The sequence below is a fragment of the Kribbella sp. NPDC050241 genome (assembly GCF_044459685.1).
Taxonomy (GTDB): domain Bacteria; phylum Actinomycetota; class Actinomycetes; order Propionibacteriales; family Kribbellaceae; genus Kribbella.
Genome location: NZ_JBITJE010000004.1, coordinates 110,122 through 337,646, shown reverse-complemented (window position 1 = coordinate 337,646; position 227,525 = coordinate 110,122). Strand labels below are relative to the sequence as shown.

Annotated in this window: 213 protein-coding genes and 1 pseudogene (2 of these 214 only partly in view); 68 read left to right on the top strand and 146 right to left on the bottom strand. The window is 68.6% G+C overall.

Features of this window, described 5'->3' with window-relative positions; translation table 11 throughout:
* On the top strand, positions 1–173 hold the 3' portion of the coding sequence (locus ACIBG5_RS21855) for an ATP-binding protein (RefSeq protein WP_396393309.1). 1,942 nt of this gene lie to the left of the window's left edge; the window shows 173 of its 2,115 coding nt (coding positions 1,943–2,115); its start codon lies beyond the left edge, outside the window; it ends in the stop codon at positions 171–173.
* Between the two features lie 75 nt (positions 174–248).
* Here ACIBG5_RS21855 and ACIBG5_RS21850 read toward each other — a convergent pair whose 3' ends face one another.
* Genes ACIBG5_RS21850 through ACIBG5_RS21840 form a run of 3 tightly spaced genes read right to left on the bottom strand, consistent with a single transcriptional unit; the run spans position 249 to position 3,466 of the window.
* Positions 249–1,139 carry a carbohydrate ABC transporter permease gene (locus ACIBG5_RS21850; RefSeq protein ID WP_396393308.1) on the bottom strand — a complete coding sequence of 297 codons (891 nt, stop codon included), beginning with the start codon at positions 1,137–1,139 and terminating at the stop codon, positions 249–251.
* A gap of 1 nt (position 1,140) precedes the next feature.
* Positions 1,141–2,079: a carbohydrate ABC transporter permease gene (locus ACIBG5_RS21845; RefSeq protein ID WP_396393307.1), complete on the bottom strand. Its 939-nt coding sequence runs from the start codon at positions 2,077–2,079 to the stop codon at positions 1,141–1,143.
* 40 nt (positions 2,080–2,119) lie between these two features.
* Positions 2,120–3,466: an extracellular solute-binding protein gene (locus ACIBG5_RS21840; protein ID WP_396393306.1), complete on the bottom strand. Its 1,347-nt coding sequence runs from the start codon at positions 3,464–3,466 to the stop codon at positions 2,120–2,122.
* A gap of 266 nt (positions 3,467–3,732) precedes the next feature.
* Here ACIBG5_RS21840 and ACIBG5_RS21835 point away from each other — a divergent pair, with 266 nt between their 5' ends.
* Both ACIBG5_RS21835 and ACIBG5_RS21830 read left to right on the top strand, forming a co-directional pair.
* On the top strand, positions 3,733–6,111 hold the full coding sequence (locus tag ACIBG5_RS21835) for a glycoside hydrolase family 3 N-terminal domain-containing protein (protein ID WP_396393305.1): 2,379 nt from the start codon (positions 3,733–3,735) through the stop codon (positions 6,109–6,111).
* 4 nt (positions 6,112–6,115) lie between these two features.
* Entirely contained in the window at positions 6,116–7,156 is a 1,041-nt protein-coding gene (locus ACIBG5_RS21830) for a LacI family DNA-binding transcriptional regulator (RefSeq protein ID WP_396393304.1), read from the top strand.
* A gap of 3 nt (positions 7,157–7,159) precedes the next feature.
* Here ACIBG5_RS21830 and ACIBG5_RS21825 read toward each other — a convergent pair whose 3' ends face one another.
* Positions 7,160–8,035, bottom strand: a complete 876-nt coding sequence (locus tag ACIBG5_RS21825) for a helix-turn-helix transcriptional regulator (protein ID WP_396393303.1) — start codon at positions 8,033–8,035, stop codon at positions 7,160–7,162.
* A gap of 101 nt (positions 8,036–8,136) precedes the next feature.
* On the opposite strand from ACIBG5_RS21825, the gene ACIBG5_RS21820 reads away from it, so the two are divergent.
* From ACIBG5_RS21820 to ACIBG5_RS21810, 3 genes are all read left to right on the top strand, one after another.
* Complete coding sequence (locus ACIBG5_RS21820; protein ID WP_396393302.1) at positions 8,137–9,171, top strand: zinc-binding dehydrogenase; 1,035 nt, start codon at positions 8,137–8,139, stop codon at positions 9,169–9,171.
* Between the two features lie 129 nt (positions 9,172–9,300).
* Positions 9,301–11,700: a penicillin-binding protein gene (locus ACIBG5_RS21815; RefSeq protein WP_396393301.1), complete on the top strand. Its 2,400-nt coding sequence runs from the start codon at positions 9,301–9,303 to the stop codon at positions 11,698–11,700.
* Between the two features lie 67 nt (positions 11,701–11,767).
* Positions 11,768–13,024: an aminotransferase class I/II-fold pyridoxal phosphate-dependent enzyme gene (locus ACIBG5_RS21810; protein WP_396393300.1), complete on the top strand. Its 1,257-nt coding sequence runs from the start codon at positions 11,768–11,770 to the stop codon at positions 13,022–13,024.
* A gap of 2 nt (positions 13,025–13,026) precedes the next feature.
* Here the strand turns inward: ACIBG5_RS21810 and ACIBG5_RS21805 are convergent, their stop codons facing one another.
* A complete protein-coding gene (locus ACIBG5_RS21805; protein ID WP_396393299.1) occupies positions 13,027–13,539 on the bottom strand; it encodes a PaaI family thioesterase in 513 nt (170 codons plus the stop codon).
* Positions 13,540–13,688: 149 nt separating this feature from the next.
* Between ACIBG5_RS21805 and ACIBG5_RS21800 the strand changes: the two genes are divergently transcribed.
* On the top strand, positions 13,689–14,321 hold the full coding sequence (locus ACIBG5_RS21800; RefSeq protein ID WP_396393298.1) for an excalibur calcium-binding domain-containing protein: 633 nt from the start codon (positions 13,689–13,691) through the stop codon (positions 14,319–14,321).
* Positions 14,322–14,331: 10 nt separating this feature from the next.
* On the opposite strand, the gene ACIBG5_RS21795 is transcribed toward ACIBG5_RS21800, so the two are convergent.
* Both ACIBG5_RS21795 and ACIBG5_RS21790 read right to left on the bottom strand, forming a co-directional pair.
* Positions 14,332–14,472: a hypothetical protein gene (locus ACIBG5_RS21795; protein WP_396393297.1), complete on the bottom strand. Its 141-nt coding sequence runs from the start codon at positions 14,470–14,472 to the stop codon at positions 14,332–14,334.
* Between the two features lie 22 nt (positions 14,473–14,494).
* A complete protein-coding gene (locus ACIBG5_RS21790) occupies positions 14,495–15,853 on the bottom strand; it encodes an NAD-dependent succinate-semialdehyde dehydrogenase (protein ID WP_396393296.1) in 1,359 nt (452 codons plus the stop codon).
* 145 nt (positions 15,854–15,998) lie between these two features.
* Here ACIBG5_RS21790 and ACIBG5_RS21785 point away from each other — a divergent pair, with 145 nt between their 5' ends.
* Positions 15,999–18,113 carry a M6 family metalloprotease domain-containing protein gene (locus ACIBG5_RS21785; RefSeq protein ID WP_396393295.1) on the top strand — a complete coding sequence of 705 codons (2,115 nt, stop codon included), beginning with the start codon at positions 15,999–16,001 and terminating at the stop codon, positions 18,111–18,113.
* Here the strand turns inward: ACIBG5_RS21785 and ACIBG5_RS21780 are convergent.
* From ACIBG5_RS21780 to ACIBG5_RS21760, 5 genes are read right to left on the bottom strand one after another with little or no spacing between them, the layout of a single operon-like run.
* On the bottom strand, positions 18,103–18,726 hold the full coding sequence (locus ACIBG5_RS21780) for a histone deacetylase (protein WP_396393294.1): 624 nt from the start codon (positions 18,724–18,726) through the stop codon (positions 18,103–18,105). The genes ACIBG5_RS21785 and ACIBG5_RS21780 overlap by 11 nt on opposite strands.
* An 8-nt stretch (positions 18,727–18,734) precedes the next feature.
* Positions 18,735–20,327: a peptide ligase PGM1-related protein gene (locus ACIBG5_RS21775; protein WP_396393293.1), complete on the bottom strand. Its 1,593-nt coding sequence runs from the start codon at positions 20,325–20,327 to the stop codon at positions 18,735–18,737.
* Complete coding sequence (locus ACIBG5_RS21770; protein WP_393382252.1) at positions 20,324–21,442, bottom strand: adenylate/guanylate cyclase domain-containing protein; 1,119 nt, start codon at positions 21,440–21,442, stop codon at positions 20,324–20,326. Before ACIBG5_RS21770 ends, ACIBG5_RS21775 begins: the two co-directional genes overlap by 4 nt.
* Positions 21,439–21,822 carry a response regulator gene (locus ACIBG5_RS21765; protein WP_360443575.1) on the bottom strand — a complete coding sequence of 128 codons (384 nt, stop codon included), beginning with the start codon at positions 21,820–21,822 and terminating at the stop codon, positions 21,439–21,441. Before ACIBG5_RS21765 ends, ACIBG5_RS21770 begins: the two co-directional genes overlap by 4 nt.
* Positions 21,819–24,059 carry a GAF domain-containing protein gene (locus tag ACIBG5_RS21760; protein ID WP_396393292.1) on the bottom strand — a complete coding sequence of 747 codons (2,241 nt, stop codon included), beginning with the start codon at positions 24,057–24,059 and terminating at the stop codon, positions 21,819–21,821. Before ACIBG5_RS21760 ends, ACIBG5_RS21765 begins: the two co-directional genes overlap by 4 nt.
* Positions 24,060–24,299: 240 nt before the next feature.
* Here ACIBG5_RS21760 and ACIBG5_RS21755 point away from each other — a divergent pair, with 240 nt between their 5' ends.
* Positions 24,300–26,333 (top strand): phosphocholine-specific phospholipase C, encoded by a 2,034-nt coding sequence (locus ACIBG5_RS21755; RefSeq protein WP_396393291.1) that lies wholly within the window; start codon positions 24,300–24,302, stop codon positions 26,331–26,333.
* 102 nt (positions 26,334–26,435) lie between these two features.
* Here the strand turns inward: ACIBG5_RS21755 and ACIBG5_RS21750 are convergent, their stop codons facing one another.
* The 5 genes from ACIBG5_RS21750 to ACIBG5_RS21730 are packed head-to-tail and all read right to left on the bottom strand — an operon-like array spanning position 26,436 to position 31,935.
* Positions 26,436–27,323 (bottom strand): ABC transporter ATP-binding protein, encoded by an 888-nt coding sequence (locus tag ACIBG5_RS21750; protein ID WP_396393290.1) that lies wholly within the window; start codon positions 27,321–27,323, stop codon positions 26,436–26,438.
* A complete protein-coding gene (locus ACIBG5_RS21745) occupies positions 27,320–28,132 on the bottom strand; it encodes an ABC transporter ATP-binding protein (RefSeq protein ID WP_396393289.1) in 813 nt (270 codons plus the stop codon). The genes ACIBG5_RS21750 and ACIBG5_RS21745 overlap by 4 nt, the downstream gene beginning before the upstream one ends.
* Entirely contained in the window at positions 28,125–29,000 is an 876-nt protein-coding gene (locus ACIBG5_RS21740) for an ABC transporter permease (protein WP_396393288.1), read from the bottom strand. The genes ACIBG5_RS21745 and ACIBG5_RS21740 overlap by 8 nt, the downstream gene beginning before the upstream one ends.
* Positions 29,001–29,005: 5 nt before the next feature.
* A complete protein-coding gene (locus tag ACIBG5_RS21735; RefSeq protein ID WP_396393287.1) occupies positions 29,006–30,100 on the bottom strand; it encodes an ABC transporter permease in 1,095 nt (364 codons plus the stop codon).
* Positions 30,097–31,935, bottom strand: coding sequence for an ABC transporter substrate-binding protein (locus ACIBG5_RS21730; RefSeq protein ID WP_360443608.1), 1,839 nt, complete (start codon positions 31,933–31,935; stop codon positions 30,097–30,099). The genes ACIBG5_RS21735 and ACIBG5_RS21730 overlap by 4 nt, the downstream gene beginning before the upstream one ends.
* A 310-nt stretch (positions 31,936–32,245) precedes the next feature.
* On the opposite strand from ACIBG5_RS21730, the gene ACIBG5_RS21725 reads away from it, so the two are divergent.
* Positions 32,246–33,061 carry a class I SAM-dependent methyltransferase gene (locus tag ACIBG5_RS21725; protein ID WP_396393286.1) on the top strand — a complete coding sequence of 272 codons (816 nt, stop codon included), beginning with the start codon at positions 32,246–32,248 and terminating at the stop codon, positions 33,059–33,061.
* Between the two features lie 78 nt (positions 33,062–33,139).
* Positions 33,140–34,936, top strand: a complete 1,797-nt coding sequence (locus ACIBG5_RS21720; protein ID WP_396393285.1) for a BTAD domain-containing putative transcriptional regulator — start codon at positions 33,140–33,142, stop codon at positions 34,934–34,936.
* On the opposite strand, the gene ACIBG5_RS21715 is transcribed toward ACIBG5_RS21720, so the two are convergent.
* On the bottom strand, positions 34,927–37,893 hold the full coding sequence (locus ACIBG5_RS21715; protein ID WP_396393284.1) for a sacsin N-terminal ATP-binding-like domain-containing protein: 2,967 nt from the start codon (positions 37,891–37,893) through the stop codon (positions 34,927–34,929). The genes ACIBG5_RS21720 and ACIBG5_RS21715 overlap by 10 nt on opposite strands.
* An 81-nt stretch (positions 37,894–37,974) precedes the next feature.
* Here ACIBG5_RS21715 and ACIBG5_RS21710 point away from each other — a divergent pair, with 81 nt between their 5' ends.
* Together ACIBG5_RS21710 and ACIBG5_RS21705 are read left to right on the top strand one after the other, a co-directional pair.
* Positions 37,975–38,772, top strand: a complete 798-nt coding sequence (locus tag ACIBG5_RS21710) for an SGNH/GDSL hydrolase family protein (RefSeq protein WP_396393283.1) — start codon at positions 37,975–37,977, stop codon at positions 38,770–38,772.
* A 4-nt stretch (positions 38,773–38,776) separates the two neighbouring features.
* Complete coding sequence (locus tag ACIBG5_RS21705) at positions 38,777–39,373, top strand: GNAT family N-acetyltransferase (RefSeq protein WP_396393282.1); 597 nt, start codon at positions 38,777–38,779, stop codon at positions 39,371–39,373.
* A 47-nt stretch (positions 39,374–39,420) separates the two neighbouring features.
* Here the strand turns inward: ACIBG5_RS21705 and ACIBG5_RS21700 are convergent, their stop codons facing one another.
* Positions 39,421–40,221, bottom strand: coding sequence for a GNAT family N-acetyltransferase (locus tag ACIBG5_RS21700; protein WP_396393281.1), 801 nt, complete (start codon positions 40,219–40,221; stop codon positions 39,421–39,423).
* 331 nt (positions 40,222–40,552) lie between these two features.
* A complete protein-coding gene (locus tag ACIBG5_RS21695; RefSeq protein ID WP_396393280.1) occupies positions 40,553–41,044 on the bottom strand; it encodes a MarR family winged helix-turn-helix transcriptional regulator in 492 nt (163 codons plus the stop codon).
* Positions 41,045–41,105: 61 nt separating this feature from the next.
* On the opposite strand from ACIBG5_RS21695, the gene ACIBG5_RS21690 reads away from it, so the two are divergent.
* Complete coding sequence (locus ACIBG5_RS21690) at positions 41,106–42,134, top strand: hypothetical protein (RefSeq protein ID WP_396393279.1); 1,029 nt, start codon at positions 41,106–41,108, stop codon at positions 42,132–42,134.
* Positions 42,135–42,401: 267 nt separating this feature from the next.
* On the opposite strand, the gene ACIBG5_RS21685 is transcribed toward ACIBG5_RS21690, so the two are convergent.
* From ACIBG5_RS21685 to ACIBG5_RS21635, 11 genes are all read right to left on the bottom strand, one after another.
* Entirely contained in the window at positions 42,402–44,567 is a 2,166-nt protein-coding gene (locus ACIBG5_RS21685) for a DUF222 domain-containing protein (RefSeq protein WP_396393278.1), read from the bottom strand.
* A 143-nt stretch (positions 44,568–44,710) separates the two neighbouring features.
* Positions 44,711–45,433: a YqjF family protein gene (locus ACIBG5_RS21680; RefSeq protein ID WP_396393277.1), complete on the bottom strand. Its 723-nt coding sequence runs from the start codon at positions 45,431–45,433 to the stop codon at positions 44,711–44,713.
* A 3-nt stretch (positions 45,434–45,436) separates the two neighbouring features.
* Positions 45,437–45,757, bottom strand: coding sequence for a hypothetical protein (locus ACIBG5_RS21675; RefSeq protein WP_396393276.1), 321 nt, complete (start codon positions 45,755–45,757; stop codon positions 45,437–45,439).
* Between the two features lie 67 nt (positions 45,758–45,824).
* Positions 45,825–46,826, bottom strand: a complete 1,002-nt coding sequence (locus ACIBG5_RS21670) for a sugar phosphate isomerase/epimerase family protein (RefSeq protein ID WP_396393275.1) — start codon at positions 46,824–46,826, stop codon at positions 45,825–45,827.
* 225 nt (positions 46,827–47,051) lie between these two features.
* Complete coding sequence (locus tag ACIBG5_RS21665) at positions 47,052–52,427, bottom strand: ThuA domain-containing protein (protein WP_396393274.1); 5,376 nt, start codon at positions 52,425–52,427, stop codon at positions 47,052–47,054.
* 87 nt (positions 52,428–52,514) lie between these two features.
* A complete protein-coding gene (gene xylA / locus ACIBG5_RS21660) occupies positions 52,515–53,675 on the bottom strand; it encodes a xylose isomerase (protein ID WP_396393273.1) in 1,161 nt (386 codons plus the stop codon).
* Complete coding sequence (locus ACIBG5_RS21655; RefSeq protein WP_396393272.1) at positions 53,672–54,835, bottom strand: Gfo/Idh/MocA family protein; 1,164 nt, start codon at positions 54,833–54,835, stop codon at positions 53,672–53,674. The genes xylA and ACIBG5_RS21655 overlap by 4 nt, the downstream gene beginning before the upstream one ends.
* A 21-nt stretch (positions 54,836–54,856) precedes the next feature.
* On the bottom strand, positions 54,857–55,897 hold the full coding sequence (locus ACIBG5_RS21650; protein ID WP_396393271.1) for a substrate-binding domain-containing protein: 1,041 nt from the start codon (positions 55,895–55,897) through the stop codon (positions 54,857–54,859).
* Positions 55,898–55,920: 23 nt separating this feature from the next.
* Positions 55,921–56,961, bottom strand: a complete 1,041-nt coding sequence (locus tag ACIBG5_RS21645; RefSeq protein ID WP_396393270.1) for an ABC transporter permease — start codon at positions 56,959–56,961, stop codon at positions 55,921–55,923.
* Positions 56,958–58,460 (bottom strand): sugar ABC transporter ATP-binding protein, encoded by a 1,503-nt coding sequence (locus ACIBG5_RS21640; RefSeq protein WP_396393269.1) that lies wholly within the window; start codon positions 58,458–58,460, stop codon positions 56,958–56,960. The genes ACIBG5_RS21645 and ACIBG5_RS21640 overlap by 4 nt, the downstream gene beginning before the upstream one ends.
* Complete coding sequence (locus ACIBG5_RS21635; protein WP_396393268.1) at positions 58,457–59,728, bottom strand: ROK family protein; 1,272 nt, start codon at positions 59,726–59,728, stop codon at positions 58,457–58,459. The genes ACIBG5_RS21640 and ACIBG5_RS21635 overlap by 4 nt, the downstream gene beginning before the upstream one ends.
* A gap of 211 nt (positions 59,729–59,939) precedes the next feature.
* Between ACIBG5_RS21635 and ACIBG5_RS21630 the strand changes: the two genes are divergently transcribed.
* Entirely contained in the window at positions 59,940–60,209 is a 270-nt protein-coding gene (locus ACIBG5_RS21630) for a hypothetical protein (RefSeq protein WP_396393267.1), read from the top strand.
* Here the strand turns inward: ACIBG5_RS21630 and ACIBG5_RS21625 are convergent.
* The 5 genes from ACIBG5_RS21625 to ACIBG5_RS21605 all read right to left on the bottom strand — a co-directional run bounded on the left by ACIBG5_RS21625 (position 60,206) and on the right by ACIBG5_RS21605 (position 65,483).
* On the bottom strand, positions 60,206–61,045 hold the full coding sequence (locus ACIBG5_RS21625) for a hypothetical protein (RefSeq protein WP_396393266.1): 840 nt from the start codon (positions 61,043–61,045) through the stop codon (positions 60,206–60,208). The genes ACIBG5_RS21630 and ACIBG5_RS21625 overlap by 4 nt on opposite strands.
* Before the next feature lie 290 nt (positions 61,046–61,335).
* Positions 61,336–62,160, bottom strand: a complete 825-nt coding sequence (locus ACIBG5_RS21620) for a dienelactone hydrolase family protein (RefSeq protein WP_396393265.1) — start codon at positions 62,158–62,160, stop codon at positions 61,336–61,338.
* A gap of 161 nt (positions 62,161–62,321) precedes the next feature.
* Positions 62,322–63,686 carry an amidohydrolase gene (locus ACIBG5_RS21615; protein ID WP_396393264.1) on the bottom strand — a complete coding sequence of 455 codons (1,365 nt, stop codon included), beginning with the start codon at positions 63,684–63,686 and terminating at the stop codon, positions 62,322–62,324.
* Between the two features lie 308 nt (positions 63,687–63,994).
* The gene (locus ACIBG5_RS21610; protein ID WP_396393263.1) at positions 63,995–64,576 is read right to left on the bottom strand and encodes a dihydrofolate reductase family protein; all 582 of its coding nucleotides are present in this window, start codon (positions 64,574–64,576) and stop codon (positions 63,995–63,997) included.
* A gap of 67 nt (positions 64,577–64,643) precedes the next feature.
* The gene (locus ACIBG5_RS21605; RefSeq protein WP_396393262.1) at positions 64,644–65,483 is read right to left on the bottom strand and encodes a helix-turn-helix domain-containing protein; all 840 of its coding nucleotides are present in this window, start codon (positions 65,481–65,483) and stop codon (positions 64,644–64,646) included.
* 609 nt (positions 65,484–66,092) lie between these two features.
* On the opposite strand from ACIBG5_RS21605, the gene ACIBG5_RS21600 reads away from it, so the two are divergent.
* Positions 66,093–66,989: a phosphotransferase gene (locus ACIBG5_RS21600; protein WP_396393261.1), complete on the top strand. Its 897-nt coding sequence runs from the start codon at positions 66,093–66,095 to the stop codon at positions 66,987–66,989.
* Positions 66,990–67,599: 610 nt separating this feature from the next.
* On the opposite strand, the gene ACIBG5_RS21595 is transcribed toward ACIBG5_RS21600, so the two are convergent.
* Positions 67,600–68,079, bottom strand: coding sequence for a winged helix-turn-helix transcriptional regulator (locus ACIBG5_RS21595; protein ID WP_396393260.1), 480 nt, complete (start codon positions 68,077–68,079; stop codon positions 67,600–67,602).
* A gap of 169 nt (positions 68,080–68,248) precedes the next feature.
* On the opposite strand from ACIBG5_RS21595, the gene ACIBG5_RS21590 reads away from it, so the two are divergent.
* The 4 genes from ACIBG5_RS21590 (at position 68,249) to ACIBG5_RS21575 (ending at position 71,522) form a co-directional block, all read left to right on the top strand.
* Entirely contained in the window at positions 68,249–69,253 is a 1,005-nt protein-coding gene (locus ACIBG5_RS21590) for a helix-turn-helix domain-containing protein (protein ID WP_396393259.1), read from the top strand.
* A gap of 378 nt (positions 69,254–69,631) precedes the next feature.
* Positions 69,632–70,474, top strand: coding sequence for an alpha/beta fold hydrolase (locus ACIBG5_RS21585; RefSeq protein WP_396393258.1), 843 nt, complete (start codon positions 69,632–69,634; stop codon positions 70,472–70,474).
* Between the two features lie 18 nt (positions 70,475–70,492).
* On the top strand, positions 70,493–70,732 hold the full coding sequence (locus tag ACIBG5_RS21580) for a hypothetical protein (RefSeq protein WP_396393257.1): 240 nt from the start codon (positions 70,493–70,495) through the stop codon (positions 70,730–70,732).
* Between the two features lie 145 nt (positions 70,733–70,877).
* Positions 70,878–71,522, top strand: a complete 645-nt coding sequence (locus ACIBG5_RS21575; RefSeq protein WP_396393256.1) for an alpha-ketoglutarate-dependent dioxygenase AlkB — start codon at positions 70,878–70,880, stop codon at positions 71,520–71,522.
* A gap of 92 nt (positions 71,523–71,614) precedes the next feature.
* Here ACIBG5_RS21575 and ACIBG5_RS21570 read toward each other — a convergent pair whose 3' ends face one another.
* Positions 71,615–72,088 carry a hypothetical protein gene (locus ACIBG5_RS21570; RefSeq protein WP_396393255.1) on the bottom strand — a complete coding sequence of 158 codons (474 nt, stop codon included), beginning with the start codon at positions 72,086–72,088 and terminating at the stop codon, positions 71,615–71,617.
* A gap of 156 nt (positions 72,089–72,244) precedes the next feature.
* Here ACIBG5_RS21570 and ACIBG5_RS21565 point away from each other — a divergent pair, with 156 nt between their 5' ends.
* The 3 genes from ACIBG5_RS21565 to ACIBG5_RS21555 all read left to right on the top strand — a co-directional run bounded on the left by ACIBG5_RS21565 (position 72,245) and on the right by ACIBG5_RS21555 (position 75,390).
* A complete protein-coding gene (locus ACIBG5_RS21565; RefSeq protein ID WP_396393254.1) occupies positions 72,245–73,522 on the top strand; it encodes an MFS transporter in 1,278 nt (425 codons plus the stop codon).
* Positions 73,522–74,160 carry a pyridoxamine 5'-phosphate oxidase family protein gene (locus tag ACIBG5_RS21560; RefSeq protein ID WP_396393253.1) on the top strand — a complete coding sequence of 213 codons (639 nt, stop codon included), beginning with the start codon at positions 73,522–73,524 and terminating at the stop codon, positions 74,158–74,160. Before ACIBG5_RS21565 ends, ACIBG5_RS21560 begins: the two co-directional genes overlap by 1 nt.
* Positions 74,161–74,244: 84 nt before the next feature.
* Positions 74,245–75,390, top strand: a complete 1,146-nt coding sequence (locus tag ACIBG5_RS21555) for a sensor histidine kinase (protein ID WP_396393252.1) — start codon at positions 74,245–74,247, stop codon at positions 75,388–75,390.
* Positions 75,391–75,394: 4 nt separating this feature from the next.
* On the opposite strand, the gene ACIBG5_RS21550 is transcribed toward ACIBG5_RS21555, so the two are convergent.
* On the bottom strand, positions 75,395–76,609 hold the full coding sequence (locus tag ACIBG5_RS21550) for an alpha-hydroxy-acid oxidizing protein (protein WP_396393251.1): 1,215 nt from the start codon (positions 76,607–76,609) through the stop codon (positions 75,395–75,397).
* A 125-nt stretch (positions 76,610–76,734) separates the two neighbouring features.
* Between ACIBG5_RS21550 and ACIBG5_RS21545 the strand changes: the two genes are divergently transcribed.
* The 6 genes from ACIBG5_RS21545 to ACIBG5_RS21520 all read left to right on the top strand — a co-directional run bounded on the left by ACIBG5_RS21545 (position 76,735) and on the right by ACIBG5_RS21520 (position 82,073).
* Positions 76,735–77,439 (top strand): FadR/GntR family transcriptional regulator, encoded by a 705-nt coding sequence (locus tag ACIBG5_RS21545; protein WP_396393250.1) that lies wholly within the window; start codon positions 76,735–76,737, stop codon positions 77,437–77,439.
* A gap of 295 nt (positions 77,440–77,734) precedes the next feature.
* On the top strand, positions 77,735–78,865 hold the full coding sequence (locus tag ACIBG5_RS21540; RefSeq protein WP_396393249.1) for a sensor histidine kinase: 1,131 nt from the start codon (positions 77,735–77,737) through the stop codon (positions 78,863–78,865).
* The gene (locus ACIBG5_RS21535) at positions 78,862–79,527 is read left to right on the top strand and encodes a response regulator (RefSeq protein ID WP_396393248.1); all 666 of its coding nucleotides are present in this window, start codon (positions 78,862–78,864) and stop codon (positions 79,525–79,527) included. The genes ACIBG5_RS21540 and ACIBG5_RS21535 overlap by 4 nt, the downstream gene beginning before the upstream one ends.
* Positions 79,528–79,566: 39 nt before the next feature.
* Positions 79,567–80,232 carry a response regulator gene (locus tag ACIBG5_RS21530; protein WP_396393247.1) on the top strand — a complete coding sequence of 222 codons (666 nt, stop codon included), beginning with the start codon at positions 79,567–79,569 and terminating at the stop codon, positions 80,230–80,232.
* Between the two features lie 85 nt (positions 80,233–80,317).
* Positions 80,318–81,238, top strand: a complete 921-nt coding sequence (locus ACIBG5_RS21525; RefSeq protein WP_360443715.1) for an ABC transporter ATP-binding protein — start codon at positions 80,318–80,320, stop codon at positions 81,236–81,238.
* Positions 81,228–82,073 (top strand): ABC transporter permease subunit, encoded by an 846-nt coding sequence (locus ACIBG5_RS21520; protein ID WP_396393246.1) that lies wholly within the window; start codon positions 81,228–81,230, stop codon positions 82,071–82,073. The genes ACIBG5_RS21525 and ACIBG5_RS21520 overlap by 11 nt, the downstream gene beginning before the upstream one ends.
* Here the strand turns inward: ACIBG5_RS21520 and ACIBG5_RS21515 are convergent.
* From ACIBG5_RS21515 to ACIBG5_RS21500, 4 genes are read right to left on the bottom strand one after another with little or no spacing between them, the layout of a single operon-like run.
* Positions 82,066–83,340 carry a glycoside hydrolase family 125 protein gene (locus ACIBG5_RS21515; protein ID WP_396393245.1) on the bottom strand — a complete coding sequence of 425 codons (1,275 nt, stop codon included), beginning with the start codon at positions 83,338–83,340 and terminating at the stop codon, positions 82,066–82,068. The genes ACIBG5_RS21520 and ACIBG5_RS21515 overlap by 8 nt on opposite strands.
* 7 nt (positions 83,341–83,347) lie before the next feature.
* Positions 83,348–84,592 (bottom strand): ROK family protein, encoded by a 1,245-nt coding sequence (locus ACIBG5_RS21510; RefSeq protein WP_396393244.1) that lies wholly within the window; start codon positions 84,590–84,592, stop codon positions 83,348–83,350.
* A gap of 10 nt (positions 84,593–84,602) precedes the next feature.
* The gene (locus tag ACIBG5_RS21505) at positions 84,603–86,168 is read right to left on the bottom strand and encodes a hypothetical protein (RefSeq protein WP_396393243.1); all 1,566 of its coding nucleotides are present in this window, start codon (positions 86,166–86,168) and stop codon (positions 84,603–84,605) included.
* Positions 86,169–86,216: 48 nt separating this feature from the next.
* On the bottom strand, positions 86,217–87,407 hold the full coding sequence (locus ACIBG5_RS21500; RefSeq protein WP_396393242.1) for a cysteine desulfurase-like protein: 1,191 nt from the start codon (positions 87,405–87,407) through the stop codon (positions 86,217–86,219).
* Positions 87,408–87,527: 120 nt separating this feature from the next.
* Between ACIBG5_RS21500 and ACIBG5_RS21495 the strand changes: the two genes are divergently transcribed.
* Complete coding sequence (locus ACIBG5_RS21495; protein ID WP_396393241.1) at positions 87,528–88,487, top strand: DMT family transporter; 960 nt, start codon at positions 87,528–87,530, stop codon at positions 88,485–88,487.
* On the opposite strand, the gene ACIBG5_RS21490 is transcribed toward ACIBG5_RS21495, so the two are convergent.
* The 4 genes from ACIBG5_RS21490 to def are packed head-to-tail and all read right to left on the bottom strand — an operon-like array spanning position 88,484 to position 92,381.
* Positions 88,484–89,473, bottom strand: coding sequence for a DMT family transporter (locus tag ACIBG5_RS21490; RefSeq protein WP_396393240.1), 990 nt, complete (start codon positions 89,471–89,473; stop codon positions 88,484–88,486). The two genes, ACIBG5_RS21495 and ACIBG5_RS21490, sit on opposite strands and share 4 nt — an antisense overlap.
* A gap of 58 nt (positions 89,474–89,531) precedes the next feature.
* Entirely contained in the window at positions 89,532–90,908 is a 1,377-nt protein-coding gene (locus ACIBG5_RS21485; RefSeq protein ID WP_396393239.1) for an RsmB/NOP family class I SAM-dependent RNA methyltransferase, read from the bottom strand.
* The gene (gene fmt / locus ACIBG5_RS21480) at positions 90,901–91,836 is read right to left on the bottom strand and encodes a methionyl-tRNA formyltransferase (protein ID WP_396393238.1); all 936 of its coding nucleotides are present in this window, start codon (positions 91,834–91,836) and stop codon (positions 90,901–90,903) included. Before fmt ends, ACIBG5_RS21485 begins: the two co-directional genes overlap by 8 nt.
* Positions 91,833–92,381: a peptide deformylase gene (def, locus tag ACIBG5_RS21475; protein WP_360443745.1), complete on the bottom strand. Its 549-nt coding sequence runs from the start codon at positions 92,379–92,381 to the stop codon at positions 91,833–91,835. The genes fmt and def overlap by 4 nt, the downstream gene beginning before the upstream one ends.
* Before the next feature lie 435 nt (positions 92,382–92,816).
* On the opposite strand from def, the gene ACIBG5_RS21470 reads away from it, so the two are divergent.
* Both ACIBG5_RS21470 and ACIBG5_RS21465 read left to right on the top strand, forming a co-directional pair.
* A complete protein-coding gene (locus tag ACIBG5_RS21470; RefSeq protein ID WP_396393237.1) occupies positions 92,817–93,872 on the top strand; it encodes a hypothetical protein in 1,056 nt (351 codons plus the stop codon).
* A 4-nt stretch (positions 93,873–93,876) separates the two neighbouring features.
* Entirely contained in the window at positions 93,877–95,007 is a 1,131-nt protein-coding gene (locus ACIBG5_RS21465) for a hypothetical protein (RefSeq protein WP_396393236.1), read from the top strand.
* Between the two features lie 21 nt (positions 95,008–95,028).
* On the opposite strand, the gene ACIBG5_RS21460 is transcribed toward ACIBG5_RS21465, so the two are convergent.
* Genes ACIBG5_RS21460 through ACIBG5_RS21450 form a run of 3 tightly spaced genes read right to left on the bottom strand, consistent with a single transcriptional unit; the run spans position 95,029 to position 97,166 of the window.
* The gene (locus ACIBG5_RS21460; protein ID WP_396393235.1) at positions 95,029–95,571 is read right to left on the bottom strand and encodes a DUF1707 domain-containing protein; all 543 of its coding nucleotides are present in this window, start codon (positions 95,569–95,571) and stop codon (positions 95,029–95,031) included.
* 4 nt (positions 95,572–95,575) lie between these two features.
* Positions 95,576–96,196: an HAD family hydrolase gene (locus ACIBG5_RS21455; RefSeq protein WP_396393234.1), complete on the bottom strand. Its 621-nt coding sequence runs from the start codon at positions 96,194–96,196 to the stop codon at positions 95,576–95,578.
* Positions 96,189–97,166 carry an Lrp/AsnC family transcriptional regulator gene (locus tag ACIBG5_RS21450; RefSeq protein WP_396393233.1) on the bottom strand — a complete coding sequence of 326 codons (978 nt, stop codon included), beginning with the start codon at positions 97,164–97,166 and terminating at the stop codon, positions 96,189–96,191. The genes ACIBG5_RS21455 and ACIBG5_RS21450 overlap by 8 nt, the downstream gene beginning before the upstream one ends.
* A 97-nt stretch (positions 97,167–97,263) precedes the next feature.
* Between ACIBG5_RS21450 and ACIBG5_RS21445 the strand changes: the two genes are divergently transcribed.
* Positions 97,264–98,589: an MFS transporter gene (locus tag ACIBG5_RS21445; RefSeq protein ID WP_396393232.1), complete on the top strand. Its 1,326-nt coding sequence runs from the start codon at positions 97,264–97,266 to the stop codon at positions 98,587–98,589.
* Here ACIBG5_RS21445 and ACIBG5_RS21440 read toward each other — a convergent pair.
* On the bottom strand, positions 98,522–99,733 hold the full coding sequence (locus ACIBG5_RS21440; RefSeq protein ID WP_396393231.1) for an MDR family MFS transporter: 1,212 nt from the start codon (positions 99,731–99,733) through the stop codon (positions 98,522–98,524). The two genes, ACIBG5_RS21445 and ACIBG5_RS21440, sit on opposite strands and share 68 nt — an antisense overlap.
* A 75-nt stretch (positions 99,734–99,808) precedes the next feature.
* Here ACIBG5_RS21440 and ACIBG5_RS21435 point away from each other — a divergent pair, with 75 nt between their 5' ends.
* Positions 99,809–100,798 carry a helix-turn-helix domain-containing protein gene (locus tag ACIBG5_RS21435; RefSeq protein ID WP_396393230.1) on the top strand — a complete coding sequence of 330 codons (990 nt, stop codon included), beginning with the start codon at positions 99,809–99,811 and terminating at the stop codon, positions 100,796–100,798.
* Here the strand turns inward: ACIBG5_RS21435 and ACIBG5_RS21430 are convergent.
* From ACIBG5_RS21430 to ACIBG5_RS21385, 10 genes are all read right to left on the bottom strand, one after another.
* On the bottom strand, positions 100,795–102,828 hold the full coding sequence (locus ACIBG5_RS21430; protein WP_396393229.1) for a primosomal protein N': 2,034 nt from the start codon (positions 102,826–102,828) through the stop codon (positions 100,795–100,797). The genes ACIBG5_RS21435 and ACIBG5_RS21430 overlap by 4 nt on opposite strands.
* A 62-nt stretch (positions 102,829–102,890) precedes the next feature.
* On the bottom strand, positions 102,891–104,084 hold the full coding sequence (gene metK / locus ACIBG5_RS21425; protein ID WP_396393228.1) for a methionine adenosyltransferase: 1,194 nt from the start codon (positions 104,082–104,084) through the stop codon (positions 102,891–102,893).
* 187 nt (positions 104,085–104,271) lie between these two features.
* On the bottom strand, positions 104,272–105,381 hold the full coding sequence (locus tag ACIBG5_RS21420; protein WP_396393227.1) for a winged helix DNA-binding domain-containing protein: 1,110 nt from the start codon (positions 105,379–105,381) through the stop codon (positions 104,272–104,274).
* 39 nt (positions 105,382–105,420) lie between these two features.
* Complete coding sequence (gene coaBC, locus ACIBG5_RS21415) at positions 105,421–106,674, bottom strand: bifunctional phosphopantothenoylcysteine decarboxylase/phosphopantothenate--cysteine ligase CoaBC (protein WP_396393226.1); 1,254 nt, start codon at positions 106,672–106,674, stop codon at positions 105,421–105,423.
* A 10-nt stretch (positions 106,675–106,684) separates the two neighbouring features.
* The gene (rpoZ, locus tag ACIBG5_RS21410) at positions 106,685–106,987 is read right to left on the bottom strand and encodes a DNA-directed RNA polymerase subunit omega (protein ID WP_130388473.1); all 303 of its coding nucleotides are present in this window, start codon (positions 106,985–106,987) and stop codon (positions 106,685–106,687) included.
* 2 nt (positions 106,988–106,989) lie between these two features.
* Entirely contained in the window at positions 106,990–107,631 is a 642-nt protein-coding gene (gene gmk, locus ACIBG5_RS21405) for a guanylate kinase (RefSeq protein ID WP_396393225.1), read from the bottom strand.
* A gap of 44 nt (positions 107,632–107,675) precedes the next feature.
* On the bottom strand, positions 107,676–107,990 hold the full coding sequence (gene mihF / locus ACIBG5_RS21400) for an integration host factor, actinobacterial type (protein WP_132320042.1): 315 nt from the start codon (positions 107,988–107,990) through the stop codon (positions 107,676–107,678).
* A gap of 138 nt (positions 107,991–108,128) precedes the next feature.
* Positions 108,129–108,503, bottom strand: a complete 375-nt coding sequence (locus ACIBG5_RS21395; protein WP_131353643.1) for a hypothetical protein — start codon at positions 108,501–108,503, stop codon at positions 108,129–108,131.
* Between the two features lie 112 nt (positions 108,504–108,615).
* Positions 108,616–108,975, bottom strand: coding sequence for a hypothetical protein (locus ACIBG5_RS21390; protein ID WP_396393630.1), 360 nt, complete (start codon positions 108,973–108,975; stop codon positions 108,616–108,618).
* Positions 108,976–109,025: 50 nt separating this feature from the next.
* Positions 109,026–109,889 carry an EamA family transporter gene (locus tag ACIBG5_RS21385; protein WP_396393224.1) on the bottom strand — a complete coding sequence of 288 codons (864 nt, stop codon included), beginning with the start codon at positions 109,887–109,889 and terminating at the stop codon, positions 109,026–109,028.
* 68 nt (positions 109,890–109,957) lie between these two features.
* On the opposite strand from ACIBG5_RS21385, the gene ACIBG5_RS21380 reads away from it, so the two are divergent.
* Positions 109,958–110,827 (top strand): LysR family transcriptional regulator, encoded by an 870-nt coding sequence (locus ACIBG5_RS21380; protein WP_396393223.1) that lies wholly within the window; start codon positions 109,958–109,960, stop codon positions 110,825–110,827.
* Here ACIBG5_RS21380 and ACIBG5_RS21375 read toward each other — a convergent pair.
* The 9 genes from ACIBG5_RS21375 to pyrR all read right to left on the bottom strand — a co-directional run bounded on the left by ACIBG5_RS21375 (position 110,800) and on the right by pyrR (position 121,491).
* Positions 110,800–111,708 (bottom strand): DUF4037 domain-containing protein, encoded by a 909-nt coding sequence (locus tag ACIBG5_RS21375; protein ID WP_396393222.1) that lies wholly within the window; start codon positions 111,706–111,708, stop codon positions 110,800–110,802. The genes ACIBG5_RS21380 and ACIBG5_RS21375 overlap by 28 nt on opposite strands.
* Before the next feature lie 167 nt (positions 111,709–111,875).
* On the bottom strand, positions 111,876–112,712 hold the full coding sequence (gene pyrF / locus ACIBG5_RS21370) for an orotidine-5'-phosphate decarboxylase (RefSeq protein ID WP_396393221.1): 837 nt from the start codon (positions 112,710–112,712) through the stop codon (positions 111,876–111,878).
* On the bottom strand, positions 112,709–113,737 hold the full coding sequence (locus ACIBG5_RS21365) for a quinone-dependent dihydroorotate dehydrogenase (RefSeq protein ID WP_396393220.1): 1,029 nt from the start codon (positions 113,735–113,737) through the stop codon (positions 112,709–112,711). Before ACIBG5_RS21365 ends, pyrF begins: the two co-directional genes overlap by 4 nt.
* A complete protein-coding gene (carB, locus tag ACIBG5_RS21360) occupies positions 113,730–117,035 on the bottom strand; it encodes a carbamoyl-phosphate synthase large subunit (protein WP_396393219.1) in 3,306 nt (1,101 codons plus the stop codon). The genes ACIBG5_RS21365 and carB overlap by 8 nt, the downstream gene beginning before the upstream one ends.
* Positions 117,035–118,156 (bottom strand): glutamine-hydrolyzing carbamoyl-phosphate synthase small subunit, encoded by a 1,122-nt coding sequence (gene carA / locus ACIBG5_RS21355; protein WP_396393218.1) that lies wholly within the window; start codon positions 118,154–118,156, stop codon positions 117,035–117,037. Before carA ends, carB begins: the two co-directional genes overlap by 1 nt.
* Positions 118,153–118,659, bottom strand: coding sequence for a hypothetical protein (locus ACIBG5_RS21350; RefSeq protein ID WP_360443814.1), 507 nt, complete (start codon positions 118,657–118,659; stop codon positions 118,153–118,155). Before ACIBG5_RS21350 ends, carA begins: the two co-directional genes overlap by 4 nt.
* Complete coding sequence (locus ACIBG5_RS21345) at positions 118,656–119,948, bottom strand: dihydroorotase (RefSeq protein ID WP_396393217.1); 1,293 nt, start codon at positions 119,946–119,948, stop codon at positions 118,656–118,658. The genes ACIBG5_RS21350 and ACIBG5_RS21345 overlap by 4 nt, the downstream gene beginning before the upstream one ends.
* A complete protein-coding gene (locus ACIBG5_RS21340) occupies positions 119,945–120,886 on the bottom strand; it encodes an aspartate carbamoyltransferase catalytic subunit (protein WP_396393629.1) in 942 nt (313 codons plus the stop codon). The genes ACIBG5_RS21345 and ACIBG5_RS21340 overlap by 4 nt, the downstream gene beginning before the upstream one ends.
* Positions 120,886–121,491: a bifunctional pyr operon transcriptional regulator/uracil phosphoribosyltransferase PyrR gene (gene pyrR, locus ACIBG5_RS21335; protein ID WP_396393216.1), complete on the bottom strand. Its 606-nt coding sequence runs from the start codon at positions 121,489–121,491 to the stop codon at positions 120,886–120,888. Before pyrR ends, ACIBG5_RS21340 begins: the two co-directional genes overlap by 1 nt.
* A gap of 204 nt (positions 121,492–121,695) precedes the next feature.
* Between pyrR and ACIBG5_RS21330 the strand changes: the two genes are divergently transcribed.
* A complete protein-coding gene (locus tag ACIBG5_RS21330; RefSeq protein ID WP_131353620.1) occupies positions 121,696–122,208 on the top strand; it encodes a transcriptional regulator in 513 nt (170 codons plus the stop codon).
* 275 nt (positions 122,209–122,483) lie between these two features.
* Here the strand turns inward: ACIBG5_RS21330 and nusB are convergent, their stop codons facing one another.
* Positions 122,484–122,894 (bottom strand): transcription antitermination factor NusB, encoded by a 411-nt coding sequence (gene nusB / locus ACIBG5_RS21325; RefSeq protein ID WP_131514879.1) that lies wholly within the window; start codon positions 122,892–122,894, stop codon positions 122,484–122,486.
* A gap of 25 nt (positions 122,895–122,919) precedes the next feature.
* A complete protein-coding gene (gene efp / locus ACIBG5_RS21320; RefSeq protein ID WP_360443825.1) occupies positions 122,920–123,483 on the bottom strand; it encodes an elongation factor P in 564 nt (187 codons plus the stop codon).
* A 139-nt stretch (positions 123,484–123,622) separates the two neighbouring features.
* On the opposite strand from efp, the gene ACIBG5_RS21315 reads away from it, so the two are divergent.
* Positions 123,623–124,321: a hypothetical protein gene (locus ACIBG5_RS21315; RefSeq protein WP_396393215.1), complete on the top strand. Its 699-nt coding sequence runs from the start codon at positions 123,623–123,625 to the stop codon at positions 124,319–124,321.
* Here ACIBG5_RS21315 and fxlM read toward each other — a convergent pair.
* The 4 genes from fxlM to ACIBG5_RS21295 all read right to left on the bottom strand — a co-directional run bounded on the left by fxlM (position 124,305) and on the right by ACIBG5_RS21295 (position 127,517).
* Positions 124,305–125,519, bottom strand: a complete 1,215-nt coding sequence (gene fxlM / locus ACIBG5_RS21310; RefSeq protein ID WP_396393214.1) for a methyltransferase, FxLD system — start codon at positions 125,517–125,519, stop codon at positions 124,305–124,307. The two genes, ACIBG5_RS21315 and fxlM, sit on opposite strands and share 17 nt — an antisense overlap.
* Positions 125,520–125,553: 34 nt before the next feature.
* Positions 125,554–126,219, bottom strand: a complete 666-nt coding sequence (locus tag ACIBG5_RS21305) for a LuxR C-terminal-related transcriptional regulator (protein WP_396393213.1) — start codon at positions 126,217–126,219, stop codon at positions 125,554–125,556.
* Positions 126,220–126,474: 255 nt separating this feature from the next.
* The gene (gene aroQ / locus ACIBG5_RS21300) at positions 126,475–126,915 is read right to left on the bottom strand and encodes a type II 3-dehydroquinate dehydratase (RefSeq protein ID WP_165553916.1); all 441 of its coding nucleotides are present in this window, start codon (positions 126,913–126,915) and stop codon (positions 126,475–126,477) included.
* A gap of 5 nt (positions 126,916–126,920) precedes the next feature.
* Positions 126,921–127,517, bottom strand: coding sequence for a TetR/AcrR family transcriptional regulator (locus tag ACIBG5_RS21295; RefSeq protein WP_396393212.1), 597 nt, complete (start codon positions 127,515–127,517; stop codon positions 126,921–126,923).
* A 56-nt stretch (positions 127,518–127,573) separates the two neighbouring features.
* Between ACIBG5_RS21295 and ACIBG5_RS21290 the strand changes: the two genes are divergently transcribed.
* Together ACIBG5_RS21290 and ACIBG5_RS21285 are read left to right on the top strand one after the other, a co-directional pair.
* Positions 127,574–129,568 carry a HelD family protein gene (locus ACIBG5_RS21290; RefSeq protein ID WP_396393211.1) on the top strand — a complete coding sequence of 665 codons (1,995 nt, stop codon included), beginning with the start codon at positions 127,574–127,576 and terminating at the stop codon, positions 129,566–129,568.
* An 84-nt stretch (positions 129,569–129,652) separates the two neighbouring features.
* Entirely contained in the window at positions 129,653–130,075 is a 423-nt protein-coding gene (locus ACIBG5_RS21285; protein ID WP_396393628.1) for an RNA polymerase sigma factor, read from the top strand.
* Positions 130,076–130,185: 110 nt separating this feature from the next.
* Here ACIBG5_RS21285 and ACIBG5_RS21280 read toward each other — a convergent pair whose 3' ends face one another.
* The 7 genes from ACIBG5_RS21280 to ACIBG5_RS21250 all read right to left on the bottom strand — a co-directional run bounded on the left by ACIBG5_RS21280 (position 130,186) and on the right by ACIBG5_RS21250 (position 135,174).
* A complete protein-coding gene (locus tag ACIBG5_RS21280; RefSeq protein WP_396393210.1) occupies positions 130,186–131,271 on the bottom strand; it encodes a Gfo/Idh/MocA family protein in 1,086 nt (361 codons plus the stop codon).
* Between the two features lie 143 nt (positions 131,272–131,414).
* Complete coding sequence (gene aroB / locus ACIBG5_RS21275; protein WP_396393209.1) at positions 131,415–132,503, bottom strand: 3-dehydroquinate synthase; 1,089 nt, start codon at positions 132,501–132,503, stop codon at positions 131,415–131,417.
* Positions 132,500–133,000 carry a shikimate kinase gene (locus ACIBG5_RS21270; RefSeq protein WP_396393208.1) on the bottom strand — a complete coding sequence of 167 codons (501 nt, stop codon included), beginning with the start codon at positions 132,998–133,000 and terminating at the stop codon, positions 132,500–132,502. The genes aroB and ACIBG5_RS21270 overlap by 4 nt, the downstream gene beginning before the upstream one ends.
* Complete coding sequence (gene aroC, locus ACIBG5_RS21265; RefSeq protein WP_396393207.1) at positions 132,997–134,202, bottom strand: chorismate synthase; 1,206 nt, start codon at positions 134,200–134,202, stop codon at positions 132,997–132,999. The genes ACIBG5_RS21270 and aroC overlap by 4 nt, the downstream gene beginning before the upstream one ends.
* Positions 134,203–134,253: 51 nt before the next feature.
* Positions 134,254–134,664 (bottom strand): type II toxin-antitoxin system VapC family toxin, encoded by a 411-nt coding sequence (locus ACIBG5_RS21260; RefSeq protein WP_396393206.1) that lies wholly within the window; start codon positions 134,662–134,664, stop codon positions 134,254–134,256.
* Positions 134,661–134,921, bottom strand: coding sequence for a type II toxin-antitoxin system Phd/YefM family antitoxin (locus ACIBG5_RS21255; protein ID WP_360443861.1), 261 nt, complete (start codon positions 134,919–134,921; stop codon positions 134,661–134,663). Before ACIBG5_RS21255 ends, ACIBG5_RS21260 begins: the two co-directional genes overlap by 4 nt.
* A 52-nt stretch (positions 134,922–134,973) precedes the next feature.
* Positions 134,974–135,174, bottom strand: a complete 201-nt coding sequence (locus ACIBG5_RS21250; RefSeq protein WP_396393205.1) for a hypothetical protein — start codon at positions 135,172–135,174, stop codon at positions 134,974–134,976.
* A gap of 121 nt (positions 135,175–135,295) precedes the next feature.
* Between ACIBG5_RS21250 and ACIBG5_RS21245 the strand changes: the two genes are divergently transcribed.
* The gene (locus ACIBG5_RS21245) at positions 135,296–136,417 is read left to right on the top strand and encodes an ADP-ribosylglycohydrolase family protein (protein ID WP_396393204.1); all 1,122 of its coding nucleotides are present in this window, start codon (positions 135,296–135,298) and stop codon (positions 136,415–136,417) included.
* A gap of 48 nt (positions 136,418–136,465) precedes the next feature.
* Here the strand turns inward: ACIBG5_RS21245 and ACIBG5_RS21240 are convergent.
* The 10 genes and pseudogenes from ACIBG5_RS21240 to ACIBG5_RS21195 form a co-directional block, all read right to left on the bottom strand.
* Positions 136,466–136,522, bottom strand: a pseudogene (locus tag ACIBG5_RS21240) (BBE domain-containing protein); the annotation flags it as partial.
* Between the two features lie 49 nt (positions 136,523–136,571).
* Positions 136,572–137,279 (bottom strand): prepilin peptidase, encoded by a 708-nt coding sequence (locus ACIBG5_RS21235; RefSeq protein WP_396393203.1) that lies wholly within the window; start codon positions 137,277–137,279, stop codon positions 136,572–136,574.
* An 11-nt stretch (positions 137,280–137,290) separates the two neighbouring features.
* The gene (locus ACIBG5_RS21230) at positions 137,291–138,352 is read right to left on the bottom strand and encodes a DUF2330 domain-containing protein (RefSeq protein WP_396393202.1); all 1,062 of its coding nucleotides are present in this window, start codon (positions 138,350–138,352) and stop codon (positions 137,291–137,293) included.
* Positions 138,353–138,365: 13 nt separating this feature from the next.
* On the bottom strand, positions 138,366–139,169 hold the full coding sequence (locus tag ACIBG5_RS21225; RefSeq protein WP_396393201.1) for a BBE domain-containing protein: 804 nt from the start codon (positions 139,167–139,169) through the stop codon (positions 138,366–138,368).
* 77 nt (positions 139,170–139,246) lie between these two features.
* Complete coding sequence (locus ACIBG5_RS21220; RefSeq protein WP_396393200.1) at positions 139,247–140,071, bottom strand: shikimate dehydrogenase; 825 nt, start codon at positions 140,069–140,071, stop codon at positions 139,247–139,249.
* A complete protein-coding gene (gene mltG / locus ACIBG5_RS21215) occupies positions 140,071–141,264 on the bottom strand; it encodes an endolytic transglycosylase MltG (protein WP_396393199.1) in 1,194 nt (397 codons plus the stop codon). Before mltG ends, ACIBG5_RS21220 begins: the two co-directional genes overlap by 1 nt.
* On the bottom strand, positions 141,261–141,719 hold the full coding sequence (gene ruvX / locus ACIBG5_RS21210) for a Holliday junction resolvase RuvX (RefSeq protein WP_396393198.1): 459 nt from the start codon (positions 141,717–141,719) through the stop codon (positions 141,261–141,263). The genes mltG and ruvX overlap by 4 nt, the downstream gene beginning before the upstream one ends.
* Positions 141,720–141,756: 37 nt before the next feature.
* The gene (gene alaS, locus ACIBG5_RS21205; protein ID WP_396393197.1) at positions 141,757–144,426 is read right to left on the bottom strand and encodes an alanine--tRNA ligase; all 2,670 of its coding nucleotides are present in this window, start codon (positions 144,424–144,426) and stop codon (positions 141,757–141,759) included.
* Positions 144,427–144,431: 5 nt separating this feature from the next.
* Positions 144,432–144,686, bottom strand: coding sequence for a DUF6167 family protein (locus ACIBG5_RS21200; RefSeq protein WP_396393196.1), 255 nt, complete (start codon positions 144,684–144,686; stop codon positions 144,432–144,434).
* Positions 144,683–145,105, bottom strand: a complete 423-nt coding sequence (locus ACIBG5_RS21195) for a DUF948 domain-containing protein (RefSeq protein WP_396393195.1) — start codon at positions 145,103–145,105, stop codon at positions 144,683–144,685. Before ACIBG5_RS21195 ends, ACIBG5_RS21200 begins: the two co-directional genes overlap by 4 nt.
* A 208-nt stretch (positions 145,106–145,313) precedes the next feature.
* On the opposite strand from ACIBG5_RS21195, the gene ACIBG5_RS21190 reads away from it, so the two are divergent.
* Complete coding sequence (locus ACIBG5_RS21190; protein ID WP_396393194.1) at positions 145,314–145,901, top strand: hypothetical protein; 588 nt, start codon at positions 145,314–145,316, stop codon at positions 145,899–145,901.
* Between the two features lie 107 nt (positions 145,902–146,008).
* On the opposite strand, the gene ACIBG5_RS21185 is transcribed toward ACIBG5_RS21190, so the two are convergent.
* From ACIBG5_RS21185 to ACIBG5_RS21165, 5 genes are all read right to left on the bottom strand, one after another.
* Positions 146,009–146,317: a nuclear transport factor 2 family protein gene (locus ACIBG5_RS21185; RefSeq protein ID WP_396393193.1), complete on the bottom strand. Its 309-nt coding sequence runs from the start codon at positions 146,315–146,317 to the stop codon at positions 146,009–146,011.
* Complete coding sequence (locus ACIBG5_RS21180) at positions 146,314–147,681, bottom strand: replication-associated recombination protein A (protein WP_396393192.1); 1,368 nt, start codon at positions 147,679–147,681, stop codon at positions 146,314–146,316. The genes ACIBG5_RS21185 and ACIBG5_RS21180 overlap by 4 nt, the downstream gene beginning before the upstream one ends.
* A gap of 44 nt (positions 147,682–147,725) precedes the next feature.
* Complete coding sequence (locus ACIBG5_RS21175) at positions 147,726–148,370, bottom strand: VC0807 family protein (protein WP_396393191.1); 645 nt, start codon at positions 148,368–148,370, stop codon at positions 147,726–147,728.
* Positions 148,371–148,469: 99 nt separating this feature from the next.
* Positions 148,470–150,953, bottom strand: coding sequence for an accessory Sec system translocase SecA2 (secA2, locus tag ACIBG5_RS21170; RefSeq protein ID WP_396393190.1), 2,484 nt, complete (start codon positions 150,951–150,953; stop codon positions 148,470–148,472).
* A gap of 69 nt (positions 150,954–151,022) precedes the next feature.
* Positions 151,023–151,826, bottom strand: coding sequence for a GNAT family N-acetyltransferase (locus tag ACIBG5_RS21165; protein WP_396393189.1), 804 nt, complete (start codon positions 151,824–151,826; stop codon positions 151,023–151,025).
* 105 nt (positions 151,827–151,931) lie between these two features.
* Here ACIBG5_RS21165 and ACIBG5_RS21160 point away from each other — a divergent pair, with 105 nt between their 5' ends.
* Entirely contained in the window at positions 151,932–152,534 is a 603-nt protein-coding gene (locus ACIBG5_RS21160; protein WP_396393188.1) for a hypothetical protein, read from the top strand.
* Between the two features lie 59 nt (positions 152,535–152,593).
* On the opposite strand, the gene ACIBG5_RS21155 is transcribed toward ACIBG5_RS21160, so the two are convergent.
* From ACIBG5_RS21155 to ACIBG5_RS21130, 6 genes are all read right to left on the bottom strand, one after another.
* Positions 152,594–154,615, bottom strand: a complete 2,022-nt coding sequence (locus ACIBG5_RS21155; protein WP_396393187.1) for a GxGYxYP domain-containing protein — start codon at positions 154,613–154,615, stop codon at positions 152,594–152,596.
* A 193-nt stretch (positions 154,616–154,808) separates the two neighbouring features.
* Positions 154,809–155,156 (bottom strand): hypothetical protein, encoded by a 348-nt coding sequence (locus ACIBG5_RS21150; protein ID WP_396393186.1) that lies wholly within the window; start codon positions 155,154–155,156, stop codon positions 154,809–154,811.
* A gap of 3 nt (positions 155,157–155,159) precedes the next feature.
* Positions 155,160–156,566 (bottom strand): DUF2252 domain-containing protein, encoded by a 1,407-nt coding sequence (locus ACIBG5_RS21145; protein WP_396393185.1) that lies wholly within the window; start codon positions 156,564–156,566, stop codon positions 155,160–155,162.
* A gap of 62 nt (positions 156,567–156,628) precedes the next feature.
* The gene (locus ACIBG5_RS21140) at positions 156,629–156,982 is read right to left on the bottom strand and encodes a GntR family transcriptional regulator (RefSeq protein ID WP_360443925.1); all 354 of its coding nucleotides are present in this window, start codon (positions 156,980–156,982) and stop codon (positions 156,629–156,631) included.
* 52 nt (positions 156,983–157,034) lie between these two features.
* The gene (locus tag ACIBG5_RS21135; protein WP_396393184.1) at positions 157,035–157,463 is read right to left on the bottom strand and encodes a VOC family protein; all 429 of its coding nucleotides are present in this window, start codon (positions 157,461–157,463) and stop codon (positions 157,035–157,037) included.
* Positions 157,460–157,882, bottom strand: coding sequence for a helix-turn-helix transcriptional regulator (locus tag ACIBG5_RS21130; protein WP_396393627.1), 423 nt, complete (start codon positions 157,880–157,882; stop codon positions 157,460–157,462). Before ACIBG5_RS21130 ends, ACIBG5_RS21135 begins: the two co-directional genes overlap by 4 nt.
* 104 nt (positions 157,883–157,986) lie before the next feature.
* On the opposite strand from ACIBG5_RS21130, the gene ACIBG5_RS21125 reads away from it, so the two are divergent.
* On the top strand, positions 157,987–158,658 hold the full coding sequence (locus ACIBG5_RS21125) for a class I SAM-dependent methyltransferase (protein WP_396393183.1): 672 nt from the start codon (positions 157,987–157,989) through the stop codon (positions 158,656–158,658).
* On the opposite strand, the gene ACIBG5_RS21120 is transcribed toward ACIBG5_RS21125, so the two are convergent.
* The 12 genes from ACIBG5_RS21120 to ACIBG5_RS21065 form a co-directional block, all read right to left on the bottom strand.
* The gene (locus ACIBG5_RS21120; protein WP_396393182.1) at positions 158,655–158,792 is read right to left on the bottom strand and encodes a hypothetical protein; all 138 of its coding nucleotides are present in this window, start codon (positions 158,790–158,792) and stop codon (positions 158,655–158,657) included. The genes ACIBG5_RS21125 and ACIBG5_RS21120 overlap by 4 nt on opposite strands.
* A gap of 10 nt (positions 158,793–158,802) precedes the next feature.
* The gene (locus ACIBG5_RS21115) at positions 158,803–159,735 is read right to left on the bottom strand and encodes a proline iminopeptidase-family hydrolase (RefSeq protein WP_393382053.1); all 933 of its coding nucleotides are present in this window, start codon (positions 159,733–159,735) and stop codon (positions 158,803–158,805) included.
* Between the two features lie 10 nt (positions 159,736–159,745).
* The gene (locus ACIBG5_RS21110) at positions 159,746–160,750 is read right to left on the bottom strand and encodes an alpha/beta fold hydrolase (RefSeq protein WP_396393181.1); all 1,005 of its coding nucleotides are present in this window, start codon (positions 160,748–160,750) and stop codon (positions 159,746–159,748) included.
* On the bottom strand, positions 160,750–161,688 hold the full coding sequence (locus ACIBG5_RS21105; RefSeq protein WP_396393180.1) for an acetamidase/formamidase family protein: 939 nt from the start codon (positions 161,686–161,688) through the stop codon (positions 160,750–160,752). The genes ACIBG5_RS21110 and ACIBG5_RS21105 overlap by 1 nt, the downstream gene beginning before the upstream one ends.
* Before the next feature lie 3 nt (positions 161,689–161,691).
* Positions 161,692–163,752 (bottom strand): dipeptide ABC transporter ATP-binding protein, encoded by a 2,061-nt coding sequence (locus ACIBG5_RS21100; RefSeq protein WP_396393179.1) that lies wholly within the window; start codon positions 163,750–163,752, stop codon positions 161,692–161,694.
* Positions 163,749–164,705, bottom strand: coding sequence for an ABC transporter permease (locus tag ACIBG5_RS21095; protein WP_396393178.1), 957 nt, complete (start codon positions 164,703–164,705; stop codon positions 163,749–163,751). The genes ACIBG5_RS21100 and ACIBG5_RS21095 overlap by 4 nt, the downstream gene beginning before the upstream one ends.
* A complete protein-coding gene (locus tag ACIBG5_RS21090; protein WP_396393177.1) occupies positions 164,702–165,634 on the bottom strand; it encodes an ABC transporter permease in 933 nt (310 codons plus the stop codon). The genes ACIBG5_RS21095 and ACIBG5_RS21090 overlap by 4 nt, the downstream gene beginning before the upstream one ends.
* Positions 165,634–167,352, bottom strand: coding sequence for an ABC transporter substrate-binding protein (locus tag ACIBG5_RS21085; RefSeq protein WP_396393176.1), 1,719 nt, complete (start codon positions 167,350–167,352; stop codon positions 165,634–165,636). Before ACIBG5_RS21085 ends, ACIBG5_RS21090 begins: the two co-directional genes overlap by 1 nt.
* Before the next feature lie 282 nt (positions 167,353–167,634).
* Complete coding sequence (locus tag ACIBG5_RS21080; protein ID WP_396393175.1) at positions 167,635–168,306, bottom strand: GntR family transcriptional regulator; 672 nt, start codon at positions 168,304–168,306, stop codon at positions 167,635–167,637.
* A 32-nt stretch (positions 168,307–168,338) separates the two neighbouring features.
* On the bottom strand, positions 168,339–170,141 hold the full coding sequence (aspS, locus tag ACIBG5_RS21075) for an aspartate--tRNA ligase (protein ID WP_396393174.1): 1,803 nt from the start codon (positions 170,139–170,141) through the stop codon (positions 168,339–168,341).
* A complete protein-coding gene (gene hisS, locus ACIBG5_RS21070) occupies positions 170,138–171,484 on the bottom strand; it encodes a histidine--tRNA ligase (RefSeq protein WP_396393173.1) in 1,347 nt (448 codons plus the stop codon). The genes aspS and hisS overlap by 4 nt, the downstream gene beginning before the upstream one ends.
* Before the next feature lie 13 nt (positions 171,485–171,497).
* Positions 171,498–172,187, bottom strand: a complete 690-nt coding sequence (locus ACIBG5_RS21065; protein WP_360443973.1) for an MBL fold metallo-hydrolase — start codon at positions 172,185–172,187, stop codon at positions 171,498–171,500.
* 235 nt (positions 172,188–172,422) lie between these two features.
* On the opposite strand from ACIBG5_RS21065, the gene ACIBG5_RS21060 reads away from it, so the two are divergent.
* The 3 genes from ACIBG5_RS21060 to ACIBG5_RS21050 are packed head-to-tail and all read left to right on the top strand — an operon-like array spanning position 172,423 to position 174,564.
* Positions 172,423–173,649 carry a DUF349 domain-containing protein gene (locus ACIBG5_RS21060; RefSeq protein ID WP_396393172.1) on the top strand — a complete coding sequence of 409 codons (1,227 nt, stop codon included), beginning with the start codon at positions 172,423–172,425 and terminating at the stop codon, positions 173,647–173,649.
* Positions 173,650–173,701: 52 nt separating this feature from the next.
* On the top strand, positions 173,702–173,950 hold the full coding sequence (locus ACIBG5_RS21055) for a hypothetical protein (RefSeq protein WP_396393171.1): 249 nt from the start codon (positions 173,702–173,704) through the stop codon (positions 173,948–173,950).
* Positions 173,899–174,564, top strand: coding sequence for a hypothetical protein (locus ACIBG5_RS21050; RefSeq protein ID WP_396393170.1), 666 nt, complete (start codon positions 173,899–173,901; stop codon positions 174,562–174,564). The genes ACIBG5_RS21055 and ACIBG5_RS21050 overlap by 52 nt, the downstream gene beginning before the upstream one ends.
* A gap of 69 nt (positions 174,565–174,633) precedes the next feature.
* On the opposite strand, the gene ACIBG5_RS21045 is transcribed toward ACIBG5_RS21050, so the two are convergent.
* Complete coding sequence (locus ACIBG5_RS21045) at positions 174,634–175,410, bottom strand: hypothetical protein (protein ID WP_396393169.1); 777 nt, start codon at positions 175,408–175,410, stop codon at positions 174,634–174,636.
* Position 175,411: 1 nt separating this feature from the next.
* Positions 175,412–175,993 carry a papain-like cysteine protease family protein gene (locus ACIBG5_RS21040; RefSeq protein ID WP_396393168.1) on the bottom strand — a complete coding sequence of 194 codons (582 nt, stop codon included), beginning with the start codon at positions 175,991–175,993 and terminating at the stop codon, positions 175,412–175,414.
* 183 nt (positions 175,994–176,176) lie between these two features.
* Here ACIBG5_RS21040 and ACIBG5_RS21035 point away from each other — a divergent pair, with 183 nt between their 5' ends.
* Positions 176,177–177,076: a hypothetical protein gene (locus tag ACIBG5_RS21035; RefSeq protein ID WP_396393167.1), complete on the top strand. Its 900-nt coding sequence runs from the start codon at positions 176,177–176,179 to the stop codon at positions 177,074–177,076.
* A gap of 71 nt (positions 177,077–177,147) precedes the next feature.
* Here the strand turns inward: ACIBG5_RS21035 and ACIBG5_RS21030 are convergent, their stop codons facing one another.
* The 12 genes from ACIBG5_RS21030 to ACIBG5_RS20975 all read right to left on the bottom strand — a co-directional run bounded on the left by ACIBG5_RS21030 (position 177,148) and on the right by ACIBG5_RS20975 (position 189,280).
* The gene (locus ACIBG5_RS21030; RefSeq protein ID WP_396393166.1) at positions 177,148–177,855 is read right to left on the bottom strand and encodes a hypothetical protein; all 708 of its coding nucleotides are present in this window, start codon (positions 177,853–177,855) and stop codon (positions 177,148–177,150) included.
* A gap of 203 nt (positions 177,856–178,058) precedes the next feature.
* Positions 178,059–178,535, bottom strand: coding sequence for a hypothetical protein (locus ACIBG5_RS21025; protein WP_396393165.1), 477 nt, complete (start codon positions 178,533–178,535; stop codon positions 178,059–178,061).
* Positions 178,536–178,540: 5 nt separating this feature from the next.
* On the bottom strand, positions 178,541–180,739 hold the full coding sequence (locus ACIBG5_RS21020) for a RelA/SpoT family protein (protein WP_396393626.1): 2,199 nt from the start codon (positions 180,737–180,739) through the stop codon (positions 178,541–178,543).
* Between the two features lie 309 nt (positions 180,740–181,048).
* The gene (locus ACIBG5_RS21015) at positions 181,049–181,588 is read right to left on the bottom strand and encodes an adenine phosphoribosyltransferase (RefSeq protein ID WP_396393625.1); all 540 of its coding nucleotides are present in this window, start codon (positions 181,586–181,588) and stop codon (positions 181,049–181,051) included.
* Between the two features lie 2 nt (positions 181,589–181,590).
* A complete protein-coding gene (gene secF / locus ACIBG5_RS21010; protein WP_396393164.1) occupies positions 181,591–182,775 on the bottom strand; it encodes a protein translocase subunit SecF in 1,185 nt (394 codons plus the stop codon).
* Positions 182,775–184,538 (bottom strand): protein translocase subunit SecD, encoded by a 1,764-nt coding sequence (gene secD, locus ACIBG5_RS21005; RefSeq protein ID WP_396393163.1) that lies wholly within the window; start codon positions 184,536–184,538, stop codon positions 182,775–182,777. The genes secF and secD overlap by 1 nt, the downstream gene beginning before the upstream one ends.
* Before the next feature lie 86 nt (positions 184,539–184,624).
* Positions 184,625–185,077, bottom strand: coding sequence for a preprotein translocase subunit YajC (gene yajC / locus ACIBG5_RS21000; RefSeq protein WP_396393162.1), 453 nt, complete (start codon positions 185,075–185,077; stop codon positions 184,625–184,627).
* Between the two features lie 189 nt (positions 185,078–185,266).
* Complete coding sequence (gene ruvB / locus ACIBG5_RS20995) at positions 185,267–186,313, bottom strand: Holliday junction branch migration DNA helicase RuvB (protein WP_396393161.1); 1,047 nt, start codon at positions 186,311–186,313, stop codon at positions 185,267–185,269.
* Positions 186,314–186,316: 3 nt separating this feature from the next.
* Positions 186,317–186,919, bottom strand: a complete 603-nt coding sequence (gene ruvA, locus ACIBG5_RS20990) for a Holliday junction branch migration protein RuvA (RefSeq protein ID WP_360444010.1) — start codon at positions 186,917–186,919, stop codon at positions 186,317–186,319.
* A gap of 25 nt (positions 186,920–186,944) precedes the next feature.
* A complete protein-coding gene (ruvC, locus tag ACIBG5_RS20985; protein ID WP_396393160.1) occupies positions 186,945–187,541 on the bottom strand; it encodes a crossover junction endodeoxyribonuclease RuvC in 597 nt (198 codons plus the stop codon).
* Between the two features lie 76 nt (positions 187,542–187,617).
* Positions 187,618–188,775 (bottom strand): enhanced intracellular survival protein Eis, encoded by a 1,158-nt coding sequence (gene eis, locus ACIBG5_RS20980; protein WP_396393624.1) that lies wholly within the window; start codon positions 188,773–188,775, stop codon positions 187,618–187,620.
* 43 nt (positions 188,776–188,818) lie between these two features.
* On the bottom strand, positions 188,819–189,280 hold the full coding sequence (locus ACIBG5_RS20975; RefSeq protein WP_396393159.1) for a hotdog fold domain-containing protein: 462 nt from the start codon (positions 189,278–189,280) through the stop codon (positions 188,819–188,821).
* Positions 189,281–189,364: 84 nt separating this feature from the next.
* Between ACIBG5_RS20975 and ACIBG5_RS20970 the strand changes: the two genes are divergently transcribed.
* The 8 genes from ACIBG5_RS20970 (at position 189,365) to ACIBG5_RS20935 (ending at position 200,583) form a co-directional block, all read left to right on the top strand.
* Complete coding sequence (locus tag ACIBG5_RS20970) at positions 189,365–190,417, top strand: LacI family DNA-binding transcriptional regulator (RefSeq protein ID WP_396393158.1); 1,053 nt, start codon at positions 189,365–189,367, stop codon at positions 190,415–190,417.
* A complete protein-coding gene (locus tag ACIBG5_RS20965) occupies positions 190,414–191,055 on the top strand; it encodes a DUF1961 family protein (RefSeq protein WP_396393157.1) in 642 nt (213 codons plus the stop codon). Before ACIBG5_RS20970 ends, ACIBG5_RS20965 begins: the two co-directional genes overlap by 4 nt.
* A gap of 192 nt (positions 191,056–191,247) precedes the next feature.
* Positions 191,248–191,877, top strand: coding sequence for a YesL family protein (locus tag ACIBG5_RS20960; RefSeq protein ID WP_396393156.1), 630 nt, complete (start codon positions 191,248–191,250; stop codon positions 191,875–191,877).
* The gene (locus ACIBG5_RS20955; protein WP_396393155.1) at positions 191,874–193,424 is read left to right on the top strand and encodes an extracellular solute-binding protein; all 1,551 of its coding nucleotides are present in this window, start codon (positions 191,874–191,876) and stop codon (positions 193,422–193,424) included. The genes ACIBG5_RS20960 and ACIBG5_RS20955 overlap by 4 nt, the downstream gene beginning before the upstream one ends.
* A 3-nt stretch (positions 193,425–193,427) precedes the next feature.
* Positions 193,428–194,423: an ABC transporter permease gene (locus ACIBG5_RS20950; RefSeq protein ID WP_396393154.1), complete on the top strand. Its 996-nt coding sequence runs from the start codon at positions 193,428–193,430 to the stop codon at positions 194,421–194,423.
* A gap of 9 nt (positions 194,424–194,432) precedes the next feature.
* Positions 194,433–195,320 carry a carbohydrate ABC transporter permease gene (locus ACIBG5_RS20945; protein WP_360444033.1) on the top strand — a complete coding sequence of 296 codons (888 nt, stop codon included), beginning with the start codon at positions 194,433–194,435 and terminating at the stop codon, positions 195,318–195,320.
* The gene (locus ACIBG5_RS20940) at positions 195,317–197,920 is read left to right on the top strand and encodes a Tat pathway signal sequence domain protein (RefSeq protein WP_396393153.1); all 2,604 of its coding nucleotides are present in this window, start codon (positions 195,317–195,319) and stop codon (positions 197,918–197,920) included. The genes ACIBG5_RS20945 and ACIBG5_RS20940 overlap by 4 nt, the downstream gene beginning before the upstream one ends.
* 5 nt (positions 197,921–197,925) lie before the next feature.
* Positions 197,926–200,583 (top strand): Tat pathway signal sequence domain protein, encoded by a 2,658-nt coding sequence (locus ACIBG5_RS20935; RefSeq protein WP_396393152.1) that lies wholly within the window; start codon positions 197,926–197,928, stop codon positions 200,581–200,583.
* 45 nt (positions 200,584–200,628) lie between these two features.
* On the opposite strand, the gene ACIBG5_RS20930 is transcribed toward ACIBG5_RS20935, so the two are convergent.
* The 5 genes from ACIBG5_RS20930 to ACIBG5_RS20910 form a co-directional block, all read right to left on the bottom strand.
* The gene (locus ACIBG5_RS20930) at positions 200,629–201,390 is read right to left on the bottom strand and encodes a YebC/PmpR family DNA-binding transcriptional regulator (RefSeq protein ID WP_131353487.1); all 762 of its coding nucleotides are present in this window, start codon (positions 201,388–201,390) and stop codon (positions 200,629–200,631) included.
* A 40-nt stretch (positions 201,391–201,430) separates the two neighbouring features.
* Positions 201,431–202,057: a pyridoxal 5'-phosphate synthase glutaminase subunit PdxT gene (pdxT, locus tag ACIBG5_RS20925; protein ID WP_396393151.1), complete on the bottom strand. Its 627-nt coding sequence runs from the start codon at positions 202,055–202,057 to the stop codon at positions 201,431–201,433.
* Positions 202,054–202,599: a DUF6891 domain-containing protein gene (locus ACIBG5_RS20920; protein WP_396393150.1), complete on the bottom strand. Its 546-nt coding sequence runs from the start codon at positions 202,597–202,599 to the stop codon at positions 202,054–202,056. Before ACIBG5_RS20920 ends, pdxT begins: the two co-directional genes overlap by 4 nt.
* A gap of 17 nt (positions 202,600–202,616) precedes the next feature.
* A complete protein-coding gene (gene pdxS / locus ACIBG5_RS20915) occupies positions 202,617–203,528 on the bottom strand; it encodes a pyridoxal 5'-phosphate synthase lyase subunit PdxS (protein WP_396393149.1) in 912 nt (303 codons plus the stop codon).
* A 74-nt stretch (positions 203,529–203,602) separates the two neighbouring features.
* Positions 203,603–204,958, bottom strand: a complete 1,356-nt coding sequence (locus ACIBG5_RS20910; RefSeq protein WP_396393148.1) for a PLP-dependent aminotransferase family protein — start codon at positions 204,956–204,958, stop codon at positions 203,603–203,605.
* A 168-nt stretch (positions 204,959–205,126) separates the two neighbouring features.
* Between ACIBG5_RS20910 and ACIBG5_RS20905 the strand changes: the two genes are divergently transcribed.
* Positions 205,127–206,782: a bifunctional 3'-5' exonuclease/DNA polymerase gene (locus ACIBG5_RS20905; protein WP_396393147.1), complete on the top strand. Its 1,656-nt coding sequence runs from the start codon at positions 205,127–205,129 to the stop codon at positions 206,780–206,782.
* Here the strand turns inward: ACIBG5_RS20905 and ACIBG5_RS20900 are convergent.
* Positions 206,764–207,723, bottom strand: coding sequence for an RNA polymerase subunit sigma-70 (locus ACIBG5_RS20900; protein WP_396393146.1), 960 nt, complete (start codon positions 207,721–207,723; stop codon positions 206,764–206,766). The two genes, ACIBG5_RS20905 and ACIBG5_RS20900, sit on opposite strands and share 19 nt — an antisense overlap.
* Positions 207,720–208,205 (bottom strand): hypothetical protein, encoded by a 486-nt coding sequence (locus tag ACIBG5_RS20895; protein WP_396393145.1) that lies wholly within the window; start codon positions 208,203–208,205, stop codon positions 207,720–207,722. Before ACIBG5_RS20895 ends, ACIBG5_RS20900 begins: the two co-directional genes overlap by 4 nt.
* 85 nt (positions 208,206–208,290) lie before the next feature.
* Between ACIBG5_RS20895 and ACIBG5_RS20890 the strand changes: the two genes are divergently transcribed.
* Together ACIBG5_RS20890 and ACIBG5_RS20885 are read left to right on the top strand one after the other, a co-directional pair.
* On the top strand, positions 208,291–209,073 hold the full coding sequence (locus ACIBG5_RS20890) for an S-methyl-5'-thioadenosine phosphorylase (RefSeq protein ID WP_396393144.1): 783 nt from the start codon (positions 208,291–208,293) through the stop codon (positions 209,071–209,073).
* A complete protein-coding gene (locus tag ACIBG5_RS20885) occupies positions 209,070–210,116 on the top strand; it encodes an NAD-dependent epimerase/dehydratase family protein (protein ID WP_396393143.1) in 1,047 nt (348 codons plus the stop codon). The genes ACIBG5_RS20890 and ACIBG5_RS20885 overlap by 4 nt, the downstream gene beginning before the upstream one ends.
* 5 nt (positions 210,117–210,121) lie before the next feature.
* Here the strand turns inward: ACIBG5_RS20885 and ACIBG5_RS20880 are convergent, their stop codons facing one another.
* Together ACIBG5_RS20880 and ACIBG5_RS20875 are read right to left on the bottom strand one after the other, a co-directional pair.
* On the bottom strand, positions 210,122–211,273 hold the full coding sequence (locus tag ACIBG5_RS20880) for a sensor histidine kinase (RefSeq protein WP_396393142.1): 1,152 nt from the start codon (positions 211,271–211,273) through the stop codon (positions 210,122–210,124).
* Positions 211,270–211,968: a response regulator transcription factor gene (locus ACIBG5_RS20875; protein ID WP_396393141.1), complete on the bottom strand. Its 699-nt coding sequence runs from the start codon at positions 211,966–211,968 to the stop codon at positions 211,270–211,272. The genes ACIBG5_RS20880 and ACIBG5_RS20875 overlap by 4 nt, the downstream gene beginning before the upstream one ends.
* Before the next feature lie 122 nt (positions 211,969–212,090).
* On the opposite strand from ACIBG5_RS20875, the gene ACIBG5_RS20870 reads away from it, so the two are divergent.
* The 5 genes from ACIBG5_RS20870 to ACIBG5_RS20850 all read left to right on the top strand — a co-directional run bounded on the left by ACIBG5_RS20870 (position 212,091) and on the right by ACIBG5_RS20850 (position 217,190).
* Positions 212,091–212,741 (top strand): glycosyltransferase family 2 protein, encoded by a 651-nt coding sequence (locus tag ACIBG5_RS20870; RefSeq protein WP_396393140.1) that lies wholly within the window; start codon positions 212,091–212,093, stop codon positions 212,739–212,741.
* Entirely contained in the window at positions 212,738–213,994 is a 1,257-nt protein-coding gene (locus tag ACIBG5_RS20865) for a DUF2064 domain-containing protein (RefSeq protein ID WP_396393139.1), read from the top strand. The genes ACIBG5_RS20870 and ACIBG5_RS20865 overlap by 4 nt, the downstream gene beginning before the upstream one ends.
* 251 nt (positions 213,995–214,245) lie before the next feature.
* Positions 214,246–215,379 carry a glycosyltransferase 87 family protein gene (locus tag ACIBG5_RS20860; RefSeq protein ID WP_396393138.1) on the top strand — a complete coding sequence of 378 codons (1,134 nt, stop codon included), beginning with the start codon at positions 214,246–214,248 and terminating at the stop codon, positions 215,377–215,379.
* A 5-nt stretch (positions 215,380–215,384) separates the two neighbouring features.
* Entirely contained in the window at positions 215,385–216,233 is an 849-nt protein-coding gene (locus ACIBG5_RS20855) for a RimK family alpha-L-glutamate ligase (RefSeq protein WP_396393137.1), read from the top strand.
* Positions 216,234–216,260: 27 nt separating this feature from the next.
* The gene (locus tag ACIBG5_RS20850) at positions 216,261–217,190 is read left to right on the top strand and encodes a threonine/serine dehydratase (protein ID WP_396393136.1); all 930 of its coding nucleotides are present in this window, start codon (positions 216,261–216,263) and stop codon (positions 217,188–217,190) included.
* On the opposite strand, the gene ACIBG5_RS20845 is transcribed toward ACIBG5_RS20850, so the two are convergent.
* From ACIBG5_RS20845 to ACIBG5_RS20830, 4 genes are all read right to left on the bottom strand, one after another.
* Positions 217,187–218,644 (bottom strand): glycosyltransferase family 87 protein, encoded by a 1,458-nt coding sequence (locus tag ACIBG5_RS20845; RefSeq protein ID WP_396393623.1) that lies wholly within the window; start codon positions 218,642–218,644, stop codon positions 217,187–217,189. The two genes, ACIBG5_RS20850 and ACIBG5_RS20845, sit on opposite strands and share 4 nt — an antisense overlap.
* A gap of 83 nt (positions 218,645–218,727) precedes the next feature.
* Entirely contained in the window at positions 218,728–219,525 is a 798-nt protein-coding gene (locus tag ACIBG5_RS20840) for an alpha/beta fold hydrolase (RefSeq protein WP_396393135.1), read from the bottom strand.
* A gap of 5 nt (positions 219,526–219,530) precedes the next feature.
* The gene (locus ACIBG5_RS20835; RefSeq protein ID WP_396393134.1) at positions 219,531–221,447 is read right to left on the bottom strand and encodes a glycosyltransferase family 4 protein; all 1,917 of its coding nucleotides are present in this window, start codon (positions 221,445–221,447) and stop codon (positions 219,531–219,533) included.
* Positions 221,448–221,559: 112 nt separating this feature from the next.
* Complete coding sequence (locus ACIBG5_RS20830; RefSeq protein ID WP_396393133.1) at positions 221,560–222,102, bottom strand: MarR family winged helix-turn-helix transcriptional regulator; 543 nt, start codon at positions 222,100–222,102, stop codon at positions 221,560–221,562.
* A gap of 40 nt (positions 222,103–222,142) precedes the next feature.
* On the opposite strand from ACIBG5_RS20830, the gene ACIBG5_RS20825 reads away from it, so the two are divergent.
* The 4 genes from ACIBG5_RS20825 to ACIBG5_RS20810 all read left to right on the top strand — a co-directional run bounded on the left by ACIBG5_RS20825 (position 222,143) and on the right by ACIBG5_RS20810 (position 226,121).
* Positions 222,143–223,036, top strand: a complete 894-nt coding sequence (locus ACIBG5_RS20825; protein ID WP_396393132.1) for a DMT family transporter — start codon at positions 222,143–222,145, stop codon at positions 223,034–223,036.
* Positions 223,033–225,057, top strand: coding sequence for a glycoside hydrolase family 36 protein (locus tag ACIBG5_RS20820; RefSeq protein WP_396393131.1), 2,025 nt, complete (start codon positions 223,033–223,035; stop codon positions 225,055–225,057). The genes ACIBG5_RS20825 and ACIBG5_RS20820 overlap by 4 nt, the downstream gene beginning before the upstream one ends.
* A gap of 57 nt (positions 225,058–225,114) precedes the next feature.
* Positions 225,115–225,759 (top strand): LysE family translocator, encoded by a 645-nt coding sequence (locus ACIBG5_RS20815; RefSeq protein WP_396393130.1) that lies wholly within the window; start codon positions 225,115–225,117, stop codon positions 225,757–225,759.
* 149 nt (positions 225,760–225,908) lie between these two features.
* Entirely contained in the window at positions 225,909–226,121 is a 213-nt protein-coding gene (locus tag ACIBG5_RS20810; RefSeq protein WP_360454650.1) for a DUF1918 domain-containing protein, read from the top strand.
* Here ACIBG5_RS20810 and ACIBG5_RS20805 read toward each other — a convergent pair.
* On the bottom strand, positions 226,105–226,296 hold the full coding sequence (locus ACIBG5_RS20805) for a hypothetical protein (protein ID WP_396393129.1): 192 nt from the start codon (positions 226,294–226,296) through the stop codon (positions 226,105–226,107). The two genes, ACIBG5_RS20810 and ACIBG5_RS20805, sit on opposite strands and share 17 nt — an antisense overlap.
* Before the next feature lie 39 nt (positions 226,297–226,335).
* Positions 226,336–226,584: a hypothetical protein gene (locus ACIBG5_RS20800; RefSeq protein WP_396393128.1), complete on the bottom strand. Its 249-nt coding sequence runs from the start codon at positions 226,582–226,584 to the stop codon at positions 226,336–226,338.
* Between the two features lie 89 nt (positions 226,585–226,673).
* On the opposite strand from ACIBG5_RS20800, the gene ACIBG5_RS20795 reads away from it, so the two are divergent.
* Entirely contained in the window at positions 226,674–227,441 is a 768-nt protein-coding gene (locus ACIBG5_RS20795) for an SDR family oxidoreductase (protein ID WP_396393127.1), read from the top strand.
* Between the two features lie 10 nt (positions 227,442–227,451).
* Here the strand turns inward: ACIBG5_RS20795 and ACIBG5_RS20790 are convergent, their stop codons facing one another.
* On the bottom strand, positions 227,452–227,525 hold the end of the coding sequence (locus ACIBG5_RS20790) for a DinB family protein (protein ID WP_396393126.1). 427 nt of this gene lie beyond the right edge of the window; only the last 74 of its 501 coding nucleotides appear in the window; its start codon lies beyond the right edge, outside the window; it ends in the stop codon at positions 227,452–227,454.

Sequence of the window (227,525 nt, the reverse complement as noted above, 5' to 3'; positions counted from 1 at the left end):
CGGGTGTCACCGGCGCCGGCGTCCGAGTGGCTGCCGCGCTCCTCGCCGCGAGGTCGGGTCAGGACGCCGAGGCCGAACTGCATCTGGCGCGGGCCGGCGAACTCGCACCCGGCACCGTGCGCGATCTCCAGGACGGCTTTGGAACACTGCCGGCCGAACGCCTCGGGCAGTAAGGGCCGGCGTGACAGAACGCGGCTTCCGCCCCATCCCGCCGACCATGGTCGGCGGGACGGGGCGGACTCAGGACACTAGCGGCTGAAGCCGGCGGTCAGACCGCTGAGGAGCTGGCGGCGGCCGAGGGCGTAGAGCAGCACGATCGGCAGCGTGGTCAGCATGACCGACGCGAGAACGGCGGGGACGTTCACGCTGTACTGGCCTTGGAAGGTCCACAACGCCAACGGCAGGGTCCGCTTGTCGGGGCTCTGGGTCAGGATCAGCGGGAGCAGGAAGCCGTTCCAGACGGCGAGGCCGTTGTAGATGCTGACCGTGACGAGTGCGGGCCGGGTCAGCGGCAGCGCGAGCTTGCGCATCATGTCCCACTCGGTCGCGCCGTCGACGCGCATCGACTCGAAGAGCTCCTTCGGTACGTCGCGGATGAAGTTCGTCAGCACGAGCACCGACAGCGGGATCGAGAACGCGACCGACGGCAGGATGAGTGCCAGCAGGCTGTCGTAGAGCTGCATCCGGATGATCAGCAGGTAGACCGGGATGATGGTGGCCTGCAGCGGGATCGCCAGCCCCATCAGGAACAGGCCGTTGACCCCGGCAAGGAAGCGGCCGCCGGCGCCGCGGATGATCGCGTACGCCGCCATGAACGAGATCGCGACGGCCGGGATGATGGTGCCGACCGTGACGATCACGCTGTTCAGGAAGTACCGCGGGAAGTCGGACTCGATCACCAGCTTGTAGTTGGTCATCGTCGGGGCGCTCGGCAGGGCGAACGGGTTCTGGGTGAAGTAGTCGGTCTGGTCCTTGAAGCTCGTGACGACGATCCAGTACAGCGGGATCAGCACGATCGCCAGCCAGATCCAGCCCGCCAGACCGCCGAACCAGTTCAGCTGTAGCAGCTTGTGGGCACGGACAGGCCCGCCGCGCGCGCGCCGGGACGCCGTACTCGTGCTGCTGGTGGCCACGGCCATGTCACGCACCTTCCTGCTGGCTGGCAGTCGTACTGCCACCGAGCCGGCGCAGCAGCAGAGCCAGAGCCAGGCCGAGCAGAACGAGGACGACGGCGATCACACTCGCCGGGCCCATCTGGTTCGACATGAATCCGGTCTTGTACATGTCCAGGGCGAGAACCTCGGTGGCGTCGCCCGGCCCGCCCGCGGTGAGGACGAAGATCAGGTCGAAGAAGGTCAGCGAGCCGACCACCATCAACGTCGACGACGTGATGATCGTGTACTTGAGCTGCGGAATCGTGATGCTGAAGAACTGCCGGATCCGGCCGGCGCCGTCGATCGAGGCGGCCTCGTACATCGTGGTCGGGATCGCCCGCACCCCACCTTGATAGATCAGCGAGTGGAACGGGATGAACTGCCAGGAGACGATGAAGACGACCACCCCGACGGCGAGGTTGCTCTTGCCGAGCCAGTCCTGGGTCAGGAAATCGAGGTGCAGCCCCGGGCCCAGACCGAAGTTCGGGTCGAGCAGAGCCTTGTAGGTGATGGCGATCGCGGCCGAGCTGAGCAGCAGCGGAATGAAGTAGAGGACGGCCAGGAACGCGCGGTACCGCTGCCGTCCGGCCAGGAACGTGCCGAGCAGCAGGCTCATCGGAGTCTGTACCAGCCACGACAGGATCATGATCTCGAAGGTGACGAGGATGCTGTGCCGCAACGAGCTGTCGGTGAGCACGGACTGCCAGTTGGACAGGCCGGCCGGGGTGATCGGGCCCAGGCCGTCCCAGTGGGTGAAGCTGAGGACGAGTACGCCGATCAGCGGGACGGCGCCGAAGACGACGAACATCACCAGCGCGGGCAGCACCATCCAGGCGACCGGACCGCTCCGCCCGGCGGCGGAGCGGGCGCCGGACGAGACCTTCCGCCCGGTCGGCGGCGCGACGGGCGGAGCGGTCACGGTCATGGGGCTTCCCTGCCTGGACCGAGGCGTGGCATCAGCACGGTCACTGGCCGATCACCGCGTTCATGTTGTCGGCGAACTGCTGCGGTGAAATGGACAGCTGGAAGAGCTTGGCGATGTTGTCGAGCAGCGTCTCGGCCTGGGTCGGGCTGAGTGCCTGGTCCCAGGACTGCGCGAAGTTCTTCGCGTTCGCCGCGGTGTCGTAGACGAAGTTCAGCCACGCGGCGTCGTTCTTGTCGGTGATCGAGGAGAGCTTGTCCTTGGCGCTCTTCACGACCGGGATGTTGCCGGACTTCACCCAGGCATCCACCGTGGCGTCGTCGAGAGTGTTGTTCGCGATGAACTTCTTCGCGTTGTCCTTGTCGGCCTGGCTCGCCTTGGAGGAGATCGACATGTACTGACCCGGGTTGCCGACGGTGTCGGTCGGGTCGCCCTTGCCGCCGTCGACCGGCGGGAAGTTCATGTACCCGAGGTGCCCACCGGTGACGAAGTCCTTGCCGGAGGCCTTCATGTTGCCGTAGGTCCAGGCGCCGTGCAGCATCATCGCGGCCTTGCCGGTGTAGAGCAGCGCCTGGTCGGCGTTGGAGTCGGCGGTGATGGACGAGAAGCCCTTGATGAAGCCGTTCGCCTTGATCAGCTTCTGCATCTCGTCGAGCGCCTTGAGCGCGGACGGGTCGGACCAGCCGTCCTTCTTGCCGTCGTAGATGTTCTGGAAGACCTCGCTGCCGCCGATCCGGTCGAACAGGAACTCGAGCCACATCATGTTGGTCCAGCGCGACTGACCTCCGAGCGAGAACGGCGCGATGCCCTTGTCGTTGAACTTCGGCACCAGGTCCATGATGTCGCCCCACGACTGCGGGGGCTCGGCGCCGATCTTCTCGAACGAGCGCTTGTCGTAGAACAGCACGATCGGCGTCACAGTCTCGCCCGGCACCGCGTAGAGCTTGCCGTTGACTGTCGCCGCGGTGAAGGCGGACGGGAAGATCGAGTTCTTCAGGTCGGTCTGCTGGTTGAACCAGTCGGTCAGGTCCTCGACCTGGTTGGCTTCGACGTAGGCCTTCAGGCCGCCGCCGCCCCAGCCCCAGATCAGCGTCGGTCCCTGGCCGGCGCCGATGGCGGTCTTGATCTTCGCCTTGAACGCGTCGTTCTGGAACTTGGTGGTCTTGATCTGGCTGCCCGAGTTCGCGTCGTTGAACCGCTTGACCTGCGCGTCCCGGATGGCCTCCTGCGGCTGGCCGGTGAGGTACCAGTACGTCGTGCCGGTGCCGGCAGCCGCGCCGGTGGTCGAACCAGGTGTGGTCTTCGGGCCGGAGCTACCGCAGGCCGCGAGGCCGGCCGCCAGTGCGCCCCCGCCGACGAGGCCGAGGAACGTACGCCGAGATGTCGCCATGGGATCCACTGTGATCTCCGTACTCCATGCTGCTCCGCCGGTCGCGGAAGCACCGGACAATTAAAAGATGTTTCGTAACGTAGATTTCGAACTTGTCGCTGTCAAGACTTGAACTACCGGCTCTTTGCGGTCACAGTGAGGTCACGGAATCGCCTGGTCACACAGGTGATTCCCAGACTTTGTGAGGACGGCGACGAACGCTTAAAGTTTTCGAAACTTTTTCGATACTTTGTCACAACCAAGAGCGCTGATTTAGGGAGAATTTCTTGTCCAGCTCGAGCGACCAGCCGTGGCGGGACCCGGGACTGCCGGCCGACAAGCGGGTCGAACTGCTCCTGCAGGCGATGACGCTGCGGGAGAAGATCGCACAGCTGGGCAGCCGCTGGGCGGGCAACGACATGGCCGACGCCGAGCTGCCCGCGGACGAGACCCTCAACGTCGCGCCGATGGAGGACGTCTTCGCCACCGGTGCCGCGCCGTCGCTGGCCGAGGCGAGCCGGGACGGCCTCGGCCACCTGACCCGGGTCTGGGGCAGCGTCCCTCGAACGGTCGAGCAGGGCGTGGCCGAACTGATCCGGCAGCACGAGGTCGTGCTCGAGAGTTCCCGGCTCGGGATCCCCGCGCTCGTGCACGAGGAGTGCCTGACCGGATTCACGACGTACGGCGCGACCGTCTACCCGGCGTCGATCGCGTGGGGCGCGACGTTCGATCCGGAGTTGGTCGAGCGGATGGCAGCCGCGATCGGCCGTGACATGGCCGCGGTCGGCGTTCATCAAGGGTTGTCGCCGGTGCTGGACGTGGTCCGCGACTATCGGTGGGGTCGGGTCGAGGAGACGATCGGCGAGGATCCGTACCTGGTCGCGATGCTCGGCTCGGCGTACGTCCGCGGACTGCAGAGCGCGGGCGTGCTGGCGACGCTGAAGCACTTCGCCGGGTACTCCGCGTCCCGGGCCGGCCGCAACCACGGGCCGGTGTCGATGGGACGGCGCGAGTTGCTCGACATCATCCTGCCGACCTTCGAGACCGCGATCGCGACGGCCGGCGCCGGATCGGTGATGAGCTCGTACTCCGACATCGACGGGCTGCCGGCGAGCGCGGACTCCTGGTTGTTCACCGAGGTCCTCCGCAACGAATGGGGGTTCGGCGGCACGGTGGTCTCGGACTACTGGGCCGTCCCGTTCCTCGCGTCGATGCACCGGGTCGCCGCCGACAACGCCGACGCCGGCGGGGTCGCGCTGTCAGCCGGCACCGATGTCGAACTGCCGGACACCATCGGCTTCGCCGGCCTGCTGGACAAGGTGAAATCGGGCGAACTGTCCGAGGAACTGATCGATCGCGCGGCCCGTCGGCTGCTGTTGCAGAAGGCCCGGCTCGGTCTGCTCGATCCCGACTGGACCCCGGCGGGCTCGGTCGGCGATGCGGCGATCGACCTCGACTCGGCCGAGAACCGGGCCATCGCGCGGCAGCTCGCCGAGCGCTCGGTCATCCTGCTCGACGCGGGATCGGCGTTGCCGCTGTCAACCGACCTGCGCCGGGTCGCGGTGGTCGGGCCGTGTGCCGGCGATCCGCGGACCCTGATGGGTTGCTACGCCTTCCCCAACCACGTCCTGCCGCGGTACCCGGACCGCGGCCTCGGTGTCGAGGTGGTCACGCCGGTCGATGCCCTGCACAACGAACTCCCGGACGTCGAATTCCTGTCTGCCAAGGGATGTGACGTCATGGGAGACGACCGCTCCGGGTTCGAGGCCGCCGTCGCCGCTACGCGCGACGCCGATCTCTGCATCGCGTACGTCGGTGATCTCTCCGGACTGTTCGGCCACGGCACGTCCGGCGAAGGCTGCGACGCCGAGGACCTGCGGTTGCCGGGAATCCAAGGCGAGTTGCTCGACCAATTGCTTGCCACCGGCAAGCCTGTCGTCGTCGTGGTGGTTTCCGGGCGTCCCTATGCGCTGGGTGACATCGCGGACCGGGTCGCCGGACTCGTGCAGGCGTTCATCCCCGGTCAGGAGGGTGCCGCCGCGATCGCCGGCGTACTGAGTGGCCGCATTGTGCCGAGTGGCAAGCTGCCGGTGCAGATCCCGCGGCACGTGGGCGGGCAGCCGGGGACGTACCTGCAGCCGGCCTTGGGCAGTGTCGAGAGTGCGGGCATCAGCGGCCTGGAGGCCGCGCCGCTCTTCCCCTTCGGGTACGGAGCGTCGTACACGACGTTCGAGGTCGGTGACCTGCGGCTGAGCGCGACGGAGATCGGGAACGAGGGTGAGTTCACCGCGACAGTGCGGGTCCGCAACACCGGCAACCGGGCCGGTGACGAGGTCGTCCAGCTCTATCTGCACGATGTGGTGGCGCGGATCGCGCGGCCGCTGAAACTGCTGACCGGGTTCGCTCGGGTCTCGCTCGAGCCGGGTGCGGCGGTCGACGTCACCTTCCATGTGCACGCGGATCGCACGGCGTACACCGGGCCGGATCTGCGCCGGATCGTCGAGCCCGGCGCCATCGAAGTGATGCTCGGCACGTCGTCGCAGGACCTGCCGTGTCGCGCTGTCGTCCGGATCACCGGAGATGTGAGGGTGGTGGGTCACGAGCGCATGCTGACCACGCCTGTCGACCGCACCCCGGTCACCGCCGATGCCCCGGGAGGAGGGTGATGAGATGTCACGGTTGAAGGGACGCGTCACCCTGGCCACCGTCGCCGGCACCGCCGGAGTGTCGATCGCCACGGTCTCCAAGGTGCTCAACGGGCGCAGCGACGTCTCGCCGGTGACCCGGGCGCGGGTGCAGGAGATCCTGGAGAAGCACGGGTACGTCGGCCGCCGCCCGGAGACGGTCGAGCGGGAAACGGTCGAGTTGTTCTACCAGGGCATCGTCAACGCGTACTCGGTCGAGGTGATCCAGGGCGTCGTCGACGCCGGCCAGGCAGCCGGGGTGGACGTCATCCTGAACGCACATCCGCCGCACCCGCAGACGTCCAGCTCCGGACGGGCGGCCCGGTGGATCCGCGAGGTGATCGCGTCCGGGCGGCGGGCTGCCATCGGGATCACCAGTGAGCTGGCCGACGCCGACCTGGCCGCGCTGTCGCGGGCCAGGCTGCCGCTCGTGGTCGTGGACCCGGCCAACATCCCGCAGCCCGACGTGACCAGCGTCGGCTCCACCAACTTCGCCGGCGGCATGGCGGCGACCCAGCATCTGCTCTCGCTCGGCCATCGGCGGATCGCGTACGTCGGCGGTCCGCCGACGTCAGGCTGCAACCAGGCCAGGATGAGCGGGTTCCGGAGTGCTATGGAGGCGGTCGGTGCCGCGGTGCCGTCGGACTACATCTGGCTCAGCGACTTCCTGTACGACGACGGCCTCGCCGGCGGAGCGGCGCTGCTGGACCGACCCGACCGGCCGTCCGCGATCTTCGCCGGCAGCGACGAGGTCGCGCTCGGCGTCCTGGAAGCAGCCCGCGCCCGCGGTCTGCGAGTCCCCGAGGACCTGAGCGTGGTCGGCTTCGACGACACCCAGATCGCGCGGCTCGCGTCGCCGCAACTGACGACGGTCAAGCAGCCGCTCCGCGACATGGGAGCGGTCGCCCTTCGCACCGCGCTGCAACTCGCCGCCGGCGAGAAGGTTGCCTCACACCACGTCGAGCTGGCCACCACCCTGATCATCCGAGGCTCCGCCGCCCCCAACCGAATCCGCTCGGTCTCCTGACCGCTAGTCCTTGTCTTGGGCAATGATTTCGGGTTGGTCCTGGGTGGCGGCCCAGCTGGCCAGCAGCTGGAACGCGTCCGCGGTCGGTGAGCCGGCCGGCGCGGTGTAGACGACCAGTGCCAGGCCGGGGTCGGACGGGAACTCCATCGCCTCGAAGTTGATCTCGAGGTCGCCGACCACCGGATGGTGCAGCTTCTTCACGCCGGTGCGGTGGAAGCGGACGTTGTGCGCGGCCCACCGGGTCCGGAACGTCTCACTGCGGGTGGACAGTTCGCCGATCAGTTCGGTCAGTGCCTTGTCGTGCGGATTCTTGCCGGCCTCGGATCGCAGCACCGCCGCGATGTCGTCGGCCGCGCGTTCCCAGTCGACGAAGAACTCCTGTGCGGCCGGGTCGAGGAAGATGAACCGGGCCGTGCTGGCCGGGCGGCGCGGATCGGCGAACATCGGCGCGTAGAGCGCGCGGGCCATCCGGTTCGCCGCCACCACCTCGAACCGCGCGGTGCGGATCCAGGCCGGCGCATCGGTGATCGCGTCCAGGATCTGCTGCAGGGCCGGGCGAACCCCCTGCACCGCCGGGCGGCGCCGTACCGGGGTGGCGTCGGACTCGTGGGCGAGTGCGAACAGGTGCGCGCGCTCGGCGTCGTCCAGTTGCAGCGCGCGGCAGAGAGCCTCGAGAACGCTCTCCGAGGCGCCGGCCAGGTTTCCCCGCTCCAACCGGACGTAGTAGTCGACCGAGACGCCCGCCAGCAGGGCGACCTCCTCGCGCCGCAGTCCCTTCACCCGGCGATTGCCGCCGTACATCGGCAGGCCGGCCTGCTCGGGGGTGAGCCGGGCACGGCGGGAGCTGAGGAATTCCTTGATCTCGGCTCGGTGGTCCATGTCGTCAACACTACGGACCGTCGCGATCGCGAGGGAGGCACTGGCGTTACCTGGAACGACAGTGACTCCCCCGCCCACGCTCCGTGACCTTCACTGGGACCATGCGAGCGACTTACATGTACAGCGCCGGCGACGTACGGGTGATCCACGTACCGGACCCGGTGATTCAGCAACGAACCGATGCGGTGGTGCGGGTGACCGGCTCCTGTATCTGCGGCAGTGACCTGCACCCGTTCCACAACCTGCCGGCGCTACCCGGCGGCAAGTCGATGGGACACGAGTTCGTCGGCGTGGTCGAGGACGTCGGTGCCGACGTGGCGACGCTGCGGAAGGGCGACTTCGTCATCGCACCGTTCGCCTGGTCCGACGGGACGTGCGACTTCTGCCAGGAGGATCTGCAGACGTCGTGCCGGCACGGCGGGTTCTGGAACGCGAACGGCGTCTATGGCGGTCAGGCGGAGGCGGTCCGGGTTCCGCTCGCGGACGGGACGCTGGTGAAGGTTCCGGCCGGCGAGGATTCCGGGCTGCTGCCATCGTTGCTCACCTTGTCCGACGTCTACGGCACGGGTTACCACGCGGCTCTGAAGGGGGGCGTCGACGAGCGCACCTCGGTCACGGTCATCGGCGACGGCGCGGTCGGCCTGCTCGCCGTACTGTCGGCCCGGCAACTAGGTGCCCAGCGCATCATTCTGATGGGACGGCACAAGAAGCGGACCGACCTCGGCGTCGAGTTCGGCGCGACCGAGGTCGTCGCCGAGCGGGGCGAGGAAGGCATTGCCAAGGTTCGTGAACTCACCGGCGGCGACGGCACACACGTCGTACTCGAGGCTGTCGGCCACATGCCGGCGTACGAGCAGGCTGTTGGTGTTGTTCGCCCCGGCGGCGTGATCAGCCGTGTCGGCGTACCCCAGTACCTCGACGCTCCGGTGGGCTTCCCCAGTCTGTTCGGCCCCAACATCACGTTGACCGGCGGACCGGCTCCCGCCCGCGCCTACATCGAACGTCTGTTGCCCGGCGTCCTGTCCGGAAAGGTGAACCCTGGCAAGGTTTTCGACCAGACCGTCACCTTGGACCAGGTCCCCGAGGGCTACCGCGCCATGGACAACCGCGACGCTCTCAAGGTCCTGATCCGGTGACCCACTCAGGGCAAGACCGCTACCCCGCAGTGACCGAATCGTCACAGTTGGTAAGATCTTTGGGCAGATGTGTTAATTCCGTGACGAATTAGTCCCGGTGAAGCCCCTCCGGGACTAATCTGCCGGACCATGCACAGACGCGAGCCGGCCCGCCCCAAGGTCGTCCAGTCAGTGGTTCTCTTCCTGCTGACCAGCGCTCTCGCCGGAGCGCTCGTCGCCGGCCTGGCCCTTCCGCTCGCCGGACTGGCCGGGGTGACCACAGCGAAAGCCCACGACACGGTCCAGTACCTGCCGCAGGACCTCAAGGCGGCGCCGGTTTCCCAGAAGAGCATCATCCAGGCGGCCGACGGCTCGCTCATCGCCACCCTGTACCAGGAGAACCGGGTACCGGTGACGTTGCCGCAGATCAGCCCGCTGATGCGCAAGGCGATCGTCGCGATCGAGGACGACCGGTTCTACGAGCACGGCGCACTGGACCTGAAGGGCACCCTGCGCGCCCTGCTGCGCAACCAGTCGCAGGGTGCGGTCCAGCAGGGTGGCTCCAGCATCACCCAGCAGTACGTGAAGATGAACCTGGTCGAGAAGGCGAAGACACCGGACGAGGCTGCGGAAGCCACGGCCGACACCTACGAACGCAAGGTCGCCGAGCTCCGTTATGCGATCGCCGTCGAGAAGGAGTACTCCAAGGACCAGATCCTGGAGAAGTACCTCAACCTCGCGAACTTCGGTGATGGTGCCTGGGGCATCGAGGCCGCCGCCTTGCACTACTTCTCCGTGCACGCGTCCCGGCTGACGCTGCCGCAGTCGGCCATGCTCGCCGGTCTGGTGAAGAACCCGACCGGGTACGACCCGACGAACAACATGAAGCGGGCCAAGGAGCGCCGCGACGTGGTGATCCGGCGGATGCAGGAACTGAACATCGTCACCGCCGCGCAGGCCGCGACCGCGCTGAAGACCCCGGTGATCGATCCCAAGAAGGTCCGCAACGTACCGAACGGCTGCGCGAACTCGAAGTACCCGTTCTACTGCGAGTACATCGTCTCCCAGCTGAAGAACAATCCGAGTTTCGGCAAGACCCCGCAAGCCGCGGAGAACTACATCGAGACCGCCGGTCTGGTGATCCGGACGTCGCTGGACCCGAAGATCCAGAAAGCGGCCGAGGACTCGATGAAGAAGCATTCCAAGCCCAGTGACCAGGCGGTGGCCGCGGTCACCATCGTCGAGCCCGGCACCGGCCTGGTGAAGGCGATGGCCCAGAGCAAGCCGTACGGCAACGGGAAGGGCCAGACGTCGTACAACTACAACGTCGAGAAGTCCTACGCCGGTGGGTACGGCGGGTTCCAGAACGGTTCGACGATGAAGGCGTTCACGATCGCCGCCGCGATCGAGAAGGGTGTCCCACTCACCTACCGAATCACCTCGCCGCAGCAGATCGACCTGAGCGGCAAGAAGTTCAGCACCTGCAGCGGTACGACGTCCGACCCGGACTACAAACCGAAGAACTCGACCAAGACGATCCTGGACCCGTCGATGCTCGATGCGGCGAAGGCGTCGACGAACACCTACTTCCTGCAGCTGTCCGAGCAGGTCGGTCTGTGCCCGATCGCCACCATCGCGTCCAAGCTCGGCATGCAGGACGCCCAGACGATGAAGCCGCTGCAGCAGGTCCCGTCGTTCACGCTCGGGTCCGCCGGTCTGATCACGCCGCTGATGCTGGCCAACGCGTACGCGACCTTCGCCGCCCGCGGCAAGTTCTGCACACCGCTCCTCGTCACCGCGGTCACCACCAGCAAGGGCAAGTCGATCCCGGTCAAGGGCCAAAGCTGCAAGCAGGCGCTCACCCCGCAGGTCGCGGACGGCGTCAACTACGTGCTGAACAAGGTGATGGGCGACGGCGGCACCGGCAGCAGGCTGAAGTTCGGCCGCAGCGACCTGGCCGGCAAGACCGGAACGATCAACGGCAACATCGCCGTCTGGTTCGCCGGCTACTCGTCCAGGCTCGCGGCCGCGTCGGTGGTGGCCGACGCGACGCCGAAGTACACGGACCTGGCCGGGCTGACGCTGAACGGCAAGAAGATCGGGAACGCGTCCGGCTCCGGGACCGCGGGGCCGATCTGGGAGACGGCGCTGCAGGGAGCCTTGAAGGGTCTGCCGTCGACCCACTTCGTGCAGCCGGACGACAAGACGATCCGCGGCGATGTGAAGGACCTGCCACAGCTCAAGGGCGTCCTCCCCCCGGTCGCGATCGTCCAGCTGCAGCAGCTGGGCTTCCAGGCCGAGGTCGCGCCGGCGCCGGTCGACTCGGACGCACCGGCAGGCACCGTCGCGTACACCAGCCCACGCCAGGAGGACGGCGCACCAGCCGGTGCGAAGATCACGCTGTACCTGTCGAACGGCAGTAGGGCGATGCCGCCTCCGCCGCCGACGACACCGGGACCACCCGGTACGCCGCCGACGATCCAGCTGCCGCCGGGCTGGCCGAACTGCCCGCCGACGGACCCGCACTTCCCGAACTGCCGGAAGCGCTGACCCTGTCCACAGTCGCGGTCGGGTGATCACTAGGCTTGGACCATCACCCGACCGTGAAAGGACTCCCGTGAGCGTCGACGAGCTGACCGCCCAGCGTGACCGTGCCCGCCAGGACTACGAGGCGCTGGTGGCCAAAGGGCTGAAGCTGGACCTGACGCGGGGGAAGCCGTCACCCCGGCAGCTCGATCTTGCCAACGGTCTGCTCGGGCTCGACGGTGATCCGGTCGGAGCCGACGGGACCGACCTGCGGAACTACGGCGGCCTGAACGGGCTGCCCGAGCTGCGGGCGATCTTCGCGGCGGATCTGCAGGTGCCGGTCGAGCAACTGCTGGCCGCCGGGAACTCCAGCCTCGAGCTGATGCACGACGCCGTGGTGTTCGCACTGCTCGGCCTGGTGCCGGGCGCCGAGCGGCGATGGGCTGACCAGCCGGAGATCGCGTTCCTGTGCCCGGTGCCGGGGTACGACCGGCACTTCGGCATCTGCGAGCGGTTCGGGATCCGGATGGTCCCGGTGCCGATGACGCCGGACGGCCCGGACATGGACGTGGTCGAGCGCCTGGTCGCCGAGGACGCCCGGATCAAGGGCATCTGGTGCGTGCCGAAGTACAGCAACCCCGACGGCTCGGTCTACTCCGACGAGACCGTACGGCGGCTGGCCGCGATGGAGACCGCGGCGCCGGACTTCCGGATCTTCTGGGACAACGCGTACGCCGTACACCATCTGACCGACGCGCCGGCGGAGATCGCCGACGTTCTCGGACTGTGCGCGGAGAACGGTCACCCGGACCGGGCCTTCGTGTTCGGATCCAGCTCGAAGATCACCTTCGCCGGCTGCGGCGTCGCGTTCTTCGGCTCGTCCCCCGCGAACGTCGAGTGGTGGCTGAGCCACACGGTCAAGCGGAGCATCGGGCCGGACAAGATCAACCAGTTGCGGCACGTCCATTTCCTCCGCGACGCCGACGGGCTGCACGAGCACATGCGGAACCTGGCCGGCCTGATCCGGCCGAAGTTCGACGCGGTCGACAAGATCCTGACCGCCGAGCTCGGCGGCACCGGGCTGGCGACGTGGACGAGCCCGGCCGGTGGCTACTTCGTCAACCTCGAGGTGGCAGACGGCTGCGCCCGCGAAGTCGTCGCCAAGGCGAAGGCGGCCGGCATCGCCATCACCCCGGCCGGCGCGACCCACCCGTACGGCGACGACCCGGCCGACCGCACCATCCGGATCGCCCCGACGTACCCGGAACTCCCCGAGGTGGAGGCCGCGATCGCCGGTCTCGCCACCTGCGTCCGCCTGGTCGGCACGGAGAAGCTCCTGGCCGGCTGAGGTCAGGCGGTCGGCAGCTCGAAGATCAAGCAGGTGGAGGTGGCGTGAGCCAGCAGCGCGCCGGCCTCGTCGAACAGCCGTGACTCCGCGACCGCGGTACGGCGGCCGCGGCTGATGATGCCGCCTTCGCAGCGGAGCAGACCGGACTTGATCGTCACCGGCTTGATGAAACGCGTCATCAGGTCCAGCGAGGTGTAGCCGAACCCGGCCGGCAAGGTCGAGTGGACAGTGCAGCCGGCGGCCGTGTCGAGCAGGGTCGCGATGATCCCGCCATGCACGGTGCCGAGCGGGTTGTAGTGGAATTCCTGCGCCGGCATCAGCACCGTGACCCGGCCTTCCTCTGCCTCCATCCCGGTGGCGCCGACCAGTTGCAGGATCGGCGGCGCCGGGATCTCGCCGTTGCCCATCGCGTGCAGCATCTCGAGCCCGGACGTGGTCCCGATCCGCGCAGCGGTCAGAGCCGGGTCGGTCCACGAGAAGGTCCGGCTGCGCGTCTGCTCCTGAGTCTCCGTCATGGATCGAGCTTCACACGCCCCGGCTGGGTCCGTCAACGAGACCTAGCACTCACTACCGTTCAAGCGTATGAAGACAAGGGGTTCCGACCCCGGCCCTTGCCTCTGGCGCCGCGCTCGCTAGGCTGCTGGGCGTACTGGGGGAGGTTTGCGTGAGGAAGTTCAACACACCGCCTGACTGGCCCGATCCGCCGACGGCGCGGTGGCGGCCGCCGAGACGCTGGCGGCCGAACGAGTCGTGGCCGCCGGCCCCGGCGGGATGGTCCTTCTGGGTCGACGAGCGCGGGCGCCCGGTCCGCGGCCCGTTCGGACGGTACGGCGGTCCGAACACCGTCAAGCTGGCGGCGGTCGTCGTCGTCCCGCTCGCCCTCATCGGCGCGCTGCTCTTCTACAAGCCCTTCAGCAGCGGCGACACGGTCACCTCGACGGCTCCGGAACCAACGGCGATCCGGTCCACATCGGTCGCACCCACCGAGTCGCCGACGCTGCGTCGTACCGAGAAGCCGACCCGGCAGATCGACCGCACGCCGACGTCCACACCGGCACCGGAACCGTCGCCCACGCCGCAAGGAACGCTGGTCGTCGAGCCAACGGCCCCCGGGCCGTCAGCGACGCCGACCGTCTCGTCGACCCCGTCGACATCGGTCGTGAGCGCGGTCCAGTACCGGGACTGCGCCGAGGTCCGCGCCGCCGGCAAGGCGCCGCTCCATCGCGGCGATCCCGGTTACTCGCGCGACCTGGACCGCAACGGCGACGGCATCGCGTGCGAGCGCGGCAACTCCTGACGCGTCCGGATCACGGCCGGACGACCACCGGCAGGAAGGCTGCCTGCACGTTGGCGCTGGTCGGGGTCACGTACTCCGTGGACGGCACGTAGAAGCCGGAGTCGAAGTGCGTTCTGCCGGCCGCCGCGGTGCCGTGTCTCCTTCCTGCCACCGACAACTGGATGGCCTGGCGGCTACAAGCGGATGGACTTCTTGTTCATGAACTCCTCGATGCCGGCCGGACCGAGTTCGCGGCCCATGCCGGAGCGCTTGATGCCTCCGAACGGGAGGTCGGCCTGGGAACCGCCGGCCCGGTTCAGGTAGACCATGCCGGCCTCGATCTGCTCGGCGACGCGCCGGGAGCGCTCGTTGTCGGTGCCCCAGACCGATGCGCCGAGACCGAAGGGCGTGTCGTTCGCGAGGGCGATCGCCTCAGCCTCGGTCCCGGCCTTGAACACGATCACCACCGGCCCGAAGATCTCCTCGTAGTACGCGTCCATCTCCGGCGTGACGTCGGTCAGCACAGTCGCCTCGAGGAACGCGCCCGGGGTGATCCGCCGGCCGCCGGTGCGCAGGGTCGCACCCTGCTCGACCGCCTTCGCCACCTGGCCCGCGACCTCGTCCGCGGCCGCGTCGGAGGCGAGCGGCGGCAGCTTCGTCTCCGGGTCGGCGGGGTCGCCGGGGACGTAGTACTCGGCGACGCGCTTGGTCAGGCGGTCGACGTACTCGTCGTAGATGTCGGCGAGCACGATCATCCGCTTCGGCGCGTTGCAGGACTGACCGCAGTTCCGCATCCGGGCTGTGGCGGTCGCGTTGACGGTTTCGTCCATGTCGGCGGTGTCGAGCACGATCAGCGGGTCGGACCCGCCGAGCTCGAGCACGGTCTTCTTCAGGTTCTTACCGGCTTCGGCGGCGACCGACACACCGGCCTGCTCGCTGCCGGTCAGCGAGACGCCCACGATCCGCGGGTCGGCCAGGATCGCCGGGATCTGCCGGCTGGACGCGAACGTGTTCACGTACACGTCGTCCGGTACGCCGGCCGCCCGCAGGATCTCCTCGATCGTGCGACCCGAGCGCGGGCAGATCGACGCGTGCTTGAGCAGGATGGTGTTGCCGAGCACCAGGTTCGGCGCGACGAACCGGGCCACCTGGTAGCACGGGAAGTTCCACGGCATGATCCCTAGTAGCGCGCCGATCGGCCCCTTGGTGATGACCGCTTGCCCGCCCTTGATGTCCAGCGGTTCGTCGGCCAGCAACGCCGGTCCGTTCTCGGCGTAGTACCGGAAGATGTCGACCACGATGCCGACCTCGCCGCGGCCCTCGTTGATCCGCTTGCCCATCTCCTGCGTCATGACCGCGGCCAGCTCGTCGGTCCGCTGTTCGAACATGTCCGCGGCGCGCGCCACGATCGCGGCCCGCTCCTCGACGGTCCGGCGTCGCCACCCCGGATAGCCGGAGTGCACCCGCCCGATCGACTCCCGCACCTGTTCGTCCGTCGAGTTCGCGACTTCCTCGATCAGCACACCCGTGGCCGGGTCGGTGACTGAATACATGGGTCCTCCATCCACAGTCGACGCAAGCGCCTAGGCTAACCACTTCACTCCATACTGTATACAGTGATCTCACCTGTTGTCGTCAGGGGTGTCGCCAAGGCATGCTCATGGCTGTCCCGCCCACTCGTTGATCGGATGCCCGCCCGTGTCTGAGCTACGGAAATACCGTCTTGTCGTTGTGCGGCTGGTCGCCGTACTCGCTGCTGTCTCGGTGCCGAGTCTCGCGCTCGCCGCGCCGGACGCCACCGCTCCCCCGGATCCCGCGAACGCCTGGCAGTACCCGCACTGGCCACAGAAGCAACCGTGGCAGGAGTCGGGCACGGCCGGGCCGGAACAGCGGATCGCCACCACGGCGAAGGACGGCCTGCCCGGGCCGATCGATCCGCAGAACTGGGAGAACCCCGACCACATGACCTGGAACGACTACCGCAAGCCGCCCGGGACGAACTGGGCCGATCCCGCGGTGCCGGGATCGGCGCGGACGTTCAAGGGTGCGCTGGTGCTGGTCGACTACCCGAACCAGGACTTCGTCATCACCAAGCCGAAGGGCTCCACGCCGTTCGGCAACCCGAGCGCCGAGGCGAACGGCGTACCGCGGGACCAGGTCGCGCAGTTCTACAAGAACTTCCTCAACACCCCCAGCGCGCTGAACCACGGACACACCCTGCACGAGTACTGGATGGAGGACTCCGGCGGCCGGTACGGCGTCGACCTGACGGCGTTCGGTCCGTACCGAATGCCGGGCAAGTCGCACGAGTACGCGATGGAGTTCCAGGGCGACTCCGCCTGCCCGGCCGGTGACGACTGCACGAAGAACATCCGCGCCGACGGCCGCGCCGCGTGGGTCGCCGACCAGGGGCCCGAGGTACCAGCCGGGTTCGACTTCGTGTTCTTCCTCAGCGCCGGGCAGGACGAATCGTCCACCTGGCAGGAGTTCGGGATGATGAAGTTCCCGAACAAGGAGGACGTCACCGACGACTTCGGCCCGCCCGACCCGGCACTGCCGAACTGGTCGGACACCCGGTACGTCGACTGGACCTCGTGGGCTGCCGGCGCCTCGATCTGGCCGAACGCCGGCGGCGGTTCGTCCACCCAGGCCGAGAGCTCCGGGATGGCGGTCTTCGCACACGAGTTCAGCCACATCCTGGGGATCGGCGACAACTACAACAATCCGTACGGCGTACCACCGAGACGCGCGTACACCGGGATCTGGGAGATGCTCAGCCGCGGCAGCTTCAACGGTCCCGGCGGACCACACAGCCGGTGGATGATCCCGGCCACGGGTGGCGCCTCGATGGGCGCGCAACACATGCTGCGGAACAAGCTGAAGCTGGAGATGGTCGACGAGCAGAATGTGCTCCGGCTGTCCCGCGAAGCCCTCGCCTCGTCCGGCGTCGTGATCGCCGACGTCACCGCACGGTCCGTCGAGCCGGGAGCGAAGGGTCTGTCCGGGGTCAACATCGAGCTCGGCGGCGCCGGCGATCTGGCACCGCCCTGTGACGTGAACACCGACGCGTTGTGCGACGGCCGCGGCTACCAGAACTACACGGTCGAGGTGCTCGACCGGATGGGCACCGACTCGTTCACGCCCGACTCCGGGGTCCTGCTGGCGAAGACCAAGAACCAGGACCGGGCGCCGTTCGAGTGGGTCGTCGACGCGAACCCGCAGGACATCAAGATGACCGACTACGTGCTGCCCGACGGCACCGAGGTACCGATCACCATCGGCGACTACCGTCAGCTGTCCGACGCCCTGTTCCACGCGGGTACGAACTCCGGCAGCGAGTACGAGTACACCGACACCGCCAACCGGCTGCACTTCTACATCACCAACATCCACCACGACAGCAAGGGCGTCCTGTCCTACACGGTCGCGATCCGCTCGCTCGACGGCGCCGGCCCGCAGAAGCGTGGTGTCCGGGTCCTGCCCACGGCCGCCAAGCCGGGCCAGGGCGGCGTCCAGACCTGCAACTTCTCACTCACCAACACCGGCCAGGCCGGCACCGGAGCACAGCACCCCGAGGACGTCGCGCCGTACCTCAAGGGCGATGTGTACCGCGTGTCCGCGAAGGTCGACGGCAAGAACTGGAACGTCCAGCTGCCCAACGCCCTGGCCACCGCCAACGCCGGCCAGCACGTGAACGTCCCGGTCTACGCCGAGGCCGGCACCGCTCCACTCGCCAAGATCACTCTCACCGCCACCTCCGAGAGCGACCCCACCAGGCAGTCCACCGCCACCTGCGTCGCGATCAAGCGGTAAACAGGTCGGTCAGTGCGTCGGGCGTCCACGACAACTGGACGCCCGGCGCGGCCGACAGGTAGTCCACGATCTGCGGTGTGGTCCAGCCGTGGGATTCGGTCAGGCCGGTGGCGATCCAGCGCAGGTACGGCGCTGTGGGAGCGACCGGGTCCAGGTCGGAAGCGTTTCCGTGGGTGACGGTGAACATCGGGAGGCCGTCGCGTTCGCCGAGGCGGGCGACGGTTTCGTAGCGGCCCGGACCCATGGTGTGGAGGGACTCGACGTTGGCGAGGAGGCCGGCGAGGTCGCGGGCGAAGGGACCGCCAGGCTCGCGACGCATCTCCTGCGCGGCGACGTCGCCGAGCTGGCCCGAAGTCAGCAGGTACGCACGTCCGGCAACACGGCCTGGCCCGGCCGGATCGTAGAAGGCGGACCCGCCGCCCCAGACCTTGGAGGCCCCGGCAAAGAGAAGCCGCCCGGGTACGTCGACGCCCGCGATCTGCTCGGGATCGCTGTGATCCCGGCAGCCCGGATACACCCGCATCCCGCCGGCCGGGCGGCCGCCGGCCAGGTAGCAGCGGAAGCGGTCGAGCGCGAGGTTGGAACCGTAGGCGACGTACCAGACTCGCTCCATCGAACCTCTCAGATCGGGAGGGGACGCTCCACGAAGGCCTGCTCGGCCTCCGCCAGCACGATGCGGGAAGCATCACGGTACCGGCGATCTGCCTCGGCCGGAGTGTCGCCCACAGCGGTCATCCCGAGCCGGCCCTTCTCGGTCAGGCAGCTGATCATGTGGAACACCACGCCGACCTGCCGAGCCTGGTCGAAGTGCAGCCCGTGCCGCGCGACGATGTCGAACAGATCCGCGGGCATCAGGCCCTTCAGCAGTTCCGACTCCAGGTGATCGGTCGCGACCAGATGTTTCTCCTGGCCGGTCGACGTCAGGAACAGCGCGGTCCGAGGGTCGTAGCGCCCGTCGGTGAGGTACTGCAGCGTGAGGAACGGATGTGTCGTCCCGCCCTTGCGCAGGTTCAGTTCGATTGCGTACGGCGTCCAGCCGCCGAGCTCGTCCTTGACCACGACGAAGTCGATCGCGAACCGCCCGAGCGCCCCTTCGCTCGCCAGCCGCCGCCCGATCGTCGCGGCGTGCTCGGAGATGATCCGCGCGTACTCCGGCGCTGCCGGGAAGATGCACCCCAGGTAGCTCTGGCCGCTCGCACCGCCGAGCAGTTGGTCGTGCGTCGACAACATCTCGACGGCACCGCCGGGCACGACTCGCAGTTGCACGCTCGGACTCTGCAACTCCGTACCGACGATCCGCTCCTCGACAATGCCACCGTTCTCCGCGAACTTGGCGACGTACGTCTCGAACGGCATCTTCTGCGACTCCAGCTCCATCGCCCGCAGTCGTTCCAGCACCTCGTCGCGCTCCCCCGCTGACCCAGGCGCGGGCAAACCCTTCAGCCGCACAACCGCGTTGCCCTCGCCGGACACGCCTTCGTTGAGCTTCACGATCGCGCTGTCCATCATGGGCCGTTCGGCCCGCATCGCGAGCAGTGCGTCGGCGATGTCATCGAGGGTGCGCAGGTTCTCCGCCCCGAGCGGATGCGGTACGCCGATCTCGGCGAACATCCGGCGGCACCCGGACTTCGAACCCAGTGGAGCCAGCCGTGGATCGGCGGCGTACATCGGAATGCCGAGGCTGATCGCGACGTCACGCTCGAGCTCGGTGGTGTTGTAGGGAATCAGGTGCGAACGCAACGGATTGGGGATGAGGTCGGCGAGCCGCTGGAGCAGCCGCGGCCGAGCCAGCAGCTTCTCGCTGAGCGAGATCGGCGTGGCGTCGTTCACCGCGATCAGCGACAGCCGGGCCCGCGCATGACTCGGGATCACGCCGGGCAGCAGCGCCAGGTAGTACTCGATGATCTCGGGCGCGATCGGTACCGAGGTCACGTAGATCATCCGCAGCCGCGGCTCCCGCAACAGGATCAGCAGGAACAGGAACCGTTCCTCGTAGGCCTGCATCATCGTCCCGGTCCCGGCCGACTCGGTCCGGTCCAGCGTCAGCGACGGTACGACGACCACCGACTCGTCGTCGTGGTTGAGCCGCATCGCCGCCCACACCTCGGGCATCCGCGACTGCAACTGATCGAAGTACTGGTACCGCTCGTCCTCGGTCAGTGTGGACAGGCCTCGAGCCGCCTCACCCGGAGCGGTCCACAGGTCGCCGGTCATGACGCGACCTTGGAGTTGTCGAGACCGCGAATGCTGTACGCGTGCACGGTCCGGCTGAAACCGCGGACCTCCCGCAGCCCGGCGTCCTCGCCGATGACCGCGTTGCCGGCGGCGCTGTAGACCCGTTCGGTAGCGAGGATCTGCCATGCCTCGGCGTCGGCGCACAGCCGCGCGGCCAGGTTGGTCACGCTGCCGATCGCGGCGTAGTCCAGCCGCCCGTCGAACCCGATCGTGCCGAGCGTCGCGTAGCCCTGGGCGATCCCGATGCCGAGCCCGAGGTCGTGCCCGCGACGGCTCCACGCCTCGGCCAGTCCACGGACTCTGGTACGCATCGCGACGCTCATCCGCAGGGCGCGCAGCGGTCCGTCCTCGCAGCGCACCGGGTCGTTGAAGAACACCATCAAGCCGTCGCCCGCGAACCGTTCCAGCGTTCCCTCGAACCGGAAGATCAGGTCACCGAGCGCGTGGTGGTACTCCTCCAGCACGCCCATCACCTCCTCCGGCTCGCTCGCCTCGGCGAACGTGGTGAAGCCGCGCAGGTCGCAGAAGACCACGACGATCTCGCGCCGGTGGCTGGCCAGGAACGACTCGTCGCCGGAGTCCACGATCAGCTCGGCCAACTGCGGGCTGAGGAAGCGACGCAGCCGGTTCATCCGCTGCAGTTGCGAGACCTGGCTCTCGACCCGCGACTCCAGTTCCTGGTTCCACGCCGACAACTCCGACGCCTGGCGCTTGATCGTGTCCTGATAGTCCTTGATCCTCGCCAGCGAGGCGACCCGGGCCAGCAGTTCGCTCTGGTTGACCGGCTTGGTCAGGAAGTCGTCGGCGCCGGCCTCGAGCGCCTTCACCTTCTGCTCGTCGCCGCTGGCCGTGACCATCACGACCGGCAGGTACGCCGTGTCCACCTGGTCGCGGATCCGGCGGCACACCTCGTAGCCGTCGATGCCGGGCATCAGGATGTCGAGCAGTACGAGGTCGACGTCCTCGGCCGCGATCACCTCCAGCGCCTGTTCCCCTGATGACGCGGTGAGGACGTCGTACCCGCGCGGGGTGAGGATCGCCTCCAGCAGTCGTACGTTCGGTGGTTGGTCGTCGACCACGAGCACCTTGGTCATCGTGCACCTCCGAGCTGGAGGAAGTCCCGGACTTGCTGTGGCAGGAGGCGGACGCTGATCGGCTTCTCGACGTACCCCGTGAAGCCCGACGCGAACGCGTGCTCGCGATCGTGGTCCATCGCGAACGCGGTCACCGCGACGACCGGTACGGCGCGACTGTGTTCGCTCGCACGGATCCGGCGCAAGGCCTCGGCACCGTCGATCCCGGGCAGCTGCAGATCCATCAGGATCAGGTCCGGTTGCTCGGACTCGGCCAGCCGGACACCGTCCTCACCAGAGGTCGCCTCGATCACGTCGTAGCCAGAGAACCGCAGCACGTCGCGCAACAGCTTCAGGTTCTTCGGGTTGTCCTCCACCACCAGAATCAGTCCTGGACTCATCGATCCTCCCCCTCGTCTCCCGCGACGGCTCCCACTGCCCGCAAGGCCTGGAGCAACGCGTCCCGGCTCACCGGCTTGACCAGATAGGCGGCGGCACCGAGCTGCGTGCCTCGGGTCCGTTCGTCGACAATCGACACGATGATCACCGGGATGTCGCGGGTCTCCGCCTCGGCCTTCAGCGCCTGCAGCACAGCCCAGCCGTCGATCCCCGGCAGCCGGATGTCCAGCAGGACCACGGCGGGCCGCACCCGGCGTACAGCGTCCAGTCCGGACTGGCCGTCGCCGGCCACCGTCACCCGCAGCGCGGCACCGGACAGGTACGCCGTGATCAGGTCGAGCGACGGACGGTCGTCCTCGATCACGACCACGTCGCCGACGGTCCGGGCCGTGTCCCGGCCCGGGTCGCTCTCCCTGCTCCGCAACGAGAATCCGAACGTGCTGCCGACCCCGACCTCGCTGTCCAGCCACATCCGCCCGCCGAGCAGTTCGACGATCCGGCGCGACAGCGTCAGCCCGAGGCCGGTGCCCTCCTCCTGCGACGGGCCGCGGCCGCCCTGCTGGAACGACTCGAAGATCCGCTCCCGGTCCTCCGGCGGTACGCCGCGGCCGGTGTCGGTGACGGCGATGTGGACCTCGGCCCCGGACCGCGTCGCCCGGATCACGACCGCTCCGTCGGCGCCGGTGAACTTCACCGCGTTGGTCGCCAGGTTCAGCACGACCTGCTTCAGCCGGAGCTCGTCGGCGTACACCTGGTCGATGCCCGGACCGACCTCGACGTGCAGCTCGATGCCGTGCGCGGCCGCCCGTTCGCGCAGCATCGACGCGGTGTTGTCGAGCACGCGGCGCAGCGGGAAGGTCGAGTACTCAAGCTCCATCCGGCCGGCCTCGACCTTGGACAGGTCGAGGATCTCGTTCAGCAGTTCGAGCAGGTGCTTGCCCGAGCCGTGGATGTCGCGCAGGTACTCCTCCTGGCGTTCGTTCAGGTCGCCGAACATGCGCTCCAGCAGGACTTCGGAGAACCCGAGGACGGCGTTCAGCGGCGTACGGAGCTCGTGGGACATGCTGGCGAGGAACTCCGACTTGTGCCGGCTCGCGACCTCGAGCTCCGCGCTGCGCCGCTTCAGCTCGCGGTAGAGCTGCGCGTTCAGCAGGGCGAGCGTCGACTGATCCGCGAACATCTCCAGCAACGTCAGCGTCTCCTCGGCGAACTCACCCGGCCGCATCCGGCGGACCACCAGTGAACCGACGATCTGTCCCTCGCGCAGCATCGGTACGGCGACCAGCGAGCGCCAGCCGGCGTCGTACAGAACCTCCAGATGCGGGTCGCGCTCGACCGCGCTCAGGTCGGGTACCGCCAGCGGCCGGCCGAGCTTGGCGGCGCGACCGACGAGAGTCTCGTCGAGATGGATGCGGGTATCGCGCAGCCGTTCGATCACCCTCGGAGCGGTCTGGTAGACGCTGCGGACCAGGAAGCATTGCGCGTCCTCGTCGTACTCCATGATCGAGCCGCCGTCGGTCGCGGAGATCCGGACCGCATGCTTGGCGATTGTCGACAATACGTTCGCCACGTCGAGACTGGAGTTGACCGCTTCCCCGACCTCGCGCAACGCCTCCAGCTCACCGAGCCTCCGGGTCAGCTCCGCGCCCCGCGCTTCCAGTTGCTGGACGAGCTTGACGCTGTTCACCGCCATCGCCGCCTGCCCGGCGAACGCGGTGACGAGATCCTGCTCGCCCTGGCCGAAGGGGCTGACCTCGTTACGCCAGACTGCCAGCGCGCCGACCACCTCGTCGTCGACGAGCATCGGCGCTCCCATCGTGGTCCGGAACCCGGCCAGCCGCTGGAGGTCCTGACGCCCGTACGCCGGATCCGCGAGAACGTCGGGGATCTGCTGAGTCGCGCGATCGAGGCCGACCCGGCCGATCAACGTGCCCCGGTCGACCGGCGTCGGATGCTCGATCAGGTAGCGAGTCGCCTCGGCCGACAGCCCGACCGCCTTGCTCAGCTGGAAGTTCCCGCCTTCGAGCAGGTAGAGCTGGGCGGCCTGCGATCGGCACAGCCGGCACGCACTCTCGACCACGGTGGTGAGGACCGTGTCGGGGTCTCCGGCGGAGCGGCCGACGGCGGAGAGGACCTCGTTGGCGGCGGCGAACTGGTCGGTCAGGGCCGCGAGCTGCCCTCGGAGCCGCTCCTGCTCCGCCCGTGTTCCGGCGCCCCCAGCGAGCGCCCGCCCGCCCATCGCAGCCCCCTGCCCCGAGTCCCCCAGGCCGCGCCAGTCCAGTCTCCGCCCGTTGCCCGTAAGGGGCAATCCATCGACCGCATCGGGCCACCCCTTGAACGCGCAGGACGGTTTGGAACCGACGGGAACGGAGCAGCAAAGTTCATCTTCCGTCGGTTAATCGTTCAAGCTAGGGTGCCTGCGATGCCGTGCTGGTGCTGAACCCTCCATCCGTCCCCTCCGCCCACAAGGAGAGCAGGCATGCCAGACATCAACCGCCGCAGGTTCCTGCAGCTCGCCGGTGCGTCCGCCGCGTTCGCCGCGATGGCCAACAGCATCGAGCAGGCCGCCGCGATCCCCGCGCACCGCCGGTTCGGTGACATCAAGGACGTCGAGCACATCGTCGTCCTGATGCAGGAGAACCGCTCGTTCGACCACTATTTCGGCACTCTCAAGGGCGTCCGCGGCTTCGGCGATCCGCGGCCGGTGACGCTGCCCAGCGGCAAGCCCGTGTGGCACCAGACCGACGGCGCCGGGAAGGAGATCCTCCCGTTCCGGCCCGAGGCGGACAACCTGGGCCTGCAGTTCATCCAGGACCTCGCGCACAGCTGGTCCGACGCGCACCAGGCGGTGAACAACGGCAAGTACGACCAGTGGATCCCGGCCAAGACCGCGACCACGATGGCCTACCTGACCCGCGAGGACATCCCGTTCCACTACGCGCTCGCCGACAAGTTCACCCTGTGCGACGCGTACCACTGCTCGTTCATGGGTTCGACCGACCCGAACCGGTACTACATGTGGACCGGGTATACCGGGAACGACGGCACCGGCGGCGGCCCGGTCCTCGGGAACGACGAGGCCGGCTACGGCTGGACGACGTACCCGGAACGGCTCGAGCAGGCCGGGGTCTCGTGGAAGATCTACCAGGACATCGGCGACGGGCTCGACGCGGCCGGCGGCTGGGGCTGGATCGACGACGCCTACCGCGGCAACTACGGCGACAACTCGCTGCTGTATTTCAACAACTACCGCAACGCGCAGCCCGGGAACCCCTTGTACGACAAGGCGCGCACGGGCACGAACGCGAAGGCCGGCGAGAGCCTGTTCGCCCGGTTGACGGCTGATGTGAAGGCGGACCGGTTGCCCGAGATCTCCTGGATCGCGGCGCCGGAGGCGTTCACCGAACACCCGAACTGGCCGGCGAACTACGGCGCCTGGTACATCTCCCAGGTCCTCGACGCGCTCACCTCGAACCCGGAGGTGTGGAGCAAGACCGCACTGTTCATCACGTACGACGAGAACGACGGCTTCTTCGACCACACCGTTCCGCCGTACCCGCCGCTGTCCGCGGCGCAGGGGTTGTCGACCGTCGATCCGGCGCCCGACCTGTACACCGGCACGCAGGTCTCGCACGGTGCGTACGGTCTCGGTCAGCGGGTGCCGATGCTGGTCGTGTCGCCGTGGAGCACCGGCGGCTTCACCTGCTCGGAGGTGTTCGACCACACCTCGATCATCCGGTTCATGGAGCGCCGGTTCGGCGTCCACGAGCCGAACATCTCCCCGTGGCGCCGGGCCATCTGTGGTGACCTGACGTCGGCCTTCGATTTCGGTACGACGAGTTCCCGGCCGGCCCAGTTGCCGGACACCTCGGGGTACGAGCCGCCGGACAACGAGCGGCACCCGGACTACGTGCCGACGCCGCCGTTGGTCGGTCGCGTCCCCGGTCAGGAGCGCGGCGCCCGCCGTACCCGGCCGTTGCTCTACGCACCGGTCGTCGACGGATCGGTTGCCGGTGGCAAGTACACGCTGAGCTTCCGGTCCGGTGCGCACGCCGGGGCGCAGTTCCTGATCACGTCGGCGAACCGGACCGACGGGCCGTGGACCTACACGACCGAGGCCGGCAAGAGCATCGCGGACAGCTGGAACACGATCTACTCCAACGGCGTCTACGACCTGACCGTGCACGGACCGAACGGCTTCCTGCGCACCTTCCAGGGCAAGCCTGCCACCGGTCTGGAGATCACCGCCCGCGAGAACGCCCGCACCGGCAACGTCGACCTCACGCTGACCAGCGACACCGCCCGCCGCGTCACCATCACCAGTGCGTACGGCGGCAAGCCCCAGCGCCTCGACCTCCGCCCGGGCAAGACCACCCACACCATCGACACCACCGAGCACTGGTACGACGTCACCGTCACCACCACGACGGACGCGACGTACACCCGCCGCCTCGCCGGCCACGCAGAAACCGGCATCCCAGGCCGCAGCGACCCCGCCATCAAAACCGTCTGACCTCAAGCAAGCACGCCCAGCCCGGCGAGGCTCAGGTAGACCCACCTGCCGTCTACCTGAGCCGCCGTCCCTTCGGCTATCACGTCATTGAGGCGGCACCGCCTAGAGGATGGGCACTTCCGGCTTGGTGGCGCCGGCCGGGGTGGTGTCGTCGAGCTCCTCGACGGCGTCGACGTTGATGCGGGTGGTCCAGCGGTTGTCGGGGTCGGGTTGAGGGATGGAGTCGAGCAGAAGCTGCGTGTACGGGTGGGACGGCTCGTGCATCACGGTGGAGACCGGGCCACGTTCGACGATCGAGCCCTTGGTGATCACCATGACCTCGCCGCCGAGGTAGTAGACGGTGGACAGGTCGTGGGTGATGAACAGCGTCGTCATCCCGTGCTCGCGCTGGAAGTCGAGGAGGATGTCCAGGAAGTGCTTGCGGACCTGGGCATCCAGCATCGACACCGGCTCGTCGGCGATGATGAACGACGGCCGCAGCATGTGGACCCGAGCCAGCATGATCCGTTGCCGCTGGCCACCGGACAGCTGGTGCGGATACCGGCCGAGAACGTTCTCCGGCTCCAGCCGCACCGCCCGCAACGACTCCTCGATCAGCTCCAGTCCCTTGGATCGGCTGCTGGTGAGCCCGAACTTCTTCACCGCCTTCCACAGCACGCGATCCACTCGGTAGAACGGGTTGAAGATCGCGTACGGGTCCTGGAACACCGGCTGGACGTCGCGCCGGTACTCGTCGTACTCGGAGCGGCTCAGCTTGAAGATGTCCTTGCCGCCGTAGAGCACCGAGCCTTCGGTCGGCTTCTGCAAGCCGAGCACGTTGCGGGCGATCGTGCTCTTCCCGCTGCCGCTCTGGCCGACCAGGCTGACGACCTGTGGCGGCTCGGCCGCGAGCGTGAAGCTCACGTCCTCGACAGCGGTGATGTAACCACCTTCCACGCCACGCGCATGGAATCGTTGCTGTACGCCACGAAGTTCGAGCTCGGACTTCACGAGGCCCTCCGTCCTAGCCGTGGGATCGACTCGATCAGCTGCCGGGTGTAGGGATCCCGCGGGTCCTTGAACACCTGGCGTACGTCGCCGACCTCGACCAGCCGGCCCTCGTACATCACCGCGACCCGATCGGCCAGCTGCGCGTGCACTCCCATGTCGTGGGAGATCACCATCAGCGTCACGCCGAAGTCGCGGCGCAGGTCGCCCAGCGACTGCAGGATGACCCGCTGGATCGTCACGTCCAGCGCGGTGGTCGGCTCGTCCGCGATCATCAGGTCCGGTTCCAGCGCGACCGCGATCGCCATCAGTACGCGCTGTTTCATCCCGCCGGACAGCTCGTGCGGGTACATCCCCGCGACCCGCGGCTCCAGCCCGACCTCTCCGAGCAGCCGCGGGATCATCGTGTCGACCTCGCCCCTGCGGCCGGGCGCGTGCTCGAGGATCACGTCCTTGAACTGGTCCCGGACCCGCATCACCGGGTTGAGCGAACTCATCGATCCCTGCGGGAGATAGGACAGCGCGCTCCAGCGCAGTACCCGAAGCTCCTCGCCGTTCACCTTCAGCAGGTCGATCGGTGAACGGCCGCCCGGATAGAACTTCACCGAGCCCCCGGTCACCTTGCCGGGCGGCTTGAGCAGCCGGAGCAGCGCCACCGCGAGGGTGCTCTTGCCACTGCCCGACTCCCCCGCGATCCCGAGGATCTCGCCCCGCCGTACGTCCAGATCCAGCCCGCGCACGGCCTTCACGTCACCGCGGTTGGTCGAGTACGTGACGTCGAGACCCTTCACTTCGAGCACGGAGTCACTCACCGGCCACTCCTCTCAGCCGCGGGTTGTAAACCTCTTCCAGTCCGATGTTGACCATGTTCAGCGCCGCGAACAGCAAGGTCAGCAACACGATCGGTACGACGAACATCGGCCAGGCGCCCAGCGTCAGAGCACCGGTGCCGATCGCGTTGAAGATGATCTGCCCGAGGTCGATCACCCCACCGGGCCCGAGCCCGATGATCTCCAGACCGACCAGACCGAAGATCGCACCGAGGGCGGACGACGCGAATCCGACGCCGATGAACGGCAGCAGGTTGGGCAGCAGCTCGGTGACGATGATCTCCACGTCTCTGGACTTGCTCACTCTGGCGAGGTCGACGTACGGGCGCGATCGCAAACTGAGCACCTGCGACCGGATCGTCTTGGCCGCGAACGGCCAGGAGAAGATCGAGATCATCACGCCGACCTGGAACAGGCTGACGTTCTTGGCGTACGCCGACAACGCGATGAGCAGTGGGAACGTCGGGATCACCAGCAGAATCCCGGTGAACGTCGACAGCACCCCGTCGATCCACCCGCCCTTGTACCCGGCCACGAACGCCACGATCACGCCGACGACGGTCGAGATCACGCCCGCGATCGCGCCGATCTGCAGCGACACCGAGAGCGCCTTCACCACCATCGCGAACACGTCCCGGCCGAACTGGTCGGTGCCGAGCAGGTGCTGTGACGACGGCACCAGCCACTTCTCGTACGCCGCCAGCTCGATCGGATCCTGGCCACCACCGACGGCCTTCGCGATCAACGGGCTGCACAGTGCCAGCAGCACCAGCAGCACGAGGACCACCAGTCCGATGGCCAGTCGCCGGCTGTTCCGGATCGTCCGCAGTACCGCTGTCAGGAGTCTCATCGTGATCACTTCCAGTACTTGACCCGCGGATCGAGCAGCGGGAGCAGGAGGTCGAGGATCAGGACGGCAGTCAGCACCGAGAAGATCGCGATGTTGGTCACCCCAAGGATCGTGTTGAAGTCGAGCTGCTGGATCGCGGTGACCAGCGTCGTCCCGAGACCCGGATAGTTGAACAGCTGCTCGACGAGCACGTTGCCGTTGAAGATGAAGCCGAGCGAGATACCGAACGCGGTGATCTGCGGCAGGTAGCAGTTCCGCAGCGCGTACCGGGTCAGGATCCGCGAGCCCTTCAGGCCCTTGGCCTCGGCGTACACCAGGTAGTCCTCGCCGAGGATCGGGATCATCAGCATCCGGGTCGACAGGATCCAGCTGAACGTCCCGATCACGACGATGGACAACGCCGGCAACAGCCCGTACTTGAGCACACTGCCGATGAACTCCGGCGTGATCCCCGGACTGATGTTGGAGTCGTACGCCGATCTGGCCGGCAGCATTCCGAGTGAGTACGCGAAGATGTACACCAGGATCAGCGCGACGAAGAAGTACGGCACGTGCGACAGCGCGATCGACAGGTTGGTCGCGATCCGTGATCCGAGCTTGCCGCGACGCCAGCCCGCGACCGCGCCGATCACGACGCCGAAGATCCAGGCCAGCACCGCGGAGATGCCCAGCAGACCGATTGTCCAGGGCAACGATCTGAGGATGACCGTCTGCGCCGAGGTCGGGTAGTTGATCAGCGAGGGCCCCATGTCGCCGTGCAGGACCAGCTTCTGCATGTATCTGAGGTACTGGGAGAACAGATTGCCGTCGAGACCGAACTCGTGCCGGTAGCGCGTGATGATCTCGACACTCGCCTGCTGGTTGTAGATGTAGTTCTGCTGCAGGGTCTGGATCAGCGTCTGGATCGGGTCACCCGGCATCAGCCGGAAGAAGAAGAACGCGATGGTCAGCGCTCCCCACAGCTCGACCAGGTAGAGCCCGAACCGGCGGATCGCGTACGCCGCCAGCGGATGTCGCGACAGCCAGGCCCGCACCCCCGAGACGGGCGCGGAGTCCTGGCTCTCGTCGACAGCTACCGCGGGCGGGGCCTCCGCCGTCACGCGGGTCCCTTCTGCCCGGTGGCCTGGATCTTGCCGAGCACGAAGATGAAGTGCGGCCACCAGTTCAGCGGTACCTCGTAGAGATCCTGGTCCGTCGGCCAGTCCTTCCAGAACGCCGTGTTGAAGTACGACGGGTAACCGGTCTGGATCACCGGGAGCAGCGGCAACTGCTGGTAGTAGATCTCCAGCGCCTTGTCCAGCAGCGGCTTCGCCTCCTCGCTCTCCGGGTCCATCCCGGCCAGCTTCTTGGAGACCTCGTCGAACTCGGGGTTCCGGAACCGCATCTTGTTCTTCTGGGCAGCGTTCTTGCCGACCGGCTGGGCCTTGCTGCTCTCCCAGTCGGTGTAGAGCTGCTCGGGGTCGATGGCGAAGCCGGCCCAGTTGGAGTCGATGTCGTACTCACCGCGCTGGAACTTCTCGTCGTGCACGCTGCCGGCCAGGCTGCGCAGCGTGGCCGGCACGCCGACCTTGCCCAGCTCGGTCTTCAGCAGATTCCCGATCGCGTACTCCGGGCCGTCGACCGGCGAGACCGTGATGATCTCGAGGTTGATCTCCTTGCCCTTGTAGGTCCGCTTGCCGGCCGCGTTCTTCGGCGCGATCTCGTCCAGCAGCTTGGTGGCCTTGTCCGGACTGAACTCGAACTTGTACTTGTTCGCGAGATCGTCGTTCTTCCACTTGTCGTTCGTCGGGTAGTCCGCCCACGGGTACTGCGCCGGCGGCACCTCGACCGGCCAGATGGACTTGCCGACCTTCTCCCGGTCCACGCAGTAGTTGATCGCCCAGCGCATCTTCTCCTCGGCCATCACCCCGCGGGCCGGGTCGCAGTTCAGCCAGATCGTCCGCGGGTTCGGGTCGTGGAACTGCGTGGTCACCAGGTTCGGGTAGCCGGTGTTGCGCAGCTGTTTGGCGTGCGGCTCGTCGACCGAGCCGACGTCGAACTCGGCCCGCTCGAACGCCAGCGAGGCCTGGTCGAGCTGCTTGGACGTGCTCTGGAAGACGACGTACTGCGGCTTGACGTCGAGCTTGTCCTTGTTCCAGTAGTTCGGGTCCTTCTCCCAGACGAACATCTTCTGGTTCCGGATCGCCTGCTTCAGCTTGTACGGGCCGGACCGCACCGGCGGGTTGTCCTTGTATTTCGTCGGGTCCTGCGGCTTCCAGATGTGCTCGGGCATGAGGTTGATCGGCGCACCGGCAATCGCGGCGATGAAGTTGTAGTGCAGCCGCGGCGTCGGCTTGAGCAGCTTGACCACCGCGGTGTGGTCGTCGGTCACCTCGACGTCCTTGACGAACTCCTTCAGGTCACCGCCGCCGCCGAACAGGTCGGGCCGGTCCTTCAGCAGCATCACGGTGAACTTGAAGTCGTTCGCGCCCAGCGGCTTGCCGTCGTTCCAGTGGGCCTTCGGATCGAACTTCATCGTCAGCTCGGAGTGGTCGTCGTTGTACTTGTACTCCGTCGCCAGCCACGGCGTGAGCTTGCCGGTGGCGAAACTGAGGAAGAACAGCGGCTCGGTCGCCAGCTCCACGCCGGCACCGCCCGGCGTACCGTTCGGGATCATCCCGTTGAAGCTGTCGAACACCGTGTACTCGACCTGACCGACGATGAGGGTCTGGTCGCGCGGTGTCGGGATGTTGGCCTTGCCGATCTGGATCGACTTGGTCGCGACGGGCTTGTTGTCGGCGGGCTTGTCGGAGTACGAGCCGCCGCCACCGGAGCAGGCGGCCAGGAAGGCGGTCATCGCCGCCGCGGCGCCTCCCCCGACGACACTTCGCCGACTCAGCTGATAGCGGACGACTTCTTCGACATTTTCGAACTGGGGACGCGGTGTTTCGTTCATGACGAAAGTCACCTCCGTTTTCATTGCGCGGACAGGGCGATCACCGACCGAGAGGTGTGACGGACTATAAGTAGCGTTGACAACGTTGGCAAGAGTTCATCGCCACGTTGGGACCTGGTCGTCGAATGCGCAGATCAGTGGATATACCAACCTCTGACAACGATGTTTTGCTCTGCGTGACCAGGCGCACGGTTGGTCTAGTCGTGGTCGTCACACGCCGCGTCACACGGTGACCGAGTTCGATGTCCGGTATCGGCCATCACAGCGGCCGGAAACGATTCCGAAGTGGTAGTGACTTCCAGGGGGAGACATGACGAGTACGGCCGTGGACTTCGAGGCGATCAAGGACAAGCAGCGGGCCGGCTGGCAGACCGGCGACTACCCACGCGTGGGCAACACGTTGCAGATCATCGCCGAGCTCCTGGTCGAGGCCGCCGATGTGCGCGCCGGGCAACAGGTGCTCGACGTCGCGTGCGGTCAGGGGAATGTGGCGATGGCGGCAGCGCGCCGTTTCGCCGAGGCGACCGGCGTGGACTACGCCGTGAACCTGCTGGAGCAGGGGCGTGAGCGGGCCGCGGCGGAGCATCTGCCGGTGACGTTCACCGAGGGGGATGCGGAGAACCTTCCGTTGCCTGACAAGGCGTACGACCTGGTCGCGAGCACCGTCGGCGTGATGTTCGCGCCGAACCACCAGCAGGCCGCCGACGAACTGGTCCGGGTCACCAAGCCGGGCGGGAAGATCGCGCTCGCGTCCTGGACGCCGGCCGGGATGATCGGCCAGCTGTTCAAGGTCGTCTCGAAGTGGGCGCCGCCGCCGGCCGGTGTCCAGCCCGCCACGCTGTGGGGAGCCGAGGAGCACTTGTTCGAGCTGTTCGGCGACCGGGTCGAGTGGACGGCGCTGACCAAGCGCGAGTACGTGTTCCGCTACCACTCGCCGGATCACTTCGCCGAGTGGTTCATGGACTTCTACGGCCCGATCACGCGCATCGCGGGCAGCCTGGACGGCGAGGATTACCGCCATTTCGCCAGCGATCTCGCCGACGTACCGCGAGCGTTCGACTACGCGGACGACGGAACCGTTGCCGCCCGCGCCGAATATCTCGAGGCGGTCGGAACCCGCCGCTAGGGAGATACGCCCTCGCGGGTACTCCCCGGATCGCGGGAGGCGGGCGACACTGGAGACCTCACGGAGGGGGTGAGGTCCTTGGCGACGATCCGTCTGCTGGGACCACCGGAGATCGAGGTTGACGGCCAACCGGGCCGTCAGCCTCGGGGGCGCAAGGCGTGGGCGCTGCTCGGCTATCTGCTACTGGCCGAGCGGCCGCCCAGCCGGCGTCGTCTCGCCGAGCTGTTCTTCGCCGACGCCGAGGATCCACTCGGCGCCCTGCGCTGGACGCTGGCAGAGCTCCGCCGTGCGATCGGCGTACCGGATCTGCTCACCGGTGATCCAGTGGTGACAGCTCTCGACGATGCCACGACAGTCGACGTACTGCTCGTCGGCGAACCGTCCACGGCGCCGGATTCCCTGCTGTCATTGGGCGGAGAGCTCTTGGAGGGCATGGAGCTGGAGTCCTGCCCGGAGTTCGAGTCGTGGCTGCTGGTCGAGCGGCGCCGGGTGGCCGGCGCGCTCGAGGCACGGCTACGGCAGAACGCGGTCGCTCACCTCGCGGCCGGGCAGGCTGACCAGGCGATCCCCTTCGCGGCCAAGGCGGTCGCGATCAATCCGCACGAGCAGGGCAACCATGAACTCCTGATCCGCAGCTTGGCCACATCAGGTGATCGAGTGGCCGCACTGCGGCAGATCGCGATCTGCGAGGACTTGTTCCGGCGCGAACTGGGCGTCGAGGTGTCGACCTCGCTGCAGGAGGCCGCGACGGTCGCACCGCAGTCGCCGGCTCCCCTGAGCGGCCGGGCGGCTGCCGTCAGTCAGCTCCAGGCGGGACGTGCCGCGATCGTTGCCGGTGCGGTCGATGCCGGTCTGCAGTGCCTGCGACAGGCTGCTGCGCTGGCGGTCCAGTGTCGTGACAAGACGCTGGAAGCGCGCGCACTGGCGGCTCTTGGCGGCGCGCTCGTGCACGCGATCCGCGGTCGTGACGAGGAAGGCGCGATCGTTCTGCACGAGGCGCTGCTCGTGGCGGATCAGGCCGGAGAGCGCTCCACCGCCGTTCTCGCGTTCCGTGAGCTGGGGTTCATCGAGGTCCAGGCGGGTCGCCGGAAGACGGGTGACGAGTGGTTGGCGAAGGCCCAGGCTCTCGCCGCATCGGATGAGGAGAACGCCGCGATCCTCGGCGTACGGGGGATGAACTCCTCCGACCGATCCGACTACCCGACCGCCTTCGAGCAACTGGGCCAGTCGGTCGAACTCGCAGGACGGTGCGGCGACCGCCGTCAGCAGGCGTGGTCGCTGTCGCTGGTCGGACGCGCACACTTGCTGCGCGGCGAGTACGACGAGGCCGCGGCAGCGCTGGCGGAATCACTCGACCTGGTCCACCAGGAGCGCTGGATCGCCTTCCTGCCCTGGCCGCAAGCACTCGCCGCCGAGCTCGACCTGCGGGCCGGCAAGCTCGACGCCGCGGTCGACGGGTTCGAGCAAGCCTGGGCACTGGGATGCCAGCTCGGCGATCCCTGCTGGGAAGGCATGGCGGGTCGAGGCCTCGCGATGCTGAACACGAAGCAGGGCGACCACTCCGCCGCGACCAAGTGGCTCGACCTGGCCCTCACCCGCGCCAGCACCGAACCGGACCGCTACCAATGGGTCCACGCCCACGTCCTCGACGCCGCGATCACCGCAGCCCTGGACCAATCCGACCACGACCGCGCCCTGCAACTAGCCGGCCGCCTATCCGCCCTGGCCGCCCGCTGCGACCTCCGCGAACTCCTCGTCCACGCCAACCTCCACCTGAGCCACCTGGGCAACCCCCGAGCAGCCCGCACCGCCCACACCCTCAGCACCACAATCGACAACCCGGCCCTCCGCGAGCTCGTCGGCCATCAGTCGTAGGCGGCGTCGGTGAGAAGTTCGGAGCTTCGGTGGGGTTCGTTGAGTACGGCGCGGATCACGTGGCGCTGGTCCCACCGGCCACTGGCCCACGCCAGTGCCTTGGCCAGGCCGTCGAACGTCGCGGCGTGCGGCGCGCCGTCGCCGTCCACCCACCACGACACCTCGACCCCGTCGACCGTGAGTTCCTCGTGCTCCCACCAGGTCTGCGGGACCCCGGGGACAAGCTCACGCACGATCTCCGGCACCTCGGCCGCCGTACCCTCGCCATCGATCTTGCCCTCGGCAACTTCATGCGCCATCGGTACGTCGAACAGGTCGCTCAGCCCGTCCGCCGCCGCGCCGGACGCGACCACGAACCCACCGAGATCGTCGCGCTGCAACCACATCGGCCCGTCGACGACCACCGCCTGACCCGCGGCGATCACCTGGGTCGTCCCGTCGTCGCCGAGCACGCGTACCTGATCCGGCGCATCGCCCGGGAAGAGCGACAACGTTCCCAGCTGACGCCACAGACGCAGGAGAGCACTCTCGTCGACCTCGCGCTCCGGGTCCGCGATCCGCTCCAGCACCAGGCTGATGCCATCGGCATCGAGGTCGCCGACCTCACGGACCAGGCCGATCGCCGTCCGTACCTCAAGATCAAGCACCGCGGTCCATTCCGGAGCCTCGTCCAGGAACGTCGCCAGCACCGGCTCCGCATCCGGATCGGCCCGCCCGGCCAGCGGTTCCCCGTCCTCCAGCACAACACGCTCGCGGATCCACCAGGCCGAGTACGACGGTACGCCGAGCGGCCGGTCGTCCGGCCCGACAACGCGCACCTGCGTCACCAGGGCGCGACGCAGGTCCGGAGACGATCCGAGCAGCTCGAGCACCCGTGGCCAGGCGTCGTCGGTGATCCAGTCCAGATCGCGGATCGCGCTCAGCTCGCCAACGGTCGCGCCGTACCGAGATCCATCCGGCGCCACGTCGTACGCCCAGTCCTCGATGCCGTCCAAGTCCTTCAACGACTCGGGCAGCTGGTCGAGCGCGACGTCCGAAGCCGTCACCAGGCCGAGCGTCGCGAGGACGCCGACGGCCTCCAGCGCCGGCAGACCGTAGCGGTCGAGGACGGCGCGATCGATCGGCGCGACTTCCTCGTCGTCGAGCACCTCCGCGGCCTCGGACCCGGGAATCACGAGCGCGTTCGCCGGCACCAACTCGCCGTCAGCGTCACGCAGGACAAGGTCCGAGAGCCACCACAAGCCCTCGGCCTGCGACGGATCGGCAGCGACCAGACTGAGTATGGCCTCCGCGATCGCCTCCGGATCGTCGGCATCGACGGAGTGCTCGACAGCCGTCCGTACGGCGCTGTCCTCGAGCAACGACCGCGGCGTCGCGGGAAGCGCCCCGAGCCGCTCGAGCGCCGGGTCCACCGCCTCCGGATGAACGATCCGTACGCCGTACTCCCCGAAGGCGGCCAGGATGCCGGTGGGAATCTCCGGGCCCGGCAGGAGCAGGCCGCGCACACCACGCACGAGCCGGCCGTCGGCGAGTGGGACCGGAAGCGTGCCAAGGGATTCGCGCAGCAAGGCATCGGTCACCATGCCGCTGAGAGACGCGTAGAGAGCGCTCCACCAGGCGGGCGATTCGTCGGCGGCAACTCCCCCGAGTTGGTCCACCACCTCGGCCAACTCGAGCCTGCGGACGCCGAGCGCCTCGAGGGCCAGCCTGTCCTGCAAGGTCGACCGGATCAGCCCGCGGACGATCGGCGCGAGTACTGCGTTGAACGAGGCGTCGGCTCCATCGACCACGACGGCGTCACGCGGCCGGAGCACCGTCTCGTCCTCGACCGCCCGGACGATCGGAGTCCCGGGGAGGACGGCAACGATCTCCTCCCGGAGAGCGCGATCAAGCGTTCCCGCCGCGAGCCCGGTCGGCACGAGGTGGAGGACGTCGCCGCCGTCCTCGACGCGCGTTCGCAGCAGCTCGGCGTACGCCGTCGCCGCTTCGCGGACCAGTCGATCGGTCAGCGGACCCTTGGCGACGTGCCGCCGGGTCGGGTCCAGCGGGAAGCTCGCGAGCAACAAAGCCTGCAGCGAAAGCGGTTCGTCGGTCGGAGTGGGCGCCTGCACAACCCCGGGCAGCTCCACCTGATCGCGTGGGAGTGCCCAGAGGACCGACCAGGTCGGGCGAGAGCGCTCCTCGATCGGGCGATCGGCGAGCAGTTCCTCACGTTCACGGTCGTCGAAGACACCGGCGGCGCGACCCACCCACCAGCGGGATCCCGCGTCTTCCAGGACCCTGCGCCCGTCCTCGGTCTCGATGTCGATCCGCTCGAGATCCGGTAGCGCGAGCAGCAGCGCGTCGCCCGCCCCCTCGAGCAGCCGGCGAACGAGCGCGGCCGCGTTCTCGTCCCGCAGCGGCAGGATCACCGCGGTGTCATATCCCTCCGGCGGCTCACCGTCGGCTTCGAACGGCAGCCGCAACACCGGTACCTGCCCGTCGCGCCGCCGTACCTCGGTGTCCAGCCCGGACGACCCGACCGCCGTGATCGCCGCCGCCGTGTCCGCCTTCGAGAACCGCACGCCGCCGGTGCGCGACAGGATCACCGGCTCGTCGCTCACCGCGAGGACGGCGGAGAACCCGACCCCGAACCGCCCGACCGCTGCCTCGTCCCGCTTGGCCGAGGCGCGCAGAGTCGCGAGTGACTCGACTCCGTCGGCGGACAACGGCGTACCCGTGTTCGCCACGACCAGAGTGCTGCCACGGAACTCGTAGAGAACGCGTCCCGGCGTACCTGCCCGTGCCGCGGCGTCGGCCGCGTTCTGCGCCAGTTCGATCACCAGGCGGTCGGCGTACCCGCCGAGGGCCAGATCCTCCTCGGCGTTCGCGTCCTCGCGGAACCGGACCGGCGCCGCCGACCACCCGGCCAGCACCCGCTCGCGAATCCCCGCCGTACCGAACACGTCGTCGCTCACCGGTGGAAGTATGGCGCGCTCTCACTGGAACGAACAGCGGGGGTTCGGTGCGTCCTCCGGACAGGTCGCTATCGTGGTCGGGTGATCGAACCCGGCAGCCGGTACGTCGCCCTTGGCAGTTCCTTCGCGGCCGGACCGGGAATCGACCCGATCGTGTACCGGCCGGCGGGTCGATCGGGCCGCAACTACGCGCACCTGGTCGCCGCTGAGTTCGGCCTGGAACTCATGGACGTGACGTACTCCGGCGCCACCACCGCGCACGTCCTGGACACTCAGCAGGACGACGCGCCGCCGCAACTCGACGCTGTCACGCCGGACGCCGCGCTCGTCACGATCACTGCCGGAGGCAACGATCTCGACTACGTCGGGACATTCATCCGCGGCAGCATGCTCAACACCCTCGCGAAACCGGCCACTCTCCTCGGTCGCCGCGTCGCGAACCGGATCCGTTCCCGGGTCAGCTACCTGAAGGACGACGCGGAGTACCAGGCTGTCACCGACTCGCTGACGAACGTCGTCGAGCAGGTCCGCGAGCGTGCCCCGCACGCCCGCATCGTGCTCGTCGACTACCTGACCCTGGTCGGGCCGAGCACTCGGCCGCGTCTCGACGTACCGCTGAACGAGGAGCAGTTGCCGAGCGTCGCGATGATGGCCGACAGTCTCGCTGCCGCCTTCGCAAAGGCTGCCGCGGCCGGCGGCGCGGAGCTGGTCGCCGCGTCGGCCGCCAGCCGCGACCACGCCATCGGCTCGCCGGAGCCGTGGACCACCGCATTCACGCTGCGCCCGCCGGGGATGCTCGGCGGCGTCGTTCCGTATCACCCCAACGCGGCCGGCATGCGCGCTGTCGCGGATCTCCTCATCGACACACTGAAGGTCTGACGTCATGGGCAGCCAACAGGTGCGGCAGGCAACGGTCGCGGACGTCGAGCCGGCGGTCCGCACGCTGGCTCGCGCGTTCGAGGACTACCCGATGACCCGGATGGGCCTCGACCCGGACGACTACGTCACCAGACTCGCGCAGTACCAGCGCCTCTTCCTGACAGAGATCGGCCTGGCGCATGGGCGGGTCTGGGTCACTGATGATGTCAGCGCCGTCGCGATCTGGACGACTCCGTCGACGCCGGCGGACGTCTTCGCGCCGCATGCGGACGCGTTCGAGGCGCTCGCCGGTTCGCGGGCCGCGCTCGTCGCGGAGTACGAGCAGGCAATGGGGATCTTCCGTCCGCGGGAGCCGGTCTGGTTCCTGGGTCTGCTCGGTGTCGAGCCTGACCTTCAGCACCAGGGACTCGGGCGAGCGGTGGTCGCGCCCGGTCTGTCCGCGGCTGATCAGGACCGCTCGCCGGCGTTCCTCGAAACCCAGCTGCCCGCGAACCTGCCGTTCTACGAGTCCCTGGGCTTCGTCACCGTCGCGGAGCTGCAACTCCCCCACGACGGACCGATGCACTACGCCCTCTACCGGCCGCCCGCTCCCGCCGTGTGACGTCGACCGTGTGACCTCGGCCGGCGTGTGAGGTCGGCGCCGGCGGGCTAGGCCGGGGTGTGGACGTACGGCGTGGTTGTGGTGATGGCGAGGAAGCCGAGACGCTGGAGGATCGGGGAGCTGTCGTCCGAGGCGTCGACGTGGAGGTACCGATAGCCGAGCTCGACCGCGCGGGCGGCACGAACCGCCACGAGCGCCTTGTAGATGCCCTTCCCACGCCAGTCGGCCAGCGTCGAACCACCCCACAGGCCGGTGAACTCAGTGCCCTTCTTGTACACCGCCCACGCCGCGGACACGACCTCGCCGTCGGCCTCGGCGACATAGACGTCGGTCAGGCCGGTCGCGTGGCGACGTTCCAGGTCGTCGGCCAGCCAGGACCAGTTCTCGTTCCACACGACCGACTCCATCGCGGCGATGCGCTCGAAGTCGGCGCGGTCGTTCACCAGGCCGATCGTCACCCCGTCGACGGTCGCCCGGCCACGCAGGCGTTCGGCGATGTCCGCACTCTCGGCCACGAGAACGGTCTCCTGCTCCTCCGGCTCGAATCCCGCCGCACGCAGCCGATCCGGCAGGTCCACCGGGAGATCGTGGCCGCGGAGCTTCCACTCGACCGCCTGACCCTTGGCGGCGAAGTAGTCGCGCTGGCGTGCGATCAAAGCATCGACCTCGGCATCGTCGAGGCCCTCGAGCGTGCGGTAGCTGACGAACCCCCGCATCGGGTACTCGACCCGGATCACCGGCCCGTCCATGCTCGTCGGTACGTCAGCGCCCTCGCTCGTGCCGCGCAACTGCTCGTCGTACACCGCCAGCAGGCGCTCTGCCAGATCAGTCTTCGCTCCATCACTCACGCAAGGACTCTGGCACGCTTCGGGGTGATCCCGCGTCCCATTTCACGTGAATTCAGCGTGTCGCCACTCTCGTCGCTCCCCGCCACCCGAGCCGCAACCAGCCGCGAGCGCTCTGACGAGGGCGCCGCTTGCTCCTGCGCTCGACCCTGCCGTCACTCTCCGTCGTGATCGGATCGGTCTTCTGCTCGCGTCGGTCCGCGGCGTTGTGACTCAGCGACACCATCAGGTTCAGCGGTTCCATCGTCCCGTCCTCCGGCTCCGGGCACCGTCTCCCGGCGCCTACACCCCTACGTCGGAGCCGACGGGCCGACTTTGACATCGAGAAGCGAGATCAGGCGGATTCAGTGGACCTCAGGAGCCGGCGGAGGAGGGATTCGAGGCGGATCTGGTCGGAACTGGACAAGTTGTGGATCAGTTCCTGCTCCACTTGCTGGATCTGAACGATCCCTTGCTGCCAGATCTTGTGACCCGCGGGAGTGAGGGTCGCCAGGACCTTGCGGCGGTCGTCGCGGTCACGGGTGCGGTCGACGTACCCACGACCTTCGAGGGCGTCGAGCCGGTTGGTGAGGGCTGCGGCTGACATGCCGAGCTGGTTGGCGAGCTCACCGGGCGTCGCTTGGTACGGCGTCCCGCCGCGGCGAAGCATGTGGAGGGTTTTGAACTCCCACCACTGCAGGTCGTACTCCGCCAGGACCGCGTCTCGGTGACGATCCAGGTAGCGGGCCAGCGCTTGGAGCCGGACCGCGATGCCTTCGACGCGGCGGTCGAGGTCCGAGAGCTCGTTCGACCACAGGTCGACGTGGTCGTCCACAGAATCCTTCACCTGGCTAACTTTTCAGCCGCTGAAGGTTAGTTGTCAAATCTTTCGACGTCGAAATACTCTCGTGGATATTCGAGATCGCTCACCCGTAAGGACATCCGCCATGGCCCAACTCGCTGCCTCTTCCGTCGTGACTGCCGCCCTCAACCTGATGCACGCGGGCCAGTGGTCCGCTGCCACCGGCCTGCTCCGGGCAGCGGAGATCGACGATCCGGCCGAGGTCCGCGCACTGGCGATGACCCTGGCCGAGGTCGCGGTCGATCAGGACTTCGCACAACAGACCGACACCGCCGAGGAACCACTGGCCGCAGCCGAGCAGGCACTGAAGACGTCGCCGGATCCAACAAGCCGGTGGGATCTCAACATGCTGCACCTACGAAAGGACTACGCAACAGAACTGTTCCACCGGCCGGCCAGCGCGGCGAGCACCTCACACAACGACTCGCATCACGCAGACACCGGCGAACTCGACGCCAGGCCCGAGCACGGTGCCGATGGTCGAGAAAGCGCAACGTCCGGCACCGCCGAGGCCCAGAGCAGCGCGGACAATCGTGAGCGCCGGGTCAGCGGCGCCGCCCGGGCCCAGGTCGGCGCGGATCCTGACGGCGCCGTTGGCGGCACGACCGAGGCGTGGGGTGGGGCAGTTGGGCTGGGCGAGCGGGCCGTGGGGCTTCGGGATGGTGGTGCTGATGACGGGCGGCGGGGGTTGGCTTCGTTTTATGCGGGGTTGATTGCCGACAACCTTCAAGGGGAACCCGAGGCTGCGTTTGGGCACTTCACGGCGGCGTTCGAGTTCGGGGAGAGGGCTTCCGACGAGCTTCTTATGTCCTTCGCTCTTCGGCACCTCGGCGATCACGCGTACACCGCTGGGGACTTGAAGCTGGCCCGGGAACACTGGGAGCAGTCCACGGAGCTTCGGCAGAAGGTGGGACATCTGTTGGGCGCACTTGCTCAGCAGGCGTTGCTGTCCGTCCTCCTGCGCGACGAGGGTGATGCGGCCGGCTCACGTGCACTTGCCGTCGAGATCAACCGCTGGTCCAGCCAGGTCAACATCCCGTTCCTCGTTCACGAGACGGCAGGATTGATGCGCTGACCTGCATCCCGGCGGATATCTGGGGCAGCGTGACGTCGTCGACGGTCAGCCGCCGCGCCGGACCTCGATCTGATGTCCTTCAGATGGATCCGTGGATCCGTGGATCCCGTGGTGAGTTCGAGCGGCTGATGCATCCGAGCCATGAGGCCCTACCGATCGGTGGGTGGATCCACGTCAGCGCTTTGGTGAATGCGCGTCAGCGCAGTTGGCGAATGCTCATCGAACTACCTTGGTGAGTGCTAGCCGGGTTCGGATTTGCGTAGTGGCCTAGGTGGTAGCGGCTGCGCGTCCTGGTGCTGGCTCGCCGGAGGGCTGTCCCCAGACGGCGAATCGGGCAGCCCCCTCCATCGTTGCTGCGTCCGCCCGCCGCAACGGCTGATCGGGTCGACCGGCTGTAGTGGAGTCATCCCAGGGGTCCGCGTCCCCGAAACGTCGGTCCGCTGACCTCACCGGAGTCAGTACGGCGGGACGGATGTCCTGCCCGACAGACCACGCAGGCTCAGCCGGGTCGGCGGCGGACCGCTGCCCGGTAGTCGCCTGCGGTGCGTCTGGTTTCAGCGATGGCCGTGTCAGTAATGGACGCGGAGGGTTGGCTGACTGCGCCGTTGGCCTGTTGTCGCTCGAGGCAGGTGAGGCGACGGACGCTGGCGTCGCAGCAAACGCGGGCGTGCCGGCAGACGCAGGGTTCGCAGCAAACGCGGGCGTGGCGACGGAGGCGGGCAGGGTTGCGGGGGCCGGGTAGGGGCTGTTCGGCGTTGCGGGCTGGCGGCGTGCGGTGGCGGGCCACGGCGGTGGGTTGTTCCTCGAGGCGTGCGTGGGCGGCCGAGTGAGGGCCGGTGGCTGTGGGGTGGTTGGGGGTTGTTTGGTGTTTGGAGGTGGTGGGTCGGCCCAGGTGGGGCGGGTGACGTGGACTTTGCCGTTGGTGATGGTGATGGTCCAGTGGCCGGCGTGGAGGTCGATGTGGTGGCGGCGGCAGAGCAGGACGAGGTTCCAGATGGTGGTTTCGCCGCCGTCGAGCCAGGAGCGTAGGTGGTGGGCGTCGCAGTGGATGGGTGGGGCGCCGCAGACGACGCAGCCTTTGTCGCGGGTGTTCAGGGCGCGGCGCATGGCGCGGGTGACGAGTCGTTCGGAGCGGCCGACGTCGAGGGGTTCGGAGTTGGAGCCGAGGACGAGCGGGATGATGTTGGCGTCGCAGGCCAGGCGTCTGATCGCGGCCGCGGACAGGTTGTCGCCGTAGACGAGTCCGCCGGTGGCCTCCGCGGCAGCCGACTTCAGATCCTCCAGGTCGATGGTGACCGTGATGGTGGTCTTCGCCCCGAACCCCGGAACCCAACCAGCCGGCCTCGCACCACGGCCGGACTCAGTCGTCGTACCAGCGCCAGAAGCGGTGGTGGTGGTGCCATGGTCGGCGGCGACGCCAGCTCCAGGGACGGTGATGGCGGTGGTGCCGGTTCCGGCGGCGGTGCTGCCCGGATTGGTGGCGGGGTTGCCGGTGGTGGGGGCGGTGGCGGTGGCGGTGGCGGCGAGGGTTAGGGCGGTGGTGAGGGCGTCGGCTTGGCGCTTTTCGCGGGGACGGGGGTCGAGTTCGCCGTCGAGGGTTTTGTGGGGGCGGGCGCCGGTGTGGATGAGGGTGCGGAGGAGTTCAGCGTTCTCGTTGGCCAGGTAGCCACGGAACTTGACGCCGTTCTCGGCGGTGATCAGGGCCAGGGATTCGCGGGCGTAGGCCTTGTGCTCATCGGGTTCGGGGCCGTCGGTGTCGAGGAGGTCGCGGATCTGCTTGGCGGCTTTGCGCAGTTCGCTGGGAGTCAGGTGGCGGGCCAGGGTGACCAGTTGTTGTTCGGCGACCTGGAGGTCTTCGACCGAGACCGTGGTGGGGACGCGTTCCAGGGCGGACACGATCGCTTCGGCCTGGGCGGGCCGCAGCAGCCACGCGGTCGAGCGATCCTCGCCGCCCGCACCCGCACCACTACCCTCACCTCCGCCCTCGCCCGCGCTGGCGCCGTCGCCCTCGCTGGCGCCGGCGTCAGCGTCGGCGCGGGCGGTCTCCCCGGCGTCGGGGCTGTTGGTGACGGCCTCGGGCTCCGTCAGCCCGTTCGCGATGTCGTCGTCGCACTCGGACTCGGACTCGGCATTTGAGGCCACGTTGTCGACGGGGGCTGTTAGGGCGGTGGTGACGGCTGGGTATTTGGGCAGGGCTCTGGCTAGGCGGACGTCTCGGTGAGCGGTGGGGCGGTCCAGGCGGTAGCGGAACGCCAGGAGTTGGGTGGTGTCGTGGGCGCCGAGGTCGGCTGCGTGGCCGGTGGTGTCCAGGGCGGCGATGAGTTGGAGGCGGTAGGTCTGACGGCGGGCGAGGTCGGCCTCCAACTCGTCGAGAGCGGTCAGCATCTCGCTGCCGCTCATCGACCAGATCGGCCGCTCACCCAGAAGTTCCATACCGACAACACTAACCACGGCCACCGACAGTTCTCAAACCCAGAAGCCCTTATCCACAAGGGAATCCGAGGCAATCTAGTTGTCCACAGGGTGGTACGGCTTGTGGATGTTGCCTTAGGCAAATACACGGGAACGTGTAGGTCTCAGATCCGGACCGGTAGTGCGAAAGTCGCGGGGATGCCGGGGCTGTGGAGGGCGTGGTCGGGTGGGCGGCTCGGCTCGGCGAGGCCTACGGAGGGGAAGAGGCCGTCGATCTCCAAGGTCCTGAGGGTGGCGGTGCGGAACGACCAGGCAGGGTGGTGGTTGGGGAGGTACCAGGTACGCCGGGCTCGGTGCGTGTGGAGGCCCCACCGGGCGGTGAGGAAGTCGGTCAGCGGATCTGGGGCCACGGGCGAGCCGATCGCGACGGTGATCGTCGATGTCGCGTGCACACCCGGCCAACGAAGGACCGACCTGTACGTGTGTTGGTCGGCAACCTGCGTGTGGGTCATCTGAGCCCAGCGATACGGCAGGCCGAAGATCGTGCGGGCCGCCGCGACCACTGCGAGGCGGTCGGCGTCGAGGCTGAGGAAGACGACGCCACGACGCCCGGACTCGTCGACGGAGTACAGCCGGATGTTGGTCTCGAGGAACGATCCCAGCACAGGTACGGCGGGACCGTGCGGGAACCCGGTGCCGGTCATCCGGAACGGCACCAGCCCGACGTACGTGCGCCCCTCGAAGGTGTCCGGACGTGTACCCGACGGGAACAAGTGCGCGACCTCGGCCGGATCCAGCGCCCAGTGCAGGAACGTCAGATCCAGCCACCGCTGCCGCAGGATCCGTGGCCGCTCGAGCTTCGGTGCATCCGGCCAGATCGCGTCCACCGTTCAGTCGACGGTCGGGCGAACCTCGCAGGTCGGCAGGCCTTCGTTCAGTTCGCACACCAGGTACGGCGACGAGGACGCGTCCGGGGACCGCCACGGCATGACCGCCTCGCCGGTCAGCAAAGCGTCGAGCGTCTGGAGCTCCGGGTCGCGCTGCTCGGCGTGATGCCGGTACCCGGCGGCACCGAGTGCGAGCGCGATCGCCATACCGAGGAGGTTCACCTCGGTCGGCTGATCGGGAGCGACCGAGTCCTCCGCCGGCTCGAGCTTGATGCCGTGATCCGGCACCTCGACGATGCGCGCGACGTACCTGCCAGCTGTCATGGGTCGAGCCTAGCCCCAGACCGTCAGCCACCGTGGGAGGTCCCCGAGAGGACCTCCCACGCGGGACCTACGAGGAGAAGGCCGCGTCGAAGGACGCGGTGGGTGGGTCGAAGGCGAGGGAGCGGACGAACTGGAGGGCTTCGGCGGCACCGACGAGGCGGTCCATGCCCGCGTCCTCCCATTCGACCGAGATCGGGCCGGTGTACCCGATCGTGTTCAGCATCCGGAAGCACGCCTCCCACGGGACGTCGCCGTGGCCGGTCGAGACGAAGTCCCAGCCGCGCCGCGGGTCGCCCCAAGCAAGGTGTGAACCCATCCGGCCGTTGCGGCCGTTGCCGACCTGGCGCTTCGCGTCCTTGCAGTCGACGTGGTAGATCCGGTCCTTGAAGTCCCACAGGAAGCCGACCGGGTCGAGGTCCTGCCAGACGAAGTGCGACGGGTCCCAGTTCAGGCCGAACGCCTCCCGGTGGCCGATCGCCTCCAGCGTCGCGGTGGTCGACCAGTAGTCGTACGCGATCTCCGACGGATGCACCTCGTGCGCGAACCGGACGCCGACCTCGTCGAACACGTCGAGGATCGGGTTCCAGCGGTCGGCGAAGTCCTTGTACCCGGCCTCGATCATGGCCGGCGGTACCGGCGGGAACATCGCGATCGTCTTCCAGATCGACGAACCGGTGAAGCCGACGACCACATCGACACCGAGCGCCCGGGCTGCGCGGGCGGTTGTCTTCATCTCCTCGGCGGCGCGCAGGCGCACACCTTCGGGATCGCCGTCGCCCCAGATGTGCGCGGGCAGGATCGCTTGGTGCCGCTGGTCGATCGGGTCGTCGCAGACCGCCTGGCCGAGCAGGTGGTTGGAGATGGTCCACACCTTCAGGTTGTGCTTCTCCAGAATGTCGCGGCGATCGCGCACGTACGCCTCGTCCTCGGCGGCACGCCGCACGTCGAGGTGGTCACCCCAGCAGGCGATCTCCAGCCCTTCGTAGCCCCAGGAGGACGCCAGCCGGGCGACCTCCTCGAACGGCAGGTCGGCCCACTGGCCGGTGAACAGGGTGATCGGTCGAGCCATGGTCATCTCCTTGGTCGAACAACTTCTTCCGGTACGTCGGTCCAGCCGGGGCGGGCTGCACGAATCGGGTCGGGTGTCCCCCGGCGGCGCCTGGAGCGCGGGGCGGCGCCGGGGGTCCCCGCCGGCCGTGGGAGATCGCGCTGCCGGGCTCCCGGTTGGGGCCGAACCAGCCGGGGCGGCGGCAGGTGTCACGGCGGACGAGTGCGATCTCCCACGGCGACGTCATCAGGTCAGCCTGTCCTTCAGGTCCTGACCGACTGCGGTCAGCAGCGTGCGGCTGGGCACGTCACGAACCGTTCGGGCCTGCGAGAGGAACAGGTTGAGGGCGACGGTGGCGACGAGAGGCTGATTCCGGCGCACGGCGCGCTCCGCCGACGCCAGCTGAACCTTCATCACCGTGGCGGTTGCCAATGGCACCTTCCCGGCGGCCAGGAAGCGATCGACCAGCTTGACCGCCTCCGAGTACGACGCGATGACGGTGAACGGCACTGTGGTCACCGACTTGTTGCCCGCGGCATCCATCGCCGTGGCCGTCAGTGTGTGCGCCCCGAGGCCGAGCACTGCGCCATCAACTGTCCCAGCCAGGGGCTTGCCATCGACGGCGAGAGTTACACCGGCCGGTCCGGACACCGCATCCGCGGCTGTCGCGGCAACCACGACCGCTGAGGCCACGCCGAGCGAACCACCGCTGGCAAGACCAGTGACGGCTGCGGTCGGTGGAGTGCTGTCGATCTTGACCGTGACAGACGCGGGCGCCGAGACGTTGCCTGCCGTGTCACTGGCACGGACCGCGACAGTGTGCGTCCCATCAGCCGTCAACGACACCGGCGCGGTGTACTCGGACCAGTCGCCGTCTCCAACCTTCTGCTCCAGATACACCTGCCCGCCCTGGTCATCGGTCGCCATCGCGGTGGCAGTCACCGCGGATGTCCACCAACCCGCCAGACCCGACGGTGTCGACGGGTTCACCGACAACGTGACGGACGGCGCAACCGTGTCCCGGACCAGCTTGAAGTACTCGAACTTCGCGGTCTTCGACGCCGTCTGGTCAACTCCGAACGCATAGACACCGAAGGACGCCGACCCGAGCGCCGTATTGGTCACCGGAGGCAGGGCAGTCCAGGCCAGACCGTCCGGGCTGTAGGAGCCGGTGAACGTCGATCCGGACTTCGAGAGCCGGAGATACCAGACACCCTGTGTGGGAGCCGGCGCATTCGGTTGCGGTGACTGAACCACGTCCCCCACCTCGCTGCGCAGTTCCAGCGCTCGGGTGACCGCGGAACCCGCCGCATTCGTCGTCAGGTAGTCGAGCTTCACGTAGTTCGCGTCATCGGCGTACACCAGCAGCCCGGCCTGCTGGAACGCTTCGTCGAAGGAGGAACCATCCACCTTCGTCTCGATCGTCCAGTCCCCGTCCGGCGCCGGCTGCAGCATCAGGTTGCGCGGATTGGTCGCGGTCCCCTGATAGATGTCGCCTTTGCTGGTGTCGATCTCGAGTCCGCCATCTGCCATCCGGTACGCCGCAGGATCCGGTCGTACGACGTCCGACCAGCGGCACGCGTCGAGCGTCGTACCTGCGAACTCGTCGTCCGGCGCCGGCTGCTCGGCCGTGTCGTCCGGCGTGATCGTGAAGTAGTCGAACGACGCCGTGATCGGCAAGGCCTCGGTCCGGTTGGTCAGCCCGAACAGCCCGATCCGCGGATTGGAGATCCCGGCCAACTGCTTCGTCTCCGGCATCTGGGCGAACGTCGCCCCGTCGGCGCTGTACGCCGCTGTCAGCGAGGACCCGTCCGAGGTGAACCGCACCCACACCGTGTCCGGGTACGTCGCTCCCAGGTTCGCCGTGTTCGACGCGGCGACCTCGTTCGGTACGCCGGCCTCCTCGCGAATGAACTGGAAGATCCGATCGCCGGCGGACGGTGCGCCCGTCGACCGGCCCTGGATCACCATCTTGGCGTAGTTGTCGTCGTCGCCGTACACGATCAGCCCGGCCTGCTGATATGCCAGCCGAGCCGGCAACGTCACCTTGGTCGTTGCCTGCCAAGGACCGGCCGGCAACGGCTGCAACACGATGTTCGGTGTGCCTGTGTTCCCGGTCCCGTAGATGTCGGTCGCGGTCAACGGCACCGACAACTTGCCATCAGCAACAGCCAACTCCTGGTTGCCCCGGACAACCTCCGACCACCGCCCGGTGTCCAGAGCGGCGCCGTCGAACCCGTCCGACCGTCCGGTCAGACAAGTCGGCAGCGAAGGCGAGTCCACCGTGATCACGACCTTCGCCGTACCGGCCGCGCCGTGCGAGTCGGTCACCGTCGCCACGGCGGTATGAGTTCCGGCTGTCGTGTAGGTGTGGCTCACCGACGAACCGGTGGCCGTCGCGCCGTCGCCGAAGCTCCACGCGTACGTCAACGGCAGATCGCCTTCGGGATCCGTCGCCGTCGCCGTGAAGTCGACCGCCAATGGCGCCTTGCCCTGTGTGACCGAGGCGTCGACAGTCACCGCCGGTCGCTCGTTCTCCGTCACACCCTTGCCGATGAAGCGCACCCAGTTGACATTGAGCTGCCCGGTGGTCTTCACGAAGTACAGCGGACCGCTCTCCAGCGACGCCCCGCTGACTGCACCCGTGAAGTCGCCGTACGTCTGCCAGCCGCCAGTCGGTGGCACCTGGATGGTGGCCACCACCGGACCGTCCGTCGGTGAACCCTGCCGGACCTGGACGGTCGCACCCAACTCGGGCGACGCGGCGCGCAACTGGAGCTGACCGATCGCTGTCAGGTTGGTCGGCTTCCAGCCCCACCAGTCGCCGTCCTCGATGAAGCCGATGTTCTTCCCACCACCGGCCGTGTCACCGGTGTCCTCGACCTGTACGCCGGGCGCGGTGCCAGGCCCACCGGTCTCGTTGAAGTACTCCGCCTCGCGGGTCTTCGGCTGCAACTGGACCACCTTCTGCGAGGTGATCTTGCCCGTCCCCGGCGCACCCTTGTCGGTGTACGTCACGGTCACGATGCCGAAGATGTTCGCGCCGACGTGCCCCTCGTCACCGGGCAGCGGGAACGTCCCCTCACAGCCGTGGTACTGCTCGTAGCCGTGGGCATGCTCGTCATGCCCGAGCGCCGGCTGCGTGACGACATCGTTGCAGTCGACCACCCCGTCCTCCGGATCGGTGACCGTCACCTTGTAGCGGATCGTGTCGCCGAAGTCGAAGAACCCACCGTCGACGGGCGCCTCCACGGTGATCGTCGGCGCCGTGTTCCCGGCCGTGATCGTCCGGTTCGAGACCGCTGTCCGGCCGTCCGGATCGCTCACGGTCAGCCGAGCGGTGAACACGCCCGCCGTCGAGTAGGTGTACGACGGTTTGGCCTCGGTACTGTCCGTCGTACCGTTCCCGTCGAAGTCCCAGGCCAACGTCACCGGCTGCCCGTCAGGATCCCGCGAGCCGGTCGAGTCGAAGGCCACCGTCAACGGCAGCGGCCCAGACGTCTTGTCGGTGCTGAACTGCGCGATCGGCGCCCGATTCCCTTGCACATAGTCGATCCGGTAGATCCCGGAGTCGGCGTTGTTGCCGCCGAACCCGCTCCCCCACTCGATCACGTACAGCGCGCCGTCCGGCCCGAACTGCAGCGCGTGCGGCCGGATGAAGTTCAAGCCTTGCAGCATCCGCGACACATCGGTCACGCCACTGCGGCCGTCGTTCAGCTGAACCGAGAACAGCCGGCTGTCGTTCCAGTCGGCGAACACGGCCTTGCCGTCGAAGTACGCCGGCCACTTGCGATCCGACGTACTCGCGGCATCGAACCGATACGCGCCACTCGTCATCGGTGCACCGCTGCCACCGATCTCCGGTACGCCGCTCGTCGACTTGCCCATCCACATCGTCGCCGGGATGGCGGCCGGGAGTTGGGTGATACCGGTGTTGTTCGGCGACTCGTTCACCGGCGCGCCGCAGTTGAAGGTCGGGCCGGACGTACCGGTGGCGAAGTCGTAGTCGTTGTACGGCGTGTTGGCACCGACGCAGTACGGCCATCCGTAGAAGCCCGGCTTGTCGATGATGTCCCACTCGACCCGCCCGTCCGGGCCACGCGTCGGCGAGACCGCGCCCGCGTCCGGTCCGTAGTCCGCGACGAACAGGTGGTTCGTGGTCGGGTCGATCCCGATCCGGAAGGGATTGCGGAAGCCCATCGCGTAGATCTCCGGCCGCGTCTTCGCGGTACCGGGCGGGAACATGTTGCCGGCCGGGATCGTGTACGAACCATCTGCCGACGGGTGGATGCGGAGGATCTTGCCGTTCAGGGCGTTGCTGTTGGCGGCACTGCGCTGCGAGTCCCAGGCCGCACGACCAGGTCGCTCGTCGATCGGCGCATAGCCGTCGGAGTCGAACGGGTTGCTGTTGTCGCCGGTGGCAACGAAAAGGTTGCCGTCGCCATCGAACTCCAGCGCACCGCCGGCATGGCAGCACTGGTCCCGCTGCGTGTCGATCCGCAGCACCTGCTTCTCACTCGCGAGGTCGAGGGTGTCACCAGTCACCGTGAACCGCGAGACCCGGTCGAACGGCTCGGCGCCCGCTGGAGAGTAGTACAGATAGACGAAACCGTTGGACGCGAACGACGGGTCCAGCGCGATCCCGAGCAGGCCGAACTCCTGTCCGGTGTAGACATTCAGCGTTCCCGCGGTCACCACGGACCCGTCCGTCCTGACGATCTTCACAGCGCCGTTCCGGTCGATGTAGAACACCCGGCCGTCGGGCGCGATCGCCAGTTCCATCGGGTTCGACGTGTCGTCGTCCAGCGTGACCTTCTGGTAGCTGTCGCTCAGCGACGCACCACAGTCCGCCGGCTCGACACCGGCCGCGGTCTTGATCCCGCCGAGCAGCAGTTCCCGGAAGGCAGGTTCGGCGTACGACGCGATCGTGTGCCCCATGCCCGTGTACCAGGCGCGGCCGCCGTCGTAGTCCTGGCACCACGTGATCGGGTGCTCCGGGCCCATGTTGCCGCCCGTGTACGACGTCTCGTCCAGCGACGCGAGCACGTGGACGCTGCCGCGCGGATTGGTGCGGTAGTTGTACCACTCATCCGTCCGCGGCCAGACAGTCGGCGCGTTCGCGGTGGACGGGTGTGCGTGGTCCTCCACCTTGACCGTCGCGTCCGGCGTACCGGCCGGATGGCTGTCGAAGTAGCTGCCGACGAGCTGCCCGTACCAGGGCCAGTCGTACTCCGTGTCGGACGCCGCGTGCACACCGGCGTACCCGCCACCACCCCGGATGTAGCGCTCGAAGGCGGCCTGCTGGTCGGCGTTCAGGACGTCGCCGGTCGTCGACAACCAGATGACGACCTCGTACTTCGCCAGTTCGGTGTCGTTGAACATCGACGCGTCCTCGGTCGCGGTGACCGTGAAGTTGCCGGCCGCGGCAAGCTCGGTGACGGCCTGGATGCCGGCCGGGATCGAATCATGCCGGAAACCGGCGGTCTTGCTGAAAATCAGGGCGTTGAAGGTCTCGTCACCGTGGCCGGGATGAGCCCGGGCCGGTAACGGCGCCAACATCGCCGCGATCAGGGCGAGCACGAGAACACACAACAAGGTGCCGTGCCTGCGTAGCTGGATCATGCGGAGCTCCTCATGGGTCGGATAAGGGCGCGCGCTCCATCACTACAGATCCCGTGCTCTGCCCTGCGCGGGAGTGTTACAACCGGATCAGCGAACGCCGAGCAGGTGCTCCATCGCCAACTGGTCCAGCTTCTCGAACCCGAGACCGCGCTCGGCCAGCGCGTCCCGGTCATACTTGGAGTTGCGGAGGTCGGCCAGGCTCTCACCCTCGGCCAGGGTGGGCTCGGACAACTCCGCCACACGTGCGGCGGCCAGCGCCTCCGCAACCTCGGGGTCGGCACGGAACGCCTGAACCTTGTCGCGCAGGATCAGGTAGTTGCGCATACAGCCCCGCGCGGTCTCCCAGACGCCTTCCTCGTCCTCGGTCCGCGGCGGCTTGTAGTCGAAGTGGATGTATCCCTCGTAGGCCGGCTGGTTCCCGGATCCCTGCAGTACGTCGACCGTCCAGAAGGCCTCCCGCAGGTTCCCGGCACCGAACCGCAGGTCCTGGTCGAAGCGCGGACCGTGCTGCCCGTTGAGGTCGATGTGGTACAGCTTCCCGTGCCACAGCGCCTGCGCGATGCCGTGCGCGTAGTTCAGGCCGGCCATCTGCTCGTGGCCGACCTCGGGGTTGATGCCGACCAGCTCCGGGTCCGCCAGATCGTTGATGAAGGCAATCGCGTGCCCGATCGACGGCAGCAGGATGTCGCCGCGCGGCTCGTTCGGCTTCGGCTCGAGCGCGAACCGGATGTTGTAGCCCTGCTCGCGCACGTACGCGCAGAGCAGGTCCATCGACTCCTTGTACCGGTCGAGCGCCGCTCGCACGTCCTTGGACCCGCCGGACTCCGCACCCTCGCGACCACCCCAGAGCACATAGGTCGTCGCCCCCAGCTCGGCGGCGAGATCGACGTTGCGGAGCACCTTCGCCAGGGCGTACCGCCGGACCTGGCGATCGTTGGCGGTCAGCCCACCGTCCTTGAAGACCGGGTGACTGAACAGGTCGGTGGTCATCATCTCGACGACCATGCCGGTGTCGGCCAGGGCCTTCGTGAAACGCTCGAGGTCCTGTCCGCGGGTGGCGTCGTCCGGTACGACGTCCTGGTCGTGGAACGTGACTGCCGCGGCTCCCAGTTCCGCGAGCTTCTCGACCGCGTGGGCCGGGTCCATCGCCGGGCGGACCGCCGTACCGAACACGTCGACGCCTCGCCAGCCGACGGTCCACAGACCGAAGGAGAACTTGTCGTCCTTGGTCGGCGTAAAGCTGTTCATTCAGAAATCTCCTGCCATTGTCGTGAGGTCGAACTGGCCTCGACCGCGGCCAGCACACGCTGGACCCGCAGCCCGTCGGCGAACGACGGCGTCGGATCGGCTCCTTCGGCGATCGCGGTCACCAGGTCGACGGCTTGATGGGTGAACCCGTGCTCGTACCCGAGCAGGTGGCCGGGCGGCCACCACGCCTCGACGTACGGGTGGGCGGACTCGGTGGCGAGGATCCGGCGGAAGCCCGCGGTCCTCGCGTCTTCGGTCGCGTCGTAGTAGTGCAGGAGGTTCATGTCCTCGAAGTCGAACGCGAGGCTGCCGTCACTGCCGTTGATCTCGATCCGGATCGCGTTCTTCCGCCCGGTCGCGAACCGGGTCGCCTCGAACACCCCGAGCGCGCCGGACCGGAAGTGCGCCAGGAAGACCGCGGCGTCGTCCACGGTGACCGGTCCGCGCTCGGTGCCCGCCGTACCGGCCAGGCCCGAGTGCTCGGCCGCGACCGGGCGCTCCTTCACGAACGTCTCGAGCTGACCGCTCACCTCGGCGATGTTGTCACCGGTGATGTACTGCGTCAGGTCGATGATGTGCGCGCCGATGTCGCCGAGGGCGCCCGAGCCGGCCTTCTCCTTGTCCAGCCGCCACGACAGCGGCGCCTCCGGATCGGCGATCCAGTCCTGCAGGTACTGCGCCCGGACGTGCCGGATCGTCCCGAGCTTGCCCTCGGCAACGAGCTGGCGAGCCAGCCCGATCGCCGGCACCCGGCGATAGGTGAACCCGACCATCGACCTGATCCCCTTGGCCTTGGCCGCTTCCGCCGCGGCCGTCATCGCCTCGGCCTCCTCGACCGTGTTGGCCAGCGGCTTCTCGCACAGGACGTGCTTGCCGGCCTCCAGAGCGGCGATCGCGATCTCGGCGTGGCTGTCCCCCGGCGTGCAGACGTCGATCAGCTGGATGTCGTCGCGGCCGAGCAGCTTGCGCCAGTCGGTCTCGGTCTCCCTCCAGCCGAGCTTGGTCGCGGCCGCCTGGACGGCCTCGGGGTTGCGGCCACAGAGCACGTTCATCGCCGGGTCCAGCGGCAGGTCGAAGAAGCGCGGCGCGCTCCGCCATGCCTGCGAGTGGGCCGCTCCCATGAACGCGTAGCCGATCAGGCCGATGCCCAGGTTCGTCATGACTCTCCTTTGATCTGTGGGTCAGCTCTCGAACGCGGTAGGCATGTACTGGTCCACGTTGTCCTTGGTGACGACCGGCGCGTACAGCTGCACGGTGCGCGGAACCTCGACCTCCACCAGGTCGCCGAGGGCCTTCTTGTGCACCAGCAGCCGCGCCAGCCGGACGCCGTCGGCGCCCTGCGTGGACGGGTAGATGACGGTGGCCTTCAGCAACGAGTTGCCGGACTTGATGTCCCGCATCACGTTCGCCGAACCGGCCCCGCCGACGACGAAGAACTCCTTGCGGCCGGAGTTCTTGATCGCGGCCATCACGCCGACACCCTGGTCGTCGTCGTGGTTCCAGATCGCGTCGATCTTCGGCGCCGCCTGCAGCAGGTTGGCCGCGGCCTTCTCACCGGACTCGACGGTGAACTCGGCGGCGACCCGGTTGCTCACCTTCAGGCCGCAGTCGGCCAGGGCCTCCTTGAACCCCTTGCTGCGGTCCTGGGTCAGCGGCAGCGAGTCGATGCCGGCGATCTCCGCGACCACGGCGTCCTTCTTGCCCTTCAGCTGCTGGCAGACGTACGTGCCGGCCGAGACACCCATGCCGTGGTTGTCGCCGAGGATCGTGGTCCGGGCCGCGAACGGGCTGTCGAACTCGCGGTCCACGTTCACCACCGTGATGCCGGCCTCCATCGCCTTGGTCGCAACCGGGGTGAGCGCCGCGCCGTCGAACGGCAGCAGCACGATCGCGTCCACCTTCTGGTTGATGAACGTCTCGACCTGGCTGATCTGCAGGTTCACGTCGTTCGTGCCCTCGGCAACGATCAGCTCGACGTCGGAGAACTTCTTCGCCTCCGCCTGGGTCGCCTTGGTGATGGCCCCCATCCAGCCGTGGTCGGCAGCCGGAGCGGAGAACCCGATCCGCACCTTCTGGCCGGGCTCGTCGTTCTTCCCGGCCGCGACTGCCGGTGCCGGGGCGTTCTCGCTCTCCTCGGCCTTCGGGGTGTTGCTCGTACAGGCGGCCAGGGCGAGCACACCCAGACCGGCGATGGTAACGCTTGCGAGTGTTCGTGCAGACATCGTTGTCCCCTCCTTGTGGCGATTCATTGGCTGGTTGCCCGGACGGCGAGTCGCTGCTGGAGGAGGACGGCGATCACGATGATCGCCCCCTTGGCGACCGACTGGGCGGAGATGCTCAGGTTGTTCAGCGTGAAGACGTTGTTCAGAGTCGTGAAGATCAGGACACCGAAGACGGTGCCCACGATCGTGCCGCGGCCGCCGGACAGCAGCGTGCCGCCGATCACCACGGCCGCGATCGCGTCCAGCTCGTACAACTGGCCGTGGGTCGCGCTGCCGGTCGTCGTCCGGGCCATCAGCATCACCGCGGCGATCCCGCAGCACAGCCCGGCCAGGACGTAGAGGGCGACGGTATGGCGCTGCACCCTGATGCCGGCCAGCCGGGCGGCTTCGGAGTTGCCGCCGACGGCGAAGGTGCGGCGGCCGAACGTGGTCCGGTTCAGCAGCACCCAGCCGGCCGCGGCGACCAGCAGGAAGATCCACACCAGCACCGGAACGCCGATCAGCGATCCGCCGAAGAAGTCGACGAACGAGTTCACCGTGATGATCTGGGTCTTCCGGTCGGAGATGATCTCGGCCAGGCCACGGGCCGCTGCCAGCATCGCCAGCGTCGCGATGAACGGCACGATCTTGCCGTAGGCAATGAGCAGGCCGTTCACCAGACCACAGGCGGCACCGACGGCCAGCGCCGTGGAGACCATGAAGATCCAGTGCAGGTCGGACCCCAGTTGCTGGGTGGCCACCGTGGTGGCCCAGACCGACGCGAGCGCGACCATCGCGCCGACGGACAGGTCGATCCCGCCGCCGGTGATGACGAACGTCATGCCGATGCTGACCACGCCGATCACGGCGGCGAGCCGCAGGATCGTCAGCACGTTGGCGCCGGTGGCGAACGTGTCCCCTGCGGTGATCACTCCCACGATGCAGAGCAGAACCAGCGCCACGACCAGACCGAGGTTGCGCCCCAGGCCACTGTTCAGCAGGCCACCGGACCGCGGGGCGGCCGGTTGGGTGACGGTTGCCTGGGTCGATGCCGTTGTGTCCTGAGGTGCGATCTCGTCACTCACACCGCACTTCCTTCCATCACCAGGTCCAGGACCTGATGCTCGTCGATGTCTTGCGCGGGCCCGATGTGGACGGCACGCCCCTCCCGCAGTACGACGACCCGGTCGGCCAGACCGAGCACTTCCTCGACCTCACTGGAGACCAGCACGATCGCGACCCCGTTGGCGGACAGATTGCGGATCAACGCGTAGATCTCCGACCGCGCGCCGACGTCGACGCCTCGCGTCGGCTCGTCGAGCAGCAGCACGCGGCACTCCCGCAGCAGCCAGCGGGCCAGCACGACCTTCTGCTGGTTCCCGCCGGACAGGTTGCGCACGGGATACTCCACCCCAGCCGGGCGGACATCCAGTGCTCTGGCGAGCCCGGTGGCCGCCTCCCGCTCGGCGCGGCCGTTCAGGAACCCCCCGCTGGCGAACCGCCCCATGCTCGACACCGTGATGTTCTTGAACACGGCCTCGTCCAGGAGCAGCGCCTGACTCTTGCGTTCCTCCGGCGCCAGCCCGACGCCGGCCTTCACCGCGGCCTGCACCCGGCCGGGCCGCAGTGTCACGCCGTCGACCCGGACCGATCCGGTCGTGGCCCGGCGGGCGCCGTACACGGTCTCGAGTACTTCGGACCGCCCCGAGCCGACCAGCCCGGCCAGCCCGACGATCTCGCCGGCCCGCACGGTGAACCCGATGCCGGCGAACTCGCCCGGCCGGGTCAGGTCCTCCACCTCCAGTACGACGGGCGCCGTACTGAGGATCTCCCGGCGGGGCGGGAAGGCGTACTCGATCGAGCGGCCGGTCATCAGCCGGATCAGTTCCTTGGTCGGGGTCGTGCGGGCGTCGAGGCCGGTGGCGACGGTCGCGCCGTCCTTGAGCACGGTGACCCGGTCGCCGATCTGGCGGATCTCCTCAAGCCGGTGCGAGATGTAGACGACCGCCACACCGCGCGCGGTCAGGCCGCGGATGACGCGGAACAGGTTGGCGACCTCTTCGGGATCGAGCACCGCGGACGGCTCGTCCATCACGATCAGCTGCGCGTCCCGCGACAGTGCGCGGGCCATGCTGACCACCTGCTGGCCGGCTGCGGGCAGCGAACCGACGGACCGATGCGCCGGGATCTCGCCGTGCCCCAATCCCTGCAGGATCTCTCGGGCCCCGGCCGTCGCCTCGTGCCGGCGGCTGAAGCCGAAGCGGGACGGCTCGTGGCCGAGGAAGATGTTCTCGGCCACCGACAGTTCCGGGACCAGGTCGAGCTCCTGGTAGATGGCGGCGATACCGCGCTGAATCGCTGCGGTCGGGCTGTTCAGCTGGACCTGTTCGCCGTTGATCCAGATCGCCCCGGCATCGGGCTGATGAGCGCCGGTCAGTACCCGGATCAGCGTGGACTTGCCGGCGCCGTTCTGGCCGAGCAGGCAGTGCACCTCGCCGGCCCGGACGTCCAGGTCGACGCCGCCGAGCGCTCGTACGCCCGGGAACTCCTTGACGATCCCGGTCATCATGAGCAGATCGTTCATTGGGCCACCCCCGCGCCCACGCGGCCGATCACGGTCGGATCGACCAGGACCCGCTCCAGCGAGATCTGCGCGCCGCCGCGGACCGCCGCGGCGAACCCGAGGTCCGAGCGGACCACCTGGCAGCCGCCACCGTCCGGCGCGATCACGCGGTCGCGGATCGCCTTCTCCAGTGGTTCCTTCAGCCACGGCCCGAGGACGGCGAAGTAGCCGCCGAGCACGAGCACGTCCGGGTTCAGGATGTTCACCAGGATCGCTCCCCCAATCCCCAGCCAGGTACCGACTTCCTTCAGCGCGCTCAGTGTGCGCGCGTCCCCCGCTTCGGCCCGCCGGGTGATCCCGGCCAGCCGTTGCTCCACGTCCAGGGACGGGTCCCGGACCGGGTCGTCCCTGTCCGTTGCCTTGTGCAACAGCGCGCTCAGGCCGACGACCGTCTCCCAGCAGCCGGTCCGCCCGCAGCCGCAGATCCGGCCGGGAGGCGCGACGGGCATGTGGCCGACCTCGCCGCTGTAGCCGCGTCCGCCGCGGAGCAGGTGCCCGTTCGACACCATGCCGCCGCCGACACCGACCGCACCGGTCAGCAGCACGAGATCCTGCACCGGCGTGTTCTTGCGCAGCTCCGAGTACGCCGCCAGGGCCGCGAGGTTCGCCTCGTTGTCGACGTGCAGCGGGTACGACGGTCCGCCGAGCCGCGACCGCATCTCCTGGATCACCTGGACCTCGCCCCAGCCGAGGTTCGGCGCGAGCTTGAGGTCGCCGGTGTCGCGCTGGACGAGGCCGGGCACGGCGACGGTCACGCCGGCCAACCGGCCGGCGCGCGCCTGCACGGCAGTCACGGCCTCGCGGACGAGGTCGGCCACCCGGTCGAGCGTCGTACTGGGGTCGAGGTGGGCCACGTCGAGCGGGTCGCGGCGTTCGACGACGGTGTCGCCGGCCAGGTCGAGGGCGGAGACGGCGATGTAGTCGACGTTGATCTCGGCACCGATGCCACACACGCCGCTGCCGTCCAGCTCGACCAGTTGGCCGGGGCGGCCGAGGGCGCGGGTGGAGTCGGCCGGGCCTTCGCGAAGCAGGCCGCGTTCGACCAGCTCGGCGACCAGGCTGCTGACTGTGGCCTTGTTCAGGCCGGTGTCGGCGGCGATCCGGGCTCGCGACTTCGGCCCGGACTCGCGGACGTGGCGCAGGACCACGGAGAGGTTGTTGCGGCGCAGCGAGACGTGGTCCGCGGCAACGGCTCGGTCTCCCGGGCGGCGGCCATCGGTCAGCGTCATCAGGCCCACCCCTCCCTCAGACTTTGTCTGTTGAGCCAACAAACTAAGTTTCAGCGGTGGAGCCGTCAAGGCCTTGTCGCGATCGCTTTCTTGCAAGACTCTGTTCGAGATTTCCTCCGCCCCCGACAGGAGTCCGCCCCATGGCATCGACTACCAGCCGTGCGTCATCCCGGGCGACCTGCAGTCCGGCCACCGGCGGCACGGCGACCTGATGTGGCGCCAGTTCTACAACCTCACCCGCGTCGGGGTGCAAGGTTTCTACATCTCGATGTTCGACGAGTACAACGAGGGCAACCAGATCGCGAAGACCGCAGAGAGCGGCTCCTGGGTTCCGGCCGGCTCCGGGATCCGCGCCCTCGACGAGGACGGTACGGCGTGTACATCGGACTACTACCTGCGGTTGACCAACGACGGCGGCCGGATGTTCAAGGGCCAGGCGCCCGTGACGGCAACCCGGCCCACCCAGCCGTGGCCGGCCTAGAAGAGCTCCATGCTGTCCGCGGCCGCGGTGATGACCGGGTTGTCGAGGTAGAGGCGGCAGGCGATGGCGTGTCCGGCGCAGGTCAGCAGTGACGGGCCGGCCGCGTCCACGACGCGGTAGGCCACCGGGTGCTGGCAGCGCTCGACGGCGCCCTCGTTCTGCCGGTGGCAGCCGAGGATGTGGCAGGTGACGGTGTCACCGACGTTCATCAGCGTCAGGCCATGCTCGGGGCACACGCCCCAGCCGACGCCGCAGGCCTGGGCTTCGCTCGCGGCCAGGCGGACGAGGCTGCCGGCGGTCGCCTCGAGCTCGCCGGCGATCGTGCGGAACGTGCTCGCGGCCTGGTCGAGCTCACGCCGGAACCGGCGCAACTCGACTGACTCGGGCATGCCACGGGTGGCGGCCTGCAGGTTCTCGGACAGGGCCATCGCCGCGACCGCGATCTCGTCGACGCGGACCGGAGTGTTGAACTCGCCCAGCGGCGTACCGTTCACCCGCGTGCTCGGCCGCTGGGACCAATGCACCTGCTCGGCACCGTTCTCCGGGCCGTTCTCCGGACCATTCTGGGGGCCGGCCTGAGGACCAGCCTCGGGCCCGCTCGCGGGCTTGGCTGGTTGAGCAGCGGTGTCGCGTGCGGGAGCGTTCTGCGCGGCCTTGCCGCGGCCCCGCTTCTTGTGGTCGCGATGCTCCGCGGGAGCTCTGTGCTCGTCGGCCCCTTCGTCCGCCGGAAGGTGGCCGAGTGGAGCTTGCGGCTGTGGGCCGTGACCATTGGTCCCGTCAGCCGCCGCGGTCCCGTTGACCGGGAGCCGGCTGTCCTGTGCTGTCCGCCCGTTCATACAGCCTCACTCTTCAAGTGCCTGGCCATCGCCATGCCTGCCCCCTGATGTGCTCCGGGGGCCGATCGTGCCATGTCCGCGGCGCTTGATACCAGAGGAAGTCACCGAGCGTCACCCACTGCTCCCCCTTACTTGCACACCGCAACGATCCACCCCAGATTCCGGTATGGTTCCCCACCCGGAGTCCGGATACTCACACGCTGCGTATTCCTCGACACCGCTTTAACATTTCGACACCGACGGTCATAGCTACTCGGCACGCTGTGACGGACGGCCGGTTACCGCAGAGTTCAATCGTGCGATTGAGTTTCGCGTTTCTCCACAAGGTGTTCGCGGAGGAACTCGACCGTCCGGGCACGCGCCCGGTACGCCGAGTTGGGCGGGTCCTCCCGCACTTCGTGGGTGACGACCGCGTGGGCCGAGGTCTTGAAACCGTCCGGATTGCCCGGCCCGGAGTCGAGCTCGATCACCTCGAACGCGTCACCGAGCTCGGCGCGAAGTGTGGCGAAGCGCTCCGGCGGCGCCGCCCGGTCCTTGCTGAACCGCAGACCCAGCACGCAGAGTCCGTCGTTCCGCGTCCGTTCCTTGACGATCTCGAACTCCTGCCGGGACAGACCCGGGTCCTGCCGCATCGTGCGCGTCACCGGGAACGGCACCGCCGGCTGACTGAGAACCGGCGCCGTCACCGACTCCTCGACGGCTGCGGCCAGGGCGAACCCGCCGGTGAAGCACATCCCGATCACGCCGACCCCACGGCCCGGCGTCCGGGTGGCCAGGTCGGCGGCAACGGCCCGCAGGTACTTCGTGATCGGCCGTTCCGCGTCCGTCGCGAAGGCCCGGAACTCCTTGGACACGCACAGGCGTGCGACCGTCCGCAGCACGTAGCCCATGCTCGGGTCGCGTCCCGGCGTACCGAACGGCGACGGAATGACGACGGTGAACCCCGCGCCGACCAGATGCTCGCCGAAGGACTGGACCTCGGGTGTGAGTCCCGGCACCTCGGGGATCAGCACGACTCCTGGACCGGACCCGTTCTCGAAGCAGTCGTAGGTCAGTCCGGCGCCGGTGAACGGTCCTCGCCGCCAGCCGGACAGATCGGAGCCCGATGCCGCCATCACGCCTCCTCGAAGTCGTGCCCCAAAGCTTAGAGTGCGCGGCAGGCAACAACCCGTCGTCCAGCACGCGCTGCAGGTTTCGACATCTGCTCCGGTGGACGTTGGGCTTCGGCGTCCTGTCATACTCCCGGGCGAATGTCGACCGGGGCGTTGCTGTCGGGTCAGGGGGTGTAGTGCTGGACTGCGCCGCCCTTCGAGAGGTCCACGAGGGTGTGGGCCAGGTCGCGGGCTTCGGCGAGGACCTCGTCGAGGTCGAGGGTGGTGAGTTGGCGATCGCGTACGACGACCTGGCCGGCGACGAGGACGGTGACGACGTCGGACGGGCGGATGGAGTACACCAGAGCCGCCCGGGGGTCGTGGAGCGGTTGGCAATGCGGCCCGGAGAGGTCGACCAGGGTGATGTCGGCCTGGCGGCCAGGTTCGAGGGCGCCGATCGTGTCGGCGAGACCAGCCGCCTTGGCGCCACCCCGGGTGGCGAGGCGGAGGGTGTCGGAGATGGTCATCCACTCGGCGTCTTGTTCGCGTTGCTTCTGGGTAAGGGCGACCATGCGCATCGACTCCCAGACGTCGAGCGTGTTGTGGACCGCAGCTCCATCGGTGCCGACGCCGACGGGCACACCGATCGACTGCAGGCTTCGGATCGGTGTCACCGAACCCATCGCGAGCTTCAGGTAGACCTTCGGGCAACTGGCGACCGCGATGCGATCAGCATGGCGCTCGAGGATCGCCAGGTCGGACTCCCGGATGCCGCAGCCGTGCGCGATCAGAGCACCGGCGTCCAGCACGCCGGTCCGGTCGAGGACCTCCATGGGCGTGACACCGAGTCGGTCCACCGACGAACGGGTCTGCTCCTCGGTCTCGGCCGCGTGCAGATGGATCCGGAACCCCTCGGCTCGCGCGATGTCCGCCGTACGACGAAGGTCCTCGTCCGTCACCGTGTACGTCGCGTGTGGGCCGAGGCTGGCGGTGATGCGCGGGTCGAGGGTGCTGAGGTCGCGGGTGGTCGCGATGGCTGTGTCGATGACTTCTGGGCCTGTCGAGGAGAAGTACGTCGGGGCGAGGTCGGCGCGGATGCCGGACTCGAGAGCGGCCCGCGCGATCTGGTCGGCGTAGAAGTAATGGTCCACGAACGTGGTCACGCCGGCCAGCAACATCTCCGCGCACGCCAGCCGTGCTCCGACGCGCACCCGATCCGGGGTCAGATTGACCTCCATCGGCCAGATCCGTTGGTTGAACCAGTCATCGATCGACACGTCCTCGGCCGCGCCCCGCATCATCACCATCGGACTGTGCGTATGCGAGTTCACCAACCCCGGCACAGCCAGTAACCCAGTCCCGTCGATCACCTCGACCTCCTCCGGCGCACCTGCCTCCTCCTCCAGCCCAACCTGGAGGTCGGCTCCGGTCGGGGCGACAGCAGTGATCCGGTCGTCGTGAACATGCAGATCCTGAAACTCGTCGATCCGGCACTCCCCCGCCTCCGGCACCACCAGCACCGAGACGTTGCGGATCATCAAGCGAGCCATCAATCCTCCACCAGCCGGTGTCACAACCCTGCGCGGTCGCCCAAAGTCTTGTCCATCCACAGGCCAACCTGTGATGTCTCAGGACATAGGTGACAGTTCTGCATCAGGACATCGGTGACACTCGATGTGTCAGGACATCGGTGACGATTCACGGGTCTTGTCGTGGGCCGCGGAGGCGACCGTTGCCGACATAAGTCACTCTGGGCGTCGGCCTGGTGTGCTCGATGAGGATCTCGCCTTCCAGGTCGGCGACGGTGATCTTGTCGCCAGCGGTGATGACGAGGACTTCGCGTGCCCGCTCAGATCGGTCAACGGCGCACCTGATAGCGCAGGTGAAGCACCCGGTTGCCCTGAATCATCACGTCAGGATCCTCCAACAGGTGCTGCGCGTGGACCGACCCGAAGTAGCGTTTGCCGGACCCGAACACGACGGGTACGACGTCCATGCGCACCTCGTCGATCAGGCCCGCGGCAAGCACCTGGCCGCCGACGTCGCCGGCGGCGACCTCGACTATGCGGTCACCGGCAAGTTCCTGCGCCTTGGCCACGGCTGCCTCGACGCCGTCGACGAAGTGAAACGGCGCCTCGGGGTCCCAGCCCTCGGGCTTCGGCCGGTGGGTCACCACGACCACGTGGTCGATCCCGCTCGGAGGCTTCCCGTCCCAGCCGTCCGTCATGTCGAAGACGTGGCGGCCGGCGATCGTCGCCCCGATCTGGTCCCAGTACGGCCGGGTGTAGTCGTAGGAGGTCTGCGACACCTTCACGTAGCCGCTCTCGTCCAACGGGACGTCACCGCTGGTCAACCAGTCGAACAGCGGTCCGGGCTGGTCGTTCTCGTCCGCGATGAAGCCGTCCACCGACACCGAGCTGTACATGACTACTTTGCCCACGGGGCGCTCCTCTGCTTTGGGGTGCCCCAAAAGTAGCGTTTTCGTGAGCTGTCGCTCTTGTAAGAAATCAATCGGCCGGCAGCGGCCAGCCGTCCAGCGCGTGGCCGGGATGTTCGCGCAGGAACCGCCGCCGGACTTCGACGTACCGGGACGGCGTGAGCCCGGTGAACGCCCGGAACTCGTGGCCGAAGTGGGCCTGGTCGAAGTAGCCTGCGCCACCGGCGAGGTCGCCCCAGTCGATCGGTCCGGCGGGGTTGATCGCGAGCACGGTGGCGGTGAAGCGGTAGGTGCGGGCCAGCCGCTTCGGCGTGACGCCGATGAGCTCCTTGAACCGCTGTGTCAGATGAGTGCTGCTGACACCGGCTGCCACGCTCAGGTCGCCGATCGCTACCGCCCCGCTGGTCGCCGCGATGACACGGCTCGTATGGCGGACCAGCCCCAGGCCGGCGGTCTCGCACAGCCGTCGCATCAGCTCCTCCTCGAGCAGCGTCAGCATCTCGTGCGGTCCGTCCGCCGTGGCCAGCCGGTCTCGCAGCTCAGCAATGGCAGGCAGGCCCCAAACCTGCTCTACCGTCACCGGCCGGTCACACAGCTCGGCTGCGGGCATCGGCAGGAACGGCGCCGGCCCCCACGGCTTGAAGTGCACGCCGACGGACCGGGTCTTGGGTGGGTAGCCGAACTCCCACGCGCGGGTGGGCATGGTGACCACGCAGCCGTCGGCGTACTCGGCCGTCTCGATGTCGGTGCCGACGCGGATGCGGAACGGCGCCCCGAGGTTGACGATGAGCAACGCCGCCGGACTTGCCGGCAGCGTCAGCCGGGCGTACGGCGGCGCACCCTCCAGGTAGTAAAGGTCGTCGATCAGCCCGTCCAGCGGCGGTCGCGGCACTCTGGACACGTACTCCACGCCTACAGCATCGCCGACGCCCCGCCGGCATCGCGCGCGGGGCTACGACGCTCCCCGCATCGCGTACCTGCCGGGTGATCTGCCAGTGCAGATCCTCGGCCGGATGCGGTCGGCCCGTGTCCTGCATCCACCACGCCAACCTGTGTCCGTCTCGCGATCACGCAGTGGCCGTCTGATGCGCCCCGTGGGGCGGTGACGACCTTCTGTGCCGAGCACGGCATCTCGCGCAAGACGCTCTACGAGATCCGGCGGCACTCGATTGGCTTGGCGGACGGCGTTTGGCCGACTAGGAGTACGGCCGCCATAGCGGATGGGTAGCCACGCTCACACCATCGCATGGTCGACTCATGCCATCACCTTGACCCTACGGAGCCTTGGAGCGGATGAACGGGAATCGGGCCACAGGCAGGGCTAGAGCATGGGGGTCGCTAGCGTCGCCACCGTCGCCACCCTCGCCAGCCAGTTGCCTCTACGTCTCGGCAGTTGTGGGCCAGGCGGGCCCCTCGACAAGTCCCAGCCAACCAAACGCGGAAGGGCGCGCAGCCACGCTTTCTCTGCCACAATCCAATCTGCGACGACGTAGATGCGTGACCCCTGGGGGAGGAACTGATGCCGGACGAACCCGATGCCGAGATCCGACGCCGGGTCGAACAGGCACTGGGCCGGCCGACCACGACGTGGGCCGTCCCCGATACCGGTTGGTCGGGGGCGATCCGGCACTCAGTCGGATTGGCCGACGGCACGCGCGTCTTCGTCAAAGCCGCCACCGACGACGATACCGAGCGCTGGCTCCGCACCGAACACCTTTCCCTGCAGCACGTTCCCGAGCGGTTCGCGCCAACGATCATCGCGTGGCTCGACGAGCCCGGCCGCCCGATTCTCGTCATTGAAGATCTCAGCCGGGCTCACTGGCCGGCCAGCCATCAGGGTGTGAATTGGCGCCCCGGCGATATCGATCTCCTACTCGCCGCTGTCGCCGATCTTTCACATATCGAGGCACCGAACGTTTTCTCACCCACACCGCGAACGCGCGCTCGCTGGCCCGGCCTACTGTGCGGCCCGGACCGAACGGCCTTCCTCGAATTGCAGCTGTGCTCGGAGAAATGGCTCGACAACGCCGCACCGCAGCTCATCGCCGCCGAATCCCGCTGCAACGAGGACGGAACGAGCCTGGTGCACGGGGATCTTCGCAGCGACAATATCTGCATCGACGGCGACCGGGTGGTTTTCGTCGACTGGAGCCATACCTCACGCGGCAGCGCCGACCACGATCTGGCCGGATTGCTCCCGACCCTGCACCTGGAAGGCGGCGCCCTTCCCTACGACGTCATGCCCGACGGCGCACCCTGGGCCGCCGCCGGCGCCGCCACGCTCGCCTATCGCGTTCACCACGATTCCCTGCCGGACTGGCTGGTCCCGGTGATGATCCGGCTGATCGCGATCGACCTGTCGTGGGCAGCGTCATCGCTGGGGCTTCCGTCGCCCGACGGCACCGCCCCGCGCTAGCCGAACAATTCTGGATCATCCGAGTCCGCGCTCTGGCCACCGATCGCGAAGAATCGGCGGGCCGGACGCACCCGGCCGGCGCAGAACCTGGCCGACGTCGAAGGCGAGATCCTCATCGAGCACACCAGACCCGCGCCCGGAGTGACTTACGTCGGCAACGGCCGCCCGCGCGGCCACGACAAGACCCCTGAATCGTCACCGATGTCCTGACACACCCAGTGTCATCTTGGTGGTGACACTTCGGTGAGTCGGCGGCGCGGGTGAGGGCCTGGCTCGGTCGACTGCGCCGGTGCCGAAGAACGAGTCTGTTGATCCCGGTGTCCGTCTCGCGACACCAAGAAACTCCAACGCGCAATGATGCGCGCGACCGGGCGTGCCGCCGGCCCGCTTCGCACATGGTCGCAGCGTCCCAGCCAGCCGCCTCGATGGACGTGATCGATCGAGCCGCCCACTCAGCCGGGAGCACACACCCAGCCGGAGCATCACGCCCCGGCTGGCCGCTCCCGTGCCGCTCTAGTGCTATGGCCAAGATTTTTGCCCCGCTACACGAAGCTGAGGATCGGCGCTCGTGACGTCCTGCCGGTGTCCACAGGCGCCCTGGGATGCGAAGTCAGGAGACTGTGATCAGCCCCGGGCCTGCCTCGATTACGACGTCACCCGGATCCACATCGTGGCCCGCGTCGCAACGGATGCGGACTCCGACGGCTGCGCCGCAGGCGCGGTGGGTCGCACGCACGGACGGGCCCGCCTCGTCGGTCTCCCACTTCGAACCCCATTGAAGCAGCGCATAGACAACGGGCTGGAAGTCCATTCCCTTGGCGGTCAATTGGTATTCGTGCCGGGTTCGCTGACCGGGCTCCTGGTAGGGCACCCGCTCCAGCAGCCCGGCGGCGGTCAGTTCCTTGAGCCGGGCTGCCGCCGCGGGCTCGCCGATCCCGACTCGGCGGACAAAGTCCTCGAATCGGCGGGTGCCGAAGATCGCCTCCCGCAGGACCAGGATCGCCGAACGAGTGCCGACGACGTCGATCGAGGCGGCGACCGAGCAGTTGGCCATCGACCAGGTCTCCCGGTGGCTGAGCAGATCTGTCATGTCACGAGTGTAGGGGCTGACTTGCGTGGACAATAGTCTGGGCCGTAGTCTACTAACTGACTTAGGCAAACAGAAGTCAGCCGCGCGAGTGTCGACTGCTGCGGCGTCGGAAAGACGGCCGCCTGGGTCGACGGCTGTGAGCTGGTGCTGCGGATCGAAGGTGGACGAGATGACAGACATTCTTGATACGCGAAGCGTGCCTGCCGCCGTTCGCGCCGAGGTGGTACGGGAGACGATTGCCAGCGCGAAGGTGCGGGTCGAGATCGATTTCCCAGCCGAGGCTGGGCCCGCGGCTGCGTACGGCGCCATCAGTCAGCTCGGACAGCTGACGGTGTGTTCGGTCCGCTCGAACGCGCTCACTGTGGAGCGGACACCGGCCCTGGCCCGGGACGAGCTTGCGCCGAGCATCTTCCTCGGTCTCCAACTGGCCGGTTCGAGCCTGGTCGTCCAGGGTGGCCGGGAAGCGGTCCTCAAACCACGCGATCTGGTCATCTACGACTCGACCGCGCCGTACACGCTGGTCGATCCCGACGGCATCCGCCAGCACTTCTTCCGGATCCCCATCGCTGCTCTGGGTCTGCCGCACGACGCGATCAGACAGATCTGCGCCACGACTCTCAGCCCCGGACATCCGATCGCTGACCTGGTCGCCACCTATCTGTATCGGCTGGCAAGCCGCCCGGACATTTACACCCACCCGGCTGCTGACGCGGTGAGCCACCCGAGTGTCGCACTGGTCCGTGCGCTCATCACCACCCAGCTGGATGCCACCGCACTGGGGAAGGAACCACTGCACGCGACACTGCGGTTGCGGATCCTGGAGTACGTCCGCGCCCGGCTGGGCGACCCCGGGCTGCACCCCGGCCAGATCGCCGCCGAGCACCACATCTCGGTGCGGCACCTCTACAACGTCCTCGCCGCGGGCGGGATTTCGCTCGGTGACTGGATCCGCAATCAGCGGCTGGAGGGATGCCGCGAAGATCTCGCCCGGCCCGGGTTGCGATCGTTGACGATAGCAGCGGTCGCCCGGCGTTGGGGATTCACCGATCCGTCCAGCTTCGGCCGCGTCTTCCGTGCTGCCTATGGGCTCTCGCCGCGCGAGTGGCGAACCCTGGCACACCGTGATCCGGTAGGTGCCACCGGTGTCTCGACCATGATCTCGCCGCCGGAGTAGCCGCTGAAACGTGCGCCGACCGCCGATGTCTGCACTGCGTGCGCGGTCCTCGGCCGGAGGTGGTGGCCGGCTAGTCGAGCTCTCGCGACTGCCATGTGGGCATCTCGGACGCCGCGAAGGTGGCGGTGGACCATTCGTGCACAGGTATCTGCACGGTGTGCAGGATAACGCGCGCAACGGCGCCAGCGGCCGCGTCGGACCCTAGCGTCGATTCCGACACCACGGACGGTGTCCTCGACGGGCGGCCCACAGGCCACCTTCTGGACGCACGCCGAGCCGTTCAGGCCGCGCTGCTGAAGCTCCAAGCTCGGCACCGCGGCTGAACCCCCCGCCCAGCGAGCCCGCTGAGCGGATAACGAACCCGCAAAAGGACATGCCATGCGTACACCGAAGAAGTCACTGCCCGCGGCCGTCGCGGCTCTCACCGCCGGCGTGCTCGCGCTGGGCATCGGCACCGCGACCAGCAGCAGCGCGCAAACCATGCAGAACGACGCGCCACTCAAACCGACGATCGTGCTCGTGCACGGCGCGTGGGCCGACGGCTCGAGCTGGTCTGCCGTCACATCAAAGCTGCAGAGCGCCGGATACACCGTCGATGTCGAGGCAAACCCGCTGCGCGGACTCGCAACCGACGCGCAGTACCTGCGTGATCTGCTGGCCACCATCCCTGGCCCAGTCGTGCTCGTCGGGCACTCCTACGGCGGCATGGTGACCACCAGCGCTGCCACCGGCAACCCCAACGTCAAGGCCCTCGTCTACGTGGATGCCTTCATCCCCGACCAAGGCGACAGCCTAGGCGCGCTCGCCGCCGCAGAGCCCGGCTCCGACCTGGACCCGAACAGCTCGATCAACACGGTGCCGATCCACGACGCCAGCGGAAACGTCATCAACGCCGACGTCTACATCAAGCCGAATCAGTTCGCGGGCCTCTTCGCCGGTGGTATCCCTGCCAAGCAGGCCGCCGTCCTGGCCGCCACCCAGCGGCCACTGACCGCCAGCACGCTCAGTGAGACCCTCGCTGGTGTTCCGGCGTGGAAGACCATCCCGTCCTGGGACCTCATCGGTACGGCGGACAAGGTGCTGCCACCGGCGGAGCAGCAAATCATGGCGCACCGCGCCGGCGCGCACATCACCAAGGTCGACGCGCCGCACCTGTCGATGATCTCCGACCCGGACGCGGTCACCGACGTGATCGTCGACGCCGCCCGTACCACCAGCTGACCGACCAACCGCCAAGAAATGCACGGATCGACGACCGATGTCGCGCTCATCGCCAATGCGATCGACAACGGACCCGACGGCCTGCTGGACCTCGTCGACGGGCGACGAGGCTTCCAGCAGGTCCTCGTCATCACCGCCGGCGACAAGATCACCGTCGCCGACCTCGAAGGCGAGATCCTCATCGAGCACGCCAGACCCGCGCCCGGACTGACCTACGTCAGCAACGGCCGCCCCCGCGGCCCACGACAAGACCCCTGAATCGTCACCGCTGTCCTGACACACCCAGTGTCACCGATGTCCTGATACAGAACCGTCACCGATGTCCTGAGACGTCACATCCACCGGGCCAACCATCACGAGATCCAGGGGAACATATGTTCGAATCTCGGGTATGGTGGGGGTTATGGCTGCTGGGCTTCAAGGGTCGTTGCTGGATGCGTTCGAGGATCCTGCGCTGGGTTCGCTGGCGGGGGTCGGGCGGACGGAGCTGGGGCTCGGGGCGTGGATCGATGTGTTGCCAGCTTGGTTGACCGGGGCCGATCAGGTGTACGAGCGGTTGGCGCGCGATGTGCCGTGGCAGGCCGAGCGGCGGCAGATGTACGACCGGGTGGTCGACGTACCGCGGCTGTTGTGCTTCTACGGGGAGAACGAGGAGCTTCCGGTGCCGATCCTGGATGAGGCTCGGGATCTGCTCAGTGAGCATTATGCGGACGAGTTGGGTGAGCCGTTCCGGACGGCGGGGTTGTGTTTCTACCGGGATGGGCGGGACAGCGTCGCCTGGCACGGGGATCGGATCGGGCGCGGGAATCACGAGGACACGATGGTCGCAATTCTGTCGGTCGGTGAGCCGCGTGTGCTCGCGTTGCGGCCGCAGCCGGGTGGGGCGAGTGGGCCGGTGGGTTCGACGGTGCGTTATCCGCTCGGGCATGGGGACCTCATCGTGATGGGTGGTTCGTGTCAGCGCACGTGGGAACACGCGATCCCCAAGGCGTCCGGCCGGGTCGGACCTCGCATCAGCATCCAGTTCCGCCCCCGAGGCGTGCGCTGACCCGTCGGGCGGTGGCGAATGGGTGACCGGTCGGCTGCGGCTGTGGACGGGGTGCGGGGTGGTTGGTCTGGCTGTGGATGGGTGCTGGGTGGTCAGGCTGCGGCTTGGGTTTGGAGTTGGGGTTGGTAGACGTGGTCGGCCGAGGCGACGTAGAAGCCGAGGAGGCGGACGTCGGCGGCTTGGCAGATACGGGTGGCGGCTTCGGCCCACTCGGTGTCCATCTCCGGCTGGAACGGCGGTCCTGGGCGGCCTAGAGCCAGGATGAGACCGGTGCCTGGCGCTGTTCGGACCGCGGGCAGGATCGGGTCCAGCGCGGATGAGCAGACGCCGGCAGTCCCGGTGCGGTGGTGGTGCGAGGCGACGTGCTCGACCGGAACTGCGAAGTCTGCGGGTAGGTCGAGGGTCAGGGCTGCTCGGTAGTGGTTGTCGGGGTCGCAGAGGAGAACGGTGAAGGTGCCGCGACGCCGGTCGCCGAGGGTCACCATCAGGTCGACGACATCGGCGGCGCGGGCGGGATCGGACAAGGGCTGGTTGGTCCACGTGGGTGGAAGGTTCTGGAAGCTCATACCTACAAAGTGCCGTCGTTCCGACCGCCGCAGAGAGTTATCCACAGACCAATTCCCGCACGCACAAATGGCCCACCACAGGAGGCATGAAGTGGATCTGCCTGCTGGGCCGCCGCGCTCCTAGGCTCGAAGCAGACCGAGCCGAGGGAGACTCCGATGAGCATCACGACAGACCGCATCCGCAGCGGACGCGGCAGCATCCTGCCGCCGGCCGGAGCACCCCGCGACCTCGCGATGGCGCAGCTGGCCAACTCCGTCGGCGACGGCGCGTTCATCGTCACCTCGGCACTGTTCTTCACCCGGGTCGTCGGACTGTCGACCGCCGAGGTCGGCCTCGGCCTCACGATCGCCTGGCTGGTCGGCTTCCTCACCGGTGTCCCGCTCGGCAACCTCGCCGACGGTCGGGGCCCTCGCGGCACAGCCGTCCTGCTCGCCCTGACGACAGCGGCCTCGGTTGCCTCGTTCCTCTTCGTCCGCAGCTTCGCTCTGTTCCTGGTCGCCGCGATCGTCTACGCCTGCAGCCAGACTGGTCTCACCGCCGCCCGGCAAGCACTCCTGGCCGGTCTGGTCACGCCGGCCGAGCGCACCCGCATCCGAGCCTTCCTCCAGTCCACAGTCAACGCCGGCCTCGCAGCAGGCGCCGCACTCGGCGGCCTCGCGCTCCGCTTCGACACATCAACGGCGTACCTGACCGTCTTCGCACTGGACGCGCTCAGCTTCCTGATCGCGGCCCGACTGCTCCACCGCGTGCCGTCTGTGGCGGTCAGACTGCGGGTGAAGGGTGAGCCGCGGCTCGCCGTACTGCACGACCGCCCGTACGCCGTCCTCGCGCTGCTGAACTCGATCATGCTGCTGTTCATGCCGCTGCTCAGCCTGGTGACACCGCTGTGGATCGTCTCGCACACCGACGCACCGGACTGGGTGGTCGCATCGTTGCTGATCGTCAACACGCTCGGAGTCACGTTCTTCCAGGTGCGGATCGCCCGCAGCGTTCGCGACCTGCGCACCGCCACCCGCTCGGTCCGGTTCGCCGGAGTCGCGATGCTGGCCGCGTGCGCGGTGTTCGCCATCTCCGCCGCCAAGATGAGCGCGTGGACCGCGGCCGTCGTACTGGTCGCCGCCGCTGCGCTGCTGACGCTCGGCGAGATGAAGCTGGCGTCCGGTGCTTGGGAGATCAGCTTCGGACTGGCGCCGGCCGACAAGCAGGGCCAGTACCAGGGCTTCTTCGGCACCGGCCCTGCGATTGCTCGCATGCTCGGTCCGGCGCTGCTGACCACAGTGGTCCTGGGGTGGGGTCCGATCGGCTGGATCGCTGTGGGTGCACTGTTCCTAGGGACCAGTTGCGCAACTGGTCCCGCCGTACGATGGGCTGCACGGACGAGGACCGTCAGCGAGACGGACCATCCGTTGCAGGCAAAGGAGAGCGCCGTCTGATGGACATCCCCGGACTGGTCGAGATCACGACGTACGACGAGCTGCGCAGCGTGGTCCCGGAGCCGCTTGATGCCGCCGCCAACAAGACCCGCAAGGAGCTCCACGAGCTCGACCGGCAGTGGCTGTCGGTCTCGCCGTTCTGCCTGATCGCGACGTCCGCGGCCGACGGCAGCTGCGACGTCTCGCCGAAGGGCGACCCGGCCGGGTTCACCAAGGTCTTCGACGACAGCACGATCGCGATCCCCGAGCGCGCCGGCAACCGGCGGGTCGACGGCTTCACCAACATCCTCTCCAACCCGCACGTCGGCCTGGTCTACTTCATCCCGGGCCGCGGTGACACGCTCCGGATCAACGGCCGGGCCCGGATCGTCCGCGAGGCGCCGTTCTTCGACGAGATGATCGTGAAGGGCAACCGGCCGCAGCTCGCGCTGCTGGTGGAGATCGAGGAGGTCTTCCATCACTGCTCGAAGGCGTTCCTGCGCTCGCGATTGTGGAAGCCCGAAACCTGGGACCCGACCGCGGTGGCGAACCGGGCCACCATCTCGAAGACCCTCGAGCGGAAGGACACCGATCTGGCCGAGCTGGAGGAGTACTACGGCAAGGCGTACGAGGAGAAGATCTACAAAGTCAAGTACTGACTCCGGATACTCCCGACGGAGCAGAACGAAGTACTCCGTGGCGACGATGACACCTGACCGCGCCGCCCCGTACGGTTTCGTACTGTGAGCACGACTGACCTGACAACCGAAACCGCACCCACCGCCTTGGCCCGGGTGCGGCGGATCGCGTTGCCGCTGGTCCTCTCCTTGATCGGCGTGGTGGGCTCGCTCGGCGCGTCCAGGGGCGAACCGGAACGCCGGGCCGCCGACTGGTTCATGGTCGTTCTGGTGCTGATCGGGACGGTGTCACTGTACTGGCTGCAGACCCGGCCGATTCCGGTGCTGTGGGCAACGGTCGGGTCCACGCTCGTCTACATGCTGATGCAGTACGCGTACGGCCCGGTGATCTTCGCGTTCGTGATCGCGGTCTTCAGCGTGATCCGGCGCGGCTACCGGCTGGCGGGCTGGGCCGGCCTCATCACCTTGTACGTCGGGCACCTCCTCGGCCGGTTGGTGCTCGGGATCAACGAGGATGGTGTGTACCAGGTCCTCCTCGTCGCCACGTGCTTCGTCGTACTCGGATTCGTTGCCGAGCTTTTCCGGGCGCACCGCGACCGCGTCATGGCTGCAGCCCGGACCCGCCGGGAGGCGGAGCTGCGGAAGGCCGGTGAGGAACGGCTGCGGATAGCACAGGAGCTGCATGACGTGGTGGCGCACCACATCTCGCTGATCAACGTGCAGGCCTCGACCGCGCTGCATCTGGTCGACCGGCAGCCCGAACAGGCCGGACCGGCGCTCTCGGCGATCAAGGACGCCAGCAAGGAAGCCCTGGTCGAGCTGCGCTCGATCGTCGGCATCCTGCGGCAGTCCGACGAGACCGCACCACGCCAACCGGTCGCGGGACTCGAACGGCTCGAGCATCTGATCAGCCGGACGTCGATGGCCGGCCTCGAGGTGCACACTGTCGTCCACGGCGATCCGCATCAGCTCCCGACCGGACTGGACCGGGCCGCGTTCCGCATCATCCAGGAGTCGCTCACCAACATCGTCCGGCACGCCAAGGCGAGCGAGGCGACCGTCCGCATCCAGTACGGCGCACAGTCGCTCGTACTGCAGGTCGACGACGACGGTCAGTCCCTCGCGGGCCCGCCGAAGGAAGGCAACGGCATCATCGGCATGCGTGAGCGAGCCACCGCCCTCGGCGGGACACTCACCGCCACCCGCACGCCGACGGGTGGCCTGCGCATCATCGCCAACCTGCCGCTGTAGCGGCCTACTCCGGCAGGCGGACGTGTGAAGGGTTGAGGTCCGCCACCTGCGAGACACCGAGCAGCGCCATCGTGCGGCGGACCTCCTTGGTCAGGATCTCCGCGGCACGCGCCACACCGCGCTGGCCGCCGGCCATCAGGCCGTACAGGTACGCACGGCCGACCAGACACGCGTCGGCGCCCAGAGCGATCGCCGCGACGATGTCAGCGCCGGACATGATGCCGGTGTCGAGGTAGACCTCGGCGTCACTGCCCACCGCCTTGCGAACGTCCGGGAGGATGCGCAGCGGTGTCGGAGCTCGGTCGAGCTGGCGGCCACCGTGGTTGGACAGCACGATCGCGTCCGCGCCGGCATCGACCACCCGGCGGGCGTCGTCGACCGTCTGGATGCCCTTGACGATCAGTGGACCGTCCCAGATCGAGCGCAGCCAACTGAGGTCGTCGATGGTCATCGTGGGGTCGAACAACTTGTCCAGTAGCTCGGCGACCGTACCGTCCCAGGTCGACAGCGACGCGAACGTCAGCGGCCGCGTGGTCAGCAGGTTGGCCCACCACGCCGGGTGCAGCGACGCGTCCAGCACAGTCTTGGCCGTCAGCTGCGGCGGGATGGTGAAGCCGTTGCGTACGTCGCGCAGCCGCGCACCGGCGACCGGTACGTCGACCGTCAGCATCAAGGCCTCGTAGCCCGCGGCGGCCGACCGCTTCACCAGGTCCTCACCGGCGTCGCGGTCCTTCCACACATACAGCTGGAACCACCTCCGCGCGGCCGGCGCGGCCTCGGCGACGTCCTCGATCGAGGTGGTGCCCATGGTCGACAGCGCGTACGGGATGCCGATCTCCTCGGCGACCTTCACGACCGCGCTCTCGCCCTCGTGGTTCATCATCCGGGTGAATCCGGTCGGCGCGAACGCGAACGGCAGCTCGGACCGCCCACCCAGGATCGACGTCCCGAGGTCGATGTCGGACACGTCGCGCAGGATCGACGGCTGCAACTCCATCTCCGCGAACAGCCGGCGTGCACGGCGCAGGCTGATCTCCGCCTCGGCCGCGCCGTCGGTGTAGTCGAACACCGACCGCGGCGTCCGCCGCCTGGCGATCGCCCGCAGGTCCGCGATGGTGAGCGCCTTCTCCAGCCGGCGGTCGGTCGCGTTCACCGTGATCGGCTTCGGCCGCAGCAGCGGCTTCAGCTCGGACCATTTGGGCAGCTGTCGATCGGTCATCAGAACTCCGGAACGGCCGGTTCGGCGGACGACCAGGCGCACCTGATCGTGTGGTCGGACCACAGCATAGCGTGTGGTCCGACCACACAGGTAGAGTCGCCCACAACCGAGGCGGGGGTTGTCGCGTGAAGAACTACGAACTGGTCCTGCACAGGGTCGAGGCCGATCTGGCCGCGGGGCGGTTGCGGATCGGCGGGCGGCTGCCCGGTGAGCGGACGCTGGCCGAGCAGCTCGGCATCAGCCGGCCCTCGGTGCGCGAGGCCGTCCGGGTCCTCGAGGCGATGGGCGTGGTGCGGACCGCGACCGGGTCCGGTCCGGAGGCCGGCGCGGTGATCGTCGCGGAGCCGGTGTCACCGCTGACCGCCGTACTGCGGTTGCACCTGGCAACCAATCACCTGCCGATGAGCGACGTCGTGCAGACCCGGATCCTGTTGGAGTCGTGGTCCGCGCGGGAGGCCGCCGGGCGTGCGCCGGGGCTGGACGTGGCCGAGTTGAAGTTCGCCGATGACCTGCTGGACCGGATGGACGCCGACGGGTTGTCGCCGGAGGAGTTCCACCTGCTCGATGCGGAGTTCCATGTGGCGCTGTCCGGGCTGGCGGGCAATGTGCTGATCGCCGCGGTGATGGCGTCGTTGCGATCCGCGATCCATGGGTACGTGCTGGCCGCCGTACCCAATCTCCCGGACTGGGAGGCAATGGCGGTCACACTGCGAGGCGAGCACCGCGCGATCGTGGCGGCGATCCGTGCGGGCGAGCCGGACAGTGCGGCCGAGTTGGTGACCGCGCATATCCGGGGCTTCTACCAGGCCGCTCAGTTGCAGACTCCTTAGCAGCGCTCCTGGGCTGTCAGAGCGGTGCGACGCGGGGACACGGGTCGGCCTCGACTCGGCGAAGGACTCTGGTGGGGTGGGATAAGGAGCGGTCGAGTCCAGGGTGGTGGGGTTTGGTTGCCATGGTGGTGCCTCCGTGGTTGGTGGTGGGTTCACGGTGGCTGAGGACGAGGTGTCGCGGCATCGGCCGCGGGGCTCGGGCGGGGTGGTCCGGAGTCGGGAAGGGATCGACTTTGGTCGGTGGTGGGGAACCGCAGCCCGCCCTAGGGTCGGCGGCATGGAGGTTTGTGCGCCCGTGAGGCGGAATCGTTGGGCGTACCTGGTCGGCGTGGCCCTCGTCGGTGTCCTGTCGGCCGCCAGCATCTACGGCCGGGTGGCCAGCACCGGCGACACGCAATGGCTACCGCTCGACATCATCGTCGGGATCGTCTCGACCGGACTCCTCCTTCTGCTGCCCCGCCGGCCCGTTTCCACCGCGCTCGGCCTGGCCGTACTCGCAGCCCTCTCCCCCGCCGGCACTCCCCCCTCGACCGTCGGTACGCTCACCGTTGCCCAACGGTTCCCGCTCCGTACGGCGGCCCTCGTCGCGCTGGCCGGGACCGCCGGCCACCTCGTCCAGGGACTCTGGCGCTCCTTCGACAACCTCAGCTATCTGTGGTTCGTCATCCTCGACTTCGCCGTCCACGCGGCGCTGCTCGGCTGGGGGCAGTGGACCCAGGCCCGTCAGCAACTCCTGGACTCCCTGCGCGAGCGCGCCGAGCGCGCCGAGGCCGAGCAGGGCCGGCGAGTCGCCGAGGCGCGCACTCTGGAGCGGACCCAGATGGCCCGCGAGATGCACGACGTTCTCGCCCACCGGTTGTCGCTGCTGGCGACCTACGCGGGCGCCCTCGAGTACCGGCCGGACTCGTCGCCGGACAAGCTCGCCAAGGCCGCCGGGGTCATCCGCTCCGGCGTCCACCAGGCGCTCGACGAACTGCGAGAGGTGATCAGCGTGCTGCGCGACACCGAGATCGACGAGATGCCCGGTGGGCGGCCGCAGCCGACCTTCGGCGATCTCCCCGCGCTGGTGGCCGAGTCCCGCGAGGCGGGTACGACGGTCTCGTACGACGATCATGTCGCCGACGCGACGACGTTGCCTCCGGCAACCGGACGGACGGCGTACCGGGTCGTGCAGGAAGGGCTCACGAACGCACGCAAGCACGCGGCCGGGCATCCGGTCTGGCTGACCGTGGCCGGCGGGCCGGGCGACGGCCTGCGGATCGAGCTGAGCAACCCGGCATCGAACGGAACGCCGCTCACCCCGGGCAGCGGGACCGGGCTGGTCGGCCTGACCGAACGCGTCCACCTGGCCGGCGGCACGCTCGACCACGGAAAGGCGCCCGGCGGCGGGTTCCGGCTCGAAGCCTCGCTACCGTGGCCCGCATGACCGGGAACGAGAACGCGACCATCCGCGTGCTGGTGGTGGACGACGACGCGCTCGTCCGAGCCAGCCTGGAGATGATGCTCGACGGAACGAGCGGGATCGCGGTGGTCGGCCAGGCGGCCGACGGCGACGAGGTCCCGGCCGCGGTGGACGCGCACTTCCCCGACATCGTGCTGATGGATCTGCGGATGCCCCGGGTGGACGGCATCGTCGCGACCCGCCGGCTCCGGGCCCGGACCAATCCCCCGGAGGTCGTCGTCCTGACGACGTTCGACACCGACGAGAACGTGCTGCACGCGCTCCGCGCCGGGGCGAGCGGGTTCCTGCTGAAGGACACCCCGCCGGCGCAGATCGTCGACGCCGTACGACGGGTGGCCGCGGGCGACCCGATCCTCTCGCCGGCGATCACCCGGCGGCTGATGGACCGGGCCGCCACCCAGGCGGACGCGCACACGACGGCACAGCAGGCGCTCGAGCGGCTGTCACCACGGGAGTACGACGTGATGCTCGCGGTCGCGCAGGGGAAGGCGAACGCGCAGATCGCCACTGAGCTGTACATGAGCCTGGCGACGGTGAAGGCGCACATCTCGCACATCCTGACCAAGCTGGAGCTCGGCAACCGGACCCAGATCGCCCTCCTCGCCCATGACGCCGGACTCGCCTGACGCAGTGGCTTGGCCTGACGCATGCTCTAGCGTGAGCGCATGATCAGGGTGCTGCTGGCGGATGACCAGGGGTTGGTGCGGGCCGGGTTCCGGTCGTTGCTGAACGCCGAGGACGACATCACGGTGATCGGTGAGGTGTCCGACGGGGCCGAGGCGTTCGCGGTCGCGCAGGCGGAGAAGCCGGACGTCGTGCTGATGGACATCCGCATGCCCGGGACCGACGGGCTCGAGGCGACCCGGCTGATCGGGGCCGACGAGGCGCTGGCCGACGTCCATGTGGTGATCCTGACGACGTTCGACCTGGACGAGTACGTGTTCGAGGCCCTGCGGGTCGGGGCCAGTGGGTTCCTGGTCAAGGACACGGAGCCGGTCGAGCTGCTGCAGGCGGTGCGGGTAGTGGCGCGCGGCGATGCGCTCCTCTCCCCCGGCGTGACCAGGCGGCTGGTCGCCGAGTTCGCGACGCGGAGCCGGCAGCCGCACGCCAGCAAGGAGCTCGACGTGCTGACCGAGCGCGAGAAGGAGATCGTCGCCCTGGTCGGCGAGGGCCTGTCGAACGACGAGATCGCCGAGCGACTCGTGCTCAGCCCCGCCACCGCGAAGACCCACGTCAGCCGCGCCATGATCAAACTCGGCGTCCGTGACCGCGCCCAGCTCGTCGTCGTCGCCTACCAGACCGGCCTCGTCCGCCCCGGCTGGCTCGGCTGACCCCCGGAGTACTCCGGCTGCGGTAGGAGCGGTCACTCCCTCTGGCCGACGCGGCGCCAGGCGCTCGACCGGCAGTCTCGTTGGTATGAACGAGACAGCTGCTCCGCTGGTCGAGGTGACCGGGTTGACGAAGAGGTACGGCGACACCCTGGCGGTTGACGGTGTCGATCTGACGGTGCTGCCCGGGGAGGTCTACGGGTTCCTCGGGCCGAACGGCGCCGGGAAGACGACGACGTTGCGGATCCTGACCGGGCTGATCGCGCCGACGAGCGGCAGTGTCCGCGTACTCGGTGGCGCACCGGGACAGGCCGACGTACTCGGGCGGACCGGGTCGATGATCGAGTCGCCGGCGTTCTATCCGTACCTCTCCGGTCTGGACAACCTGCGGCTGCTGGCCGAGTACGCCGAGGTGCCGCGGGAACGGATCGACGAGGTGCTGGACCTGGTCGACCTCGCCGATCGGGCCAAGGACCGGTTCTCGACGTACTCCCTGGGGATGAAGCAACGGCTCGGGGTCGCGGCCGCGCTGCTGAAGGACCCGGAGCTGGTGATCCTGGACGAGCCGACCAACGGGCTCGACCCGGCCGGGATGCGGGACATGCGGCGGCTGATCCGGGAGCTCGGTTCCGAGGGACGGACGGTGCTGCTGTCCAGCCATCTGCTCGGCGAGGTGCAGCAGATCTGCGACCGGGTCGGGATCATCAACTCCGGCCGGATGGTTGCCGAGCACAACGTCGAGGACCTACGCGGCGAGCAGGAACTGGTGGTCCGGGCCACACCGCGGGAGACCGCGCAGTCGGTCCTCACCGACTTCCTCGGCACCGGCACGGTCCACCTGTACGACGACACCCTGCGGGTCAAGGTGGCCCCGGACCGGGCCGCCGAGGTGAACCGGGTCCTGGTCGAGGCCGGGATCGCCGTGTCGGAGTTGCACAGCACGGAACGGGCTCTGGAGGACATCTTCTTCGAGCTCACCACCAGCGAGGAGAAGACCGATGTTGGGTAGTTACCGCGCGGAGTTGCTGAAGCTCCGCAAGCGGTCAGCGGTGTGGGTGCTGTTCGGCGCCGGGCTGGTGCTGAGCCTGATCTTCGGCTATCTGCTGCCGTACCTCGGCTACGCCACCGGCGACGACAACCCGGGGACCGACGGCGTACCGAGGGCCCAGGTCCTCGAGGGCATGCTGCCGAGCCACGTACTGGACAACACGATCGGCGGCTATCCGATCTTCGCCGGTGCGCTCGCCCTGGTGCTGGGCGCGATCGTGATCGGCGGCGAGTACACCTGGGGCACGCTGAAGACGATCCTCACCCAGCGGCCCGGTCGCGCCTCCGTACTGACCGCACAGTTCCTCGCCCTCGGCACCATGATCGTGGTCTGGGTGCTCGGCATCTTCGTCGCCTCCGCGCTGTGCAGTATCGGGATCGCCGCGGCCGAGAACGGCTCGATGAGCTGGCCGGGACCGCTCGACCTGCTGCGCGGTCTCGCCGGCGGCTGGTTGGTGCTGATGATGTGGTGCCTGGCCGGCGCGGTCCTGGCGGTTGCCTTCCGCAACGTCGCGCTGCCGATCGGGCTGGGCGTCGTGTGGATCCTGGGGATCGAGACCCTGCTGGCCGGCGTCGTGAGCAGCCTGCTGCCGGACCTCGACGTGGTGTCCAACGCGTTGCCGGGCACCAACGCCGGATCGCTGGTGTTCGCCGTCACCGGCATCACCGCGGCCGACGCGCCTCCTGGAGTGCGGGATGCGGTCAGCGGCGGCCGTGCCCTCCTGACCCTGCTGGCCTACTGCGCGGTCTTCGCCGGACTGGCCGCCTGGACGACCCGGCGGCGGGACGTCACCTGATCCCGGCGTGAACCAGCGCGAGCTCGCAGAACATCGCGTTCGCCCAGGAGAACCACTCGCGCGTGAAGTTGGCCGGGTCCTCGACGTGGAACGACTCGTGCATCTGGCCGGTACCACCCGTGGTGTCTCGGAGGAGCTCCAGCAACCGCTGGCGCTCCTCCGCCGACGTGCTCGTCAAACCTTGCACCGCAAGGGCGATCGGCCACACCTGGTCCGTCGGCGTGTGCGGACTTCCGATACCGGCGGCGTGCGTTCCGCTGTAGTAGAAGGGATTCTCGGCGCTCAACAGCAGCCGGCGCGTGGCGACGTACGTCGGATCGTCAGCCGCGGCGTAGCCGCTCAGGGGCATCGACAGCAGGCTCGGCATGTTGGCGTCGTCCATCAGCAGGGTCGCACCGGCGCCGTCCACCTCGTACGCGTAGATCCGGCCGTGATCCGGGTGGTCGACCATGCCGTGCCGCGCGATGCCGTCGTCGATGTCGGCCTTGAGTTCCTTGGCCCGCGCGGCCAGTGACTCGTCCGCGAACACCTCGGCCGCCATCTCCTCCAAGTAGCCGAGCACCACGGAGGCGAACATGTTGCCGGGCACGTTGAACCCGAGCTCGGTGGCATCGTCACTCGGCCGGAACGCACTCCACGACATCCCCGTCGGCCGGGTCAGCCGGCCGCGCCCCTCGCGGGCCAGGGTGTCCGACGGCAGCATGTCCGGTTCGTCCCGCTGGAACCGGTACGGCGACCTCGCCTCGTGGTCCTGCTCCACGGTCCACAGGCCGATGATCGCGTCGGCCGCGGCCCGCAGGCGCTCGTCGATCACGTCCGCCCGTCCGGTGATCCGCCACAGCCGGTAGGCCAGGTCGAGTGGGAAGCACAGCGAGTCGATCTCGTACTTGCGTTCCCACACCCACGGCGACATCTCGGTCTCGTCGTCGGTGTGACCCTCGCCGTTGGGCTCGCGGTTGAACGCGTTCGCGTACGGGTCCAGGACGACGTACTCGAGCTGGCGATGCAGGACGCCGATCAGCATGTCCTGCAGGGCGGGATCGTCCTTGCACAGCAGCAGATACGGCCGGAGCTGGGCGGCGGAGTCGCGCAGCCACATCGCCGGGATGTCGCCGGTGAGCACGAACGTCGTGCCGTCCGGCAGCCGTTCGGCCACCGCGGTCAGGTTCTCGGCCATCGACCGCCGGAACATCTCCGCGATCACCTCGTCGCCGGTCGCCCGGCGAACCGCCTCGGTGGCGCGGGACAGAACCTCGGGATCGATCATCGACACATCACCTTTCACCAACGAGTTCACGGTCGGGCAGCAGCACCGAGGGATTGGGCGAGAACGTCTGGTCGAGCACCAGGCTGGCCGCGCCGATCGCGCCGACGTCGACGCCGAGCGCCGTACCGGCGACCTCGAACGGGTGCACCGAGCGGACCAGGAACCGCTCCTCGAGGGCGACTCGGACCGCGTCGCCGAGCAGTGGTGCGAGCTGCTCCCAGTGCGGGCCGCCGAACACCACACGTTCGAGGTCGAGCAGGTTCGCGATGTCCTCGACCACCTTGGCGATCCGCTGGGCCAGCACCGCGACGATCTCACGCGCGAGTCCCGGACCGTTCCCGGCCTCCGCGCAGAGCCGGGCGAACGCCGCGTCGACCGCGCCGCGATCGCCCAGGTCGATGCCCTGGGCAAGTACTCCGGCCTGCATCGCCTGCTGGACCAGGTAGCGCGGCTGGCTGGTCTCGCCGACGCAGCCGCGGCGTCCGCAGTAGCAGACCGGGCCGTCCGGGTCGACGATCACGTGACCGATCTCGCCGACGTTGCTGGACGATCCGCGGACCACCTCGTCGCCGATCACCAGCCCGGCGCCCACACCCGTGCCGAGGTAGAAGAAGACGAAGCTGCCGCCTCCGCCGGCCCACTTCTCGGCCGACGCTGCCGCCGTCACGTCCTTGTCCAGCAGGACCGGCAGGCCGATCCGCTCGTGCAGTTCGTCTCGTAGCGGGACCAGATGCCAGGCGGACAAGTTGGGCGGGTCGACGACTACGCCGCGTTCGACGTCGATCGGTCCGGGTGCGGCGATCCCGACACCGGTCACGCGATCGCGTGGTGCCCCGGCCTCGGTGATCACGTCCTCGATCGTGGCCGCGATCCCGTCGATCAGGACCTCCGGGTCGTCGGCGTGCGGCGTACCCACACTGCGACGCGCGATCACTTCGCCAGTGAGGTCGAGTACGACGACAGTCACGACTGCAGGGTCGAGGTGAACGCCGACGGCGTACTGGCCGGCGGGTTCCAGCTCGAGCAGAGTGCGCGGCTTGCCCAGGCCGGTGCTCTTCTGCCGACCGGCTTCACGGACCAGTCCCGCTTCGAGCAGTCGGCGAGTGATGTTGGAGATCGCCTGGCCGGACAGACCGGTGACCTCGGCAAGCTCCACCCGGCTCAGTCGGGCACTGCGGCGGATCGCGTCGAGGACCACCGCGTCGTTGAAACCGCCGACGCGATCGAGGTTCGTGCCCCGGCGAACGCTCACAACTCCCCCATCAGCCGGACACCGGATCCGCACCCCACGGACGTGACCAGTCGTAGTGGATGGTCCCGCTCCCCGTCCGCCACGCGTTGGGTGTGGTGTTCACAAGCCAGTCCACCGGCTCGATCCCGGACGCGTCTCCGCCACTGAGCGCCAACCGTATGCCGTCGCTCAACGCCCGGTCCGTCTGCTCCGTCCGGGCCGCCGGATCGACGGACACGAACAGCGCCGTCCCCGACCGGGCGACCAGATCCAGGAAGCGCTGGTTCAGTTCCCACGGCGTCTCCGGCGTACACGGGACGCAGTCCGCGTCGACGGTGAAGAACCGGTTGTGCTGCGGCAGCCGGAACGCGAGCGTGTTCACGCCCATCTTCCGCGTCCGCTCCCAGTCGCGACCGGAGGTGTCGTCACCGATGCGCTGTACGTCGACCAGCCCCGCCGCGAGATGCCCGATGGTGTTGCATCCGATCAGTACGACGTCCTCGGCCGCGGACCGGATCTCGCGGTAGAACGCCAGCACGATCTCGGCCGTCGTCCGCGCCGGATCGTGGAGCTGCCAACCGCTGTCCGTCAGCCGCGACCCCATCGCCGGCCCGAACCGGCCGAAGACGTCGTACGTGCTGAAGTCGTGCTTCACGAGCTCGAATCCCCAGCCCTTGAACCGCTGCAGGTCCGCGCGGACGAGGTCCAGGACCTCCGGGTACGACAGGTCGAGTGCGCGGCCGTTGCCGGGTCCGGGGCGACTCCACGGACCGGCCTCGCGGACCAGGAGCGGGCGGAACCACAGGCCCGGCCGGGCGCCGAGCTCCTTGATCGCGGCCGCAGTACCGGCCATGTCGTCGAAGACACCGGGCTTGCCGAGGCCCCACGGACCGCCGGACGCGATACCGCCCGGGTACCAGCCGTCGTCGACCACGCTGAACGGCTTGACCGGGTGACCGTCGGCCAGCTCGACGATCGTGGCGGCGTCCTTGAGCACCGCCTTCTCGTCGAAGTTCTGGCCGTACGCGTAGTACCAGTTGTTGGCCCCGACTACCGGCGCGGGCTCAGGTCGTGCCGGTAGCCGGGAGCTCATGGTGGCGACCGCCGCTTCCACGGTCTGCCAGGGGGTGCCGGCGTCTTCGAAACTCCGGACGATCGCGGCGGTCAGGGTCCGGCCGTTCAGCTGGGTCGGGCCGCCACCGTTGCGAAGGTCTAGCCACAGAGTGAACCCATCCGCGTCGACCGTCCACGCACAGAACGCATTCGGCTGCACCTCTACGCCGGCGCCTGTCGTGCTGCCGGCCCGCGGATCGTGGCTGAGGAAGTACCACGGGAGCAGTCGCTCGGGTTGCAGATGCCGCCATTGCAGGTCGCCGTACGAGCGCTCCCAGGCATCGCCGAGCACGAGGGCTTCGGCGGGCAAGGCTTCGGCCCAGCGGAGGGCGACTCGCGAGACAGAGGCGGCGGTCACGTCGACCGCACCGTCGGACCAGTCCACGTCGACTCCGGCGGCCGACCAGGTCATGCCGTTCCGGACCGCCGTGGTCAGGGCGTCCGCAGAACCGACCTGGACGAAGACCGCGCTCGGTTCTCTCACCCAACCCCCTCGAACGAATTTCCCCACAGACTTTAGATAGTCGCCTGATTAATCGTCAAGACGGGCGATCGCGTCCACGAGACGGTCCACATCGGACTGATCCGTGTACGGCGCGAGGCCCACGCGGACCCCGCCGGCCGAACCCAGACCGAGGTGGCGGGCGGCTTCGTAGGCGTAGAACGAGCCGGCCGGAGCGTTGACGCCGGCCGCCGCCAGCCGCGCGGCCACCGCCGACGGTTCCCAGCCGTCCACGGTGAACAGCAGGGTCGGCGTACGGCGGGATGCGTGGCCGTGGAGCGTGATGCCGGCGATGGCGGCCAGCCGCGATTCGAGGTCCTCCCGGAGCTTGTCCTCGTGCTCCTCGACCAGCCGCAGCGAGTCGAGCAGACGCTCACGACGGGTGCTCCCGGCCCCACCGAGCCCGGCGATGAAGTCGACCGCCGCGGTGGTCCCGGCCAGGAGTTCGTACGGCAGCGTGCCGAACTCGAAGCGCTCCGGTACGACGTCCGCCGACGGCAGCAACTTGTCCGGCCGCAACGTCTCGAGCAACTCGGGCGCTGCCGTCAGCACACCGAGATGCGGCCCGAAGAACTTGTACGGCGAGCACGCGTAGAAGTCGGCGTACGTCGCATCGACCGGCGCGTGTGCGGTCAGGTGGACACCGTCGACGTAGATCAGCGCCCCCGCCTGGTGGGCCTGATCGGCGATGTGGGCGACATCGGGTCGGGTGCCGAGCAGATTGGACGCGCCAGTGACGGCGACGAGGCGAGTGCGGTCGGTCAGCAGCGGCGTGATGTCGTCCAGTTCGGAAGTTTCGGTGTCGAAGCCGAGCCAGCGGACCGTCGCGCCGACGGCCTCGGCGGCCTGGACCCACGGGCGGACGTTCGCGTCGTGGTCGAGGCGCGAAACGATCACCTCGTCGCCGGGTCCCCATGACTTGGCGAGCGTGCGGGAGAAGTCATACGTCAACTGGGTCATGCTGCGTCCGTAGACGATCCCGCGCGGATCCGTGCCCAGCAGGTCGGCCATCGCCGCGCGGCCGGCGACGACGATCTCGTCGGCCCGTCGCTCGGCCGCGGTGAGGTGACCACGATTCGCCATCGCCGAGACCATCGTGGCCGCGACGGCGTCCGCGACCACGCGCGGCGTCTGCGAGCCGCCCGGACCGTCGAAGTGTGCGGCGCCCTCGTCGAGCGCGGGGAACTGCTTGCGGACCGAGATCACGTCGAAGGCACCCATGGCCGTCATCCTCCCCCGCCGGACAAGACCTCAGTCACCGGGTGGCTATTTCTCACGACCAGTGCCCGATGCCGGGCAGATATATACGAACTGTCCATCAGGTAGTGCAGGATGTCAGGAGTGAGCACCGAGACGACTACTGACCAGGTCCCGCTGCAGGCCTGGCTTCCGACGATGCTGGCCCTCGCGGCCATCTGGGGTTGCAGCTTCCTGTTCATCTCCGTCGGGGTGCGCGAACTGCACCCGCTGTACCTCGCGCTCGGGCGGGTGATCGCCGGCGCGACGGTGCTGCTGGTGATCCTCGCGATCAAGCGCGAACCGCTTCCCCGCGACCCGCGGCTGTGGATGCACTCCTTCGTCGTCGGCGCCGCCGGCTCGGCGATCCCGTGGACCCTGTTCGGGTTCGGCGAGGAGCGGATCCCGTCCCTGCTGGCGGGCATCTGGAACGGCATCACGCCGCTGATCGTGTTGCCGATGGCGGTACTGGTCTTCCGGACCGAGACGTTCTCGGCGCAGCGGGTCGCCGGTCTTGTCGTCGGATTCGGGGGCATGCTCGTCGTCCTCGGAGCCTGGCACGTCGACGGTGGTGCGGACCTGCTCGGGCAGGCGCTGTGCATGCTCGCGGCGGTCAGCTACGGCGTCGTGATCCCCTACCAGAAGCGTTTCGTCGCGAGCTCCTCCCTGTCCGGGACCGCCTTGTCGGCCAGCATGTTCTTGTGCGCAACGGTTCAACTGGCGATCGTGGCGCCGATCGTGACAGGGCAGGCACCGCCTGCTCCCTGGTCGCTGTCCATCGAGGTGATCGCCAGCGTGCTCGCGCTCGGCGCCCTGGGCAGCGGACTCGCGTTCGTGCTCAGCATGCGCAACATCCGCCTGATCGGCGCCAGTCGTGCGTCGATGGTGACGTACCTGATGCCGGTGTTCTCGATCCTGGTCGGCGTGATCGTGCTGCACGAGCACATCACCTGGTACCAGCCGGTCGGCGGCCTCGTCGTACTGCTCGGCGTCGCGGTCTCGCAGGGGCTGTTGGCGTCACTTCGGCGTAAGCCGGCGGTCGTGGCGACGGCGACGACGGGTTAGTGGCGGCGGAGGTTCGGAACCGCCGCGATCACGACGGCGGCGAGGGCCAGCACGGTCCCGGCGACGACCGGGGACGTGACCGCCTTGTCGGCGGCCGGGAGGAACAGGTCGATGAACAGGCTCGCGATCAATTGGCCGGCAATGGTGCCGAGGCCGAGCACGAACACGCCGACCACGCGGACCACGGCGGCCGCGGCGCTGATGAAGATCACGCCGCAGGTGCCGCCCAGGTACAGCCACGGCTCGCTCGGCAGGTGGTGCGGCAAGCCCTCGAACCCGAGATCGACGAGGAACACCAGCAGCAACGCGGCGAACCCGACCAGGAAGTTGACCACGCCGGCCGCGATCGCGCCGTACGCATCCGGTGAAGCGGTCCGCGCGACGCGTCCGTTGATCGCCTGCTGAACTGCGGCGCCGAGCCCGGCCAGTGCGGGCAGGATCGCCAGCAGCAGGCCGTCGGGGTGACCGAGTTGATCCGAGACCGCCAGTACCACGGCGACCAGCGCGACCAGCGCGCCGATAACGCGGACGGTGGTGAACGCCTGCGGGCCGGCGGGACCGAACCCGAGCCGGTCGACGACGAGGCTGCTGATCGCTTGGCCTGCGACGCCGGCCACGGTGAAGACCGCGACGCCGATCACCGACACGGTGATCGACTGGGTGGCGACGAGGAAGGCACCCGAGAGGCCGCCGAGGCATTGCCACCAGCGCAGGCCGCCGTGCCCGCGCATCGGCGTACGGATCGCTCGCCAGACGTTGCCGAGCGAGTGACGGATCTGCGGCACGAGCGCGGCACCGGCGAGCAGGACGGCGAGTCCGGTGGCGAACGAGATCAGGGCGGCCGCGATGCCGTCGGCGAGGACATCGCCGAGCTCACCGTTCAGCCGGGACTGGACCGCCACCAGCATGCCGATGCCGAAGGCGGCGGTCAGCCCGATCAGGTGATGCTGTCGGGTCGAGCGAGGCGCCGGGGCGATCGTTGTCACCCCACTATCATGACCGTCGCGCCTCTTGCACCTGACAGCAGGTCCAGGTGGTGGGCCTCTACGTCCGGCGGATGAGCGCGAGGTACATGGCGTCCGTGCCGTGCAGGTGCGGCCACAGTTGGACGTCGGGGCCGTCGCCGAGGTCGGGTACGCCAGGGAACAGCGGGCGGGCGTCCTCGAGTTTGGCGTCGTCGCGCTTGGCTAGTACGGCGTCTACGACGGCTCTCGTCTCGTCGGGATGCGGAGAGCAGGTGACGTACGCGACCACGCCGCCCGGGCGGGCCGAGGTGATGGCTGAGTCGAGCAGGTCCTCTTGGAGTGGGCGCAGTTCGGCGACGTCTTCCGGCGTACGGCGCCAGCGGGCCTCGGGCCTGCGGCGGAGCGCGCCGAGGCCGCTGCAGGGGACGTCGGCGAGCACGCGGTCGAATGAACCAGCCGGCCAGGTCGGCTTGGTGCCGTCACCGATAAGTACGTTGTGCTCCCCTGGGATCGCGCGCAGGTTCGAGCGGACGAGTTCGGCGCGGTGCTTGAGGGGCTCCACTGCCGTCAGTTGACCGTCGCGCTGATTCACGAGGGCTGCCAGCAACGCGGACTTCCCGCCGGGTCCTGCACACAGATCCAGCCAGCTTGCGTCTGCGCCCTCGATCTCGGCCGTCGCCAATGCGACCGCAACCAGTTGGGATCCTTCGTCCTGAACGCCCGCTCGCCCGGTCGCGACGGCGTCGATCCGGCCGGGATCACCCCCGCCCTCCAGCACAGCCGCATACGGCGACCACCGCCCTGCTGTAGCACCCGCCGCCACCAACTCGTCGAGATCGGACACCCCAGGCCGAGCCACCAGCGTCACCCGAGGCGGCTCGTTGTCAGCGTCCAGCAGCGCTTCGACGTCACCGTCCAGTGCCTGGGCGAAGGCCTCGATGACCCAACGTGGGTGGGCCTTGGCGATCGCCAGGTGGCCCAGGCGATCCTCCTCGACCGGCGGAGCGACGGTGTCGATCCATTGGGTGAGGGTGCGTTGGCTGATCTTGCGGAGGACCGCATTGACCAGGCCGCTGCGTTTCTGGCCGATCTCGGCTCGGGTGAGGGTGACCATCTCGGAGACCGCGGCGTACGAGTCGACGCGCATGCGGAGGAGTTGGTGGGTGCCAAGACGGAGAAGGTCGAGCAGCTCGGGATCGAGATCGGCGAGAGGGCGCGACACGCTGCGGGCGAGGAAGGCGTCGTACGTGCCCTGCCAGCGCAGTGTGCCGTGCACGAGCTCGGTGCAGAACGCGGCGTCACGACCGCTGAGACGCTGCTCGCGGAGTGCCTTGTTGAGCGCGAGGTTCGCGTAGCCACCTTCGGCCGTGACCTGACGGATGACCTGATACGCAACCCCGCGCACCCGATCCGGCCGACGCTGCGGCCCGCGATTGCGAGGCGACCGGTCACTCACCGGACGGTCCCAACCGGTCCTCGTCGGTCAGACGGACACCACGGGCCCAGTCGGCCGCGGCCATCGGCTTCTTGCCCTGGGGCTGCACCGTCACCAGCTCGACCGCCTTGCTCCCGGTGCCGACCGTGACGCTCGACTTGGTCGCGCGCAACTCCCCCGGCTTCAGTTCCTCGTCGGTCAGCGCCACCGCGAGCACCTTCAATCGCTCGCCACGGAACATCGTCCATGCGCCCGGCGCGGGGTTGCACCCACGCACCACCCGATCCACGCGCTGAGCCGGCGCGGCCAGATCCAGCTCCGCGTCCTCGACGGTGATCTTCGGCGCGAGCGTCACGCCGTCGGCCGGCTGCTCCCGCGCTTCCAGTACTCCGGCCTCGATCCCGTCCAGCGTGTCGACCAGGAGCTTCGCGCCCGACTCGGCCAGCCGGGCGAGCAGGTCGCCCGAGGTGTCGTGCGGACCGATCGGCTCGGTCAGTACGCCGTACACCGGGCCGGCGTCGAGCGCCTTCACGATGCGGAACGTGGTGGCGCCGGTCACGTCGTACCCGGCGATGATCGAGTGCTGCACCGGCGCGGCACCACGCCACGCGGGCAGCACCGAGAAATGCAGGTTGATCCAGCCGCGCGGCGGGATGTCCAACGCCGCCTGCGGCAGCAGACCGCCGTACGCGACCACCGGGCAGCAGTCCGGGGCGATCTCGGTCAGCCGGGCCAGGAAGTCCGGGTCCCGCGGCTTGACCGGCTTGAGGATCTCGATGCCCCCGAGCTCCTCGGCGTACTGCGCGACCGGGGAGGCGACCAGCTTGCGGCCGCGGCCGGCGGGCGCGTCCGGACGGGTCACGACGCCGACGAGTTCGTGGCGGCTGGCAACGATCGCCTTCAGCGCGGCGACAGCAGGTTCCGGCGTACCGGCGAAGACGAGTCTCACAAGCCGAATCCGTTCGTCGGGTGGGGCGAGATCCTGACCTGCGGCGGGCCGCTGAGGCCGGACCATTCGGCCTCGCGGATCGCCTTCATCGCCTGCTTACGGGTGACGGTGTCGAGCCGGTCGACGAAGAGGATGCCGTCCAGGTGGTCGGTTTCGTGCTGGATCGCCCGGGCGAGCATGTCGGAGCCCTCAATCACGACCGGGTCGCCGTACATGTTGAAGCCCTTGGCGATCACGGACAAGGCGCGGCGGCAGTCAAAGGTCAACCCGGGGATCGACAGGCAGCCCTCCGGGCCGAACTGCTCGTCCGCGGACAGCGTCAGCTCCGGGTTGATCAGGTGCCCGAGTTCGCCCTCGACGTGGTACGTGAACACCCGCAGGCCGACGCCGATCTGCGGCGCGGCCAGGCCGGAGCCGGGCGCGTCCTGCATGGTGTCGGTGAGGTTCGCCACCAGGCGGCGCAGCTCGGCGTCGAAATCGACGACCGGCTCGGCCTTGGTGGTCAGGACGGGGTCGCCGAACAGGCGGATGGGTTGGACCGACACAGACTCTCCACAGCGTTCCACGGACCGGGACCGGCCAAGTCTAGTGCTTCGCCGCGAGGCACTCGGTTGGCACCGGGAGTGGATTCAGGTGGCAGGGGGCTCTCCACATTGTTGCCCCAAGCACGTACTGTGGTCTCAGGCGTACCCTCAGTCACTGTCGTCACACGCCCAACGGGAGACCCAATGCCCACAGCAGCACGGGGGGCAACTCTGATCCTCCTGGGTGCACTGCTTGCACAGGCACCCCTCACCGCAGCCGCCTACCAACCGCGCGACCCGGAGACCTCCGGACCGCCTCGCACCGTGGTCCCTTCCGCGGAGCCCACGGTCGCCCCGACTACCGCCCTGACTACCGCCCCGACAACCGCGCCGACTACCGCGCCGCCCAGCGAGCCGGTTGCCGGGCCTGAGGCGGCGCGGTCCTGGAGTGATGTGGTGAAGCAGGTGACGGAGACGTCGCCGAACGATCTGCAGTTGAAGGCGGCGGATACTTCTGCTCAGGCGTCGTCGATCATGCGTTGCTTCACGTTGGAGGACGAGAACTACTGCCTCGGGCTGGGGTTTGTCGACCAGGTGCCGACTGGGGCTCAACTGCAGGCGGTCATGAGCCCGCCGGCTGTTCGGGCTGATGGTGAGGTCGGGGTCGAGCAGGACATCCCGACCGGGGATCTGACCCCGGCCGCCTTCGTGGCGGAACGCGCGGCGATGCCGAAGAGCGCCCGGGTCACCACCGAGCTGGACGAAATGCGAGCCGCCTGGGATGGGCGGGCCAAGGCCCGAGACCTGCGGCTCCTGGCTGATCCCCGTTCGCCGTCGACTGCGCCGACGGCGACCATGACTGCAACACCTGTGCCTACTGCTACTCCGACGGTGACGCCTACGCGGAGTGCGCCCACTCAGGGGACTCCTGCACCCGCGACTCCGTCTGTGGCGCCGGTTGTGGCTCCGGGGTCGGCGTACATCATGAAGGGGTTTCAGACTTCGCAGGAGAAGGGGTACTGGTGCGGGCCGGCGACGTTCCAGTCGATCGACTGGGCCGACGACAACCAGAAGGACACGCAGGCGTCCTGGGCCAAGGACCTCGGCGCGTCCACGTCCGGTACGGCGATCTCAGCGATGGTCAAGCAGACCAACCTGAAGACGGCCTGGCCGAAGTCCGCCGGCACCTACATCGTGCAGAACGTGTCCGGCTGGAACTCGAAGACCTTCATGACCGTGCACGAGAAGCACCTCGGCGTCTACAAGGCACCCGTCATCGAGCACGTGCAACTGCTCAAGCGGTACTTCCCCTACCTCGCCTTCAACCACAGCGGCCACTACCAGGTCGGCCGCGGCTACGACCGGGCCAAGAACACGATCGCGATCTTCGAGGTGTTCAACGAACGCCGGTTCAACAGCCGCGGCAACGTGACCGACGGCCCGAAGAACATCCCGGCGTCCGCCCTGTTCAACGCCACCCTGGCCAACTCCTTCAAGAACATCGGACTCTGACCGGATGCGTCGTACCGCCGTTGCCGTAGGCACCGTTCTCGTCCTCCTGCTGGCCGGCTGCTCGTCCTCCTCGAAGGACGGGTCGAGCCCCGCACCGTCCAGCCCACCGAGCCGGACCCCGACGGGAACTCCAGGCCCGCCGACCGACTCCGGTACGGCGGTCCCGGCCTGGACGAAGGTGATGCGGCAACCGGTGGACGGCCTGCACCTGGTCACCCAACAGCGCAAGTACGTCGTCACCCGCGCCAGCGACGAGGCCGGGATCACCACCGTGACCGACCGGAGCAGCAAGAAGGTCGTGATCCGGCACACCCCGGCCGCCGGCTTCGTCGCGCAGTCGCCGGTGGTGATCGACGACCACTGGGCCCTGATCGAGGACATCCGGTCCGACGGCCCGGCGCCCGAGATCAAGGTGTTCCGCTACGACCTGACCACCGGCCGCTCGGCCGAACTGTCCCAGCTCCCCAAGGTCTCCGAGCCCGAGATCGGTGCGTACGACGGCACGTTCGCCTACAGCTCGACCGATGCACGCAACCGGTCCTGCCTGATCGTCGCCGACCTCGCCACGCTGAAGGGACGGACCGTCACGTGCGTCGCCGACCCCGGGTACGTCGCGGATCCGGTGGTGTCGGCGGACTCGGTGACGTTCAGCGAGATCACGGCACCCGAGACCACCCGCCGCTGCAAGCGCCTCCTGACCGCACCGCTGACCGGCGGCCCGGTCCAGCCTGTGCCGGCGGCAACCAAGTGCGTTCAGTGGAGCGGGGCATCGGTGCGCGGGGCAACGGTGTGGTCGGAGGTCGGCGCCACAGACCCGGACCAGTACCAGAGCAAGGCGTACGTGCGCGAGTCCGCCGACTCCCCTGCCCACCCTCTCGGCACCGTCGTCACCGACACGATCATTGCCTGCGGCGACTGGATCCTCTGGGAGACCCGGACCGTCACGGGTGGTGAGGACGTCTACCAGATCAACCGCTGGCGCCCCGGTCTCGGCAGTCCCCAGCGCATGTACGTCGGCAAGGCCGGGACCGCGCTCACACCGATGACCTGCCAGGACAACACGGTGTACGTCGAAGCCGCCGACTTGTCCGGCGGCCCGACGTACACCGAGGCGATATCAGCAGCCCTCGCCTAGGGCGTGTCTGGGAGACACGCCCTAGCGCCGCGAGTGGCGGATTCTCAGCTTTCCGAACCCCATGGACCCCGAGATCCGGATCGTCGGTCCTGCTGCACCGGTCTGCCGTGGCGGTTGGTACTGCGAGTCCTTCCATCCGGTGCGCAGCCCTTCGACGTCGACGATCGCATCGCGCGGCACGGTGATCTTGGCTCCGCCGGTGCCGAGTTGCAGCTCGATGTCCACCACCCGATGTTTGATGATCGCCCGCGACAGATCCAGGTGCACGCGCCCGAACGAGGAGTGGACCTTCAGCGTCCTCGGCACCAGCCATTCGCCGCGCCGCCGGATGCGCCCGGAGGCAGCGGAGATCGCCGACGTGGTGCCGGCATCCGGCGCAGGAAGCCCGGACAGAGCCCCATCGATGTCGTGCTGGGTCGTCGCCGTGAGCACCTGGTGGAGGCGCTGATCCATGTCCTCGTGCGAGATGAGTCCACTGGTGTAGGCCTCCTGAACACGCTCGACGGCCGTGTCGCGGTCGTCGGACCTGATCAACGATGAGCGGTCGTCCGGCACAGAGGTCACCGGTTCACTGTAGTGCGATCCCCCGGGCACGGAGCTGATCGCGGAGGTCGGCGGCGCCGGTGAACTGCTCCGCGTCGAGGCCGACCGCGCGAGCGCCGTCGACGTTGTACTGCATGTCGTCGGTGTAGAACGTGCGCGCCGCGTCCAGGTGGAAGCGCTCGAGCAGGATCCGGTAGATCTTCTCGTCCGGCTTCACCGTCTGCTCGACCCCCGACACGATCTCGCCGTCGAAGCTGGTGAGGATCGGGAACGCCTCCTGCGCGACCTCCCACTTCTCCGCCGAGAAGTTGGTCAGCGCGTACGTCGGGATGCCCAGCGCACGGATCTCGGTGACGACCGCGGCAGTGTCCTCGAAGACGCCCTTCACCATCGTCAGCCAGCCGGTGTCGTACGCCTCGATCAGGTCGGCGTGCTGCGGGTGCAGACTCTTCAGCTCCGCGATCGCCTCGGACCATGGCCGGCCGGCGTCCTGCTGGTGGTTCCACGCCGGAGTGGTGACCTCGGTCAGGAATCGGGTCCGCTCGTGCTCGTCGGGGATCAGGTCGGCGTACAGGTAGTCCGGGCTCCAGTCCAGCAACACTCCGCCGATGTCGAACACCACTGCGTCGATCGTCCGCTCAGTCATGCCGCAACCCTACGAGACTAGGGGTGAAGGGTGCGGCGGCCTTCACGGTGCGGAGGACGGGGACGGTCTCGAGGGCGGTGATGTGGTCGATCGCGCCGAGGCGGTCCCTCAGGTAGGTGTGGAGGGCTGCGGGGTCAGGGCAGAGGACCTGGGTGACGAGGTTCGTCCGGCCGGTGGTCGCGGCGACGAAGGCGAGTTCGTCGTGTTCGGCCAGGGCGCGGGCGACGGCGTCCAGGTGCGCGGGCGGGACCGAGAGCCAGAGCATCGCGCTGGTGGTGGCACCGAGCGCGGCCGGGTCGACGTCCACGTCGAAGAAGAGCGCGCCGGTGTGCTGGAGTTCGTCGAGCCGCCGCGCGACGGTCGCCGTCGACCAGCCAGTGCGTACGGCGAGGTCCGCGAGCGTGGCGCGACCGTCCTCGCCGAGCGCGGTGAGGAGCTTCGCATCACCGGCATCGAGTGGACGGATCTGACCGATGGGCGCAACCACCCGACGCATCGCGGTCTCCTGCTCCGGTGTCAGGCTCTTCGCGCGACCCCGCCAGGCCGTCGGGCCGCCGACGTACAGATGCAGGAGGTGCTGCGCCGACACGGACGTGATGCCGGCGGTCCTCGGGATGTCATGCAGGAGCAACGCGTTCCCGTCGCTGGGCGTGGTGTGGACAATCGCCATGATCTCGGTGCCACCCGATGCCAGCTTGATCCAGCTCGTATCCGGCCGCCGCGCAAGAGCACTCGCGAGATCCTGCGCAGCCTGAGGTGTCGCCGTCAGCCGGACGAACCACTGGGAACGGCCAGCCTGCTGGGGATCCGGCAGACCGGCCACCCGCAGCCCGGCCTCTGCCCGCAGCCGGTTGTACCGCCGTGCGACCGTCTGCGTCGATACCTCCAGGACCTCCCCGATCCGGCTGTACGGCGCCCGCCCGTCGATCTGCAGCGCATGGATCACAGCGCGATCGATCTCATCCAGCATGTGAAGATCATGGCGAAGTAGGCGCTCAGATGGAAGATATCCGCAGATATCGACCAGAACTTGGAACTACCAAGCCACCGCACTTGACAGTTGGCGCATGCAGAAACGATGGATCGGGCTGATCGCCCTACTGGTAGCCGAGGCAATGAATCTGCTGGACGCGACGATCGTCCAGGTCGCGGCGCCGGTGATCCACGCCGACCTCGGCGGCCGAGCGTCCGACATCCCCTGGTTCAGCGCGGCCTACACCCTGCCGTTCGCCGCACTGCTGATCACCGGCGGCCGCCTTGGCGACGTGTTCGGCCGGAGAAGGATGTTCCGGATCGGCGTCACGGGCTTCGTGATGGCGTCGAGCGCGTGCGCCCTGGCGGCGCAGCCCGGCGTACTGATCGGAGCGCGGGTCGTGCAGGGCGTGGCGGCCGCGTTGATCATTCCGCAGACGATCGGCTTGATCAGATCCAGCTTCGAGGGACCGGAGTTGCCCAAGGCGCTCGGCACCATCGGCCCGGTGATGGGCCTCGCCGGCATCTCCGGTCCGCTGCTCGGCGGGTTCATCACCGAGGCCACGTCGTGGCGGGCCGTGTTCCTCGTCAACGTCCCGCTGGGCCTCGCCGTCCTCGGGCTCGCCCATCTACTCCCCGAGTCCAAGTCGCCGCATCGACCGGCCGTCGACCTCGTCGGCACCGTCTTGCTCACCGCGGGTACGGCGCTCGTCGTCTACCCGATCCTGCAGTCGCAGAACTGGTACCTGCTCCCCGCCGGTGTCGCACTGCTCGGCCTGTGCCTACTACAACAGCGCTACAGCCGCGGCCGCCTGATCGAGCTGAGTCTGTTCACCCACCGAGGCTTCGGCGCCGCCCTCGTCACCTCGACCTTGTTCTTCGCCGTGATGAGCGGCCTCACCCTGGTCGTCGTACTGCATCAGCAACTAACGCTCCATCACGGCGTCATGCGCTCGAGCCTCGTGCTGCTGCCGTGGTCGGCGGCGACCGGCATCACCGCCTGGATCGCCGGTCAGTGGCTGATCGGCCGCTTCGGTTCACGGCTCATGTACGTCGGTCTCGGCGTACTGCTGATCGGCATCGTCATCGCCAACTACTGGCTGCTCCCCGGGCTCGCCCTCGGCGGCGCCGGTGTCGGATTGTTTACAACCGCATTCTTCACCGAAGCGCTCCAGCGGGTTCAGCCGCACGAGACCGGATCAGCGGCCGGACTGCTGAACGCGGTCCAGCAGTTCGGCGGCACGCTCGGCGTCGCCGGGCTGGGCACAGTGTTCCTGCACCACCCGGCGACACCGCACCGAGCCTTCTGGATCGCGACCGCGCTCATCGCCGCGACCGTGGTCACGGCTCACCTCATGCGGTCGCAGCGTTCGCGGCAGCCCGCGCATGCAGCGCCGGCGCCAGCGAGTACTGCCCGATGAAGATCACCACGCCCAGTACGGCGCAGCCCAGCCAGGTGACGGTCGGACCGAAGTGCTCGAGGGCGTTGGTCCCGGTCAGAGGGCCGATCACCGTGCCGACCCCGAACGCCATACCGGCCAGACCCATGTAGCGGCCCCGCAGGTCGATCGGAGCGAGGTCGGCGAACACGGCACCGATGACTGCCGCGAACCCGATCTCGCCGATGGTCCAGACCACGACCGACAGCCCGTAACCCCACCAGGTGTGGACGACGGCACCGATCCCGAACCCGAGACCGACCACGAGCATCGACACCGCGAGCAGCTTCGGCCGGTCGATCCGCACCAGCCACTTGCCGAGGAACGGCTGGATCAGCACGATCACCACGCCGTTCAGCGCGATCACCAACCCGTACGTCGAGGACGGCAGACCGTCGCCCGCCATCGCCAGCGGCAGCGTCGAATAGCCCTGCATGTAGATCGTCGCGTAGCCGATCTGGAGCAGGATCATCAGCAGGAACACGGTGTCTCGCAGTACCACCGGGAGCAGCGGCCGGCGCGGTACGCCGGCCTCCGGTGTCGGCCGGCTCTCCGGCACCATCGCCCAGATCACCAGACCCGCGATCACCGAGGTACCGGCGTTGAGCCAGAACAGCAGGCCGTAGCCGACCGAGGCCAGCACTCCCGCGCTCACGGTGGACACCGAGAAGCCGAGGTTGATCGCCCAGAACAGCAGGCCGTACGCCCGAACGCGTTCGCCCGGTTCGAGCAGGTCGGCCACGGTCGCCTGAACGGCCGGACGGAACAGGTCGCCGAGCAGGCCGACCAGGAAGGCGGTCACCCAGATCATCGCCATCGACCGGGCCGAGCCGAGCAGGATCAGGGCGGCGGCGGTGCCGAAGAAGCAGATCAGCATGGTCAGGCGGCGCCCGACCCGGTCCGCCAGCCAGCCACCGCTGAGCTGGGCGGCGACGCTACCGGCTCCGACCGCGGCCGCGACGGCACCCGCCGTACCGGCCGACAGGTGGCGGTCGTGGGTCAGGTAGAGGACCAGGAACGGCTGCACGAAGCTGCCGAGCCGGTTGACGAGCTGGCAGACCCAGAGCGCCCAGAAAGCCCTCGGCAGGGCGGCGGGCGCAGGGGACTCGACGGCGACGGCACTCATGGTGACAACTCTCCCGGTGAGCTCGGGCAGTGTCGAACATTAGGCACAGGACTAATCGAGGGGTAGCCTGCCCAGGTGATCACGATCAGCCTGAACGCCGGCGATGTCGGCCGGATCCGGTTCGCGCTCTCACCGGTGTGGGAGGCAGTGACCAGTGTTCGGGCGCTCAGCAACAACACCGCGCGCAGTGTGCACGGGCCGTGGCTGCAGAAGGTGCGGCCGATCATCGAGGGCCCGGATCTGACGTTGCTGAGGGCACTCATTCCGCCGGCCGGGTACATCCCCGACTTCATGACGCCGGCGCCACCCCGCCGGTCGACCAGCCTGGAGTCGGGCCTGGCCGCGATCGCCGCCACACCACACCATTTGGTGGTCAACGAGATCGGCCAGGTACAGGCAGACAATCCACATCCCCTGCTGCCGGACCTGATCGCCCACCCGGCCAAGGCGCTGGAGCTGATCACCTCATCGCTGGAGACGTACTGGCGGCGTGCGATCGAGCCCGACTGGCGACGGATGCGGTCGCTGCTGCAGGAGGATCTGGCCTTCCGGCTGGACGAGCTGGCCAGTGGCGGGCTGGAGCGGCTGTTCCGGAGCCTGCATCCATCCGTGCGCTTCACCGGCGATCGGATCGTGATCGAGCGGCCGTTCTGCTGCCACGGCGAACCGATGACCGGCCAGGGTGTGCTGCTGGTGCCGTGCGTGTTCAACTGGCCGGCCGCACTGGCGGTGACCGCGGCGCCGCACGTACCGACGATCACGTACCCGCCGCGCGGTCTTGGGCGCCTCTGGGAGGACCGGCAGGAGACGGCCGACTCGCCGCTCGCCGACCTGGTCGGGCGGACCCGGGCCGCGATCGTGAGTCACCTGGATCTGCCGATGTCGACGACGCATCTGGCCCATCAGCTCGGGGTGTCCGCGCCGACGTTGAGCGTGCACCTCGGCATCCTGCGGAACGCCGGTGTGGTCGATTCGCGCCGCGACGGCCGGACCGTGCTCTACTACCGCACCTCCCTCGGCAGCCAACTCCTGACCGCCGCCACTCCCTTGGCGTCTACGGCCTAACCGAAGCTGGGCGGGTCCACCTGGATTCGGACGGAGCCGGGGTTCTTCTTGGTCGTGCGCGCGGACTGGGCTTCCTTGAGCGAGCGCGCGAGGGCGGTGCCAGCCGATCGGGGCGTGCGGACAACGGCTCGGACTGTTTCGTCGTCGACGTCGACAGGGCCTAGAACCTCGAGGCCGGCCGTGGATGGGAGCAGCGGGCGCAGCCGGGTGATGAGGTCGGCGACCGCCTCGGCTGGGCCGGTGAGTTCGGCGAACTTGGCAGCTGGCGCGAGGCGCGCGGCCCGGCGTTCCTCAATCTCGCGCGTGGCAAAGCCTTCTGGGCTCCAGCGAACGACGGCCTGCAGCGGGAGCGCCGACGGCTCACCGACCAGGATGACTGTGCCGCCGTCGCGGGCGGGCCGGACCAGAGCCGCCGCGTTGAACCACCGCCGCACCGCCTCCTCCGGCGCGCGCAGATCCGGGCGGGCGAGCATCAGCCACGTGTCGAGCAGCAGCGCCGCGCTGTAGCCTCCCTCCGCGACCGGCTCCGCGCCCGGCGTACTGACGATGAGCGCCGGTTTGTCCGGCACGGCGTCCAGCACGTTGTCGCCCCCCGACGTACGAACCACCAATCCGGGAAAGGCTCGCCCCAACTCCTCCGCCGTACGACGGGCTCCCACGACAGCAGCGCGCATGCGGGTGTCACCACACTCCGGGCAACGGTGATCTGCCGCAGGCCGTCCGCAGATGCTGCAACTCGCCGGCCCGGCTCCCCCGGTACGACGCAACGTCCCGCCGCACGTCGAACACCGCGACGGCGCTCGGCACGTCTGACACACCAGGCTCGGTAGATACCCGGCCCGCGGAACCTGCACCAGCACCGGACCGGACCGCAGCCCCTCCCGGGCGATCTCGAAGGCCCGATGCGGCAGCCGTGCCGCGCGAGCCGCCGGGTCGCGGGCCAGATCCGTGTCCGACTCCCCCGCGATGTGCACCGCCGGAGCCGCTGCCCGGATCACACTCCGGTCCGCGATCAGCTCGTGCGCGAAGCCTGACTCGATCAACGCCGCCGAGTCCACCGACCGCGCGAACCCACCGACCAACGCCGCACACTTCTGCCGGAACGCCCGCAGCAGCAACACCTCACGAGCATGCGGGTACGGCGCCCGCGGCTCGGCGTACGAGTCGTCACCGTCGTCCCACAACGCGACCAGCCCAAGGTCCGCCACCGGGGCGAACGCGGCAGCCCGCGTCCCGATCACCACCCGCGCGCACCCCCGCAACGCCGCGAGGAAGGCGCGGTAGCGAGCGGTCGGCCCGAGATCCGCCGACAGTGTGACGAACCCCGCCTCCCCGAGCACCGCCGTACACGCCGCCGCCAGCCGCTCGAGATCACGCGCATCCGGCGCCAACAGCAACGCACCCCGCCCCGACGCCGCACACACAGCCGCGGCCTGGGCGAACGCGAGCGGCCAATCAGCCCCGGGTACGGCGGTCCAGATCGCGCGCGGCGACTCCGATCGCGCGATCGCGTCCAGGAACCCAGCCGGGTACTGCGACCACTCGGAGCGCGAGGTGGACACCGGTGGCGGCGCGGGCTGGTTGCACCGCAGCGCCTCGCCCTCGACCTTCGCGTGGCGGGGCGGCACCGCCAACCGCGTCACGTCCGCGAACACTCCGGCGTACCGATCGGCGACCGCGCGGCAGAGGTCCGCGATCTCCGGCGTCAGCACCTGCTCCGGCGACACGACCTTCCGGATCCGGACGAGCTTGCCCTCATGGTCGGACGACTCGAGCCGCTCCAGCACGAACCCGTCCAGATCCTTGCCGGCGAAGCGCACCTTCACCCGGGCACCGGGCTGCGCCGCCGCGGCCAGATCCTCCGGCACGAGATAGTCGAACGGCCGGTCGAGATGAGGCAACGACACATCGACCGCGATCCGGGCCACCGGCAACGTCTCGGTGATGCCGGCCGGCTCCTTGATGCGGGACTTGCGAACGGTGTCCCGCAGCAGTGTCAGCTGCTCCGGCGAGTCCCCGTTCGATGTCACCGGGAAACTCTAGTCCGGTGGGACGACAGTGCGGGTGAGCACTGCCGTCCCCCTGTGGACAACTACTTGTTGATCGCGGCCTTCAGCGCCTCGACCCGGTCGGTCCGCTCCCAGGTGAAGTCCTCGCCGGTGCGGCCGAAGTGGCCATTGCGGGCGGTCTGGGCGTAGATCGGCCGGAGCAGGTCCAGGTCGCGGATGATCGCGGCCGGACGCAGGTCGAACACCTCGCGGACCGCGTCGGCGATCTTGTCCACCGGCACTGACTCGGTGCCGAAGGTGTCGACGTAGAAACCGACCGGCGCGGCCTTGCCGATCGCGTACGCGACCTGGCACTCGACCCGGTCGGCCAGCCCGGCGGCGACGATGTTCTTCGCCACCCAGCGCATCGCGTACGCCGCGGAGCGGTCCACCTTCGACGGGTCCTTGCCGGAGAACGCGCCACCACCGTGCCGCGCCATCCCGCCGTAGGTGTCGATGATGATCTTGCGGCCGGTCAGTCCGGCGTCACCCATCGGGCCGCCGACCTCGAACCGGCCGGTCGGGTTCACCAGCAGCTTGTAGCCGGTCGAGTCGATGTCGAACTGCTCGAGCACCGGGTCGACCACGTGCTTCTTGATGTCCGGCGTCAGCATCGAGTCCAGGCTGATGTCGGCCGCGTGCTGGCTGGACACCACGACAGTGTCGATCCGGACCGCCTTGTCACCGTCGTACTCGACCGTGACCTGGGTCTTGCCGTCCGGCCGCAGGTACGCCAGCGTGCCGTCCTTGCGGGCCTCGGACAGCCGCTCGGACAGCCGGTGCGCGATGGTGATCGGCAGCGGCATCAACTCGGGCGTCTCGTTCGACGCGTAGCCGAACATCAGGCCCTGGTCGCCCGCCCCCTGCAGGTCCAGCGCGTCCTCCGACGCGTCCGAGCGCGTCTCGTACGCCGTGTCGACACCCTGGGCGATGTCGGGCGACTGACTGCCGATGGCAATCTGCACCCCACAGGACGCGCCGTCGAAGCCCTTCAGCGACGAGTCGTAGCCGATCTCGAGGATGCGTGCCCGCACGATCCCCGGGATGTCGACGTACGCCGTCGTGGTGACCTCACCCGCGACGACGACCAGCCCGGTGGTGATCAACGTCTCCACCGCGACCCGGCTGCGCGGGTCCTCGGCCAGCAGGGCATCGAGAATGGAGTCGCTGATCTGGTCAGCGATCTTGTCCGGGTGACCTTCGGTCACGGACTCGGACGTGAAAAGGCGCCTCGCCACAGTTCTCCCTCGGATTCCTCTTGTGCCACGCGGCTGTCTGCGGCAGCCGTGCGATCCCCCCGATGCACCGACGGTTGGCGATGCATCTTGGGAAGTATGCCAGCAGTTGCCGCCCGCGTCCCGGCGACCCTCCGAATTCATCCACTATACGGGATTCGCGGCCATATCGTGGACGGAGGGTCGAGTCTCAGGCGTGCGGACCGACCGCGACGTCGCCCACGGTGAGCGACGGTGTGCAAGCCAGGATCGCAGCCGACCGGTCCACCTCGGCTTCGAGCTGCCGGCGTCGGGTGCGGTTGAGGGAGGTGAGCACCTCGACGGTGACGTGCACCGTCCGGCCGGCCTTCTTGTGGTGCCAGACGCCCGCGACGATGCCGTCGATCAGCACGAGCGGGTAGTTGCCGGCCTGGCCGCGGGCGAGTGCCCGGGTGAAGGCCTTGCCCGGGAACAACAGCTCTCTCGGGTAGCTGCCGACGCCGTACGCATCGAAGTACGGCAGCAGCCTGACGCCTCGCGGCGGTCGGTCGTCGAAGTCACCGTCGCCTGGTGCGTGCCAGGCGGGCCGGCCGTCGAGCCGCACCTGCGGGAGGCCGGCGAAGTACGGCTTGACGAAGGTCGGCGTGGTGTTGAGCCAGCGGGCGAACTGCTGCGGCGTCGCCGGTCCGTAGGAGTGCAGGTAGCGGTGGAGAAGCTCGGTGAGCGCTGCGTCGCCTTTCGTCGGCTCGAAGGGCTGGAAGCGGTGCGGGTTCGAGTACGTCGTCTTGCGGCCTCGGTTGGGTCCGTAGCAGAGGACGCCGGCGTTGGCCGCCACCGAGATCGCCTGCCGCCACCGTGGCCAGTAGCCCTGGAACGCCGGCATCACCAGGTCACCCGCCCAGGACCCAGTACGCCGTACGACCTCGTCGGAGAGCTCGTCGACGGACAGGTCGTCGTGAGCGAGCGCTTCACCGATAGCGGCGATGACTTCCGCGGTCTGCTCCGGAGTCATCCGCATGAAGGGCGGCGCGAGCCCGGTCGGCAGAGCGGAGAGCGCCCCGGTCCACATCGGGAGATCGTCCAACGGCAGAAGATGCACGGTCCCGCGTGGCCCGAACGTCTTCACGAGTCCGTCGGCCTGCTGCACCGTCTCCCGCGTGGCATCCGCGAGCCGGAGAGCCACTGACATCTCCCCCGCCGACAACACCTGGGCATGCGCCCCACACATCGCCCGTACGACGTCGACCGGAGTGGCACCGGGGTCGGTCAGGTGGTGTCGCTTCATCCGCCGGGCGACGACGGCCTGCCAGCTGATCTCCATACCCCGACGCTAACCGCCGAACCGGACAGATCCTGTCCTCTACTTCCAGTGAGCCGCGACCAGGTTCCAGATCACTCCGGCCAGCGCGTCTTTGCTGCCGGACGGGAACGGGAGGGCGCCGCCATCGCGGTCGAGGATGACGGCGTCGTTCAGGTCGCTGCCGAAGACCTTGCCGCCGGAGACGTCGTTGACGACCAGCAGGTCGCAGCCCTTGCGCTCCAGCTTGGCGCGGCCGAGCTCCAGGACCGAGTGCTCCGCGTCGCCGGTCTCGGCGCCGAAGCCGACAATCACCTGGTTCGCCCGGCGGCGGTCGTGCGAGACCGTCTGCAGGATGTCCACGTTCTGCACCAGGTTGACCGTGGGGACCGCACCGTCCTCGGTCTTCTTGATCTTGTGCTCGGCGACCTCGGCCGGACGGAAGTCGGCCGGGGCGGCCGCCATCACGATCGCGTCCGCGTCCGCGGCGCGACCAGTGATCTCGTCGTACAGATCGCCGGTGCTGACGACCGGGACGACCTGGACGCCGGCCGGATCGGGCAGTTCGGAGTTCGCCGCGACCAGAGTGACCTTGGCGCCGCGCGCGGCGGCGATCCGGGCCAGGGCGTAGCCCTGCTTGCCGGACGAGGAGTTGCCGAGGTAGCGGACCGGGTCGAGGTGTTCGCGGGTCCCGCCGGCGCTGACCAGGACGTGCTTGCCGGTGAGGTCGGCGACCTCATGACCGGCGGCACGGGCGGCCTCGTCGGCGAGCATCAACTGGCTGATCGCGAAGATCTCCGACGGCTCGGGCAGCCGGCCGCGGCCGGTGTCCGTGCCGGTGAGCCGGCCGACGGCCGGGTCGAGCACGGTGATGCCACGCGACCGCAGGGTGGCGACGTTCGCCTGAGTGGCCGGGTGCTCCCACATCTCGGTGTGCATCGCGGCGGCGAACAGGATCGGGCAGCGCGCGGTCAGCAGCGTGTTGGTGAGCAGGTCGTCGGCCAGGCCGTGGGCGGCCTTGGCGATCAGGTTGGCGGTGGCCGGAGCGACCACGACGAGCTCGGCGGCCTTGCCGATCCGGACGTGCGGAACCTCATGCACGTTGTCGAACGGATCGGCCGTCACCGGCTGACCGGACAGTGCGGCCCAGGTCGCCGCACCGACGAACTCCAGCGCGCCCGCCGTCGGGACCACCCGCACACTGTGCCCGGACTCGGTCAGCCGTCGCAGCAGGTCACAGACCTTGTACGCAGCGATACCGCCGCCCACTCCGAGCACCACATTCGGCCGGCCCACGCCGGCGGACCCGGTCGCCATCGCCCGAGAACTACTCGGACTTCTCCGCGGCGGCGGCTTCCGCCTCGGCCTCGGGGTCGATGTCGGTGCAGGTCAGCACACCCTCGTTGATCTCGCGCATCGCGATCGAGAGCGGCTTCTCCTGCACGTGGGTCTCGACCAGCGGACCGACGTACTCGAGCAGGCCTTCGCCCAGCTGCGAGTAGTAGGCGTTGATCTGCCGCGCCCGCTTGGCCGAGTACAGCACCAGCTTGTACTTGGAGTCGGTGCGGGTGAGCAGGTCGTCGATCGGCGGGGACGTGATGCCGATGGCGACGGGCTGGTTGCCAGACAAGGTCAGCTCTTTCCAGAGATGGAGGGTGATCGAATCAACTTTACCAACTGATCAGCGGCTTCCCGAACCGACGCGTTCACGATCGTCGCGTCGAACTCCTTCTCGGCGGCCAGTTCGACGGTCGCGGTCTCGAGCCGGCGCTCCCGCTCCTCGGGAGTCTCGGTGCCGCGGAAGACCAGGCGCCGGACCAGTTCGTCCCAGCTCGGCGGGGCCAGGAAGACGAACTGCGCCTCCGGCATCGACTCGCGGACCTGGCGGGCACCCTGCAGGTCGATCTCGAGCAGGGCCGGCCGGCCCTCGGCCAGTTTGTCGAGCACCGGCTGCTTCGGAGTGCCGTAGCGGGCCGCCTTGTGCACCACCGCCCACTCCAGCAACTCACCGTCGGCGATCATCCGGTCGAACTCGGCGTCGGACACGAACAGGTAGTGCACGCCGTGCACCTCGTTCGGCCGGGGCTTGCGGGTCGTGGCCGAAACGGAGATCCAGATGTCCGGGTAGCGCTCCCGGACGTCGGCGGCCACCGTGCCCTTCCCGACTGCCGTCGGCCCGGCCAGTACGGTCAGCACAGCTCCCCCGGTCGTCGACCTGCCGGTCCGGCCGGAGCCGGCCGGGTTGTCTGTCTGGTTCCTCGGGTGCGTGGTCATCGTCACACCAGTGTCCAACGAGCCGGGGAGAACTTCGGTTCGGCTCACTCGGCGAATTCGCGCTCGAGCGCGGCGATCTGGTTCGAGCCGAGGCCGCGCACCCGCCGCGTCTCCGAGATCCCCGCCCGCTCCATGATCTGCTGGGCGCGGACCTTGCCCACGCCGGGGATGCACTGCAGCAGCGCGCTCACCCGCATCTTGCCGATCACGTCGTTCGTCTGCCCCTCGTGGAGCACCTCCGTCGGAGACGCTCCCGAATGCCGGATCCGGTTCTTGATCTCGGCTCGTTCACGCCGCGCCGCCGCGGCCTTGTCCAGAGCCGCCGCTCGCTGCTCCGGGGTCAAAGAAGGAAGTGGCACCGTTTCACCTGTCCCGTTGTGTGGCTTCGCAAGGGAACCTAACACGGCCACGGGCGCCTCCAGCGCCCAATCGGGGCATGTCAAGGCCCCCTGCGCGCACAGTCACCGGCCGGGCGGCGGATTGGACCGATCAGAGGGTCAGTTCAGCGCCGGGACGTCGACCTTGCAGGAGTCCTTCGCGTGCGTGCTGATCGCCTTGTACGCCGTCATGACGGTGCCGGTCTCCTTGCTCAGGCGAGCCAGTTCGACCCGGTCCGAGCCCGCCTTCTGGGCCTTCTCGGCGAAGCCGACCACGACGCCCCAGTCGTCCTTCACGTCCGCGGGGGCGGAATCGCGCAGCTTCTTGGCGTCCTCGAGGATCTTCACGTAGTCGGCCGGCTTCTGCGGGTCGACGTTCACCGCGTTGGCGGCGTACCCGGCGAGGTCGACGCAGTAGGCCTGCTCCTCGGTGCAGGCGGTCAGCGTGGCGGTACCGGCGATGACGGTTGCGGCCAGGGCGAGGGTGCGCTTCATGCCTGCCGAGGCTACCGGCGGTGATCAAATCATCAGAAACGAATACTTTCCGCAGCCGCGCCGACCGGACGGCGCCGAAGAGGACGGCGGGGACGGCCGCCGTCCTGGCGGGTCAGCCGTCGATGGTGACCTTGCAGGTGTCCTTGGCCTGCTTGCCGATCGCCTCCATCGCGGGGGTGATCTTCTCGCCGTCGCTCTTGGCCAGCTCGGTCAGCTTGTCCATGTCGCCGTTCGCGTCCTGGGCTTTCTCGGCGTAGTCGAGCACGATCTTCCAGTCGTCCTTCAGATCGTCCGGCGCCGACTTGGACACCTTCTTCGCCTCGTCGAGCATCTTGCCGACCGCCTCGGAGTCCTTGATGTCGAGGTTCTTGGCCGCCTCGGCGTAGTTCTGGAGCTCGCTGCAGTAGTCGCCACCCGAGCACGCCGTCAGCGCGCCGACACCCATGGTCATTACCGCCGCGAGGGCCGCCACCTTACGCAATTGCATTCCTTACTCTGCTGCGAGGAGACCGTCACTCCCCGTCAGCGGACACCCTTCCGGACGGCGGGGTCAAACGGCCGGACCAGGATCGCGACGGCGTTCGCGGTCACGATCACCGCGATGGCGATCCAGTCGATCGGGCCGAGGTGCTGATCGAGCACGACCAGGCCGACCAGGGCGGCCAGCACTGGGTTCACGCTCATGAAGACGCCGAAGAACTGAGCCGGCACCCGGCGCAGCGTCAGCAGGTCCACCAGGAACGGGACCGCCGACGACAGCACCCCGGCGACCAGCGAGTACGACACCGCCGCAACCGTCGGTGGGTGCTGCCAGAGCACGAACACACCGATCGGCACGTACACCAGAGCGGACACCCCCGCCGCCGCGGCCGATCCGGTCGCGCCTGGCAGCTCGCGCCCGACGACCCCGTTCAACAGGATGTAGCAGGCCCAGCAGACTGCGGCGAGCAATCCGAGCCCGATGCCGAGGTAGTCCGATGTCGCCTGCGGCCGAGTCAGCAGCAGGACCGCGGGTGCGGCAGTCAGCGCACACAGCAGATCGACCATCCGCCGCGATCCGATCAACGCGACCGCCAACGGCCCCAGGAACTCCAGCGTCACCGCCAGCCCGAGGCCGATCCGGTCGATCGCCGTGTAGAGCGACAGGTTCATCACCGCGAACACGGCGGCCAGCGCCAGCACCGCCCGCCATTGCCGCCTGGTGATCGTCCGCAGCTTCGGCCGACCGACCGCGAGCAGCACCGCCCCGGCCATCCACTGCCGGACGGCCACCACGCTGACCGGTCCGATGACCGGAAAGGCGAGCGCGGCGACTGACGCACCCACCTGTGTCGACAGCCCGCTCCCGAGCATCATCGCTACCCCACCCAGCCGACCTCTCTCCATGCTCAGAGGTTCCGTGCCGCCGCGCCTCCGGCAAAATGCATCGGCGCAGCGATCTATACGCTGGGGTTATGGATCTCGAGCTCCGGCACCTGCGGTGCCTGGTCACCGTGGTGGACACCGGGACGTTCACCGACGCGGCGATCGAGCTGGGCGTCTCGCAGGCCGCGGTGTCGCGGAACCTCTTGGCGCTGGAGGGCCGGCTGGGTGTTCGGCTGCTGCACCGGACGAGCCGGTCAGTGACGCCGACGACCGCGGGCGTGCAGGTGCTGGCACGGGCTCGCCAGATCCTCAACGACGTCGACGAGTTGGTGGCTGAGGCGACGACCGGGCACACGCGGTTGCGGATTGGGCATGCGTGGTCGGCGATGGGACGTCATACGGCCGAGTTCCAGCGGCGATGGGCCGCCGAGCATCCAGAGATCGAACTGCAGCTGATCCGGACCAACACGTCGACCGGCGGACTCGCCGAAGGACTGTGCGATCTCGCAGTCGTCCGCACCCACATCGACCTGCGCCGGTTCGCGCACGCCACAGTCGCCCAGGAAAGCCGGTACTGCGCCCTGCCCGCCGACGACCCGCTCGCCTGCAAACGCACGGTCACCCTCGACCAACTCCGCGACCGCGTCCTGGTGATCGACCGAAGGACCGGCAGTACGACGGCCGACCTCTGGCCCGAGGAAGCACGCCCACGGATCGAGTACACGCACGACGTCGACGACTGGCTGTCCGCCATCGCCTCCGGCCGTTGCGTCGGCGTCACACCGCAGGCGACGACAACGCAGTACCGCCGGGACGGTGTCGTCTACCGTCCGCTCCGCGACGCGCCGCCGGTCGACGTCCACCTGATCTGGCACCGTCAGGACCCGCACCCCGCGACCCAGGCTGCAGTCGACCTACTGTCCGGCCTGTATCAGGAGTCCAAGAGCTCGACCAGCTGACGGCGGTCGTTCACGCGGCCCCAGAAGACCTCCCGGACCTGCTCGATCCCGCCCACCGGCCAGCGCTCGGCGACCCGCTTCACGTCCGGATCCTCGATCGCCGCAGCGAGCGCGCCCGGGAAGTCGGCCCAGACCACCCTGAACGGCCGCCCACACATCCGCTCCACTCCGAGCTCCAGTGGCGGCGTAATCTCCAGCCGGTTGTGGAGCTCCCCCACTGCCCGGTACGCCGCCATCAGCGCCTCCTCACGCTCCTGCCACGAAGTAGCCCGCAGCACGTCGCGCAACATCGGGCCCACCGTCGGGCCGCACGACAGCCGGCTGAACGCCGTACCGAACCACTTCCGGTACGGCGCGTAGTCCCGCTCCAGCAGGAAACACAAGTGCATCAGGTCCTGCACGAGCTGCGCCCCGATCACCGCCGACCCGAGCTCGTCCCCGACGTACCCGGCTCGCCCGATCAGATTCATTTCCGGATGGACCCGCCACCAGGCCGCGATCATCAGGTAATACCAGACATCGCGCGGGTAATACGCCAGCCGATCGCGCACACCCTGCAACCCGATCTCGTCATGAAAGACACCACCGGCCGTCTGCATTCGCAGGATCTGCTCCGGGAATGTCAGCCAATCCCGGACAGTGAGTTCCTGATCCGGATCGAATCCCAACTGCTTCTGGTAGTACGACCGGAGCGTGTGGACCTCGACGAAGGAGGGTCGCCCCTCGAACTCGTCCGGCACCTCCGGCTCCAGCGTGACGCCGTCCTGAACGAACAGCAGCGCCCGGGGCTCCCAGTTGTGGTCCCCCGACATCTCGTCGTCGAACCCGAGCACCTCCGAGCCGCGTCCCATCAGCCCCGCACTGTGTGGCACGTCGACCACCGGTCGCACCTTCTCCTGATAAAACCGCCGGCTCAACTCCAACCCAGAAATGAACATGCCGAAAAGATCGCACGCCAGAGCCACGGAATACAAGAAAAAACACCAAATGGCGCGAAATCCATCGCGCCATTTGGTAAATCAAATTCTACCGAACAAATCGGCCTTTGTCAGTAACCCAGCACCGTCCGGAACGCATCGTTGGCGCGGTCGGCCGCATCCTGCAACGCACCAGCGCCCGGACCGGCACCGAGGATCTCCCGCGAGCTGGACGGTACGACGTTCCGCACCGCCGCCCCGAACACGGCGGCCAGGCCCTCGGCGGTGCCGCCCTGGGCGCCGAGCCCGGGCGCCAGCAGCGGACCGTTGATGTCGAGGACCTCCTCGGTCGGCTTGATGGTCGCGCCAACGACCGCACCGAACGACCCCAGCCTCTCAGCGCCGGCGTTGAGCGACCGCAGCCCGTCCAGTACGGCGCCCGCCACCGTCGGACCGTCCGCGGTCCGGGCCGACTGGAACTGCGGTCCCTCCGGATTCGACGTCAACGCGAGCACGAACAGACCGGCGCCGGACTCCCGGGCCACATCGATGGCCGGCTGCAGCGACCCGAACCCGAGGTACGGGCTGACTGTCAACGCGTCGCACGCGAGCGGCGCCTTCTCCGCCAGGTACGCCGCCGCGTACCCATCCATGGTCGAGCCGATGTCACCGCGCTTGGCGTCGATGATGACCAGCGCACCGGCCTCCCGCAGCCGGATCGTCGCCTGCTCGAGAACGGCGATCCCGGCCGAGCCGAACCGCTCGAAGAACGCCGACTGCGGCTTGAACACCGCGACCCGGTCCGCCAGCGCGTCCACTACGCCGTACGTGAACGACGCGAGGCCGTCCGGGTCGTCGGGCAGATCCCAGGCGGCCAGCAGATGCGCGTGCGGGTCGATGCCCACGCACAGCGGGCCGCGGGTGTCCATGGCTGCCCGGAGCCGGGCGCCGAAGGGTTGGTTGCTCATCTCACTCCCCGATTGATCTGACGGACAAGGCCGGGGCCGCGGTAGATCAGCCCGGTGTAGATCTGGACGAGACTGGCTCCGGCGTCGAACAGCCGGGCCGCGTCGGCGGAGTCGAGAATGCCGCCGACACCGATGATCGGCAGGGTTCCCCCGGTCTCCGCATGGATGTGGGCGACCGTCTTGGCCGCCGTCTCGGTCAGCGGCCGCCCGGACAGGCCGCCGGTCTCGGATGCCAGCGGGTGCGACTCCACCCCGGGCCGTCCGATCGTGGTGTTGGTGGCGATGATGCCGGCAATGCCGACCTCGGTGCAGACCTGCAGCAGTTCGTCGATCGCCGACGCGGTCAGGTCCGGCGCGATCTTCACCAGGATCGGCTTCCCGTCCAGACCGCCGACGCTCAACGACGAAGCCTCGGCCCGCAGCGCCGTCAGCAGCTCGCGGAGGTGCCCGGCATCCTGCAGGGAGCGCAGCCCCGGCGTATTCGGCGACGACACATTGACCGCGAAGTAGTCGCCGTACCGGTAGAGCCGCCGCAGCGACGTCACGTAGTCCTCGACGGCATCCTCGAGCGGGGTCACCTTCGACTTCCCGATCGAGACGCCCAGCGGATAGCCGAGCGGTCCGTACGCCGCGAGCCGGGCAGCGAGTGCCTCGGAGCCCAGGTTGTTGAACCCCATCCGGTTGATCACGGCCTCGTGCTCGACCAGCCGGAACAGCCGCGGCTTCTCGTTCCCGGGCTGCGGGTGCGCGGTGACGGTGCCGACCTCGACGAATGCGAACCCGAGCGCCCGCCAGGCCGGCAGTGCGATCCCGTTCTTGTCCATGCCCGCGGCCAGGCCGACAGCACCCGGGAAGCGCACTCCGAAGACTGTCCGCTCCGAGCCGGTCTGGAAACGCGACATCAAGCGGACGGCACCCGGAACGCGGCCCAGCCGTCGCAGGGCGTTGAGCGTCTGCTCGTGCGCGACCTCGGCGTCGCCCTTCCCCAGCCGGTACAGGACCGGCCGGACGACGCGGCTATACACCGCGGATCCTCGGCACCCAGTCCTGCAGCGACCGTACGCCGATGTCACCGGCCCGCTGCGCCTCGATCCCCTGCACCGCGGCCGCCAGCCCCTGCACCGTGGTGATGCACGGGATGTTCCGGGCCACCGCGGCACTGCGGATCTCGTATCCGTCCAGCCGGGGCGAACCGCCCTGGGTGATCCCGATCGGGGTGTTGACGATCAGGTCGAGTTCGCCGTCGTGGACCATCTGGACGATGGTCGGCTCGCCGTTCGGGCCCGGACCCTGACTGTTCTTGCGGACCGTGATCGCCTCGACCCCGTTGCGGCGCAGTACGTCGGCCGTCCCGTCGGTCGCGTAGATCTCGAAGCCCAGATCGGCCAGCCGCTTCACCGGGAAGATCATGTGCCGCTTGTCCCGGTTCGCCACCGACACGAACACCTTGCCGGCGCCCGGCAGCGGCTGCGACGCCCCTGCCTGCGACTTGGCGAACGCCGTACCGAACGTGTCGTCGATGCCCATCACCTCACCGGTCGAGCGCATCTCCGGCCCGAGCACAGTGTCCACCGACCGGCCGTCGACGGTCCGGAACCGGTTGAACGGCATCACGGCTTCCTTCACCGCGATCGGCGTGGACGTCGGCAGCGTCCCGCCGTCGCCCTCGGCCGGCAGCATGCCCTCGTCGCGCAGCGACGCGATCGTGGCACCGAGCATCACCCGGGCCGCCGCCTTCGCCAGCGGCGTCGCGGTCGCCTTCGACACGAACGGCACCGTCCGGGACGCCCGCGGGTTCGCCTCCAGCACGTACAGCACGTCACCGGCGAGCGCGTACTGCACGTTCAACAGACCCCGTACGCCGACGCCGCGCGCGATCGCCTCGGTCGACTGGCGGATCTTCTCGATGTCCGCGTTCCCGAGCGTGATCGGCGGCAGCGCGCAGGACGAGTCACCGGAGTGCACCCCGGCCTCCTCGATGTGCTCCATCACGCCACCGAGGAACAACTCCTCGCCGTCGAACAGCCCGTCGACGTCGATCTCGACCGCGTCGTCGAGGAACCGGTCGATCAGCACCGGATGCTCCCACGATCCTGTGCCACCGCTCAGCCGTCCCAGCGCCGCGGTCAGTTCGGCCTCGCTGTAGACGATCTCCATCCCGCGGCCGCCCAGCACGTACGACGGCCGCACGAGCACCGGGAACCCGATCTCCTCGGCGACCTCACGCGCCTCGTCGGCCGACATCGCCGTACCGTGCTTCGGCGCCGGCAGCGCCGCGTCCGCGAGCACCTTCCCGAACGCGCCCCGCTCCTCGGCCAGGTGGATCGCCTCCGGCGACGTACCCACGATCGGTACGCCGGCATCCGCGAGCCGCTGGGCCAGACCCAGTGGCGTCTGCCCGCCGAGCTGCACGATCACCCCGGCGACCGGTCCGGCCTGCATCTCGGCGTACACGATCTCGAGCACGTCCTCGCAGGTGAGCGGCTCGAAGTACAGCCGGTCCGAGGTGTCGTAGTCGGTCGAGACCGTCTCCGGGTTGCAGTTCACCATCACCGTGCAGTAGCCCGCGTCGCGCAGCGCCATCGACGCGTGCACACAGGAGTAGTCGAACTCGATCCCCTGCCCGATCCGGTTCGGCCCCGACCCCAGGATCAGCACAGCCGGCTCGGTCCGCGGCGCGACCTCGGTCTCCTCGTCGTACGACGAGTAGTGGTACGGCGTCTCGGCCTTGAACTCGGCCGCACAGGTGTCGACCGTCTTGTAGACCGGCCGGATCCCGAGCGCCTGCCGGACCCCGCGGACGACGTCCTCCGTCAGCCCGCGGATCTCGGCCAGCTGCAGGTCCGAGAACCCGTGCCGCTTCGCCAGTCGCAGCACCTCCGGCGTGAGCCGCGGCGCGGCCGCGGTCTGCAGGGCGATCTCGTGGATCAGGTAGAGCTGGTCCACGAACCAGGGGTCGATCTTCGTCGCATCGAAGATCTGCTCCGGCGTCGCCCCGGCCCGGATCGCGTCCATGATGGTCCGCAGCCGGCCGTCGTGCGGCGTCTTGATGGCCTCCAGCAACGGTACGAGGTCGGTCGCGGGCGAGCCGGCCCAGGAGAACCGGGCCTCCGGCTTCTCCAGCGAGCGCAGCGCCTTCTGCAGTGCCTCGGTGTAGTTGCGGCCGATCGCCATCGCCTCGCCGACGCTCTTCATGTGCGTGGTCAGCGTGGCGTCCGCGGCCGGGAACTTCTCGAACGCGAACCGCGGCACCTTCACCACCACGTAGTCCAGCGTCGGCTCGAAGCTGGCCGGCGTCTGCCGGGTGATGTCGTTCGGGATCTCGTCCAGGGTGTAGCCGATCGCCACCTTCGCGGCGATCTTGGCGATCGGGAAGCCGGTCGCCTTGGACGCCAGCGCGGACGAGCGCGACACCCGTGGGTTCATCTCGATCACGATCAGCCGGCCGTCGGCCGGGTTCACCGCGAACTGGATGTTGCAGCCGCCGGTGTCGACGCCGACCTCGCGGATGATGCCGATGGCAAGATCCCGCATCACCTGGTACTCGCGGTCGGTCAGCGTCATCGCCGGCGCGACCGTGACCGAGTCGCCGGTGTGCACGCCCATCGGGTCGACGTTCTCGATCGAGCAGATGATCACGACGTTGTCGGCCTTGTCGCGCATCACCTCCAGCTCGTACTCCTTCCAGCCCAGGATCGACTCCTCGATCAGCACCTCGGTGGTCGGGCTGGCCTGCAGTCCGGCGCCCGCGATGCGGCGCAGGTCCGCCTCGTCGTACGCCATCCCGGAGCCGACGCCGCCCATCGTGAACGACGGCCGCACCACCAGCGGGTAGCCGAGCTCAGCCGCCGCACCGAACACGTCGTCCAGCGTGTGGCAGATCCGCGACCGCGCGACCTCCGCGCCGAGGTTCTCGACGATGTGCTTGAACGACTCGCGGTTCTCGCCGCGCTGGATCGCGTCGACCGACGCACCGATCAGCTCGACGCCGTACTTCTCCAGTACGCCGTTCTCGTGCAGAGCGATCGCCGCGTTCAGCGCGGTCTGGCCGCCCAGCGTCGCGAGCAGCGCGTTCGGGCGCTCCTTCTCGATCACCTTCTCGACGTACTCCGGAGTGATCGGCTCGACGTAGGTGGCGTCGGCGAACTCCGGGTCCGTCATGATCGTGGCCGGGTTGGAGTTGACCAGGACGACCCGGAACCCCTCCTCGCGCAGCACCCGGCAGGCCTGGGTGCCGGAGTAGTCGAACTCGCAGGCCTGACCGATCACGATCGGGCCGGAGCCGATCACCAGGACCGACTCGATGTCTGTACGCCGCGGCATCAGGCCCGCCCTTCCATCAGCTGAACGAACCGGTCGAAGAGGTACGCGGAGTCGTGCGGACCCGCCGCCGCCTCAGGGTGGTACTGCACCGAGAACGCCAGCACCCGGCCGTCCTTCCCGGTGAGCTTCAGCCCTTCGACCACGTTGTCGTTGAGGGAAACATGGCTGACTTCAGCCGTTCCATAGTCGGTCTCGACCGTCTGCTCGATCGGCGCGTCCACCGCGAAGCCGTGGTTCTGCGCCGTGATCTCCACCTTGCCGGTGGCCCGGTCGAGCACCGGCTGGTTGATCCCGCGGTGCCCGTACTTGAGCTTGAACGTGCCCAGTCCGAGCGCCCGGCCGAACACCTGGTTGCCGAAACAGATCCCGAAGTACGGCTTGCCCCGCTGCAGCAGGGCCTTGAGCAGGTCCGTCGGGTGCTCGGTGGTCTCGGGGTCGCCCGGGCCGTTGCTCATGAAGATGCCGTCCGGGTTCACCGCCAGCACCTCCTCCAGCGTCGCGGTGGCCGGCAGGACGTGTACCTCGATGCCGCGCTCGGCCATCCGCTTCGGCGTCATCGACTTGATCCCGAGGTCGAGCGCGACCACGGTGAACCGCTTCTCGCCGTCGGCCGGGATCACGTAGGGCTCGAACGTGGTGACCTCGGAGGCAAGGTCCGCACCGACCATCGGTGGCTGCTGCAGGACCTTGTCCAGCAGCGCGTCCGGGTCGAGGATCTCGGTGGAGATCCCGGCCCGCATCGCGCCGCGCTCGCGCAGGTGCCGGGTCAGTGCCCGGGTATCGATGCCGGAGATCCCGACGATGCCCTGGCCCTTGAGTTGGTCGTCCAGCGAGCGCGTGGCGCGCCAGTTCGACGGCACCCTGGCCGGGTCGCGAACGACGTACCCGGCGACCCAGATCCGCTGCGACTCGTCGTCCTCGTCGTTCACGCCGGTGTTGCCGATGTGCGGTGCGGTCTGGGTGACGATCTGGCGGTGGTACGACGGGTCGGTCAGCGTCTCCTGGTAGCCGGTCATCCCGGTGGTGAACACCGCCTCGCCGAACGTCTCGCCGGTCGCCCCGTACGACGTACCGGTGAATGACCGGCCGTCCTCCAGGACCAGCAGTGCGGGCTGGCTCATCTTTGCTCGACTCCGATCAGGGTCGCGATGGTTTCGGTCAGCGGTGCGGTGTCTGCCTTGCGGCGGGGACGGAAGCCGGTGTCGAGCTCGCGACCGTCGTGGTTCCAGGTGACCACCACCAGGCCGGACTTCTCCGCGGTCACCTTGCCGGCGATGCCACGGTCGGTCCGGACGGCGGTCAGGTGGTCCGCGGGGATGAACACATCCGCCGCGCCCTGCCGGTGGAAGATCAGGCCGGCCTCGCTGACGGCCAGGTCCGCGATACTGCGGACGCCCAGTTCGTGCACGGCGATCCGGTCCATCCAGTCGCCGGCCGAGGTGGTGGCGACGTAGATGCCCTCCACGCCCCGTTGATTGAACAAGTTCTTGTCGTTCTCGGGCACTGCGGGCAGCGGTGCCAGCTCGGCCTGCCGGGCCTGGCGGTTCCGCCAGCCCCGGAGCATGCCGTAGTACGCCAGCGCGAGCACCAGCAGCGTGCCGAGGATGCCCAGGAAGGCCTTCACCGGGCCGGCTTTCCGTCCAGGACGGTCGGCGTACCGCGCAGGAACGTGGCCACCACCCGGCCCGGCAGGGTCATCCCCCCGAACGGCGAGTTCCGCGACAGCGACGCCGACTCCGCCGGTACGACGGTCCGCTCGACCGCCGGATCGATCAGTACGACGTTCGCCGGGGCACCGGCCTCGAGCGGAGGGCCGTGGTCACCGATCTGGCCGATCTCGGCCGGGCGGTAGCTCATCCGGTCGGCCACCTCGGCCCAGGTCAGCAGCTTGGTGTCGACCATCGCGTGCTGGACCACACTCAGCGCGGTCTCCAGACCGATCATGCCGGGCGACGCTGCGCTCCACTCGCAGTCCTTGTCCTCGATCGGGTGCGGCGCGTGGTCGGTGGCGACGATGTCGATCGTCCCGTCGGCCAGGCCCTCGCGGACCGCCTCGACGTCCTCCTTGGTCCGCAGCGGCGGGTTCACCTTGTAGACCGGGTTGTACGAGGCGGCCAGATCCTCGGTCAGCAGCAGGTGGTGCGGGGTGACCTCGGCGGTCACGTCGAGACCGCGTCGCTTCGCCGCCCGGACGATCTCCACCGAGCCCTTGGTGGACAGGTGGCAGATGTGCAGCTTCGAACCGACGTGCGCGTTCAGGAGGATGTCGCGAGCGATGATCGCCTCCTCCGCGACACTCGGCCAGCCGGTCAGGCCGAGGACGCCGGAGAGCGCTCCTTCGTTCATCTGCGCGCCCTGGGTGAGCCGCGGCTCCTGCGCGTGCTGGGCGATCACGCCGCCGAACGCCTTCACGTACTCCAACGCCCGGCGCATCAGCGCGGCGTCCCAGACACAGTCGCCGTCGTCGGAGAACACCCGCACGCGCGCGGCCGAGTCCGCCATCGCGCCCAGTTCCGCGAGCTGCGACCCCTGCCGGCCGACCGTGACCGCGCCGATCGGGAACACATCGGCGTACCCGCCCTCGCGGCCGAGGCGCCAGACCTGCTCGACGACGCCGGCGGTGTCGGCGACCGGGTCGGTGTTGGCCATCGCGAACACCGCGGTGAATCCGCCCAGCGCGGCGGCGCGGGTGCCGGTGAGGACGGTTTCGGCGTCCTCGCGGCCGGGCTCGCGCAGGTGCGTGTGCAGGTCGACCAGCCCGGGCAGCGCGATCAGGCCCTTGGCGTCGATCGTCTCCACGTCCGCCGGCGTCTCGAGGTTGGTGCCGACAGCAACGATCTCGCCGTTGTCGATCAGCAGGTCCGCCACCTCACCGCCGACGATCCTCGCTCCGGTGATCAGGTACGCGGTCATGCTGTGGGCTCCTCGTTGGTTTCGTTGCTTCCGGACAGCAGTAGGTACAGCACGGCCATGCGGATGGCCACTCCGTTGGTGACCTGCTCGACGATGACCGAGCGGGTCGAGTCCGCGACATCGGCGCTGATCTCCATGCCGCGGTTCATCGGGCCGGGGTGCAGCACGATCGCCTCGTCCGGCAACTGCGCCATCCGATGCACGTCGAGCCCGTAGCGGCGGGTGTACTCGCGAGCGCTCGGGAAGAACGCGTCGTTCATCCGCTCCCGCTGCACCCGCAGCATCATCACCGCGTCGCTCTTCGGCAGCGCCGCATCCAGGTCGTACGACGTGACACACGGCCAGCTCGTCATGTCGACGGGCAGCAGTGTCGGTGGCGCGACCACGGTGACGTCCGCGCCGAGCGTGGACAGCAGCAGCACGTTGGACCGGGCGACGCGGGAGTGCAGTACGTCGCCGACGATCGTGATCCGGCGACCCTCCAGCGAGCCGAGGTGACGGCGCATGGTGAACGCGTCGAGCAGCGCCTGGGTCGGGTGCTCATGGGTGCCGTCGCCCGCGTTGACCACCGAGCCGGTCATCCAGCCCGAGGTGGCGAGCAGGTGCGGCGCGCCGGACGAGCCGTGCCGGCAGACCACCCCGTCGGCGCCCATTGCCTGCAAGGTGAGCGCGGTGTCCTTCAGGCTCTCGCCCTTGCTCACACTGGAGCCCTTGGCGGAGAAGTTGATCACGTCGGCGGACAGCCGCTTGGCCGCCGCCTCGAACGAGATCCGGGTCCGGGTGGAGTCCTCGAAGAACAGGTTCACCACGGTCCGGCCGCGCAGCGCGGGCAGCTTCTTGATCGGGCGGTCGGCCAGCGACCGCATCTCCTCGGCGGTGTCCAGGATCAGGTGCGCCTCGTCCCGGCTCAGATCCCCCGCACTCAGCAGATGCCGCATCATGCCTTCGCCCCCGTTCCGGTCTTGTCCGCGATCAGGACCGCGTCGGCTCCGTCGTACTCGGTGAGGTGGACGGTGACGCGCTCGACCAGGGAGGTCGGCAGGTTCTTGCCCACGTAGTCGGCGCGGATCGGCAGTTCGCGGTGGCCGCGGTCGACCAGGACCGCGAGCTGGACCGCGCGTGGCCGGCCGATGTCGCCGATCGCGTCCAGCGCGGCCCGGATGGTGCGGCCGGAGAACAGCACGTCGTCGACCAGCACCACCACCTTGCCGTCGATGCCGCCGGGCGGGATGTCGGTGTGCTCCAGGCCACGGGGTGGTTTGAGCCGGATGTCGTCGCGGTACATGGTCACATCGAGTGACCCTGTCGGTACGCTCTGCCCCTCGACCGCCGCGATCCGGTCGGAGACACGCCGGGCCAGGCCGACGCCTCGGGTGGGGATGCCGAGCAGGACGACCGGGTCGGCACCGCGGTTGCGCTCGAGGATCTCGTGCGCGATCCGGGTCAATGCCCGGGAAATGTCGGAAGCGTCCAGGACCGTGCGGGGCGCCGGTTTCGGCGCGGCCGCGAAGTCTGGGGACTCTGCGCTGTGGGCAGGGCTCATCGCTACCGTTCCTCCTTTCCCGCCTCTCTGGACGGGTCTTTAAAGGACGTTCGGACTGCTTGACATGGTATCGGATGTGACACGCCGTCTTGACGCTGGCCTCTGGCCCGGAATATTGTTACTCTGTGTAATCGAGGGGGTTTCACCGACCGGCCCGTTCCGGCAGGCCGGCCCAGACGAAACTAGTCGGAGGGAAGAACCAGCGTGCCTAGCGAATACGCGAAGACACTGGGTGGCAAGCTACGTGCCATCCGCCAGCAGCAAGGACTGTCGCTGCATGGCGTGGAAGAGAAGTCCAAGGGTCGCTGGAAGGCGGTCGTCGTCGGCTCGTACGAGCGCGGCGATCGGGCCGTCACGGTCCAGAAGCTCGCGGAGCTCGCCGATTTCTACGGCGTGCCGATCCGTGAACTGCTGCCTGGTTCCGCCAGCGCGGCCGCTGCGGCTGCCGCTCCGCCCCGGTTGATCCTCGACCTGGAGGCTCTGCAACACCTCGACGCGAGCGAGGCCGGTCCGCTGACGCGGTACGCGGCCACGATCCAGGCTCAGCGCGGGGACTACAACGGCAAGGTGCTGTCGATCCGTCAGGACGACATGCGCACGCTCGCGGTGATCTACGACGAGTCGCCGACGACTCTGACCGAGCGCTTCATCTCCTGGGGAGTACTGAACCCGGAGGCGAAGGGCGACGTCGAGGAGTCCGAGGTAGCCGGCGCCTGAAGCGAGGCGTGAGAGACGGTCGGGGCTCGTAGCAGCTGGCCCGCGGCCGCCCGCCCGTTCCCTTCCGGGGCCGGGCTTGACCAGAACAAGCAGGAACGTAGTACCGAAGACGCAGTACTGAAAGCTGCGGGACCAGTGGCGGGCGCCACCAGACCCGCCGCGCCAGGCCGGGGCCGTTCCCCCCGCGCCACACCATGGGGACGACAAGCCGGCCCGGGACCGTACCGAGACGGTCACCGGGCCCGATTCCCCGGAGGGCTCGCCCCCCTCGTTCCTCAGACGCCGAGGGTGGGCTTCAACTGCAGCAGTCTGGCCAGTAGGCCGTTCACGAACGCCGGCGACTCGTCCGTCGACAGGTCGCGCGCCATCGCGACCGCTTCGCTCACCGCGACCACATCCGGCACCTGGTCGTCGAACAGCAGCTCGTAGGTCCCGATCCGCAGGATGTTGCGGTCGACCGCGGGCATCCGGTCCAGGGACCAGCCCACCGAGTGCGTCTGCAGCAGGTCGTCGATCACGTCGATGTGCTTCGCGACACCCTCGACCAGTGCCACGGTGAACTCGTTCACCGGCGGGTCGTTGTCCGCCACCCGGTCGGCCAGGGTGCCGCCGACCGGCAGTCCCCTGACCTCGGACTCGAACAGCACGTCGAGTGCGCGTTTACGGGCCTTGCTACGGGCAGACATGTTCTGTTGTCAGCTCTCTCGAACGTCAGGAAGTGACGCGGCCGAGGTAGTCCCCGGTGCGGGTGTCGACCTTGACCTTCTCGCCGGTGGTCAGGAACAGCGGGACCTGGATGTCGTAGCCGGTCTCCAGCTTGGCCGGCTTGGTGCCACCGCTGGAGCGGTCGCCCTGCAGACCCGGCTCGGTGTACTCGACCGTGAGCTCGACCGAGGCCGGGAGCTCGACGTACAGCGGCAGGTCCTCGTGAACGGCCACGATCGCGTCCTGGTTCTCCAGCAGGAAGTGGGAAGCGTCGCCGACCACCTCGGGCTGGATCTGCAGCTGGTCGTAGGTGGACTTGTCCATGAAGACGTACGCCGAGCCGTCGTTGTACAGGTAGGTCATGTCGCGCTTGTCGACCGTGGCCACCTCGACCTTGACGTCGGCGTTGAAGGTCTTGTCGACCACCTTGCCGGACAGCACGTTCTTCAGCTTCGTCCGGACCACGGCGCCGCCCTTACCCGGCTTGTGGTGCTGGAACCAGACCACGGACCACAGCTGCCCGTCCAGGTCGAGCACCATGCCGTTCTTGAGGTCGTTCGTCGTTGCCACGCGGGTATGCCCTTCGAAATCGATCAGCGGTAACACCGGATTGTAGCGGTCACACCCGCATCCTCCGATTCCGCGGCGGCGGACGGCCCCCGACGGCCCGTAGGCTGGACCATCGGGACACCGGGACAGGAGGTCAGCCGTGGAGTTCGCGATCTTCGTCGTGATCATGATCATCGTCAGCCTGGTCGCCAAGGCCAAGCAGCAGAGCAAGGGAAGCGGTACGCCGAACGCGCGCGTCCAGGCGGTGATCAACCGGATCCAGACCGAGGTGCAGAAGAACGGCGGTGCGCCTCTCGAGCTCGGGCCGAAGTACGCCCAGTACACACAGCCCGCCCAGCCAGCACAGCCGCCGCAGTACCAGTCGGCCCAGTACCAGCCGTACCAACCGGGTCCGTACCAGCAGTCGCAGTACCAAGCGGCCCGGCATGAGACGCCGCCGCGGCAGGACACGGATGCCCGGGTGCGGGAGCTGATGATGGCGGGCCACGAGGTGAGCGCGGTCCGGCTGCTCTCCGACGAGCAGGACATGGGCCTGCTGGAAGCGCAGGAGTACGCCCGCGCCCTGATCGCTCCGACCGCCGCCAAGCCAACGGGAACCGCGAGCAAACCGGCACAGGACAAGCCGGTGCCGGAGACTCCTGAGCCTGAGGCCGACGAGGACACGCGGTACGTCGGCTCGGCCGCGTTCGCCGAGTCGATCTTCGACCTGGACCGCGACGAGGAGACCTGGGCCAGCGGCTGGGTCGACAAGCCCGAGGCCGACGACCGTTCGGACATCGACGAGCTCTGGGAGACGGTCCGGAACGCGGCGCGCCCCGGGACTACCCCGGCCAGTTGACGGTGACGCTGCTGTGCCGCCGGTCGATGTGGAACCCGGCGGGCGGTTCAGTACCGGCCGCGTCGACCCGGTAGCGCGGCCCGGGACCGTGCCGAAGCCGCCGGTTCCAGATCCGCACCTGGTCGATCAGCCGGTCGATCAGGTCGTCCGCGTCCGGGCCGTGGCCGTTCACCCCGAGTTCCATGTGCGACTCCGGCCGCCGCTTGGCCGGACACGACGTCAGATACGCCACGCTGTCGCCGGTTGCCACCGCCGCCGCTCCCCAGTGCGGCGACGGCGTGACCACGCCTTCCTCCTGGAGCGATCGCTGCGCGGACAGAACGCAGTACCCGGGCAGTGTGCTGGCCAGCCAGAGCTGGAGGTCCGACAGCTGTTCCTCGCGGTTGACCACGACGCCTGACCAGACCTGTTCGCGCGGCTGGTCCAGGACCCCGTCGAACGGGTGCTCCTCCGGCACCTGGTCCTCGTCGAAGCTCACACTCGCCGCGTCACCCCGGATCGAGATCAGCCGCTCGTAGTTCGCCCCCGCTCCCTGCATGGAGACGAAACCGCAGGGCGTCGTCGACCGGCTCTCCAGATGCTCGTCCACCCGGTCGAACGCGATCGACCGCGTCTGCCCCCGCAGCCGCAGCGGTACGACGATCCGGCCGCCGGCGCCGAGCTGATCGCTCCAGGCCGGCGCGATGTCCCACGCCGTCACGGTCACCACGATCCGGTCGTACGGCGCGTCCTCCGGCACGCCGAACTCCCCGTCGGCCTCGACCACACGGACATCGCCGTACCCGGCATCGTCGAGCACGACCCGGGCCCGGTCGGTGACCTCGGGGTCGATGTCGACCGTCGTCACTGCGCCCTTCGGTCCGGCCAGTTCGCGCAGCAGCGCGGCGTTGTAGCCGCCGGAACCGATCTCCAGCACGCGATCGCCGGGACGGACCTCGGCCTGCTCCAGCATCAGCGCGACGATGCTCGGCTGCGACACCGAGCTGATCACCACCCCGGCCGCGTTGCGCTTCATCAGTACGACGTCGTCGGCGTAGGCGATGTCGAGGCTGCTCCCGGGGACGAACAGATGCCGCGGCACGCTGGCGAAGGCCGCCGCCACCCGCTCGTCCCGAATGATGCCTTCGGCAACCAGATGCCGGGTCAGTGCCGCACGCAGCGCATCGGCCTGGGCCGCGTCGCTGCGGTGATCTGTCATGCATCCAGCGTAGTCGCGCGCCGACCCGAGCGGGCTAGATCAGGCCCTCACGCAGGGCGTAGGCGACGGCGTGCGAGCGGTTCTTCAGTTGCAGGCGGCTGGTGACGTCGTGCAGGACGTTCTTCACCGTGCGCTCGGAGTAGGACAGCTCCCGGGCGATCTCCTGGGTGTCCTTGCCGTCGGCCACCAGGCGCAGTACCTGCGTCTCGCGGTCCGACAGCCCGGTGTGCGACAGCCCGCGTGGTGCGAGCACGTGCCGCTGCATCCGCGACACCTGACCGAGCAACCGGCCGAGCAGATCGGGTGGCAGGCTGCCGTCACCCGCGGCGGCGGACTGCACCAGGTGCACGATGCGGTCGGCCGTCGCTTCGGTCCGCCGCAGTACGCCGGACACCCCCAACTCGACCGCAGTCATCAGCGCGTCGTCGTCGATCACGCTGCCGATCAGCACAGTCCGGCGGCACCCCCGCTGAGTGGCCGACCGGAGCACCTGGACCGCGGCCGCGTCCAGCGAGTCGACGGCGATCAAGGCAACCGCTGGCGGGGCGGTGCGGTCGGTCGACTGGCTCTGCAGCGCGGCCAGGTCGGTCTCGTTGATCATCGCGATCTCCGGCCGCTGCCTGAGCGCGTGCACGAGCCCGAACTGCGACAGCGGGTCCAGCGCTTTCACCCAGACCGGAATACGTTGTTGCGTCGTCATTCTTGTCACTCCCCCAGAGCGTTGATGAACCGAACGGACCGAATCCGAAGTCACGCGAAGCCCCCACATCGTCGATTCCGATCGTGACCCCTGGCCTTCAGCCAGCCTTAAGAACTGGTGACGGCCACAACACGACCCGATCCCTAGCGTGAGGCATCCACATTTCACCGGCATCTCAGCCTGATCTCTTGGCCGCATCGCCGCCCCCGGCCGCCCCACGCTCCCTAGATGCCCGAAAGGGCACTTTGGTTCGAATCAGGCGGTCAGTGAGGTGATCGCGCGCAGGGCGAGGCGGTACGAATCGGCGCCGAATCCGGCGATGGTGCCGGTGGCCACGCCCGCGACGACGCTGGTGTGGCGGAACTCCTCGCGGGTGGCGGGGTTCGTCAGGTGGATCTCGATCAGGGGGGCCGTGCGCTGGGAGCAGGCGTCGCGCAGGGCGTAGGAGTAGTGGGTGAAGGCCGCCGGGTTCAGCACCACCGGGATCTTGCCGTCGGCCGCCTCGTGCAGCCAGTGGACCAACTCGGCCTCGTCGTCGGTCTGCCGCACCTCGACGTCCAGCCCGAGCTCGGCGCCGGTCTTCTCGCAGTCGGCCACCAGGTCGGCGAACGTCGTCGCGCCGTACACATCGGGCTCGCGCGACCCGAGCCGCCCGAGGTTCGGCCCGTTCAGTACCAGCACCCGCCGCCCACTCACATCAGTCACGGCACCACCCTAGTGGTCAGCCTCCCGAAGGCCGCGTCGGCTTCCGCGACCGCCGCCGGGTAGCGATCCGCCGCAGAGCTGCCGGCATCGATGGCCGACCAGTTGCGCCGGGCCAGCACCCGCTGGACCGCCACGACCTGGGCGGCAGTCAGCTCAGCCGTCGCGTCTCCCCCGAGCGCCTCCGCCAGCGCCCGCTCGTCCTCGTCCATGAACTCGTGCATCCGCGTCGACAGCGCCGGCGTCGTGAACACGAGCCGGTGATACGCGAGCACCTGAGGTACGTCGTTCAGCCCGGTGACCGGATCGCGGAGATCCAGCCCGGCCAGGAAGTGCCGATGCAACGCCTCGATCGGCGATCCCGCAGCGGCCGCCACAACACGAGCGGCCTCGTGCTGGTGATCGGCGATCCGGTGCAGCACCAGGTCCTGCTTGGTCGCGAAGTACTTGAAGAGCGTCGGTTTGGAGACATCGACCGCTGCCGCGATGTCCGCGACCGAGACCTCGTCGAAGCCGTGCCTGAGGAACAGCGCGATCGCCGCCTGCGACAAAGCGTCGTACGTCTGCTGCTTCTTCCGCTCCCTGAGTCCGGTCACAGGCTCATGTTAACCTGGGCAAAAGATTGACCGGGTTAAGCTTTTCAAGGAGGGTGATGCGGGACCTCGACGACGAGCGCGCGTACGCCGGCCGTTGCCGGGAGGCCTTGCGGCGGATGGTGGCCGGCGCCCGGGAGAACGTGGTGATCGGCGAGGACACCTGGGGCGACCGATACACGGCCGAGCGCCTCGGCTTCTACCTCAGGACGCTCGCCCGGGATCTCGGCGAGGAGGGTGACAACCCGCCCTTCTTCGGCCTGATCCGGTACGGCGCCGAGGGCGGCGAGCATTCGGGCCAGACGTACTACCTCGGTCGCCGCCACATCTCCGACGCGATCGGCCGCCCGCCGATGGTGATCGACTGGCGGGCCCCGGTGTCGACCGCCTTCTACCAGGCCTCCGGCACCGACCCACGCGGGATCGAGACGCGCCGGCGCTTCGGCTGGTCCGCGAGCGCCCTGACCAGCTTCGAGGACGAGCACCTCGCCGCCGGTGACGCGTCGGGTGGTAGCGATCTGGTCCGGCGGGAGATCGAGCGAGCGCGGGTCGGGCCGATGCGGGACATCGTCGCGACCATCCAGCCCGAGCAGGACGAGGTGGTCCGGACCGACCTGGAGGTCTCCGTCTGCGTCCAAGGTGCACCCGGGACCGGGAAGACCGCGGTCGGTCTGCACAGAGCGGCATACCTGCTCTATGCGCACTGGAGTCGGCTGCAGCGCAGTGGTGTGCTGGTGCTCGGCCCGAACCGCGCCTTCCTGCACTACATCTCGGCCGTGCTGCCGACGCTCGGTGAGGTCGACGTCGAGCAGACCACGATCGAGGACGTGCTGAGCATCCGGACCTCGAGCACCGACGAGCCCGTCGCAGCCGCGGTGAAGCACGACGCGCGGATGGCCGTCGTACTGCGGAACGCCGTCTACGCGCGGATCGGGCGGCCGGAGGACGCGGTGGTCGTGCCGGACGGGTCTTACAAGTGGCGAGTGAATCGGCACGACTTCGAGGAGATCGTGGCCGACGCTCGCGCGGACGCCACGACGTACCTGACCGGGCGCGAGCGGGTGATCGCGCGGATCGTCGCCTCGCTGCAGCGCCAGGCCGAGGCGCGCGGCCAGAACTGCAACGGCGTCTGGTTGCGGCGGATGGCACGCGCCGCCAACCCCGCGGTCGAAACCGTCTGGCCGAACGCCAAGGCGGACGAGATCCTCGCCGAACTCCTCAGCGACCGCGACCTCCTCGCGGAGGCAGCGCTGGACATCCTCAGCCCGGACGAGCAAGCCACCATCGCCTGGCCTCGCCCGCGGAGGGCGAAGAGCGCGCGATGGACGCCGGCCGATGCGGTCCTGCTCGACGAGGTCAGTGCGTTGCTGCAGCGCGGGCCGACGTACGGCCATGTGATTGTCGACGAGGCGCAGGACCTCTCCCCCATGCAGTGCCGCGCGATCGCCCGCCGCAGCGAACACGGCTCCATCACCGTGCTCGGCGACCTGGCTCAAGGTACGACGCCCTGGGCCGCGCGGACGTGGATCGATCAGCTGAGCCACCTCGGCAAGCCCGAGGCGGAGGTGATCGCGCTGACCACCGGCTACCGCGTCCCGGCGGCCGTCGTCGAGCTTGCGAACCGCCTGCTCGTGTCGCTGCTCGTCGACGCACCGGAGACGGTGTCGTTCCGGACCGACGGGCAGCTCACCATCACGCGGGCCGACGATCTCCGCTCGGCCACGGTCGACGCCGTACGGGCCGCGCTCAAGGAGGAGGGGTCGATCGGGGTGATCGCCGCGGACGCGGAGCTCGACTCGCTGGCGGATGCGCTCCGGCTGGATGGCATCGAGACGACCCCGCCGGACGGTGACGGCCGGGTGGCGATGGTTCCGGCGAGCCTGGCCAAGGGACTCGAGTACGACCACGTCATCGCGGTCGAGCCGGCCGCCATCATCGAGGCCGAGCCGCGCGGCCTGAACCGGCTCTACGTCATCCTGACCAGAGCGGTGTCGAGATTGGACGTGCTGCACTGCCGCGACCTTCCGTCGCAGCTGGAGGGAACCGAGGCCTGACAGCCGGACTCTCCCGGGTATGAGCACACCGACCCTGGGGGTGGCGATGGGCAGCAGTCCGGGACAGACGGCCACGCTCGGGACCTGTGGGAACGCCTGCGCGACGCCGACGAACCGGCGCTCGCCGAGCTGTTCCACCGGCACAGCGACGCGGTCTACAACTTCGCGTTCCGCCGTACGGCGTCCTGGTCCGCGGCCGAGGATGTCGTCCAGGCGACCTTCACCGCGGTCTGGCGGCGAGCCCGCGCGGGCCGCATCGACCCCTTGACCCTCGACTCGGCGCGTCCGCTGCTCCTGGTGATGGCCGGGCACGAATGCAGCAACGTACTGCGCTCGTCGCGACGGCAGACCGCGCTGCGCGGCCGGATCGAGCTGCTCGAGCACGACAGTACGCCGGACCACTCGGCCGTCACGGCCGCCAAGGTCGACGACGAACGCGCGATGAGCGACATCCGCCGCCTGCTCGACAAACTGCCCGCGAAAGCCGGCAACCTCGAACTCCGCTAGCTGTACTGACCAGGCACGTTGGCCCGATGACAGGTTGTGTCACCGCTGACGGGCAAACAAACACGCCAGCCGTCACACAACCCGCCATCCATGCACCGCGATCTCGGCGCCTAGCTCCAGGGGGCGCCCGGCCCGCCCATGCGGCGGGCATACGGGGAGCCCTGGGCGAGTTCGCCGCGGTGGACCGGCTTGTCGGTGAAGGACGAGGCGTAGATGGCGGCCGCGAGCTCGAGGGTGTTGCGGGCCTCGGTCAGGGTGACGGGCGTCGGGGCGCCGGAGGTCAGGGCGTCCAGGACAGCGGCGTACTGGGCGGCGTGGCCGCTCGGTACGTCGACGGCATCCGCGGACCAGGCGGTGGCGACCGCGTCCTGGCCTGGCGCCGGGGTCACCGTCCAGTTCTCGTCCTTGTAGCCGTAGAGGTGCTCGAGCTCGACCGTTGCATTCTCGTAGTCGAAGCGCAGTTGTGAGGTCTGCCGCGCCGACACCAACGAGTTGACGACCGACGCGACAGCGCCGTTCTCGAAGGTCACCAATGCCATCGAGACGTCCTCGGTCTGCGTCGGCCGTGCCTGCCGGGCCGCCAGCGCCGTCACCTTCTGCCAGGGCCCGAGGATCGACAGCAGCAGATCGAACTGGTGGATCCCGTGCCCCATCGTCGGGCCGCCGCCCTCGACGTCGAACGTCCCGCGCCACGGTACGGCGAAGTACGCGTCGTCCCGGTACCACACGGTGTTGCACAAGGCAACCAATGGACGACCGAGGACACCCTCGTCCGCCAGCCGCCGCAGCCGCACCGCGCCGGACCCGAACCGGTGCTGGAAGACACAGGCGACCTGGGCGGACGACTTGGCCTCCGCGTCGATCAGTTCGTCGAGCTCGTCCAGCGACAGCGTCGGCGGCTTCTCCATGAAGACGTCGACGCCCGCCGCCAGGCACTCCACGGCCAACGGGACGTGCGAGTTCGGCGGCGTACACAGGTGGATGAGGTCGACTCCACCGGCGGCGAGCAGCTCGGTCAGGCTCGGATACGCCGCGGGGATGTTCCAGGTGGACGCGAACTCCTTGGCTCGACCGAGATCGACGTCGACGGCCGCGACCAGCTCGGCGCGGTCCGGGTGGGAGGTGACGGCCCGTGCGTGGGAGCGGGCGATCCCGCCGGTCCCGACGATCGCGATCCGGTGCTTGCGGTCAGACATAGAGTGCCCTTCAGGAAGCTGGAAAGCCTTTTCCAAAATCCTCGGCCGGAATGCACCGATGTACAACCCCAGCCCGCGAGTTGACCGCTTCCGGCCACTCTCCGTGCTCGGCTGACTTCGGGTGGTCGGCTGACTTCGGGTGCTCAGCTGACTTCGGCGTACGCGGCGATCAGCAGGCTGGGGTCGGGGGCCTCGAAGATCGTCGGCCGGGCGAGCGCGTCCAGGACGACGAAGCGGAGCCGGTCGGCCCGGGTCTTCTTGTCGAGCTTCATCGCGTCCTGCAGGTGCGGCCAGGCGTCGGCGCGGTACGTCACCGGCAACCCGAGCGACTCGAGTACAGCGCGGTGCCGGTCGGCGGTGGCGTCGTCGAGGCGACCGGCCGCTCGGGCCAGCTCCGCGACGAACACCATGCCGATGCTGATCGCGGCGCCGTGCCGCCACTTGTACCGCTCGACGCGCTCGATCGCGTGGCCGAGCGTGTGCCCGTAGTTCAGCGCCTCCCGGCCGATCGCTGCCCCGGCCGTCGTGGTCCGCTCACGCAGATCCGCACCGACCGTGTCCGCCTTCACCTGGATCGACCGCGCGATGAGTTCCTCGGTCGCGTCGTACGACGGGCTTGCGGCGCCGGCCGGGTCCTTCTCCACCAGGTCGAGGATCACCGGGTCCGCGATGAACCCGCACTTCACCACCTCGGCGAGACCACTGACGTAGTCGTTGCGCGGCAGGGTCTCCAGCGCGGCCAGGTCGCACAGCACGCCGGCCGGCTCCCAGAACGCACCGACCAGATTCTTGCCCTCGGCGGTGTTGATGCCGGTCTTGCCGCCCACGGCCGCGTCCACCATGCCGAGCAGGGTGGTGGGGATGTGCACGACCTTCACCCCACGCAGCCAGGTCGCCGCGACGAAGCCGGCCAGGTCGGTCGTCGTACCGCCACCGATGCTGACGATCGCGTCGGAGCGGGTGAATCCGGCTTGCCCGAGCACCGACCAGCAGTAGGCCAGCACCTCCGCGGTCTTGGCGTCCTCGGCGTCCGGGATCTCGATCGCGTGCGCGGTGTACCCGGACCCGGTCAGGTCGTCGCGAATCGCGTCACCACTGGTCCGCAGCGCGCGCGGGTGGATCACGGCCACCCGCTGCACACCCTCGCCCAGCAATCCCGGCAGCTCACCGAGCAGATTGTTGCCGATGACAACGTCGTATGGCGCTGCGGCTTCCACCCGGATCCTGGTCATCCGAGCTGCTCCTGGATCTCGTCGGCGATCTGCTCCGGGGTCTTGTCGTCGGTCAGCACGGTCAGCTTGGCCACCTCGCCGTACAGCGGGCGGCGCGCCTCCATCAGGTTGCGCAACTGGGTGCGGACGTTGCCGAGCAGCAGCGGACGGGCGACTCCGAGGCCGACCCGCTTGGCGGCCTCGCCGACGGTGACGTCCAGGAAGACGACGTTGTGGCCGGCCAGGTCGGCGCGAGTGTCGGCGTCGAGGATCGCGCCGCCACCGAGCGACAGCACCTCGCCGTCGTCCTGCAGCGCGGCGACGATCGCGGCCCGCTCGAGCGCACGGAAGTGCGGCTCGCCCTCGTCGACGAAGATGTCCGAGATCGGCTTGCCCGCGCCGGCCTCGACATCGGTGTCGGTGTCGCGGTGGGTGGCCTGCAGCCGCTCGGCGAGCAGCGCGGCGACGGTCGATTTGCCCGAACCAGGCGGGCCGACGAGAACGACAACCGGACTCACTGCTCTGCCCACTCCCGCGGCGTGATGGTCGACGGCAGGCTCGCCAGGTACGACTTGTGGTTGCGCGAGGACTCGGCGACCGAGTCGCCGCCGAACTTCTCCAGCGCGACCTCGGCCAGGACCAGCGCCACCATCGCCTCCGCCACGATGCCCGCGGCCGGTACGGCGCAGACGTCGGAGCGTTGGTGATGCGCGGCCGCGGCCTCACCGGTGCTGGTGTCGATCGTGCGCAATGCCCGCGGCACGGTCGCGATCGGCTTCATCGCGGCCCGCACCCGCAGCGTCTCGCCGGTGCTCATGCCGCCCTCGGTGCCGCCCGAGCGGCCACTGGTCCGGCGGACTATGCCGTCCTCGGCGACGATCTCGTCGTGCGCCTGCGAACCCGGCGTCCGGGCGAGCTCGAAGCCGTCGCCGAGCTCGACGCCCTTGATCGCCTGGATACCCATCAGCGCACCGGCCAGCTTGGAGTCCAGCCGGCGGTCCCAGTGCACGTAGCTGCCGAGGCCCGGCGGAAGACCGTCCACGACCACCTCGACCACGCCGCCGAGTGTGTCGCCGGCCTTCTGCGCGGCGTCGATCTCGGCCACCATCGCCTTGCTCGCGTCCGCGTCCAGGCACCGCACCGGGTCCGCGTCCAGCTTCGCGACGTCGTCGTACGCCGGGATCACGCCGTACGGCGCCTTGACGGTGCCGAGCTCGACCACGTGGCTGACGATCGTCACGCCGTACGCCTGCCGGAGGAACCGGGCCGCGACCTCGCCGAGCGCGACCCGGGCGGCGGTCTCGCGGGCGCTGGCCCGCTCGAGCACCGGGCGCGCCTCGTCGAAGCCGTACTTCTGCATGCCGGCCAGGTCCGCGTGACCGGGACGCGGGCGGGTCAGCGGCGCGTTCCGGGCCAGGTCCGCCAGCGTCTCCGGGTCGACCGGATCCGGGCTCATCACCTGCTCCCACTTCGGCCACTCGGTGTTGCCGACCTGGATCGCGACCGGGCTGCCCAGGCTCAGACCGTGCCGGAACCCGCCGACGAACGACACCTCGTCCCGCTCGAACTTCATCCGCGCGCCACGGCCGTAGCCCAGCCGACGACGAGCCAAGGCGTCGGCCACGTCATCAGTCGTGACCTGAACACCAGCGGGAAGACCTTCGAGTACGGCGACGAGCGCTTGTCCGTGCGACTCGCCGGCGGTAAGCCAGCGCAGCATGCCGCAATCCTCCCACGCCCATCCCACTCCCCAGACGCCGGTCTCATCCGCTCAGTCGCCGAAGGGATTGAGCACCCGCACACCCGTTCGCTCGACGTCGCGGACGTTGCGCGTGACCAGGGTCCAGTCGTGCACGAGCGCCGTGGCGGCGAGGAGCCCGTCGACCACCGGCAACGGCGAACCGGCGTTCAGCCGTCCCCAGGTCTCGGCGACCTCCAGCGACACCGGGACGATCCGATCGCCGTACCCGTTCACCAAGCGCTGCCGCCAGTCCTCGATCGCGGCCGCCTGCTGCGGATCCCGCGCCGCCAGCCGCTCGATGCCCTGCTTGATCTCACCGACGACCAGGACACTCAGGAACAGCTGACTCGAGCGCACCGACCCGAACCAGGTCGAGGCTGCGGTGTGCGGGGCCGACCGCCGGAACTCCGACACCACGTTCGTGTCCAGCAGGTAGCTCACTCGAGGTCGACCTCGCGCGCCGGTGCCGTCGACCGCTCGATCTCGAGAACACTCAGATCGGGCGCCGAGGCCAGAAAGTCCTTGAAGTCCACGAGTTCCTCCCCACGCATCCGGCGGTAGTCGAGGATGTCCAGCACCACCGCGACCTGCTCGCCGTGCTTGGTCACGAACTGCGGACCGTCCGCCTGGACCGCCCGGATCAACTCACTGAAGTGCTGCTTGGCCTCCTGCAGCTGCCACTGTCCCGCGATCGACATCGTCGCCATCACCTCGGAAACAGTCTAGACAGACTGGACAGAATTCCTCAACTCAGCGACAGGAGTGGGTTTCTTGGGTCAGGCCGTCGCGGACGGAGAGGACGAGGTCGAAGGTTTTGACTATGGGTGAGGTGTGGCAGGACGTGGAGATGGTGGCTGCTTGACCGCCGGCAAGCGCGGCACCGGCCAGGGCGGTGGTGGCGAGCGCCGCCACGGCCAGGCGCCCGGCGGTACGACGGAATGCGGGGGCCATGTTGCGCTCCTCGGCGATCGTTGTGTCCTACCAACGACCGTAGAAGTTGGACGACCGCGGCGAACTGGCCTTGGAACCCGTCTGGGGGTAGCCCTGACACCACCATCGATAGGGTTCTGGCATGACTCGGGCGGCGGAGGAGATGTGGCGGGCGCGGGTCCGCGGATGCTTGCAGGGCGGGGCGATCGGGGACGCGCTCGGTGGTCCGGTCGAGTTCCAGGACAGCGCAACGATCCTGGCCAAGCACCCGGAGGGCGTCCGTTCCTTCGTTGCCGGAGGCGACGCCGGCTGGCCGCCGGGGACGATCACCGACGACACCCAGATGACCCTGTTCACCGTCGAGGGACTGATCCGGGCCAGCGTGCGCACCGACCGCGGCCTCGGCTTCACGGTCGCCGTGCTGCACCATGCGTACGACCGCTGGCTCGACACCCAGACCCTGCGCGGACCGAGCGGTGAGCGCGACGGCTGGCTGCAAGCCGAGCAATGGCTCTACGTACGACGTGCGCCCGGTACGACGTGCCTCAACGCGCTGATGTCGGCCCGCAACGGCCAGCCGAAGATCCGGCAGTTCGGCGACCAGGCCGTCAACGACTCCAAGGGCTGCGGCGGCGTGATGCGCGTCGCGCCGTTCGGTCTGATGCCCGCGATCTACGGCACCCAATGGGTCTTCGACTCCGCCGCGACCGCGGCCGGCTACACCCACGGCCATCCGACCGGCAAGCTCGCATCGGGTGCCCTGGCCGCGATCATCCACGAGGTGTGCAACGGGGCCGACCTCGATGCGGCGCTCGACACCACGATGGCGATACTCGCCCAGCACGATGGCCACGAAGAGACCAGTACGGCGCTCGCCGCGGCGCGACGTACCGCGGCTGCCGGAAGGCACGGACCGGCGACGATCGAGCAGGCGCTGGGCGGCGGATGGATCGCCGAGGAGGCGCTGGCCATTGCCGTCTACGCGGCCCTCGCCTACCCGAGGCCCGAACAGTTCCTCGACGCCCTCGCCCTCGCGGTGACCCACAGCGGCGACAGCGACTCCACCGGCGCGATCTGCGGCAACATCCTGGGTGCCCTCCACGGTGAGACGGCCCTACCCGCAGAGCTCGTCTTCACCGTCGAGGGCCGTTCGGTCATGCTGCAGCTGGCCGACGACTTCGCCCTGGAGTTCATCAGCAACCGCCGCCTGCACGGCGACTACGGACCGGAAACGCCCTGGCGATTCCGCTACCCGGGCTGGTGAATCAACGCGCTCGAACCGACCGGGGGGTGGTGGGGTCGGCAGTTGAATGGCCAGCTTGTGGTGGAACACGTTGCGCGGGTCCCACTTCGCCTTAAGCTGCTGCAGCCGCCGCCGGCGAGACCGCTCGCGGCACCACCGGCGACCGCGGCGGACGCTATCCGACGTACAACCGCTCCAGCGGACCGCCGAGCAGTACGCCGCCCAGAGCGCCCATGAGCATGAACGGCCCGAACGGAACCATCTGCTTGCGCTTCATCCCCCTTGCCACGATCAACACGATCCCGACCAGCGCACCGATGAAGAACCCGCCGTACAACCCACTGACGAACTCTCCCCAGCCGAGCCAGCCGAGCGCCAGTCCGAGCAGCCCGGACAACCGGACGTCGCCGAATCCGACCCCGCTCGGGAAGACGAACCACAGCACGTAGAACACCACGAACCCGATCACGCCCGCGATCGCGGCCCGGCGCAACGCACCCCAGTCCCCCGACCCCGCCGAGGCGCCGACCAGCGCGACGCCGACCACGGCGTACGACGGCCAGATGATCGCCGACGGCAGGAACCGCGTCCTCGCGTCGATGTAGCCAAGGATCGCGCCGGAGATCGCCATCAACAGCCACGCCGGCAACACCGCGGAGGTGCCGAGCATCCACCCGAGCAGCCCAGCGGACACGGCCGCCAATGCACCACACCAGTACGCCGCCCGCGGCCCGGCCAGGTCGGCGTACGGGATTTTGGTATCGCCTTCCTCGAGCAGCGGCTCGGGGATCCGCCGCAGCAACCAGGGACCGAGCACGAACGCGGCAGGTCCGCAGAGGACCACACCGGCCCCTGCGGCGAGCAACGCGTTGTCAGCCGGCACGATCCAGGAGCCTAGACGATATCGGTCGGTCGCCCCGGACGGCCTGTGGACGACCGCCGGACCAGCACCCGCGCGATCACCGCCGTACCGACGCCGATCAGCAGTACGCCGCCGAACAGGACGCCGATCGTGCTCAGCAAACCGTCGTTCCGGGTCACGTACTCGATCCGCTGGAACTCTTCATCGGTCGCCGCCCGGCCGAAGGTGAAGTCGCTGGAGATCTTGCTCGGGTCGCGGTAGGTGACCGTGTACGCCGTCAGGAAGTCGGCCGGCGCCGTCATCGCGTCGTCCTGGACCCGACCGGCGTACAGCAGCTCCGGCCGCACGTCCGCGTCCGGCAGGGTCGTCGCGTCCACGCGATGCGCCGACGCGACGTACACCGTGACCGTCTGCGCGGTCGACGCGCCCTTGCTCAGCCGCATCGGGTAGACGATCCGGTCCGACGCGAACGTCAGCCGCAGCGGCGGCGTCGCACCACTCATCGACTCGCCGTCGGTCCGCGGTGCCAGCTTCACAGCAACGATCTCCCAGTTCTCACTGAGGTACGGCGTCAGGTTCGCCGCCAGCCCAGCCGGTACGACGTACCCGTTCGTGCGCAGCCAGTCGGTCACCGCGGAACCGGTCGAGCCGCCGAGCCGCGCGACCTGGAACGGGCCGAGCACCATCTGCTCGCGCACGTTCACCCCGGAGGCCGGTGCCGCGGCACCGGCCGTGTCGCCGCCCGCCATGATTCCGAGGTTGCGGAACGGCCAGTAGGTCTTGCGGACCACCACTTTCGGCCGGGTCATGTGGTTCAGGCGGTCGAACAGCGCGGTGTCGCCGAGTTCGACCTTCGCCGCGGCGGGCACCGGCATGATCCAGGCCGCCTTCTTCGACGACCCGTTGATCGCCATCGACAACGTGATCTGCTCGGTGCCGGCGTCGTGCCGGACCAATGCGTTCTCGCCGTACGCACGGGCGAGCGACTGGGCGTCGGGCAGGTAGCCGCCGCAGGCGCACGCCCAGGCGGGGGTCACGCCGGCCGCGACGAATCCGGCCGCCAGCATTCCTGCGAGAACTCGCCACAATCTCATGGCGGGAGAGTAGCTAGCCGAGGGTGTAAGCAGTGTGGAAGAAGTTCGCCGGGTCGTATTTCTTCTTGACCGTCCGCAGCCGCGCCAGGCTCGCACCGTAGTACGTACTCACGGAGCGGCCGGTCTCGACGTAGTTCACATAACCGCCGGACGGCTGCTTGGCCGCCTGCCCACCAAGCGGGTCGATGATCGCCGACGCCGGCGTCTTGGCCCGCGCGGCTGCCTTCACCGCACCGAGCAACGCGGTGATCGTCGCCGCATCCATCGGCCCTTTGAGTACGTCGGACCCGGCGAGGAACCCCGATCGCGGGCTCGTAGTCCCGCCACCGAGGTACCTGACCGCCTCCAGGTGCGTCTTGACGGTGATCGATCGGACCGTTGCCTTCGACCCCACGAACGACTCGAGCTGTGCCGCGGCGGCCGACGCGGTGCCGGTGGTGGAGATCCCGAGCACGTGGATCGACAGCGTTCCGTTGCTCCGGGCATCGATGTGCAGATTGCCCCAGGAGGTGACCGGCGCGGTCTGGGCGAACCTCTGCCAGCCGCGGACGACAGCCGCCGCCGTCGACTCCGGCCAGGTCAGCCGGAAGAATCCGATCTTGGCAGCCGGGATCGTGGCCATCCGGAACGACGTGACCACCCCGAGGTTCCCGCCGCCGCTCCCCCGCAGCGCCCAGAACAGGTCCGGATCGACGGCCGCACTGACGTTGTGCGCGGGTTGAAGACTGGTGCGAGGCGGCGTACCCGGACGACGCAGGAAGGTACACGCGGCCCGCCAGTGAATGGGCGAGGCTGTTCCAGTTCGGGGCGCCGGCACTGGCGTCCTTGGTGTCGGTGCAGCTTGTCAGCGCGGCGGCGGCGAGAACTCCGCCTGCCTTCAGTACCGTCCGGCGGTCAAGCTGGCTCACGATCGTCGAGCTCCTCACGGGCAGCGGACCTCATGGCCGCCAGTGGTGCGGGCGACCTACCGGTCATCATCTCCACCTGGAGGATCGCCTGATGCACGAGGAGATCAAGGCCGTTCAACAGCTCTGTACCGATCCGGTGCGCCGCGATCGCGAGCTGCGTCGGCCACGGGTGGTACGCCACGTCGAACACCACCGGCGCGACTCCCGCGAAGTGGTGGGCCCACGGATCGACGGCGCCTCCGGGCAGCGTCGAGACGCACAGATCGAACCCACCGATCTGCTCGACCTGGGAGAAGTCCGCGACCGAGGTTTTCAGCCCGAGCTCGGCCGCCAGGTCCAGCAGCCGCTCGGCCTTCGAGAGGTCGCGTACGACGACTGTCACCTCGCTGACCTTCAGTCCGCGCAACGCGGCCAGCGTCGACGCGGCGGTCGCGCCACCGCCGAGCACGACGGCCGAATCCGCGGCGGTGATCCCGCGCTCGGCGAACGCGTTCACCAGCCCGGGGACGTCGGTGTTGTGCGCCGAGCGGGATCCGTCCGGCTCGAACAGCATCGTGTTCGCCGCGCCGATCAGCTCGGCGACAGGGTCGACGGTGTCGACGAGGTCCAGCGCGACGCGCTTCAGCGGCATCGTCAACGACAGCCCACGGACGTCGTCCCCGAGTGACGCGACGAATGCGCGCAACTCGTCCTCCCCGACCTCGTAGGCGTCGTACCCCCAGTCCAGGCCGAGCCCGGCGTACGCGGCCCGGTGCATCGCCGGCGACAGCGAGTGCGCGATCGGCGAACCGAGCACGGCACAACGGGTCATCAGCACCGGCCCTTGTGCGCCGCGCACCAGGTCTGCAGCTTCTGCACGTTCTGCAGGTGCTCGTCCGCCGAGCTCGCGAACGCCGTCTCGCCGGTGTCCAGGTTGACCAGCGTGAAGTACATCCACGAACCCGCGGCCGGGTTGATCGCGGCCCGCAGCGTGTCCTTGGTCGGCGAGTTGATCGGCGTCGGCGGCAGCCCTCTCACCTTGTAGGTGTTGTACGGCGAGTCGATGTCGCGCTGCTCGGACGACGTGAACACCCCGCCGTTCCTGCCGACCACGTAGTGGATGGTCGAGTCCATCTGCAGCATCTTCCCGGCCTGCAGCCGGTTGTAGATCACGCGCGCGACCTTGGCGTAGTCCTGCGGCCGGTTGGTCTCGGCACCGATGATGCTGGCCACGATGACCGCCTGGTACGGATCCAGCTTCTTGCGCTGAGCGGTCTTCACCAGGTCCAGCGCGGCCGCGTTCTTCGCGTACTGGGCCGTCATCAGCTTGAGGATCGTGTACGCCGTCGCACCCTTCGGGATGTCGTACGTTCCCGGGTACAGGAAGCCCTCGGGGTTGTTCTTGGCGTACGCCGGCAGGCCGAGCGCGGCGGGCTTGGCCATCGCTGCGGCGGCGGCGCCGGCCGGCAGCTTGAGCTTCGACTTCTGCAGGGTGTCGCTGACCTCGGCCTTGGTCTGGCCGGAGCGGAAGCTGATCCGGGTGATCAGGATCGACTTGGCCGGGTTCAGCATCAGTTCGAGCGCGGCCTTGGCCGACATCTCCTTGCGCAGGGTGTAGGTCCCGGCCTGCACCTGACGCGACCGCGGATCGTCGCGGGCGGCCCGCTCGAAGGCGCGAGCACTCTTCACCACGCCCTTCTTCTCCAGCGTGTCCGCGATCGACTGCGAACTCTGGCCCTGGGTGATCTCGACGACCACGGAGCCGGTGCCGTCGCCGCTGTAGTCCGGCGCCGCGAACATCTGCTCGAGCGCGTCCTTGCCCTTGCCGAAGCCGATCACAGCGCCGACGACCAGCGAGCCGACGACCAGCAGCGAGATCAGTCCGGCGAAGCAGCCGAACCCGCGCCGGGCGCGGGCCTTGCGGCGGTTCGCCCGGCGCTCGACCCGGCCCTCCGGCCGCAGTCCGAGGCCGGCGCCCAGGTCTTCGCTCTCGTTCAGATCTTCGTCCAGCGATGGTCTGTTCACAGGGGCCTCCCGGGCGGGTTGCCGGACTCGCGCTCGAGGTCGAGCGCGTGTTGCAGAATCACGACCGCCGCGGCCTGGTCGACCACCGCGCGTCGTTTGGAACCCTTCTTGCCCCGTTCGCGCAGCATCCGCTCGGCCGTCACCGTGGTGAACCGCTCGTCCACCAGCCGCACCTCCGGCCCCGCGTTCCCCTCCCGCACCTTGTCTCGCACCTGTTCCGCCGTCTCCCGGATCTTCACCGCCGCCGGCCCCTCGCCCCCGGACAGGGAGCGGGGCAGACCGACCACGATCTCGAACGCCTCCAGTTCGGCGGCGAGTGTGGCGATCCTATCGAGATCACCGGGGCCACGGCGGACCGTCTCCACCGGAGTGGCGAGGATTCCGTGCGGATCACTGCTGGCGACGCCGATCCTGGCGTCGCCGATATCCAGCGCGAGCCGCACGCCCCGGCGCATCAGCGTGCCTCCGGGTGTGCCGATCGGACCATCAGGGTCAACCCGTGACCAGCTGGCCGACGGTGTGTTCCACCGCGCTCAGCGCGTCGTCGGCACCCGCCGGATCGGTGCCGCCACCCTGCGCGACGTCGTCCTTGCCGCCGCCGCGACCACCCAGCTTCTCGGCCGCGACCCGGACCAGGTCCCCCGCCTTCAGCCGCCACTCGCGAGCGGTGTCGTTGAGGGCGATCACCACGCCGGGCTTTCCGTCGTTCACGCTGAGTACGGCGATGACCGCGGGCTTGTCGGCCGGCATCCGGCCGCGCACGTCCAGCGCCAGCTTGCGCAGGTCGCCACCGTTCACGCCGTCCGGCGCGCGATGGCCGACGTACTGGACTCCGAAGACGTCCTTCGGGTTCGCGGCGAGCTCGGCGCCGGCGGCCAGGACCTGGCCGGCCCGGACCCGCTCGAGCTCTTTCTCCGCGGCCCGCAGCCGCTCGGACAGGTCCGCCACCTTCGCGGGCAGCTCCTCCGGGCGGGTCTTCAGGTTCTCGCTGAGCAGCCGGATCAGCGCGCGCTCGCGGCCGAGGTAGTGCAGCGCCTCCATACCGACGAACGCCTCCAGCCGGCGCACACCGGCACCGACCGACGCCTCGCTGGTGATGGTCAGCGCACCGACCTGCGACGAGTGCTTGACGTGCGTGCCACCGCAGAGCTCACGCGACCAGGGGCCGCCGATCTCGACGACGCGGACCGACTCGTCGTACGTCTCGCCGAACAGCGCCAGCGCGCCCCAATCCCTTGCCTCCGGCAGCGACATGTACTGCGCCGAGACCGGCAGGTCCTGGCGGACGGCGAGGTTCGCGACCTCTTCGATCTCGGACCGGGTGGACTGGTCCAGCGCCGACGACCAGGCGAAGTCGAGCCGCAGGTAGCCGGGCTTGTTGTAGGAACCGCTCTGCAGCGCGTTCGGGCCGAGCACCTGGCGCAGCGCCGCGTGCACGACGTGCGTGCCGGAGTGTGCCTGGCAGGCGGAGACGCGCCACTCGTGGTCGACCTCGGCGTGCACGTCCTGGCCGGGCCGCAGTACTCCCTCGACGACCTCGACCTTGTGCACGATCAGACCCTTGACCGGCCGCTGGACGTCGAGCACCTTCAGCTTCACGCCGTCGGCCACGATCAGGCCCTCATCGGCGATCTGGCCACCGGACTCGGCATAGAACGGCGTCTTCTCCAGCACGACCTCGACGGTCTCGCCCTGCTCGGCGGCGTCGGAGACGACGCCCTCACGCAGCAGGCCGCGGACCTGGGAGTCGGTGGACAGTTCCTGGTACCCGGTGAACTCGGTGACGCCCTTCTCGCGCAGCTCCCGGTAGCCCGAGGTGTCCGCGTGACCGGCCTTCTTCGCGCGCGCGTCCGCCTTGGCCCGCTCGCGCTGCTCCTTCATCAGGGACTTGAAGCCCTCGGTGTCGACCTGCAGGCCCTGCTCGGCGGCCATCTCGACGGTCAGGTCGATCGGGAAACCGTAGGTGTCGTGCAGCTGGAACGCCTTCGAGCCCTCGAGCTGGTGCGCACCGCCGGCCTTGGTCTCGCGCACGGCGACGTCGAAGATGCTCGTCCCGGCCGTGAGAGTGCGCCGGAACGCCTCCTCCTCGGCGTACGCGACCTGGCTGATCCGGCCGAAGTCGGGCTCCAGCTCGGGGTACGACTTCTTCATCTGCTCGAGGCTGACCGGCAGCAGCTCGACCAGGCTCGGGTCCTCGTAGCCGAGCAGGCGCATCGAGCGGATCGCGCGGCGGAGCAGCCGGCGCAGCACGTAGCCGCCCTGCTCGTTGCCGGGGTTCACGCCGTCGCCGATCAGCATCAGCGCGCTGCGGACGTGGTCGGCGACCACCCGGAACCGTACGTCGTCGACGTGGTCGGCGCCGTACTTGCGGCCGCTCAGGTCGGCGGCCCGCTCGATCACCGGGTAGATCTCGTCGATCTCGTACATGTTGTCGACGCCCTGCAGCAGGTACGCGACGCGCTCGAGGCCGAGACCGGTGTCGATGTTCTTCTTCGGCAGCTCGCCGAGGATCTCGTAGCCGTCCTTGCCGCCGCCCTCGCCGCGGATGTTCTGCATGAAGACCAGGTTCCAGAACTCCAGGTAGCGGTCGCCCGCCTCCCAGTCCCGGTCGGCGCCGAACTCCGGGCCGCGGTCGATCAGGATCTCCGAGCACGGGCCGCACGGGCCGGGGATGCCCATCGACCAGAAGTTGTCCTTCATGCCGAGCCGGACGATCCGGTCGTCGGGCAGACCGGCGATCCGCTTCCACAGGTCGATCGCCTCGTCGTCGTCGTAGTACACCGACGCGTACAGGACCGACTCGTCGAAGCCGTAGCCGCCGTCGTTCTGGGACCGGGTGACCAGGTCCCAGGCGTACTCGATCGCCTTCTCCTTGAAGTAGTCGCCGAAGGAGAAGTTGCCGTTCATCTGGAAGAACGTGCCGTGCCGCGTGGTCTTGCCGACCTCGTCGATGTCGAGGGTGCGGACACACTTCTGCACACTGGTCGCCCGCGGGTACGGCGGCGTCTGCTGGCCGACGAAGTACGGGACGAACTGGGCCATGCCGGCCACGTTGAACAGCAGGTTCGGGTCCGGCGACGGCAGTGGCGCACTGGGCACCACGGTGTGGCCCCGGTCCTCGAAGTACTTCAGGAACCGCCGCCTGATCTCACTGGTTTCCATGGGTGTTACCGGTAATCCTCACGCTGCGTCGTGTCAGTTGGGTTGGGTGCGGTGTCGATGCCCAGCGCGTCACGCAGCTCCGTCTCGCGCTGGGCCATGCCCTCGCGGACCTCGTCGCCGAAGTGCCGGACCGCCGCCGCGAGCTTGGCCGCGGACTCCTGCAGGCCCTCCGGCGCGAGCACCTGGGCCCGCTTCTTCAACCGGGTCACCGCATAGACACCGACAGCGATGCCGATGATCAACCAGAAGATCCGCTTCACCGGACGTCACCTCGCTTGCGCGCCTTGCGCTCCGCTTTCATCTCTTCCTTCACCCGCCGGGACACATCCCGGCGCTGGCTCTCGCCCAGTGCGCGGCGCACGCCGTACGTGAACGCGGCCGCCTTCACCAGCGGGCCGCCGGCAGTGGCCGAGAACAGCGACATCAGCGCGGCCGCGTTGGTCGTCACGGTGGTCGCGTTGTCGGTGATGGTGTCGACCTTGGCCAGCTGAGCGTTGGTCGTCGACACGGTGGTGGTCACCTCACCGAGCAGCGGGACAGTCTCGTTGGAGACGCCCTTCACAAGGATCCGGGTCTCGTCGAAGACCTTGCCCAGCTTCAGGATCGGATAGGCCAGCAGGCCCACCAGGATGAGCAGCGCGCAGGCGGCTATCAACCCGGCGACTTCACCGACGCTCATGGAAACGATCCACCTTCCCGTTGCGACCACGTGGACCGCCCGACCTTATCGCGCGGCGTAGTCGCACTCCGCTCCAGGACACCATCCCTCACATCACAGTCGCCCACCAAACCGCGTCATCCGGGGGTCGGTGTGCATGGCACCGGCATGGCCGCTGGCATGGGCCTGTCAGGGGCATTGTCAGGGGCTCGGCGTCGGGTGGGCGTGGGTGTTGCTCGGCTCCGGCGTACTGGGGCTCGGCTCGGCTGGAGTGGCGCTCGGCTCCGTTGGAGTGGTGCTTGGCTCCGTTGGAGTGGTGCCGGGATCGGTCGGGCTGCTCGGGCTTGGTGTGGTCGGCTGGGTCGGTGTGCTCGCCCGGGTCGAGGACGGCTCCGACGGTGCAGGGCTGGTCGGCCGGCCTGGCGGCTGGGTCGAGGAGGGCTTCGTCGGCGCGGTCGAGGTCGACCGCGGCGACGCTGATGGTGACCACGGCGGCTCAGGTGCGCTCGGAGTCGCCGCGGGCTGCGTCGGGGTGAACCAACCCGCCGCGGGGTTGGCGAGTCTCTCCTTGCTGGCCGTGGGCTCCTGCGTGGGACTCGCCGGCCCGGAGTGCGGCCGGTATCCCGTGACGTCGCCGTACGGCGACTCGGACGCCGTCCGCGTGGAGGTGCTCTGCGACGACGCCGCAATCGGCGGTGTGCTGCTGGTCGAGTCAGGTGACTTGAACGGCACGAAGATCAGCAGGCCGGCCAGCACCAGCACGATCGCCGCGAGTCCGGCGATCTTCAGTGCGGTCGGTCTTCCGGTTTTTCGATGACGGGCGAAGGGAGGGTTGTACTGCCTCAAAACGACGAGCCTTTCACCCCCAGGTCGTCTGGAATCCTACCGACCTGGTTCATCCGCTTGAGCAGGCCCCCGCCGTACTCAGTCGAAGCTGACGATGAGTGTCTGCACGGTTCCGTCGGGTGCCCAGGTGAGGTCCATGGTGCCGGTGTCGCCGCCGGCCCAGCGGAACTTCACGGTGTCGCCGTCCGCTCCTTCGAGAGTCATCGTCTCGGTCGGCGGGTTCTCCCGGTACGCCGCGGCGATCGCCGTACGGCCCTCGAACGGTCCGGCCGGGACACCTACGAAGGACATCCAGGCGTCGGCGGCGAAACGCTGGGCGAACGTGTCCCAGTCACCGCTGGTGACGGCGTGGTTGAAGGCGTCCACGTGCTCGGTGGTCCGGCTCACTCGCGGTCCCTCAGGATCTTGCGGATGTTGGCGACCCGGTCCGCGTACGCCGCTTCACCGCCACGACGGGTGGGCTTGTAGTAGTCGGTGCCGTCGATCACGTCCGGCGCGTACTGCTGCGGGACGATGCCGCGCGGGTCGTCGTGCGAGTACTGGTACGAGCTGCCGTGGCCGATCTTCTTCGCCCCCGCGTAGTGGGCGTCGCGCAGGTGCGGAGGGACCGGGCCGACCTTGCCCGCCTTCACATCCGCGATGGCGGCGTCGACGGCCATGATGACCGCGTTGGACTTGGGCGCCAGGGCGAGCGCGACCACTGCCTGGGCAAGGTTGATCCGCGCCTCGGGCATGCCGATCAACTGCACCGCGTCGGCCGCGGCCACCGCGACACCGAGCGCGGTCGGGTCGCCCATGCCGATATCCTCACTGGCCGAGATCACCAGCCGGCGCGCGATGAATCGCGGGTCCTCCCCGGCCTCGATCATCCGGGCCAGGTAGTGCATCGCCGCGTCCACGTCCGAACCACGGATCGACTTGATCAACGCCGACGCCACGTCGTAGTGCTGATCCCCGGCCCGGTCGTAGCGCACCGCGGCCCGATCGACCGCCGTCTCCAACGTCTTCAGGTCGATGACCTTGGCGTCCTTGGCCCGTGCACCACCGGCCGCAGCTTCCAGATAGGTCAGCGCCCGGCGCGCATCTCCCCCAGCCATCCGGAGCAGGTGCGCCCGCGAGTCCTCGGCCAACTCGAACTCGGCATTCAGCCCGCGCTCGTCGGTCAGCGCCCGATCCAGCAGTACGGCGATGTCGTCGTCGGTGAGCGACTCGAGGGTGAGAAGCAAGGACCTCGACAGCAGCGGGGAGATGACGGAGAAGAACGGGTTCTCCGTGGTCGCGGCGACGAGCGTCACCCAACGGTTCTCGACACCTGGCAACAGCGCGTCCTGCTGCGCCTTCGTGAACCGGTGCACCTCGTCGATGAACAGCACCGTCTCCACTACCCCCGAGGGCTTGGAGAGCTCACGGCGCGCGCCGTCGATCACCTGCCGGACGTCTTTCACGCCCGCCGTGACAGCCGACAGCTCGACGAACTTCCGGTTGGTCTGATGCGACACAACCGCCGCGATCGTCGTCTTGCCTGTGCCGGGTGGACCCCAGAGCAGCAGCGACATCGGCTGGTCACCCTCGACCAGCCGCCTCAGCGGTGACCCAGGGGCCAGCAAGTGCTGCTGCCCCACCAGCTCGTCCAGACTCCGCGGCCGCATCCGCACGGCCAACGGAGCGGCAGTGTGGTCGACGTCGGCGAGGCTGCCACCCCCACGAGCAGGGGCAGGCGCACCTGGCAGATCGAACAGACCGTCACTCACGCCCTGAGCCTAACGAACCCCACCGACACTCGGATCCGTCGAGGTCAGGAGCGCTCCGCCTGGTCCACGAATCGCCGCGGGCCGAAGACCAGGTGAATGGTCCCGCTGCGCCGAAGCAGCACATGGGTCGGGATCTGCAGAGCCACGATGGTGGCCACCGTGATCACCGGCTCCAGCGCCGGTACGACGGACAGCGGCAGCGTGTACGTGAGCACGACCCGGATCACCGCGTCGACGATCGAGAAGATCCCCCAGAGCACCGTGATCCGCCGCCAGGCGAGCCGGAAGCGCGGGTCCTCGTCGTACAGGCGGTCCATGATGGCCGCCCGCCTCGGCATGATCGCCCGGGTGAAGGTGTAGCAGAGCGGCTGAGGATGCCTGAGCGACCACAGCGTCACGCCTGCGAACGGAAGACTGATCCAGGCCCCGCGCACGAGCAGGACGCGAGCATCCCCACCCAGCCACGCCACGACCGCGCTCCCGACCAGGCTGAAGATCACTGCCGTACCCACCAGGTCAGCACGGCGTTGGCGTACGAGCGAGGCAATCGAGCTGACCAACGCCGGCACGGTGCTGATCAGCAGCGCGGTCACGTTGCTCACGCCTGCAGCTCGCAGGCCGTAGAACAGCGCAACTGGGATCGCGATATCGAGAACGAGGAGCCACGGGCGGCCGGACCGGGAGGACATGACCCGAGACTCGCCCAGGAGGCCACCACGCGGCATCGGGCCGACGGCTGCCCCTACCGAGCCCTTTGGACCACCCCCTAGACCAAAGTCGGGGGCCCGCTACTTCTTGCTGTCCTTGGGGTCTTCCTCGTCGTCGGCGTCCCGCAGTTCCTCGGGAAGCTCGTCGTCGTCATCGGTCTCGTCGTCCGCGTCCCGCAACTCCTCCGGGAGTTCGTCCTCGTCGAACTCCTCCGGAAGGATCTCCTCGGCCTCAGCCACCGACTCGGGCTTGATCGCGTTCCGAAGCCGCCCGAGGATCCGGTCCGCCTCGGTGCCGAACGGGTTGTCGTTGATCAGATAGGTCCAGGTCGCTGTGGGCCGCGGCACGCCCGACGCCGCCTCGTCCAGCCCCTCCGACGTGATCTCCGCCGTCTTGAACGTCTCGACTGCGTCGGTCCACGAGTCCGCGATCAGCGTGTCGAACGACGCGATCGCCGACTTGTTGAACTCGTCGATCGGCTTCAGGTGCACGATGCCGCCGGCCAGCGACCGCAGGTGGATGCCTTCGCGCAGGTCGGCCAGGTACGCCAGGTGGTCGGTCCAGCGCCGGTCCAGGTGGTGCAGCGCGATCCGCCGGGCCGCGTCCTTGACCGTGTCCTCGCCGACCTCTTCGACGAGTTCGTCGTACCGCTCCTTGACCTTCTCGGCCAGCTCCGTCGCGGCGAGGTCGTCGGTGAGCACCTTCTCGCGGGTGTCGAGCAGGATGGCGCGCTGCTGCCCGGTGAGCCGGTGGTACGACCAGGTGGTCCGGTGCAGTTCCGCGTTGGCGCCGTCCGCGACCCGCTGCGCGTGCTCGAGGACGCCGAGCGACTTGCGGTCGGTGAGCCGACCGGTGTCGTCGGGGTGCGGCCGCAGACCGGACGAAACGGAGTACCGGGTGACGAGCTCGTCGGCGAGGCTGGCGAAGAACAGCGATCCGCCCGGGTCGCCCTGGCGTCCGGCGCGGCCGCGTAGCTGGTCGTCCAGCCGTCGCGACGCGTGCAGGCCGGTGCCGACGACGTACAGGCCGCCGAGCTCGATGGCCTTGTCCTTGTCGTGCGACTCGTCCCGGCCGCCGAGCCGGATGTCGGTTCCGCGACCCGCCATCTGGGTGGACACGGTCACCGTCCCGGGTACGCCGGCCTCGGCGATGATCGCCGCTTCCTCGGCGTCGTTCTTCGCGTTCAGTACGACATGCGGGATCTCGGCCGCCTCGAGCCGGTCGCTCAGCTGCTCCGACTCCTCCACGCTGTGGGTGCCGATCAGGATCGGCCGGCCGGCCTCGTGTACTTCGGCGATGTGCTCGACCAGCGCCACGTTCTTCTGCTCGACCGTCAGATACAGCCGGTCCGGATCGTCGACCCGGATGTTCGGCTTGTTCGGCGGTACGACGGCCACGTCGACCTCGTAGAACTCCTGCAGCGACTCCCCGACGACAACCGCCGTACCGGTCATGCCGCACAGAGTCTTGTAGCCCTTGACCAGCGCCTGCACGGTGATGCTGTCCAGCACCTCACCGGAGTCGCTGACCGGCACGGCCTCCTTGGCCTCGACCGCGGCCTGCAAGCCGTCAGGCCAGCGCTGCAGCTTGGCGATCCGGCCGCGGTTGTTGTTGATCAGGCTGACCTTGCCGTCGCGGACCAGGTAGTCGACGTCCTTGCGCAGCAGCACCTCGGCGTGCAGCGCGACGTTGATCTGGGTCAGCCGGTCGAGGTTGTCGTCCTCGTACAGGTTGATCCCCTCGAGCGCCGCCTCGACCTTGTCGGTGCCCTTGTCCGTCAGCGCTACCGTCCGGCCGTCGCCGTCGATCTCGTAGTCGACCCCGGCGCGCAGCGTCCGGACCAGCTGGACGACGTCCTCGTCGAGCTCCTCGGTCCGGGTCGCACCGGCGAGCACCAGTGGCACCCGGGCCTCGTCGATCAGCACCGAGTCGGCCTCGTCCACGAGCGCCACGTCCAGCTCGGCCGTGACCCGGTCGGCCACGTCGTTCACGAGGCGGTCCCGCAGTACGTCGAACCCGACCTCGCTCACCGGGACGTAGCAGACCTCCGCCTCGTACGCCGTACGCCGTTCGTCCGGCGTGGACGCCTGGCCGATGTGCGACACGGTGACCCCGAGCAGCTCGTACACCGGGCCCATCCAGTCGGCGTCGCGGCGGGCCAGGTAGTCGTTCACCGCGAGGATCTGGACCTTGCGGCCGCCGATCGCGTATCCGGCGGCGGCGATCGCACCGGCCAGCGTCTTGCCCTCACCGGTGGCCATCTCCACCACGCGGCCCTGCAGCATCGCCAGCGCGCCGACGACCTGGCCGTCGAACGCCCGCTCGCCGATCGCCCGGTTGCCCGCGTCCCTGGCCAGCGCGAGGAACTCGATCTGCTCGTCCTCGTGCAGGCCACCGGTCGTCCGCAGTTCGCCGACCGCCTCGGTGAGCTCCTCGTCGGTCAGAGCCAGGACGGACTCCTCCGCCTCACCGACCAGCTGGGTGAGCCGCTCGTACGGGCCGAGATCGATCGAACCGGGGCGCTGCAGCAGCCGGCGGAAGCGTGACGCGATTTTCAGTGCCATGATGACCGCAACGTACAGCGTCGCGCGGTCGTTCCGTAGCACACCCCCGGGTGTCAGCTCCCGGCGCCGTCAGCTACCTGGTTCCCACTCGTACGGCGTGGTGGTCGTGACGCCGTACAGACCCAGCTTCTGCAGGATCGGGCGGGAGTCCTCGGACGCGTCCACCCGCAGGAATTCGTAGCCGCGCTCCTTCGCCAGCCGCGCCCGGTGCGCGAGGACCGCGCTGTACAGCCCCTGCCGTCGCCACTCCGGCAAGGTCCCGCCGCCCCAGAGGCTGGCGAACCCGGTGCCCGGATGGAACCGAACCCACGCCGCGGTCAGCGCCGGCCCGTCCGGACCCTTCAGGGCGTCCTCGACCAGGAACACCGACAACCGATCCGGGAACATCCGCGCCTCGGCCGCGAGCCGCTCCTCGATCCGCTCGAGCCCGTTGTGCCACAGCGTGTCCATCAGTACCGCGATCCGGTGGTAGTCGCCCGGACCGTCGGCCTCCCGCAACCGCACCTTCGACGGCAACGCGGACGGCCACTGCAGGACCCGGTCCACCTCGCCGAGGATGAGCGTCTCCGGCTCACCCTTGACGAACCCTGCCCGGGCCAGCCGGTCACCGAGGTCGGCCGGCTCGTCGTACGCGTACGTCTTCCACTCGAACGGCAGGCCGCGCTCGCGGAAGAACTCCACCTGGCCGGCGATCACCGCGTCCGGATCCTCGCCCAGGCCGCGCGGCGTCTCGACGAACCCGGCCCCGTCCGGCCCCTCGACGTACGACCGGTGCACCAGACCGTCGTGCTCCTGTTTCCAGCCGGGGATGGTGTCCGCGTCCGGCAGGCGGATCCGGCGGTGGAACACGTCGAGCAGCTCATCGGGGGTCATCCGCACATAGTGCCCGATCGACTACCTGAAATCACCAGGCTCGAAAGCCAACCAGTTGGCCACTGGTCTCGTCCAAGTAAGTGTCCTCAAAGGGGGGAACACATCATGAACATCCACCGCATCACTCGCAAGACGATCCTTGCCGCAGTCGCCGTCATGGCGATCCCCGCGGCCGCGATCGCCGCACCCGCCGTCATCAACTCGGCCTCCGCCCCCCGCACCACCTCGGCCGCAGCCGTCGCGCTCCCGTCCTGCCCGAGCGGCTGGGGATCGTTGCCCGAGGCAAACAGCAGGATGACGCAGGCACCTGTCACCGCCGTCCGCACCGGACGGCACGCCTGCTACGACCGGCTCGTCGTCGACATCCGCGGCCGCGTGGCCGGGTACGACGTCCGCTACGTCCCGAACGTCTACACCGACGGCGAGGGCGCCCTCGTCCCGCTGCGCGGTGGCGCGAAGCTGCAGTTCGTCGTCCGCGCTCCGGCGTACGACGCAGCCGGTCGTCCGACGTACACCCCGGCCAAGCCACGCGAGCTGTCCGACGTGGCGGGCTACAGCACCTTCCGCCAGGTCGCGATCGCCGGCAGCTTCGAGGGGCAGACCACGATCGGCGTCGGCGTCCGCGCCAGGCTCCCGTTCCGCGTCTTCACGCTGGCCGGTCCCGGGTCCAGCACCCGAGTCGTGCTCGACGTCGCACACCACTGGTAACAGACCCCCACCCCAGCGGTCGCCCGGATTCTCCTCCCGGGCGACCGCGTCGCGTTCGGCTACACCAGCACGCGGTTGAGCAGGTCGAAGAAGGCGTTCGCCAGAACCAGTTCGTACGGATCGCCGAGCAGAGCGGCCAACTCCGAAATGTCCGACGGGGTCCACGACCACGCGTTGATCCCGCCGGAGATGAACAGCGGACTCGCGCCGTCCCACTGGGCGACCCGGGCGTCCAGCGCGGCCTTGTACTCCCCTGCCTTGCCCGGTGCACCCCACTGCCCGACGATCGGCAGACCGCCCTGACGGACCGCCAGCAGATCGCCGTCCCAGGTCTGCATGATCCCCTTCAGCGGGGTGTACTTCGCGAATCCACTGGCGATCTCCTCCGAGAGCAGGATCCACTTGTCGTTCTCGCGGCTGCTGTACGAGTACACCAGGTCCATCCCGGTGGTCCGCAGCATCGAGCCGGTCAGCTGCAGGTACTGCGGGAACTGATCGGCCGCCCATGATCCCGGGTAGGTGTAGCCCGCGCCCGACGGGCCGCAGACCAGGAGGTCGTTGGCGGTCGCGGTCCGCTGGAAGTAGCTGAACAACCCGGGCCCGGTCTCTGCGAGCAGCGGGCTGATCGTCCAGTTGGCCGGCGCCTCGCCCCGCTTCGGGTCGTCCCACAGGTCACGCATGTGGCGCTGGCAGTACTGGATGTTGTCGCCCTCACCGAACGTCAGTGTCAGGTAGACCTTGTTCTGCGGCTTGCTGATCCGCCGGATCGGCCGGACCTTGTCCGAGATCGGCGCCGTGAACCCGGAGTGCACGGTGCCGTTCATGTAGAAGTCCGCCGCGATGACGGGCGAACCACCTTGCGAGGCGAGGTCGACGCCGTCCCACTCACCCGACACGTCGTTGGCGAACCAGCCCATGTACGGCGCGAGCGTCGGCCACTTGGCGAAGTGCTCGATGAGCAGTTCACCGGTCTCACCGGCCGGTGGCAGCCAGCTCACCAGGGCTTTGGTGGCCACCACGTAGTCGCGGAAGTACGGGAACGGCTCGATGCGGGTGGGCGAAGTGTCGGTGGCCGTGACCAGGTACTGGTTCCACATCGTCACGGTCACCACCAGGGACGTCGTACCGGCCGGTGGTTCGAACCGGTAGATGAAGTAGCCGCCGCCGTCGCTGAAGCGGTTGGCGTCCCCGCCGATCGACGAGTTGACACCGTCGAACAGGTACGGCTCCTCCTCCGGCGTACCGGGCAGGAAGTGCGCGATCTCGGTGCCGTTCGCCTTGACCGTGACCTCGGAGACCGACGGGCCCCAGCCGTCGTCGGTGAACGAGTCCTGGAACCGGACGAACACGGCCTCCTTGCCGAGCTTGGCCGAGACGTCGAGGTCGTAGTTGCCCTTGTTCGACGAGTCCCGGATCTGCTCGGTCTCGCGGGCGATCTCCGTCCACTGGACGTTCTCGACCGGGACCACCCTGGTCGGTGGCAGACCGGCGAGCAGCTTGTGGGTGACCCGCGGGAACAGGTTGTCGAGCTGCCACCGGTAGGTCTTCACCCGGTCCTCGTCGAACATCCCGCGCAGGTCCTTCACGATCCGCAGCCCGTGCGCGTTGACCTGGTCCGCGTCGGCGACGACGGCATTCTCCAAGCCGGCCAGGGTTGTGGCGACGTTGAGCGAGTCGGGTACGGCGGGGTCGTACACGATCGCACCGCGGACGCGGCTGCGGTACTTGGCGACCAGGTCCAGCGGGTTCTTGTACAGCTTGGTGGGCAAGCGCATGTCGGTCAGCCACTTGGCGTCCGGCGTGCTCATGGTGCCCGTGTCGTAAAGGAAGTACAGCTCGGGCTCGGTACGGTTGACGACGCCTTGCAACGTTGTCAGCAATGTCTGGTCACCACCGCTGAGTTTGCTGACGTCGCCGTAATCCAGGTGTTTCGGGCGGCTGAACACCGGCAGCAGCCGAGCGGGGCTGCCGGACGTCGATGAAGTCGCAGCATGTGCGCTGGATGCGAGGGCCGGAACCAGTCCGAACCCACCCGCGGTCACTGCACCGCTGCCCGCCAGGAACGTTCGCCTCGACACCATCGTGACCACTCCCTGTCGTTGACATCGATGTCAAATCAGGCGGGACAGTAGCAACCCCACGACACTGTGTACAGAGCTCACTACACCGTTCCCGCAAGAATCTGGAATCGTTTCCGAGAGACCGTGTTTCTCCACGCGTGCTACCGCGGTCGCTCCTCCGTCGCGCCCGCTGCGCGCTCCCACCCACCCCGGCTCATCGCCGGTACTCCCTTGCCGGCGACCGCCGGCCACCCGCGGGCTCATCGCCCGCACCTCGCGGCCTACCGCCCGCGCCCTGGCACCCGCCCGACCGCCCCACCGCCCCACCGCCCCACGAGACGATCGCCCGAACGATCTTCGGAAACAAAAGTGCACCCAGCGACGAAAAGGTTCCGATGATCGCCGCACGCGCGTACCCGTACGCCGCCGCTCCCCCGATCAGCAGGCCGGCCGCCAGCACGACTACGACCGTCCAGGAGGCGGTGAGTGCAGGCTCGAAGTCGCCTGCTGAGTCGTCGGAGATGATCTGGTCGCTACTGCCATCGGCGGCGGGTACCTGCACACCTCAGGTTTCGGGGGTGGTGGGGATGGTGCCGGCGTCTACTGCGGCGGCGAGGCGGTTGTGGTCGCGGGCGTTGATGTCGGCGTAGGTGAGGGCGAAGTCGGCGATGGCCTCGTCGAAGACCTCGGACTTGCCGAGGTAGCCGGCGATGGCGATCTCGTCGCCTCCCCGGCCGTGGGCGCGGGCGAGGGTCCAGCCGCACATCCCGCCGTACACGCCGAGGCCGCCGGGAGTGAGCTTGGCGGGGTCGATCGAGCCTTTCATGTCCCACAGTTGGCGCACGTAGTAGTCGAAGCCCCGCGGTCCGGTCGTCCAGCCCAGGAAGATATCGGGAAGGGACTGCAGGAGCCGTTGTCCGTCGACCACGCGCCGGCCGTGGTGCGGGAACTCGCTGGCGGCGACGTACGGCTCCAGGACGCTGGCCTCGGCTTGCTTGACCTGGAGGAACAGCACGTCATGGGCTCCCTTGCCGCGGAGCAGTACGACGTAGCAGCGGGTGCCCACGCTGCCGACACCGACAACCTTGCGCGCCATGTCGACGATCTCGAACTGGTCGAACAGAGCTCGGCGGTCGTCGGCGAGCGTGTGCCGGTAGTCGTCGACGGCCTCCCGAATGCCGGCAGCGACTCGGTCTGCGTCCACCGCGGCGAACAACTGGCGGATCGGGACGAGTAGCGGCGGGTGGCTGGCCAGCTGTACCCCGGCGCCGCTGCGCACGCAGAGCTTGGCGAACGCACGCAGGTTGTCGTGCGACTTCGCCTTGGCGAACACCTTGTCCAGCCTGGCGGGGGTCAACTTCGGCGCCGTGGTCCCGAACTCCGTTTCGAGGCGGCCGATGATGTCGCTCAGCTGCGCGGACGACAGGTGCAGGTACCACAGGTCGAGGGTCGCCAGCTCGGCGAACGTGATCATGGCTTCGCGGTACTCGCGGACCGTGTCGCGAGCCGCTTGGCGCTGCTGCTTCAGCGTGAAGCCGTTCTGCCGGGCGGCGACGGCGACGCTGGCCGCAAGCCGTTTCATGTCCCATTCCCACGGGCCGGGCAGGGTTTCGTCGAAGTCGTTGACGTCGAAGACGAGGTCGCGCTCCGGTGTTCCGAACAAGCCGAAGTTGACCAGGTGGGCGTCGCCGCACACCTGGACGGTGATGCCGCTGCTCGGCGTACCGGCCAGGTCGTTCGCCATGATCGCCGGGCCGCCGCGGAAGAACGCGAACGGCGAGGCCAGCATCCTGCCGTAACGCACCGGAACCAGCACCGGATCCCGGGTAGCGGCCTGGGCCTGAAGAATGTCGAGCGGATCCGGCCGATCGAGCGCCGGTTCCCAGTCACCGTGCGAACGACGCGACACCCGCCGACGGGCGGCTCGGCCATCGGCCTTCCGCTCCTGCACTCCGGGAACTGCGGCACCCACGGTACCCAGCCCACCCCCACCCATACCTCCACACTGCCACATCCGCGACTGCGACGGTCCGTTTACCAGGCTCGATGGAGGATTTCGGTGGCTTCGGCCTGGCTGAGGCCGGCTCGGTGGGCGGCTCGGGCGAAGACGGTGGCGGCGGCGCGGGTTTCTTCGTCGTCGACTCGGCTGCGGGAGGCGAGCACGAACGTCCCGTTCCGCCCGCGGGTCTCGACCAGACGATCGGCCTCGAGCTCCTTGTACGCCCGCGCCACCGTGTTCACCGCCAACCCAAGATCCCCCGCCAACTGCCGGACCGTCGGCAACCGCGTGCCCTGCGCCAGCTGACCGGCCCGGATCAGCCCGTCGATCTGGTCCTTCACCTGTTCGTACGGCGGTTTGGCCGCGCCCGGGTCGACCGTGATGATCATCTGCAGCTCCCTCGAGTCTTTGTATCAAATGTATTGATACAAAGACTCGAGGTCAAGCGAAGTCCGTCGCGGTGTAGGGCCTCTGCTCGACCAGGACCAGCCAGTTGCCGGAGTTGTCGCGCAGCACCGCCTCCACGCCGTACGGGCGATCGGACGGCTCCTGGATGTACTCGACGCCCTTGGCAACCAGCTCGGCGAAGGTCTTGTGGCAGTCGTCGGTCGCCATGCCGAACCCGTGCATGGAGCCCTTGGCCATGATCCGGCGGATCGAATCCGCGGACTCGGAGTCCATCGGCGGCCCGGGCAGCATCAGCGCCAGCTCGAGCTCGGGGTGGTCGGCCTGGTGCACCGTGCACCACCGGAAGTCCTCGCTGAGCGTGATGTCGTCCCCCACCACGAACCCGAGCTTGTCGGTGTAGAACGCCTTCGCCTCGTCGATGTCATTGACGTAGACCGTGACCAAACTGACGTTGGTGATCACTGTTCCTCCTCGTCGTTGGTACGACGGTAGGCCTCGGCAGCCCCGGCGTGCTTCTCCGGAATTGCGGAGTTCAGTCCGAGCATGAACACGAAGCAGCCCGGGATCCGCGGACCCGTCCGGGTCCGCTGGTACTGCGTCGGCGTCATCCCGACCAGCTCGGTGAACCGCTGCGAGAACGAACCCAGGCTGCTGTACCCGACCAGGCCGCACACCTCGGTCACGGTCAGGTTGGTCGCCCGCAACAGATCGGTGGCCCGCTCGATCCGCCGGCGGGTGACGTACTGCATCGGCGTCTCGCCGTACTCGGCCGCGAAACACCGCAAGAAGTGGTACTTCGACACGCCTGCGGCGGCCGCCAGCCCAGCCAGGTCGAGCGGCTCGGCGTAGTTGCGATCGGCAACATCCCGGGCACGGCGCAGATGCGCCAGCAGCTACACCGGTACGACGGGCCGCATCGCTCCCCCTTCTTTCGGTGTGGACCGAAGGTTTGGAGACTGCCGGCCGATTCGTGAAGCTGGCCTGCATGAGAGTCGGACAAGGTGGGACCGGACCTGGGCCGCACACACCGGACGGCAGTGCAATAGAACTCTACGAGGCCACACCGGCGCACGGTGAGGACGAATTGATCAACGCCGCGATGGAGCCGGGCAGCAGCATCCTCGAGCTCGGCTGCGGCACCGGGCGGATCACCCGGCCACTGCTCGCCCTCGGGCATCAGGTGGTCGCAGTCGACGAGTCGCCGGACATGGTCGCGCGTGTGACCGAGACCGAGACGATCTGCTCGACGATCGGCGACCTCCGGCTGGACCGCCACTTCGACGTGGTCCTGATGATGTCCTATCTGATCAACGTCGCCGACGACGAGGAACGCCTGCGTCTGCTGCGCACCTGCGCCCACCACGTCCGCCCCGGCGGCGCCGTTCTGCTCCAGCAGCAGATCCCCGGGATGATTCGTGGTACCACCGTGATGGAGAACGAGCACCGCCGCCTGGTCGTCTCCGACGTCGAGGAACTCCCCGGCAACCGCCAGGCGGCAACGCTGACCCACACCATCGGCGACCGCTCGTGGTCGCAGCGGATCCTGACCCAGAACCTCACCGACGACCAACTGTCAGCCCAGCTGACCGAAGCTGGGCTGACACTGGCCGACTACCTCACCCCCGACAAGACCTGGGTCCGAGCGCGCCGCCCTTAGCCGAGGCCGCCGCCCGGGACGGAGCCGGTGAGGTAGCGGATCGCGTTCTTGAACGAGTCGCAGCGCCGCTGGTCCTGCGCGCCGGCCGGGTAGCCGATCGCCGCCAGTTTCCTCCCAACTCCGGTCGAGCTCAAGCCTCTCGAGTCAGTCCCGGCCGCGCAGGAAGGACTCGACCATCGAGACGTACCGGCTGTGCTCCTCGATGTGCGGCATGTGGCTGGAGTACTCGAACACTTCCCAGCGGACGTCCGGGATCAGCTTCGCGTACGGAATCACGGTGACCGGTGCCGCCTCGTCGTACACCCCTGAGATCACCAGCGTCGGCACGTCGATGTTCGCCAGCCGGTCCACGATGCTCCAGTCGCGCAGACTGCCGACCACGTGGAACTCACTCGGCCCGTTCATCGTGTGGTAGACCGTCGGGTCCTCCTCCAGTGCCGCGAACGCCGCGCGCACCTCGGGCGGGTTCGGCACCACCCGGCAGACGTGCCGGTCGTAGAACGTCGTCATCGCGGCCTCGTACTCCGGGGAGTCCGTGGTCCCGGCCTCCTCGTGCGACCGGAGGGTCTGGTCGATCACCGGAGGGAGTCCGGCCCGCAATGAGGCGGCCGCCTCCAGCCACAGCGGCATCGACGCCGGCGAGTTCGCGATGACGAGCCGTCTCAGCCCGGCGGGACGCCGTACGGCGTGTTCCGCGGCGAGCATGCCGCCCCACGACTGTCCCAGCAAGTGGTAGTTGTCGGCGATCCCGAGCAGCGCGACCAGGTTCTCCAGCTCGGTCAGAAACAGTTCGACGGTCCAGTACGACGGGTCGGCGTCGGGCAAGTGCGTCGAGTTCCCGCAGCCCAACTGGTCGTAGTGCACGACCGGCCGCGCAGGCCCATCTGGATCCGCAAACGCGGTCAGCGACAGCAGATACTGGTGCGTGGCGCCGGGACCGCCGTGCGCGACGACCAGCGGCGTAACGCCACTGGACAGGTCACCGGTGACGCGGAACCAGGTCTCACCGTCGGCGAACGGGATCCGCCCGTCCAGCGTGGGCGGCAGGATGCGGTAAGACGAGTCGGCGATGCTCATGGTGGTCCTTTCAGTCGGCGAGCCAGCCGCGTACGTGCCGGCGGAGGAAGGCGAGGTCGTCCGGGATGTCGCGCGGTGATCCGGCCCGGTGACCCCACACGCTCGGGATCTCGGCCAGCTCCGCCTTGCGCAACGCGGCCAGCTCCAGCTCGTTGTCCGCCGTCCGGAAGTAGAGATCGGTTGCCGAAGGCACCAGCAGGACCCGGGCGGTGATCGCCGCCAGCGCGGCGTCCAGGTCACTGTCGTACGGTGTGCTGATGTCGGCCGCCAGCCAGGTCAGGGCCTGGGCGTACTGATCGGCCGCGCGTCCCTCCGCGAACCGGTCGACCCAGTCAACCTGCAGGAAGGTGTCCAGGTCGGCGAAGCCGAGGGTCTCGAACAGCCGGGCGCGATAGAAGTCCTGGCTCAGCCCCCAGCCGGCGTACACGTGCGCGAAGGCCCTCTTCGCCGCGACCGGCTCCGCGCCGAACCGCCCGTCGCCGAGGTGTTCCGGCGCCGCCTCCAGGATGCGGAGCAGCCCGGACAAGAAGACCCGGTTGTGCAGCGACGTACGGGCGCTGCCGCACACGACGATCGCCCGCTGGACGAAGTCCGGGTAGAGCGCCGCCCAGTGGTAGGCCTGGCCGGCGCCCATCGAGAACCCGTACGCCGCGTGCGCCTGGGTGATGCCGAACGCCTCGGTGAGTAGCCGGTACTGCGCGTGCACGTTGTCCGCCATCGTCACCAGCGGGGGGTAGTCCGGGTCGGTGGACGGGCTCGACGACAACCCGTTGCCGAACATGTCCGGAATCACCACGAACCAGCGCTCCGGGTCGAGCACCCCGTCGGGCCCGATCAGCCAGTCCTGCGTCTCGTGCGTCGCGCCGTAGCTGCAGGGATAGACGATCACGTTGTCCCGGCTCGGCGCCAGCGTGCCGTGCGTCTGCCAGGCCAGCCCGGCGTCGCGGATCACGCCGCCGCGTTCCACCGGCAGGTCCCCCAGCGCGAACACCCCGGTCTCCACCGGCCAGGCCATCACACCAGTACTCCGGTCGGCAGCACGGCATGCACGCCCCAAGTCTGGTTCGCGACCTGGGTGATCCTGAGATCGACGGCGGTGCTGGCAAGGGCCAGGGCGGTGCTCTTGTCCACGTCGAGGATCACCTCCAGCCAGCACACCATCGCGTCCAGCGCGTCGCCCATCGCGACGTCGAGATCGGGGTCGAATCCGAAGGTGATCCGTCCCGCCGGGGTTTCCGCGTGGATCGACCGCAGCGGCGGCGGCTCGCGGACCAGGTCCAGCGCCAAGGTGGTGGTCATCGGGCACTCGATAGCGGTCCCGCCGACCTCGCCGTCGCCCTGGGCCGCGTGCCCGTCGCCGAGGCTGAGCATCGCCTCGGCGACGGCGAGCGGCAGGTAGAGCGTCGACCCGGCGACGAGTTCCTTGCAGTCGATGTTGCCGCCACCGACCGTGCGGGGCGGGATGGTCGAGTGCTCGCCGGTGGCCCGCGGAGCAACGCCGATCACGCCCAGAAAGGGCGCCAGTTGCCGGCTGAAGCCGGCGTTGCAGGTCCCCGTGCCGGCCTCGGCGTCCAGATCCCACAGCAGCCAGGACGGCGGCTGCCCGGTGATCCCGAGTCGTTCGGTGATCGGGGACTCGAGCGCACCGGCGACGGTCCAGCCCCACGGATCCGGGGTCAGCGACAGGAGCCGCACTGCCAGCAGGTCGCCCGGCCGCGCACCCCGCACCGCGATCGGGCCGGTCAGGCAGTGCCCGCGCGACTCGGCGAACATCGTCGGCTGCTTCTCCCCGGGCGTGGTCTGCGGCTCGAGGTAGCCGGAGGCGTCCAGCGACCGTACGACGAGGGTGTCGCCCGGGTCGACGGTCAGCACCGGTGTACGTTCCGCGGTGAACACGTCGACCGTCGTCCGCGGGGTGGGGTCGAGTCTGTGGGTGGTGTCGTGGATGGTCATCCGCTACCTCGCCGGTGTCAGGAGTTCGGTGGTCAGGGGGTGGTGGCAGGCCACCGCATGCAGGCCGTCGCCGGCGGTGAGCGCCGGTGCTTCCGTGGCGCAGCGCTCGGTGGCCAGTGGACAACGGGTCCGGAAGTGGCAACCGCTCGGCGGATCGATCGCGGACGGCAGCTCGCCGCCGAGTCCCACGGACCGCACCGGTCCCGACTGCTCCTGACGTGACTCGGGCTGGTCGGCCTTGGCAGCTGGTGGCAACGGGATCGCCTTGATCAGTCCCGCGGTGTACGGGTGCCGAGGCGCACCGTAGACGTCCTCGCTCGGCCCCAGCTCGACCAGCCGGCCGAGGTACATCACGCCGATCCGGTCGGCCAGGTACTTCAGCAGCGACAGGTCGTGCGAGATCACCACGTACGTCTGGCCGTACCGGTCCTGCAGCGAGCGCATCAGGTTCAGGATCTGCGCCTGGACCGAGACGTCGAGCGCGGACACCGGCTCGTCGGCCACGATCACCCGCGGGCGCAGCGCCAGCGCCCGGGCCATCGCGATCCGCTGCCGCTGCCCACCGGAGAACTCGTGCGGGTAGCGCTGCGCGGCCTCGGGCGGTAGGCCCACCGCGTCCAGCAGTTCGCGCACGGTGTCGCGCCTCTCGCGGCGCGTGCCGACGCCCTGGGCGATCAGTGGTTCCTCGATCAGTCCGGCGACCGTCATCCGCGGGTCCAGGGCGGCCGCGGAGTCCTGGAACATCATCTGCAGGTCCCGCCGGCGACGCCGTCGTACAGCCGGACTCTGAGCGGTCAGGTCGCGGCCGTCGAAGGTGACCGAGCCGCTGCTCGGACGTTCGAGCCCGACCAGCATCCGGCCGATCGTGGTCTTGCCGCAGCCCGACTCCCCCACGATGCCGAGTGTCTCACCGGCCCCGATGCTCAATGTCACCCCGGACACCGCGTGCACCGCCCGCCTGGGCCTGAACGGCCGCTGCGACTTCAGCCCGAACCTCTTGTGCACGTCGAAGAGCTGGACCAGGGTCTCACTCGTCCGCGGCTCGGCTCCGCTCCGCACACGCCGTACCTCCGGCTCCCACCGCGCAGGGGACTCCGCGGTGGGATGGAAACACGCGTGCAGGTGATCGCTGCCCGGTGTCACCTCTACCAGGACCGGGTCCGTACCGCGGCAATCGTCCTGCGCGAAGGCGCACCGCGGCGCGAAGCGGCACTGCGGCGCGAGGTCCAGCAGCTTCGGCGGTGCTCCGGGGATGGTGGACAACTCTGTGCCGCGGTCCAGCTCCAGCGTCGGCATCGCAGCGAGCAGCGCCTTCGTGTAGCGGTGCCGGGGTGCCTCGAACAACTGCTGGACGCCGGCCTGCTCGACCATCCGGCCGCCGTACATCACCGCCACCCGGTCGGCGTACTCGGCGATCACTCCCATGTCGTGCGTGACCAGCAGCACTCCCATCGACAGCTGCGACTTCAGGTCGTCGATCAGGGTCAGGATCTGCGCCTGGATCGACACGTCGAGCGCAGTGGTCGGTTCGTCGGCGATCAGGAGCTTCGGTTCGCACATCAGGCCGAGCGCGATCATCACCCGCTGCCGCATCCCGCCGGACAGCTGGTGCGGGTAGTCACCCAGCCGTTCCCGTGGCCGTGGCATGCCGACCAGTCCGAGCACCTCGGTGGCCCGCGCGGTCGCCGCCGCCCGGCTGGCGCCGACGTGGATCCGGTACGCCTCGCGGAGCTGGCTGCCGATCGTGCGGACCGGGTTCAGCGAGGTCATCGGGTCCTGGAAGATCATCGCCATCCGGCTACCGCGCAACCGGCGCATCGCGGGCTCGTCCAAGCCGGTCAGCTCCTCGCCGTCAAGGCGGACGGACCCGCCGGTGACGGCTCCGCCGGGCGGCAGCAGCCGCAGGATCGACAGGCCGGTCATCGTCTTGCCGCACCCGGACTCCCCGACCAGGCCGAGGGTCTGACCCGCCTCGACGGAGAAGCTCACCCCGTCGACCGGACGGATCCGGCCCTGCCGGGTGTCGATCTCGGTCCGTAGGCCGCTGACCTCGAGCAGGCTCATCTGTCGTCCCTTCCGTCGCGGGTAGCGGACCGCCGGGCGGCGACCAGCCGGAACAGGCGGCCGAACCGCACGCCCTCGCGCGGGTCGAGCACCCGCATGAGGTGGTCACCGGCGAAGTTGGCCAGCAGGATCGTGGCCATGATGGCCAGGCCGGGAAAGGTCGAGAGCCACCAGGCGTCGGCCAGGTTCGTCGCACCGGCGGCCAAGTCGCTCCCCCAGTCGGGTGCCGGCAGCCGGACGCCGAGGCCGAGAAAGCTCAGCGTCGTCGCCGTCAGCACACCCCAGCCGATCGCGCTGCTGCCGAGCACGACCACCTCGGTGAGCAGGTTGGGGATCAGGTGCCGCCAGGACGTGCGGATGGTGGTCGACCCGAAGACACGCGCCGCCTCGACGTACTCCGCCTTGCGTAGGCGGCGGACCGAGGACTCCACCACGCGGGCGAAGCCGGGAGTGAAGGCAATGCCGATGGCGAGCACGATGCTGCGGACGCCGGATCCGGCGGTCGCGATCAGGATCAGTGCGATCAGCAGCACCGGGAGGGCCAGGAACACATCGACCAGACGCATCACCACTGCGTTGACCAGCCTCGGAGCGACTCCGCCCAGAACCCCGATGGCGACACCGGCCGCCGTGGCAAGCAGAACCCCGAGCAGGCTGGCCAGCAGCACCGGGCGAGCGCCGTACACGGTCCGGCTGAAGACGTCGCGGCCGAGCAGGTCGGTGCCGAACAGGTGACTCCCGCTGGGGCCTTGCAGGTTCGCGTCGCTGGTGGCAACCGGGCTGACATGCGCCAGCAGGCCGGGTGCGGCCAGGAGGATGCCGATGAGAAGCACCGCCAGCAGCAGCCCGGTACGTCCGATGGTTGCCTTCAGCCCCTTGACGGAGCCGGTGGCGGGCATCGCCGTCCGCCCCGGCACGACGGCCGGGCTCAGGCTCAGGGGGTCGGTCGTCATCCTCGGGCCTCCTGCCGGGTGCGGGGGTCGATGGCACCGACGAGCAGGTCGACGCCGAGGTTGATGAGGACGTAGGAGACGCCGATCACCACGACGGCGCCCTGCACGACCGGGATGTTCTTGCTGGTGATCGAGGTGGCCAGGAAGCTGCCGAGCCCGGCGCGGCCGAAGATCACCTCGGTGATCGCGGCACCGGTCAGGATGTTGCCGAACTGCAGGCCGATGGTGGTGACCGCCGGCACCGACGAGTTGCGCAGCACCTGCCGCAGCAGCACGCGCAGGTCGCCGCTGCCCCTGGCCCGGGCCGCCTTCACGTAGTCGCTGCGCAGCTCCTCGATCACCCGGCCGCGGACCAGCCGGGTCAGGATCGCGGCATAGCCCCAGCCGAGCGAGACCGCCGGCAGCACCAGGGCCTTCGCCGTTCCGTCGTCGATCGCGGAGAACCACTGCAGCTTGACGCTGAACACCAGCACCAGCAGCAGGGCCAGGAAGAAGTACGGCACCGCCACCCCGGCGAACGAGATCCAGCGAGCCAGCGTGTCGAGCGCCGAGCCGGGCCGCATCCCCGCGACCAGACCGAGCGGGACCCCGATCAGCACCGCCACGAGCATCGACGCCACGGTCAGGACCAGCGTGCTCGGAGCCCGGGAGAGCAGCTCGAAGGCCACCGAGTTCTGGGTCAGGAACGACGTGCCGAGGTCGCCGTGCAGCAGCTGGCCGGCGAAGGCGCCGTACTGGCGCCACAGCGGGAGGTCGAGCCCGAGCTGCTGGCGCAGCGCGGCGATCTGCTCCGGGGAGGCGTTCGCGCCGTACAGGATCACCTTGGCCGGGTCGCCCGGAACGACGTGCACCAAGATGAACGCGATCACTGTGATGCCCAGCACGACCGGGACCGCCGCGCCGAGCCGGCGCAGGACGAACAGCGCCATCAGCCGACGGTGGCGCTGTGGAACGCCAGGTAGCCGTTGAGGGTCTGGTGCAGGTTCTTCACCTTCGGCGAGAGCGTGAACGCACCCGCGACATCCCACAGAGGCAGGAACATCGAGTCTTGCATCAGCTTCGTCCCGACCTGCTGGTACAAGTTGTTTCGGGCGGCCTCGGCCGCGGTGGCGTTGGCCCGGGCGATCATCTTGTCGATCGCCGGGTTGTTGTAGTGGGACCAGTTGAAGCCCGACTCGATCGCGTTGGAGTTGACCCAGATGTTGAGCAGGTACGGGTCGGCGCCGTAGTAACCGAACGAGCCGAGGTTGTGCACGCCGGAGTTGAAGCTGGCCTGCGCGGTGGCGAACGGCTGGACCGACGTGGTCGCGCTGAAGCCGACCTTCTGCAGCTCCGAGACGATGAACTGGGTCGGCAGCTCCAGGCCTCCCCCGCCGAACAAGATGATGTCCAGGTTGAGCTTCTGGCCGTTCTTTGTCCGGGTGCCGCCGTCATCGACGGACCAGCCGGCCCGGTCGAGCAGCGCTGCCGCCTTGTCCGGGTCGTACGAGTAGGTCTTGCTCGCCGCCTCGCTGTACCCGGGGGTGATCGGGGTCAGCACATTGTGGGCCGGCTTGTAGACGTCGTACAGCACGCTCTTGACCATCGCGTCCTGGTCGACCGCGGACAGGATCGCCTGCCGGACCAGCGGGTCGTCAGTCGGCGGCTTGGCCACGTTGATCGGCATCCCGAGCGGAGTACCGATCGAGGGCACCACCAGTTGCTGGTACCTGCCGGACTTCTGGGCGGCGGAGATGTTGTTCGGCGGCAGGTTCATGGCAATCTGCAGCTGACCGCTCTGCAGCGCGTTGTAGCGGCCGCTGTCGTCGGTGACGATCCGGAAGACCAGCTTGTCGAGCTTGGCCGGCCCGTCGCCGAGCGCCTTCGGCCCCCAGGTGTATTTCGGGTTCTTCAGCAGTGTGAGCTGGCTGCCGGTTTGGTAGCTGTCGAACGTGAACGGCCCGGTGCCGACCGGGTGGTTGCCGAAGCCGGTCGGTCCGTACTTGGTCAGCGCGGCCGGCGACGAGATACCGAAGTTGCCGGCCGCCTGCTGGTGCAGGAATGACGCGTTCGGCTCGGTGAAGACGATCTGCACGGTGTAGTCGTCGAGCACCTTCGTCTCGCGGTACGGCCCGAGCGCCCCCAGCCCGCTCTTGGACTTCGTCCGCGGGTCGACCACGTGGTCGTACGTCGCCTTCACCGCGGCGGCGTTGAACGGGGTGCCGTCGTGGAACGTCACGCCCTTGCGCAGCTTGAAGGTGTAGACCGAGGCGTCGGGCGAGATCGTCCAGGACTCGGCCAGGCCCGGATGGAAAACGCTGCCGCCGTTGCCGTCGGGCAGCCAGTAGACCAGCGGGTCGAACAACGCGAACGAGATCAGCAGGGTCAGCGCCAGACCGGTGGCTCCGGGGTCGAGTGTGTCGGGCGTGGCGTTGATGCCCATCGTCAGCGTCCCGCCGCTGGACGAGACCGCGGCGGTCGTGGTGGCGTCGTCGGCGCTGCAGGCGGACAGCACCGAGGCAAGGCCGACCCCGGCGGCGAGGCCGCCGCCCAGCCCCAGCAGCCGGCGGCGGGAGATCGGACGGCGGACGGCGGTGCCCAAGGCCGCAGTGGTGGAGGCCCCGGCGGTAGAGACCGCGGTGGTGGAGCGATGGGGGTGGTGGTCCATGAGAGGTGCTCCTCGAGGTGACAGGCCAAGCTCTTCCGTATGTTGTATACGGCCTGTGCTACGGACACATTTCCGATCCGCCACGTGACAGTTTCGTCTCCGGTTGTGGAGCGGTGACCACCTTGCGCTTGTTTCCTTGAAACACAGGGCTCCACGGCAGGGAGGGCAGCAAAACGTCCGGCCATGGGCCGGGGCCGACGGAGGAATCAGTCCTCGCGAGTGGAGACCGTCGAAATCGCCGTCGTATACAGATTGCGGGTGTCGCTGCGGCCTGAGGTGGGCTCAGGCGCGATCGAGCCGGGGCCGCAGTGCACTGCGTACGCTCAGCACGTGGTGGCGGGCGGCCGCCTCGGCGAGGTCGGCGTCACCGGCCTCGATGGCTTCGATCAGGCCGTGATGCTCGGTCCACGCGGCCGGGTTCTGCAGCGGCGCACTCTGCCGGAGCAGCCACTGGCCGCGCTTCACCATCGGGATCGCGATGGCGATCAGGTAGCTGTTGCGGGTCATCTCGAATACCAGCGAGTGCAGCTCGGTGTGCAGGGTCGACAGGGTGTCGAGATCCTGGTCCGGCCCGGAGTCGCGGACCATGGCCAGGATCTCCCAGGCCCGTTGCAGCAAAGCGGTTGGCGGCTCCTCGACCGAGGCGGCCAGGCGGGCTCCCAACGGCTCCAGTGCGAGCCGGACATAGAACAGGTCGTCGGCCTGGCGGGCCGACAGCTTCGCCACGAACGCCCCGCGCCGGGCGACCACGTCGAGAAAGCCCTCGGCCTCCAGCACCCGCATCGCCTCCCGGATCGGGTTGCGCGAAACGCCGAGCTGCTGGGCCAGCCGATCCTCGACGAGCCGTTCGCCCGGTTGCAGTGAACCGTCCAGGATCAGCCGGCGCAGTTCCGCCGCGACCACGTCGCGCAGGGGCAGATGGCCGTCTCCGACAAGAACCGGGTTGGAGGTCACCAGGTCGACTGTATACGAACTGCCAAACCGGTTCAGCCGTTACCGCCGCCGACACTGCCCGGAGCGTCGGACTTGCCCGGCGTGGCGTCGACGCCGGCCTCCTTGCGCTGCGCGGCGGTGATCGGCGCCGGCGCGGCGGTCAGCGGGTCGTACCCGCCGCCGGACTTCGGGAACGCGATCACGTCGCGGATCGACTCGGTGCCGGCCAGCAGCGCGGTGATCCGGTCCCAGCCGAACGCGATCCCGCCGTGCGGCGGCGCGCCGAACTTGAACGCGTCGAGCAGGAAGCCGAACTTCTCCGAAGCCTCCTCGTCGGTCAGGCCCATCACCTTGAAGACCCGCTTCTGCACGTCCTCGCGGTGGATACGGATCGACCCACCACCGATCTCGTTGCCGTTGCAGACGATGTCGTACGCGTACGCCAGCGCCGAGCCCGGGTCAGTGTCGAAGGTCTGCAGCGAGTCCGGCTTCGGCGAGGTGAAGGCGTGGTGGACCGCGGTCCAGGCACCGGAACCGACCGCGACGTCACCGGCGGCGGTCGCCTCATCGGCCGGCTCGAACAGCGGCGCGTCGACGACCCACACGAACGACCACGTCGACTCGTCGATCAGGCCACCGCGGCGGCCGATCTCCAGCCGCGCCGCGCCGAGCAGCGCCCGCGACGACTTCACCGGACCGGCGGCGAAGAAGATGCAGTCACCCGGCTTCGCGCCAACGTGGTCGGCGATGCCCGCGCGCTCCTCGTCGGACAGGTTCTTGGCGACCGGGCCGCCGAGCTCGCCGTCCTGACCAACGAGCACATACGCCAGACCGCGAGCTCCACGCTGCTTGGCCCAGTCCTGCCACGCGTCCAGCTGCTTGCGCGGCTGGTCCGCTCCCCCGGGCATCACGACGGCACCGACGTACGGCGCCTGGAACACCCGGAACGGCGTGTTCTTGAAGTACTCCGTGCACTCCACCAGCTCCAGGCCCATCCGCAGATCCGGCTTGTCGCTACCGAACCGCGCCATCGCCTCGGCGTACGTCATCCGCGGGATCGGCGTCTGGACGTCGTACCCGGCGAGCTTCCAGAGCGCGGTCAGGACCTCCTCGGACAGCGCGATGATGTCGTCCTGGTCGACGAAGCTCATCTCGATGTCGAGCTGGGTGAACTCCGGCTGCCGGTCGGCGCGGAAGTCCTCGTCGCGGTAGCAGCGGGCGATCTGGAAGTACCGCTCCATCCCGGCCACCATCAGCAACTGCTTGAACAGCTGCGGCGACTGCGGCAGTGCGTACCAGCTGCCCGGCTGCAGGCGGGCGGGCACCAGGAAGTCGCGGGCGCCCTCCGGCGTGGAGCGGGTGAGCGTCGGCGTCTCGATCTCGACGAAGTCGTGCTTGGCCAAGACCTCCCGGGCCGCCTTGTTGACCTCGCTGCGCAGGCGGATCGCCGTACCGGGGCCCTGGCGGCGCAGGTCGAGGTAGCGGTACTTCAGCCGGACCTCTTCGTTCACCGGCGTCGCGTGGTGCTCCTCGACCGGGAACGGCAGCGGCGCGGCCTCGTTCAGCACCTCGACCTCGGTCGCGATGATCTCGATCTCGCCGGTCGGGAGGTTCGGGTTCGCGTTGCCCTCCGGGCGCAGGGCTACCTCGCCGACGATCTTCAGGCAGTACTCCGAGCGCAGGCCGTGCGCGGCGTCCTCGTCGCGGATGACCACCTGCACGGTGCCGGTCGAGTCGCGCAGGTCGATGAAGGCCACGCCACCGTGATCGCGTCGCCGCGCCACCCAGCCCGCCAGGATCACGGTCTGCCCGGTGTGCTCGGCGCGCAACGAGCCTGCGGAATGGGTACGGATCACGAGTTCTCCTGAGTAGTGGTGTCGATACGGGGTCGGATGTCGGCCTCGGGCGGCGTCCAGGTCGCGGCGTCGGCGGGCACCTGCTCACCGCTGCGGATGTCCTTCACGGAGTCCTCAGCGGGACCGTCCGCTGTGCCTTTGAACCAGACGAACGGAATGCCCCGCCGGTCCGCGAACCGGATCTGCTTGCCGAACTTCGCCGCGGCCGGTGCCACCTCGACCGGGATCCCCCGGCCGCGCAGCGTCGCCGCGGTCCGCATGGCCTCGGCCCGGTCCTCTTCCGCAGTCAGGGCCACCAGTACGGCGGTCGGCGTACTGCGGGTGCCCTTGAGCAGCCCCTGGCTGACCAGCCGGTGCACCAGCCGGGACACACCGATCGAGATCCCCACACCCGGGTACGTCGTCTTGCCGTCGGACGCGAGGGCGTCGTACCGGCCACCGCCACCGACCGACCCGAACGACTCCTGGCCGACCAGGTAGAGCTCGTAGACCGCGCCGGTGTAGTAGTCCAGGCCACGGGCGATCCGCAGGTCGGCCATCAGCAGGCCGGGCGCGTGCTCGGCGGCCGCGGCCATCACCTGGCTCAGCTGCTCGAGACCCTCGTCCAGCGTCGGGTGCTCGACGCCGAGCGCACGAACCTGATCCACGAAGGAGGTGTCCGTGCTGGAGATGTCGGCCAGCTGCACCGCGAGCCGGGCCTGCTTGTCGGTCGCACCCGCCTCGATCAGCCGCTCGACGACCTTCTCCGGGCCGATCTTGTCGATCTTGTCGACGATCCGCAGCACCGAGGTCACGTCGTCCAGGCCGAGCCCGCGGTAGAAGCCCTCGGGAATCTTGCGGTTGTTGACCTTGATCACGAACTCCGGCACCGGCAGCCGGCGCAGCGCGTCCGCGATCACCAGCGGGAGCTCGACCTCGTAGTGGTTCGGCAGCTCGCCGGAGTCGATGATGTCGACGTCCGCCTGGGTGAACTCGCGGTAGCGGCCCTCCTGCGGGCGCTCACCCCGCCAGACCTTCTGGATCTGGTAGCGGCGGAACGGGAAGACCAACTTGCCGCTGTGCTCCAGCACGTACCGCGCGAACGGCACGGTCAGGTCGAAGTGCAGACCGAGCGCCGCGTCCTCATCGGCTCCGGCGGCGAGGCGCCGTACGCCGTAGATCTCCTTGTCCGCATCCTCGCCCTGGTTGGACAAACGCTCGACCGGCTCGACCGCGCGGGTCTCGATCGACGCGAAGCCGTGCAGCTCGAACGTCTCCCGGATCACGTCGAGGAACTGCTGCTCGACAATCCGGTCCTGCGGAAGGAATTCGGGGAACCCGCTCAATGGGCTGAGTTTGCTCACGATTTGGCCTTGCTCATGGTTTCGGTATCTCCAGGTCCTGCAAGTAGGGGTTGGTCGCCTTCTCCCGGCCGATCGTGGTCTGGCCACCATGACCCGGCAGGACGACGATCTCGTCGCGCATCGGCAGGATCTTGGTGGCCAACGTATGCAGCATCGCCGGATGGTCGCCCCCAGGCAGATCCGTCCGGCCGATCGACCCGGCGAACAACACGTCACCGGAGAACAGAACCGCGGGCACGTCTTCCGGCCCGTCGTACGGCGTGGTGAACGTGACCGAACCCCGGGTGTGCCCCGGCGTGTGGTCGACGGTGAAGCCGAGGCCGGCCAGCTCGAGACTCAGGCCGTCCTTTAGTTCAGAGACGTCGTCGGGCTCGGCGAACTCGTGGTTGCCGCCCAGCAGCATCCGCGCCGTCTCCGGGCTGAGACCGGCCATCGGATCGGCCAGCAGGTGCCGGTCGTCCGGGTGGATCCAGGCGGTCGCGTCGTACGTCCCGCAGACCGGCAGGACCGAGAACATGTGGTCGATGTGACCGTGTGTGAGCAGTACGGCCACCGGTTTGAGCTTGTTCTCCCGGACCACCTGCTCGACGCCCGCGGCCGCGTCCTGGCCCGGGTCAACGACGATGCATTCCGCGCCCTGGCCGGTGGCGACGACGTAGCAGTTCGTACCCCACGACCCCGCGGGGAACCCGGCGATGAGCACGACTGACCTTCCTGGAACGGTTCGGGACCACCCAAGGCTACCGGTGCGAAGGCGGTGAGTTCGAACCGGATTGTGACGCAACACCGTTGCGTCCGCGACGGGAGTTTGTGATTGTTCAGGGATAAGCGTCGGGAAAGCGCCTCGACGCGCCCGGCCAGGCCTTGTTCGCGCGGTTGGACCAGGGACTGACCAGAATGGGCACGAGCGCAGTACATACCGCCGGAAGGGGCGAGTTGTGGCCGGAGAGAGCTGGGGCCGGGTAGCGGAGGACGGAACGGTCTTCGTACGGACCAAGGACGGTGAACGCGCGGTCGGCCAGTGGCCGGACGCCAACCCAGAGGAGGCCCTCGCCTTCTACACCCGCCGGTACGACGCCTTGGCGTTCGAGGTGGACCTGCTCGAACAGCGGGTCCAGGCGGGTACCGTGTCGCCCGACGACGCGCGCGCCGCGGTGAAGAAGGTGACCAGCTCGATCGAAGAGGCCCAGGCGGTCGGCGATCTCGACGGCCTGCGGACCCGGCTCGAGGCGCTCACCCCACTCGTCGCCCAGCAGCGCGAACGGCGCAAGGCCGAACGGGCCGCGAAGGTCGAGGAAGCCCGCTCCGCCAAGACCAAGATCGCCACCGAGGCCGAGACCATAGCGGCCGGCACCGACTGGCGCCACGGCGTCACCCGCCTACGCGAACTGCTGGACGAGTGGAAGGCCCTGCCGCGGCTCGACAAGTCCAGCGACGACGAGCTGTGGCACCGGTTCTCTTCCGCGCGTACGACGTACACCCGGCATCGCAAGCAGCACTTCGCCGAGCTGTCCTCGAAGCGCGAGGAGGCAGCCGTGGTGAAGGAGCGGCTCGCGGCCGAGGCGGAGACGCTCGCGGCATCGACCGAGTGGGGTCCGACGTCGGGCCGCTTCCGCGACCTGATGCGGCAGTGGAAGGCCGCCGGCCCCGCGCCGCGCGAGGTGGACGACAAGCTGTGGGCGCGCTTCCGGGCCGCTCAGGACATGTTCTTCGGTGCCCGGGACGCCATCCAGGCCGAGGAGAACGCCGAGCAGGTCGAGAACCTCCGCGCCAAGGAGGCCCTGCTGGTGGAGATCGAGACGATCGTGCCGGTGGAGGACGCGAAGGTCGCGCGCGAGCAGTTGCGCGAGTACCTCGACCGCTGGGACCAGATCGGCAAGGTCCCGCGCGACGCGATGCGCTCGGTCGACTCCCGCCTCCGCGCCGTCGAGCAGGCCGTCAAGTCCGCCGAGGACGAGGTCTGGAACCGCAGCAACCCCGAGGCCCGCGCCCGCGCCGAGGCCACAGTGAAGCAACTCCAGTCCCTCATCTCGGACCTGGAGAAGCAGGCCGCCAAGCACGAATCCCAAGGCAACACCCGCAAAGCCACCGAAGCCCGAGAAGCCATAGCCGCCCGCCGGGAATGGCTCACCCAAGCCCAAAACGCCCTAACCGACTTCAGCTGACCCTGTGGATAACGTTGAGCAGGCAGGTGGCTAGTTAAGCCATCCTGTCCGGATGCTGCCTGCTGAACTCCCCCTGTACTTCTGTGGCATCCCTTTCCGCGCCTACCAGGTCGGCCGCAAACTCCGCTGGCTCCTGGCCCGCGGCGAGATCCGCCAAGTCATGCGCGGCGTGTACGTCGACATCCGCGTGCCGGACTCCCCGCGCTCCGAGCTGACTCACTGCGCCTCGTCGTACCGCCGGACGCTGTCGTGCGGGGGCGAGCCGCCGCCAGGCTGCACGGGATCGACACGACGGCGCTGAGCCCCGAGCCGACGATCAGCCCACAGTGGACCGTCCACCCCTGCCCGACTGTTGAAGTGCTGGGCCTCAAGGTGATCACGCCTGCCGCAACCGCCATCGAACTCGCACAGCACCTGGATCGGCCCTTCGCGCTGTCTGCGGTGGACGCCCTCCTGCACTCCCAGGTCGTCACCCGGCAGCAACTGGAGACCGCGGCAGCGGCGTACTTCCCCGAGCACAGCAACTCCCAGGGCCGCCAGATTTTCACCTACGCAGACGCCCGCGCGGCCTCACCTGGTGAGTCATGGTTGCGGTTGCGGCTGATTGACGCCGGCTTTGGGCGACCCGGGCTTCAGGTGCACGTGGATGGGCGCGGGCGTAGCTACCGGCTGGATCTTGGGTATCCGGATCGGCCGGTGGATGGGAAGCGGCTGGGGTTGGAGTATGACAGCGACCAGTGGCACTCGACGCAGAAACAGCAGTTGCGCGACGAGACCCGGCGTACTGAGCTGGATGCCCTTGGCTGGCACGTGATCTCGGTACGGCGGACCGACCTGTGGGGCTCGTATCCAGCGCTCGAGCTCGCTGTCGGCGCATTCCTGTGCCAGGAGCCCAGACTCCCCCGCCGCTGGTGACCGCCGCCGGTGGATCGGCAGGTCCGGCCGGTGGGGACTCCCGGTCTGACCTGCCGATTCCTCTAGGACCTACCGCGCGTTGCGGAGGGTGGCTGCGGACCTCCGGTTGACGCGGCGGTGATAGAGGCACGCCAGGCCCAGAAGGGCGATGGCGCCGGCTGTGGAACGGAGGATGAGGTCGTTGTAGGTGTCGGTGGGTGCTGCGGCGGCGGTGTCGTAGCCGCCGGCTACACCCTGGTCTGAGTAGTGGGTGCCGGGGAGTTTGTCGGAGTAGCGGGTGGAGACGAGCTCGTTGTAGGCAGCGATGGTGATGGGAGAGGGGCCGATCGACTTGGTGGCGGAGGTGTTGAGGGGGCGGATCTGGGTGCCCGTGAGGGCGTACCAGGCGCCGATCTGGGGCTCGGTGAAGACGACCGCGCCGCGGGCTGCGGCGAACATGCGGGCTTCGGTGTTACCGCTTGCCACGTTGACTGCCTGCCAAGCGCCGGCCTGGTCTGGAGCGGTGTAGACCGTCAACGCCTGACCACCCTTGCTGGCGGGCGTGGCGGCGTACCAGAAGGTCGCCACCGGCGCCGAGGCGTCGCGAACGAAGGCCGGGTTGAGCGCGTACACCCCATGGGTGTCCTGCGAGACCGTGGCCGCAGTCTTCGCAGATCCGGTCGAGACCTTGCCCAGCAGGCCGAGCGCCGTCGGCGAGTGCGCCGCGGTGGTTGCCTTTGACAACTCATCGCTGGAGACCAGCTCGGGACCGGCCGCGCCGGCAGCCCCGCCGACGGTCAGCACGAGGCCGAGACCGACGGCCAGTACGGCGCTGAGACGGAGCAGGATGTTCTTCGGGCGGGGCATGTCAGGCTCCGATCCGGTACAGGGAGTGGGTCCAGGTGAACTGGGAGTTGGACCGGTACCAGGTGTACGTCGAGTAGTTGTAGCGCGGGTCGTCCGGCCAGGGGTTGTAGTACTCGATCGTCGAATCGGAGGAGTCGTACCCGATGATGTCCATCATGTGCCCGCCGCCCGACGACCAGCCGATGCGCGTCATGACCGGGCGCCCGGCCGCGATCTCGGCGACGAGCGTGCTGAAGCCGAGCGTGGACGAGACGTAGCTCCCGGCGCTGATCCCGATCGACCGGAACGCCCGCTGGTCGTTCGCCAGCGTGGCCTGGTTGTTCGGACATATCACGTTCGTGCTGTTGCCGAAGGCCAGGTTGCAGAACTGGTTCTGCGAGTACGACTTCCCGTAGAACGCGGCGATGCTGTTGCCGGTGGCGGCCCAGCACCAGTTCGATTTCTGCTGCGCCTGCCCGGTGACGCCGAGGTAGTAGCTGCCGGGCGCGGCCGAGGCCGGCGGAGCGAGCGGTACCAGCGTGGCCAGGCCGATGATCGCTGCCAGAAGCAATGACCAGGTACGGCGGGGGCGGAGCCTGCGCATGGATCCTCCTTCGGTGGGTGGGGAGAGGTCCATCGTCAGGAGCACGCCCGCGCCCGGCAAGAACCGGCGGACCGGCCGGATGTCCACTGTGAACGCGACGCGGCCGTGAACAGCGCGTGACGAACTACTGCCGGACAGTGCTGTGAATGTTTACACTGACCGGCGGACCCAAGGAGCATCACCATGATCGAATCGTCGGTGCGGCCTGTGACTCCGGAAACGTCGTTCGCCGAGGCGCTGCGGCAGGCGATCGCGCGCCGTGGCCTGGCCCTGAACCGCATCCGCACGCATCTGGCCGACCGCGGGCTCCACGTCGGCGTGGCGACGCTCAGTACCTGGCAGAGCGGCCGCCGGATCCCGCGCGAGGAGTCGCTGGCCGTCATCAGTGCGCTCGAGGAGCTCCTGCGGCTGCCACCCGGCTGGCTCACGGTCCGCATCCCGCCGGCCCGCAGCGAACCGGCCGCCACAACGCCGCCGTACGCCGTCGTCGACTATGCCGTGTCCCTCACCCGGCTGCTCGATCGGCTTCGTCGCGACGCTCACGGCCGGCTCCGCACCCTCTCCGTGCTCGACGAGATCCACCTCGGCCCGGACCGGAGCGCCCAGCGGAGACGAGTGACTCAGAGCGTTGTCGCCATGGAGCCGGTGGACCGGCTGATCATCGCGCACCAAGGCGAACCCGGATGCGATGTCGACCAGCTCGCCCTGCACACGGTGAGCGGCTGCCGGACCGGCCGGGTCGCGCGTGCTCCCGAGGCCGGCGCGATGCTCGCTGAGCTCCTGCTCGATCGCCTTCTCGCCGTCGGCGACACGGCTGTCGTGCACTACGAGATCGAGGACCGGACCGGCCTGCCGTCGGTGGACTACCAACGGTTCAGCGAGTGGGGCGGTGCGCACTACGTGCTCGAGGTGCAGTTCGACCGGGCCGCCCTGCCGGTTCGCGTGAACGAGTTCCGTCGCCGGCACACCAGCGGTCCCGATCTCCTGCGGCGCGATCTGATGCTCACCGCCGACGGCCGCGCGCACGTCGTCGAACCCTCCGCCGATCCCGGCACGGTCGGCATCGCATGGGAGTGGGACTAGGGCGTGTCTCCCAATTCCACGCCGTAGCGAGCCGAGTGCCGCGCAGTAGGCGTGGGATTGGGAGACACGCCCTACGCCGTGAAACCGGCGTGGACGTGGTCGTGGTGGGTCTGGTCGGAGAAGAAGGCGGCGCCGGAGAGTTGGTACGGGCCGCCGACGTTGTAGGAGCCGAGGGATTCGGCGGCACGCATGTACGACGTGATCAGGGAGCGTGAGGTGCCTGGGGCGACGACCGCGTGGCCGTTGATCTGCCAGGTGTCGAAGGCCCGGCCGCGCGGATGGTCGCTGGGGCGGTTGGTACCGAAGACGTTGATCGGATGGCCGGAGCGGATCACGCTGATGCCGATGCGGTAGGTCTTGGCGAGCTCGAGCATCGTGGTGAGCACGCTGTCGTGGACCTGCCCGGAGCGAATGTCCGCCGCGGAGGCCGGCGGCAGCGCGATCCGCTCACTTGCCAACACCTTCCGAGCCACCGAGGACAACCGTGACGTCGCCGCTCCGGGCTGCGCCGGATGCGTCGCGGTCACTCGCCAACTCCCGCCCGATCTGCTCAGCCGAACATCGACCGTGGTGCCGCTGGTCACGACGCGTCCGCCGGCAATCGTGTAGACACGGCAAGGCACCAGCACGCTGGCCGAATCGCTCAGGATCCCGCCGTACTGCGCGTCGATCACGTCGACCGCGGCCCGTGGCCGGCTCAGCAACTTCACCACCGCCGCCACCGCCGCCCGCTTGACCTCCGGATGAATCTCTCCCGCACCCGGCACCCACGGGCGCACAGCCGGCAGCGCAACCGTCGGACGCGGAGTGACGGAGACCTTCGGACGTGGAGTCGTCGGACCTGGAGTCGTCGAAGCTGGAGTCGTCGGAGGTGCAGCTGAGGTCGGCGTACTCGAAGAAGCTGAGGTCGTTGGAGACGGGCTCGCAGGACTGCTGCATCCGGCCAGCAACCCAGCCCCGACGATCAGCAGACTGCGGCGTTTCACGAACAGACTCGGCAGTCCGTGTAGTCGCCGAGGAACAGCCCATGCTCACGGCAACGAGTGAACGCCGTAGCGGCCGGCTCCGGATCCCACATCCGCGGCAGCTCCACCGGTTCGACCGGCGGCCGGTAGTCCCGCACTACTTCCTCGTAATCCGCCAGGTACTTCTCCGCGTACGGCGGCTCGTACGACAGCATCTCCCACCGGAAGCGCGCCTTCGCCAACCCGATCACCCGCAGCAGGAACCCACGCTCCGCCTCCCAGCCCACCGGCGGCCACGGCAACTCGTCCAGATCGAAGCTCTCGTTACCCAGCCCGATCCGCGAATTGCACAGCAGCAAGGCGAACCCGCGCTGGAACCCGGTCTCCGCCAGCTCGCACGCCGCCAGCGCAAGCACGTCCAGGAACACGTCCGAACCACCATTGGACAGCCGCACGCGCGGCCCGGCGACCGAACTGCCGAAGGCGTTGCCCACCGCCCCTACTGAGTGACGCGGTAGACGTCGAAGACACCCTCGACGGACCGGACAGCCTTGAGGACGTGGCCGAGGTGGGTCGGGTCGCCCATCTCGAAGGTGAAGCGTGACTTGGCGATCCGGTCGCGGGTCGTGGTCAGGGCCGCGGACAGGATGTTGACGTGGTAGTCGGACAGCACGCGGGTGATGTCCGACAGCAGCCGCGCCCGGTCCAGCGCCTCGACCTGGATCGCGACCAGGAAGACGGACTGGGCGGTCGGGGCCCACTCGACCTCGACGATCCGCTCCGGCTGGGTCTGCAGGTTCTCGACGTTCGCGCAGTCGGCCCGGTGCACCGAAACACCGGCGCCGCGGGTGACCCAGCCGATGATCTCGTCGCCCGGAACCGGCGTACAGCAGCGCGCCAGCTTGGACAGGATGTCGGTCGCGCCCTTGACGATGACACCAGCATCGCCACGAGCCGTCCGCTTGCGCCGCTCCCGGGTGGCCGGCAGGTGGACGCCCTCGGCCAGATCCTCGGCCGCGCCCTCCTCACCGCCGTACGTCTCGATCAGACGCCGTACGACGGCCTGTGCGCTGACGTGACTCTCGCCGACCGCGGCGTACAGGCCGGTGACGTCCGGGTAGCGCAGCGAGTTCGCCACCGCGGTGAGGGTCTCGTGCGACAGCAGACGCTGCAGCGGCAGGCCTTCCTTGCGCAGCTGCTTGGCGATCGCATCCTTGCCGTGCTCGATCGCCTCGTCCCGGCGCTCCTTGGAGAACCAGTGCTTGATCTTGTTCCGCGCCCGCGGGCTCTTGACGAACGACAGCCAGTCGCGGGACGGACCCGCGCCCTGCGCCTTCGAGGTGAAGACCTCGACGACGTCACCGTTCTCGAGCGTGCTCTCCAGCGGCACCAGGCGGCCGTTCACCCGGGCGCCGATGCAGCGGTGCCCGACCTCGGTGTGGATGGCGTAGGCGAAGTCGACCGGCGACGACCCGGTCGGCAGGGACATCACGTCACCGCGCGGGGTGAAGACGTACACCTCGGAGTTGTTGATCTCGAACCGCAGCGAGTCGAGGAACTCCGACGGGTCGGAGGTCTCCCGCTGCCAGTCGACTAGCTGCCGCACCCAGGGCATCTCGTTCGGCCCGCCGATCTCGGTGGTCGGCGCACCGGCGACCTCCGGCGCGGCCGTCGTCGGGTCTTCCTTGTACTTCCAGTGTGCGGCGATGCCGTACTCCGCCCGGCGGTGCATCGAGAACGACCGGATCTGCAGCTCCACCGGCTTGCCCTGCGGGCCGATCACGGTGGTGTGCAGCGACTGATACATGTTGAACTTCGGCATCGCGATGTAGTCCTTGAACCGGCCGGGGACCGGATTCCAGCGCGCGTGCAGTATGCCGAGCGCCGCGTAACAGTCCCGGACCGACTCGACCAGCACGCGGATGCCGACCAGGTCGTAGATGTCGCCGAACTCGCGGCCGCGGACGATCATCTTCTGGTAGATCGAGTAGTAGTGCTTCGGGCGGCCGGTGACGGTCGCCTTCACCTTGGCCGCGCGCAGGTCCTCGTGCACCTGGTCGATCACGGAGGCGAGGTACTCGTCGCGCGACGGTGCGCGCTCGGCGACCAGCCGGACGATCTCGTCGTACACCTTCGGGTGCAGGGTCGAGAAGGACAGGTCCTCGAGCTCCCACTTGATCGTGTTCATACCCAGCCGGTGGGCCAGCGGGGCGTAGATCTCGAGCGTCTCGCGGGCGATCCGCTCCTGCTTCTCCTGCCGCAGGAAGCCGAGCGTGCGCATGTTGTGCAGCCGGTCGGCGAGCTTGATCACCAGCACCCGGATGTCCTTGGCCATCGCGACCACCATCTTGCGGATGGTCTCGGCCTGCGCGGACTCGCCGTACTTGACCTTGTCCAGCTTGGTGACGCCGTCGACCAGCATGGCGATCTCTTCGCCGAAGTCGCGGGTCAGCTCCTCGACCGTGTACGGCGTGTCCTCGACTGTGTCGTGGAGCAGCGCGGCGCACAGGGTCGGCGCGGTCATACCGAGCTCGGCCAGGATGGTGGCGACGGCGAGCGGGTGGGTGATGTACGCGTCACCGCTCTTGCGCATCTGGCCGGTGTGGTACTTCTCCGCGGTCCGGTAGGCGCGCTCGATCATGCCGAGATCGGCCTTCGGGTGGGTCGCCCGGACGACCCGGAACAGCGGCTCGAGCATGGGCGCCCGGTTCGGGTGCCTGGTGCCGCCGAGGCGGGCCAGGCGGGCCCGGACGCGGGCTGGAGCGATCCGCGGCGGTTGGGCGGCAGGCGGCTCCGGCGCCGGGCGCACCGGTACCGGCGCGCGCGGAGGCTCCTGCGGTGCAACGTTCGGCACCGCTGATGCAATCGCCGGGTCTTCGCCCACGTTGTGTCCCTCCGCCGACAGAGCACCAGTCTAGGGGGCGCCGGCCAACGAGGCAGAAATACCCTGTGGACAACACGCCGGGTCAACTCCCGGTCGCGGAGAGTTTGCCCGGAATCGGAACTGTCAGACGGTCACGAGGGCGCTCAACTGCTCCCCCGCCAGGCGCTTGCGTCCCGGGAGGAAGGAAAGCTCGAGGAGAACCGCCGTATCGACCACCTCGGCCTCGCAGCGGCGGATCAGGCGCAGACAGGCCTCGACCGTGCCACCGGTGGCGAGTACGTCGTCGATCACGAGCACTCGATCACCCGGCGTGAACGCGTCCTGGTGCACCTCGATGGTCGCCTCGCCGTACTCCAGCGCGTACGACTCTTCGTACGTCGCGGCCGGCAGCTTCCCCTTCTTGCGCACCGGCACGAACCCGGCGCCGAGGGCGAGCGCGACCGGGGCGGCCAGGATGAACCCGCGCGCCTCGATCCCGACCACCTTGTCGACCACCGGGTTCCCGTCGGCGTCACGCCCGAACGCGGCCAGCGCGTCGACCACCTGGGCGAACCCGCCGTGGTCGGCCAGCAGCGGGGTGATGTCCTTGAACACCACCCCCTGCTGCGGGTAGTCCGGGATGTCGCGAATGCCGTCGGCGAGGACCTGCTCCAGCGTCCGCATCGTCACTTGCCGCGCTTCGAGCGCGGTTTGCGCGACGGCTGCGGGCGTCCGGCCGCGGCGGCCTTCATCGGTCGTGACGCCGGCGTCGGCGCCGTACCAGCCGGGCGGTCCTGCTTGCGCGGCGTGTCCTGTACGGCGGTCCGCGCGGCAACCGCGCCGGCACCGGCAGTCGCCACGGCAGGAGCCGGCGTACCGGCGGCCGCGGTCTGAGCTCTCTTGGCCATCACCCGGCGGCGGAGCGCCTGCATGCCCGGCTCACGCTCCTTGAAGACCGCGAGCAGCGCCGGAGCGATGAAGATCGACGAGTACGCACCGACCGCGATACCGACGAACAGCGCCAGCGACAGGTCCTTCAGCGGCCCGGTCCCGAGTACGACGGTGCCGACGACGAGGATCGAGCCGACCGGCAGCAGCGCGGTGATCGTGGTGTTGATCGACCGTACGACGGTCTGGTTGACGGCCAGGTTGGTCGCGTCGGAGTAGGTCAACCGGTTGGACCCGGTGATGCCCCGGGTGTTCTCCCGCACCTTGTCGAACACCACGACCGTGTCGTACAGCGAGTAACCGAGGATGGTCAGTACGCCGATCACCGTCGCCGGCGTGACGTCGAAGCCGATGATCGCGTACAGCCCGACCGTGATCGTCACGTCGTGGATCAGCGCGATGATGGCGGCCATCGAGGCCTTGGGTTCTCGGAAGTACAGCCAGATCACCGCGAACACCAAGACGAGGAACACGACCAGCGCCAGGATCGCCTTGTTCGCGATCTGCTGCCCCCAGGAGGCGCCGATCTGCTGCGAGGTCACCTGGTCGATCGGTATGCCGGCCTCCTTGGCGACCGCGGCGCGGACCTTGGCGATGTCGTCCTGGCCGAGCGGCTTGGTCTGCACCCGCACCGCGCCGTCACCGATCGTCGTGACGACCGGGTCACCGAGATCCTTGGCGTTGGTCGCCTTCACCGCGTCGGTGAAGTTCTGCACCGTGTCGCCGGTGACCTTGACCTTGGCCTGGTACTCGACACCGCCCTTGAACTCGATTCCGAGCGCCAGGCCGCGGGCGAACAGGCCGGCCAGCGAGACGATCACCAGGATCGCGGAGACGCTGAACCAGAGCCTGCGATGACCGATGAAGTCGTAGGAGACGTCACCGCGGTGCAGCTTGGCACCGAGTTGTCCGAGCTTCGACATCAGACCTCCCCTCCGACCGGCTTGCGCGTCGACGGCGTCTTGCGCGGCCGCGCCGTCGGTTTCATCTGCCCGGGCAGCCGTTCCACGCCGAGATGCTCCGGATCCAGGCCGGACAGCTTGTGTCCGTGGCCGAAGAAGTCCGTCCGGGCCAGCAGCGTGACCAGCGGCTTGGTGAACATGAAGACGATCAGCAGGTCGATCAGCGTGGTCAGGCCGAGCGTGAACGCGAAGCCCTTCACGCTGCCGATGGCGAGGACGTAGAGGACCACCGCGGCCAGCAGCGAGATCGAGTCGGCCGCGATGATGGTGTGCTTGGCCCGGGCCCAGCCGGTCTCGACCGACGAGCGCAGGCTGCGGCCCTCGCGCACTTCGTCGCGGAGGCGTTCGAAGTAGATGATGAACGAGTCCGCGGTGATACCGACAGCGACGATCAGACCCGCGATGCCGGCCAGGCTCAGGGTGAACCCGATCGCCTTGCCGAGCAGGATCACGATGGCGCCGGTCAGGAGGCCGGCGATCGCGAGCGACGCCACCACCACGATGCCCAGACCGCGGTAGTACAGGAACGAGAAGATCACGACCAGCGCCAGACCGATCAGACCGGCCCAGATACCGGCCGACAGTTGGTCACCACCGAGCTGCGGCGACACTGTCTCGACCGAGGAGATGTCGAACGACACCGGCAGCGCGCCGTACTTCAGCACGTTCGCCAGGTCGCGGGCCTCGGTCTCGGTGAACGTGCCGGTGATCTGTGCCTGACCGCCGGGGATCGGCTGCGCGACGCTCGGGGCCGAGATGGTCACGCCGTCCAGCACGATCGCGAACTGGTTCTGGCCCTCGCCGCGCTGCGAGATGGCCGTCGTCGCGTCGAGGAAGTTGTCGCCACCCTCGCCGGTGAACTTCAGGTTGACCTGCCACTGGAAGCCGCCCTGCGGGATGCCCGCGGTGGCGTCGGACAGGTCGGTGCCCTTCATGATCGCGGGGCCGAGCAGGTACTTGGTCGTCCGCTGGCGGTCGCAGGAGAACAACGGCTTGTTCGGGTCGTCCGTCTGCGCCGCGATGTCCTTGTCGGTGCACTGGAACGCCGCGAACGCCGCCTGGGTGGCCGCGTCCGGGGTGTACTTCAGCGGGTCACCGTTGGCAGCCGGCGTGGACGGCGTCGCCGGCGGAGTGCTCGGCTTGGCGGTCGCCGGGGTGCTCGGCTTCGGGGTCGGCGTCGGCGTGGCGTTGCCGAGGGCGCTGCTCCAGGCCCGCCCGTTCGGCGTGTTCGCCGGCGTACTGGGCTTGACCGTGGTGCTCGGCTTCGGCGTCGTGGTCGGCTTCGTACTCGGCTTCGGCGTACCCGTGGGGGTCGATGTCGGAGCCGGAGCCGGCGCCGGCGCGCCCGCCTGGGCGTCGTACACGATCCGGAAGTAGAGCAGCGCGGTCTGACCGATCTGCTTCACCAGAGCGTCCTGCGTGGCACCCGGGACGGCCACGTTGATGTGGTTCGCGCCGGAGGTGGTGATGTCGGCTTCGGCGACACCCGCACCGTTGACCCGCTGGGAGATGATGTTCTTCGCCTCGTTCAGCTGGTCGGCGGTCACCGAACCACCACCGGCGAGGGAATTGGCCGTCAGCGTGATGGTGGTGCCACCGCGCAGGTCCAAACCGAGCTTGGGCTTCCAGGTCTTGGTGAGCCCCATGATCCCGAACAGCAGGACCACAATGACCCCCAAGACGATCAGTAGCCGCCCGGGGCGGGATGTCGTCGTTGTTGCCACGTCAGTTTCAACCTTTGTGCTTCTGGGCGCGCCACACCATCTTGTGGACGCTGATGACCGCGCCGCACTCCGTCAGGGGCGGTGGATCAGTTCTCGGTGTGCGTCGGCGGGAGCTTCGGCGCGTCCTGCACCTTGTCCGCGGCCTTGTCCTTGCCGGCGTCCGGTACGTCGACGGAGTCCTTCTCGGCGTCGTCGGCCAGGTCGTGCCCGGCCGGCTCCTCGATCGTCGCTGCGGGGTCCTCGTCCGGGACCACCCGGCCGACCGCGGCCTTGACCACCTGCACCAGCACACCCTCGGAGATCTCCAGGGTCACGTACTCGTCGTCGGTCTCCTCGACGATCCCGACCAGGCCACTGGTCGTGATCACCTTCGTGCCCGGGGTGAGGGCGGCCACGGTCTGGGCCTGGCGCGCCCGCTGCTTACGCTGGGTGCGGCTCATGAACCAGATCATTCCGACGATCAGAATCAGCGGAAGCAGGAAGGTGAAGGCGGAGCCACCGCCCCCGGAAGAGGCGAGCGGTACGGCGATGAGTTGCATCGGGACTCAGAATCCTTCGTCGTCGGGAGTACGGGCGTCCGGCACGCTCTGCAAGCGCGCAGGTCGCAGCGGAATGACCTTAGGTCAGGCCACCGGCGAGTCTAGCCGTGGGCGGCAACAAGTACCTCATGACACCGGGTCACGTTTGCGTTACTCGACTCGGCCTGCGGACCGATCAACACACAGTATTCAGTCTTCGTCAAAAAGCGTGTCGGCGAACGTCGCGCCCTTCGGGACTTTCAGGCCGATGTGCCGCCAGGCCGCGGGCGTGGCGACGCGACCACGCGGCGTACGGGCCAGATAGCCCGACCGGACCAGGAACGGTTCGGCCACTTCCTCCACAGTCTCACGTTCTTCGCCGACCGCAACAGCCAGCGTGGAAAGTCCCACCGGTCCGCCGCCGAATCGGCGGCACAAGGCGTCCAGGACCGACCGGTCCAGCCGATCCAGGCCCATCTTGTCCACTTCATAGAGCTCGAGGGCCGCTTTCGACAGCGCGAGCGTGATGATCCCGTCCGCTCGGACCTCTGCGTAGTCGCGGACGCGACGGAGCAGCCGGTTCGCGATGCGCGGCGTACCGCGGGACCTGGAAGCGATCTCGGCCGCGCCCTCCGGTGTGATGTCCACGTCGAGCAGCGCGGCGGACCGATTCACGATCTTCTCCAGCTCGGCCGCCTCGTAGAACTCCAAGTGACCGGTGAATCCGAACCGGTCACGCAGCGGCCCCGGCAGCAGCCCGGCCCGCGTGGTCGCACCGACCAGCGTGAACGGCGGAATCTCCAGCGGAATCGCGGTCGCGCCCGGGCCCTTGCCGACGATCACGTCGACGCGGAAGTCCTCCATCGCCATGTAGAGCAATTCCTCAGCAGGGCGGGACATCCGGTGGATCTCATCCAGGAACAGGACCTCGCCCTCGCTCAGTCCGGACAGGATCGCGGCCAGGTCACCGGCGTGCTGGATCGCCGGCCCGCTCGTGATCCGCAGCGGTGCGGACAGCTCGCTGGCGATGATCATCGCCAGCGTCGTCTTGCCCAACCCGGGCGGTCCGGACAACAGAACGTGATCCGGTGCCCGGTTGCGCCCTCGCGCCGCGTGCAGCACCAGCTCGAGTTGCTCACTGACCCGGCGCTGGCCGCCGAACTCGGCCAGCGTGCGCGGCCGCAGCGCCGACTCGATCTTGCGTTCCTCGAGGTCCACCGCGTCCGCGGACACCAGCGGCCGGACGTTGTCCTCCATCGGCTAAGCCTTCGAAAGCACGCGCAGCGCGGCGCGGAGCAGGTCGGGGACGGACGGATTCGGGTTGTCGGCGGCCAGCGGTGACACCGCGGTGACGGCGTCCTCGGCGTCACGTGTCGACCACCCCAGGCCCACCAGACCGGCATGCACCTGGTCCCGCCAAGCTTCCTGGGACTGCAGCGGGCGGCCGGTCACCGTCTTCGACGGCGCACCGATCTTGTCCTTCAGCTCCAGCACGATCCGCTGCGCACCCTTCTTGCCGATCCCCGGAACCTTCACCAGTACGGCGAGATCCTCGGAGGCGACGGCCTGGCGCAACTGGTCCGGGCTGAGCACGGCGAGCGCGGCCTGCGCCAGCTTCGGCCCGACACCGGACGCCGTCTGCAGCAGCTCGAACAGGCTCTTCTCGTCGTCGTCGGCAAACCCGTACAGCGTCAGGGAGTCCTCGCGCACCACCATCGAGGTGGACACGCGCGCCTCCTGCCCCGGACGCAACCCCGCCAGCGTGCCGGGGTGACAGAACACCTGCAGGCCCACTCCCCCGACCTCGATCACGGCACTGTCCACCCCGATTGCCGCCACCGGGCCGCGCACGAACGCGATCATCCCCGACCTCCTTGCACGACCGTGCTCATCTCTTGCTCTCCTGCGCCGCTACCGCCGCACGCAGTCTGGCCACCTGCAGACGCGATTGCGCCTGCGCCATGGCTTCCAGATTCGACCGGCTGGCGGCTGCTTCCTGCAGCTTGCTGGTCACGCCGCCGCGCCACACCTGACAGATCGCGAGCGCCAACGCGTCGGCGGCATCGGCGGGCGTCGGACGCTCGGCCAGCCTGAGGATCCGCGTGACCATCGTGGTCACCTGCTCCTTGCCGGCCCGCCCCGAACCCGTCACCGCCGCCTTCACCTCACTCGGTGTGTGCAGCGAAACCGGTAGACCGCGCCGAGCAGCCACCACCATGGCCACCCCTGAGGCCTGCGCCGTACCCATCACTGTGCGGACATTGTGCTGCGCGAACACCCGCTCGACCGCGACCGCATCCGGCCGGTGCTCGGTGATCCACTGGTCCAGCTCGGCCTCGATCTGCACCAGCCGCCGGGACACGTCCAGATCGGCCGGCGTCCGGATCACACCAACGGCGACCAGCGCCGGCGGCTTGCCCGGGGTGCCCTCGACGACGCCGAGGCCGCACCGGGTCAATCCCGGGTCGACGCCGAGCACTCGCATGGATCACCTCCGAACGTTTGTTCGACAACCCTAACGGCCGCCCGCGAGGCCCCGGAAATCGACGCGCCGCCCCGCCTCAGAAGAAGTCGAGCATGTACGCCGTGGGGCCGCCGAAGGCCGTGTCGATCGCGAGATCCGCAGTGCTTTGGCCCGTGGCCAAACCCGCCGATCGCAGGGCGTTGAGCGGCGTACCGGCGTACAGAGCGGCCAGACCGCGCGGGCCGAGGCGCAGTGCGTCACCAGACGGCTGTGCGGACGTGAGACTGCCGGCGCCGTCGGCGACGGACAGGTGCCAGTCGCCGGTGTTCGCCGGTACGTCAGGGTCGTCGATCCGCAGGTCAACCTCCAGTACGGCGCCGGGCGCGAACCCGCGCGCCGCGATCGCGGCCGGGGCGTCGAGCAGCCTGAGCATCCAGCGCGAGACGTTCGCGGTGGAGTCCGCCTCGTGCTCGGCCATCAGGTTGATCGGATCGGTCGGCGGGGTGTACGCGTGCACAGTCCTCGCGATCGACGCACCGGACCCGACCGTCGTCCACAACGCCCGCGTGGTCCCCTCTGACCCGGCGATCAGTTCGTCGACGGACAGGTTCTGCTCGGACCAGTTGTAGACGACGAAACCGTCGTCGGCGACGTACGCGAAGTTGGACTCGTCCTCCAGCCAGGACTCCAACTGGGCGAGCGGCCAGATCAGCGGACCGTTGGACCGGCGGCTCTCATGCACCTTGCTCGCCAGGTCGATGACCAACTGAGCATCTTCCCGGCCGGCCTTCCGCAGCGTCACGCCTTTGCCGCCCAGTGACCGCAGGTCCGACGACTGGAAGGAGAACTTGTAGCGGCCGCCGGCGAACTCGTACCCCAGATGCCGATAGAGCACTGTCGTCGCCGGATACAGCCCGGACAGCGGACAGCCCATCTCGACACTGCGCCGCAGCACCCCGCGCATGAGCATGCTGCCGACTCCGCGGCCGCGGTACTCCGGCGACACCACTACGCCCGCGATCCCGGCCATCGGGACCCGTCGACCGCCCCACCACTGCTGGAAGGGCCAGATCCGGGCCGCGGCGACGACCACATCCCCGTCGGCCACTCCGATGTACCGGCCGTCCTCGATGAACCGCAGCGCATCCTTGCGCCACTCGTCCTTGTCCCCGCCCGGCCCGAACGACCTCAGCCGGACCTCCCACACCGAGTCCAGATCAGCCTCGGAAACATCTACCACCCGCAGCGCATCCATCACGCCGAAGACCCTACGTGAGCCCTCGCCGGGCTGCTCGCTATTACTTCCGATCCGTCACCCAGAGATGGATGGTGCCCTCGACAACAACCGTGCCGTCGTCCCGCGTCGCCTGGACCCGCACCGGCACATCCGGCCCCGCCGTCCAGGCACCCGGATCTGTCTCGGCCGAGCAGGTCAGATCGGAGGTCGACTTGGCCAGATACGCGACCTCCATCCCCTTCGGCAGCCAGCGTTTCCCCACCGGAACGGTCGCCTCGGCCAACGCCCCCATCGCTGCCTCGAGACCGTTGCACACGGCAATCGCATGCACCGTGCCGATGTGGTTCTGTACTGCCCGCCGCTTCGGCAACACGAGCGCCGCGTAGTTGGGACTCACCTGAACAAAGCGCGGCCGAATCGACCGGAAGTACGGCGCCTGCCAGGTGAACGCCCGCGAGAACACCCGCTCCCCACCAGGCAGCCCTCGCAACCGCTCCCACATCCCCAACACCCGACTCGCCATCCCCACATGTTACCCACGAGTCACGAGCAGTACCTGAGGACGGGAGGTATTTAGACGATTCAATCCGGGGTGGATAGAGTGGGCGTGACGAGGATCTACGGCCGCGACCGGGGGACGATGGCAACGCCCAGCATCAAAGAGGTCGCGCAGCGCGCGGGTGTGTCGGTCGGGACGGTCAGCAACGTCCTGAATCGGCCGTGGATCGTGGCTCCCGCGACCAGGCAGCGCGTGCAGGACAGCATCCGCGCGCTCGGGTTCGTGCGTAACGAGGCCGCCCGGCACCTGCGCGCCGGTAAAAGCCGGACAGTGGGCCTGGTCGTGCTCGACGTGGCGAACCCGTTCTTCACCGACCTCGCCGAGGGCGCCGAAGCGCTGGCGTACGAGCACGACACCGTGGTGATGCTTTGCAACAGCAAGACCGATCCGGTCCGCGAAGGTCACCACCTCGACCAGCTCGAGCAGCAGCGGGTGATGGGCATCCTGATCACCCCATTCGACAGCAACGATCCACGGCTGACGGCGTTGGTCTCGCGCGGTACGCCGGTCGTCCTCGTGGACCGTGCCGCGGATCGTGGGTTCTGCTCGGTGTCGGTCGACGACCAGCTCGGCGGACGGCTCGCCGGCAATCACCTGATCGAGTCCGGGCATCGCCGGATCGCCTTCATCGGTGGGCCTTTCACCATGCAGCAGGTGTCCGACCGGATGGCCGGATTCGCCGCGACGGTCGAGCGGGCCGACGACGTCGAACTGCAGCGGTACGAGGTCGATGTGATGGGCGTCGTGGAGGGCCGCGCGATCGGCGAGAAGATCGCGGCACTGCCACCACGGTCCCGGCCGACCGCCGCCTTCCTGGCCAACGATCTGCTCGCGCTCGGCTTCCTGCAGGCGATGTCGGTCGCCGGTCTGCAGGTTCCCCGCGACATGGCGATCGTCGGGTACGACGACATCGACTTCGCCCGGGCGGCCGCCGTACCGCTGTCGTCGGTGCGGCAACCGGCGGAGATGCTCGGGCGGTCCGCGATGGAGTTGCTGCAGGAAGAGGTCGAGGCGGCCGAGCAGCACCGGCACCGGCAGGTGATCTTCCAGCCCGATCTGATCGTCCGCGAATCCAGCGACCACACCCGGCGCCGCACATGAGCGACCAGGTGCTGTACGAGAACCCGCTCGCGTCGGCGGCCGATCTCGACGGCTTCCGGACTGATGGCGATGGCGCCGTCTCGTTCCCGCTCGGCCGGCTGCGGCTGGAGAGCACGCGACCACCCGAGGACGGACAGGACGCCAACGTCGTGCTGTGGTGTCCCGAGGACTTCCCGCCGGACATCACCGTGGAGTGGGACTTCTGGCCGATCCGCGAGCCCGGCCTCTGCATCCTCTTCTTCCACGCGAAGGGCCGCCAGGGCGAGGATCTCTTCGACCTCACCCCGAGGACCGGCCCGTACGAGCAGTACCACCACGGCGACCTGGACACGTACCACGTCTCGTACTTCCGGCGCCGCTGGCCGGCCGAGCGCGCGTTCCACACCTGCAACCTGCGCAAGAGCTACGGCTTCCACCTCGTCGCGCAGGGCGCGGACCCGATCCCCGGCGTCCTGGACGCCCAAGGTCCTTACAAACTGAGGCTTTCGGTCCAACGCGGCGAGATCACCTTCGCGATCAACGACCTGATCAGTTTCCAGTGGTACGACGACCAGCCGTTGGCCGGCGGCCGGCTCGGCTTCCGCCAGATGGCGCCGCTCGTCGGCGAGTACGCGAACCTGCGGATTTCCCGCTCCTGACTGCGACTTCAGGCAGTCGGCAGGCCACCGCCTGACCGTTCTCTGACAAACGCTTTCCCAGCCGTTGACAATTGAGACGATTCAACCATATGGTCACATCACTTTTCGCCCGAATCACCCTCGTCACAAGGCAGGGATCCGCATGAATCACCCACGTGACAAGGCCTTCCGCCGGCCCGATGGCGGTCCATGATGAGCGCGACCGGCTGGTCGATCCGGCTGTACGAGGCCGCTGACGAGGTCGTCTGGGCGATCAAGTTGAACGCGCTGTGGATCGGCTTCACCTTGGTCGGCGGTGTCGCGCTGGGTATCGGCCCGGCGACGCTCGCAGCATATTCACTGGCCAGACGCAGGTCTTCCGGTGAATCGTTTCATGCACTGCCTGCCTTCCGTACGGCGTTCCGCCGCGAATTCCGCCGCGGCTGCCTCGTCGTACTCCCGCTGGTCGCGGCCGCGGTCCTGCTGATCGGCAACTACCTGTACTTCGCGTCGCTCGGGACCAAGGCGTCACTCCCCCGGCTGGCCAGCCTCGTAGCCCTGGTCGCGCTCGGTGTGATCGCCGCCTACCTGCTCCCGATGGCCGTGCACTACGACCTCAAGGTCCGCGAGTTGTTGCCCAAGGCATCGTTGGTCGCGCTCGCGCGGCCGGCCTCGTCCCTGCTCCTGCTGTTCGTCGCGGTGTCCATCGCCTACGTCTCCGGCCGGTTCCCCGTTCTCGGGATCGTGCTGGCCGGCGGCGGCTGGATCCAGCTCAACACCTGGCTCTGCCTGCGCTTCTTCGCCGAGAACGAGGCGCGCCTGCACCTGAAAGGGAACTCATGACCATCTTCTCCCGACGGCGTCTCGCCGCGGCCCTGACAACAGCACTGACAACGGCCCTGCTCGCCTCGGCCTGTTCCGGCGGTGGCGACGACAAAGGAAGCCAGGCCAGTGACGAGCTGACGGTGATGGCGCCGCTGTTCGGCACCGCACCCGATCCCAGCGGCGAGCTGCAGCAGGCGGTCGAGAAGCAGATCGGCAAGAAGCTCAAGATCACCTGGGTGCCGAACGCCGAGTACGGCGACAAGTCCAACGTCACGCTGGCCTCGGACAAGATCCCGGACGTGATGGTGGCGAACGAGAAGAGTCCGTCGTTCGTCAAGGCGGCCGATGCGGGCGCGTTCTGGGACCTGACCGGCAAGCTGGACAAGTACCCGAACCTCAAGCCGGTCGACGAGCAGACCGCCAAGAACTCGATGACCAACGGCAAGACGTACGGCATCTACCGGATCCGGCCGCTGCTGCGTTCGGGCATCGTGATCCGCAAGGACTGGATGGCCAAGCTCGGTCTGAAGGACCCGGAGACCGTCGACGATCTCTACGCGATCGCGAAGGCGTTCACCGAGCGGGACCCGGACGGCAACGGCAAGAAGGACACCTACGGCCTGATCATCCCGAAGTGGCCCGGCAACTACGCCAGCGCCAGCCCGTACGACGTGGTCGAGACGTGGTTCGGCGCCCCGAACGGCTGGGGCGAGCGCGACGGCAAACTCGTGCCGGGCTTCGACACCCCGGAGTTCCTGGCCGCCAACCGCTGGCTGCGCAAGTGGGTCACCGAAGGCCTGGTCAACAAGGACTTCGCCACCCTGGACAGTGCGAACTGGAACGACCCGTTCGTGCAGGGCAAGGGCGGCATGATCATCGACGTCAACGTCCGGGCCACCCAGCTGCTCGACCTGTTCAAGGAGAAGAACCCGAAGGACTTCGACAAGGTCACGCTGATCGGCAACCTGAAGCGCTCCGACGGACAGAAGTTCTCCTATCCGTTCACCGGCTACAACATGGTGATGGCGATCTCCAAGCAGCACATCCGGACCGAGGAGCAGCTCGACCAGGTGCTGCAGACGCTGGACAAGCTCGAGTCCAAGGAGGGCTCGATTCTGCTCGCCAACGGCATCGAGGGCCGCAACTTCAAGGCCGACGGGAAGTACGCCGTACCGATCAACCAGGACGACCCGAAGGTCAAGGCGATCCAGAACGACGTCGACAAGGCCTTCATCCAGCTCGGGACCCGAGCCGCCGTCGGTGTCAGCGCCTACCAGCCGCGGCCGAGCGACGCGGCCAGCCGGGAGATGCGGGAGCGCTTCGACATCCTGATGAACGAGGACCTGAAGACCGCGGTGTTCAACCCGGCCCTGAGCGTGATCGCGCCGACCTCCGTGTCCAAGGGCCAGACGCTGGACACGATCGTCCCGGACGCCCGGATCAAGTACCTGTCCGGTGCGATCACCGAGGACCAGCTGAAGGCGCAGATCAAGCGCTGGTACGACAGCGGCGGCACGCAGATCACCCAGGAGGTCAACGACCTGGCCGCCAAGGCCGGCGGCTGACAGATGGCCACCGATCTGGTCCCGAGCCAGGTGGTGCCGCCGTCGGCGGAGGCCACCCCGGAGGCGCCGCGCCGCAAGCGGCGCCCCCGGCCGGTACCGCTGTGGCGGGACCTGCTGCGCTACCGCTGGCTCTACCTGTTGCTGCTGCCCGGTCTGGTGTACTTCGTCGTCTTCAAGTACCTGCCGATGTACGGCCTGACCATCGCGTTCAAGGACTACGTGCCGTTCCTCGGGTACCCCGGCAGTGAGTGGGTCGGCCTCAAGCACTTCCAGGAGTTGTTCACCGGACCGGACTTCGGCCGGTTGATGTTCAACACTCTGCTGCTCGCATTGTTGACAATAGTCTTCGTCTTCCCGGCGCCGATCGTTGTCGCGCTGATGCTGAACGAGCTGCGGGTCCGCGTGCTGAAGCGATCTGTGCAGTCGCTGATCTACATTCCGCACTTCCTGTCCTGGACGATCGTCGCCTCGCTGACCTACCTGCTGTTCTCCGTGGACTTCGGCGTGATCGCGAACTGGATCCACGGCCTCATCGGCGGTGAGAAGACCGACTACGTCGCGCAGGCCGACTGGTTCCGGCCGCTGATCGTGCTGCAACTGCTGTGGAAGCAGACCGGCTGGGGCACGATCATCTACCTGGCCGCGCTGGCCGGAGTCGACTCGCAGCTGTACGAGGCGGCAAGGGTGGATGGTGCCGGGCGCTGGCGGCAGTTCTGGCACATCACGCTGCCGGCGATCCGGCCGACGATCGTGGTGATGGCGATCCTGACGTCCGGTCACCTGATGGATTCGGGGTTCGAGCAGATCTGGCTGATGACCACGTCGCTGAACCGCGATGTCGCCGACGTCTTCGACACGTTCGTGTACTACATCGGCATCACCCAGGGTTCGTTCAGCTACGCGACCGCCGTCGGCCTCTTCAAGGGTGTGGTCGGGGTTGTCCTGATCTTCGGCTCCAACCTGCTGGCCAAGCGGCTGGGCCAGCGTGGGCTGTTCTGAGGAGACGACATGAAACAACGGGTCCGGTACTACGACTCGGCCGGCAGCCGGGTGTTCGACGTACTGAATGTCGTATTGCTGACCGGTCTGGCAATCGTCACGGTTCTGCCGCTGCTGTACGTCCTGGCGGGGTCGTTCGCGACCGAGTCCGAGATCAGCTCGCGGCCGTTCTTCCTGTGGCCGCACCGGTTCGTCACCGACACGTACCACTACATCTTCTCCACTGACACCTTCGTCCGCGCCTTGCTGACCACGATCGCCGTGACCGCGGTCGGCACGGTGATCCAGCTGGCGCTCACGTTGACCATGGCCTATCCGCTGGCCAAGCGATTCCTGCCCGGCCGCGCACTGGTGCTCAACCTGGTGATCTTCACGCTGGTGTTCAGCGGCGGCATGATCCCGACGTACCTGGTGGTGCGTGATCTCGGCCTGCTGGACAGCTACTGGGCGCTGATCCTGCCGCTGGCGATCAACCCGTTCTACCTGATCGTGGTGAAGAGCTTCTTCCAGGAGTTGCCCGAGGCGCTGGAGGAAGCAGCCCGGATCGACGGGTGCAACGAACTGAACGTGTTCCTGCGGATCGTGCTGCCGCTGTCGAAGCCGATCATCGCGACGTTCTCGCTGTTCTACGCGGTCGGCATCTGGAACGACTACATGTCGCCCTTGCTCTACATCGACGACAGCAGGAAATGGACGCTGCAGATGATCGTCCGCCAGTTGACCGCGGCGAACGCGGACTCGGCGAACGTGCTGCAGCAACTGGAGACCGTCACGTTCCCGGAACAGGGCCTGAAGTTCGCGGTCGTGGTGGTCGCGACGCTGCCGATCCTGTTCTTCTACCCGTTCCTGCAGAAGCACTTCGCCAAAGGCGTCCTGATCGGATCGGTGAAAGAATGACAACACTGCAATGGCTGGAGACTCCTTGCCGGCAAGGTGTTTCCTGGGGTGTCCCGTGGCCGCGCGGCACCGTTGCCGAGGGCACACACTTTGCCCTGGCCGACGGTACGCCGGTGCAGAGCTGGACCACCGCGACCTGGCCCGACGGCTCGGTCAAGTGGTCGGCCCACGCGATCGGGCCATCCGAGCACCCGGAATCGTCGTACGAGCTCGCGCCGGGTCAAGAGCCGACAGCTCCAGGTACGCCGGTCCAGGTCGAGCAGACTGCGGACGGCGTACGGGTGACGACCGGCGAGGTCACCTGGACGCTCACGAAACCGCTGCTGATCGCGTCGATTGTCGACAACGACCAGGAGGTCGTGCGCGACGTACGGCTGGTCAGTCTGCGACAAGACGCGCCGGACGAGGACCTCGGCCGCAGTCGGGAGCACACCACCGCGACCGTCGACCGCATCACCGTCGAACAGGACGGTCCTGTGCGAGCGGTGGTCAAATTGGACGGCAAGCATGGCGACTGGCTGCCGTTCTCGGTCCGCCTCTACTTCTACGCCGGCGCGACCGACGTACGCATCGTGCACAGCTTCATCTGGGACGGCGAGCCGGACCGGGATTTCCTGGCCGGGCTGGGTCTCTGTGCGGACGTCGTGATGCGCGACGAGCCGCACAACCGGCACATCCGCCTGGCCGGCCCGTCCGGCTTCCTCACCGAGGCAGTCCGCGGCCTCACCGGTCTACGCCGCGATCCAGGTGAAGAGGTACGACGTGCACAGGTCGCCGGGCACGCGATCGAGGACATCCCGAATCCCGAGGTATCAGATCGACTGCACCTGATCCCGCAGTGGAACGACTACACGCTCGACCAGAGCAGCGCCGACGGCTTCACCCTGCGCAAGCGCACCGGATCGGAGCACGCCTGGGTGACGATCCCGGCCGGCACCAGGTCGCCCGGTTACGGGTACGTCGGTGGTGTCAGCGGCGGACTCGGATTCGGCCTGCGCGATTTCTGGAAGCTGCACCCGACCCGCCTCGACATCCGCAACGCCGCCACGGACCTGGCCACCGCGACCGTCTGGATGTGGTCGCCCAGCGCGCCCGCGATGGACGTGCGCTACTGGCACGACGGCATGGACCAGGACAGCTACGCCGAGCAGCTCGAAGGCCTCGAGATCACTTACGAGGACTACGAACCGGGCTTCGGCAACGCGCATGGCGTCGCCAGGACGCACGAGCTGACGCTGCGAGTGCATGACACCACTCCGTCGGCCAACGACCTCGCCGAGCACGTTGCGCTGCTCAACTCCCCCGGTCTGCTCGCGGCGGCGCCGGCACGGTTCCTGGAGGCAGGTGTCTTCGGCAGCTGGAGTCTGCCCACCGCCGACGACCAGGACATCGAGGCGCGGCTGAACTTCCTGTTCCAGTACTACGTCGGTCAGCGGGAGCAACGGCGCTGGTACGGGTTCTGGGACTACGGCGACGTCATGCACACCTACGACCGGGATCGGCACACCTGGCGGTACGACGTCGGCGGCTATGCGTGGGACAACTCGGAGCTGTCGCCGGATCTCTGGCTCTGGTACCAATACCTGCGGACCGGCCGAGCGGACGTGTTCCGGTTCGCCGAGGCGATGACCCGGCACACCGGTGAGGTCGATGTCTACCACCTCGGCCGGTGGAAGGGCCTCGGCTCACGGCACAACGTCCAGCACTGGGGCTGCAGCTGCAAGCAGGTCCGCATCTCCAGTGCGCTCTACCGGCGCTTCTACTACTACCTGACCGCGGACGAGCGGACCGGTGACCTGATGGACGAGCTGGCCGCGGTCGAGGAGACCCTCCTCGTCGTCGATCCCCAGCGCAAGGTGCGGCCCGACGTCTACTCCCCCGACCCGCATGCGCTCTCGGTCGAACTAGGTGTGGACTGGGGTGCACTCGCTGCGGCTTGGCTCACGCGGTGGGAACGGCATGGCGATGAGAAGGCCCGTGCACGGCTGGTCGGAACGATGGCCGACATCGCAGCAATGCACTATGGCCTCCTCACCGGCAACGGGCGGCTGGATCTGTCCACCGGGCGCTTCGACACCAGCCGGCGCGGTGTCGCGGTCTCGCACCTGTCCTCGCTCTTCGGGCTCCCCGAGATCTGTTCGGAGCTCATCGACCTGGACCTCGACGTACCCGGGTTCGAGAAGGCGTGGCTGGACTACTGCCGGCTCTACCTGGCGACACCGGAGCAGCAGACCGCGGAGGTCGGCCACCCACTGCAGAGCATCGCACTAGTCCAGGCACACAGCCGACTCGCCGCGTACGCCGCCGCCCGCACCGGCGACGCGGAGCTGGCCCGGCTGGCCTGGCGCAAGTTCTTCGTCGGCGACGGCGACACGCTCCACCGCAGCGCGCTGCAACGCGAGAAGGACTGGAAGACGACTCAAGTCGACGGTGCGTTGATGCCCGTCGACGAGGCCGCCTTCGTCAGCACCAACAGCGCCTCGCAGTACGCACTCGCAGCGATCCAGAACCTGTCCCTGATCCCCGAACACCGAAACATCCCTGAACACCGAAACGACAGAGGTGGAAAGGCATGGAGGTCTCCCGACGTACAGTCCTAGCAGGCATGGCCGCAGTCCCCGCGGCGTCCCTGCTCGACACCCGCTCCACGGCGGTGGCCGACGTACCAGAAGTGAAGCTCAGCTGGCTGGAAGGCAAGCCGACCACGGCTGCCGTCACGACCTGGGGTACGCCGTGGCCGAAGGGCGCCGTACCTGCTGACCAGTCCTTCGCACTCAAGGCCGCCGACGGCAGCGCCGTACCCCTGCAGAGCTGGCCGACTGCCTACTGGCCTGACGGCTCCCTCAAGTGGAGCGCGCACGCCATCGCAGTCGACGCACCGGCCGAGTCGTACACCCTCGGCCCAGGTACGGCGGCCGCACCGCAGCGACCGGTCACGGTCAAGAACGAGACGACGTACGTCGATGTCGACACCGGAGTCATCAAGACCCGGATCCGCAAGAGCGGTTCGGAGCTGATCAGTCACATCTGGCGTGACGACGTGCTGATCGCGCGCAAGGGTCAGCTCGTCAACCTGAAGCAGGACAAGATCGCCGACGACGAGGAAGGCGGCAGCGTCCGGGAACGCTACGAGAGCGACATCACGCGCGTCACGGTCGAGCAGTCCGGCCCGGTCCGCGCGGTGGTCCGGATCGAGGGCCGGCACAAGTCGAAGAAGGGCATGACCTGGCTGCCGTTCTCGGTCCGGCTGTACTTCGTGGCCGGCGCCGAGAACGTCCGGATGGTGCACACATTCGTGTACGACCGCGACGGGCAGAAGGACTACATCGCGGGCCTCGGGGTGCGTTTCCGGGTGCCGATGCGCGATGCGGCGTACGACCGGCACGTGCGATTCGTCGGTGAGGGTCATGGCATGGTCTCGGAGGCGGTGAAGGGGATCACCGGGTTGCGGCGTGACCCGGGTGCGACCGTCCGCGCGGCGCAGATCGCCGGGACCAAGCTGCCCGATCCGGCCACCTGGGACCAGCGGGTGACGACGCGGCTGAAGTGGATCCCCGAGTGGGGTGACTACACGCTGAGCCAGCTGAACGCCGATGGCTTCACGGTGAAGAAGCGGACCAAGCAGGGGTACGGCTGGGTCTCGGTCGACCAAGGTGGGCGCGCGTCGGGACTCGGGTACGTCGGTGGCGTGAGCGGCGGGTTCGCCTTCGGCCTCAGGGATTTCTGGCAGCGCCACCCCACGCAACTGGACATCCGGGGTGCGTTCACCGAGGAGGCCGAGGTCACGGTGTGGCTGTGGTCGCCGGACGCCGGCGCGATGGACACGCGGTTCTACCACGACGGCATGGGCGAGGACACGTACCCGGAGCAGTTGGACGCCCTCGAGATCACCTACGAGGACTACGAGCCCAAGTTCGGTACGCCGTACGGGGTCGCGCGGACCTCCGAGCTCACATTCTGGGCGCTCGCGGCGACTCCTTCGGCTGCCCGGCTCGGCGACCTGGCCGATCAGGTGCGGACTCCCCCGCAGCTGATCAATCCGGTGGACCAGCTCATCGGTACGCGCGTCTTCGGCGGGCTCGTCTCGCCGGTCGACCGGTCGGTGCCGGCGAAGAAGGCCATCGAGGACCACCTGGACTTCCTGTTCGACTTCTACCGTGGCCAGGTCGAGTCCCGGCACTGGTACGGGTTCTGGGACTACGGCGACATCATGCACACGTTCGACGAGGACCGGCTGGTCTGGCGGTACGACGTCGGCGGGTACGCGTGGGACAACTCGGAACTGTCACCGGATCTGTGGCTCTGGTACTCGTTCCTGCGCTCCGGACGGGCCGACATCTTCCGGTTCGCGGAAGCGATGACCCGCCATACCGGCGAGGTCGACGTGTACCACCTCGGGCAGTGGGCCGGTCTGGGTACGCGGCACGGCGTACAGCACTGGGCGGACAGCGCGAAGCAGCAGCGCATCAGTACGGCGATCTACCGGCGGTTCTACTACTACCTCACGGCCGACGAGCGCACTGGTGACCTGCTGTCCGAGCTGGTCGACTCCGACCAGACGTTCCTGGTGCTGGATCCGCTGCGGAAGATCAGGACCGAGCCGTACGAGCCCGACCCGCATGCTCTCGCGATCGGTCTCGGCACGGACTGGAGTGGCCTGGCTGCCGCGTGGCTCACCGAGTGGGAGCGGCAGGGACCGAAAGCGGACGTTGCCCACAGCAAGCTTCTCGGCACGATGGAGACGATCGGTGCGATGCCGAACGGCTTCGTCACCGGTGGCGGCCTGTACGACCTGGACACCGGACGGTTCGCGCCGGTCACGGAGAAGACCGTCAGTGTGTCGCACCTCAGTGCGATGTTCGGCCAGGTGGAGATCTGCGCCGAGATCCTCGACCTGGTGGACCTGCCGGCGTTCGAGGCGGCCTGGCTGCAGTACTGCCGCCTCTTCAACGCCACCCGGGACGAGCAGACGGCGGAGTGCGGTGCGTACTTCGGCAACCTGATCCTCCGCCAGGGCCACTCCCGCCTCACCGCGTACGCCGCCGTACGCCTGGATCGGGACGACCTGGCCGCACGGGCGTGGAAGGAGTTCTACACCGGCGACGGCTACGGCCCGAACCTCCCGTGGGCCTCCGAAGAGGTGAAGTCGACGCTCAACCCGACGCAGGCCGCCAAGTGGGTCTCGACCAACACCACAGCCCTCTACGGCCTGGCCGCCATCCAGACACTCGCACTGGTCGGCGACCAGATCGTGAACCCGTAAAGGCTGGAGGGCGCGGGACCTCCCGCGCCCTCAGTCAGCCGTGGGTCAGCCGACCTCGGCCATGATTTCGTCGGAGACGTCGAAGTTCGCGTAGACGTTCTGGACGTCGTCGCTGTCCTCGAGCGCGTCGATCAGGCGGAAGATCTTGCCGGCGCCGTCGGCGTCCAGCTCGACCGTCATCGACGGGACGAACTGGACGTCGGCCGAGTCGTAGTCGATGCCCGCGCCCTGCAGCGCGGTCCGGGCCTGGACCAGGTCGGTGGCCTCGGTGACGACCTCCCAGGACTCGCCGAGGTCGTTCACCTCCTCGGCACCGGCCTCGAGCACGGCCTCCATCACGTCGTCCTCGGACAGCGACTTCCCGTCCTGGTCCTTGGCCACGACGATGACGCCCTTGCGGTTGAACATGTAGGCGACCGAGTTCGGGTCGGCGAGCGAGCCGCCGTTCCGCGTCATCGCCGTACGGACATCCGCGGCCGCGCGGTTGCGGTTGTCGGTGAGGCACTCGACCAGCATCGCCACGCCGTTCGGGCCGTAGCCCTCGTACATGATCGTCTGGTACTCCGCACCGCCGGCCTCGGCACCGGAACCACGCTTGACCGCGCGGTCGATGTTGTCGTTGGGGACCGAGGACTTCTTCGCCTTCTGGATGGCGTCGTACAGGGTCGGGTTCCCGCCAGGGTCGCCGCCGCCCATCCGGGCGGCCACCTCGATGTTCTTGATCAGCTTCGCGAAGAGCTTGCCGCGCCTCGCGTCGATGACGGCCTTCTTGTGCTTCGTGGTGGCCCACTTGGAGTGGCCTGACATGGCGAACCCAACCCTTCTACCGCTACTACCTGCTACCGACTCAGAGGCCGCGGACCAGCTCGGCGAAGTAGCCGTGCAGCCTGGCGTCCCCGGTCATCTCCGGATGGAACGACGTGGCCAGCAGCCGATCGTGGCGAACGGCGACGATCCTACTGCGTTCTGCCTCCGGCCCCAGCCCAGCCCACCCAGCGTCCGGGCCCGAGCTCACCGTCGAGAGTACCTCGACGTCCCGTCCGACCCGCTCCACCCACGGTGCCCGGATGAACACGGCGTGGTACGGCGTGTCGAACGCGGCGAAGGTCAGGTCCGCCTCGAACGAGTCCACCTGCCGCCCGAACGCGTTCCGGCGTACTGTCACGTCGAGTCCGCCGAGGGTCTCCTGACCCTCGATCCCGCCGGTGATCTCGTTCGCCAGCATGATCATCCCGGCGCAGGTGCCGAACACCGGCATCCCGTCGGCGATCCGCTTCTGCAGCGGCTCGAACAGCTCGAACGCGCGGGCGAGCTTGTCCATCGTGGTCGACTCGCCGCCCGGCAGAACCAGCCCGTCCACCTGCTCCAGCTCGGACGGGCGCCGTACCGGCCGCGCCTCGACGCCGACCTGGGTCAGCATCGCCACGTGCTCACGCACATTCCCCTGCAACGCGAACACACCGATCACGGTCATAGCGTCACCCTTCGCTTCCAGTCGAGCGTGACCTCGATGCGGCCCTCGTCGAACGTGGCGGGGAAGTCGTACTCGTGCAGCAGCGCGAGGACGTCGTCCAGGAGCGGCTCGCCAGGGGCGACGTTCGCGGTGTCGGGGTGCCAGAGCTTCAGCTCGAGCATGCCGAAGTCGACCGCATGCCAGACGTCGGTGTCGGTGAAGAACACCAGCCCGTTGGGATCCGCGGCGGCCTCGAGCGCCTGCCGGGCGGCGTGGTGGTCCGACGTGTACCGGACCACCACGAGTCCCAGCTTCTCGAGCTCGAAGAGTACGGCGTCCAGCCGGTCAGGATCCGTCGCCGACGGCCACTCGGCAGACTCGGCGTTCAGATCCATCACGGCCTCGCCGATCAGCAGCGGCACCAGAGCGGCCGCGTCCATCGACGGCGCGTCCTCCTGGACCGCCTCTGTCAACGCAGCCGTGATCGCCGCGTGGTCGGCGTACCCGGACCGCACCAGAACGCGAGCGAGACCGCGCAACTCCCGCGCGGTCCGCTCGTCCACAGACTGCAGGCTGTTGGTCACCAGCCGCGCTCGGCGAGCCGGTGCGGCTGCGGGATCTCGTCGACGTTGATGCCGATCATGGCCTCGCCCAGGCCGCGCGAGACCTTGGCGATCACGTCGGGGTCGTCGTAGAACGTGGTGGCCTTGACGATCGCCTCGGCGCGCTGGGCGGGGTTGCCGGACTTGAAGATGCCGGAGCCGACGAACACGCCCTCGGCGCCGAGCTGCATCATCATCGCGGCGTCGGCGGGGGTGGCGATGCCGCCGGCGGTGAACAGCACCACCGGGAGCTTGCCGGCCTGCGCGACCTCCTTGACCAGCTCGTACGGCGCCTGCAGCTCCTTGGCGGCGACGTACAGCTCGTCCTCGGGGAGGCCCTGCAGCTTGCGGAGCTCCTGCCGGATCTGACGCATGTGGGTGGTCGCGTTGGACACGTCACCGGTGCCGGCCTCGCCCTTGGAGCGGATCATCGCCGCCCCCTCGGTGATCCGGCGCAGCGCCTCGCCCAGGTTGGTCGCACCGCAGACGAACGGCACGGTGAACTGCCACTTGTCGATGTGGTTGGCGTAGTCGGCCGGGGTGAGCACCTCGGACTCGTCGATGTAGTCCACACCGAGGCTCTGCAGCACCTGCGCCTCGACGAAGTGACCGATCCGGGCCTTGGCCATCACCGGGATCGAGACAGCGTTGATGATGCTGTCGATCATGTCCGGGTCGCTCATCCGGGAGACGCCGCCCTGCGCGCGGATGTCGGCCGGGACCCGCTCCAGCGCCATCACCGCGACCGCGCCGGCGTCCTCGGCGATCTTGGCCTGCTCGGCGGTGACGACGTCCATGATCACGCCGCCCTTGAGCATCTCGGCCATCCCGCGCTTGACCTTCGCGGTGCCAGTCTCGGGGCCGGTCTGGGGGGTCTGGTTCTCGGTCACTGCATCCTCCTGCTCGTCGGGCTCCTGCCTCCAGATTAGGGGGCAGCAGGCACCGATCCTCAGTCCACCTCGAATCAAGTGGACTGAGCCAGCGCCGCACCCAGACGGGCCACCACCAGCCGGAGGGTCGCGGGCGGCGCGGTGAACGGAATGCGGATGTGACGCCGGTCCGTGCCCTCTGGCGTGAAGAGGTCTCCGGCCCCCAGCAGCAGTCCGTGCTCCCTGGCCGCATCCAGCACCCGTCGTGCGCGTACTTCGGTCAGCTCGAGCCAGAGCGTCATACCTCCGGTCGGCGTGGGCCAGGCCACACCGTCGAGCGTCTTCAGACCGGCCTCCAACGCCATCAGGTTGGCCCTCAGCCGGGTACGGCGGCGGCCGATCACCTTGTCGAGCTTCTGGATGATCGCCTGGGCCAGGAGGTCGTCGAGAGCGCTGGGCGACGCCACACTGAGCTGTGCGGCTGTGTTGATCCGTCTGCGGAGCTGCTTGCCGGTCCGGACCCAGCCGACGCGGAGTCCGCCCCACACCGTCTTCGAGAGCGAGCCGACACTCACAGTGCGCGGGTAGCGACTCAGTGGCTCGGCTTGTTCCCCATTGGCCAGCCAGAGCGGTCGCATGGTCTCGTCGCTGATCAGTGCGGCGCCGTACCTGCGAGCGATCTCGATGATCGTCGTACGGCGATCTGCCGGGATGCTGAGCCCGGTTGGGTTGTGGTTGTCGGCCTGGAGGTAGATGACCTTGGGGCGGTGCCTTCGGCAGAGGTGGGCGAGTTGGTCGGTGTCCCAGACCCCTGCCGGCCAGCCGGCCACGTCGAGGCGGTGCTTGCGGAGCAGGTCGAAGGCAGCGGGGTACGTCGGTGTCTCGGTGATCGCCACGCCCGGTCCGAGGTCCAGTCCGGCCAGTGCGGCGTTCAGTCCGGCTGCTGCGCCCACGGTCAGCGTGAGCTGGTCCGGCTCGGTGGGAACGCCCTCGATCGTGAGCCGCTCTGCCAAGGCTTGGCGCAGTTCCAGCGACCCGCCCGGCGGCGGTCCGTCTCCGCCCATGGCGTGCGGTAGTGCGTCCTCGACGACCTGGGCTGCTACTTCCGCCACGTCGTGCGGCGCCGCTGTGGTTGCGAACCGGAGGTCGAGGACGGGTTCGTCGCCCGCCGTGACGGTCGAGGCCGGCGCGATCGGGTCCAGCAGGCGGTCCAGTGGTCGTACGTGGGTGCCGGAGCCGCGCTTCGTCTCCAGTACGCCGTCCGTGCGCAGTTGGTCCAACGCCCGTACCACGGTCACCCGGCTCACACCGAGTCGATCGGCCAGCACGCGTTCCGAGGGGAGGCGCGAGCCGATGGACAAGTCGCCGCGCTCGATCCGGCGCAGGACCAGCGCCCCGACCTGCTCGGTCTTCGTCCCGTCCGCCGGGTCGAGATCCATCTCCCGCCACATAAGTCCAGTCTGACACCAGTGGCCTGACGGCGGTTGCTCCGGCTGCTGGCTGGCGGGTTGTTGTGCCGCTGACGCCTTGTTACCCGGCAGCGGTCACATAACCCGCCAGCGGCCGCGGTGGTCGGGCGCCAGGCGCGGATTGTCGGTGCGGGGTGTGAGGATTCGGGTATGGACGAGCGGTGGGCGATTGCGCCGGAGGAGGGTGGCGGGGCTGTGCTCGTCGCCTTGCATCCGGACGGGCAGCCTGCTGGTCCGGTGCTGCACGAGCCTTCGCTGGCCGGCGCGATCGGTTCGCGTCCGCAGGTGTCTCGGTGGGTGTGGCGATCTTCGGCCGAGATTTATCCACGGTTGCTGGCCGGCGGCGTACGGGTGGAGCGCTGCTACGACATCGAGAACAGCGAAGGGTTGTTGCTGGGGCACGCGGGCCGGTTGGGCGAGCCCCGTTCCGCGGCTGCGGCTTGGGGGCGGCTGAGTGGTGGGCCGGTCCCACCGGATCCGCCGCTGCGAGCCGTCGTACCGGGTGAGCAGTCGTCGCTCTTCGAGATCCAGGAGGAGCCGGTTGCCTTCGAGGCGCTCCTCCGGGTGTACGCCGATCAGCTCCGGCGGCATGGGGAGGCGGAGTACCCGGACCGGATGCGGTTGCTCACGGCATCGGAATCGTCGGGGATGCTGGTCGCCGCGGAGATGGACCGGGCGGGGTTGCCATGGAGCTCGGACGTTCACCGGGCAGTGCTGGCCGAGCTGCTCGGGGATCGGTTCGGCGGGACAGGTGAGCCGCGGCGGCTGACCGAGCTCGCGGACGAGGTGTCGGCGGCGTTCGGGCGCCGGGTGCGGCCGGATCTGCCGGCGGATGTGCTGAAGGCGTTCAAACAGGCCGGGTACCAGCTGAAGTCGACGCGCCGATGGGAGCTGGAGACGATCGATCATCCGGCGGTGGTGCCGCTGGTCGAGTACAAGAAGCTCTATCGGATCTACACGGCGAACGGGTGGTCGTGGCTGCAGGACTGGGTGCACGACGGTCGCTTCCGGCCCGGGTTCGTGCCTGGCGGGACAGTCTCCGGGCGCTGGATCACCAATGGCGGTGGTGGTCTGCAGATCCCCAAGGTGATCCGTCGCGCGGTCGTCGCCGACCCCGGCTGGAGCCTCGTGGTCGCGGACGCGTCCCAGCTCGAGCCGCGCATCCTGGCCGCGATCTCCCGCGACCCGGCGCTGATGGAGGTCGCGAGCGATCCCGGTGATCTGTACAAGGCCGTCTCGGACCAGGCGTTCTCCGGTGACCGCGGGAAGGCGAAGCTCGCCGTACTCGGCGCGATCTACGGCCAGACGTCCGGCGACGGCCTGAAGAACCTGGCCATGCTCCGCAAACGCTTCCCGCTGGCAGTCGCGTACGTCGACGACGCCGCGCGCGCCGGCGAGGAAGGCCGCCTCGTCCGCACCTGGCTCGGCCGCACCTGCCCACCCGCGGGCGCCCCGCTCGACGACGCGATGCTCGAAGGTCCACCCGCCGACGAGCCCCAGACCGACGCCCGCCACGCACGAGCCCGCGGCCGCTTCACCCGCAACTTCGTCGTCCAGGGATCCGCCGCCGACTGGGCCCTCCTGATGCTCGCCGCCCTCCGCCAGTCCTTGGCGGACCTCAAAGCCGACCTCGTCTTCTTCCAGCACGACGAGGTCATCGTCCACTGCCCCACCGAAGAGGCCCCCACCGTCGCCGAAGCCATCCAAGCCGCCAGCAACCTAGCCGGCACCCTCACCTTCGGCCCCACCCCCACGAACTTCGCCTTCACCACCGCAACCGTCAAAACCTACGCCGACGCCAAGTGATCTGGCAGGCCGTACAGGCTGAAGTTGGTGGTTTCGTAGGCGGTTATTTCGGCGACCAGGCCTTGCTCTACGCGGAAGATGTCCAGGCCGAAGAGGGTGTAAGTAGGGGCGTCTGGGGGCTTCAGGTAGGCGGCGAGGGTGGGTTGGCGGTTGACGGTGGTGGGGAGGAAGCGCCAGTGGCCGCGGTAGGCCGGGTCGAGGTTGGGGGCGAGGGAGCGGCGGGCGGCGGCCAGGCCCTCGAACCAGAACGGGTACGGCGGCATGGTGATGCGGACGTCCTCGTGCATCAGCGCGACCAGGGCGTCGGGATCGCCGGCTTCCCAGGCGGCGACGTACTTGCGGAGGAGGGCTTGTTCGTCGGCGGATGAAGGGGTGGCGGACCACTCGGAGCGGTGTGGGGGCAGGTGGTCGCGGAGGACCGGGCGGGCGCGTTGGAGGGCTGAGTTGACGGCCGCGACGGTCAGGTCAGTCGCGTCGGCGGTATCCCGAGCGGGCCAGCCGAGGACGTCGCGGAAGATGAGTACGGCGCGTTGCCGCGGTGGCAGCTGCTGGATCGCCACCAAGAACGCCAGCTCGATCGTCTCCCGGCGTACCACCTGGGCGTCCGGCTCCTCGGCGCGATCGAGCAGTACATCGGGGAACGGCTGCAGCCACGGCAGATCCTCGCGAGGCGGCAATGCGGTGGCTGGGAACGACGCCGGTTCGAGCTGATGCGGGAGGACCCGCTGCGGACGCCGTACGTCGTCGATGCAGGCGTTGGTCGCGATCCGGTAGAGCCAGGCGCGCAGCGAGGAGCGGCCCTCGAAGTCGTCGCGCCGGCGCCACGCCCGCAGGAACGTCTCCTGGACCATGTCCTCGGCCTCGTCGTACGAGCCGAGCATCCGGTAGCAGTGCACCCGCAGCTCATGCCGGTACTTCTCGAAGTCGATGTCGTTGCTCACCTGCCGTCCTCCAGCTCGATCGTGCTCGGCATCGGCGCGTGCCCGGCCAGCCGGAACCAGCTCACCAGCCGCCGCCGGCGCAGATCACGCGTCGACACCACGATGTCGTTGTGGAAGCGGCGTGCCAACTGGACCCGCCGCATCGACAGGTTCAGCTCAGCGGTCCACGGCTCCACATCGGTGCCGGTGGCATGGATCGCGCGGGTCAGTGCCGACTCCCGCTGCTCGCGCTCCTCCGGCGACGCGGTCCGGGCGCGATGCGCCGCGTCGAGCAGCAACAGGGACGACGCGGGGTCGAGGATCCCACTGCCGCCCAGCTCACCGACCAGCGCGGAACGCCGGGCGAGCTCCGTCTCCAGTGACGCCCGGGCGAGATCGACCCGGTGGTGCAGGCGATCCAGCCGCCCGGCCGTCCAGCTCGCGTAGGCGCCGAACAGCAGCAGCACCACGCCGATCGCGAGCAGCGCCCAGGACACCTTCACGAACCTATTCGATCACCCTTACGGAGCGCTGACGGACGAGCCGAATCCGGTAATCACCGCTCCGGCCGCCACTAGCGTCGAGACCATGGCTGATATCGGTGTGATCGGCGGTTCCGGCTTCTACTCGTTCCTGACCGACGCGAAACCTGTCGAGGTCGACACCCCGTTCGGCGCGCCCAGCGAGCCGCCGGTCGTGGGTGACCTCGACGGTCGCGAGGTGGCGTTCATCCCCCGGCACGGCGCGGACCACCGCTTCCCACCGCATCGCGTCAACTATCGCGCCAACCTGTGGGCGCTGCGGTCGCTCGGCGTCCGCCAGGTCCTCGGGCCGTGCGCGGTCGGCTCGCTGAAACCCGAGCTCACGCCCGGGACCTTCGTCGTCCCAGATCAGTACGTCGACCGCACCTGGGGACGCGCGCACACGGTGTATGACGAGACGCCGGTGGTCCACACATCGGCCGCTGACCCGTACTGCCCGGTCGGCCGGGCCACGGTGATTGCTACCGGCAACGTCGTACCGGACGGCACGATGGTGGTGATCAACGGGCCGCGGTTCTCCACGCGCGCGGAGTCTCGGTGGCACGCCGCACAAGGGTGGTCGGTCGTCGGCATGACCGGCGTACCCGAGGCGTCCATCGCACGGGAACTCGCGCTCTGCTACACCTCGATCGCGGTCGTCACCGACCACGATGCGGGTGTGGAAACCGGCACCGGCGTCACGCAGGCCGAGGTCCTCCAGGCATTCGAGCACAGCATCGGGCGACTCAGGGGTCTCGTCACCGATGTCATCGGTCAGCTGCCGAAGCCGGATGCGGACTGCAGCTGCCGGCATGTGCTCGACGGTACGGCGGCGGAGGACCTCTGGTGAGGATTCTGCTGACCGGCGGCGCGGGCTTCATCGGCCGGCACGTCCAGACCCAGCTCGTTGCCGAGGGCCACGAGGTCGTCGTTCTCGATTCCTTCCGCCCCGACGTCCACGCACACAAGCCCACGCCGCGGCCCGGGCTGATCGTGGGCGACGTCCGCGATGCCGAGATCGTCCGCGGAGCGCTTCGCGGCATCGACACCGTCGTCCACCTGGCCGCGAAGGTCGGTCTCGGTGTCGACCTCGACGACCTGGACGACTACGTCTCCAGCAACAGCCTCGGTACGGCGGTCCTCCTCCGCGGACTCGCACACGCGAAGATCCGGCGCTTCGTCTACGCCAGCTCGATGGTCGTGTACGGCGAGGGCCGCTACGACTGCGACGTACATGGCCAGGTCGCACCCGGCCCGCGCCGGACCGAGGATCTCGACGCCGGGCGGTTCGAGCCGCCCTGCCCGCGGTGCGGCGCCCAACTCCGGCCCGGTCTCGTCGACGAGGACGCCGTACTTGATCCGCGGAACGCGTATGCGGCCAGCAAGCTCAACGGGGAACACCTAGCAGCCTCGTGGGCGCGCGAGACAGACGGCCGAGTGAGCGCTCTCCGGTTCCACAACGTCTACGGCCCCGGCATGCCGCGGAACACCCCGTACGCCGGGGTCGCGGCGATCTTCCGGTCCGCGCTGGAGCGGGGCGAGGCACCCATGGTCTTCGAGGACGGCCGGCAACGCCGTGATTTCATCCACGTCCACGACATCGCCACCGCCGTCAGCGCCGCCGCAGGAGCGCTCTCCGGGCCATTCACCGCCTACAACGTCGGCAGCGGCACCATCCACACGATCGGCGACGTAGCCGCCGAACTCGCCCGCGCCTACAACGGCCCGGCCCCAGTCACCACCGGCCACTACCGCCTCGGGGACGTCCGCCACATCACCGCCTCCTCAGACCGCCTCCGCCACAACCTCGGCTGGAAACCGACCTACGACCTGGCCACCGGCCTCGAGGATCTCCTCGGATCCCCTGGAGCAACCGGAGGACGTCGGGGTTGAGGGCTTCAGTTGCTGGCGGAGACCGGGGGGAGGTCTATCTGGAAGGCGCAGCCGCCCGCGACGTTGGCAACGCCGATGGTGCCGTCGTGGGATTCGACGACGCCGCGGGCGATGGCGAGGCCCAGGCCGCCGCCGCTCGAGTTGGTTGCGTTGGCGGGGGTGCGTTGTTCGTCGCCGCGCCAGCCGACGTCGAAGACTCGCTCCAGGTCATCGGCTGGAATGCCGCCACACGCATCCGTCACGGCGAGGCGGACGCGGCCGTCGGGCTCGCGGTCCACCGTCAGCATGACCGTGCCGCCGGGTTCTGTGTGACGGATCGCGTTGCCGACCAGGTTCGTCACCGCTCGGGTCAGCTCGTCCGGATCGCCCTGCACGGCGAGCCGATCGTCACCACCCGGAGTCAAGACCGCCAGCCGCACCCCGGACGCTCGTGCGTGTTCACCGTTCTCCCCCGCCACGTCCTCGGCGAGTTCGCGCAGACTGACCGCGGACCGCCGCCGCGGCACCGGCGCCGCGGACAACCGCGACAGCTCGAACAGGTCGTCCACGAGCCCGGTCATCCGATCGACCGTCGACCGCATCTGCCGCAGCGCTCCCGGTACGTCGTCGACCACGCCGTCCTCGAGTCCCTCCGAGACGGCCCGCAAACCGGCGAGCGGCGTACGAAGATCGTGCGACATGAACGCGACCAGCTCCCGCCGGCTGGACTCGAGCGCACGCTCGCGTTCGTGGGACGCGGCGAGCTTGCGTCGCGTCATCTCCAGCTCTTCTGTCAGCGCCGCCAACTCCGCCGGGACCGCGCCGCCGACCACCTCCGACGGCTCGTACGACGTACCCAGGTGGCGCAGCCGCCGACCGACCTCGCGCGATCCGGTGCTGATCCATTGGCCGAGGAGCACCGACATCCCCAGCCCGAGCAGGGCCGCGAATGCCAGCGTCCACAGCACCACCCACGAGTCGTGCTCGGAGATGAACATCGCCCGCACGCTCTGCAGCACCGCCGCGAGCGCGGCCGCCATCGGCGCAAGCGCCACCACGATCATCGTGATGCGCAGTGAGCGGCGGCGGAACTGCCACAGGATCGCGCCGCCGATCGCCGCGACCACCAGCGTCCACAGCGTGGTGAGCGCGAGGATCGTGACCATGTCTCGATTCATTCGGTATCCCCGACGAACCGATAGCCCGTCCGCGGCACGGTCACCACCAGCCGCGGATCGGACGGATCCGCCTCGATCTTCTCCCGCAGCCGGCGGACGTGGACCGTGACCGTCGAGGAGTCGCCGAAGTCCCAGCCCCACACGCGCCGGAGCAGTTCGGCCTTCGTGAACGCCTTGCCGGCGTGCGACACCAGGAACGCCAGCAGGTCGAACTCGCGATGCGTCAGCGACAGCTCGTTGCCGTCCAGAGACGCCAGCCGGGCAGCGGTATCGATCGTCACGGGTCCTGAGCTCAGCTTCGTCGGGGTCAGATCGAGGCCGGCCAGGCGTTCCTCGCGGCGCAGCATCGCCTGCACCCGCAGCGTGAGCTCGCGCGGGCTGAACGGCTTGACCACGTAGTCGTCCGCGCCGACCTCGAGTCCGACCAGGCGGTCCTCCTCCTCGCCCCGGGCGGACAGCATGATCACCGCGGCCCCGTCGTCCGCCGCGCGCATCCGGCGCAGCACCTCCAGCCCGGACAGTCCGGGCAGCATCACGTCCAGAACGACGACCGACGGCTTCCACTGCTGCCAGACCTCGACAGCCGCGGCACCGTCGGCCACCATCCGGGCGTCGTACCCGGCCTTGGTCAGGTACGCCGAGACGACATTGGACACGGTCGGGTCGTCATCGACCACGAGTACACGAGTAGCCACGATCAGAGCCTAGTTCTTCCGGGCAGGGGCCGGGCCCCGGGCTCCCTGGGTGACCGCGGCCGTAAGCGAGCCGTAGTCAGGTCCGGCACCCCGCGGCAGGCGATTGTCCCTACGGTCGAAGAGTGTCAGTCGATCTCATCCTGCCGTGCCTGAACGAGGCGGCGGCGCTGCCCTGGGTGCTCGAACGGCTGCCCGTGGGCGTCCGGGCCGTTGTCGTCGACAACGGTTCCACCGACGGGTCGCCAGAGATCGCCACGCGCTTCGGCGCGTCGGTGGTCCGGTGCGAGATCCGCGGGTACGGCGCTGCGTGTCATGCCGGTCTGGAAGCGGCCGAGGCCGAGGTGGTGGCGTTCATGGACGCGGACGCATCACTCGATCCGCGGCAGCTGGGCCGGGTGACGGCGCCTGTCCTTGCGGGCACGGCCGATCTGATGGTGGGACGCCGTAGGACGCTCTCGCGGCGTTCCTGGCCGTGGCATCTGCGGCTGGCCAACGCCGAGCTGTCCCGTCGGATCCGACGCCGTACCGGCGTTGCGTTGCACGATCTCGGACCGATGCGGGCCGCGCGCCGGTCGGCGTTGCTGGACCTGGACCTCCGCGACCGGCGATCGGGTTATCCGCTGGAGACCGTGGTCCGCGCCGCCGAAGCCGGCTGGCGGATCGGCGAGGTCGACGTGGACTACCTGCCTCGATCCGGACGCTCGAAGGTCACCGGCACGCCGCTCGGTGCTGCCCGGGCCGTGCTCGACATGTCGAAGGTGCTGGCCGGATGAACCGCGGGACTCTGATCGTCATCGCGAAGGAGCCGGTGGCGGGCCGGGTCAAGACGCGGCTGCAGACCGAGTTCACCGCGCACGAAGCCGCCGCGCTGGCGCGGGCGTCGCTGGTGGACACGCTGAACACGGTCCGTTCGGCGCGCGCGTCCCGCCGTGTCCTTGCGCTCGACGGCGATCCGGGGCCGTGGCTCCCGGACGGGTTCGAGGTGATCGGGCAGCGCGGCGACGGGCTGGACGAGCGGCTGGCCGCGGCCTTCGAGGACGCCTTCGACGGTACGCCGATGCTGCTTGTCGGGATGGACACGCCGCAACTCACGGCCGGCCTGCTGAGCGTCCCATGGTCCGGGTACGACGCGATGCTCGGGCTGACCGAGGACGGCGGCTACTGGTGTCTCGGGTTGCGCGAGCCGGATGCTCGCGCGCTGATCGGCGTACCGATGTCGACGGATCACACCGGCCGGGATCAGCTGCGGCGGCTGCAGGATCTCGGGCTGCGGGTGGTGTTGCTGCCGACGTTGCGGGACATGGACACGCCTCGGGACGCGTCAGTGATCGCGGCGGCGCATCCGTCGTTGCGGGTGTCGCGGTTGTACCGGCGGTTGCAGCACGCGGCGCATCCAGGGCTGCTGTTCGAGCAGGCGTTGGTCGGTACGACGAGAGTGGTCGCCACTGGCATCGACGGGCGGACTGTGCCGTCGTTGTCGGAGCTGGATCGGTGGAGGTCTCCTGCTGACGAGGTGGATCGGCTGGCGTTGAGCCGGTGCGAGGGGCCGGTCCTGGACGTCGGGTGCGGGCCCGGCCGGATTGTGACAGCGCTGGCGGAACGCGGCATCCCCGCTCTTGGGGTCGATATCTCGCCGCGCGCGGTGTCGCTCACCACCTCGCGTGGCGCGGCTGCGCTCCGGCGACCCGTCCAGGACCGGCTTCCGGGTGAGGGGCGCTGGGGCAGCGTGCTGTTGATGGACGGCAACATCGGCATCGGCGGGGACCCGGCCGATCTCCTGCGGCGCTGTGCCGAATTGGTCCGACCCGACGGGCTGGTCCTGGTCGAAGTCGATCCCGACGACGATCTGGACGAGACGGCGCCGATCGTCCTGCGGAGCTCCACCGGGCGGCGATCGACTCCGTTGCCGTGGGCAAGGGTGGGAACTCGCGCTCTGCTCCGGCACGCGCACGCCGTCCACCTCCACCCCACCGAAGACTGGCGCGCCGGCCACCGTGCCTTCCTGACCCTCCGCCCCACCGCCTGATGCCTGAACGGGTGAGGTCGGAGATGGCACCGGGCGTCGGAGGAGCGATCTCGCGAAGCAGTGGGGTGATTGCTGGAGGCGTGGCGGTGGGGGTTGCCAGCGGTGTGGTTGTGGCGGCTGCGAAACAGTGGTGGCCGAACTTGGTGTTGGTGGCGGGAAGCTTGGTGGTTGCGGGGGTGGTGTGGCGGTTCGGACGACGGCTGGGCGTGGTGGCGGTTGTGGCGGTTGCTGGGGTTTGTCAGGTGCCGGGCGTGGTGCATGCGCCGATCACCAGCACGGATGCTTACCGGTACGTGTGGGACGGGCGGGTGCAGTTGTCGGGGAGTTCGCCGTACTCGCATGTGCCGTTGGATGACGCGTTGGCGCAGCTGAGGGATCCGGTGCTGTTTCCAGGGCTGTCACCCACAGAGAGATCGGGAGTGACCGGTCCCCCGCGCCTCCCGAAGGATCCGGCGGCACTCGCCGCCCTATCCACCGACGACCCCAGAACGAGGATCAACCGCCCCCGGGTGCCGACCATCTACCCGCCCGTCGCGCAGGCGTACTTCACCGTGGTCGCCTTCCTCACCCCGTGGTCCGCGGGCACCCTCGGCCTGCAGATCGCTGCCGCGTTGCTCGCGATCGCGCTCACCTGGCTACTCACGGTAAGCGATCCTCGCTGGGCCGCGTTGTGGGGTTGGTCACCGATCGTCGCCCTCGAAGCCGGCAACGCCGCGCACCTCGACGTCCTCACCGCAGTCCTGATCACGGCAGCAGTGATGACCGCCGCCCGCCGCCCGAAACTCGCCGGCTTGATCCTCGGCGCGGCCGCAAGCGTCAAACTCCTGCCGCTGCTCCTCCTCCCCGCCTTCCGCCGACGCTCCGGCCTCGTTGCCATCGGCACCTTCCTCGCCTCCTACCTCCCGTACCTGATTGCCGCAGGCACCTTGGTCCTCGGATTCCTGCCCGGCTACCTCACCCAGGAAGGGTTCTCCGACGGCAGCTCCCGATCCGCGATTCTCGCGCTCCTGCTGCCTCCTGAGGCCCGGCAACTCCTCGCGGCCGCCCTCGCGATCGGCCTCGCCGCCCTGGCCTTCCAGCGGGCCCGCCACGAACCGATCGCGATCACCTGCTGCTGGCTGTACGGCGCCGCGCTGCTCGTCGCCACCCCGACGTACCCGTGGTACGGCCTCCCCCTGATCGCCCTCGCGGCCCTCGCCCACCGCCCCGAATGGCTCGCCGTACCGCTGGCGTCGTACCTGGCCTACGCGAGCTTCGGGCACGAGACCCGGCAAGGCCTGATCCACCTCACCGCGGCTGTCGTCGTCCTCACCGGACTCACGCTGCGTCACAGATCAGTTACAACAAAGCGGTTTGACGCGATCGCGACCACCAACCAACACTGATCGGCGTGACGAAACGCATCGCCCTCGCAACCTCGGCGGACCACGTTGAGCTGCACGCGCATGACCTCCCGCTCGTCGACGCCCTCCGTGCCGCCGGCCTCGACCCGGTCGCCGAGGTCTGGACCGACCCGTCGGTCGACTGGTCCGCCTACGACGGGGTCCTGCTCCGCTCGGTGTGGGACTACCACCTGCGGTACGACGAGTTCACCGAATGGCTCGCGCTCGTCGACAAGGCCGGCGTACCGGTCTTCAACGACAGTGGTCTGGTCCGCTGGAACGGCGACAAGCGGTACCTGCTGGAACTGCGCGAGCGCGGCGTCGCGATCGTGCCGTCGCAGATCGCGGCCGGCGCGTGCCTGCGCGAGGTCGTCGCCGGGCTCGACGGCCAGGAGATCGTGATCAAGCCGACCGTGAGCGCGACCGCCCGCCTCACCGTCCGCGGCGTGGCCGGCTCGCCTGAACTCACCCAGGCGATCAACGAACTCCCCGACATCGTGTACCTGGTCCAGCCGTTCCTGCCCGAGATCCAGACCGACGGCGAGTGGTCGCTGATGTTCATCGACGGCGAGTTCACTCACGCCGTCGTGAAGCGCCCGGCGGCCGGCGACTACCGGGTCCAGGAGGAGTACGGCGGCCACGCGACGGTCACCGAGCCGTCGCCGGACATTCTCGAGAACGCACAGAGAGCACTCGCCACCGCCGGTCCCCGCCCCGCCTACGCCCGCGTCGACGGCGTCGTCGTCAACGGCCGCTTCCTCCTGATGGAGCTCGAGCTGATCGAGCCCTACCTGTACCTCCCCCAGTCCCCCGAAGCAACCCACAAACTCGCCACCACCGTCGCCGCCCGCTTGTAGAAATCCGAGGCGGATAAGGTCGGGACCATGCCGACGCTCGACGATATCCGTGTGGCCGCGCAGCAGCTGCGGGGCCGCATTCACCGCACGCCGATGGTCACCTCCACCGCGCTGAACGAGCGCTTCGGCGCAGATCTGGTCCTGAAGGCCGAACTGTTCCAGAAGACGGGCAGCTTCAAGGTCCGCGGACTGCTCACCAAGCTGCTGCGGCTGAGCCCCGAGGAGCGCGAGCGCGGCGTCATCACGGTCTCGGCCGGTAACGCGGCCGGCGCGCTCGCCTGGGCCGCCCGGGACGCCGGCGTACCGGCCACCGTGGTGATGGCGACCACCGCCGTACAGGCCAAGATCGACGCGGCCCGTGGGTACGGTGCCACGGTCGAGCTCGTCGAGGGTGACCTGATGGGTCAGTACGAGCGGATCCGGGACGAGCGGAAGCTCACCGGCGTCCACCCGTTCGACGACGAGGACGTGATCACCGGCCATGGAAGCCTCGGCCTCGAGCTCCTCGAGGACCGCCCGGACCTCGATACGGTCCTGGTCCCGGTGGGAGGCGGCGGCCTGATCTCGGGTGTCGCGCTGGCGGTCAAGCTGGTCAAGCCGGAGATCCGCGTGATCGGCATCGAGCCCGAGCAGGCGGACGTCGTCAGCCGCAGCCTCGCGGCCGGCGAACCTCAGAAGCTCCCGACCGCACGCTCGATCGCCGACGGCCTCGCCGCGCCGGTCTGCGGCACGCGCAACTTCCCGCTGATCCAGCAGTACGTCGACGAGGTCGTCCGCGTCAGCGAGGACGCGCTGCTCGAGGCGACGCGGCTCGTCATGTCGCGGACCAAGCTCGCACTGGAGCCTGCGGCCGCGGCACCGTTCGCCGCAATGATCGAGGGCAGCATCCAACCGGCCGGCGTCACCGCCAGCGTGATCAGCGGCGGCAACCTCGATGTATCGAAGCTGATGCTCTAAGCGGTGGCCAGCTGACGTGGTGCGGCGTCGGACTTGACGCCGTCGCTGGGATCGTCGACCAGATCACCTTGCCGGACCGGATCGTTCTCCGGCAGCAGGATGTCGCGCGCCACCATCAGCATCAGCCACAGCGTCCCCGCCATCCGCAGGATCACGGCGAACCAGTAGATCCGGTCCGGTACGTCGGGATTGCCCGGCGCCAGGAACTGGGCCAGATGCATCCACACCAGCATCCAGTAGAAGCACTCGCACGCCTGCCAGATCAGCCAGTCCCGCAACCGCGGCCGCGCCAGCGCGACCAGCGGCAGCAGCCAGAGCACGTACTGCGGTGAGTAGACCTTGTTGACCAACAGGAACGCCGCCACGACAAGGAACGCGAGCTGTGCGAAGCGGGGCGGCCGTGGCGCCATCAGGCCGAGGATCGCGATCGACAGGCACAACCCGGCGAAGATCACGATGTTCAGCTGGTTGACGTCGGCGACCTCGTGCTTGGCCAGCTTCAGCACATACCAGATCGATCCGTAGTCGCTCTCGCGCTGATCGTTGAACGTCCAGAACGACATCCACTCGTTCTTGGCAAGCAGGTAGATCGGCGCGTTCACCAGTGCCCAGGACACGCCCGTCGCGATCACCGCCTGGAACCACGGCCACATCTTGCGGCCGCGGATACACACGATCAGCAGCGGCCCGAGCAGCAGGAACGGGTAGAACTTCGCCGCCGTTCCCAGCCCGAGCAGCACGCCGAACCAGATCGGTTTGCCGCGCGACCAGGCGAACATCGCCCCGGCCGTGAGCACGACCGCGAACAGGTCCCAGTTGATCGTCGACGTCAGCGCCAGCACCGGCGCGGCGGCGACGTACAGGGCGTTCATCGGCTGGCCGCGGGCCGCACCGGGGCGCGACTCGACGCCACGCGCGGTGGCGACGGTCAGCCCGACCAGGATCAGGGCGCAGAGGAACAGCATCACGGTGTTCACGACGAAGAACACGCCCGCGGTGGCGCGCTTCTGCTCGGCCGTGTGGTCGTTCTTCGGGTCACCGGTGATCACCCAGGTGATCCGCGCCGCGACCTCCATGAAGCCGCCGGTGAGCACCGGGTACTCGAGGACCGGGTAGTTGCCCGTGTCGAGGAACGGGCGGTTGCCCTCGGCGAACCCGCGCTCCTGGTACAGGAAGCCGATGTCGGAGTAGCACAGCGCCTTGAACGGCCGCCAGCTCTGCCGGTCCCAGCCGGCCTCCATGCAGGGAGCCTTCTGCAGTACGCCGAGCGCGAAGGTGACCGTGCACACCGCGAGCGCGATCCGCAGCGGCGTCCACCAGGACGAGCTGAGCCGGGCGAACCGCCCCGACGGCCCACCGAGCCCCACGGTCAGACCCGCAACGGCAGGGTCGGCCTCCGACGGGGTCAGCCGGTCCTGCGGGTCCTGGCTACGTGGTCCGGTCACGGTGGGCATCATCTCCTATCGCTCACCCAAACGACCAGGGAAGGTTACCCACCCACGACCATCCGGGACCGCACCCGGTCCCCCGCGCGCCGTCAGGCCGTGGTGTGGGTCACCAGCAGCGTTGCGGTCCGGTCCGGATCTTCCCACCAGAACAGATGACCCGCGTCGTCGAACAATTCAACCTTCGCCGCAGGGATCAGGCTGGACAGCCGTTGGGCGTTCTCCACCGGGATCTCCGCGTCCGCTGTGCCGTGCAGGATCAGGACCGGTACGGCGATCGCACCGAGCCGCTGCGTGGTGTCGTGGGCCTTGGCGGCCTGCCACTGCATCAGCACGACCGGCACGGGGACCTTCACAGCGAGCGCTCGCCGGCGGTAGATCTCCTGCGCGTCCGGCACCGCCGCGGCGTATCGCGGAGACAGGTTCGCCTCGAAGCTGATCCTCAGCCCGCGTTCCACGTCCCGGCTCGCGATCGCGTCCACCATGTCCCTCGAGGTCTCGGCGATGACCCCGCTCGCTCCCCCTGCCCAGGTGCAGCCCAACGTGACCGACCGGACCGTGTCCGGATGGCGCAGTACGAGCTCCTGGGCGACCATCCCGCCGAGTGAGATACCGAAGACGTGCGCGGATGTCCAGCCCGCCGACGCGATCAGGGCGGCCGCATCGTCAGCCAGGTCGGCGACGGTGAACGGCTCGTCCGCCCGGTCGCCGCGTCCGACGCCGCGATGGTCGTACGCGACGATGTCGAACCGGTCTTCCAAGCGGCTGAGCAGTTCGTCGCCCCACATGGCGTGGTGGCCCGCCATTCCCTGGATCAGCAGCAACGGCTCGCCACGCCCGCGCCGTACGTAGTCCAGCCGACGTCCATCGACCCCCGTCAGAAAGTCCATCGGCGTCAGTCGGCGATGAACTTTCGCAGGATCTCGGTGCCCTGCTCGCCCGTCGGCAGCCACTCGCTGTCGGGGAGGGAGTCGAGCATCGCCTCGTCGGTGACGAAGACCGTGCCGTTGTAGGTCTTCGCGCGCTCCCGCGTCGCCGGCCGATCGGGCCGGCCGTAGACGACGACTCCGTGCTTGATGCGCGCCGCGGCGAGCAGCGGGAGGTCCGTGGTGATGTCGGAGCTCCCGAGCACGGACTTCCAGTCCTCCATCACGAGGTGCGTGATGCCGTCGAGGTCGGCCGGGGTCAGCCGGCGCCCGACCACCTCGGCCTCGTCGATCTCCCGCACCCAGGCGCTCGGCGCGCCGTCGGCATCCACCGGTCCGATGACCAGCCGCGGCTTGACCGTCTCGACGCCGTCCACCGGCCCGAGGAGTTCGTCGTACAGCGCGCGGAGGTTGTCGGCCTGCGCCTCCCATGACATCTCGTGCCGCAGCTCCGGGGAGGCGGCACGCTCGCGGTACGGCTTGGGGTCGGCCAGGACCTTCGACACCTTGGCGGCGAGGTCGGTCGGGTTCTCCGCCTCGAACACCTCGCCGATCCCGGTCTTGCCGACGAACTCTTCCAGCGTCGGCATGTTGCTGGTGACGACCGGCAGCCCCGCGAAGGTGTACTCGAAGACCTTGTTCGGCAGGGCCATCTCGTGCGACGGGTAGCGCAGGATCGGGATCAGCCCGAGGTCCGCGGTGCGCAGGAAGCTGGTCACATCGTTCGGCGCGACCGGGTTCAGGTAGTGCACCCGGTCCACCACGCCGACCTTCGCCGCGAGCGCACGCAGTTCGTCGACCGGCTTCATCTCGGTCGTCGGCACGCAGACCACGGCCAGGTGCACGTCCGGCAGCTGAGGCAGCGACGAGATCGCGGTCTCGACGCCGCGCGCACGGGTGATGCCACCGCTGTAGACGATCAGCGGTACGTCGTCGGCCAGCCCGATCGCGCTCCGGATGTCAGGTGCATCGTGATCCAGCTCGACCAGCTGCGGGCTGTTGATCACCACGCTCGGCTCGCGGTCCAGCTTGTACCGCGTGTGCAGCGTCCGCGCGATCGCCGGACTCACAGTGACAACGCGGTCGACGGTGCGGATGTAGTCACGCTCGTGCTGCGCCCACGCCGCCACCAACCGCGGCGTACGCGGCGGGTACGTCGACAGGCCGGGGACGTACTCGTGAGCGTCGTACACGACCTTCACGGTCCGGCCACGCAGCGCGGCCCGCCCGGCGGCACGAGAGGCCACACCGATGACGTGCATGTCGTGGGCGTGCAGTACGTCGGGCATCAGCCGGTCCAGCACGGAGGCGAAGATCGTCTCGTAGTCGTCGGCCTCCGGGATCACCTTGCGCCAGTTGATCGGCCGCCTCTGCTGGGTCATCCAGAGGTCCCACCGCTGCCAGAACCGGGTCGCCTTACGGGCCTCGAGCTGGGCCGCGCGGTTCAGCAGGCCGGCGCCCTTCCCGGAGAACGACAGCTGCCGGCGCTGGAGCGCCCGGCGGACCGTCCCGGCCTTGAAGGCCAGCGGACCGACCGCCCCGGCCTTGCGCTGGGCGACGGCGCGGCCAGACTCCGCCTTCAGGTCGGCCAACCGGGCCGTCACGAGCGCCTTCCGGACCGGCGCCGGCTTGCTGACCATGAGCAGGCGGCGAGCGCGGCGAACCCGGCGGCGCCGGTTCCGGTCGTCACGCAGCAGGAACTTCCCGGGCAGCCGGATCATCACCACGCCGGCGTCGATCGTGTCGATCTTCAGCTCACCGGACGCCGAGACACCCAGCAGCGTCACCCGCCGCCCGGCCTGCCCGAGAGCGACGGCTTCCTTCAGGACTCGGGTGTCGTTGGCGATGTCGTTCGCGACGATCATGACGACATGGGGGCCGACCACGTACTCTCCTTCATGAGACTTCGGCACTGTGGAAACGTGCCGAACGCACAGGAGCGGTTGCACGGTTTCACGGACAGCCTAGGGATCGTACCGGAGTCCCAGGGGCTTGCTGTCATTCCGTGACGGCCCGACTATCCTCCGGCGGCTCGAGGTCCGCGAGCCACGTCGTGAGCAGTTCTTCCAGCTGATCCGCCTGCGCCGGACTGAGAGAGCCGAGCAGCCGCCGCTCGTTGGTCATGTGGGCGGCGAACGCCTTGTCGATCAGCCTCCGGCCCGCAGGAGTCAGCCGTACGACGCGACCGCGGCCATCGGCATCGCTGCGCCGGCGATGGACCAGACCGGCCTCCTCCAGGCGATCGACCCGCTTCGTGACCGCGCCCGTCGTCACCATCGTGTGGAGCGCTATCTCTCCCGGCGCCCGCTCGTACGGCGTTCCCGCACGCCGCAGCGCCGCGAGGACATCGAACTCTCCCTCGGTCAGGCCGTACTTCGCATAGAGCAGTGTCAGCTCGCCGGTCAGATGATTGGCGATCCGGTGCAGCCGGCCGATCACGCCCTGCGGCGCGACATCGAGATCCGGCCGGGCTGCCCGCCACTCCGCCTGGATCCTGGCCACGTGGTCTTCGGGGTGGTCTTCGGGGTGGTCTTCGGTCACACCGCAGACTATATCTTCCTGGGAAGATATAGTGTCTTCCGTGGAACCTACTTTCCGATGGGTGCTGATCACCGCGATCGCGCCGGTGGCGTGGGGCACGAACTACTTCGTCACCCACGAGTACCTGCCGGCCGGATCCCCCTTGTACGGCGCGGTGTTCCGCGCTCTGCCCGCCGGATTGCTGCTGCTCTGCCTGGCACGCCGCCTCCCCCGCGGCATCTGGTGGTGGCGGTCGCTGCTGCTCGGCGTCTGCAACATGGGGGCGTTCTTCGCGCTGATCTACCTCGCGTCACAACTGCTGCCGGTCAGCCTTGCGTCCACGATCATGTCCGCGTCGCCGCTCGCGATGACGCTCTTCGCCTGGGGCCTGCTCTCCGAGCGACCAACGCTGCCGGTGCTCGTCGGCGCCGCGGCCGGCCTCACGGGCGTCTGCCTGATGCTCGGCGCGGGTACGACGGCAGTCGACGTACGGGGTGTTGTCGCCTCGCTGGCAGCGATGACGATGTCGTCCTGCGGGTACGTGCTGGCCAAGAAATGGGGACGCGCCGACGGGCCGCTGGCGACGACCTCGTGGCAGCTCATCGCGGGCGGTCTGGTGCTGATTCCGTTCGCCGTCGTCTTCGAGGGCGCTCCGCCGGCGCTGGACCTCGCGGCGGTCGGCGGGTTCGCGTACGTCGGCCTGATCGCGACGGCCGTTGCGTTCACGGCGTGGTTCACCGGCTTGCGCCATCTGAGTGCCGCGACGGTCGGGCTGATCGGGCTTCTGAACCCGGTGACCGGCGTACTGCTCGGGCTGACGTTGTCGGGTGAGGCGCTGACGCTGCGCCAGGTGGCGGGGCTGGCGCTGGTTCTGGCGGGGATCACGCTGAGTCGTCCACGAGGCGGATCGCGGGTTGAAGTGCGGACGGAGGAACCTTCTAAGGTTTATCGATGAACCTCCTGCGCTGGAGCACGCCCGAGTTGACCCTGACCTTCACGCTCGACGACGGTCCGGTCCGGCTGATCGCCGTCCAAGCCATTGAGGCACCGGCCCACGAGTCCCCGGTGCCTGGGCAGGCGTTGGTGGAGGTCTCGGCGCTCGGGTACGGACGCTCCCCGGGGACGAACCGGCACGTCGACACGATCCTCGGCCAGCGGCTGCGGTACGTCGGCCATGACGACCACGGATCCACGTTGCGCATCGTCCAGGAAGACGCCGGGACCGGTCTGCGGATCACCAGTGTGTTCGAGGCGCGCGCCGGCGTACGGGCGTGGTCCGAGGCGTCGCTGACCGGACCGGGTGAGCTCGAACTGACCTGCCTGTCATCGCTGGTCGTCGGTCTCCAGTCGGTCGACGCGGAGCTGCACTCGGCCGCCAACGACTGGATGGCCGAGAACCGATGGTCGGTCCAACCACTCCGATCGGGCCGGGTCCCGAAGATCGTCCGCGATCCGCACTACCCGGTCGCGAAGGGCCGGCACGCGGTGACGAGTACCGGCTCGTGGTCGAGTGGTGAGTCGTTGCCGGTCGGCGTTCTGGTCGACCGCGAGTACGCCCTGGGTTGGCAGATCGAGCACAACGGACCCTGGCACTACGAACTCGGGGAGAACCGGCAGGGCGGTTACCTGCTGCTCAGCGGGCCGACCGATCAGGAACACCAGTGGACCGTGCGGCTGACCGCGGACGCGCCGTTCACCACTGTGCCTGTCTCGCTCGTCGTCGGAACCGACTCAGACAGCGCTCTCGGCGCTCTCACCCGGCAGCGGCGTGCGCTGCGGATGCGGCGGCCGGTTGATGACCGGATGCCGGTGATCTTCAACGACTACATGAACACGTTGATGGGCGACCCGACGACGGAGAAACTACTGCCGCTCATCGACGCCGCGGCCGAGGCGGGTGCGGACTACTTCTGCATCGACGCCGGCTGGTACGCCGAGGGCGACTGGTGGAGCACCGTCGGTGCGTGGCAGCCGTCGACCACCCGCTTCCCGAAGGGACTCGGCGAGGTGATCGACCGGATCCACGAGCGCGGCATGGTGCCCGGTCTGTGGCTGGAACCGGAGGTGATCGGTGTCGACTCCCCGATCGCCGGCAGCCTGCCCGACGACGCGTTCCTCACCCGGGCTGGCATCCGCGTCGCCGAACACGGTCGCTACCTCCTCGACCTGCGCAGCCCATTGGCGCGCCAGCACCTCGACGACACCGTCGACCGGTTGGTCAGCGACTTCGGCATCGGCTTCTTCAAGTTCGACAACAACACGATGACCGGCCCAGGCACCGACAAGGGCGGTACGTCGCTCGGCCACGGACTGCTAGAACACAACCGCGCACTGCTCCGCTGGCTCGACGGCATCCAGGCTCGGCACCCTGACCTGCTGATCGAGAACTGCGCCTCCGGCGCGATGCGGATGGACTACGCCATGCTGTCGCGGCTCCATCTGCAGTCGACGTCGGACCAGCAACACCCCTTGCTCTACGTCCCGATCGCGGCCGCCGCACCTGCCGCCGTACTCCCCGAACAGGCCGGCCACTGGGCGTACCCGATCACCGGGACCACGCGCGAGGAGTTCACCCTCGCGTTGGCCAACGGCATCCTCGGACGGCTGTATCTGTCCGGTCACCTCAACCAGATGACCGAGTCCGAGCGGGAGCTGGTCCGATCCGCGGTCAGCGCGCACCGCGGCGTACTCGAGGACCTGCCGAGCCTGCTCCCCCGCTGGCCGCTGGGCCTTCCTGACTGGGATGACGAGTGGATCGCCCTCGGCCTCAGCGACTCGTCCACCACCTATCTGAGTCTCTGGCACCGGTCCCCCGGACCGTCCGAGGTCACCTTCTCTCTCCCGCACGGCACCATCACGCCGATCTTCCCGACAGACCTCGACGGCTGGACCTACAGCTGGTCAGGAGACTCCCTCACCGTCACGACCGCCGTTCCCGAGCCATCCGCCCGCATCATCCGGGTGAGCGCCGCCTGACGTTTCACGACGTGGAAATTCGCGTGAGGGCAGGCGAGGCCGGGTCAGGATGGGGAGATGGAGACTTCGGTAGTCGTGGGGTTCGTGGTGGCCGTGTTCCTGGTGAGTGTGGTGCCGGGGCCGGACATGCTGTTCGTGGTGGCGAACGCGGCGGTCGGGGGCCGACGAGCCGGGGTGGTCGCGGCGGCGGGGATGTCGACCGGGCTGGCGGTTCACACCGTCGCAGCGGCGCTGGGGCTCGGTGCGCTGATCCAGGCGGCGCCACAGGTGCTGAACGGCGTACGGATCGCCGGAGCGGCATTCCTGCTGTACCTCGCCTATCTGACCTGGCGGGCCAGCCGGCAACACGTCGGTGAGCCCGAGGAGGTGCCTGACGTGCCACAGCGGACGCTGCGCAAGACGTATGTGATGGCGACGCTGACGAACCTCGCCAACCCGAAGGTCATCCTGTTCTACCTGGCGTTCGTCCCGCAGTTCATCAGCACTGGCACGGGCGCCTGGCCGGCAACCGTCCAGTTCCTGGTCCTCGGCGCGATCTTCATCCTGGTCGGCTTCCCGGTCGACGCGTCGGTCGCGCTGCTCGCGGGCGGCCTGACCAGCAAGTTCCTCCGCGCGGGCAGCACCGTCCGTCGCCGCCTGGAACGCGTCTGCGCCGGTATCTTCGCCGCCCTGGCCGCCCGCCTCGCCACCGACATCCATTGACGGCCGATGCGGTCGCGATCGCGGTGATCTGACCGGGCGCAGGGGGTGGTGCCGGGCGAGGGTTCGGGCCAAGCTGGGGGCATCGGGGCGGCAACGGGGATCGCCGTCCGACCAGCGGCGACGGAGGTTGTGATGGGAGCGAAGGAGATGTGCGACTCGAGCGGGTGGGCCCGGTGAAGGCGGCGGCCGGCGACCAGGTAGTTGTCGAGAGCAACCACCTGAGCGCACACCGGCGGGAGGGCCAGATCGTCGAGGTCCACGACCCCGGCGGCGCACCGCCGTACCTGGTGCACTGGTCCGACACCGACACCGAGTCCCTGTTCTTCCCTGGCCCGGACGCACACATCATCCCGGCTGGGTGAACAGCCGTACGGTCCGGTGCCACGGATTGGACCGCAGATCGGGATTGAGCAGCGCGGCGGCGACATAGTACTTGCTGACATGGATCGGCCGGACCTGAAGCTCGCGCAGGACCCGATCCGCGACTCCCGCACGCCCGGCCGTCTTGCTCTCCACCAGCACGGTGTCCGGCAGCACCGCGATCGACTTCCCCGCGTCGAAGAACGGAGCCCGACGTCACAGGTCATCCGCGCATGCTCCACCGGATCGACCAACGTGCTCCGCCGGTACGTCGTGATGAGCGACGGCCGCAGTCGGCCGCGGGTTCGCGGTCGGTGGCGGCGTCGACGGACTCGTGGCGGCGGGGACGACGACCGTGTCGCCGAGCTCAGGCTGGGACCGGTCGGCCAGGTACCGCGGCAGCAGGAACCCGGCCACCACCAGCACGCCGGCGACAAGCCCGTAGATCAGACGTGGAGACCGCATGCTCACGGCCTGCGATCCCTCCCGGTGAACCGCATGAGCCGAACATTACAGATTTCTCATGTGCAAGCCCGGACCGGCAGAATCGCGGCATGACTCTCCCCACCTCGAACCGTCCTGTCGCGCTCGTCACCGGCGTCGGCCGCACCGTCGGCATCGGCGCGGGCATCGCCCGCCAACTCGCCGCGTCCGGATGGGACATCGCCTTCACCTACTGGACGGCGTACGACGAGCGGATGACGTGGGGCGTGCAGTCGGGCGCGACCGAAGAGATCACCAAGGAACTCAGCGGCCTCGGGGCGGCCGCGGTCCCGATCGAGGCGGACCTGGTCGACCCGGCGGCTCCCGAGCGGATCTTCACCACGGCCGAGGAGCGGTTGGGCGGCGTGACCGCCCTGGTGATGTGCCACACCGAGTCGGTCAACTCCGGCATCCTCGACACCACCCTCGAGAGCTTCGACCGGCACTTCGCCGTGAACGCGCGAGCGACCTGGCTGCTGATCCGCGAATACGGCCTGCGGTTCAAGGGCGCGCCGGGCACCGGCCGGATCATCGCGCTGACCAGCGATCACACCGTCGGCAATCTCCCGTACGGCGCGAGCAAGGGCGCGCTGGACCGGATCACCCTGGCCGCGGCCGAGGAACTGGCCCACCTCGGCGTCAGTGCGAACGTCGTCAACCCCGGGCCGATCGACACCGGCTGGATGACCGACGAGATCCGCGCGAGCGGCATCCGCCAGACCCCACTCGGCCGGCTCGGTACGCCGCAGGACACGGCCAACCTGGTCGACTTCCTCTGCTCCCCGCGGGGCCAGTGGATCAACGGCCAGCTGCTGCTGAGCAACGGCGGCTTCGCCTAGACAGGCCCGCTCAGGCGCCGGTCGCGCCGTCGAGCTGTTCGCGGAGGATGTCCGCGTGGCCACCGTGGCGGGCGTGCTCGCGGA

What these genes read in the sequence shown, in the direction of transcription:
- ruvX (WP_396393198.1), bottom strand. Translation starts at nt 141,719, where the DNA reads ATGCGCCGGGGCGTGCGGCTCGCGCTGGATATCGGCGACGCCAGGATC.
- ACIBG5_RS20850 (WP_396393136.1), top strand. Translation starts at nt 216,261, where the DNA reads ATGCCGACGCTCGACGATATCCGTGTGGCCGCGCAGCAGCTGCGGGGC.
- ACIBG5_RS21535 (WP_396393248.1), top strand. Translation starts at nt 78,862, where the DNA reads ATGACCGGGAACGAGAACGCGACCATCCGCGTGCTGGTGGTGGACGAC.
- pdxT (WP_396393151.1), bottom strand. Translation starts at nt 202,057, where the DNA reads ATGACCGTGATCGGTGTGTTCGCGTTGCAGGGGAATGTGCGTGAGCAC.
- ACIBG5_RS21055 (WP_396393171.1), top strand. Translation starts at nt 173,702, where the DNA reads ATGCTGCCTGCTGAACTCCCCCTGTACTTCTGTGGCATCCCTTTCCGC.
- ACIBG5_RS21195 (WP_396393195.1), bottom strand. Translation starts at nt 145,105, where the DNA reads ATGAGCGTCGGTGAAGTCGCCGGGTTGATAGCCGCCTGCGCGCTGCTC.
- coaBC (WP_396393226.1), bottom strand. Translation starts at nt 106,674, where the DNA reads ATGGCGACCGGGTCCGCCGGCGTGGGCCGGCCGAATGTGGTGCTCGGA.
- ACIBG5_RS21840 (WP_396393306.1), bottom strand. Translation starts at nt 3,466, where the DNA reads ATGGCGACATCTCGGCGTACGTTCCTCGGCCTCGTCGGCGGGGGCGCA.
- ACIBG5_RS21520 (WP_396393246.1), top strand. Translation starts at nt 81,228, where the DNA reads ATGTTGGGTAGTTACCGCGCGGAGTTGCTGAAGCTCCGCAAGCGGTCA.
- ACIBG5_RS21670 (WP_396393275.1), bottom strand. Translation starts at nt 46,826, where the DNA reads ATGGCTCGACCGATCACCCTGTTCACCGGCCAGTGGGCCGACCTGCCG.
- ACIBG5_RS21755 (WP_396393291.1), top strand. Translation starts at nt 24,300, where the DNA reads ATGCCAGACATCAACCGCCGCAGGTTCCTGCAGCTCGCCGGTGCGTCC.
- ACIBG5_RS21630 (WP_396393267.1), top strand. Translation starts at nt 59,940, where the DNA reads ATGTGGCGCCAGTTCTACAACCTCACCCGCGTCGGGGTGCAAGGTTTC.
- ACIBG5_RS20935 (WP_396393152.1), top strand. Translation starts at nt 197,926, where the DNA reads ATGGCCGCAGTCCCCGCGGCGTCCCTGCTCGACACCCGCTCCACGGCG.
- ACIBG5_RS21570 (WP_396393255.1), bottom strand. Translation starts at nt 72,088, where the DNA reads ATGAGCTTCCAGAACCTTCCACCCACGTGGACCAACCAGCCCTTGTCC.
- secF (WP_396393164.1), bottom strand. Translation starts at nt 182,775, where the DNA reads ATGTCGAAGCTCGGACAACTCGGTGCCAAGCTGCACCGCGGTGACGTC.
- ACIBG5_RS21575 (WP_396393256.1), top strand. Translation starts at nt 70,878, where the DNA reads ATGGCTGCTGGGCTTCAAGGGTCGTTGCTGGATGCGTTCGAGGATCCT.
- ACIBG5_RS21020 (WP_396393626.1), bottom strand. Translation starts at nt 180,739, where the DNA reads ATGCTCGAGCCGCTGTTCCGGGTCGTCCGGGCGACCCACCCGAAGGCC.
- aroB (WP_396393209.1), bottom strand. Translation starts at nt 132,503, where the DNA reads ATGACCAGGATCCGGGTGGAAGCCGCAGCGCCATACGACGTTGTCATC.
- ACIBG5_RS21465 (WP_396393236.1), top strand. Translation starts at nt 93,877, where the DNA reads ATGCGTCGTACCGCCGTTGCCGTAGGCACCGTTCTCGTCCTCCTGCTG.
- ACIBG5_RS20800 (WP_396393128.1), bottom strand. Translation starts at nt 226,584, where the DNA reads ATGCGGTCTCCACGTCTGATCTACGGGCTTGTCGCCGGCGTGCTGGTG.
- ACIBG5_RS21165 (WP_396393189.1), bottom strand. Translation starts at nt 151,826, where the DNA reads ATGACCCCCGATGAGCTGCTCGACGTGTTCCACCGCCGGATCCGCCTG.
- ACIBG5_RS20910 (WP_396393148.1), bottom strand. Translation starts at nt 204,958, where the DNA reads ATGTGGCGGGAGATGGATCTCGACCCGGCGGACGGGACGAAGACCGAG.
- ACIBG5_RS21655 (WP_396393272.1), bottom strand. Translation starts at nt 54,835, where the DNA reads ATGACGAACCTGGGCATCGGCCTGATCGGCTACGCGTTCATGGGAGCG.
- ACIBG5_RS21455 (WP_396393234.1), bottom strand. Translation starts at nt 96,196, where the DNA reads ATGACTGAGCGGACGATCGACGCAGTGGTGTTCGACATCGGCGGAGTG.
- ACIBG5_RS21635 (WP_396393268.1), bottom strand. Translation starts at nt 59,728, where the DNA reads ATGACGCTGACCGATGGCCGCCGCCCGGGAGACCGAGCCGTTGCCGCG.
- ACIBG5_RS21550 (WP_396393251.1), bottom strand. Translation starts at nt 76,609, where the DNA reads ATGACCGATCGACAGCTGCCCAAATGGTCCGAGCTGAAGCCGCTGCTG.
- ACIBG5_RS21420 (WP_396393227.1), bottom strand. Translation starts at nt 105,381, where the DNA reads ATGGAGATCAGCTGGCAGGCCGTCGTCGCCCGGCGGATGAAGCGACAC.
- fxlM (WP_396393214.1), bottom strand. Translation starts at nt 125,519, where the DNA reads ATGACAGATCACCGCAGCGACGCGGCCCAGGCCGATGCGCTGCGTGCG.
- aroC (WP_396393207.1), bottom strand. Translation starts at nt 134,202, where the DNA reads ATGCTGCGCTGGCTTACCGCCGGCGAGTCGCACGGACAAGCGCTCGTC.
- ACIBG5_RS21280 (WP_396393210.1), bottom strand. Translation starts at nt 131,271, where the DNA reads ATGTCTGACCGCAAGCACCGGATCGCGATCGTCGGGACCGGCGGGATC.
- ACIBG5_RS21440 (WP_396393231.1), bottom strand. Translation starts at nt 99,733, where the DNA reads ATGAGTGCCGTCGCCGTCGAGTCCCCTGCGCCCGCCGCCCTGCCGAGG.
- ACIBG5_RS21770 (WP_393382252.1), bottom strand. Translation starts at nt 21,442, where the DNA reads ATGACCAAGGTGCTCGTGGTCGACGACCAACCACCGAACGTACGACTG.
- ACIBG5_RS21250 (WP_396393205.1), bottom strand. Translation starts at nt 135,174, where the DNA reads ATGGCCCCCGCATTCCGTCGTACCGCCGGGCGCCTGGCCGTGGCGGCG.
- ACIBG5_RS21445 (WP_396393232.1), top strand. Translation starts at nt 97,264, where the DNA reads ATGCAGAAACGATGGATCGGGCTGATCGCCCTACTGGTAGCCGAGGCA.
- ACIBG5_RS20960 (WP_396393156.1), top strand. Translation starts at nt 191,248, where the DNA reads ATGAGCGCGACCGGCTGGTCGATCCGGCTGTACGAGGCCGCTGACGAG.
- ACIBG5_RS21675 (WP_396393276.1), bottom strand. Translation starts at nt 45,757, where the DNA reads ATGACAGCTGGCAGGTACGTCGCGCGCATCGTCGAGGTGCCGGATCAC.
- carA (WP_396393218.1), bottom strand. Translation starts at nt 118,156, where the DNA reads ATGAGCCAGCCCGCACTGCTGGTCCTGGAGGACGGCCGGTCATTCACC.
- ruvB (WP_396393161.1), bottom strand. Translation starts at nt 186,313, where the DNA reads ATGGAGGACAACGTCCGGCCGCTGGTGTCCGCGGACGCGGTGGACCTC.
- ACIBG5_RS21705 (WP_396393282.1), top strand. Translation starts at nt 38,777, where the DNA reads ATGGGCAGCCAACAGGTGCGGCAGGCAACGGTCGCGGACGTCGAGCCG.
- ACIBG5_RS21015 (WP_396393625.1), bottom strand. Translation starts at nt 181,588, where the DNA reads ATGCGGACGCTGGAGCAGGTCCTCGCCGACGGCATTCGCGACATCCCG.
- ACIBG5_RS21290 (WP_396393211.1), top strand. Translation starts at nt 127,574, where the DNA reads ATGCGGGACCTCGACGACGAGCGCGCGTACGCCGGCCGTTGCCGGGAG.
- ACIBG5_RS21095 (WP_396393178.1), bottom strand. Translation starts at nt 164,705, where the DNA reads ATGACGACCGACCCCCTGAGCCTGAGCCCGGCCGTCGTGCCGGGGCGG.
- ACIBG5_RS21615 (WP_396393264.1), bottom strand. Translation starts at nt 63,686, where the DNA reads ATGGCTCGCTTGATGATCCGCAACGTCTCGGTGCTGGTGGTGCCGGAG.
- ACIBG5_RS21230 (WP_396393202.1), bottom strand. Translation starts at nt 138,352, where the DNA reads ATGAGATTGTGGCGAGTTCTCGCAGGAATGCTGGCGGCCGGATTCGTC.
- nusB (WP_131514879.1), bottom strand. Translation starts at nt 122,894, where the DNA reads ATGTCTGCCCGTAGCAAGGCCCGTAAACGCGCACTCGACGTGCTGTTC.
- yajC (WP_396393162.1), bottom strand. Translation starts at nt 185,077, where the DNA reads ATGCAACTCATCGCCGTACCGCTCGCCTCTTCCGGGGGCGGTGGCTCC.
- ACIBG5_RS21105 (WP_396393180.1), bottom strand. Translation starts at nt 161,688, where the DNA reads ATGACCATCCACGACACCACCCACAGACTCGACCCCACCCCGCGGACG.
- ACIBG5_RS21685 (WP_396393278.1), bottom strand. Translation starts at nt 44,567, where the DNA reads ATGGAACTTCTGGGTGAGCGGCCGATCTGGTCGATGAGCGGCAGCGAG.
- ACIBG5_RS21255 (WP_360443861.1), bottom strand. Translation starts at nt 134,921, where the DNA reads ATGTCGATCGCGGGACAGTGGCAGCTGCAGGAGGCCAAGCAGCACTTC.
- ACIBG5_RS21090 (WP_396393177.1), bottom strand. Translation starts at nt 165,634, where the DNA reads ATGGCGCTGTTCGTCCTGCGCCGGCTCGGCGCGGCGGTCCCGGTCGTG.
- ACIBG5_RS20815 (WP_396393130.1), top strand. Translation starts at nt 225,115, where the DNA reads ATGGAGACTTCGGTAGTCGTGGGGTTCGTGGTGGCCGTGTTCCTGGTG.
- ACIBG5_RS21110 (WP_396393181.1), bottom strand. Translation starts at nt 160,750, where the DNA reads ATGGCCTGGCCGGTGGAGACCGGGGTGTTCGCGCTGGGGGACCTGCCG.
- ACIBG5_RS21385 (WP_396393224.1), bottom strand. Translation starts at nt 109,889, where the DNA reads ATGGAGAGAGGTCGGCTGGGTGGGGTAGCGATGATGCTCGGGAGCGGG.
- ACIBG5_RS21830 (WP_396393304.1), top strand. Translation starts at nt 6,116, where the DNA reads ATGTCACGGTTGAAGGGACGCGTCACCCTGGCCACCGTCGCCGGCACC.
- alaS (WP_396393197.1), bottom strand. Translation starts at nt 144,426, where the DNA reads ATGGAAACCAGTGAGATCAGGCGGCGGTTCCTGAAGTACTTCGAGGAC.
- ACIBG5_RS21560 (WP_396393253.1), top strand. Translation starts at nt 73,522, where the DNA reads ATGGACATCCCCGGACTGGTCGAGATCACGACGTACGACGAGCTGCGC.
- ACIBG5_RS20945 (WP_360444033.1), top strand. Translation starts at nt 194,433, where the DNA reads ATGAAACAACGGGTCCGGTACTACGACTCGGCCGGCAGCCGGGTGTTC.
- ACIBG5_RS21775 (WP_396393293.1), bottom strand. Translation starts at nt 20,327, where the DNA reads ATGACCGGCGACCTGTGGACCGCTCCGGGTGAGGCGGCTCGAGGCCTG.
- ACIBG5_RS20795 (WP_396393127.1), top strand. Translation starts at nt 226,674, where the DNA reads ATGACTCTCCCCACCTCGAACCGTCCTGTCGCGCTCGTCACCGGCGTC.
- ACIBG5_RS21625 (WP_396393266.1), bottom strand. Translation starts at nt 61,045, where the DNA reads ATGAACGGGCGGACAGCACAGGACAGCCGGCTCCCGGTCAACGGGACC.
- ACIBG5_RS20845 (WP_396393623.1), bottom strand. Translation starts at nt 218,644, where the DNA reads ATGCCCACCGTGACCGGACCACGTAGCCAGGACCCGCAGGACCGGCTG.
- ACIBG5_RS21600 (WP_396393261.1), top strand. Translation starts at nt 66,093, where the DNA reads ATGCCGGACGAACCCGATGCCGAGATCCGACGCCGGGTCGAACAGGCA.
- ACIBG5_RS20965 (WP_396393157.1), top strand. Translation starts at nt 190,414, where the DNA reads ATGAGCGACCAGGTGCTGTACGAGAACCCGCTCGCGTCGGCGGCCGAT.
- ACIBG5_RS20820 (WP_396393131.1), top strand. Translation starts at nt 223,033, where the DNA reads ATGAACCTCCTGCGCTGGAGCACGCCCGAGTTGACCCTGACCTTCACG.
- ruvC (WP_396393160.1), bottom strand. Translation starts at nt 187,541, where the DNA reads ATGCGAGTGCTCGGCGTCGACCCGGGATTGACCCGGTGCGGCCTCGGC.
- ACIBG5_RS21585 (WP_396393258.1), top strand. Translation starts at nt 69,632, where the DNA reads ATGCGTACACCGAAGAAGTCACTGCCCGCGGCCGTCGCGGCTCTCACC.
- ACIBG5_RS21565 (WP_396393254.1), top strand. Translation starts at nt 72,245, where the DNA reads ATGAGCATCACGACAGACCGCATCCGCAGCGGACGCGGCAGCATCCTG.
- ACIBG5_RS20955 (WP_396393155.1), top strand. Translation starts at nt 191,874, where the DNA reads ATGACCATCTTCTCCCGACGGCGTCTCGCCGCGGCCCTGACAACAGCA.
- ACIBG5_RS21595 (WP_396393260.1), bottom strand. Translation starts at nt 68,079, where the DNA reads ATGACAGATCTGCTCAGCCACCGGGAGACCTGGTCGATGGCCAACTGC.
- ACIBG5_RS20950 (WP_396393154.1), top strand. Translation starts at nt 193,428, where the DNA reads ATGGCCACCGATCTGGTCCCGAGCCAGGTGGTGCCGCCGTCGGCGGAG.
- ACIBG5_RS21515 (WP_396393245.1), bottom strand. Translation starts at nt 83,340, where the DNA reads ATGATCGATCCCGAGGTTCTGTCCCGCGCCACCGAGGCGGTTCGCCGG.
- ACIBG5_RS21395 (WP_131353643.1), bottom strand. Translation starts at nt 108,503, where the DNA reads ATGAAGCGCACCCTCGCCCTGGCCGCAACCGTCATCGCCGGTACCGCC.
- ACIBG5_RS21155 (WP_396393187.1), bottom strand. Translation starts at nt 154,615, where the DNA reads ATGGTGTCGAGGCGAACGTTCCTGGCGGGCAGCGGTGCAGTGACCGCG.
- gmk (WP_396393225.1), bottom strand. Translation starts at nt 107,631, where the DNA reads ATGACCACGCACCCGAGGAACCAGACAGACAACCCGGCCGGCTCCGGC.
- ACIBG5_RS21175 (WP_396393191.1), bottom strand. Translation starts at nt 148,370, where the DNA reads ATGTCCTCCCGGTCCGGCCGCCCGTGGCTCCTCGTTCTCGATATCGCG.
- ACIBG5_RS20975 (WP_396393159.1), bottom strand. Translation starts at nt 189,280, where the DNA reads ATGGCGAGTCGGGTGTTGGGGATGTGGGAGCGGTTGCGAGGGCTGCCT.
- ACIBG5_RS21380 (WP_396393223.1), top strand. Translation starts at nt 109,958, where the DNA reads ATGGATCTCGAGCTCCGGCACCTGCGGTGCCTGGTCACCGTGGTGGAC.
- ACIBG5_RS21805 (WP_396393299.1), bottom strand. Translation starts at nt 13,539, where the DNA reads ATGACGGAGACTCAGGAGCAGACGCGCAGCCGGACCTTCTCGTGGACC.
- ACIBG5_RS21620 (WP_396393265.1), bottom strand. Translation starts at nt 62,160, where the DNA reads ATGGCGGCATCGGGCTCCGATCTGTCCGGCTGGCGGCGAGGACCGTTC.
- ACIBG5_RS21530 (WP_396393247.1), top strand. Translation starts at nt 79,567, where the DNA reads ATGATCAGGGTGCTGCTGGCGGATGACCAGGGGTTGGTGCGGGCCGGG.
- ACIBG5_RS21820 (WP_396393302.1), top strand. Translation starts at nt 8,137, where the DNA reads ATGCGAGCGACTTACATGTACAGCGCCGGCGACGTACGGGTGATCCAC.
- pyrR (WP_396393216.1), bottom strand. Translation starts at nt 121,491, where the DNA reads ATGAGCCCTGCCCACAGCGCAGAGTCCCCAGACTTCGCGGCCGCGCCG.
- ACIBG5_RS21045 (WP_396393169.1), bottom strand. Translation starts at nt 175,410, where the DNA reads ATGCCCCGCCCGAAGAACATCCTGCTCCGTCTCAGCGCCGTACTGGCC.
- ACIBG5_RS20880 (WP_396393142.1), bottom strand. Translation starts at nt 211,273, where the DNA reads ATGAATCGAGACATGGTCACGATCCTCGCGCTCACCACGCTGTGGACG.
- ACIBG5_RS21340 (WP_396393629.1), bottom strand. Translation starts at nt 120,886, where the DNA reads ATGCGGCATCTGCTGAGTGCGGGGGATCTGAGCCGGGACGAGGCGCAC.
- ACIBG5_RS21725 (WP_396393286.1), top strand. Translation starts at nt 32,246, where the DNA reads ATGACGAGTACGGCCGTGGACTTCGAGGCGATCAAGGACAAGCAGCGG.
- ACIBG5_RS21850 (WP_396393308.1), bottom strand. Translation starts at nt 1,139, where the DNA reads ATGGCCGTGGCCACCAGCAGCACGAGTACGGCGTCCCGGCGCGCGCGC.
- ACIBG5_RS20840 (WP_396393135.1), bottom strand. Translation starts at nt 219,525, where the DNA reads ATGGACTTTCTGACGGGGGTCGATGGACGTCGGCTGGACTACGTACGG.
- ACIBG5_RS21085 (WP_396393176.1), bottom strand. Translation starts at nt 167,352, where the DNA reads ATGGACCACCACCCCCATCGCTCCACCACCGCGGTCTCTACCGCCGGG.
- ACIBG5_RS21160 (WP_396393188.1), top strand. Translation starts at nt 151,932, where the DNA reads ATGAACATCCACCGCATCACTCGCAAGACGATCCTTGCCGCAGTCGCC.
- ACIBG5_RS21815 (WP_396393301.1), top strand. Translation starts at nt 9,301, where the DNA reads ATGCACAGACGCGAGCCGGCCCGCCCCAAGGTCGTCCAGTCAGTGGTT.
- ACIBG5_RS21765 (WP_360443575.1), bottom strand. Translation starts at nt 21,822, where the DNA reads ATGAGTCCAGGACTGATTCTGGTGGTGGAGGACAACCCGAAGAACCTG.
- ACIBG5_RS21650 (WP_396393271.1), bottom strand. Translation starts at nt 55,897, where the DNA reads ATGTCTGCACGAACACTCGCAAGCGTTACCATCGCCGGTCTGGGTGTG.
- ACIBG5_RS21035 (WP_396393167.1), top strand. Translation starts at nt 176,177, where the DNA reads ATGATCGAATCGTCGGTGCGGCCTGTGACTCCGGAAACGTCGTTCGCC.
- ACIBG5_RS21100 (WP_396393179.1), bottom strand. Translation starts at nt 163,752, where the DNA reads ATGAGCCTGCTCGAGGTCAGCGGCCTACGGACCGAGATCGACACCCGG.
- ACIBG5_RS21140 (WP_360443925.1), bottom strand. Translation starts at nt 156,982, where the DNA reads ATGATCATCACGGTCGACCCGGGCGCGGCCAAACCGCCGTACGAACAG.
- secA2 (WP_396393190.1), bottom strand. Translation starts at nt 150,953, where the DNA reads ATGGCACTGAAAATCGCGTCACGCTTCCGCCGGCTGCTGCAGCGCCCC.
- ACIBG5_RS20930 (WP_131353487.1), bottom strand. Translation starts at nt 201,390, where the DNA reads ATGTCAGGCCACTCCAAGTGGGCCACCACGAAGCACAAGAAGGCCGTC.
- ACIBG5_RS21665 (WP_396393274.1), bottom strand. Translation starts at nt 52,427, where the DNA reads ATGATCCAGCTACGCAGGCACGGCACCTTGTTGTGTGTTCTCGTGCTC.
- ACIBG5_RS21040 (WP_396393168.1), bottom strand. Translation starts at nt 175,993, where the DNA reads ATGCGCAGGCTCCGCCCCCGCCGTACCTGGTCATTGCTTCTGGCAGCG.
- ACIBG5_RS20890 (WP_396393144.1), top strand. Translation starts at nt 208,291, where the DNA reads ATGGCTGATATCGGTGTGATCGGCGGTTCCGGCTTCTACTCGTTCCTG.
- eis (WP_396393624.1), bottom strand. Translation starts at nt 188,775, where the DNA reads ATGGATGCGCTGCGGGTGGTAGATGTTTCCGAGGCTGATCTGGACTCG.
- ACIBG5_RS21220 (WP_396393200.1), bottom strand. Translation starts at nt 140,071, where the DNA reads ATGACCCGTTGTGCCGTGCTCGGTTCGCCGATCGCGCACTCGCTGTCG.
- ACIBG5_RS20865 (WP_396393139.1), top strand. Translation starts at nt 212,738, where the DNA reads ATGAACCGCGGGACTCTGATCGTCATCGCGAAGGAGCCGGTGGCGGGC.
- ACIBG5_RS20940 (WP_396393153.1), top strand. Translation starts at nt 195,317, where the DNA reads ATGACAACACTGCAATGGCTGGAGACTCCTTGCCGGCAAGGTGTTTCC.
- ACIBG5_RS20905 (WP_396393147.1), top strand. Translation starts at nt 205,127, where the DNA reads ATGGACGAGCGGTGGGCGATTGCGCCGGAGGAGGGTGGCGGGGCTGTG.
- ACIBG5_RS21780 (WP_396393294.1), bottom strand. Translation starts at nt 18,726, where the DNA reads ATGGAGCGAGTCTGGTACGTCGCCTACGGTTCCAACCTCGCGCTCGAC.
- ACIBG5_RS21305 (WP_396393213.1), bottom strand. Translation starts at nt 126,219, where the DNA reads ATGACGACGCAACAACGTATTCCGGTCTGGGTGAAAGCGCTGGACCCG.
- xylA (WP_396393273.1), bottom strand. Translation starts at nt 53,675, where the DNA reads ATGAACAGCTTTACGCCGACCAAGGACGACAAGTTCTCCTTCGGTCTG.
- ACIBG5_RS21740 (WP_396393288.1), bottom strand. Translation starts at nt 29,000, where the DNA reads ATGAGACTCCTGACAGCGGTACTGCGGACGATCCGGAACAGCCGGCGA.
- ACIBG5_RS21450 (WP_396393233.1), bottom strand. Translation starts at nt 97,166, where the DNA reads ATGCTGGATGAGATCGATCGCGCTGTGATCCATGCGCTGCAGATCGAC.
- ACIBG5_RS21825 (WP_396393303.1), bottom strand. Translation starts at nt 8,035, where the DNA reads ATGGACCACCGAGCCGAGATCAAGGAATTCCTCAGCTCCCGCCGTGCC.
- ACIBG5_RS21500 (WP_396393242.1), bottom strand. Translation starts at nt 87,407, where the DNA reads ATGGGTGCCTTCGACGTGATCTCGGTCCGCAAGCAGTTCCCCGCGCTC.
- ACIBG5_RS21345 (WP_396393217.1), bottom strand. Translation starts at nt 119,948, where the DNA reads ATGACCGCGTACCTGATCACCGGAGCGAGGATCGTCGGCGGTGAGGTG.
- ACIBG5_RS21125 (WP_396393183.1), top strand. Translation starts at nt 157,987, where the DNA reads ATGAGAGTCGGACAAGGTGGGACCGGACCTGGGCCGCACACACCGGAC.
- pyrF (WP_396393221.1), bottom strand. Translation starts at nt 112,712, where the DNA reads ATGAGCAACCAACCCTTCGGCGCCCGGCTCCGGGCAGCCATGGACACC.
- ACIBG5_RS21245 (WP_396393204.1), top strand. Translation starts at nt 135,296, where the DNA reads ATGACTCGGGCGGCGGAGGAGATGTGGCGGGCGCGGGTCCGCGGATGC.
- ACIBG5_RS21525 (WP_360443715.1), top strand. Translation starts at nt 80,318, where the DNA reads ATGAACGAGACAGCTGCTCCGCTGGTCGAGGTGACCGGGTTGACGAAG.
- ACIBG5_RS21580 (WP_396393257.1), top strand. Translation starts at nt 70,493, where the DNA reads ATGCACGGATCGACGACCGATGTCGCGCTCATCGCCAATGCGATCGAC.
- ACIBG5_RS21760 (WP_396393292.1), bottom strand. Translation starts at nt 24,059, where the DNA reads ATGGGCGGGCGGGCGCTCGCTGGGGGCGCCGGAACACGGGCGGAGCAG.
- ruvA (WP_360444010.1), bottom strand. Translation starts at nt 186,919, where the DNA reads ATGATCGCGTTCGTGCGCGGCCCGGTGGCGGCAATCGGGGTGGACAGT.
- ACIBG5_RS21790 (WP_396393296.1), bottom strand. Translation starts at nt 15,853, where the DNA reads ATGTATTCAGTCACCGACCCGGCCACGGGTGTGCTGATCGAGGAAGTC.
- ACIBG5_RS21115 (WP_393382053.1), bottom strand. Translation starts at nt 159,735, where the DNA reads ATGAGCATCGCCGACTCGTCTTACCGCATCCTGCCGCCCACGCTGGAC.
- ACIBG5_RS21590 (WP_396393259.1), top strand. Translation starts at nt 68,249, where the DNA reads ATGACAGACATTCTTGATACGCGAAGCGTGCCTGCCGCCGTTCGCGCC.
- ACIBG5_RS21640 (WP_396393269.1), bottom strand. Translation starts at nt 58,460, where the DNA reads ATGAACGATCTGCTCATGATGACCGGGATCGTCAAGGAGTTCCCGGGC.
- ACIBG5_RS21845 (WP_396393307.1), bottom strand. Translation starts at nt 2,079, where the DNA reads ATGACCGTGACCGCTCCGCCCGTCGCGCCGCCGACCGGGCGGAAGGTC.
- ACIBG5_RS21730 (WP_360443608.1), bottom strand. Translation starts at nt 31,935, where the DNA reads ATGAACGAAACACCGCGTCCCCAGTTCGAAAATGTCGAAGAAGTCGTC.
- carB (WP_396393219.1), bottom strand. Translation starts at nt 117,035, where the DNA reads ATGCCGCGGCGTACAGACATCGAGTCGGTCCTGGTGATCGGCTCCGGC.